Origin of the sequence: Sphingorhabdus sp. Alg239-R122, assembly GCF_900537065.1 — a bacterium.
In the GTDB taxonomy this organism is placed as follows: Bacteria; Pseudomonadota; Alphaproteobacteria; order Sphingomonadales; family Sphingomonadaceae; genus Alg239-R122.
Genome location: NZ_UNRC01000001.1, coordinates 171,277 through 401,962, shown reverse-complemented (window position 1 = coordinate 401,962; position 230,686 = coordinate 171,277). Strand labels below are relative to the sequence as shown.

Below are 230,686 nucleotides of genomic sequence, written 5' to 3'. Positions count from 1 at the left end.
GTAAAGAAGGTTTCAAACGTGCCGAACCGATCCTGTCCGACATGGGCAAGGCGGTAATCCATGCCGGTAGCAATGGTGCGGGGCAGGCTGCGAAAATCTGTAACAATATGCTGCTCGGCTCGACCATGGCGGCGACATGCGAGACATTTGTCCTGGCCAAAAAACTCGGCCTTGATCTGCAAAATTTCTACGATATCAGCTCCAAGGCATCAGGCCAGAGCTGGTCGATGACAAGCTATTGCCCCGTACCCGGCGTTGGTCCGCAAAGCCCGGCAGATAATGGGTATGAAGGCGGGTTTGCAGCGGCCTTGATGCTGAAAGATATGCGGCTTGCAATGGAAGCGGCACAGGCATCAGGCGCAGACGTCCCGATGGGTGAACGCGCTACTGCAATTTATGAGGCCTTTGTGGAGGCTGATAGCCAGGGACTGGATTTTTCAGCGATAATCAAGGCGCTGGAAGATAGTTAAGGCACGGCCATGCTGGATTTTTTGGACAGTCTCGATCTATGGGGGGCTATTGCCATAGGCGGCGCGGTTGTTGCGCTAGTCGCATCTCTGGCCGAGCGCCGCCGCAATAACCGAGCGGATGTTGACCGGGTCGGTTTCATGCCATGGACACTGATATTGGTTTTGGCCGTGCTTACCACCATATTCGCCGCGAGCTTTGCGCTAAAAAGCGGCTGAGTGGGTTCAGCGCTGATACATGGTAAAACCGGTAAGATTAGCCTATAACCCACTGACCATTATAGGCGGAGCTGGTATATGCGAAATAGCGAAATAGCGGAAAATCGCTTTGGTTATGGTGCGCGCAGTAAAGTTGTCCGCCACGACAATCCACAGCGTTTCCTGCTTGCGCAGATGGAAAGCTTTGATGCGCGTCCCACTGCGTTACGCGCCATGCCGACACTGGAGTCCATCAGCATAGCGACCCGCGCGCATATGGCAGAGCTGCGCAAGAGTGGCACTATCAAAACCGGTAATGGTAAAAATGCGGCATTTATCCGTGACAAGAAGTTCGCAAATGCCGTGCGGAGCCATATGCGCAAGTCAGGACGGGACCATTATGACCAGTCTGTCATGAGCCGTTTCGCACTTGCCACAAAAAGCGACGCGTCCTTTATGGAACGGATCGTGCATTTCTGGAGCAATCATTTCGCTGTATCTGCCGAAAAGTCACTTGTTATCGGCTTCGCAGGATCAATGGAATTTGAAGCGATCCGCCCTCATATCCTGGGTAAGTTCTCAGATTTGCTGAAATCGGTGGAACGGCATCCGGCAATGCTCATTTATCTTGATCAGGTGCAGTCGGTTGGACCGGGTAGTCCACTTGCCATGCGCACCAATGCGGTCGCGCGGCGTAAGCTCGGCCTGAATGAAAATCTGGCGCGTGAGATCCTGGAGCTGCATACACTTGGCGTGAATGGCGGTTATTCGCAGGTGGATGTGACCGAATTTGCGCGCGCGCTCACAGGGCGGACAGTGGGCGCGCTGCCACGCGGTACAATTGCGCGGATGATGGATATCAACGATAGGCCGGGCCTGACGCAATATCACGCCGCATTGCATGAACCCGGCACACGGCGCATAATGGGTCACAGTTATAGAGATACCGGGGAAAGGTTAGCGGACCGGATACTAGGTGATCTGGCATTGCATCCCTCAACAGCGAAATTCATATCGACCAAGCTGGCGCGGCACTTTGCGGGTGATGATGCGCCTGAAACTCTGGTTAAACGCCTGACGGAAACATATCTGAAAACTGATGGCGATCTGCCTAGCCTTTACCACGTGCTCGTGCAGGCACCGGAAGCCTGGCGGCCTGAGCCGGTGAAATATAAACAACCTTGGGAATGGCTGGTGTCTGTATATCGCGGGACACAAGCGAGCCTGCCGGTAAAAAACAGACAGATTGGCAACATAGTGCGCACGCTCGGACAGCCGGTGTGGCGGCCAGGTTCTCCCGCGGGATATGGCGACAGGTCGAGTGACTGGATCGGGCCCGACGCTCTTTTCAAAAGGGCTGAAATGGCCAACTTTCTGACCGTAAAATTATCACGGACTGTAGATGCGGTTGAACTGGCCCCTGCGCTTTTTCCGTCGGGGCTCAGCCTTAAGACATCCGCCGCTCTTGGCAGCGCGGACAATCGGCGGCAGGCATTGGCCATGCTGCTTGCCAGCCCGGAATATTTGCAAAGGTGATATGGATATGATGGATCGCCGTAATTTACTCGCTGCAATGGGCCTGTCCACGCTGGGCCTTGCCGCACCGAAAATGGCCTTTGCTCAAACCGGCAGCAGGAAAAAATTCATCCTGATACTGCAGCGAGGGGCGGCTGATGGGCTGATGGCGCTTGCACCGACCGGGGATAGGCATTTCACGTCGGCCCGCACGCAATTTATGCGTGACATCAAGGATGGGCACAAAATTGACAGTTTCTTCACCCTGCATGCAGCCATGTCCAATATTGCCCGGCTTTATGGCGAAAGGGACGCGTTATTCGCGCATGCCGTCGCATCAAACTACCGCGAACGATCGCATTTTGACGGGCAGAATATATTGGAAACGGGTGGAAACTCTCCATATGCCGTCAAAAGCGGATGGATGAACCGTCTGGTGGGTTTGTTGCCGAATGCAAGGGAACAGCGGGCAGTAGCATTGGCCTCTGCCTTGCCGCAGGTATTGCGTGGTGACAATGCCGCCGCATCTTTTGTGCCCAATAACCGGCGTAGCCCCAATGCTGCGCTGCTTGACCGTTTGTCGGACCTGTATTCGGATGAGCCGCTGCTATCCAATGCATGGGAACAGGCGCGTATGACGCGTGATATGGTCGGGGAAACCGGTAGAGTAGGGCCGCGCGACATGGCCGCAATTGGTGCATTGATGGCCAAAATTGTCAAAGGCCGGGATGGTGCTAGTCTAGCCATGTATGAAACATCAGGTTGGGACACGCACGCCGCGCAATCTTTTCGTACCAAGACCGAGCTTGGCAAGCTGGATAGCCTTATTGGTGCGCTGAAAGCGGGCTTAGGTGCAGATTGGAGCAACACAGTGATACTGATCGCAACTGAATTTGGCCGGACCGTTGCAATGAATGGCACACAGGGTACGGATCATGGTACAGCCAGTCTTGCCTATCTGATCGGTGGTGCAGTAAGGGGCGGACGCATTGTCGCCGACTGGCCCGGATTGGCGGAACGGCAGCTTTACCAGAAACGTGATCTGATGCCGACACAGTCGCTGGAAATGCTGATGGCGGGCACAATTGGTACACATTTCGGGCTGGATAGCGCGAAAGTTGCTGCACAGCTGTTTCCCGGCGCTATACAGGGCAGGCCATTGTCAGGGCTGGTTTCTTAGAGACACGCCTCAAGATAAGGTTGTTCAAACCCGTATTGCCGTGCCTTTTCAAGCGTATAGGGGCGCAGGCCTGATGGACGGAACTCGCCATTGATTTTGCCATCGGCATCTTCGTCCAGATATTCGAATTTGAACAGCTCCTGCGTCACGATCACCTCGCCCTCCATCCCGATTACCTCGGTAATATTGGTAGTGCGGCGTGAACCGTCGCGCAGACGTTTCACCTGAACGATCAGGTCAACCGATTCTGCAATCTGGCGCGAAATAGCTTCTTTCGGGATTTTAATGTCGCCCATCATGATCATGTTTTCCATCCGGCCCAGGCACTCACGTGGGCTGTTGGCGTGGAGCGTACACATTGAGCCATCATGACCGGTGTTCATGGCAGCGAGAAGGTCAAAACATTCTGCGCCGCGAATCTCACCCAAAATAATGCGATCAGGGCGCATACGCAGGGCGTTTTTCACAAGGTCGCCGATGGTAATCGCGCCCTTACCTTCAAGGTTGGGCGGGCGTGTTTCGAGCGGCAGCCAATGCGGTTGTTGCAGGCGAAGCTCGGCGGCATCCTCGATAGTCAGCACCCGTTCACCAGGATCAATCATTTTTGACATTGAATTGAGCATGGTGGTTTTACCAGAGCCTGTACCTCCGGAGATTACGATATTCATGCGGCAAGCACCGGCAATTTTGAGCGCAGTACACATCTTGTCACTCATCGAGCCCCAGTTTTTGAGCATGTCGAGCGTAATAGGTTTTTCTGAAAACTTACGAATCGAAATCGCCGTACCTTTAAGCGAAAGCGGGGGCACAATGACGTTCACACGCGAACCATCTTTCAAACGGGCATCGGCAAGCGGTGTGGTCTGGTCAACACGGCGGCCAACCTGGTTCACGATACGTTGAGCTATCTGGAAAAGATGATCCTCATCGCGAAACTGGATCGGTGCAACCTGTAGCTTACCGCTTTTCTCAATATATGTCTGTTGCGGGCCGTTGACCATGATATCACTGACATCAGGGTCGGATAGCAGTTCTTCGAGCGGGCCAAAGCCAAGCAGTTCATCAACCAGTACTTTTTCAAGCGCGAACTGTTCGCGCCGGTTCAGCGTGAGTTTCAGTTCAGCCAGCACTTCCATGATAATGGGGCGGAATTCCTCGGAAAGTTCATCCTTGGTCAGCGTGGCGGCGGCTTCAGGATCAACGCGTTCGAGCAGACGCGGCAATACCTGTTCCTTGATTTTATGGACTGAGGCTTCAAAACCTTCCAACTTTGCTTCTGGCGCGTTGACGGAATTGGCGCGGTCTGTAAGGCGCGACATGGCATCTTCCTGTCCCGGTGCGGGAGTTACACCGCCGGGAAGTTCCGCTTCCTCAATGTTTGGAAACTGTTCGCCGCCTTCTGGTTCTGCCGAGTTTTCGTCACCTTTCTGGTTTCCGCTACCACCCTGCATAGGCCGTGCAACACCGAAAGAGGGACGGCCATTATTTTTTTTGCCAAATGCGCTCATATACTCTCACCAATTCTTTTATATCAGGCCCTGAATTCAAACCCGACGGGTCAAATTCGGCCAATGTGGAATGGTAAATAACGTGGAAACTTTTACAATTTCCTAACTACACGTGGAAAGAGGATGAAAACTGTATCTGATGTTTTGCCCCGCCGCATAAAACCGCGGTTCATTCCCATCCGTTAGGTGTACAAGGTTATTGCATTATGTCGCTAACCCGGAATTAACCATGTGTGATTATCTCCATGGTAAACGGAGACAGAATGTTTTGCCTATCCTGAACCATATCACGCGTGCCCCTGATGCACGATTATTGGCGGCCCATGGCACCGTGCGGGACAATATCTGGACACGTGCGCTTAAATATAGCGCGTATGTACTGGTCATATTCGCGATCATGGCATCCATGGTTACCAGCGAGATAATGACCACCTATTTCCTTGTGCAGCAGGATATATATGCGGTTATCGCGATAGTTGTCTTTTTTATCTTGCTGTCCCGGTCAACGGCGCAGGGCGGTACTTTACAATATGGATGGGTGGCTCGCTTCGGAGCAGGGCAGCTTTCCCTGATTATGGGCGGGATGGTTGCTGTCGGAATAGCGGGACACTATCTACTGCTGCACGGCTATGCATTTAGCCGTGATGAGCAGATGGCATTATTCGATGCGGAAATATTTGCGCATGGTGAATTTGCCGCCCGGCTTCCCGAATATTGGCGTGGCATGCATGAAGCGTTGAACATGACATTTGTTCCCGCCTCCGTGCGCGGGGAAGGGTGGGTGTCGTCCTATAGGCCGGTCAATGCTATTATGCATATGCTGGCAAGCGGAATTGGCACAAATGTCTGGCTCAATCCATTTTTGAGCGCAATTGGCCTTTTTGCAACATGGCGTGTCGCTGTACAGCTGTGGCCGCAGCAGCGCGAGGCGCATCTGGTGACGGTGCTTTTATATGCGCTCAGTGCGCAGGTGCTGGCCGTCAGTATGACCAGCTATGCCATGCCCGGCCATCTGGCGTTCAATATGATATGGTTGATGCTGTTCCTGCATGACCGTTGGTATAGCCATCTGGCCGCGATACTGGTCGGTATATTGGCCATAGGCATGCATCAGATTGTCTATCATCCGTTATTTGCGGGGCCTGTACTGTTTTGCCTGCTACTGCAAAGGCGCTGGTTCCTCTCGGCAATTTATGCGGCATGTTATGCGGCCGCTATCCTGCTATGGGCTATATATTTCAAATTACCGACCGCAGCATTGGGTGCAGCGGGCGTGCCTACCGATACGGATCAGTATATATGGACGCGTATTGGGTGGGCGCTGGCAAATATTTCACCGGAATATCTCTGGATCAAGGCATCGAATATGCTGCGTTTCTTTGCATGGCAGCATGTGCTTTTGCTACCTCTGATGTTGGTGGGGGCAAGTGCGATGGTAAAATCGCGTAGCAAGGTGCAGATAGCATTGATTGGTGCCCTGCTGACCGTCATCGCATTCAAGTTGGTCATGCGTCCATACCAGGGGCATGGCTGGGGGTATCGCTACCTGCACGGGTTGATAGGTATATGCTGCCTGATCGGGGCTGCGGGTTGGATGGAGCTTAAGCGCAAGGGGTTGGTCCGCCTGGGCCATTTCCACCTCGCATCTGCAGTTACGCTGTGCCTGACCATGCCCTGGCTGCTATGGCAGGCAAGCGCGTTTTCGGGCAGTTATGCTGCAGTGGACCGTAACATTGCGGCGATGAAAGCTGATATTGTGATCGTGGAGGACAGGGCAGCACCTTTTGCCAAAGACGTGGTTTCCAACCGCCCTTATTTGGAGAACCGTCCGATCCGGCTGATGGCGAGCAATCTTGCGGATGCTGACATGCACACACTATGCGCGCGCTATAAAGTAACATTTGTCGATGCAGGTGCTTTTGCCGGTGTGGCAGCGCAGTATAAAACACTGCCAGTGGAAAGCGGGAATATTGGGCGTTTACGCGCTGCAATGCCTTCACAGGCTTGCGAAGTTTCAGATTAGATGCAGTTTTTGCTTGTTATCTGAAAACAATTGCCACGATCAGGCGGCGATACGTTCGGCAAGTATGGTTAAACCTTTTTCACTCACTTCGGCAAAACCGCCTTCGATTTCAATGACTTCGGCTTCTGCACCTTCACTCGCGAAAATGCTGACTGCACCATTGCGAATGGTTGACATCATCGGCGCATGGCCTTCCAGCACGCCAAATTCGCCTTCGCTGCCGGGGACCTGCACCATGTACACATCCTCGGAGCGGACGAGTTTTTCAGGTGTTACAAGTTCGAAATGTAATGCCATGTCATAAATCCTTTCGGGTGTATCAGTTTGATTTTTTCTTAGGATTGTCGGCCAATTCAAGCTGATCCAATAACGAACCGAAATATTTTCTTTTTTCTTCGTTGATGAGGAGAGAATCCTTTGAAAAAGGAACTCCTCGTAGTGCAAACTGCACTAAGACAATATCACCATTGCGTTTAATTGCTTGTGCTATTGTCATTTCGCCAGCTGTTTGGCCTCCAACTACCGAAACATCGCGGCATCCAAAAATAATACGATGGGCTGAACCGCTTTTGAGAGTCACTTTTCCTAGATCTTCAAATATTGAGGAATTAGGGCAGCTCTTGGCAACGAGTTTCGCCAGCATTACAGCGAATTCCTTGGCAGATTTCGTGCGCACCACTTGCTCTGGAAAGGCCTGTATAGTGAGCATTTCAGACCAATTTTCTTTAATGTTCTCTCCGAAAGGGATGAACTCTAACATGAAATTGCTTGGTGCTTTCGCTTGGAATGCTGGCACCAAATGCTTAGGATATTTGTAACTCAAGACATTTGAATACAGACTAATTACACTACTGACTTCATCTGAAGCAGAATCTTGTACTGCATCATAAAGACTCTTTTGCTGTTCTTTGCTTATATATGTCTGCTGGGCCGCAGCTGGCCCAGCATGAATAATGCAAAAAACAAAAGTAAGAAGCACTTGGAGCGTACGGTTACGCATGACAGTCCCTATGCTAGAGTAACGGGCGATCACGCAGCTTCTGCTGCCATTTTCTTGCCTTTTTCAATCGCTTCGTCGATGCCGCCAACCATGTAGAAAGCGCTTTCCGGCAGGTGGTCATATTCACCTTCGACAACGGCTTTGAACGATTTGATCGTGTCTTCCAGGTCAACGAATTTACCGGAGATACCGGTAAAGACTTCGGCCACGTGGAATGGCTGCGACAGGAAGCGCTGGATCTTACGCGCACGGGCCACGGTGAGTTTGTCTTCTTCAGACAGCTCATCCATGCCGAGAATGGCGATAATATCCTGCAGAGACTTGTATTTTTGCAATGTTTCCTGAACCGCACGGGCGGTCTGGTAATGCTCTTCACCCACAACACGGGGTTCCAGAACGCGCGATGTTGAATCGAGCGGGTCAACAGCAGGGTAGATACCCAGCTCCGAAATCGCACGGTTCAAAACGGTCGTGGCATCCAAGTGGGCAAATGAGGTAGCCGGTGCAGGGTCGGTTAAGTCATCGGCAGGCACGTAAATCGCCTGAACCGACGTAATCGAACCTTTGTTGGTCGATGTAATGCGTTCCTGCAGAGCGCCCATGTCAGTGGACAGCGTTGGCTGATAACCCACAGCGGACGGGATACGACCGAGCAGTGCGGACACTTCTGAGCCAGCCTGCGTGAAACGGAAAATGTTATCGACAAAGAACAGCACGTCCTGGCCTTCCTGGTCACGGAAATATTCCGCGATGGTCAAACCGGACAGCGCCACACGTGCACGCGCACCCGGAGGTTCGTTCATCTGGCCGTAGACAAGCGCCACTTTTGAACCTTCGGACGTTGCATTGCCGTCTTCGTCTTTTGCGATAACGTCAGCGTCAAGGAACTCGTGGTAAAGGTCATTACCTTCACGGGTACGCTCACCCACGCCGGCGAATACGGAGGTACCGCCGTGGCCCTTGGCGATGTTGTTGATGAGTTCCTGAATAAGAACGGTCTTACCCACGCCGGCACCGCCGAACAGGCCAATCTTACCGCCTTTTGCATAAGGCGCGAGAAGGTCGATAACCTTAATGCCGGTGACCAAGATGTCGCTTTCGGTCGACTGATCAACAAAGTCAGGTGCGCCCGCATGGATAGGGGCAACAGCTTTTGCGCCAATCGGGCCAAGCTCGTCAATCGGCTCACCAATCACGTTCATGATGCGGCCAAGTGTTTCAGGGCCAACAGGCATCTGGATCTGGTTGCCGGTGTCTTTTACTTCCTGACCGCGTGTCAGGCCGTCCGTGCCGTCCATGGCGATGGTGCGTACAGTGTTTTCACCCAGGTGCTGTGCGACTTCGAGTACGAGACGCACGCCGTTATTGTCGGTTTCCAGCGCGTTCAGAATTGCGGGCATTTCGCCGTCAAACGTCACGTCGACGACGGCGCCGATGACTTGGCTGATACGGCCTGAATTAGTTGTGTTTGCCATGGTGTGTTTCCTTGCCTTGGTAAAGCTTTACAGCGCTTCTGCGCCGGAGATGATTTCAACGAGTTCGGTGGTGATCGCGGCCTGACGGCTGCGGTTATATTCGATGGTGAGGCGGTCAATCAGATCGCCGGCATTGCGGGTCGCATTGTCCATGGCGGTCATTGAGGCGCCTTGCTCGGATGCGTTATTTTCCAGCAATGCGCCAAAAATCTGTGTGGTCACGTTGCGTGGAAGCAGCTCAGCGAGGATTTCTTCCTCATCGGGCTCATATTCCACGGCGGCGCCAGTGTCGGCTGCTTCCTTGGTGTCGATCGCAACCGGCATAATCTGGCGACCGACAGGTTCCTGCACCAGCGCGGACTTAAATTCGGAATAAAACAGATGCGCTATGTCAAACTGCCCATCCTCAAACATTTCCATGAGTTCGTCAGCAATAGCCTTGGCTTCGTCAAAACCGGCGGTTTTGACGCCAGTCGTGTCGAAATGCTTGACGATCTGGCTCGGATATTCACGTTTAATGACCGGGCGGCCCTTGCGGCCAACAAGATAGAACAGGACTTTCTTGCCTTCGTCCTGTAACTCTTGAGCCTTGATGCGCGCCGCTTTCACGATGTTCGAGTTAAACGCGCCGGCAAGCCCGCGGTCCGAGTTGCAGACGATCAGCAGGTGCGTATCGTCTTTACCGGTTCCGGCAAGCAGTTTTGGCGAAGAATCGCTGATGCTGATCTTCGATGCGAGCGATGCCATCACACCTTCCAGCCTTTCGGCATAGGGGCGAGCAGCTTCGGCGGCCGCCTGCGCCTTGCGGAGCTTGGCAGCTGCGACCATTTGCTTGGCCTTGGTGATCTTCTGGGTCGATTTGACTGACCCGATCCGGCCTTTTAGTTCCTTAAGAGATGCCATGATGGCTCCTGTTCAAACCAAGCCTTATGCGAAAGATTTACCGAAATCGTCGAGTGCGGCGACCAGCTTGTCTTTTGTTTCGTCTTTCAGGTCTTTGTCAGCACGGATGCTGTCCAATATGCCCTGATGGTCATTACGCATGAATGATAGCATCATTTCTTCATATTGGGTTACGCGGTCCACGGCGATATCGTCAACATAGCCATTAGTGCCTGCGAAAATCGAAACGGTCTGCTCTTCAAATGGCAGTGGGCTGAACTGCGGCTGCTTCAGCAACTCTGTCAGGCGCGCACCACGGTTAAGTAGTTTCTGTGTCGAAGCATCAAGGTCGGAGCCGAACTGAGCAAAAGCCGCCATTTCACGGTATTGCGCAAGCTCAAGTTTGATCGAACCGGACACTTTCTTCATTGCTTTCGTCTGTGCAGCGGAGCCCACACGCGAAACCGACAGGCCCACGTTAATGGCAGGGCGGATACCCTGATAGAACAGTTCGGTTTCCAGGAAGATCTGACCGTCGGTGATCGAAATCACGTTGGTTGGAATGTATGCAGAAACGTCACCAGCCTGTGTTTCAATGATAGGTAGGGCGGTCATGGAACCGGCGCCATTGTCCTCGTTCATTTTTGCGGCACGTTCCAGCAAGCGGCTATGCAGATAGAAAACGTCACCAGGATAAGCTTCACGGCCAGGAGGACGGCGCAGAAGCAGAGACATCTGGCGGTAAGCAACAGCTTGTTTCGACAGATCGTCATATACGATCAGCGAGTGCATGCCATTGTCGCGGAAATATTCACCCATCGTGCAGCCTGTATAAGGTGCAAGGAACTGCAGCGGTGCAGGTTCGGAAGCGGTTGCGGCGACAACGATCGAATATTCCATCGCACCGTTTTCTTCGAGCTGACGCACAATCTGCGCAACGGTTGAGCGTTTCTGACCAACCGCAACATAGATACAGTAGAGCTTTTTGCTCTCATCATCGGAACTGTTCACGTTTTTCTGATTGATGAATGTGTCAATTGCAACTGCGGTCTTACCGGTCTGACGGTCACCAATGATAAGTTCGCGCTGGCCGCGACCAACGGGAACCAGCGCGTCAATGGCTTTCAGGCCAGTCTGTACGGGCTCGTGCACAGACTTCCGGGGAATAATGCCGGGCGCTTTTGTTTCCACGCGGCGACGTTCGCTGCCTTCAATGGGGCCCTTGCCATCAATCGGATTGCCAAGACCATCTACAACGCGTCCGAGCAGGCCTTTGCCGACAGGAACGTCCACAATGGTGCCGGTACGTTTAACCGTGTCGCCTTCTTTAATCTCGGCATCAGAACCGAAAATCACGACACCGACATTATCGGCTTCGAGGTTCAACGCCATGCCCTGCACGCCATTTGAGAATTCGACCATCTCACCAGCCTGAACCTGGTCGAGACCGTGAATGCGGGCGATACCATCACCGACGGACAGAACCGAACCCACTTCTGAAACTGTGGCGTCGGTGCCAAAATTGGCAATCTGGTCCTTGATGACTTTTGAAATTTCTGCTGCGCGAATATCCATTTGCTATTAGCCTTTCATCGCTTGCGATAGCGTATTGAGACGGGTTTTAATGCTACTGTCGATCATCTGGCTGCCCATCCGTACGATAAGGCCGCCCAGAATTTCGGGATCGACATGTGTTTCTACTTTAACTTCGCGGCCTGCGCGGCTTTTGAGCTGCGCGCCGATTTCTTTGATCTGTGCTGCTTCGAGCGGAAAAGCAGAGGTAACCTGTGCGGTTACTTCGCCGCGATGATCCGCGAGCATGGAACTGAATGCGGCGATCGCAGGGGCAAGCTGGTCAAGACGTCGGTTTTCAGCGAGCACGCCGAGGAAGTTTTGCGTGATGGCATCGAGTTTCATTGAAGTGCCAAGCGCGGTCACAGCTTTTGTGGCTTCGTCGCGCGAAACAACCTGGCTTTTTGTGAGATCTGCGAACGTGGGCGAATCATTCAGCGCCTTATCCAGATTCGTGAGGCTGGCTTCCACTGCCTCAAGCGTCTTTTTCTCTTCAGCCAAATTGAAGAGCGCAAGCGCGTAACGCCCCGCTAAACTGGCCTGAATTCCGCTGGAACTGTCCACGCGTCATATCCTTTTATATCACATTATTCGGGCAAGGCCTGCCCGTCGGCGCTTGCATAAAACGCCGTGTCTCGCGCGGCTGTTAGCATCCACCATGTTGCATTGCAAGACGGGCTTTGTGCGAATTTGCAAGACAGGTCGCATAGGTCCGATTTGTAAGCCGCACAGTCCCAAATTTGCTTTAAACGCAAGAAACGGGACGTATCGTGTTTTTGGTTGGCCTATTCCATGTCCATCATAGCGAATGGAGTTAGATATGGGATATATTATTAATGGCCTGTCGCCCAAGAAGTTTGCCGACATAGCAGACATGAGTGATGCAGAGCTTGCCAAAGCGCATATGCTGAGGGTGCAATCAACATCGCAACGCGGTTTTCCATGTCGCATATCATTACAGGATACGCCTTTGGGTGAAGATGTGATTTTACTGAATTATGTGTCGCATGACGTAACAACACCATATAATAGCAGTTACGCAATTTATATACGTCCAAATGTTGAGACACCGTCAGTCTATCTGGATGAAATACCGCCTATATTTAAAGGGCGCTCTTTGGGCATGCGAGGATTTGGCGATGACGGCATGCTAAAATCCGCTGCGCTTGCACTGCCCGGTGAAGCGGATGCAAAAATATGCGAGCTTTTTGATAATGATGAAATTGCCTATATTGATGTACATAATGCAGCACACGGATGTTTTGCTGCACGTGTACAGAGGCATGGGAGTTGATCGTGATTGAACCAGATAAGGCATGGGAGGCGGTCAGGAAACGTGATCGCAGTTATGACGGTCAATTTGTTACAGGTGTTTTGAGCACCGGCATATATTGCCGGCCATCATGTGCCGCGCGGCATCCGCATAGAGAAAATGTCAAATTCTTCGCGGAACCTGCGCAGGCAGCAGCTGCTGGACTGCGACCGTGTAAAAGATGCCGTCCAGATGATATCGCACGCGATGAAGCAGCCATCAAAAGCGTGATCGACATGATCCGTACAGTGCAGGAGACCCCCAAATTGGATGAACTGTCCGAATTGACGGGATATTCACCCACATACTTGCAAAAGCTGTTTAAACGCGAAACAGGATTGTCGCCAGCTGCATATGCACGGGCTTTGCGCAGTGAACGTGCACAAGAAGCGCTGGAAGGTGCCGCACGTGTCACAGACGCCATATATGATGCGGGTTATTCCGGGCCTTCGCGGTTCTATGCGGAAAATGAAAAGAGGTTGGGTATGAGTGCGAGTGCGTGGAAAAATGGCGGGGCAGGGGTTTCTATACACTGGACCATTGTGGATAGCTATCTGGGCAGTATGTTGGTAGCGGCAACCGATAAAGGGGTGTGTCGGCTTTCCTTCAACGAAGGCGAAGATGAGTTAAAGACGCGTTTCCCGAACGCACAGCTTGATGAGGGAGGGGCTGAATTTGCGGACCTTGTCAAAAATGTTGTTGCGGCTGTCGAAAAACCGGGAGAGACCTGCAACATTCCGCTTGATGTGCAAGGCACTGCTTTCCAGGAAGCCGTGTGGCGTGAACTGCGCCAAATCCCGTCCGGCGAAACACGCACTTATGCTGAACTTGCGGCAGCGGTAGGTAGGCCAAAAGCATATCGTGCGGCAGGGTCGGCCAATGGTGCGAATAACGTTGCGGTGCTGATCCCTTGCCACCGCGTCATTGCGAGCGATGGCAGCATGGGCGGCTATGCCTATGGGCTGGAAATCAAGCGTAAGCTACTTGAGGCAGAAAAAGCGCGTTAGCTTTGATGTGCCTCAAGAGCTTTTGCCAGAACGGTTCCACACTGTGAAAGCGTGTATCTTGGGGAAGGAGGATATTCTTCGCCTACATTGCGTTCCACAATACCCAGCGACACAAGCTTTTTCAGGCATTGGGCGATGGCCCGCGATGTGGTTTTGTCCAACGCATGTTCAAAATCTGAAAAACGCGTATTTCCCTGACGCATCAGTAACAATAGCGGATAAGTCCAGCGGGTCAGCTGGGAAGGGTCAATATTCAGTTTTCCCAAAGATTGGCTAAGGGTATGCGCAACATGAGCAGCAGCCTTGCCATCATCCTTAAGCAGATACTCGGGACGCAGTGGGTGTCCATGCCCTTGGTTCCGTGCCAGCCAGCCCATCTTCACCAGATAATCCAGTGTCTTGCTCAGGCTCTCCGAGCCGATTGCGAGAGCCTGCCTGAGCTGCGCAAAACGCTGTGCGCTGTCTGTATGAAAACGGGCCATGACAGGCATCAACCATCTCCGGCTGCCTAGATCAGATAATATTTGTGCATTGACATAGATCATAATTTTATAGTAACTATACAAACAGGATTGAATAATCAAATATGAAATACAGGAGGCGGAAATGGCTGTTGAGTATATTGATGAGCTGACATGTTCATTGGGTGTAACGGATTTGGACAAGAGTATCGAATGGTATCAGCAAGTTCTTGGTTTTGAGGTGATATACCGCGTGGATGACATCCAGTGGTGTGAAATGAAGACAGGTGTGTCTTCGGCCAACCTTGGGCTAAGTGCTGTCGAAAATGTAACAAGCGGTGGCGGCGCTACCGCAACCTGGAGTGTAAAGGATATTGATGCTGCAAAAACGCATTTGCTCAAGCATGATGTCAAACTGGACGGAGATATCCAGCATATTCCCGATATGGTGAAGCTGCTTACCTTTTATGACCTTGATGGTAATGCCATGATGTTTGCCCAGCCGCTTTAATCGCTGGCGGATTGGCACTCATAGACAAGCACTTCGTTGGGATGCGCGGGTAGGGCCTGACGCAGCACTTTTTGCATGTCTTCCAGCTCGGTTAACTTATCTGCATCCATGGTGCAGGCCTTGCTGGAGTAACGTCTGCGGATGCCGCGCGCCGCGCCCATTGCATCAATGCCTAGCAAATAGCGTTCGGTGCGATATTCCCCCTTTTGCGGGTCGAAGCTGTTGATGGATACTGTCTGCTCCGAATTGGGCACGAAAATACGCGACCAGCGTGCGCCTTCGCGGCCATACTGCGTGCGGCCATTAATGCACCCGTTATCATCCCATTGCAGCTCAATCTGCGGAAGTTCACTCACTGTGATCCGGCTACGATCGGTATTGAGCTTGCAGACATTCTTTCCATTGAAACTTAGCGCGAGGTTATTTTGTGCCGGGGCATTCTCGGCAAGAATCGCGGCGATCCTGTCTTCACGCTCAGCAAGGCCAGGGCGTATCACAAAAGCTGTGATGGCGCCGGTGAGCAAGAGCAATGCGCCGCCTGTTGCGGCGATCGCGGGGTTGCGTTTGCCACGCTCAAACAAAATCCCGCCTGTACCGGCCGATAAGGTGGCAATAGCCAAAAGCAACGCTGCCAGCGCCATATGATTTTCGCGTGACGTCATGATTTCAACATCAGCCTGTCGTTCGGCATTCTGCCGGGCCTGCTGCTTTTCGGCATTGGCAGTACGGTCTATCTCGGCCTGCCTTTGCAGCTCTGCGCTGCGGCGTTTTTCTTCTTCGCGGCTAAGCTCTGCGGCGGACCGGCACGCAGCACTGGTGGTACGAGGTCGGATATTCGCATTGCGCGCAAATTGCATGATTTCACGGGCGGAGACAGCGAAGCCAAATTCGGCATCATTACCGTCGGAAAGTGAACCGAAGCTGTTTATCCCAACAACGCGCCCGCATGGGTCGACCAGCGGGCCGCCGCTATTGCCGCTGGCAATAGGCGCTGTGTGCAGTAACGTGTCCATTTCGCGCGATGTCCGTCCGCCGGATATGACGCCCGGTGTCTTTACAGGCGCCATGGGTGTGATCAGATCATTAATCTGCAACCCCTGTGCCCGGTCAACAGATGCCGGATAGCCAATGGCTACCACACTGGCACCATCAGCAGGTTTCGCACTGTATATGGTGGCAGGGGGTAAGCGGCCATTTTGCAGCTGTATGACCGCCAGATCATTGGCGGGGGAAAAGGATAGCAACTTGCCCCCATAGCTTTTGCGGCCCTGTGACGGGATAATGCCAATGACTATGCTCTGATCTTCACGGACAGGTTCGATTACATGCGCGTTTGTGAGTATTTTGTCGGGGGCAATCATGACACCGCTGCCATGCCCGACGAAAAACACCCGCTCACCTTCACGCGCCACCAGAACGACTCTCACTACTGAGCGACTTGCGGCGGCAATGTCCTCGGGATCAGCCTGAGCAGGGCTGGGTAAAAATATCATGCCAGCAAGAAGCATGAGCAGCGGGAGTAGTTTTTTCATTGCACCTATCTGACAGGCGGTTTTTGTCAGCACAAGAAATTTGTACCTTATGCATGCGCTATACAAAGCTATAGGGATCCACATCCACCGCCACACGTACGCTGCGGGGCCAGTCGAGCTTTGACAACCATTCGCGGATGATTTTCTGCATTTCGACACTACGCCCGGCATGAACCAGCAAGCGGTGGCGGTGGCGGCCGCGCAGCATTGCAAGTGGGGCAGGGGCAGGGCCGTAAATATAGAGACCGTCTGCTGTAGGTGCGCTGCCACCAATGGCGCGCGCTGTTTCGAGCGCTTCCTGATTGTCCTCGGATGATATGATAATGGCAGCCAGTCTGCCAAAGGGCGGAACGCCTGCATGATGGCGGCTTTCGGTTTCTGCGATATAAAATGCCTCACGGTCACCCTTGACAAGGGCGTCGATTACCGGCGCACCAGGGCTGCGTGTCTGGACAAATACACGGCCCGGTTTTTCGGCGCGGCCAGCGCGTCCTGAGACCTGCGCAATTTGCTGAAAAGAACGTTCAGCAGCACGAAGATCGCCGCCTTCCAGGCCAATATCGGCATCTACTACACCTACAAGCGTCAGGTTGGGGAAGTGATAGCCTTTTGTCACAAGCTGCGTGCCGATAATGATATCGACGGCACCATTTTCAACATCTGCAACAAACTGCGCCGCTTTTTCGGGCGACCATATGGTGTCAGACGTGATAATAGCAGCGCGAGCATCGGGAAAAAGCGTGGCCACCTCATCGCCAATCCTTTCGACGCCAGGACCACAGGCGACCAAGCAATCTGCTTCGCCGCATTCGGGACATGCTTCGGGTGGCGGCATAACATGACCACAATGATGGCAGGCCAGTCGCGCAACAAGCCGGTGCTCTACCATCCAGGCAGTGCAATTGGGGCATTGAAAACGATGCCCGCAGGTCCGGCACAGGGTGAGGGGGGCAAAACCGCGTCGATTGAGGAAAAGGAGCGACTGTTCGCCTTTTTCGAGTGTTTCTTCGAGTGCTTCGATCAGGGGCGGCGCTATCCATTTGCCACGCTCTGGTGGATGTTCGGTCAAATCTATTGCTTTGAGCTCAGGCAAGGTAGCGTCGCCGAAGCGTGAGGGCAGTTCGAGTAATTCATACCGGCCAAGCTGCGCCATATGGCGGCTTTCAATAGCAGGTGTCGCGCTGGCAAGGATGACGGGAAATTTTTCGAACTGCGCGCGCATGACGGCTACATCCCGTGCATTGTAACGCACGCCATCTTCCTGTTTGAAGCTGGTTTCATGGGCTTCATCGACTATGATCAGGCCAAGATTTTCATATGGCAAAAACAGCGAAGATCGCGCGCCCACCACCGCGCGCGCGCGGCCCTTTGCGATAGCGCGCCATGCACGGCGGCGTTCTGCCTGTTTCAATCCGGAATGCCAGCATACAGGCGGGGTACCAAAGCGTGCTTCAAACCGTTTCAGAAAAGGCTGGGTCAGTGCAATTTCCGGAAGCAGGACCAATACCTGCTTGCCTTGCCGTAAGGCTTCGGCAACTGCCTCAAAATAAACCTCGGTCTTGCCTGATCCGGTTACACCGTCGAGCAGGAAAGGGCGGAAATCATCCTCCTGCACGGCTGTCCGCATGGTGGTGGCAACGTTTTCCTGTGTGTCGCTAAGCTGAGGTGGCGCAAAATCAGGATCGGGCAGGGGATAGGGCCGGTCGGCATTGACGCTGACCGCTTCCATCAATCCGGCATTGACCAACCCGCGGATAACGCCATCGGAAACATCGGCCATTTCCGCAAGCTCGCGCACGGTGGCCTGTTCGCCCTGCAAGCGGTCAAACACCTTTTCCCGCTGCGGGGTCATCCGCTTTGGCATCTCTCCCGTAAGCCGATATTCCGTTATCGTCAGGCTGCCCCGCAATGCAGCGCTGGACGACAATGTCATGCGCGTGACAGCTGCCATGCTCGCGAGGTAGTAATCCGCCGTCCATTCGATCAGGCGGCGCAGTTCCGCCTCAAGTGGCGGGACATCCAGAACTTCACGTATCGGGCGTAGCTTTTCAGCAGGAGCTTCTTCTACATCGAAAAAATCAGGTTCCCAGACGATACCTATTATCTCACGCGGCCCAAGAGGAGCGACCACGATAGAGCCATATTCGACCTGCATATTGTCCGGCACCTTATAATCAAGCGGACCCAGTGCGGCGTTAAGGAGGAGCAGGCGGACGCGATTCATGAACATGATATAGAACGGCAAAGCGCGTGCGTCATGCCGTGATATGGATTTTATGAACTTTTGCTGTAGATTAGGGGTTTAACGGCCAGGAGAGACAGGAATGAAACAGATAGATCGTCGCACATTGTTGGGCGTAAGTGGCTCAGCAGCATTGCTGGCATTACCGGGATGCGCCTCATTGCCGGGGTTTAGCCTAACCGATGCCATTCGCCGGTTGCTGACCCTGTCATCGCAAAACGCTTTTGCCGCACTGCTGCAACCGGGCGGTTTTTACGATAGCCAGATTGCGAGGATTGACCTGCCGCGGCAGCTTGGCGGTTCGGGTGCAGGCTCTGTCCTGTCGGCCGTTCTGCAAAGCGGTGCATTTCGCCGTTCATTACAGAAACAGGTTAACCGTGCGGCGGAAAAAGGCGCCGAGCGCGCCGCGCCGCTGGTGACTGACGTTGTACGCAATATGAGTATTGAAGACGCGGCTGCTCTGGTGCGTGGCGGCCCAGAAGCGGCGACGGGATATCTGCGTCAAAAAATGGGACGTTCGCTGGTTGACGCCATGGTGCCTGGTATAGGTGAGGGGTTGCGCATATTTGATGATGGTATCATCAGTCGGGCACTGAGCGCTGCATCGGGTATTGATTTTGCAGGACTGGCAAATGATATTTCTTCCCGCGCGGATACGGCAATATGGAAAGCAATTGGCATGGAAGAAGCGAATATCCGGGCGAACCCAGAGGCAACAAACGATCCGCTGCTTATCGGCGTTTTTGGCACGGGTGTATTTTGATTACGCTCTTTGGGGGCGAACAGACAATCCACAAAATTCTGCGGTCTTGCGCTGACAAACCGCTGCATTGCGGGTTATAGTCACAGGCGATTCAATTTCACTCACCGGAAGGGCCTACCCCCATGAAGTTTTTTGTCGATACAGCCGATACAGCCGAAATAGCCGATCTTGCGCAAACGGGTATGGTGGACGGTGTTACCACTAACCCCTCACTCATCAAGAAATCAGGCCGTGACATCATGGAAGTCACGAAAGAAATCTGCGACCTGACCGATGGGCCGGTTTCCGCTGAAGTTGTCGCGCTCGACCATGAGACCATGATGAAAGAGGCTGAGGTACTGCGCAAGATTGCCGATAATGTCTGTATCAAGGTGCCGCTTACCATTGATGGACTGAAAACCTGTAAAGCGCTGACAAGTGATGGCACGATGGTCAATGTGACGCTGTGCTTCTCCGCCAATCAGGCGCTGCTTGCCGCAAAGGCTGGAGCATCGTTTATTTCACCGTTTGTTGGCCGTCATGATGACAATGGTTTTGATGGTATGAAACTGATTGATGATATTCGCCTGATTTATGACAATTACGCCTTTGACACAGAGATACTGGTCGCTTCGATACGCAATCCGATCCATGTGCTCGAATCCGCCAGGATTGGCGCGGATGTAGCCACCATGCCGCCAAATGTCATACGCGGTTTGTTCAAGCATGTCCTGACCGACAAGGGAATTGAGGGTTTTCTGAAAGACTGGGAAGCTACCGGCCAGAATATCGGTTAACCGATTTCTAACGAGAGCCTGTAATCAAAAAAGCCGCCGCACTATGAGAGTGTGGCGGTTTTTTGCGTTGGCGCATTTACAAAGCTTATTTGAAACTGCGCGGGGCGGTTGATACCACGTTGATGGATCCGCTGCCTATTTCCTGCACTTCCAGGGCACGTTCGGCTGTGCCTTTGCCGGTGAAACGGAAAGCTCCATCCAGGCCGACAAAGCCGCCATCATCTTTCAACCGATCAACCGGGAAACCCTGTCCAACCTTCCAGTCGCGGGCGATGCGGATAGTCAGTAGCACGCTATCATAGCCCAAGCTGGACAGCCGGTACGGATTGGTTCCGAACATGCCGCGATATTTTGTCGCATATTGGCGGTAAAGATTGTCGGAGACACTGGCAAACCATGCGCCGCGCATACCCGGTGCAGAAGCGAGCTTTGATTCCGTGTTCCACAGCTCTGTGCCGAGTAATTTGGCGTTCGCGCCGCCGTTGCGGGCGATGATAGGCTGCGCGTTGATCGCCATATTGCCGCTATCAGCGATCAGTATCGCGTCATAGGCGCTGTCCTGCTGCATACGTTGCACGGCAGACCGCATGGACGCGGCGCTACGGTTATATTTTTGCATGGTCACCACCGTGCCGCCTGCATCTTTTACCGAACGCAGCAGCTGTGAGGAAGCACGCTGGCCATATGTGCCATTGGGGACCAGGCCGGCAAAACGGGACATGCCCCGTGAACGGGCATATTTGACGACCCGGTCAATGGACTGGTTCGGCATATAACCAAGCAGGAACACATTACCACCAGCAACACCGATATCGTTGGAATAGCTGATAATCGGAACATTTGCGGGGCGTGCCGCTTCTGCTGCTGCAATAACATTCTCACTGAGCAGGGGGCCGAGTATCAGGCGATTGCCGTCCGCAATAGCCTTTTGCGCTGCGGCGCGTGCGCCCTTGGCAGTGTCATAGCTGGTAATGCGCAGGTTTTCCGCCTTGGCATCGAGCAAGGCGAGTGTGGTCGCATTGGCAATGGATTGGCCTATGCCAGAATTCCTGCCCGAAAGCGGCAATAGCAGCGCGACACGGTGGCGTTCGGTATCGGTGGGCAATGCGCCGGTTATAGGATCAGGTTCAGCGGGTTGCGTGGTTTCGGTCGGTTGTTCAACCGGCCCCTGTGTTTCTGCAGGTCCTTTTGGCAGAAGCGTTTCACAGCCAGCCAGTGTCATCAACGCTAGCAATCCGGCAATGCGTCCCGCCAAAGAACCTTTTCGAGTTCCATTTTCGACCACATCTTCCCGCATTAATTTTCCCTCATGCTGTTTCATCTCTTGCCGCTCCATCCCTTTTTGGTCCATGCACATGAATATGGCCCGAACCAGCGACCCTGATACAGAAATAAATCTGCCTGCAGGACTTTATATTGTTGCAACACCGATCGGCAACCTTGGCGATTTGACGCCAAGGGCAGCGGATATATTGCGTAATTGCGATCTTATCGCCTGTGAAGACAGCCGTGTCACGGGCAAATTGCTGCATCACCTGGAAATTGACGCGAAAATGGTGCGCTATAACGACCATAGCAAGCCAGCGGACCGGGCTGCGCTGATCCGTAAAATGACAGAGCAGTCGGTCGCCTTGGTGAGCGATGCGGGCACACCGCTTATTTCCGACCCGGGCTATAAACTGGTGCGTGAAGCACGGGAGGCCGGGGTTGCCGTTACAACATTGCCGGGGGCGAGCGCAGTAATTTCCGCCCTGACACTCTCGGGCCTGCCAACGGATAAGTTCCTGTTTGCAGGATTTTTACCGTCCAAAGCAGGTGCGCGGCGACGCGAGCTGGAAAATGTAAAATCTTTGGATGCGACGCTTGTTTTCTATGAAAGCGGACCAAGACTAGCGGCCTGCCTTACCCAGATGGCGGAAATTTTAGGGTCGCGCGAAGCAGCTGTGTCGAGGGAAATCAGCAAGAAATTCGAGGAAACGGTTGCTGGAACGCTGTTTGAGCTGGCCGCATGTTATGCAAAGGCACCTCCAAAAGGTGAAATCGTAATTACTGTCGGGCCGCCTGCAGAAAACCAAGAGGAAGCGGATCCGGCTAAAATAGAACAGGCACTTCGTGAAGCCATGCAGCATATGTCCACCAGCAAAGCGGCGGGCGAGGTGGCGCGCGCATATGGCGCCGACCGCAAGGAATTATATGCGTTGGCGCTCAGGCTGAAAGGATGAGTCATAAGCGCAAGGCTGCTGAAAATGTGGGCCGCCGTGCAGAAGCGAAAGCGGCATGGTGGCTGCGCCTGCATGGCTGGCGCATCATGGACCAGCGTGTCAAGACACCGCGCGGTGAAGTGGACCTGGTGGCCAGACGCGGCGGAACTGTTGCCTTCGTCGAAGTTAAAGCGCGCAAGTCAGTAAAGGCGCTGGGTGATGCAATAGACGAATATCGCCTGCGCCGCGTCGCTGCTGCGGTGTCTATACTGGCACCAAAATATGCGCCAAATGGTGAAGATATCCGAATTGACGTTATGCTGCTTGCACCCTGGCGGTTGCCGCACCATCTTCCCAATGTCTGGCATGGCGGTTAGGTCTATGCTGAAACTTGCAAAGGAAAACCTATGCCCCTGAAAATAGCCGTGCAGATGGACCCGATGGATAGCATCAATATCAAGGGGGATTCCAGTTTTGCCCTGATGCTGTCAGCCCAGGCGCGCGGACATGAAATATTCCATTATGATGTGGAAACGCTCAGCTATGAAGCCGGGCGTGTGTCCGCGGTCGCGCAGCCAGTTACCGTGCAGAGAGTGGAAGGCGACCATTATACGGCAGGCAACCCGGTTAAACTGGACCTCGGCCGCGATATCGATGTCGTTTTGATGCGGCAGGACCCGCCTTTTGATGTAGGTTATATCACCGCGACGCACCTGCTGGAACGGCTTGAAGGCGAAACTTTGGTTGTGAATGACCCGGTATCGGTCCGTAATGCGCCGGAAAAGGTGTTTGTGCTCGACTATGCGGAATTTATGCCGCCCACGATGATCACGCGCTCTGTGGATGATGTGCGCGATTTTCAGGATCGCTATGGCGATGTTGTTATCAAGCCGCTGCACGGCAATGGCGGCAAGGCAATTTTCCGTATTGGTAAGGATGGAGAGAATCTGTCCGCACTGATGGAAATGTTCAACTTAACCTGGCGCGAACCGCATATGGTGCAGCAATTCCTGCCCTCGGTCAGCGGCGGTGACAAGCGGATCGTGCTGGTCGATGGCGAAGTTGTGGGCGCAATCAACCGCAAGCCGGGCGAGGGTGAATTTCGCTCCAATCTCGCACAGGGCGGTTATGCGGAAAAAACGGACCTCACCGAAGATGAACAGCGCATCTGCGCCGCGATGGGACCGGAACTCAAGAAACGGGGCCTGATTTTCGTTGGTATTGACGTGATTGGCGGTAAATGGCTCACCGAAATCAATGTGACATCGCCCACGGGCATTGTCGCGATTGATGATTTTAATGGCGTCGACTGTGCAGCTATGATCTGGGATGCGATTGAGGGGCGATTAGAACATTAAGCCCGTGGATGGGCATTTTCGTACACATCCAGCAACAGCGCAGCATCAACCTTGGTATAGATCTGCGTCGAGCTAAGGCTGGCATGGCCTAGCAGTTCCTGAAGGCTGCGCAGGTCTGCACCTGCACCCAGCAAATGCGTGGCGAAGCTGTGGCGCAGGGCATGCGGTGTTGCGGTGTCAGGCAGGCCGAGCGCGGTGCGGGCGTTTTGCACAGCACGGCGGATAAGGGCGGGGGAGAGCGCGCCGCCGCGTACACCGCGGAATATCGGCTCGTCCTTGCTGATAGGATGTGGCGATAGCTGCACGTAATTTTCCACCGCTTCGCGTACTTGCGGCAATATCGGCACGATCCGCACCTTGCCGCCTTTACCCGTAAGCCTGAGCGTTTCGCCCAGCGGTAATATTTCGCCTGTCAGGCCAGTCGCCTCGCTGATACGCAGGCCCGCGCCATAGAGTAGCAGCAGAACGGCCAGATCACGCGCCTGCACCCACGCGGGGGCATCACGCTGCGATATTGTTTCGGCAAGATTTACGGCTTCGTCGGGAGAAACCGGGCGCGGAAGTCCACGCTTTATCTTGGGCCCGCGTAGGCGCGGGACGGCGGCATCGGGCGTGTCGCTTAACGAAATGGCGAATTTCAGGAACGCACGCATGGCGGATAATTCACGAGCGGCGCTGGCATTGGTCAGGCCGTCCTGACGCCGTTCGGCCAGAAAGGCGCGCATATCCGATGCCTGAATATTGGTAAGCGCGGTGATAGTGACCGGTCCACCCCAATGCGGGACCAAAAACGCGTAAAGCCGCTCTGCGGTTGCCAGATAGGCACGTATCGTGTGCTCCGAACGCCGGCGGTTTTGCGCCAGATGCTTCCTCCAGCTTTCGATTAAGGTGTGTGGTGTCTCTGCCATTAAAATTAACGTAGCAGAGTTGAGACTCTGCCTCAAATATAGAAGTTTTGATTCGCTCTCGCCCACAGCTTTATCGCCGTGAGGCGATCAGAGATTCACTACCTCCGGCAATATCGCATCCAGCAAGGGCATGCCGTTCGGCGTTACCGTCAGTTGCGGTTTGCGATACTCAATCAAGCCGATATCGCGCAATTTGGTAAAAGCATCCCAATCAATCATCTGCTGCGATGTCAGGCCAAACCTGCCAGCCATCGCATCAATGTCGATGCCTTCGCGTAGGCGCAGTCCCATTAGCAGTGCTTCCATTGCCTGAGTGCGGCTATCGAGCGTATCTTCATGGGCAAGACCATTACCGTTGCGTGTAATCGCAGAAAGGAAGTTCTCGGGCTTTTTATGGCGCTGTGTCGCCTTGGTGCGTCGTCGTCCGTGCGCACCGGGGCCTATGCCGGCATAATCCTGATAGCGCCAATAGGCGAGATTGTGCGCGCTTTCCTGTCCCGGGGCGGCATGGTTGCTGATTTCATAAGCGGGTAAGCCTGCGGCGAGGGTCATATCCTGTGTCAGCGCATAAAGATCAGCGGCTTCATCGTCATCGGCAGGCGTAAACTTGCCCTGCCGCACCAGAGTGGCAAAGCGCGTGCCCGGTTCAATGGTGAGCTGATAGAGCGAGAGGTGCGTGGTTCCGAATGACAGGGCACGGGCGAGTTCTGCTTCCCATTCTTTGGCGCGTTGGTCTGGACGCGCGTAAATCAGGTCGAATGTCACACGGCCAAAATGCTGTTGTGCTGTACCCAGAGCTGCAAGCCCTTCATCAACATCATGCGCGCGGCCCAGGAATTCAAGCGCATCATTGTCCAGCGCCTGCAACCCCAAAGAAACCCGGTTCACACCTGCCTTGGCAAGGTCCGCAAAGCGTGCTGCTTCAACAGACGAAGGATTTGCCTCAAGCGTTATTTCGATATTATCCTCAAATCCCCATAGCTTTTCGGCCTGTGCAATCAGTGCCTCAACAGTTGCTGGCGGCATCAGTGAAGGTGTGCCGCCACCGAAGAAAATCGAACCCAAGGTGCGGCCTTGTGTCAGTGCGGCTTCATGGCGCATATCGGCCAATAGTGCATCCAGCCACACCCGCTGATCCACCTGCCCGCGAACATGGCTGTTGAAATCGCAATAGGGACATTTCGATACGCAAAACGGCCAATGGATATAAAGTGCAAGAGATGGGTTCATATCATGCACGTTACGCGCTTTTGCCTGTTCAAGTCGAGCAGTGCCTAGAGGCAGGCTGCCACCAGCTTTGCAAATGCATCCGCGCGGTGGCTTATCGCATGCTTATCCGCCGGATCAAGCTGCGCAAAAGTTTGTTCATGGCCGTTGGGTACAAAGACCGGATCATAGCCAAAGCCAAGTGTGCCGCGCGGCGGCCATGTCAGTGAACCATGCACGCGGCCTTCAAATATTTCGTGATGCCCGTCCGGCCATGCGAGTGCCAGCGTGCAGGTGAAATAGCCGCTGCGATCAGTATCGGGTCCCAATTCTGCAAGCTTACCCTCAACTTTACCCATGGCCATATACCAGTCACGGCCTGGCCCGCTTTCAAATGCGGCTTTTTCAGCCCAGTCGGCGGTATAAACACCCGGCGCGTCATCAAGGGCAGCCACACACAGCCCGCTATCATCGGCGAGGGCAACACAATTTGCGCCTTCCGCGCTGGCACGTGCCTTGAGCAGCGCATTCTCGGCGAAAGTCGTGCCGGTTTCCTCGGGTTCTGGCAGGTCCAGCTCTCCCGCCGAAACCGGTTCAACGCCATAAGGTTCCAGCAATTCACGTATTTCACGCACCTTGCCCTGATTATGGCTGGCGATGACAAGGCGTCCAGGGGTGAGTTTGCGGGCACTCATGTCAGTAATCAGCCGGAAACAGCTTTGTCCTGCGCCGCGAAAATTTCGGTACAGCCCATACGTGCGAGGCGGAGCAGGCGCAGAAGGCCTTCTTCATCATATGTCGCGCCTTCGGCTGTTGCCTGCACCTCGGCAATATTACCGTCCCCGATCAGCACGAAATTGGCGTCCGCATCGGCGCTGCTGTCTTCGTCATAGTCAAGATCAAGGACCGGCGTGCCTTTGTAGATGCCGCAGCTGATTGCGGCGATTTTCTGTTCAATGGGATCATGCGTTATTGCACCGTCTTTCAACAGTTTATCCACAGCGAGCTTCATCGCCACCCACGCGCCGGAAATCGATGCTGTGCGGGTACCGCCATCGGCCTGTATAACATCGCAATCGAGTGTGATTTGATGCTCGCCCAGTTTTTTCATATTTACGATAGATCGTAAGGAACGACCAATAAGCCGCTGAATTTCCTGTGTTCGCCCGGATTGTTTGCCGCGTGCAGCTTCACGTGAACTGCGCGTGTGTGTGGAACGGGGCAGCATTGAATACTCACCTGTGACCCAGCCTTCACCCTTGCCGCGCATCCATGGCGGCAACCGGTCTTCAACACTGGCTGTGCATAATACGCGGGTATCGCCAAAACTGATCAGGCAGGAGCCTTCAGCATGTTTGGTGAAACCGGTTTCGATGGTGATGGGGCGCATTTCGTCTGCGGCACGACCGGATGGACGCATGAATGATTCTCCTGTGGCTAATTGCGATTTGCGATAACCACTCTTGAGCGATGTGGCAACACGCCCTAGATATTTGTCCATGACATCCAACCCGCTCACCGAAATGAATGAACGCACCAGTGATGTGTTCCGCATCATCGTCGAATCCTATCTGGATAATGGCGTGCCCGTGGGCTCGCGCACGATATCGAAAAATTCCACGCTGAGCCTGTCACCGGCCTCAATCCGCAATGTGATGCAGGATCTGGAAGAGCTGGGCCTGCTCGCCGCGCCACATGTCAGTGCGGGACGTATGCCGACTGAAAGCGGCCTGCGGCTGTTTGTTGATGGCATGATGCAGGTGGCAGAACCTTCCGCACAGGAACGTGCGGCGATCGAGACGCAACTGGCTGAACACGGACCGATTGAACAGGCGCTGGCCGCGGCCACGGCTACATTATCGGGTCTTTCCGCTTGTGCAGGCATAGTTATGGTTCCGAACAAGGAACCGGTATTGCGCCAATGCAGTTTTGTGCGTTTATCCGCTGCACAGGCATTGGCCGTACTGGTGGGCGATGATGGCAGCGTGGAAAACCGTGTGGTCGATATTGATCCGGCGACCAGCGATGGTGCGCTCGTTGAAGCCAGCAATTATGCAACACACCGGCTGAACGGCAAGAATCTGGTCAGCGCGCTCAAGGAAATTGGCAGCGAGATTGAGGCCGGCAAGGCACAGCTTGACAAGGCGAGCAGCGAGCTTATCCGCAAGGGGCTCGCGACTTGGTCAAAAGATGGTGCCAACAGGCCCGTACTGATTGTGCGGGGGCAGGCCAACCTGCTCGACAATGAAGCTGTGCACGACCTTGAACGGGTGCGCACACTCCTCAATGAACTTGAGGAAATGGAAGATATTGCCCAGCTGCTCGACAATGCCCGTGAGGCATCAGCGACCAAGATATTCATCGGTTCGGAAAACAAGCTGTTTTCATTATCGGGTTCATCGGTGATCGCTTCGCCCTATAAGGACGGGGAGGGCCGTGTGGTCGGTGTCGTTGGTGTTATTGGTCCGACACGCTTGAATTACGCGCGCGTGGTCCCCATGGTAGATTTCACAGCGAAAAGTCTTACCAGACTCATGAAATCATAAGCAGGAATTTTTACGCGAAATGAGCGACGAAACAAAAAAAGACGATATAAAAGATGCACCCGAAAAAGATGTTGCTGTAGAAGCTGAACTGGAAGGTGTTCCGGAAGAACTGCGCGAAGAAAGCGATGCCAAGGCTGACGGAGGCGCGCAAGATCTGGAGGCGCGCATAGCCGAGCTGGAAAATGAACTGGCCGAGGCCAAGCAGGCAACGCTCTATGCGCATGCCGAAGCGCAGAATGTCCGCCGCCGCCTGGAAAAAGATGCGCAGGATGCAAAAGCCTATGCGGCGACCCCGTTTGCGCGTGATATCCTGTCAGTGGCGGATAACCTTGCCCGGGCAATGGACGCTATCCCTGAAGAAATTCGTGACGAGGAAAAGTGGAAGGGCCTGATTACCGGCCTTCAGGCCACCCACCGTGAGCTCGACACGGTGTTTGGCAAGCATGGCGTTACCCGTATTCCTGCCAAAGGCATGCCGCTCGACCCCAACCAGCACCAGGCAATGATCGAAATCCCGAGCGATGAGGAAGAGCCGGGCACGATCGTGCAGGAAATGCAGGCCGGTTATATGTATAAGGAACGATTGCTGCGGGCAGCGATGGTTGGCGTGGCGAAAAAACCGGATTAAGCTTTGATTGCCTTTATGTTTTGATCGCAGATTAGTTTAGCCAACCCTTTCAGGGATGAGTTGATTGTTTTGGCGTGGATAAAGCTGATACATTTCGCTTCGTGGCCTGGAATGGCATCGTTTGAACCAGGCTTTATAAAAATAATCAGTTCTTCACCCTGCTCACTTTGCGCAACTGTTATTATGGCATGGCCTAACCAACCTCTCATGTCTGCATAGCTTTGAAATTCCTTTAAGCGCTTTAAAACTGCTTCCGGTTTTCGAAAGGGGTTTGGCGTTTGTTGGGCCAAATCTATGGCCGCCTTCAGCTTTTGGCCAAAGAGATATGGCTGCTTAATTTTGATTCCCATACCGTCGGCGTGCCTAAGTGCCTTGCAAATCCAGTCTTCTACTTTGGCACAATGATCAAGATATTCACCACGGATTGCATAAGCCCGATCAAGCAGAGTGAATTCACACGGCTCGAGAGCAATGTCTGATTGTATCGGTGTTTGCAGCATATCACTGTTTTAGAAAGGATTCATCAAGCAAAGGTTAACCAGCTTTCGGCAACAATCCTAACCGCGCCCGCATAACCCACCTTACAAGCATCAGCACGGCCACCACACCCAGTCCTGCAGCAAGTCCTGCCCATAGGCCTTCACCGCGCCAGTCGGCCCAGAAGGCAAGGCCTGCACCTACACCGATGCCGACAATCCAGTAGCCGAATGCGGCGAAAACCATTGGCAGGGTGGTGTCGTGCAGTCCGCGCAGCATCCCTGCGCCCACCACCTGCGCGCCATCGACAATCTGGAACAATGCTGCAATGGCGAGGAACTTGACTGCCAGCGCGAGCACTGCCGTTGATTGTGGGTTGTCATAATCAATAAACAGGCCCGCCAGAGGCTCCGGAAAAATCCAGATAATCGCGGCCGTCAGTGTCATGAAGCCTGTTCCCAGCACAAAGGCTGTCCAGCCCGCGCGGTGGATCAGGGCATTGTCTTTCCTGCCATAGCCGATGCCAACCCGCACCGTTGCTGCCTGCGCGATACCCATCGGCACCATAAAGCTGAGCGAGGCGATTTGCAGCGCGATGGCGTGCGCAGCCACGGAAAGCGTATCGATAAGACCCATTAGCAGCACAGCCGCGCTGAACACGCCGCCTTCCAGCGCAAAGGTAACACCGATAGGAAGACCAAGCTTCCAGACGCTACGATACCGCTCCCAATCCACGCGCCAGAAATTGCCAAACAAGCGGTAACGGCGAAATTGCCTGTCAGTGGTTAGCACGATTGCCATGCCTGCAAACATCACCAAATTGGTCAGGATGCTGCCTATGCCTGCACCGACAATACCGAGCGCGGGAAAGCCGAGTTTGCCGAATATAAGCACATAGTTGAAAGCGATATTGGCCAGCACACCCAGCATGCCAATCACCATCGCCCATCTCGGTCGTTCCAGTGCCGAAATGAAATTGCGTATCACAATGGTGAACAGGAAGGGGAGGATCGAAAACATATAGATGCGTACATAGGTTTGCGCCTTTGCAGCGAGTTCAGGCAATTGCCCCAGCGTGAGCAGTATTGCTTCAGCGTTCCACAGGATCAGCCAGACGGGCACCATAATGGTGATGGCGACCCAGAAACTTTGCCGGAACGTGCGCCGTACATCGCGCACGCTGTTCCACTTGCGGCCGATTTCACTCGCCATCATGGGCGCGCTCGCGGTCATCACGCCCATGGAAGATATCGCCGCCAGCATGGCAAGGTTGAAGCCCAGCGAAGCGCCCGCCAGTTCTTCTGCGCCGAGCCAACCGATCATCAATACATCGGTCGCGCCGATAAGTGAGAAAGTGAGATTGGAGAGGATAAGCGGCCAGGCGAGTTTTATCGTTTTGGATAGTTCACCTGCCCACAATTTATTGCGTTCAGTCATATGATCAGATCGCGTAAACGATGAGATAGCGGGCAATAAGAGCCACAAGAATGACGACATTCAATTTGACGCTGCGAAATAACATTGTCGCCAGCATCAATATGATGAGGATAGCTGTCAGTGATAAAGCGAGCGGATTATTGAGCCGTGCCGCAAGTTCTGGCTGTGCCCAATAAAACCCGAGCTGACATACGACCAGCACGAGCAGGATACCAATAACAATACGGCGAACACGGAAATAATGATCGTCCAGGTTTTCATGTTTTGCGGGCTGTGATGGAAAGACCATATAGGCCGCCAGGAAATAACTGCTCGCAAACACCAGAACTGACATAAGTGTCACCCCGTTTACTTCCAGCAGGTCGCGCGTGGTCCATGCAGCAGACCAAAATGACAGAAGGTCGAGTAAAACAAAGATACCAAGCAAGGGGGTCAGGAGGCCAAGCCTGAATTGCTTGTCATCGCTATCACGAGGATGCAGTGTCTCCTCCACACACCGGCCAAGTCCGCTTAGCAATTCAACAAGTGAGAAGCTGAGTAGCAGGCTGTAGAGTGAAAATATGAACCCAAACTCGCTCATGCCTTAAATCCTGAAAACGGCAATATGCCGAGATATTGTTCCAATGGCGGGGCGCCTGCAATCAGCGCGCCTTCGCGCAGCAGGAATGCGTGCCGGACAATTTCAGCCTGCTGTTCAATACCATAACGCTCCAGCCGCCAGCCAGGTTTGAGTGTATAGTGATAACGGCAGAACGGATGACGTTTGAGCGGCAGGAAAATGCCTTTTTGATGCTGCCACACATGCACCATTTCATGGATGAAAAGCCCCTGAAGGCCAAGGCTTTCCTGTGCGTAATCCGGTTTAAAAAGGTCGCCTCTAGGATGAAAATGGATATGTCCGCGCGGGGCCATTACTGTCCTCACCGGTTGGAACGGGAACCATTTGTGATTGCATATTTCAACATGCTCTAGTGCAATCGCATCGCCAAAAACCGATGCGACAAGCGCCTTTTCCCGCTGTGTTAGCAACCGTGATGTCATGCTGGGATTATCCGTTTCTGGTTCACTCGGTGGTTTGCTCACCAGTATCTGACGTCATGGCTTCGTTATCATTATCGTTCTTGCCGTGATCCATTTCGCCATGGTCCATCCCATCATGCATGCTCTGGCTTGTGCCCATATGCTCTATTTTGGCGGGTATTCTGAAAATTTCCCCATTGGCAAACTTTACGAGCAGTTTTATCTCGCCCTTTTGGGCGGCCCCTTTATTGACACCCCAAATCATAAGATGCTTTCCGCCGGGCTCAAAAGCAACATTTTCTCCAGCAGGGACATCGACGTTTTCAAGTGACTGCATTTTGGAAAGGCCATTTTCTTTTATGGTTTCGTGCAATTCAATACGCTCGGCCTGTTTCGACGATATTTCCACTAGCTGCGTGTCTTCGCTGCCACCCCTTAATGTAAGGTAACCGGCACTGGGATTGCCTTCAATGGGAGAGAGTTTCACAATCGCATCATCCGCCCCCAGTATCTGTGCAGGGCCACATGCAGAAAGAGCAACGCCCGTCACGGCGGCTACAAACCATTTGGAATTCATCAATTACAGGTCCTTTTTCCATAAAAACATATTATTTGCCCCTTGAACTTGTCTCTAAGGCTTCCCAATCCTTGTGCCAAGCAAAAGCGCACCTATATCGCTTTTCATAAGGGGTGGGTGGATCGTCGCCATAATGGGGTGAACCACCTGGAGGACTTAATATTTTAGACTTGAGGAATATATGGCAAAAGTAATTGGCATTGATTTGGGTACGACAAACAGCTGCGTTGCAGTCATGGACGGCGGCAAACCCAAAGTTATCGAAAATTCGGAAGGCGCACGCACAACGCCTTCGATCGTTGCTTTCACAAAGGACGGTGAACGCCTTATTGGTCAGCCGGCAAAACGCCAGGCGGTGACCAACCCTGATGGAACAATTTTTGCGGTGAAGCGCCTTATCGGCCGCCGCTTTGATGACCCGATGACGAAAAAGGACATGGAGCTGGTTCCTTACGAAATCGTCAAGGGTTCCAACGGTGACGCATGGGTAAAAGCAGCGGGTGAAGATTATTCCCCGTCGCAGATTTCCGCATTCACGCTACAAAAAATGAAGGAAACTGCCGAAAGCTATCTCGGTGAAACCGTGACACAGGCCGTGATTACCGTACCTGCTTATTTTAACGACGCACAGCGCCAGGCAACGAAAGATGCTGGTAAAATTGCTGGCCTGGAAGTTTTACGTATCATCAACGAACCAACAGCGGCAGCTTTGGCCTACGGTCTCGACAAGAATGACGGCAAAACAATCGCTGTCTATGACCTTGGCGGCGGTACATTTGATATTTCCATCCTGGAAATTGGTGATGGCGTGTTCGAGGTTAAATCAACCAATGGTGACACCTTTTTGGGTGGTGAAGATTTTGACGCGAAAATCGTTGAATTTCTTGCAGCAGATTTCAAAAAAGCCGAAAGCATTGATCTGACGAAAGACAAGCTTGCATTGCAGCGCTTGAAAGAAGCTGCGGAAAAAGCGAAAATTGAACTGTCTTCAGCGCAGACGACCGAAGTCAATCTGCCGTTTATTACGGCAGACCAGAATGGCCCGAAGCACCTTGTGAAAAGTATCAGCCGCTCTGACCTTGAAAAAATGGTCGGTGATCTGATTAAACGCACACTCGAACCATGCAAAAAAGCGTTGAAAGACGCGGGCATGAAATCCGATGAAATTGATGATGTCGTTATGGTCGGCGGTATGACCCGCATGCCGCGCGTGCGTGAAGTTGTGAAAGACTTTTTCGGCAAGGAACCGCATACAGGTGTGAACCCTGACGAAGTGGTAGCCATGGGCGCAGCTATTCAGGCAGGTGTGCTGCAGGGCGATGTGAAAGACGTGCTGCTGCTCGACGTTACGCCATTGTCGTTGGGTATCGAAACACTGGGTGGTGTGTTCACCCGCATGATTGACCGCAACACGACCATTCCTTCGAAGAAAAGCCAGGTCTATTCAACTGCTGATGACAACCAGCAGGCAGTGACTATCCGGGTTTTCCAGGGTGAGCGTGAAATGGCGGCAGACAATAAGATGCTTGGTCAGTTTGACCTGGTCGGCATTCCGCCTGCACCGCGCGGTGTACCTCAGATCGAGGTGACATTTGACATTGATGCCAACGGTATCGTCAACGTGTCTGCCAAAGACAAGGGTACGGGCAAGGAACAGCAGATCAAGATCCAGGCCTCTGGTGGTCTGTCCGATGATGATATCGAGCAGATGGTTCAGGACGCGGAACAGTTTGCTGACGATGACAAACAGCGCCGTGAAGCCGCCGAGACCAAGAATAATGCAGACAGTCTCGTCCACACCACGGAAAAGCAGTTGGAAGAGCATGGTGACAAAGTCGACGCTGCGCTGAAGTCTGAAATCGAGGCAGCGGTTGCGGAGACAAAAACCGCGATTGAAGCAGAAGATCTTGATGCCATGAAAACCAAGACGGAGGCATTGGCGCAGGTCGCCATGAAGCTGGGTCAGGCGATTTATGAGCAGGAACAGGCTAGTGGCGGCGGCGATGACGCTGCGCAGGCTGATGCCGCGGCTCAGGCAGCCGAAGATGATGTGGTTGACGCGGAATTTTCGGAAGTCGATGAAGACGAAGACAAAAAAGACTAAGCAGTCTGGCAAATAGAGATACCGCCATTCCCAGCCCGACCGGGAATGGCGGTATTTTCGGTTTCAGGTTTTGAGCATATTGCTCCGGGAAGTATTGTACATATGGCTACCCAAACTGATTATTATGACCTTCTGGGCGTTGCGCGTGATTGCGACGGGGCGGCGCTCAAGTCATCCTATCGCAAGCTGGCAATGAAATGGCATCCCGATCGCAATCCCGGTGATGCGGACGCTGAGGCGAAGTTTAAAGAAATCAGCCAGGCCTATGAATGCCTGAAAGACCCGCAAAAACGTGCGGCCTATGACCAATATGGTCATGCGGCTTTTGAAAATGGCGGCTTTGGCGGCGGTGCGGGGCAGCAGGGTTTTAGTGATATTGGTGATATATTCGAAACCATTTTTGGCGGCGGTGCTGGTGGCGGATTTGGCGGCCAGAGGCGCGGGCCGCAGCGCGGGGCAGACTTGCGCTATGATATGGAAATTTCACTGGAAGATGCCTATGATGGCAAATCCACAGAAATTGAAGTCGATATAGCCAGCACATGTGAACCGTGCGGTGGTCAGGGTGCGGAGCCGGGCACCGGTGTGCGCACCTGTAACCTATGCGGCGGCAGCGGTAAGATGCGGGCACAGCAGGGCTTTTTCGTGGTCGAACGTACCTGTGGCAGCTGCCATGGCCGCGGTGAAGTGATCGAAAGTCCATGCCGTAATTGCGGCGGTGAGGGCAGGGTGGACGAAACCCAGACACTGGAGGTGGAAATTCCACCTGGTGTCGATAATGGTACTCGCATCCGTTTGAGCGGCAAAGGCGAGGCCGGGCCGCGCGGTGCGCCTGCCGGCGATTTGTACATATTCATCCATATTGCCGGGCATGCGCTGTTTGAGCGTGATGGCACGACGCTCTTCACGCGTGCGCCGATCAGCTTTACGACAGCAGCATTGGGCGGTGAAATCGAGATTCCGGGTCTGGATGGCAAAACACATAAGCTATCGATTCCCGCCGGTATCCAGTCTACCAAACAGCTGCGCCAGCGCGGCGCAGGCATGCCTGTGCTTCAGGGCCGCGGCCATGGTGATATGGTGGTGCAGATAGATGTCGAGACACCGACACGGCTGTCCTCGCGGCAAAAAGAATTGCTGCGCGAGTTTCAGGAAACCGAAACCGGTGATGAAAGCCCGAACAGCAAGAGCTTTTTTGACAAGATCAAGGATGCACTGGCAGGTTAAGCCAGCCTCAATTCCTGTTTTACCAGAAATATTGCACCTGACTTTCACTGATGCGACAAACTGTGTTACCTGAATTGATAGTTGGCTGTAACCGGCCGATCGTTTCGCGCGAATAACTACCAATCGCGTTCTATTTGAGAGGATATCCGCCCCATGAAACTGTATCGTTTTGCTGTGCCCTTGCTTGCTCTAATGTCTGCCCCGGTTATTTTGACGGGTTGTGCGGATTTGAGCGCTCAGGAAAAAACCAAAGCTGAAAAGGCGGAAGCTAAAAAGGCAACTCCCCAACGAGACCGGTTCGCGGCTGTGCAGATTAAATCCGAAGAATTGGCACCAGGTGTTGCCGTGTTATTTGGTGCGGGCGGCAACATTGGTGTGAGCCATGGCGAGGATGGCACAGTGCTTATTGATGATCAATTCGCGCCTCTTACTGGTAAAATCCAGACAGCAATAGCAGATTTGGGAGCAGCGCCGGTCAAATTCCTTATCAACACACATTGGCATTTTGACCATAGCGGCGGGAATGAGAATTTCGGCAAGGAAGGCGCGCTTATCATGGCACATGACAATGTGCGTATTCGTATGGCGGGCGAGCAGACTTCTGGCCGTGGTAACGACCCGGCCTCTCCAGCAGAAGCTTTGCCTGTCATTACTTATGCAGATGGCATCAAGCTGCACCTGAACGGTGATATGGTGCATGTGAAGCATATGCCATCAGGGCATACTGACGGTGATTCCATCGTATATTGGGAAAAAGCCAATGTGCTCCACATGGGAGATCTGTATTTCAATAAAGTCACCTTGCCATTTATCGATACAAATAGTGGTGGCAACGCCGTGGGTATGCTCGAAGCGGCCAATATGGCCTTGGAAATGATTAATGATGATACGAAAGTCATCCCCGGACATGGCCCCATGGCAACCAAAGCGGACCTGATGGCATATCGCGATATGCTGGAGAATGTGGTTGGTGCTGTGAAATCTGCGCGCGATGCAGGAAAATCTCTGACAGAGATTCAGGCGATGAAGCCGGCCGCAGATTATGATACCAACCCGAATGCTTTTATCAAAGGCGATGCCTTTGTAGAGGCCATTTGGAAGAGCCTGGAAAACGCGCAGGAATAGCGCCTTACAGCCGTTCCTCTATTTCCCCGCGAATGGCCGGGATTAACGAAGGATCTGCGTTCAGGTCCGCTTCCTCATCCAGTATGGCGAGGAAAACGGCTTTCTTGAAAGCTTTGACGGTCTGTGCTTCCAGTGTGTCATTGGATTCCAATGAGGTGGTAATCAGATCGATCATACGCTCCGCTCCGTGCAAACGACCCCACAGATAGTCATTTTCGCGGTAGGCGCGGCTAAAAAATGCGCCAAAGCTGTTAAATTCTATGCCTTTAAGTGTGGCCTCAGCGCCGCCAGCACGAATGGCCTGTGCATCATCGGGGGAAATGCGGTCGACTTTTATAGGATCGAATTCATTCAACCCTTCGCCCTGCAATAGCGACAATGTGGCAATGTCATAAAAAGGAAAGCCCAGATAGGCGAGCAGAAGTGACCGCCGTTCTTCCTTGGGCAGCAATTCAAGCGCCGTGGCAATTTTCTCATCGACAATTGCGTCAATCGTGATCAGGTCCCGGCGCTGTCCCAATTCGTCAATTGCCCTGGCGGGAGAGGTGAATGCAGTTTTGGCCAAATCGCTGAAATCCTTGCCGTCCTGCCCGCAGCCTTCGCGTTCCAGATACCGGGACAGGCATGCATAGATTGTGTCCTGCATTGCCACTACCGCATCGCCAGGGACCGCATCATTTGCGGCAATATCTTCGGACAGGCGGCGGGCGAGAAAGCGCAGGCGCCGGATGCGAAAACCAAGATCATGGGTACGGAAAAAAGTTATCGCTTCATCGGTTGCGCCGCCCTTGTCATCGGCGATCGAACCCAGGCCGCGCAATGTGAGTTCCGCCATGATACGGTCGCGAATGTCACTTTGCCGGGGCTTGTCCGTTCCTGAATAGGCACATAGTAAAGTTGCCGCGATCTCATCTGCAATCCCGGCCAGTTTGATATGACCGTATGAAGAATAGGTATAACCGGCCTGTGTTGCCGCCTTTTGCTGCGCCTTGCGCCGCCACGCGATAAGCCGCTTCGTGGTCGGGCTGTTCAGGAAAAATGTGCGCCCGAACAGTTTGTTGACAGCAGCCTCGACTTCACTGCGCAGTGCCTGTGTAATCTGCCGCATACGCAATATCCGGTTGGACCGCGCCTCGATCAGCTCCAAATCGTCACGGATGGGTTGCTCACGGGGAATGTCTGAAATTGCCCCGAATATGGTTGAGAAAAATCCGGGAGGCCCTTCGCTCCCGGGTAGGCTGCCATCCTTTTGCTGCTCAATATTCTGAAAATCTGGTTTGGGATCAATATAAACAAAGCGGCGGTCAATTTCGCGGTGGGCAGGGCGGTTGCGTAGTGCCGATACGGCCTGTGAAAACGGTGCATTGGCCAGAACCGAACCATCGATCAGAACCGCATCTTCCGCCGTGCCCATGGCATATTGCCGCGGCAATATGCGTTTCAGGAACACATCGCGGTTCGGCCATTCTTCCTGCTTGCGGGCCACGACCTTATCAATCTCTTTGACATTGAAAGCAGGAAAAGCGCCCGGAAAACTTGCCGTGGCCCGCGCAGCGAACACCAGTTCGGGCCGTTCGGCGAGGCGACGGCCACTGCCCACGATTTTGCGAAAGCCAATGGTGAGGCGATGCTCGGTCTCCACCACATTGCGCGGGCTGTGCAGCCGCAAATGTTGCAAGTGTCCGTGAAAATCGGTGACAGTTACAAACAGGTCGAGCGGCTGTCCGTCCGGAAGCAGTTTCGGGCCCTCTTCGCTTTCCGCCATGGCTTCGGTGGCATTGTATAGCAGGGTTGAAAATCCCGTGCCGCTAAAGGGTGGGGCAAACCAGCGTGCGCGAATGAGACTCGACATTTTGCTCTTCACTTCTCCTTGTGTTTCTTTGGCAACTGTCCGCTCCACGGCCCCGCCCTTGCGGGACAGGGCAAACCACGCGATCGGCTGCGCCCAAAACTTGGAAAAACGCGAGAATGGCCGCGCATCAGGGTCAAGCAGTACATCAATATCAGCACAGTCGAGCCAGAGCCGGGTGAGCGGTTCAAGTGATTGTCCGGTGGCAATGGCCTGCGCCAGGAATACACCATTGATACCGCCCGCACTCGCACCTGTAATAATATCGGGCAGGAATCGCATTTTCAGCCCTTTTTTACGGGCAATATGCTCAAACAGGTCGCGATATACGCCTTGACTGCCCTCTGCTTTCGGGGTTCCATCATGAAAATTACGGCTCGCCCGGGCAAGCCGCCAGACTTCTTTGGTAATGCCGTGCATATAGACGGCGAGGCTGATACCACCGTAGCAGATAAGGGCTATGCGAAGTTCACGTTGGCGCATAGATATTTAGTGCCATCATGCTGCGCTTCACGCAAGCTATAAGGCATTGATGTTCTATTTTTGTTCTGATATGGGCATGTTATGGCCAAAGCAAAGAAAAAATATGTGTGTCAGCAGTGCGGCAGTGTATCGTACAGGTGGCAGGGGCAATGCGCGGATTGCGGCGAATGGAATACATTGGCAGAGGAAGCCGCACCAACCGTTTTTTCTGCCAAGCATGATTTGCAGGGCGGCGGCCGTGCGGTTGAGTTAGTGGCTTTGGATGGTGATGTGGAACTTCCGCCTCGGCAGGAAACAGGGATAGCTGAATTTGACATTGCGCTGGGCGGGGGTCTGGTTGCTGGGTCTGCAACGCTGATGGGCGGTGATCCGGGTATCGGCAAGTCGACATTGCTGCTGCAGGCGTCCGCCAATCTGGCAAAACGCGGTCTGAATGTTGTCTATATCAGCGGCGAAGAGGCCGCTGATCAGGTGCGGCTGCGCGCGCGGCGGCTTGGGCTGGGTGATGCGCCGCTCAAATTGGCGTCGGCAACATCGGTGCGTGACATACTGACAACCCTGGGGAAGGATGATGTTCCCGATTTTCTTGTCATCGATTCAATTCAGACCATGCACAGCGATCAGATTGAAGGCGCACCCGGTACCGTCAGTCAGGTTCGGGCCTCTGCGCATGAACTGATCCGTTATGCCAAGCAAAGCGGTGCGGCGATGGTGCTGGTTGGCCATGTCACGAAAGACGGCAATATTGCGGGGCCGCGTGTGCTTGAACATATGGTGGATACTGTGATGAGCTTTGAGGGCGAGCGCAGCCACCAATACCGGATATTGCGGGCAATCAAGAACCGTTTTGGCGCGACGGACGAAATCGGTGTGTTTTCGATGCGTGAAGAAGGACTGACTGAAGTCAGCAACCCATCAGCACTGTTCCTGAGCGATCGGAGCGATGATGTTGCTGGCACAGCTGTTTTCCCCGCACTGGAGGGGACACGGCCCGTTCTGGTTGAAATACAGGCGCTCACCGTGCGTCTGGCCAGCGGAGCCACCCCGCGCCGAGCTGTTGTGGGCTGGGATAGCGGTAGGCTGGCGATGATATTGGCCGTGCTCGAATCGCGCTGCGGTCTCAGCTTTTCGTCATGCGAAGTCTATCTGAACATTGCGGGCGGATATAAAGTTTCCGACCCGGCGGCGGATATGGCAGTTGCAGGTGCACTCATCTCTGCTCTTGCCGAAAAACCGCTGCCGGGCGGTAGCATATTGTTTGGCGAAGTCGCGCTTTCCGGGGAAATCAGACCCGTGTCGCATGAGGCATTGCGCCTGCGTGAAGCGGCTAAACTGGGTTTTGACAGCGCCATTATGCCGTCTTCCAGTACAAAGCATGGCGGTGAGATGAAACTGCAACATATGCAAAAGCTTGCAAATCTCGTTGACCATTTGCTTGGGCGTGACTAGTCACGCCCATAATGACGGCACTTGATATCATTGTTCTCCTGCTGCTGGGTGGCGGAGCTATATTCGGCTTCATGCGCGGCTTTGTGCAGGAAGTGCTGTCGCTGCTCGCCTGGATATTCGCGATTGCCGCCATTTGGCTGTTTTATGAGCCTGTTGCTGCTTTCCTTGCCGGTATAATCGGGACTGAGGGCGGGGCATCGGTGCTTGGTTATGCTGCCGTGTTTATTGTCACCTATGTAATTGGTAAGTTCGTTGCAGGCTATGTGGGCGGTAAAACCCGGTCATCCCTGCTGGGGCCGATTGACCGGGTGTTGGGTTTTGGTTTTGGTGCGCTTAAGGGGTTGGCCATGGCCACCGCGGGCTTTATGCTTCTGACCATTGGTTATGAAACCGTATATTCCGCGCAAGAACGCCCCGACTGGATGACACAGTCGCGCACCTATACCCTGCTTAACGCCACGAGCAATGCCGTGATTGCCTATGTCGATAAACGACGCGGCAGGGGGCGTGATACGGAAGCGGAAGCAGAGGAATGACTAAACCACTTTATACGCGCGAAATTCTGCAGGCGGCGATGGCCCTCGCGGATTATCCTTTTGACACGGCGATGCCCCGCAAGGTGGAAATGCGATCCAAAACATGCGGCAGTGTGGTATGGATATCGCTATCTGTCGATCAGGAAAAGCGGATATCAGATATAGGTGTGAAGGCGCAGGCCTGCGCGTTGGGGCAGGCATCCGCAGCGGTGCTGACGCGTCATATAAAAGGACGCAGTCGCAGCGAAATTGATGCTGCCGGACAGGCATTGTCGGACTATCTACACGGCAAGATAGGGCGTCCCGGGACATGGCCAGAGGCAGACATGCTCATGTCAGCGCATGATTATCCGGCGCGCCGGGATTCAGTGTTATTGCCGTGGCGCGCTGCGCTTGCTGCCATGGACGAAGGAAAAGGCTGAAGATGGAACATGGCCATGCAGACATGTTTCTGTCGGGGTTCATACTTCTTGCCGCGGCACTTTTTTTCGTCCTGATATTCCGCAAGTTCGGGATTGGCGCGGTGCTGGGCTATCTGGTTGCTGGTATGCTTATTGGTCCAGAAGTACTGGGCCTGGTCGATGATGCGGAAACGATCGTGGGCTTTGCCGAATTGGGTATTATCCTGCTGCTCTTCCTGGTTGGCTTAGAGCTCGCACCATCGCAGCTTTGGCGCATGAAGCGTGATATATTCGGGCTTGGCATGTCGCAGGTGATACTGTGCGGTATCGCGATATTCGCGGCGGTTTACCTGCTGACCAATTTCACATGGCAGGCGGCTTTGGTAATCGGCCTGCCGCTTGCGCTGTCATCCACGGCGCAGGTGCTGCCATTACTTAAATCGGAAGGGCGGCTCAATACCCCGGCAGGGCGAAAGGCTTTTTCCATTCTGCTGTTTCAGGATATTTCGATTGTTCCGCTCCTGACCATAGTCGCCGCGCTGTCGCGTGCACCAGTAGAAGGAGAAGGAACAGCAGGCTGGCTCATTGCTCTTTATTCAGCGCTGGCGGTTATCGGCCTTGTTCTGACGGGGCGTTATATACTTGCGCCGATGCTCAAACTGATCGGCCGTGTGGCTGAGCGTGAACTGTTTATCGTTGCGGGCCTCTTTGCGGTGTTTGGCAGTGCTGCTTTGATGAATTATCTGGGGCTGTCGCCTGCGCTGGGCGCATTTGTTGCCGGCGTCATGCTGGCAGATTCCCCTTTCCGGCACGAACTCGAAGCCGATATCGACCCGTTCCGCTCGATTCTGCTCGGCCTGTTTTTCATGGGCGTAGGTATGATGCTCGATTTGAGTGTAATCTGGGATAACCCGGCATTTGTGGTCGGCATGGCGGCTTTGCTGATTGCCATCAAGGTCGCGATTATCTTTGGTTTGGGTAAGGCATTTGGCATGAAAAGTCAGCCAGCTTTTGTGCTGGGCCTGCTTTTGAGTCAGGGCGGTGAATTCGGCTTCGTGCTGTTTGCAGCGGCTGAAACTGCAATGCTTATCGAAAGTGAGGCTTCCAGCCTGTTTGGCGCGGTAATCACACTATCGATGGCAACCACGCCTTTCCTCATGCTGCTTGCGAAAAGGTTGGGCGGTGTCAAATCTTCGGTTCGCTCTGATATTGAGGATCCTGAAAAGGCCCCGCGTTCCAGTGCCATTGTTGTCGGCCATGGCCGTTTTGGCCAGACAGTTTCGCAGATATGCGCAGGTGCGGATATTTCAGTGACATTGATCGATTCAAAACCTGAGCAAATTGATACGAGCAGCGAATATGGCCGCAAGGTCTTTTACGGCGACGGCACGCGTGTTGACTTGCTGCGCAAGGCAGGGGCGGAAGAAGCGTGCATGCTATTTTTCTGCATGGATGGACGTGATTTTGGGCCGGAGCAGATTGGGCCTATTGCAACGAGCTTTCCAAATGCGATGATTTATGTACGTGCGTTTGACCGGATGCATCTGCTGCGGCTTAAAGGTACAGATATTGATGGCGCTCAACGCGAATTGATGGAATCAGCAATCAAAATGGGCCGTGATGCATTACTGAAATACGGTCTAGCCAAGGACAAGGTAAATGGTCTGGTCAATGAATTCCGCCGCCGGGACCTGGAACGCCTGAAAATGCAGCATGAGGCGGGCGATATGAAAGCGGGGCTGCATATGAGTTTTGGCGGCGATATGTCCGCCGGTTTTGATATGGAAACCATCGAAAATGAACAGAGCGTCAAGGGCAGCGATTAAGCTAGCCTGTTCGGTATCAGGTGTTTGCCAGCTCGTCACCCAGAAAAGCGGCAACATCAGCCAAATCGGTGCCCTGTGACAGAAAAGTGTCACCGATGGAGCGCATTAGCAACAGCGGTACATCGCCCTGAACAACTTTCTTGTCATGCTGCATGTGCGCGGCCAGAGCTGTGCCGGTGGTCTGCATGGCAATATCGCCGAGACTAGCGGGCAAGCCGCTTTGCACCAGATGATGCGCAATGCGTTCCGCTTCGGTGTGTCCGATATAGCCTCTACGTACCGAATACCGGGCGGCCAGGGCCATGCCTGCCGCGACAGCTTCCCCGTGGATCAATATGTCACCAAAACCGGTTTCCGCTTCCAGCGCATGGCCGAATGTATGCCCAAGGTTGAGCAATGCACGGCGGCCGCTAAGCTCGCGTTCATCCTCCGACACAATCTGCGCCTTGGCGTTGATGCTGTGTGATATTGCCCTGATACGTGCCGCCTTGTCGCCTGCGAGCAATGCACCACCATTTCCTTCGCACCAAGCAAAAAAATCTGCATCGCCAATCAGACCATATTTGACCACTTCAGCATAGCCTGCACGAAGCTCCCGCTCAGGTAATGTATCCAACATGTCGGGGTCGATAAGAACAAACGCGGGCTGGTGAAACAGACCCACCAGATTCTTCCCCGTCTCGCTGTTAATCGCGGTTTTCCCGCCCACACTGCTATCTACCTGCGCCAGCAATGTGGTCGGGATTTGTACAAAATTACAGCCCCGTTTCACGATGGCGCTGGCGAAACCGGCAATGTCACCGATCACACCGCCGCCCAATGCGACGATATGATCGGCGCGTTCCGTACCTTCGCGGATCAGCCAGTCGCATATAGCCTCCAGATTCTGCCAGCTTTTGCTGGCTTCCCCTGCGGGCAGGATGAAAACCTCTGCATTCACGCCTGCTGCGGACAGGCTTTCACGTATACGCTGCCAGTAAAGGTCGTGAACATTCGCGTCAGTGATGAAAAGCAGGCGGCGCTGTGCTGTATAAGGTTCCAGCAAGGCCGCAATGTTGGCAAGTGCGCCATTTTCAATATGGACGTTATAACTGCGCCCGCCCAGCGCGACATTTATGATTTCCATTCTTGGATCGCCTTTATGATTTCCTTTGCCATGCGGTTATGCGGGCCTGTTTGGCTTGTTACGTGCACATGCGCCTTGGCATAAAACGGGTTTCTTTTTTTTGCCAGGTCGGTCAGAATTTCCTGTGCATTGCCGCCCCGTAGCAGCGGGCGTGTGTCGCGGCGATTCACGCGCTCAACCAGGGTGTCAATATTGGCGTCCAGCCATACGGCTATGCCGCGCTCAAGTATGAGCGCACGCGTTTCGTCATTAATGAAAGCGCCGCCACCTGTGGCGATGACTTGCGGACGGTCCTCAATCAGGCGGGCGATCACACGTCGTTCGCCATCACGAAAATATTCTTCGTCAAATTCTTCAAAAATTTCGGCAATCGACATCGCGGCGGCGTCTTCAATTTCGTTGTCAGCATCGACGAAATCCAGCTTCAGCATGGCGGCAAGACGGCGGCCAACGGTGGATTTGCCAACACCCATCAGGCCCACCAATATGATGGGTCTATCGATTGTCAGGTCATCGGGCCTGTAATTTTCTGTGGCTTTGCGCTTTTCGTTCATTGCCCGTCAGCGTATAGATGCGCTAGGGCAGTGTGCAAGAGCGCTGTCATATATTATTTACTGGCCAGTGCCTGCCAAATCTAGCAAGTCCGGATGAAGACATGACAATTTTGAACGAACGCAAGAAACGCCGCAGCCCCGCTGCACTTAAATGGATAATCGCATTGGCGCTCATTATCGGCTTTTTCTACCTGCTTTACTTCTGGGGTGGGGAGCAGCCGGTCGAACAGATTGAACAGCCCATTGAGATAAGTGACATAGAGCAGGCCTGATGCAGACTCCGCGTTACAAATCCCTGTTATTTTGCGGCCTTGCTTTTGCCGCACTGACCGTGCCGGCATATAGCGCACTACAGGGACAGGCTGAAGACGCACCCGAATCGCTGTTGCCACCAGGATTTGGCGACCCGGCTCCCGCGCCTGCTCCTTCACCAACTCCCGAGCCTTCGCCTGCACCTTCACAGTCACCGGCTCCGTCTCCTGCGCCATCCACAGGGCCGCAGGTGGCACCGGCCAATCCTGTCACGCCTGTACCAGCACCATCGGATAACAATGTGCCTGATAGTGCGCCGGCAGATGCGTCATCACCTTCACCGGTGGCGAGTGTAGAAGAGCTGCCCGAAGACACATCGGAAGAATTCACATCGGCTCGTGTTATCTATGACCTGCCTACGCGCGCGCAGCGTTCGCTTGATCAGATCGGGATAATCGGCATTGATCAGGGCGGTTTCCCAAATGATAGTTTCGCGACGACGGATGGTCAGTATCTTACCAAGCTGATCAACAATATTGATGGGCCAGTTCTGTCGCGCTGGGGATCAATATTGCTGCGCCGCGCGTTGGTTTCGCAGGTACAGACACCTGGCGGCGTCAATGGTGCAGACTGGGCTGCTGCCCGCGCGGCATTATTGTTGAAAATGGGTGAGACAGCCAATGCGCGGATGATGTTACAAAATGTGGACACGCGTAATTTCAATGCCCGCCTGTACCGAGTGGCCATGGACACGTATCTTGCCAATGCTGACCCCAGCGGGCTGTGCCCGATTGTCGCAGGTGGCTCTGAAGCATCGGATGATGTGAAATGGGATATGAGCCGGGCTATATGCTCGTCATTTTCTGGAGAGCAAAGCGCAGCGACATCGCGTATTGACCGGCTTAACCGTCAGGAAAAAGCGTCGCAAATCGACTTGTTGCTTGCAGAAAAAGCAGTTGGGGCAGGGGTAAATGGCCGCCGCGCTGTCACCATCAAATGGGATGATGTGAATGAATTGACGCCATGGCGTTACGGCCTGGCGCTGGCCACAGGTATCCAGCCGCCAATCGAACTTTTTAACAAGGCCGATGTCAAATACCGCGCTTGGCAGGCAATAGCGCCCATGTCCCCAATTGAAGAGAGAATTGCGTCTGCGGATGTTGCCGCGGCTATGGGCGTACTGTCGAGCCGGGCCATGGTTGACTTGTACAGTGCCGCTTACGCGAGCGGTGAAACCGCCGATAATGTTCGTGCCCAGGCGGCATTGCTGCGCAATGCATATGCCAATCAGGACATGTCGACCCGACTTAGTTCGATGACGAGTATCTGGGGCCGTTCGAGCGATCCCAGTGCAGTTTATGCCATGCTTGTGCTGACATCACATGCCGCGGCGCGCTTTCCAGTGTCTCCTGATTATAGCGAAGAAGCTTCACGGCTGATCGCATCCATGCTTAGCGCCGGGTTTGACCGTAACGCCATGCGATGGAGCGGTACAGTCGAAAACGGTAGCGATGGATGGGCAATGCTGGCCATTGCCAACCCGGAACCTGCAAATGCTGAAAGCTATGACGCGCTCGATGATTATTACGACAATGATTATAGCGAAGAAAGCCGCAAGAGCGGTTTCCTGCTGGCTGCACTTGCTGGTCTGGAGCGTATTTCAGGCGAAGACCGTGACAGTTTTGCAGAAAAACTCGAAATAAATCTGGAAAGCACTTCACGCTGGGCACGCGCAATAACAAGGGCGGCGGATACCGGTGAAGCTGCGCATGTCGCATTGCTCGCAGGGGCCGGCATGCAGGGGGCGGATTGGTCAAAAATGTCGGCAACGCACCTCTACCATATTGTCAGCGCGCTGAACAAAGTGGGTTTGAACGCAGAGGCACGGATGATAGCGGCCGAGGCGATAGCGCGCGGATAGCTTAAACCTGTGCGCAAAAAAGTAACATATGACGCATGATGATACAGTCCTGATTGATAATTTCCTGGAAATGATGGCGGTCGAACGCGGTTCCAGTGTCAACACTCTTGCTGCGTACAGACGCGACCTGGAAGGTGCGTCGGATATACTGGCTGCCGGGCTGACACAGGCAAAGCGGCAAGATATTGAAAAACTGGTAGCGTCATGGTCAGGACTGGCGGCGAGTACACTGGCGCGTAAGACATCAGCGCTGCGGCAATATTTTGGCTACCTGGTCGATGAGGCGATAATTGCGGATGATCCATCCAGTGCATTGCCTAAGCCAGGTGCACGTCAGAGCCTACCCAAAGTGCTGGGCAGGGATGACATGGACAGGATTTTCGCAATTCTCGAGGCGAAAGCGGGTAATCCCAAGGCTGGTGACAAGGATTTGCGGCTATTGGCGCTGATTGAGTTGCTTTATGGTTCCGGGCTCCGCGCAAGTGAGCTGGTGGAACTGCCTTATAATGCATTTTTATCAGATCGGCCTTTGCTGGCGATCAAAGGTAAGGGCGGCCATCAGCGGATGGTGCCGATATCGAAGCGCGCACGGGCGGCGGTGGCGCGCTGGCGGGCAACATTGCCAGAAGACAGCAAGTGGCTGTTTCCTTCACGTGCCGGGCATTTGTCACGTATTCGCCTGTACCAGATGGTAAAGGAACTCGCCGCCGAAGCGGGCATTGATCCAGCCACCGTTAGTCCGCATGTTCTGCGCCACGCATTTGCGACACATTTACTTGAGGGTGGTGCTGATTTGCGGGTGCTGCAGACGTTGCTCGGTCATGCTGACATATCCACGACGCAAATCTATACGCACGTGGACAGCAAGCGCCTGGTGGAATTGGTAAATGCCCGGCATCCACTGACCAAAATACGGCCATGAGAACGGCTTTTATCTGTGCATGATGGCCGCTGCGCATTGACGCACAGGCTGGTGCGTTCTAACCCCGTTACAAATATTACAGGATTGATATGACAAGCTATCTTGAATTTGAAAAACCCATTGCCGAACTGGATGAACGGATTTCCGAATTACAGGAAACCGCTGATAATGGCGAGCTGGACATAGCCGCTGACCTCAAACGGTTACAGAAAAAATCAGAGCGTTTATTAAAATCTACATATAAGTCATTGACACCATGGCAGAAAACACAAGTGGCTCGTCACCCGCAACGTCCGCATTTCCAGAACTATATTACCCATATTTTTGAAGAGTTTGAACCACTGGCCGGTGACCGGGCTTTTGGCGACGACCAGGCAATCATGGGCGGATTTGCCAAAATCGATGGCCGCCGCGTCATGGTTATTGGCCATGAAAAGGGAAATACCACCGAAAGCCGGATCAAGCATAATTTCGGTATGGGAAAGCCTGAAGGATATCGCAAGGCCATCCGCCTGATGGAACTGGCTGACCGCTTTCACCTGCCGGTCGTGACGCTGGTGGATACATCTGGCGCTTTTCCGGGAATTGAGGCGGAAGAACGCGGCCAGGCCGAGGCAATCGCGCGCTCGACCCAGACCTGCCTCAGTTTGCATGTACCCATGGTGGCGTGTATTGTTGGGGAAGGCGGTTCAGGCGGTGCAGTTGCTCTTGCATCTGCTGAACGTGTGTTGATGTATGAGCATGCCGTTTATTCTGTTATTTCACCGGAAGGCTGCGCGTCGATATTGTGGCGCACGGCGGACAAGGCGAGTGAAGCGGCAACCGCGATGAAAGTGACTGCAGCGGACCTGAAAAAACTGGGTGTTATTGACGAGATTGTCCCGGAGCCTGTGGGGGGCGCACACCGCGACCATGAACAGGCCTGTGTGGCTCTCAAAACCGCTATATTAAAGCATCTTGATGAGCTGTCGGGGCTGTCCGACAGCGAGCTTTTGCAAGCTCGGCATCAGAAATTCCTCTCGCTCGGGGAATTGTAAACTTTTTCCATCTTACGGAAAAAAGGAACTTTTTGGTTTGCCAGCGCTTGTTTTCAGATAAGGTCCTGTCATTAAGAGAGGATAAATGGAGGAAATATCATGGCACGCAAATTTGTGACAATGGCAACGGCTACATCTACACTCATGCTGGCGGCTTGCATGGGCTCAGGCACCGGGGGAACGCAATCAGCTTCGTCGCAATCAGCGTCATCAAATGCGCCGCAGCAAGTTAAAAGCATTACAGCGGAAGAAAAAAAACTGGGTGACCAGTATCATCCGCAGCTTGTTTCGCAATATGGTGGTAGCTTTGATGCGCCGCAGGCAGCCTATGTCGAAACTGTGGGTAAGAATATTGCCGTGCAGTCCGGCCTGGGGAATGCGCGCAGCGATTTTACAGTTACACTGCTCAATTCACCGGTGAACAATGCTTTCGCGATTCCGGGTGGTTATGTTTATGTAACGCGCCAGCTTCTCGCACTTATGAATGATGAAGCTGAGCTGGCTGGCGTTCTGGGTCATGAAGTCGGCCATGTCGCGGCCCGACACTCGCAAAAACGCCAGAAAAGGGCGCAGCGCAACAGCATCTTTGGTGCGATTGGCCAGATAGCCTCTGCTGTTTTGCTGGGCAATTCGGCTGCAGGGCGTCTGGGGCAGCAGCTTTTTGGAACCGGCAGCCAGCTGTTAACGCTCAAATATTCACGCAATCAGGAAACCGAAGCGGATGATCTGGGGATCCAGTATCTCAATTCTGCAGGATATGATCCAAAGGCACTATCCAGCATGCTGGCTTCCCTTGCCGCGCAAAGCTCGATTGATGCACGTGTTTCGGGCCGCGAAGCACGCAATGTGCCCGCGTGGGCCAGTACGCACCCGGATCCGGCGAAACGCGTAAGTCGCGCGCTGCAAAAAGCAGGTGCGAATTCGAGCGGCGTGCGTAACCGCGAAGTCTTTTTGAACAGGATTGACGGTGTTCTTTACGGCGATGACCCTCAACAAGGCGTTGTCGAAGGCACGACATTCCTGCATCCGGACATGCGTTTTACCTTCACTGCGCCAACTGGATTCGGTCTGCAAAACACCACGACGGCAGTTGGCATTACCGGTCAGAGTGGGCAAGGACAGCTGACCTTGCTGCCATATAACGGCAATTTGCGTAACTATGTGGAAAGCGCGTTCAAAAAAGTGGGCGGTGACAAGACGCAACTCAACTATGGCAATATCCAGTCAACAACGGTCAATGGCTTACCCGCGGCCTATTCCACGGCTCGGGTAAATAATGGCCAGCAACAGGTGGATGTAGCTGTCTTTGCCTATGAGTTTTCAAAAAGTAGGGCGCTGCACTTTGTGACGATCACGCCTGCGGGTCGCGGGCAGACGTTTAATAGCATGTATTCAAGCATGCGCCGCTTGAGCGCAAATGAAGCGGCGCAGATCAAACCGCGCAAGCTGGATGTTGTCACTGTCAAATCCGGCGACACCGTTTCGGGTTTTGCACGGCGTATGGCCTATACTCAGTTGCAGACAGAGCGCTTCCTTGCGTTGAACGGGTTGTCACGTAATGCGCAACTGCGTGCAGGACAGCGCGTGAAAGTCGTGACATACTAAAGCCCGCATTCTTTCTGCGGACATAGGATAAAATAAAAAAGGCGGCAGTTTTCACTGCCGCCTTTCTTGTCTTTAACCAATTACCGATTAGTTATTGGCTTTATCGGTGCCTTCTTTCATTTCAGCAGCCGTTGTGCCGAATGTGTCGGTCAGCTGGTTGCCAAGGCCCTGCATTGCTGTAATAGCAGCAACTGCGATCAGAGCAGCAATCAGGCCGTATTCAATTGCAGTAGCGCCTTTTTTATCAGCGATAAGATTCTTTACATATGACATTTTGGTCTCCTTAGGTTTCACTTCATATTACCCGGTCAAAACGATATTAAACGGATTGACTATCGTCGGTTTAGCTAGAAATTCCTTACAAATTCTTAATCCAAAAAGGAAAATCCGCACCAGTCAGTTGTCGTTTCTGTCAAACCCTTCTGAAACAGCGTTCATTGTGTTTGACGTTTCCTGACCCAGTACAATAAGGCCGGAAATCATTGCGATGGCTATCAGCGCCGCAATCAACCCATATTCGATCGCAGTGGCACCTTTTTTATCGGTGCTGAGCTTTCTGAATGTATTGAACATTGATTTTCCTTTGCCCCTCATTTCTAACAACCCCGTTTTCTGGCAAAAAGTTTAATGAAAAGTTGATGGAGTGAAATAAATTGCAAAAAAATCCGACATTGCTCCACGTGGTGGCTGCGGCATTTGTGGATGTAGATGGCAAAGTGTTGCTGCAAAAACGGCCGCAAACAACTTCAATGGCAGGACTTTGGGAATTCCCGGGTGGGAAGATAGAAGCAGGGGAAACTCCGGAAGATGCGTTGGTACGCGAACTAGATGAGGAATTGGGTGTCACAGTCAATATAGCCGATCTGACCCCTACCTGCTTTGCAAGCGATGCATTGGGGGACGGGCACCTTGTGCTACTCTTATATATATGCCGGCGATGGACGGGGGAAATAAAAGCACTGCATGCTGCCGATATCATCTGGACGGAGGTGCAGGAGATGGAGAAGCTGCCGATGCCACCCGCCGACAGGCCACTTGTGCAGGCGCTGCAAAGGTGGATTTAGGTAAAAATGGCAAAACCGGTAAAATATCGGTTGCAAGGCGTCCATACAATCGCTAGTTCCGCCCAACGCAGACACAATGCTTGGTTATCAAACACTGTGGCTGCATAAACGACCATCCTGATTTTGCGGATAATCGTTTGAAAATTAAGTGCGCGCCCGTAGCTCAGCTGGATAGAGCACCAGACTACGAATCTGGGGGCCGGGCGTTCGAATCGCTCCGGGCGCACCATTTTCCTCTTTTTATGAACTCAAGTTTCAATCGATGCGATGCACCGATAAGAGGAAAATTGCGCTTTGTTGCTACGTGAGCATCCATTGATGCCTTGTTTCATTTGGCAAGCCTGCCTATCTTGTCAGGATATTGAACAAGGGGGCAGACAATGCAGCCAGATGAAATGGATAGCGACGAGAATCTGGGGAGGAAATCAAAAATTCCTGTGCCTGATGATGTTCAGGACGCGATCCGGACATTGATCAGATGGTCAGGTGACGATCCAGGGCGTGAAGGTTTGCTTGATACACCAAAACGGGTTGCGCGGGCCTGGAAAGAATATTGTCAGGGCTATGATGATGACCCTGCGGTGCACTTGCAGCGTACATTTGAAGAAGTCGGTGGTTATGATGAGCTGGTTCTGCTGAAGGATATCCCATTCCAGTCGCATTGCGAGCACCATATGGCACCGATTATCGGCACTGCGTCCATCGCCTATATGCCATCGGAACGCGTTGTCGGCATATCGAAGCTGGCGCGGGTATTAAACGGTTATGCGCGGCGTTTACAGGTACAGGAACGTCTTACAGCAGAAGTCGCGCAATGTATTTGGGATCATCTAAAGCCCCAGGGTGTCGCCGTAGTCATATGTGCGAGTCATAGCTGTATGACAGCAAGAGGCGTCAGGACACCGGGCGTTAGAATGATGACCTCGCGTCTGCTCGGATGTTTTCTGGATGATGCACGTAGCCGGGAAGAAGTGCTCAGCCTTATGGGATATTAGGCAAAGGGCGGCACACCCGCGACTGTCAATATTTTCGACAAAAAGGCCTGTGAGATGAATGTCTCGCAGGCCTTTTTGTTCGTATTGTCCGAATGGTTACATGTTTTCGAGCATATATTCCGCTGAACTGACCTTGAAATCACCGGGCGCTTCGACGTGGAGCTGTTCCACCATGCCATCGTTCACCACCATGGAGAAACGCTGGCCGCGTGTGCCCATGCCGAAACCGCTGCCATCCATTTCCAGGCCGAGCTGCTTGACAAAGTCTGCATTGCCATCGGCTAGCATGGTGACAGCTTCCGATCCGGCGGCATCTTTCCATGCGTTCATCACAAAGGCGTCATTCACGGCGGTGCAGGCAATTTCTTCAACTCCTTGGGCCTTGAGCTCTTCCGCTTTTTCAACAAAGCCCGGCAAATGTTTTGCAGAGCAAGTTGGGGTGAAAGCGCCTGGGACGGAAAAAAGTGCCACCTTCCTGCCAGCGAAATAATCATCGGTGGCAACCTGCTCAGGGCCGTTTTCTGTTGCTTTGACAAGGTTTGCGCTGGGGAGTTTGTCGCCTTGGGAGATCATGGAAAAATCCTTTCGGTAAGAGGCTGTGGGAGTGATAAATTATTGCCTGCCCTATCTTGTGATGATGCAGGTTATTTTCAACCAGGATTTTCTGTTTCCAGATTATAAACTGTCGGCAATTTATCATATAAAGAATTCTTTATATCTTATCCAAGTTTCGTTTGATTACACAGGTTCTGTCCGTTATGGAGGGCGCCAATTGCATGGCGAGGCATTGCCCCACCATGCGCAGTACCTGCTTTAAGGAGATTACCCTGTGTCCAATGACTATATCGTAAAAGATATTTCGCTTGCCGAATATGGCCGCAATGAAATTGCGATCGCCGAAACCGAAATGCCGGGCCTGATGGCCATTCGTGAAGAATATGGTGAAGAAAAGCCGCTGAAAGGCTCGAAAATCACTGGTTCGCTGCACATGACGATCCAGACAGCGGTTCTGATTGAAACGCTGATTGCGCTGGGCGCGGAAGTGCGTTGGGCATCATGCAACATTTATTCGACACAGGATCATGCTGCAGCTGCGATTGCGGATCAGGGCATTCCAGTTTTCGCCATCAAAGGCGAAACTCTGGAAGAATATTGGCAATATGTGGACCGTATTTTCGACTGGGGCGCAGAATCAGGCGAAACATGTAACCTGATCCTCGACGATGGCGGTGATGCGACTATGTATGCGCTTTGGGGCGCGCGCGTTGAAGCGGGTGAAGAACTGTTCACTCCCACCAATGAAGAAGAAGAAGCTTTCGCCAAGGTGCTCAAAGAGCGCCTGGAAAAATCACCCGGCTATCTGACCAAGACGGTTGAAGCGATTAAGGGCGTGTCTGAAGAAACCACCACAGGTGTGCACCGCCTTTATGATCTGGCCAAAAAAGGTCTGTTGCCTTTTCCGGCGATCAACGTGAATGACAGTGTCACCAAGTCGAAATTTGACAATAAATATGGCTGTAAGGAATCGCTGGTCGACGGCATCCGCCGCGGTACAGACGTGATGATGGCCGGTAAAGTGGCTGTTGTGTGTGGTTATGGCGATGTCGGCAAAGGCTCCGCAGCCTCTTTGAAAGGTGCTGGTGCCCGCGTTGTTGTCACCGAAATCGATCCGATCTGCGCGCTTCAGGCCGCCATGGACGGTTTTGATGTGCAAAAGCTGGAGGACGTCGCACCGACGGCTGACATCTTCATCACTACAACGGGTAACAAAGACGTTATCACCATCGACCATATGCGTGCGATGAAAGACATGGCGATTGTCGGCAATATCGGCCACTTTGATAATGAAATTCAGGTCGGCGCGCTGTCGAACCTGAAATGGACCGAGATCAAGCCACAGGTTGACATGATCGAATTCCCGGATGGCAACCGTATGATCCTGTTGTCACAGGGCCGCCTGCTTAACCTGGGTAATGCCACGGGCCACCCCAGCTTCGTCATGTCTGCCAGCTTCACCAACCAGGTGCTGGCGCAGATCGAACTGTGGCTGCGCAGCGATCAGTATGAAAACCAGGTCTATGTCCTGCCCAAGCATCTGGACGAGAAAGTGGCGCGTCTGCACCTTGACAAACTGGGCGTGCAACTCACCGAACTGTCCGAGGAACAGGCCGATTATATCGATGTTCCTGTGGAAGGGCCGTTCAAGACGGACGCCTACCGCTACTAATCGATATCAGCTGATGAAAATAATGGCTCGCCGGACATTTCGGCGAGCCATTTTTTATTGGCCTGTATGGTCCATGCGCGCTAGGTAAGGCGAAGGCATGAATTCTAATTTTCTGATAAGGTACGGGCACAGGTGACATTATCCGATAGCGCCGTATTTTTCCTAGGCCTGCTGCTCGCTGCATGGGTTGTGGGTGGCATCTGGGCAGTTAGCAGCGGGCTTTCGGTACGCCGCCGCGCGCAGGCAACACTGCGCCATTCGCGCAGGCTGGGCAAAATGCTCGACGAAGCGCCCGCCTTGCCGCTGCTGGTGCGGACCGATGGACGGATAGAGGGGCCGGAGCGATTGGCTCGCTGGTTCGGTCTGGATGGCTTGCCGCCCTATTTTTCTGACCTTTCACGCGGGGATACAGGCTGGAGTGAGGATGATCTGCAGGAAGTGCAGGGCCATATTACTGCTGCGCAGAAGACCGCGCGGCCCTTTACCACCAAGATAAACGTCAAATCTTCGCGCAAAAGCTTGCGTATCAAAGGGCATCAAGCCGACCCGCAAATAGCGCCCTTGGGAGCGGCGCTTCTGTGGATTTTCGATGATACCGAAAGTCAGGAAAATATCGAATCACTGCAATCGCGCCTGAGTCATGCCGAAACGGCATTTTCGTCGCTTTCGACCTTGATCGAAGCTGCGCCCATGCCAATGTGGCACCGTGACACGGACGGCAATATCACATTGGTCAATTCGGCTTATGTGAAAGCGGTGGATGGCGCGGATGCCAAGCAGGTCGTGGCTGACAATATGGAGCTCGTTGAAACCGTAGATGGCCTGACGCCCGCAGCGGTGGCCGCGAAGGCCCGGTCGGACGAACGTATGGTGGAACGCACTGTGGCCACCACGATTGACGGCAAGCGGCAGGTTATGCGCGTTGTCGACTTGCCACTCGGGGAAATGGGTGTCGCGGGATATGCGATCAATGTGCAGGAGCTGGAAAGCCTGAAAAATGAATTTGGTCAGTTTCGCCGTGCCCAGCGTGACATGCTGGACAATATGTCAGCGGGCGTTGCGCAATTTGACAGCGAAAAGGCGTTAGTATTTTGCAACCAGCCATTTCAGCGCATTTTCTCGTTGCGGCCGCAATGGGTGAATAACTCCCCTGAATTTGACCGGATACTTGACCGGATGCGTGAAGCGGGTTGTGTGCCCGAAGTGCGTGATTTTCCGGAATGGAAAGGACAAAAACGTGCCTGGTTCACCAGCACTGAAGCGATTGAAGATAATTGGCTTCTGCCTGACGGAACGCATTTGCGTGCCATTGCGCAACCAACGCCCGATGGCGGATTGCTGCTGATATTTGAAGACAGGACCGAGCAGGTACAGCTGGCCAGTGCGCGCGATACCCTGCTGCGGGTGCGCACTGCCATGTTTGACAGTCTGTTCGAAGCGCTGGCGGTGTTTTCTCCCGATGGCCGATTGCACCTGTGGAACCGCCGTTTCATGCGGATATGGTCGATTGAAGAAGACAGCTTGGCTGAACATCCACGCGTCGACGAATTGATGAAAATGCTGGCGCCCAGATTGCAGCGTCCAGCGCAGATTGCGGCGCTGCGGGACATTATCCGCGCCGCTACACTGGACCGGAACCAACGCAATGGCCGGATTATCCTTTCCGATGGACGTTGTTTCGAATTTGCCGGCATCCCCTTGCCCGATGGCAATGCGATGCTGACCATGCTCGATATCTCTGACAGCCAGCAGATCGAACAAGCGCTGCGGGAGCGTAACGATGCACTGGTTGAAGCGGATTCGATCAAGGGCAAATTCCTGGCGAATATGAGTTACGAATTCCGCACGCCACTCACTTCCATTGGCGGCTTTGCGGAAATGCTGTCGAGCGGCATAGCCGGGCCGCTGCCTGGGCAGGCGCAGGAATATGTAGATGCCATACTCGATTCGGTCGACCGGCTCAGCGGACAGATAGAAAATGTCCTTGATCTCAGCCAGAGTGAGGCGGGCGCCATGCCGCTTGTACAGACCGATATTGAAGTTGCCGAGTTTCTTGCGGAACTTGCCAATAGCCGGGAAGAGACGGTCGAGGCCAAGCATATCGACCTTGATATCCAGCTTGATCCCGAACTTGCCACGCTGCGCGGTGATGAAAAAAGGCTTGCACAGGCAATCGGCAATATATTGGACAATGCACTTGAATATACACAGGAAAAAGGGCGTATATTAATCCACGCTGCACCCAAGGATAGTCAGACGCAGATTGTCATTTCTGACAACGGACCGGGTATGGATATGCAGGCTGTGGCCGCGATACTGGGCGGAATTGCGTCTGAACGGGATGTGGAGGACAAGCAACATAATAGCGGGCTGGGCCTGCCACTGGCCAAACAGCTTGTGGAGGCGCAGGGCGGCATATTCGACATTATCTCGCGGCAGGGAGAGGGAACTGTGGTCACCCTGACACTGCCATGAAAAGGCATGTGAAAGATGCAGGCGAGATGCAGGCATTCGGGCAAAAGCTGGGTGAGGCATTGCAAGTGGGCGATGTCATCAAACTGCACGGGGAACTGGGTACAGGCAAAACAACTATGGCACGCGGTATATTGCTGGGCCTGGGGCACAGCGGTGAAGTGCCGAGCCCAAGTTTTTCTATCGTGCAATATTATGCGCCGCCCGATACGCGCATTCCCACCGTCCATGCCGATTTTTACCGCATTGAAAACAGCGCGGAACTGTATGAGCTTGGGCTGGATGATGCCACTGTGGATGGTGTTATCATTGTGGAATGGCCCGAAAAAGCAGCACATTTACTGGGTGAAAATGCACTTGCCATTCACATCGATTTTGCCGAACAGGGCGGGCGGTACCTTAATGTGAAAATGAATGAAAACTGGACGGACAGGCTGACATAGGAATGGATATACCAGAGCATATTGGCAGGTTTCTTGAACAAGCGAATTGGGGGGGTAGCGTGCTTGACCCGATTGATGGAGATGCGTCTGGCCGCCGTTATTTCCGGGTGAATGGCAATCAGGGCAAAGCCATATTGATGGATGCGCCACCGCCCGATGAAGACCCGAAGCCATTTTTACATATTGCCGAATATCTGTGCGCGCATGATCTGAATGCGCCGGATATATTGGCGGCGGATGCCGAAGCAGGGCTAGTGCTGCTCGAAGATTTTGGCGACCGGCGGATGCGTGAATATGTTGATGCCAATGAAGATGCCGAACGCGGTGTATACCGTGAGGCCATTGATACGCTGATTGCGCTACATGATCGCCCGCCTGCGGATTGCCCGCCCTATGACCTCGATTTTTACCAGCAGGAACTGGCGTTGTTTACTGAGTGGTATTGCCCGGCACGGGGCCTGCAGGTCGATACGAGTGATTATGCCAATATCTGGAATAGGGCACTGGAGTCTGTTTTGGCACAGCAAGATCCGGGCGTGACCGTATTGCGTGATTATCATGCGGAAAACATCATGCTGCTTGAAAATGGACAGGGTTTGCTCGATTTTCAGGATGCACTGGTCGGTCATGCGGCCTATGATCTTGTTTCGCTGTTACAGGATGCCCGGCGCGATGTGGCGCCTGCGCTGGAAGCAGACATGCTGGATTATTACTGTAACAATACTGGCATGAGCGAGGATTTCCGCACCGCTTATCACATTTTGGGTGCACAGCGGAATTTGAAGATTGTCGGTATTTTTGTGCGGCTGTGGAAGCGTGACGGCAAGCCGCGTTATCTTTCCTTTATCCCGCGCGTATGGGAAGCGCTGGAACGAGATCTTGCACACCCAGCATTGACGGAAGTGCGCGCATGGTTTGATACCAATATTCCTGCTGAAGTGCGCGGCCAAGGTAAGGTTTTGGGGGGGGAGTTTCAGCCATGATGGTATCGAAAACGGCGATGGTAATGGCTGCCGGCATGGGCAAACGGATGCGTCCGCTCACCGCGACCCGGCCAAAGCCGCTGGTCCATCTGGCAGGCAAACCGCTGATCGATCACTGTTTCGATAAATTGTGGGATGCGGGTATCTGCAATGTTGTCGTCAATGTCCATTATCTGGCGGATTCGCTTGAGGCACATCTGGAAGGGTTGTCCTATCCGATGGATATCAGGATTTCCGACGAGCGCGAGCAATTGCTCGAGACCGGTGGCGGCCTCATCAAGGCACTGCCGCTGATTGAGGATGATCCGTTTTTCTGTCTGAATTCGGACAATGTCTGGCTTGATGGCCCGCAAAACGTATTTGCACAGCTGAGTGAACATTGGGACGCGGACAGGATGGATGCTTTGTTATTGCTGGTTCCTCACCAGAGGGCGCATAATTATAAGGGCCAGGGCGATTTCGTGCTTGGCAATGATGGCAGATTATCGCGGCGTATACCGCGTAAAGTTGCCCCATTCGTGTTTACCGGTATTCAGCTTATGTCCAAAAAGTTTATTGTCGATCCGCCGCAGGATAAGTTTTCGACCAACATATTCTGGGACCGCGCCATTGCCGAGGGGCGTCTCCACGGTGTGGTGCATCAGAGTTTCTGGTTTGATGTTGGTACCCCGGCCGCGCTGAAGCCCACTGAGGAATTTCTGCGCGGTGGCTGATGGCACCCGCGCTTCTGTCTATTCCATTCCGGCACACCGGGGATTTGCCGATGCGCTTGCCACGGGCCTTATCGCGCGGTTTGGCAAGGAAACGGGTGAGCTTGCCCGCCTGACCTTGCTGGTGCCGAACCAGCGCGCGGGTCGCGCCATTACAGAGGCATTTGTGCGGCAGGCGGAACAGGGGTTGCTGCTGCCGCGCATGGTGGCAGTGGGTGATATTGATCTTGCTGAGTCACTTGGCAGTGCGCTCGACAATATAGGCGCTGGGCCTGATATCCCGCCCGCGGTGGAACCTGTGCAAAGACTGTTTGCGCTCACCGAAATTATTGGTGAGGCGGGGCATTTGCTGAAGGGTGAGCTTTCACCGACAGAAAAGCTGCGGCTCGCGCGTGAAGTCGCAGCGACGATTGACAGCCTGCTGGTCGAGGAGATCCCGCCCGCACGGCTTGGTGAGATAGATATTGCCGATGAGCTTGCCGATCACTGGCGAACATCACTCAATTTTTTTGAAGGCGTGCATGGGGCTTGGCAAAAAAAACTCGCATCGCTTGGTATGATCGATGCGGCGGACAGGCGGAACCGGCTGCTGCGTCACGCGGCGCGGAAATGGGACACGCAGCCGGCACAGTACCCCATCATCGCGGTTGGCATTACCACCGCTGCACCGGCCATCGCAACGCTCCAGAAAACCATCGCTTTTATGCGGCACGGGATGGTGGTGCTGCCCGATCTGGATCTGGCGCTGGATAATGATATCTGGGATACGCTGGAGCCGGTTGAATTCGGCCCCGATGTACCCCGTCCTGCGGTGGGTGTAGTGACGCACCCGCAATACCATCTTAAACTGCTGCTGCACCGCATGGGAGTGAACCGCGATGAAGTGATGCGTTGGGCTCGTTCAGGCCAGAGCGATGCACCCGCACAGCGTGCGCATGTCATTAGCAATATTTTCCTGCCCGCCGAGGAAAGCAGTCATTGGCGCGGCCTAGATGCCCGTGCGCGCAGTGTCAGCCAGCTTAAAGTGATCGAAGCCGCCAATCCTGAGGAAGAGGCGCTTGCCATCTCTATTCGCGTACGTGAAGCGCTTGAAGTAAAGGGAGACCGGATCGCGGTGGTGACGCCAGACCGGCAACTTGCAGCGCGTGTATCTGCGCATCTGAAACGGTGGAATATCGATGCCGATGACAGTGCAGGGCAGGCGCTGTCGGTTGTGCCTGAAGGCGTCCTGCTCATTACGCTGGCCGAATGCATCAGCGAGGATTTCGCGCCTGTATCTCTGCTGGGTCTGTTCAAGCATCCGCTCGTGCAGTCTGGCGATGATCGTGCGCAGTGGCTGCGGCAGGTGCGCAGGTTCGACCTTGCGTTGCGAGGTCCGCGTCGCACTGGCGGGTTTGCAGCGCTGCGTCAGGCTATCACTGATGCCAAGCGCGCTCTGCCTGATGCTAAGGCACGCGAAGAATTGCTGGCATGGTTGGACAGCGTAGAGGAATTGATGCAACCCGTCATCGTGCTCGGCAAGGCGGGTGGAACGCAGCTTAGCGACTATCTCTCTGCGCTACGGGACACCGCCACGGCGCTTTGCGGGACGCGGATATGGTCGGGTGTGGCCGGGCGCGGAGCTGCTGATATGCTGAGCGAAATAGAGGCCGAGGCGGCACAGGTGAAACTTGCCATGGAACCCAGATATGGGCCAGCTATTTTACGCAGTTTCACCGATGAAACCGCGATCCGCCCTGCCTATGGCAAGCACCCTCATGTCGCGATTTACGGCCTGCTGGAAGCGCGGCTGCAACAGGCAGACCTTGTCATCTGCGGCGGCTTGAATGAGGGGAACTGGCCGCAGACACCTGATATTGATCCGTTGCTTTCGCCGCGTATTGCCCGTGAAATTGGCCTTGCGCCGCCTGAATTCCGCATTGGGCTTGCTGCGCATGACCTGGCCGGTGCGATGGGTGCACCGCACGTTATTCTGACTCGGGCACGGCGCGAGGCCTCTGGTCCTGCCGTGGCCTCGCGCTTTTTCCTGCGTTTACAGGCGATGTCGGGTACACGGTTGCAGATGGACGAAGAGGCGCTGCATCTGGCCCGTGCGCTTGACCGTCAATTGCCCGCGAGCCGTATGGAACAGCCCAGACCCATGCCCGGTGCGGCGCAGCGGCGCGTTGATATCGCTGTCACTGATCTTGACCGGCTGCGCGCCGACCCGTTTGCATTTTATGCGCGCAAGATATTGCACCTTGCCGCGCTGGACATGGTCGATGCGCCACCTAGTCCGGCATGGCGCGGTAGCGCGGTGCACGAGATACTCGAAGCATGGAAAAAAGAGGATGGGCTTGATCCTGTCAAGCTTGTCGCGCGGGCGGAGGCATTGCTGATGTCGGGTTCTGCCAATGCGCTGCTGCGTACATTGTGGCGGCCGCGCCTGATGGCGGCGATCCACTGGATTGCCGAGGAAACACAGCGTTTAATGGTAGAAGGCCGCGAAGTGTGTGTAGCGGAAATTTGGGGTGACATGACTGTCAAAGGTGTGCGCATATCGGGTAAGGTCGACCGGATAGACCGCCTCGCAGATGGCAAAAAACTTGCCATTATCGATTATAAAACCGGGAGTCCACCCAGCGGTTCGCAGGTTGAGGCAGGGTTTGCGCTGCAGCTTGGCCTGCTGGGCATGATAGCGGAGCGCAGCGGTTTTAAGGGCATATCGGGCGATCCGCAGGCGTTTGAATATTGGTCACTGGCGAAGAACAAAGCAGGCGGTTTTGGTTACCGGGACGAACCCATCAAGGAAAGCCGCAAACGCACGGGCCTGCTGCGTGAGGAATTCATACAGAAAACCGAAGAATATCTGATCGATGCGATTGACCGCTGGCTACTGGGTGCAGAACCTTTCACGGCAAAACTCAACCCCGATCTGCCAAGCTACAATGATTATGACCAGTTAATGCGGCTTGATGAATGGTATGGCCGCCTGGTTACGGATGAGGAAACATGAGCGGCAGCGGCAAGATATTTCCCCTGCTGGATAATCAGGAAAAGGCGGTGGCACCCAGCGAAAGTATCTGGCTAAGCGCATCTGCCGGTACGGGTAAGACACAGGTATTGTCTGCACGCGTTTTCCGCCTGCTGCTGCGGCCCCATATCAAGCCTGAACATATACTGTGCCTGACTTTTACCAAGGCAGGGGCCACCGAAATGGCGAACCGCATCAACGCCGTGCTCGCCAGTTGGGTGCAGATGGACGATGCGCAGCTTGCCGCTGACCTGCGCGCCATTGGGGCACCTTTTGGACCCGAGGCGCTGGCCCATGCGCGTACATTATTCGCGACCGTGCTGGATGCACCGGGCGGGGGACTGCGTATCCAGACAATCCATAGCTTCTGCCAGACACTGCTTGCCGCTTTCCCACTTGAAGCGGACATTGTGCCTGGGTTCAAAGCCATGGAGGAACGTGACCAGAAACTGCTGGTGCGTGCAGCGCTGGTGGACATGCTGGCCGAAGCCGAAGCGAATGGCGACCAGCGGTTGCTCGACAATATCGCCATGCTCAGCGTGCGCATGGGCGAGGATGCAAGCGAGAAATTCCTGCTGCGCTGTGCGGGTGCGGTCGATATCTGGCAGGGGCAGGACGCATGGATTGGTGACCTGCCCCCGCGCGTCAATGCGCTGTTCGGACTGGACCGGGCCGAGGATGGTGGCGGCCTTGCCGAGATGTGCAGCGATGCGGCGCTGGATGTGGAGGCGTTAAAAGCGCTAGCTGCGGACAATATGGCATGGGGTACGAAAACCGGGATTGCAGCGGCGGACAAAATCCACCACTGGACCGCCACTTCACCATCTGAGCGGCTTGCAGGGCTTGATGCGGTGCTGAGCGTTTTCCTGACCCAGGCGGGCACACCGCGTAAGACTTCGGCAGGATTACTGAAAGCCAACCCCGATTATGATGTGCAAGCGCATGATATAGTCACTGCACTGATCGCCATTGCCGAAAAACGCGCGCTTATTGAACTGGCCGATATATTCTCCCGTGCGCTCGAGGCTGGGCGCGCCTTTGCCTTTGCGTACAGGCACGCCAAGCAGCGTGAAGCGGTGGTTGATTTTGACGACCTAATCCGCATTGCGGCAGGCCTTTTGTCCGAAAGCGGCATGGCGGACTGGATCCGCTACAAGCTTGACCGGCAGTTCGACCATATCCTGATTGATGAAGCGCAGGACACTAATCTGAGGCAATGGCGGATTGTCGAAAGCCTGGCGGGTGATTTTTTTGCAGGGGAAGGGGCTAAGGAAGGGCGTATCCGCACCCTGTTCACCGTGGGCGACTTCAAACAGGCGATCTTCGGGTTTCAGGGGACAAGCCCGCTCAACTATGAATGGGCGCGGCGGCATTTCCGCGATGCCGCAAAAGGATCGGACATGCGGCTCTCCGATCTCACATTGGCGCACAGTTTCCGCTCGGCTCAGCCGATACTTGATTTTGTCGATACCGCGATTTCGGTGATTGAACCCGCCTCGCTGAACCTGCCAGAAGATCCGCCGCGTCATGCGGGCGATGACCGCCCCGGACAGGTGACTTTATGGAATGCGGTTTCGGCGGCGGATGACAGCGATGATGGGCGCGATATTGGCAATGATGCGGAACAATGGCTGTCCAAGCCCAATCGCCTTCTGGCGGACAGGTTGGCACGGCAGATTGCCGTCTGGCTGAAAAATGGGCTGTGGCTGCACAAGGAAAAACGCTGGGCGCGGCCCGGTGATTTCATGGTGCTGGTGCGCCGGCGTACCGATCTGGCGGCGCTCATTGTTGCGCGGCTTTATGCGCGTGATATTCCGGTGGCCGGTATTGACCGGCTACGCCTTGGCCAACCGCTGGGCGTGCAGGACCTGCTCGCTGCGGTACGGTTTGCCTTGCAGCCACATGATGATCTTAATCTTGCCAACCTGCTGGTTTCACCGATTATGGGCTGGACGCAGGAACAGCTGCTCGAACGCGCTTATCGGGACAAACATGCAGGTTTATGGAGCCATTTGCGCGACACTGTGGATGCTGCAGAACTGACAGTATTGCATGCGATATTGCAGCGCGCCGATTACACCACGCCGTACCAGTTCCTGGAATGGATATTAACGGGAGAAATTGGCGCGCGGGCAAAGCTGATCGCGCGGCTTGGCCGTGAAGTCATTGATCCGCTTGACGAGTTGCTGAACGCTGCGCTGGATTATGAAAAAAACCATGTGCCGGGTTTGCAGCAATTCCTGCACTGGTTTGAAAGTTCGGACGAGGAAATCAAGCGTGAGGTCAGCGATACGGCGGATGAACTGCGCGTGATGACGGTGCATGGGGCCAAGGGATTGCAGGCACCGGTCGTCATACTTGCTGATTGCTGCACCGACCCGGCGGCGACGCCCGACCGCAGCTTTGGCTGGAAAATTGATGGTGTGCGGGAGTTGCCTGTTTTTGGCTTGCGCAAGACAGAAATGCTGGGACCGCCGGGGGAAGCCTATGCGGCATCGCAGGCGAGCGACATGGCCGAACATTGGCGGCTGCTTTACGTTGCGATGACGCGTGCGGAGGAGCGGCTATATATGGTGGGTGCGCAAAGCGGGCGCGGCGATGCCATTCCGGCCAATAGCTGGTACGCGAAAATACAGGACACATTTGCGAGGCTGGGCGAAGAGCAGGCGGCGGATGATATCTGGCTGGGTGCGCATCATTACGTCGCGGCGGCCAATGTGGCCGAAAATGCACAAAGCGAGGTGCAAGCAGGGGATGCACAAGGCAAGACAATGGCCCCAGAGGTCGTCTTGCCCGATTGGGTAATGCAGCCTGCGGCCGATCCGGGGCAGCCGCCCCGTCCGTTGGTGCCGTCGGCGATGCGCGATGACGCCGCCGATCCACCCGTTATGGAGCAGGCGGACCGGGCCGCAATGGAACGCGGGCGGATGCTGCACAGCCTGTTTGAGCGCCTGCCTGAATTGCCCGATGATGAACGCGAAGCTGCGGCACTTGCGTGGCTGGAGAAACAGGGACGGATTGCCGACGCACAGCAACGCCGGGATATGGTGGACAATGTGCTGTCGGTGGTGCGCGATGGCGAATGGGCAGGGCTGTTCGGGCCTGAGGCGCTCGCGGAAGTGCCGCTGGCCGCATGCGTGGGAGAGCGTGTTGTTTCAGGAACAGTCGACCGGCTGTTAGTCAATGACGATCATATCTTCGTAGCTGACTTCAAAACGTCACGATACCCGCCTGTATTACTTGAAAAAATTCCTGTGGCTTATATCCGGCAAATGGCGGCCTATGCAGCGGTGTTGCGGCAGATTTACCCCGGCCGTACCGTGTCGGCAGGTATATTATATACACAGAGGCCACATATGTTCACTCTGCCCGAAAAATTGCTGGCGGCACAAAAGCTGGATTAGTGCAAAAGCTGGATTAGGGACGTGTGAATAATAAGTTTCCCGCTGCCCCATTGTGATGCACGGACAGGATAACTAGGTTAAGGTCGAAACGAACAAGGAGCGATATTATGGCGACAGTAGCAGTGACAGATGAGAGTTTTGCAGGCGACGTGCTGGAAGCGGAAGGCCCCGTACTGGTGGATTTCTGGGCAGAATGGTGCGGCCCGTGCAAAATGATCGGCCCCGCGCTGGAAGAAATCAGTGATGAACTTCAAGGCAAGGTCACTATTGCCAAGGTCAACATAGATGACAGCCCCGAAGCACCCGGCAAATATGGCGTGCGCGGCATTCCCACCATGATCCTGTTCAACAAGGGTGAGATTGTCGAAACAAAAGTGGGCGCGGCACCTAAAAGTCAACTCAAAGAATGGCTTGAAGGAGCTTTATCAGCTTAAGCCTTTCTAATTAGACAATATTCGTGCCGCCTTGTCCCACAATCGGGGTGAGGCGGCACCAATTAACCCAGTCCGCTGATCGGCTACTTTATAGGGACTGTCGTCAGCTCGGGCAGCTTTCCCGCCCGCTTCATTCAGGAATAAAATGCCTGCGGCATGATCCCAGGGCAAGGTGCGTTCAAAAATCGAAACATCATTGGTTCCGAGCACCAGCCGCGGATATTGTTCAGCGGCGCAGCGCGGAATATCAACAAGCCGGAAATGGCCTTCCGCCTTGCGTATAACTTTTTTGCGGCCTTCCTCTTCCAGAAAAAGTGTGGAAAGCGCGGCTATTGGCATATCTTCACCGCTCTCCCGGGCAACAATTTTTTCACCATCAATATAGGCGCCGTGTCCGAAATGCGCATGGCAAATCCGCTGGGTCAGCGGGTCGTAGAGCCAGCCTGCCACTGTTTCACCTGCCTCAGCGAGTGCAATCAATATTCCGAATGGCGCACGGCCTGCAGCGAAGTTTCCTGTGCCATCGATTGGATCGATAATCCATGCGGCATCAGCGCCAATATTGTCCATAAGGCTGGCATTTGCCGCGACGGCTTCCTCGCCAATGACGCTGGCTTCGGGCAGTAACGTGGCGAGTTTTTCGCTTAGAAAAATTTCACTTCCACGGTCCGCCACTGTTACGAGATCACCGGGTGATTTTTCCTGGATATCCTTGTCTTCCAGCGTTCGAAAAAACGGCAATATCTGTGTTTCCGCAGCTTCACGGACAATATCAAGCACAGGCTGGTAAAGCGAATGCATATCATCAGCTCCGATAATCGGCATTAATCGAAATATATCCGTGCGTCAGGTCGCAAGTCCATACTGTCGCATGGCCCTTGCCCAGTGCCAGGCCCACATCAATTCGGATATCTTGCCCCTGTAAATGCCGTGTAACAGGCGCTTCGTCATAGCCATCGACAACCATCCCGTCTTTCGCAACTTCGGTACCGCCAAACGCGATAGACAGGCTGTCCCGCTCTGCTGGTTCACCCGCCTTGCCAATAGCCATGACAACGCGGCCCCAATTGGCATCTTCACCAGCGATTGCGGTCTTAACCAGAGGCGAATTGGCAATTGCCTTGGCAACTCTATGTGCACTGCTGTCTGAAACAGCGCCGCTAACGCAGATTTCGATGAACTTGCTGGCCCCTTCACCGTCGCGCACGACAAGATGTGAGAGCTGCCTGCACAAATCGGTTAAAGCGGCGGCAAAAGCATCTGCTCCGGCGCTGTCCATTGTCTCAAGCGGGGCATTGCCTGCCGCGCCAGTCGCAAAGGCAAGCACCGTGTCGCTGGTGGATGTGTCGCTATCAACTGTAATACAGGAAAATGTTTCCCGGTTGGCGGCGTTCAGCATATCCTGCAGCAATTGGGACGAAATTGCGGTATCGGTAAAAATATAACCGAGCATTGTTGCCATATCGGGTGCAATCATGCCGGAACCCTTGATGATGCCTGCCAGGTGAACCTTTTTGCCATCTACAAAGGCGTGTGTTGATGCGCCTTTTGGAAAAGTATCGGTAGTACTGATAGCCGCTGCCGCATTTTCCCACCCACACTTTTCAGCTGTATAAGCTTTCTGTAGTCCAGCCTCAGCAATATCGATAGGCAATGGCACGCCGATCACACCGGTTGACGAGATAAACACCTGCTTTTCGGTGCATCCAATATACCCTGCAGTCTGTTTAGCGATGGCTTGAACAGCCGTACGGCCGCGATTGCCTGTAAAAGCATTGGCATTACCGGCATTGACCACCAACGCCCGGGCTTTGCCGCCTTTAAGAGCTTCACGGCACCATTCCACCTCTGGTGAAGCACATTTGCTTTGTGTTAAAACGCCTGCAACAGCCGTATCGCGGTCAAATACAGCATAGGTGAGGTCTGCGCGATCCCAATCCTTATACCCTGCCTTGGCAATATGAAGTGATATGCCGTTGATTTCTGGCAATTCCGGGAAGCTGTCAGGTGCGAGGGGGGATTTTTTATCAGACATTAAAGTTGTCATTAATCCAGCCTATGCTAGAACGCCAGTCACTTTAACAGGCAGCTTCCATTGGGGCCATTTTGGTTTGAAATTATATCTTGCCAGTTTTGTTATCCTTTTCCTGCAGGCTGTGGGTGTTTCCGCGCAGCCTTCGGAAACGTTGGGGCAGGCGCTGGCAGGCTCAGACAAGGCTGCGACAAACAGCGAGACCGAACAAAACGGGCTGAATTTCCGTATAGCAGCGAAACAGTGGAGCCTGCGCGTTATGCAGCGTGCCGGGGCAATGTATGCCGAGGGTCCTGTCCACGATGACCTTGAAGGCCGCTCTGTGGTCAAATTCAGGTTTCTGGAAGACGGTACAGCAGTAGACTGCCAAATTCTTGTCAGTAGCGGGTATCCGCAGTTGGACCAGGTTGCCTGCCGGGCTGTGCTTCTTACTGTACCTTCACCTGTTAAAATCGACGATGCCGGTAACAAAAAGGCAGTATGGGCACAATTGCCCGTGTGGTTTGTGATAGGTGACAAGCATGAGCTGGAAGAAGGCGCACCCTGACCGGCGGAAAATAGCTCTGGCCGTTTATTGACACGGCACGGGGCTGATCCTACATCGCCTTCAAAATCACCATATCCCACGTAAAATTTAGCATATTGCTGCTTTCGGGACCAGATTACAGGAAATTGCCATGCTCGGCGGCCTAGCCAAATCCATTTTTGGGTCATCCAATGACCGTTACGTAAAATCACTCCAGAAAACCGTGGACAGCATTAACGCGTTTGAGCCACAGATCAAAGCGCTCAGCGATGATGAATTGCGCGCGCAAACTGATAAGTTTCGCGCTGCGCTAGCTGACGGTCAAAAGCTTGACGATATCCTGTCAGAATCATTTGCAACCGTACGCGAAGCATCGGTTCGCGCGCTTGGCATGCGCCATTTCGATGTACAGATGATTGGCGGTATCGCCCTGCACCGTGGGGAAATTTCCGAAATGCGGACGGGTGAGGGCAAAACGCTCGTTGCGACGCTTGCCTGTTATCTCAACGCGATTGAAGGCAAGGGTGTTCATGTTGTGACGGTCAATGACTATCTGGCCCGCCGTGACGCGGAATGGATGTCGCAGGTCTATTCATTCCTGGGTCTCACCACGGGTGTTATTGTTCCCAATATGGCTGAGCATGAGCGCCGCGAGGCCTATGAGGCGGATATCACCTACGCCACCAACAATGAGCTTGGTTTCGACTATCTGCGCGATAATATGAAACACGAGCGCAGCCAGATGGTGCAGCGCCCGTTTAATTTCGCAATTGTCGATGAGGTTGATTCGATCCTGATTGACGAAGCGCGAACACCGCTTATCATTTCCGGTCCGACTGATGACAAATCGGACCTTTATATCGCAGTAAATAAGATTGTTCAGGACATCACTGAAGAAGATTATGAAAAAGATGAAAAGACACGCAATGTTCAGCTGACTGAAGATGGCACGGAAAAAGCGGAGCGCCTGCTTGAAGCCGCTGGCTTGCTTGAAGGCAGTAACCTCTATGATTTTGAAAATACACAGGTCGTGCACCATCTTGACCAGGCGTTGAAAGCGAATGTGATGTTCAAGCGTGATACGGACTATATCGTCAAGGATGATAAAGTTGTGATCATTGACGAATTCACGGGTCGCATGATGGATGGCCGCCGCTGGTCCAATGGCTTGCACCAGGCGGTGGAAGCGAAGGAAGGCGTGAACATAGAGCCTGAAAACCAAACTCTGGCATCAATTACTTTCCAGAATTATTTCCGCATGTACCCCAAATTGTCGGGCATGACCGGCACCGCCGCCACTGAAGCGGCCGAATTTTATGAAATCTATAAAATGAATGTGGTTACAATCCCCACCAACGTACCAGTGCAGCGGATTGACGAAGAAGACGAATTCTACAAGAATACGATGGACAAGTTTCAAGCCATCGCCAAGGCCATCAAGGAAAAATATGACATTGGTCAGCCTATTTTGGTGGGTACGGTATCAATTGAAAAATCTGAACTTTTGTCCGACTTCTTGGATAAAGAGGGTGTGACACATGAAGTGCTGAACGCACGACAACATGAGCGTGAAGCACATATTGTGGCACAGGCAGGCAGGCTGAATGCCGTTACAATCGCTACCAATATGGCGGGCCGCGGTACTGATATTCAGTTGGGTGGTAATCTCGATTTCCGTATCGAAGAAGAATTGGCCGATATAACTGAAGGGCCGGAACGCGATGCGGCTATCGAAAAACTGACTGCTGAAGTCGGTGAAGAACGTGAAAAAGTGAAGCAGGCAGGGGGCCTGTTCGTGCTGGGTACGGAGCGGCACGAGAGCCGCCGTATCGATAACCAGCTGCGCGGCCGCTCAGGCCGTCAGGGTGACCCGGGGCTTAGCCGTTTCTATCTCTGCCTTGAAGATGACTTGCTGCGTATTTTCGGCCCTGACACATTGTTCAGCAAGATGATGAATAAAAACCTGGATGATGGCGAAGCGATTGGTTCGAAATGGTTGTCTAAAGCTATTGAAACAGCGCAGAAAAAAGTTGAAGCGCGTAACTATGACGTGCGTAAGCAGGTGGTTGAATATGATGACGTCATGAATGACCAGCGCAAGGTTATCTATGAACAACGCGCGGAAATCATGGATGCTGATCAGGTGGATGATGTCGTTGACGATATGTGGCGTGATACCGTCAATGCGTTGGTGATCGAAGCCTGCCCGCCGGGATCCTATCCTGAACAGTGGAATATAGAAGGTCTGAAAGAACGTGTCGGCGATGTCCTGAATCTTCAGCCTGATCTTGATGGCTGGATGGAAGAGGACACGTTGGAACCTCAAATCATTGAGGAACGCATTGCCGAGATGACCGAAGAAAAGCTTAAAAAGCAGACCAGTGAGATCGATGAGAGCATTTGGCATCAGATTGAAAAATCCATATTGTTACAACAGCTTGATCATCACTGGAAAGAACATTTAGCGACTCTAGATGCACTGCGTCAGGTGGTTTTCCTGCGTGCCTATGCGCAAAAAACACCGATCAATGAATATAAACAGGAAGCATTCGGTCTGTTCGAGCGTATGTTGGCTGTCATCCGTGAAAATGTAACCAAGACAGTCATGACCAGTGACTTCCGTATTCAGGAACCAGAGGTTCCGGAATTGCCTGAATTGCCTGATTTCCTGACAACGCATATTGACCCGTTAACCGGCGAAGATAATTCCAATGATGTTGATGGCGGGACTTTGGACACGATCAGCACAGCCCTGCCACCGCGCCAATCGGCACCCGCCGCACCGCTAGGTGCAGATAATCCATATGCGGATCAGGATATCAGCCGCAATGCCCCATGTCCGTGCGGTTCGGGCCGTAAGTACAAACATTGCCATGGCAAGAACGTCTAATATTGCCGTTCTTAATATATTGACGAAATAGAGATGGCGGTCAGCAAATGGCCGCCATCTCTATATGCAAAAGGGCACAAAAAGCCGATGCCTGATATAGGCAGTCATATAGGTCAATTATGTGTGAAAAATGGCTCCCCGGGTCTGATTCGAACAGACGACCATCCGATTAACAGTCGGAGGCTCTACCGCTGAGCTACCGGGGAGTGTTCTGTGCTTTCGAACAGACGAATGGGCCTATAGCAACGGATATCTGGTCCGTAAACTCATAAAATGCACATCGGTGTATTTTTGTTAATCGGGCGGTGATGCAGAGCATTTGAGCATGCTGGATTATACCAGAAACTGCTCCATTGCTATGCGTTCATCTAGGCTATGGTTGGGGTCGAATAATAGCGTGAGACGTTTGCTGGGGTCAATTTCAACCTGAATTTCACTGACATCACGTAGTTCTTTTTGATCTGCAACTGCAAGAACAGGTCGTTTTTGCCCTTCGCGAACACGGAAACCAATTTTAGCGGTGTCGGCAAGGATAGCGCCTTTCCATCGGCGTGGGCGGAAGGGGCTGATCGGCGTGAGTGCCAGCATTGAGCTGCCTAAAGGCAGGATGGGGCCGTTGGCAGAAAGATTGTAGGCTGTGGAGCCGGCAGGCGTTGCCACAAGCACACCGTCACAGGCAAGTTCGGGTATTTTGGTCATTCCATTGACAATTACTTCGAGTTTCGCCGTCTGGCGGGTTTCGCGCAGCAGCGAGACTTCGTTAATGGCTGAAAATACACGCCTTTCGCCGGACATGGTGGTTACTTCGGTGCGTAATGGCACAACGTCAAATGGTTTGGCTTTATTAAGACAGTCGAACAGGTTTTTGCTACCATCCCACAGGTTCATCAGGAATCCAACGGTACCCAGGTTCATGCCATAAACCGGTATGATCCGGCCCTTATCGATCATCTGGTGCAATACCTGCAGCATGAAACCATCACCGCCCAATACTATTGCGCGATCAGCCTCGGCCATATCGACCCAGTCATGGTCGTTACGGATTACCTGTGCGGCTTCCTGTGCACGATGTGTCGGAGACACAAGCAAGGCAATTTTCTCATCCTGCATGCTGTTCATATGGATATTCGTCCCTGATAATTGATATTCGCTGCAATACTGACGTGTTGCCATGATGATATGCTGTGTAACGCGGCATGGCAATGATACAGAAAAATGATGCGTAACGTCATGAAAAGGTTTTATGAGGTATATGCGGACAGAATTTGAAAAGACCTTGAAGGGGTAGGGATAATTGTCACGACTACCAGATAAAGAACATACGCATCAGTTCCGGTTTTTAGGGTTGGGCAAAGCTGTCCGGCTTGCCCGACCAGCGATTGCAACGACCATTGACGACGTCACTTACAATTATTGTGCAATTATTGATCTGCATAAAAACGCAGATGATGCTGAACTGCTGCATGGGCTCAAAAAAGTACCGCATGCGATTCTTGCCATTATAGACATCGAAAACCCCGCCTCCTTAGCAGCAGCGGCGGGTGTGTGTGCCACGCATATCATCGCAACACCGATCAGTGAAGCGCTGTTAGAAGCGCAAATGGAGGCGATAAAGTCTTTTCTGGATAACAAGCCTATTTCACTGCGATCAAGCGGCAACGATCACCTTACCGGCTTGCCTGACGCTTATGGCGCGGGTGAACAGCTTCAGACATGGTTGGAGGATGGAAAACAAGATGTGTTTGCCATCATGTGTGGTTTACGCCGGTTTGAAACAGTCAATACGGCTTTCGGTCCAAATTCCGGCGATATGCTGCTTGAAACCATTGCGCAGCGCATACGGGCATTTGTGGATGAAACGATAGGCAAAAACGCACTTGTTGCACGGTTCGGAGGAAGGGATTTCCTGATCGCGGCACAAGGCCCTATCACGCGAAGACAATGGCAGTTTATAGCTGCAGAGCTGCTGGAACTCGTGTCCCAACCCGTAGTTCTGGAAGGACAAGTAATCCGGCTGACTGCGCGGGCATCTCTTGCCAAAGTTGCGCCTAGCGAGAATGCGCAATCCTATATCGGCCGTCTGGTTTCTGCGCTGAAACAAGCGCAGCGTGGCAGCGTGCAGAACATCAAGTGGGCCGATCGCGCGGCTGACGGTATTCCGGAACATGGATATCAGCTTGAGTCCGATCTTATGCGGGCCATAGATAATGACCAGATCAAGATTAGCTTCCAGCCGCAGTTTTCCGTAAAGGATGGCCGTATAGTCGGCGCGGAAGCACTTGCCCGGTGGGAACATCATGAATTTGGGAAAATTGGTGCAGCGGTGTTATTTGCGCTGGCAGAGCGCACTGATTTTACTGAGCATTTATCTACGCATATTGGAATGCTTGCGATGCAACAGGCTGCAAAATGGCCGGAAACCATGACGAACTTACGGCTATCACTGAATGTAACAGCAGAAGAGCTAGCGTCTCCCCGATATATGGAAACATTGCGGGAGGCATTGGAATTATCGGGTTTTGATGCAGGGCGTTTAACGCTGGAAATTACCGAATCCGCATTGATCGGTAATTTGGATGGTGCGGCGGAACTGCTATCAGGGTTACGAGAATTGGATGTAAAAATTGCAATTGATGATTTTGGGACAGGCTATTCCAATTTCCTTTACCTCAAATCGCTGCCGCTGGATTACATCAAGCTGGACCATGCCATGACGGGAGATATTGCAGGTAGTGTGCGGGACCGGATCATCGTACGTTCCATCATAGCGCTAGCGCAATCGCTGGAACTTGAAGTCATAGCGGAAGGTGTTGAAACAGAAGAACAGCTCACCGCTTTGCAAGGTGAAGGATGCCAGTATTACCAGGGGTTTTTGCGTGCGCGTGCGCTTGCACCAGAGGACTTTGAAAATTTTGTGCTGTCCGAGCAGTAAATCTATTTCTGCTTCAGGATAATACTAGCCAGACCTTTGGATAGCTGAATCAGGCCGTTGAGGCGGCTTTTGGGATCGTTCCAGGCACGATTTATCATCAGTTTCATATCCGGTCGCAGTTTGGCAACGCCGTTCAATCTGTCTACATAGCGCAGCAGACCTTCAGGATGGGGGAAATGGTCTTTATGGAACGTTACCAATGCGCCGCGCGGCCCCACATCAATTTTTGAGACTGAAGCAACAATCGCGTTTTGCTTAATTTCTATAATTTTGAGCAGGTTCGCAGTCGCATCAGGCAGATCACCGAACCGGTCGATCATCTCGGCGGCAAAGCCTTCGATTGCACCCTTGTCGAGCAGGTCATTCATGCGGCGATAAAGCGCCATACGCACGGCTAGGTCAGGCACGTAATCTTCAGGGATCATAATCGGCGCATCAACCGAAATTTGCGGTGAGAATGTTTCTGTATGTTGCTTGAGGCCTGCCTGCCCGGCCTTGGCCTCGATTATCGCGTCTTCCAGCAGTGATTGGTAAAGTTCGAAGCCCACCTCGCGGATATGGCCGGATTGCTCGTCACCAACCAGATTGCCTGCGCCGCGGATATCAAGGTCATGGCTGGCAAGTTGGAACCCAGCGCCCAAGCTGTCGAGATCACCCAGCACCTTGAGCCGCTTGTCGGCGGTCTCGGTGAGAACACGGTTTTCCGGCACGGTGAAATAGGCATAGGCGCGTGTTTTAGACCGCCCGACGCGCCCGCGCAGCTGATAAAGCTGGGCCAGGCCGAAGCGGTCAGCGCGGTGAATGATGAGTGTATTCGCACTCGGGATATCGAGGCCGCTTTCAACAATGGTGGTGGATAGCAATACGTCAAACTTGCGGTCGTAAAACGCGGACATGCGTTCCTCAACTTCGGTCGGGGTCATCTGGCCATGTGCGCTGACTACCTTGATTTCAGGTACATAGGCTTTCAGGAAATCCTGAATTTCAGCCATGTCGGATATGCGCGGCACCACAAAAAAACTCTGTCCGCCGCGATAATGCTCACGCAGCAATGCTTCGCGGATCACCATCTGATCCCATGGCATCACATAGGTCCGGATGGCAAGCCTATCGACCGGCGGCGTCTGTATAACTGACAGTTCGCGTAGCCCCGTCATCGCCATTTGCAATGTGCGCGGAATGGGTGTTGCTGTCAGTGTCAGCATGTGTACGTTATTCTTGAGCGCTTTCAGTCGTTCTTTATGCACAACGCCGAAACGCTGTTCCTCGTCAACAATGACAAGGCCGAGATGCTTGAAACTGATGGTCTTGGCAAGCAGGGCATGGGTGCCGATGCAGATGTCAATTGTGCCGTCCGCCATGCCTTCTTTCGTGCGCTTGGCCTCTGCTACGGGGACCAGGCGGGACAGGCGACCGATATTGAGTGGGAAGCCTTTGAAGCGCTCAACGAAATTACTGTAATGTTGCCGTGCAAGCAGGGTGGTCGGGGCTATAATGGCCACTTGCATGCCTGACATAGCGGCTACAAAGGCGGCGCGCATGGCGACTTCGGTTTTTCCGAACCCGACATCGCCGCATACCAGTCGGTCCATAGGCTTACCGGAACTAAGGTCATCGAGCACTTCGCCGATAACGCGTTCCTGATCTTCGGTTTCCTGATACGGGAAGCGGTCGGCAAAACTGGCATAGAGATTGGGTTCTATAGTTGCGCGCTCGGCTGCGTTCAATGCGCGTGCAGCGGCAGTTTTCAGGAGCTCTCCGGCAATGGCGCGGATGCGCTCTTTCATTTTCGACTTGCGCCGCTGCCACGCTTCACCGCCCAGCTTGTCGAGCGCCGCGCCATCGCTTTCACTGCCATAGCGGCTCAACACGTCGATATTTTCGACTGGGACGTATAATTTATCACCGCCCGCATAGGTCAGCGCGACGCAATCATGCGGGCTTTTGCCTACAGGAATCGACATGAGGCCATCATAGCGGCCAATGCCATGTTCCATATGCACGACCAGATCACCTTCGGACATTGCCGACAGCTCGGATAAAAAGGCTTCGGCATCTTTCTTGCGGCGTCTGCGTTTGATAAGGCGGTCGCCCAGAATATCCTGCTCGGTAAGCAGTTCCAGCGTATCGGTCACAAATCCGTTTTCCAGTGGCAGCACGGTCAGCGCGGCATCATGATTGGCTGCCAATCCCTGAGCTTCCTGCCAGCCGTCCGTAATAACCGGTCTTGCAAGACCATGTTCCTGCAACAATCCAGCAAGCCGGTCACGTGCACCCGCACTGTAGCTGGCGATAATGGCTTTTCGGTTGTTGCTGGCGATATGGCCGGTCACAGCCTCATAGACGTTGGCATTACGAGCACGTTCAGGGGCGAAAGACCGGCTATTGCCAAAACCGAAATGCAATGTGGTATCGGATTCGGGTTCATCAAATCCGCTAAATCTGTGTGCTTTATGGCTTTCCAGTGCGTTCAGATATTCCTGCTGCAACAGATATAGCTTTTCCGATTCTATGGGCCTGTAGCCACCTGAACCACCTTCTAATGCGTCGCGGCGGTTGGCGTGATAATCGGCAATGGCTTCAAAACGCTGCTCGGATGCCGCTTTACTGGCGGCATGACAGGTAATGACATCATCTGGCCCCAGATAGTCGAACAGCGTTGCCATCTTCTCTTCCATCAGAGGAAGCCAATGCTCCATACCGGCAAGGCGGCGTCCCTCTGAAATGGCTTGGTAGAGCGGATCTGTGGTGCTTTCAGCGCCAAAAATCGTGCGATAATTGCCGCGGAAGCGCTTGATATTATCCTCATCCAATAAGGCTTCGGAAGCAGGGAGCAGTAGGTGCTTGTCGAGCCTTTTGATCGACCGCTGTGTCGAGACATCAAAAGCGCGCAACGTTTCAATTTCATCGCCAAAGAAATCAAGGCGCAAACCAAAATTCAGCCCGGAAGGTGTGAGATCAACCAGATTACCGCGGATCGCAAATTCGCCAGAGTCCGCGACCGTATCTGTGCGGACATAACCCTGACGGTGGAGGATGGCCGTAAGCTCGTCACGGTCAATCACTGTACCGGGGGCAAGTTTCAATGTGCCCTGCCGCATGCGGAATGGGGTAAGCACGCGTTGCGACACCGCATTGACTGTAGTGATTACAAGCGTACGGTCGTCAGGCTTGTCCTGAAGCTCAAACAGTGCAGCGAGCCGCTGAGCACTGATGGAAAGCGTCGGGGATGCCCGGTCATAGGGCAGGCAGTCCCATGCCGGAAACAATATAGTCTTGAGCTCCGGCGCGAAATATGTGGTTGCATCAGCAACCGCCTGCATCATCGCATCATCGGGCGCGATATAGACAGTGCGTCCCTTGGACATGCGGGCGATATCGGACAATACCAGCGGCAAAGCGCCATCGCCCACAGACGCAAGTGTCAATGGCGCATCCGCGTTCAGGATTTTCTGGATATCAGTCACGTGTCGTCCTGCACTTTTCAGGTGGTTTCGATATAATCGAGTTTTTGCATGGCATTCATCATTTCACCCGTAAATTCCGCCGGAACCGGCTGTGTCCCGATGGCCCAGGCCATGATATCGACATCATCATGTTTGAGAAGTTCGTCAAACCAGGCAATCTGCTCTTCGTTCCACGACGCGCCATAACGATCCAGGAAGCCGCCGATCATGAAATCAGCCTCACGCGTACCGCGGTGCCAAGCGCGAAAATGCAGTTTCTTGAGCTCAGTTTCGCGGTCCACGTTTATTCTCCGGTCAAAATCCATATGTAAATTGCTTGCAGGGCTTGTTGCGCGCCCGACATGCGCATATCAGGTTCGATAGCCATGCGACCGACGATACTCAATCCATTATTCGCAGATGCGGAGAGCTTGAAGGGGGTTGGACCCAAATTGTCCAAGCCGTTGGACCGGCTTGGGCTGGGGCGAGTGCGTGATTTTGTCTATCATCTGCCGACAGGGTTTGTAGAGCGCAAGCGAATCGAAAATCTCGAGCAGGCAGAACCTGGTGAACATATAATCGTGGAAATCCTGCCCACCGAATATAAATCTGCCTATAATCGCGGCCCTTACCGGGTGCAGGCGGTGGATGCGATAGGCAATCATATCTCATTGATTTATTTTGGCCGCAACACCGGTTGGGCGCGCAAGCAACTACCGCTTGATGAAAAAAAGATAATTGCTGGCAAACTCGAAATTTATGGCGAAATTTTGCAAATGGTGCATCCCGACTATGTGGTCGAGCCGAAGGAAGCCGGGCAGGTAGAAACCAGTGAGCCGGTCTATCCGCTGGCAGATGGTATGACCCAGAAACGCCTTGCGGGACTGATTACGAATGCCATGGCGGAAACACCCGAACTGCCTGAATGGATTGAACCCACCCTGATGGAAAAACATGGCTGGCCCAGCTGGAATGATGCGCTCGCCCTGACACATGGCGGAGAAAACGAACGGGCACGTGACCGGCTTGCCTATGATGAGGTTTTTGCGAACCAGCTGGCATTGATGTTGGTGCGTGCGGCTAATCGGGGCAGGAAAGGCACGCCGCTGATAGGCGATGGTAGTTTGCGTGATGCACTGCCGCTGCCGTTTGAACTGACCGGCGCGCAAAAGCACGCGATTAACGAGATACAAGGTGACCTGGAGCAGGAAACGCCGATGCTCCGCCTGCTGCAGGGTGATGTCGGTTCAGGCAAGACAATTGTTGCCGTGATGGCGCTGCTGGCAGGGGTGGAATGCGGCAAACAGGGCGCTTTGCTCGCACCCACCGAAATATTGGCGCGGCAGCATTACGAAAGCATTTCCAGACTGCTACAAGGTTTGCCAGTCAACGTCGCCATCCTGACGGGGCGGGATAAGGGCAAGGCGCGCGAAGCGACATTGATGGGTATTGCCAATGGTTCCATCCATATCGTGATTGGCACACACGCGATTTTTCAGGAAGCGGTGCAGTATAAGGATCTGGCGCTGACAATCATTGATGAGCAGCACCGCTTCGGCGTGAGTCAACGGCTGATGCTGTCCAAAAAAGGACGCATGACACCGCATTTTCTGGCCATGACGGCAACGCCAATCCCGCGCACGTTAACGCTCAGCCAATATGGTGAAATGGATGTGTCGCGCCTTGATGAACTACCGCCGGGGCGTCAGTCCATTGATACACGGGTGATATCCGGGGAACGCCTAGATGAAGTGATAGCCGGACTGGGCAGGCATATTGAAAAAGATGGGCAGGCCTATTGGGTATGCCCACTTGTGGCGGAGAGCGAGAGCAGTGATCTCGCCGCGGCGGAAGAACGCGCCGCGCAGCTCAAGGCCCGCTTTGGCGAGAAGGTCGGGCTGGTTCATGGGCAGATGAAGCCGGAGCTCAAAGACGCCGTGATGGAGGATTTCGTGAGTGGTAAAATCATGGTGCTGGTGTCCACCACGGTGATTGAGGTTGGCGTTGATGTTCCGAATTCCACACTCATGATTATAGAAGCGGCAGAACGTTTCGGCCTTGCACAGCTACACCAATTGCGCGGACGTGTCGGGCGGGGGAGCGGAAAGTCGGTATGCCTGCTACTGCGCGGCAATGGCCTGAGTGAAACAGCGCGTGAACGGCTTGCGCTGATGCGGGAATCACAGGACGGGTTCCATCTGGCCGAAGAAGATTTGCGGCTACGCGGGGGTGGTGAGGTGCTCGGCACACGCCAGTCCGGTGATAATGCATTCCGCACCGCCAGCGCCGAACAAGTGGTCAGGTTCGCGCCAACCGCCAACGATGACGCCCGATTGTTAATCGATCGCGATGGCGGGCTGGACAGCGAACGCGGACAGGCGGCGCGTGTCGCGCTTTACCTATTTGAACGCGACGTGGGTGCAATGCTGCTTAGAAGCGGTTGATGTTATTCAGCGGCAAGCGATGCAAGCCGCGACATCAGCAGTACTAATGTCTGGGTATCCACTGCTTTTTCCGTATCATTCCAGCTACCGGCTACAACATACCAGTCGCCTGTCTTGTCTTTCATCAGGTAATTCAGGCTGACGACCCCGGGTTCTGACCCACCCTTGAAGCCGATATATTTCCAATCTTTCCTATCGCCTTCGGGAAGGCCGTCATTCACGGCCATGACATCCAGGGCGGTTTTATCGCCCTGTTTTACCATGTAGTTGAAAAGCTTTACCGTATCATTGGGTGATACAAACCATTCCACTGTATCGATATGGCGCGGGGTTTCACTTGCCAGATCAGTCAGGTTGACATTATCAAGCGTAAGCCGCCCCCCTGCTTCTTCCAGTATGGCAGCCTGTTCATCCTCTGACCCCGCAACAAAGCGTTCCAGCAGGTCTTTCTGGTCCTTGTCCTTTAAGGAAAATGCCTCGACAGTGGTGAGGAAAGGAAGGGTATTGTCAGGATTGCTGTGTCCTGTTGCTGTCAGCAATGCACCAACATTATCACGCCCCAACTCGTGGATCAGTACATCGGTGGCGGTATTGTCACTGATCGAAATCATAAGTGTTGCAAGCGTCTGCAACGTAACAGGTGCGCTACCTGGCCAGTTCTGGCTGATGCCAGAAGGGAAGGACTTACGGTCGATCGTAACAACATCGCTCCATTTACGTGATCCTGCCTGCACCTGCCGCGCAAGCTCGGAAAGCACATAGAGCTTGAATGTGGAGCCAACAGCAAAACCGGTATCGGCTTTGTGAGCATATATTGGTTCAATTGTATCGCCTGACAGTTTTGAAACAGTGAAACCGGCATCTCCTTGCAAGGCTTCAAAATCGGCTTTTACCTTGTCAAAACTATCTTCTTTCGTGTCAAAGCCCGTCAGGCGCAGGCCATTGATCAGATATGGCGCATCGGCACTTACAGACATCACGCCATTGCCAATTGCTTTTTCAAATTCAATTTGAATGTTGGCGGTCGTTTCATTGACGGAGGCCAGGTTTTTCATACTGAGCACAGGCCCAAATTGTGAGGTGAGCTGTTTTGTCATTGCATTGAACTGTGCAGGCGGAACAGCATTTAGAAATGCAGGAGCAAACACGTCCTCAGGCTTGCCTTCGCCTTTCAACAGGGCAATAAGCTGTTCAGAAGCAGTTGAAAGCTGCTCGGAAACTTTCATCTCTTGTTGAGCAAATGCGTCTGGAACAAGGGCGGTGGCCGACAATGACATAATTGCTGCGGCGGCCAAAGCGGTCATTGCATGTCTCATTACATTTCTCCCGAATTATTTCTGTATTTCAAATGCAGTATAGCTAAATAACCGGCAATCAACGACTGACGCGATCAAGCGTCGATTTTGTCTTCATCCAGCGTAGCTGCATTGTCTTGTATGAACTGGAAACGGTGTTCGGCATGTTTGCCCATCAACCGGTTGACCAGATCCTTTACGCCCGCGCGCTCTTCATATTCACGCGGCAGGGTGATGCGCAGCAGGGACCGTGAAGATGGATCCATGGTTGTTTCCTTGAGCTGTGCCGGGTTCATTTCTCCCAACCCTTTGAAGCGGTTAACCTCGACCTTTTTGCCTTTCAGGACAGTAGCTTCAAGCTCTCGGCGATGCGCTTCATCGCGGGCGTAATAGCTCTGACTACCACTGACCAGACGGAACAGAGGGGGCTGTGCCAGATAGAGATGTCCTTCGCGCACGATTTGCGACATTTCCTGGAAAAAGAATGTCATTAGCAGTGTCGCGATATGTGCGCCATCAACATCGGCATCGGTCATGATGATGATACGATCATAACGCAGGTTCGCAGGATCGCAATCCTGGCGGGTCCCGCAGCCCAGTGCCTGAATAAGATCGGCAATTTCCTGATTGCCCAGAATTTTTGCGGAAGTGGCAGAGGCCACATTCAGAATCTTGCCACGGATTGGTAGAATCGCCTGTGTCTTGCGGTCACGCGCCTGTTTGGCGCTGCCGCCCGCGCTGTCACCCTCGACAATATAGATTTCGGTTTCGCCATCGCCGTCACCGGTGCAATCGGTGAGCTTGCCTGGCAGGCGCAGCTTGCGTGCACTGGTGGCAGTTTTACGCTTGATTTCCCGTTCGGCCTTGCGTTTGAGCCGTTCTTCCATCCGGTCCATCATGAAGCCAAGCAACGCTTTGCCGCGTTCCATATTGTCAGTCAGGAAATGATCAAAATGATCGCGTACGGCATTTTCGACAAGCCGTGCGGCTTCAGGTGAGGTAAGGCGATCCTTGGTCTGGCTCTGGAATTGCGGATCGCGGATAAAGACCGAAAGCATGAGCTCGCAGCCGTTCATGATATCATCGGCAACAAGCTGTGAAGCTTTTTTAGTGCCGATGAGTTCGCCGAAGGACCGCATTGCCTTGACCAAAGCTGCGCGCATACCATTTTCATGTGTTCCGCCATCGCGCGTCGGGATGGTGTTGCAGTACCAGCTATAGCTGCCTTCGCTCCATAACGGCCAGGCCACGGCCCATTCGACGCGCCCAATGCCTTCAGGGAAATCCTGACTGCCCTTGAAGAATTCGGCTGTCACACATTCGCGGCCTGAAAGCTGTTCACGCAAATGATCGGCAAGACCACCTGGAAATTGAAAGACAGCCTCAGCAGGTATATCTTCGCCGGTAAGTTCAGGATCACATTTCCAGCGGATTTCGACTCCCGCAAACAGGTATGCCTTGGACCGGGCCAGCTGGAATAGCCGTTTCGGGCGGAACAGGGCCTTTTCACCAAAAATTTCGGTATCGGGTACAAAACTGATGCTTGTGCCGCGTTTGTTAGGGGCCGCACCTGTTTTTTTGAGCTTCGTTGTTGCATGCCCTTTGGCGAAATACTGTTCAAAAGCTTCCTTGTTACGAGCGACCTTGACAATTGTCTCGCTTGATAAAGCATTCACAACCGACACGCCAACACCATGTAGGCCACCGCTTGTCGCATAGGCCTTGTCCGAAAACTTGCCGCCTGAATGAAGCGTGGTGAGAATGACTTCGAGTGCTGACTTGCCAGGATATTTGGGATGTTCTTCAACAGGAATGCCGCGGCCATTATCAGTGATTGTCAGGCGGTTTCCTGCTTCCAGTGTCACTTCGATCCGGCTTGCATGGCCGGCGACTGCCTCGTCCATGGAGTTATCGAGCACTTCGGCAGCAAGATGGTGTAAAGCGCGGTCGTCTATACCACCAATATACATGCCCGGGCGGCGCCTTACCGGCTCAAGCCCCTCCAACACTTCAATCGAAGAGGCATCATATCCTTGGTCACTGGTCTTATCGCCGGTTCCGGCAAACAGGTCATCACTCATGGCACGGCTATAGAATAGCCGGACTCGCGCGCGCAAGGCCTGTTTGGCATTGCGTTGTGGATTACAAATATAGCTCTATGCGGAGTTATCTGACGCGCGGGCCGCCAAAGGGCAGAGGCGGAGGCGGACGGCGTGTGCCGCGTGGCAATTGTGCCTGATAGGCACGGCCACAATGCTCCACACAATAAGGGAAGCCTGGATTCACATCAGCGCCGCAAAAGTGGAAATCAGGTTCGCCGGGGTGTCCCATGGGCCAGCGGCATACTTTCTCGCTAAGATCCAGCAGGCTGGTCTTGTCGGCAATTTCCGGGCTAGGGCGTGCTGGCACCAGACGGCGGGGCGGGGCAGGCGGAATAGGTGCCTGCTGGTCACCTGGACCCTGACGCAGAAATCCGCCGGGGCCGACCGAAACAATGCGTGGCATGTCCTTATTTGCGGCTGCCGGGTTCGGTACACTTGCATTGGGCGTGGGTGCTGCTGGTTTCGCCGCGGGCGCAGCGGGTTTGGCTGTACTGGCTTTTGCTGCAGGTACTTTCGCTGCTGCCTTGGGGGCGGCCTTCTTTTTAGGTGCTGCCTTTTTCCTTGGCGCGGCTTTTTTGCCCTTACCGCCTGACTTAACAGGAGAAGGACGCGATTTCAGGCCGAGCCGGTGTGCCTTGCCAATCACAGCGTTACGGCTTACACCACCCAATTTTTCTGCTATCTGGCTGGCTGTCAGCCCCTCTTCCCACATCGCCTTCAACTGGTCGATGCGTTCATCCGTCCATGCCATTGGTATAAAATTCCTTCAAAATCGCCCTTGCAAAGCTTTACAACTCTAAATAGGCCGAACGGCATGAACGTTCAACCTTCCAGTGATAAAGTTTCTCCTGAAAAAGCGCAGGCAGGTGAATTTTTACCTTCTGGCGCACTACCTGCGCTGCGTGAGTTTGGGAAACCTGTAATTCACAATGTCAATTGGGGCGGGCTGAAAACACTGTATTTAAAGGAAGTGCTCCGCTTCCTGAAAGTACAGTTGCAGACTGTCTGGGCACCAGCAGTTACCACATTGTTGTTTCTGGTCATTTTTACGGTGGCGCTTGGCCGCGAAGGGCGTACTGTGCTGGGCGTTCCTTTTTCCTCATTCATAGCGCCTGGCCTTATTGTTATGGGCATGATGCAGAACGCATTTGCCAATTCCAGTTTTTCGCTGCTGGTTGGCAAGATTCAGGGGACGATCGTTGATTATCTGATGCCGCCGCTTTCTATTGTAGAAATGATGGTCGCGCTGATCGGCGGCGCTGTGACCCGCGCATTGTGCGTTGGTGCGTCCGTCTGGCTTGCCATGTTTCTATGGCCAGGTGTCAGCGTATCCGTGATACATCTCTGGGCTGTCATATATTTCGGCCTTATGGGTTCTGCGATGCTCGCCTTCATGGGTCTGATAACATCCATATGGGCGGAAAAGTTCGATCATGCTGCGGCTGTCACTAACTTCGTTGTGGCACCGTTGGCGCTGTTATCAGGCACATTTTACGTTATCGATAAACTCGCCCCCGCCTTTCAGACGGTGAGCCAGTTCAACCCGTTCTTCTATGTGATTTCGGGCTTCAGATACGGTTTTCTGGGTGAAACGGATTCTAATATAGCGACTGGCATGATTGTAGTGTTATGCGTCAATGTATTGCTCGCCGCGACTGCCTATCTGCTGTTGCGTTCAGGCTGGAAAATCAAGTCCTGAACCTAATGGTGCATAATGGGCAGGAGCTTATAGTGCCCATCATCAAATTCCTGAAATAAAGCTTGGACGTCTGGATGTTCGACCGGTCCGGATTCACTGTCATCCAACAGGTTTTGCTGACTCACATAGGCAATATAACTATTCTCCAGATTTTCGGCGAACAGGTGGTAATAAGGCTGGTTTTTTGCTGGACGGATATGTTCTGGAATAGATTCATACCATTCCTCGCTATTCGCAAACACTGGATCAACGTCGAACACAACACCGCGAAAATCGAACATGCGGTGGCGCACGACAGCACCAATGGAAAAGCGCGCTTCGGCCTTGGGTGGCATGGCGTCAATATCCTCACGGGTCAGTTTTTTGTCGTTTGCAGCTTCCATACACACGATTTAAGGTCGCAATCATGTGAGCGCAAGCTTTCAACCCTTGGCAAGGCGCAAATGATACGCTAATGCGCCGCTTCGCGCTGGCGGTTCGACCGACCCTATGCCACCGCGAACATGCGGAGAGGTGCCGGAGTGGTCGAACGGGGCGGTCTCGAAAACCGTTGTGGGCTCGCGCCTACCCAGGGTTCGAATCCCTGTCTCTCCGCCATTTTGTCACCAATGAACTGCTATAATAGGCTGATTTAACTGAATGCCGGGCTTTGAAAGCTTGCCCGTTTAAACTGACTCCCATAACGTCGGTTGGATGATGGATAGCCAAAAGCTTCTGCCTGAACTTTGTGATCGTCTACGCCCTGTCATGGGCATGGGACGTAAGTTCGCGTTGAGTGCGATATCGGATGAATTGCAACATTTCGCATTAAACCGGCATAGGGTTGCTGGGTTGCTTCACACGGCTTTGATACCTGGTACCGGTATGGCGAAGAATGATTTGCCGATTCAGTTTAGCAAGGCATATTTGCGACGCAAAGCCGCATTGCAGCAGGTTTCTAAACTGTTTCAGCAAACAGGCATTAGATATATTATCTTGAAGGGAGATCCGCTTGCGAAGCAGCTATATGTATATCCAGAGGCGCGTTCGTCCAAGGATATAGATATTTTGATAAGACCAGAAGATATTGTCGATGCATTGAAATTGCTGGGCTCCTCTGGATATGTTTCACGTAAACCTCGCCTTGAATTTCTTCGGCACACGCACGTGAAAGTCACCAAGGATGTTGCATTTATTGATCCCAAGACAGAACAGCAGCTGGAGTTGCATGAACGGTTGCTTCTTGCAGAACCTGAACGTTTTACGGATGATTTTATAGGCTCGGCAGGTGATGAAGCTGCTCCATCCATAGATAATACTCATTACCAGTTATATCTTGTAATGCATGGAGCATCGGCGAACTGGCCGCGCTTGAAATGGCTCGTGGATATTTGTTTGTTGCTTCGTAAACTGAATGACAGTCAGGCATCCGCCCTGTTCAGCTTAGCCGAAAGATATGGGTGTTTGAGCGCAGTTGCGGCTAGTTTGCAATTTACCGAAAGCTTGTTTCCTGGCGCTCTGACTTCTGCCTGGCAAAAAGAGGCCGTAAGGCATGGAGACCCGAAAAAAATATCCAGGCTGCTTAACGGATTTTCGGATATGCTGCACCGACATAAGCCAGATGCCCTAAGAGTGGGTTTTCCATTCGCAGAATATTACATATTCGACCATGGCATAAATTTGAAACGCTATTGTGGGCAGCGGCTACTGCGTCCATTTGTGACTCGCCTATAGCACATCCGATTTTACAATTATTCGTACCAATGATAACTAAGGCCCTCGTAAACAATCTACGGAAAGATGCTTGTTGAGCAAAAAGCGCAACCTCTCCCTTATACAAAAGGTCCGCCGGATTCTGGTGATGATAGAGGCGTGCATAATGCTTTTTCTTGCGCGGTTTCTTGTTTTGATGGTGCCATTTAAATTCTGGCGAAAAACGCTAGGCGTCATAAGTGCAGGGCAAGGGAAGCCTGCATCATCGGAAACCTATAATACTGCAAGCTTTGTGCGTGCCCGTGCAATTGGCCGCCATGTACGGCGTGCTGCTATGATGGTACCTTTTCGCGCTGTGTGTCTGCCCCAGGCTATGGCTGCGCGATGGATGCTGTTGCGGCGGGGTATAGACACGCAATTATTTATCGGTGCGCGCCGCGGAGCTGATGAAAAACCCTTTGATTTTCATGCCTGGCTAATGCTTGGGGATGAATGCCTTACCGGCCAGGAAGAACGTGACGGGTTTCACAGTTTTCGATCTAAGAGCAAGGCAACCATGTGACGCGACGGGCAGGAGCTCAGACGGGTAAAGCTAACATGGCAGACTGGAACGCCATGCTTGCATCAATCCGCGATTATGCTGGGCCGCGGCTTGTACCTGCTTTGATTATTGTAACTCTTGGAAGCATTGTTGAAGGTGCAGGCCTTATCTTGCTCTTGCCAATTGCGGATCTGGCTTTTTCGGGGGCGAGTTCAAACAGCCCTGTGGCCGGTATTGCGGAACAGCTGTTTGCATCTCTCGGGCTTGGTAACACATTGCAACAACTTGCATTTCTATGCATTGCCTTTCTTTTCATAATTTTGTTGCGCGCTGTGATACTCTTGCGGCGCGATGCGCTTCTAAGTGAATTATCACAGGGTTATGTTGATCATTTCCGGAAAGAAATTTTCGCTGCACTGGCAAATGCGGAATGGACAGCCATAAAACGGGTGCAGCGAGCACATTTACTGGATAACATGACCACGAACATTGCCAGAATGTCATTGGCAGTCCGTTTTATTTCGCAGGCTGGCATAATGCTCGTGATGGTGGTTATTTATCTGGCATCGGGCTTCATTGTGCACTGGGGCATAGGTTTATTGCTGGCAATAATCAGCGGCATAGCTGCAATAGCAGGATTGCGATGGAGCAGGCGAAGCAGGCGGCTTGGTGAGGCGATGACCAAAAGTAATCGCTTTATAATGGATGAAATGACACGTTTTCTTGATGGCCTGAAAACTGCCAAGGCATATCAGGCAGGCGATCTCTTTGCGCGGCGCTTCAATATGCGAATAGACGCTGCAAGGGCAGTGTCTGTGCAATTTGTACGGCAACAGGGGCGGATGCGACGCATCATAGAAATGATAGGTGCCTGTACAGCCGTCATCCTTTTGTTGAGCGGATACGGTCTGCTCAGCCTATCAGGTGCAGAATTGCTGGTAATGGGAGCCATTGTCATACGCCTTATGCCTGGCCTTCTGACCCTATTTTCCGGCATGCAAAGTATTTCCTATGCACTGCCGGCGTTCACCGCGGCCCAAAGTATCCGAAAGAAGCTGGAAGATGCCAAGGAGGATATAGCGATTCAAGATGCGGGTGGTACGAACGGATTAAACCATAATGGCGCTATCAAACTGACAAATATCCGTGTTTCGGCCATGTCCGATAGCGCTGACACTCAACTGTTATATGTAGAAGGTATCACATTGCCAGCACATGGACTTATTCATGTGGAGGGGCCATCAGGAGCAGGCAAATCAACATTCGCCGAACTGATCGCTGGTCTGCAGCTAGCATCTGCTGGCACCATCACTATTGGGGATGTTGAACTCAGCAAGGCCAATCGAGTGGCGTGGCAATCACAAATTGCTTTCGTTCCGCAGGAACCCTTTCTATTTGCTGCGAGTGTACGTGAAAACCTGTGCTGGCCCAATGCTGAAGTAACCGAGCGGGAAATATGGGTTGCTTTGGAAGCAGCAGCTGCAGGCGATCTTGTGAAAGGCCTGTCAGATGGACTTGATCATGCACTACAGGATGGCGGCAATCGTCTGTCGGGTGGTGAGAGGCAACGCTTATGCTTGGCAAGGGCTTTGCTGCGCCCCTCATCGATATTGATAGTTGATGAGGCCACCTCTGCCGTCGACTCCGCAGTGGAGGGTATAATTGTCAAAAATCTCGCAAAAATTGCGCAGAGAAAACCAGTCATTCTTATTAGTCATTCTGCGCAGCCAGCTAAATTTTCCAATTATTCCCTGTCTATAACGCAAGATGGCCATGTCATCGTTCAAGAATAATTACGCTATTTGGCTAGTTTTTCCGGATCGTGATTTGGCCTGCCAAAAGCTGTTTTGGTAAAATTCTTGTCGACTCGCCATCAGACCACTTTACCTCGATAAGTGACACGGATCTGGCCTTTCCCAAACCGAAATGAGCTCGGATTGGATCGCTTGACATATACCCACCGCTGGCTTTGATATTGCGTATTTGACACTTTCCAGGCTTTGCAGTGGTTTCACCATCAACACAGATCGCTACGTGTGCACCAATGCCCTGACTATTGCCTTTACTGTCGCGCAGTTTCACAAAAAGGGCTGGTCCTGCAGGTTTGTCATTGCGGTGTAGGATCATGCGAAGCGAAGCGTTATCGCGCACAATATCAATATCGCCATCGCGGTCATAATCGAGCGAGACATAGCTGTATGAAGGGGCCAGGTCATAAAACCCGTACTGTGTTGTTGCCTCAGTAAAAGCTTGGCCATTATTGTGATAGAATATGTTAGTGGTCGACGATGCGGAATTGAGCCAGATGCCTGTCATAACAAGAAGATCGAGCCGGCTATCCTGATCAAGGTCAATAAACTTGCTGTTCCAACTCCAGCCAGGGGAGCGGACATTCGCATTGCCGCCTGCATCTACGAAGCTGCCATCTGGAGCAGCGGTCATCAATATGTTGCCATTAGTAAAGCCGGGCCGGAATAGCTGGCGCATTTTCTCTTTACTAATAGGTGGATCAGCTGGCGTTAAAAGTGATGCACAATGAATCTTGATGACGGGTATATGCTCCAGCAGCTTCTCACAGCTCTTGAACCTTTCCGTATCACCAGATCTTGTGCGGCTACTATTTTCATGGTCGGGAAAGATGCTGGCTGCGCCGCATAGGGCTCTGTCTCTTGCCAGAATCGGGCGTTTGCAGCTGTCCAGGCCTTTACCGCTTTTGGAACTGCGCACAGCATCCATGGATAGCAAATCCTGCGCGCAGGCTTTGATGTGAGTTTCACCCCATTTCAGATCTTTTCCGAACTGCGCACATATTTCAAATATGGTCCGGTTCCGTGAAGGCCGGGTTTTGTTGACATTTCCCGCGGTTCCTATGGCAATTTGCGCACCATAATAATCGGTGCGTAAATCCCCGTTCCAGTCGCCCTGATCATAGCTCATGCTGGAGCGAGTGTGATAGGGAAAGGGCTGGGTTTCGATGCCAGATTCCCTAATAACTCCATTCTTTCCGAAAAAAGTGACTCCGTCTGAAAAACCCGCATCATCCGCATTGAAATAATCCAGATAGCCATCGCCGTTAAAGTCGCTGATGATACTGCTGAGTGTTTGGCCGGGTACGCCGGGCATTATCTGCATTTCAAACTGTTTGTTACCAAGGTTCCAGAATATCTGGTTGCGGATATGCAATGGACGTAATTTCCATCCTTCTGCTATGCCGCGTGGCCCCCATTTACCAGCGATGAGATCGACATCTCCATCTTGATCCATATCGGCAAAGGCGAAGCTGTTGATGACTGCCGGCGATGGTTTGGAAAGCTGAACCATCTCGCGGGTATTAAAATCACCCCCCTGATTATAGAAAATATAATCACCATTCATAATGGTGGACACAAAGAGTTCGGGCAGGCCATCGCCATTCATATCCGCAAGCGCAAGGTTAAAAACCTCACTTTCATCAATGATGCCGAGGTCAAGTTTCTGCCGCGTGAACCTACCGCCGATATTGGCGTAGAGCGAAAGTCCTTTTGCATGATCAGGTCGCCGTGTCACGATATCCGGCCAGCCATCGCCATGCACATCGTCAGCAGCGATGGCGCCGCGCATCATGTAATAACCAAACTCCCGGATAGGGGAATTCAGGCCTATCTCATCAAGGCCTATTTCTGGACCCACGATACGCGCAAAAGGCACTGTGGCAGAGCTGCGATTAGATGCTGATGGAAGAGTGAAATCACTGCGGGTGATAGTAACTGCGCTGCCTCTGTCACTTGTGATTTGTGCATCAACCGGTGTCATAACAGGGGTTTGTTTTTTGAGCAGGGGAGCAAGTTCGGAAAGGCTTTGGCCATCAGTTATTTTGGGCGGCACGGGCCAATCAATTTTCGCCACTGAATTGAGCGCAGATATCTGTTGAAAGGCATAATATTTTTTGACACTGGGATTAACCAGATTTGCCAGTATACCACCCACCATGGCCATCGCAATTACAGCGACCCATAATGTTATGGCCGTACGTAATGATATGACTTTCCATAATATTATGAAAGCATAGACGCTGAAAGATCCAAGGCCGATCAGAGCTGCTGTCGCATAGTCATCACGCATCCCGATATTGATCAGGATAGTTGTCAGGATAACATCAAGCGCAATGGGCGCTGGGACAAAGCTGGCAATAAAAGCCGTGACCAACATCGCTAGCAGGACAAGGGCGACTGACCCCCTGGGAAACAGGCCAAGCAGTTCGGTGGGGGATGCAAATGTTGCCACAATCGCCCCCAGCAAGGCAGCAAGCAGCATCATGGGCACGGTGATGATGAAAATGAAAAAGAAACTGCGGGCGTATGTGCGGATAAACCATAGCAGTGCGGACAGTGGTGTGTGAGGCCCGGGCTGGGCATCCACAGGTGTCAGGGCCTTTGCGATCCATGCCGTAAAGCCCTTTGCTTCTGATATTCCGGCAAACTGTGCCGCATCATGACGGGTCGCATCGGTCTCGCTAATTAGTACGTATTTGCATAAAAGCGGAATGACGAGCATGACGAGTACAAGCGCCAGTAGCAATTTGATGACGGCTAGATGTATCGGCAAAAGTGCAAAGCTCATTGTAACCACAATGACGTTAAGGGTAGGAGAAGCAAGCAGTGCCGACAGTGTGGTCTCAAGGCGCATTCGGCCAAGATGCAATCCCATGGCGATTGGCACGGCGCAATTCACGCACACTCCAAGCGGTGCTCCGATCACTGTGCCCAGCGCCGAATTCGCAAATGCGCCTTCAAATGACCTTTTCTTGACAAGTGACAGTAATGTCAGCGCTGCCGCGCCGAACAGGACGCCAAACGTCATGCCCTTTATATTGGTGGATATCCAGTTGACGACATTGGCGGTCAGTTCCCACCATAATCCACTATTTGGCAGTATTTCGTATACTGTATCGAATGAAAGGCCGGATAATGGGGTGTCTCCGCCCATCATCGCTTTTTCGTTTAGGGCAGGATAGCGCGAACTGAGCCAGAAGCTGAATGCCAGGATGATGATGGCAGTGATCGCGATATGGATGCGCCAATCGCGGTCGGGAATTTCACGGTTGAAAATCTCGCGACTGAAAATGTTGTGCAAGTTTATACCTAATTGAATCGCATATGAATATCTCTTCAGGCCAAGACAGAAGCCTGAAGAGAATTATGCGTGTGAACAGATGTCAATTTTCGCGAAGATACTTACATATCAACGCCAAAATCACGACTTCATCAACTGGTTGTGCCGCCAGTAAAGTCAGCGCTTGGCCCAACTGCACTCTTTACATCGCTTGGTGAGGCATCGACGTCCACGACTTCAGGCTTTTTCCATGCCCTGGCCTCTACACGTTTTTCTTTCTTATCCATATCATGCACCCCATGTTGTAAATACCATAAACTAGGACAGAATTTTACATTTGTAAACTGCTATCAGCTTCAACTGAAGTGAGTATGGTACAAACTCCTGTTTTCTGGGAGCTACATGCATTTGCGCATTGTAAAACCGTGCAATATTTGTATGCATTATCTATGAGCGGATTGGCGGCAATATTCCAGCGTGATGGCGCATCAGTGACGGCTGATTACCTGCAAAGAATGTGCAATGCGCTGCGTTTATATGGCCCAGTGAAGCAGAGTACCCGGCAATTTGGCAATTTGGGCCTATGCTGGGCGCAGGCTCCGCATTTTACACCCGAAGATAAATATGATGTGCAACCCGTGTCAGCCGCGGGGAAATGGCCGTGTATATTTTCGGGTTTCCTGATGCACCGTGAAGAATTGGGCGCAAAACTGGGCATTGAAAACGCACGTCTGAAAGCAATGCCGGATAGCGCTTTGGTTCACACGGCATTCCAGAAATGGGAAACTCGGTTTGTTGAGCATTTATACGGCGAATATGCTGTTATCGTTTGCGATACGGATGCGAGCAGAGTCTATGCGGTGCGTTCGCATGGGAATGCTCCACCGCTATTTTATCATGAAAGCAGCCAAAGATTGGTGTTGGGAAGCGCTCCAAAGGCTATATTCGCGCTGGGGGACATTTCCCGCGAACTTGACGAGCAGAAGATCGCTGACAGCCTTATCCTGAACAATCAGGACGCGGAGAGAAGTTTCTATAAAAATATCAAATCGCTTCCGCTCGGGCACCTGCTGGTGGCAGCCCGCGACACCATAAGTGTTTCACGCCATTTTGACCTCTCAGGTGTTTCCAGAATCCATTATGTGAAAGATGCGGATTATGTCGAAGCGGCGCGCGAATTGTTCTCGCGGGCGGTCGCGAGTTGTATGCGTGCGTGTAAAACCCCGGCTGCGACGCTGAGCTCGGGACTGGATTCCACATCAGTCGTGGCAGAGGCTCTGGCTTACCTGGATACGAATGACCATGATCTGGCGGAGCGCATGGTGAGCTTCACATCTGTGCCAGCCAGCGGATGGGATGGAAGGGCGCAGGGGTTTCGCAGGTGCGGAAACGAGTCTGCACCAGTGAAAGCCTTTGCGAAAAAATACCCGCAGCTCGATGCGCGCTTCGTTGATTCTGCCGACCTTCCGCTTGACCATGACCTGGATAAAATATTCCTTCTGGCGGAAACACCGCCTTTCGGTATCAAGAACCTGCACTGGGTGATGAACATCATGCAGCTTGCAAGGCAGGAAGGGCGCAATGTCATTCTGAACGGAACCAGCGGAAACCGGACACTCAGTTTCAATGGCCGCGGCTTATATGCCAAGCTATTGCGGCAGGGGCGCTTGTTGCAGTTATCCAGAGAACTTCTGGGTTCGGATAATCGCGGGATGCAATTTTTTGGCCTTTACAGCCGTGCGATATCACCCAACCTGCCCAAATCTCTCGTACGTAAAATCTCGGCACTTCGCGGCAATATGGCTCATATTGGTTGGAAAGGGCATTCAGCTATCTCACATGAATATGCCAATGACATGCGGGTCGATGAAAGGGCAAAGGAGCTTGGGCTGGACGATAGTTATGCAGGGTTTAAAGATAACCCGAGTATGATGCAGGCCATGGGTGAGGGCGGCACGCGCGATATGGGGCAAACGGTAAATTATGCGATGCAAGCCCTTACCGGGATCCAGTCGCGCGATCCGCTCGGCGATCAAAAACTGGTCAAATTCTGTGCTGCGATACCTGATACGCAATTTATGAAAAACGGGAAGGACAGGCTGCTTATCAAACGCGTGATGGAGGACAGGTTACCTGCCGAGATCATACATGCCGATCGTGGGCGGCAGGCCGCCGATTGGCACATGCGGATGACGCGCGACTTGCCAAAATACAGGCAGGACATAGAACGCATGCAGGAAGATGCCGATATGTCCAGACGGTTCGACGTCCCGCGCCTCAAAGCCCTGATTGATAACTGGCCGGACAAAACACCCGTTTCTGCCAGCGATCATCCGGATTACCTGCTGGCGACAACGGGCCTGATGCGCGCCGTGTCAACGGCACGGTATATACGCTGGATGGAAGGAAAAAACTGATGCGCCAGGTACCCTTTACGGTACGATCGGATATTGATCTGGGTTCCAGGGTGAAACCATATATCGTCGATCATGGGCAAGATGTAATGGTGCGGGAAGGGGATGTGCCTGGCGAGATTGAACAACCCACGCATAGCGGAGTGGCTTTCATGGCCAGCCCGGCACAGGCCCTGCTCAACATCCCGGGTGGTGCACGTTTCTTTGTGAGTAATGGCGATACGGTAATATATGACAGGGGGGGCATGTCTGACCGCGATGTTGCTTTGTTTCTTTCGGGTTCGGCATGGGGCTTGTTATGCTATCAACGCTCTTTGCTTCCTCTTCATGCCAGTGCCATAATAAAAGATGGCCATGTCCATGCCTTTACAGGCCCGTCTGGAGCCGGGAAATCCACACTTTCCGCGGCGCTTGCTGCGCGGGGTCGGGATTTTTTCACCGATGATGTCCTGATCATCGATCCTGCTGAAATAGATGCGACGACGCGCTGTTATGCCGGGCAGAAAGATCTAAAGCTCTGGAAAGATGCCCTGAAACTTACAGGCGCGGAAAAAATGGATGCTGTTCGCGATGCGGAGGGTTTTGAAAAGTATTTTGCCAGACCCGCTCATGCTGGTGGTCAGAGTTTTGGCGAACTGGCCAGCTTGTCCATTCTTGCAAACAGCAATGACCGATTAAAAGACGAACGTTTCGCAATAGAACGTGTCACTGGAGCAATGGCTCTGAAACACCTACGTGAAAGTGTGTACAGGCCACGCTTTGCTGAAGCGATCTGGGGCAGAAAAAAACTCTTCGAAACACTCGCACGTATTATCGCCAATGTATCTGTGCAGATATTTGATCGGCCCAAAGACAGGGCGGTATTTGATGAGGGTACAGCCCATATTGACAGCTGGATAGATGGTTGGCGTAAAGATGGCCGGTCAGGCAGCAGCGATGCCGGCTAGTTCGATGAAAACTGAAGCCGGCGGCTCACAAAATGCGATACGCAAGATTTGCTGGCTCGCCTCGTTTCCCAAATCCGGGAATACCTGGACCCGCATTTTGCTATCACACCTTGTCGGTGAAAAACCTTCGGATTCCGAACTTGATTATGTACAGTTAAATGGTTCTATTTCGAGTAATAGGGTGCGGTTCGATAACCTGACCGGCCTGCCATCTTCGGACATGACGGATGATGAAATCGACATATTACGGCCCGCGACCTACCGCAGTATCGCAAAAGATTCCAGCGAGCGGCTCTATGTGAAGGTTCATGACGCGTATCATGAAAATGCACAGGGTAATCCAATTTTTCCGGCGGATTGCTCCTATGGCGTAATTTACCTGGTTCGCAACCCACTTGATGTTGCGGTTTCCTATGCCTTTCATCAGGGGCATCAGGATTTTGCAAAAACGGTGGCGCAGCTGAATTGTGCCGATCATATCATGGCGGGCGGGCCGCGTTCACAACTCCGGCAAAAGACCTTTGGATGGGCCGGACACTATAAAAGCTGGCATCAACAGACCGAAATTCCTGTCCTGACGATCCGTTATGAAGACATGTTGGAAGATACCGAAGCCTGCGTCATGCAAATGGCAAAATTCCTGCAATTGGAAAGCGATGATATGGCAGAGCGCGTGGCGCACGCCGTGGCTGAATCACATTTCGACAAATTGCGGGAAAAAGAAGCGAGAATAGGGTTTCAGGAACGGCCGCAAAAGGCAGAAAGATTTTTCCGATCCGGGCGCGCCGGTGAAGGACGGGAGCAATTATCAAGTGAACTGCAGAATGAAATATACAATGTTAATCATGAGCTTATGCGTAAATTAGGTTATGCGAAATGATGCAACTACGTAGAACCGGGGGATGGAAATGAGTGAAATAAAGAGCGATAGCAGCATCAGAAAAAATGAGAATTTTGTCGAAACAACTGTCGATGGGGAGGTGGTTCTAATGCACCTTGATGACGGGCGTTTTTTCAGCCTGAGCGATACAGGCAAAAGAATATGGGAATTGCTGGACAGTCACGACCATTTTGACGAACTGGTGACCGCCACTTTGCGCGAATATGATGTATCACAGGAAAAATGTCGGCAGGACTTGGTAGACCTGCTTCATAATCTGAAGGAAAGGGCGCTGATAACCATTGCGTAAATGGCTATCAGCGCCTTGTTCTACTCAGTTACGTGATGGGAAAGTGCCCTGTGTATTCACACAATAACGGAGTGTCAGGAATGGCTGCATATTATTTTGCGCCTGTCCGCCGCCCGTATTCCCGATCAGGAATGTCGAAGCATGCATGAAATTGCCTGATGGCGCCACGCCATTCACATAGGTGTTTTCCTGGGCGATGCCAAACGCGTCACTTTTCGCATTCTTGCTGCCGGCGGCCTGGTTGGTCGTCTGGATACCGCCCTGGTGATTGTGTGAAGGCATCTGCGCAACCGTCATGGTGTTCGTTTCGGTGCCGCTTCTGGATCCCTGCGTACGGTTGGTGAGGCCAGGTCCCTGGCCAACATGAATGGGAATCCGTCCACGCAAATCCGGCAAAGCGAATGTTGTGCGACCGTCACCGCCATATGTTGTGCCATAAAGTGAAAAGAGCGCCTGGTTGCTGTTAATTGGAAGAAGGGTTCCGTCCGCGGCCGATGTTCCACGCGGACAGAAAGTAAAGCCGACAATGGTGATTTCACCCAGATACGGATTGGTGCCGGCCTGTGCGGGTACAGCAATTGATAAACCCGATGTGATGATAGCTGCTGACGCTACAAAATATTTGATAGACATATTGATGTCCTTTCGGTCTTCATCAGTTACGTGATGGGAAAATACCCTGTAAAACAACACAGTAGCGGATTGTCAGGAATGGCTGCATATTATTCTGCGCCTGTCCGCCGCCTGTATTTCCAATCAGGAACGTGCTCGCATTCATGAAATTACCTGATGGCGTCGCGCCATCCACATAGGTGTTTTCCTGGGCGATGCCAAACGCGTCACTTTTCGCATTTTTGCTGTTTGCGGCCTGATTGGTAGTCTGGATACCGCCTTGGTGATTATGCGAAGGCATCTGCGTAACCGTCATGGTGTTGGTTTCGGTGCCGCTCCTGGAACCAAGCGTTCGCGGGGAAAGACCGGGTCCAGTCCCGGTATGAATGGGCGCACGACCCCTTAAATCGGGGAGAGCAAATGTAGTACGGCCATCACCGCCATATGTTGTGCCATAAAGCGAGAACAAAGCTGTGTTTTGGCTAATGGCAAGAAGTTGCCCATTGGCATCAGTTGTTGCGCGCGGGCAGAATGTAAAGCCGACGGGTGTAATTTCACCGATATATGCATCTGTACCTGCATATGCAGGTGCGGTCGTGCAAAGACTGGCGGAAATAATTGCGGATGACGCAAGTAAATATTTGATAGACATGAACTGGCTCCCTGTTGTGCGCAGCTACGTGCTGCAAGGATGTTCAGTTACATTATTTTACAATATTTAACAAGGTTGAGGGAGAATATTGTGAGTGTCGGCGGCACCGATCTGCAATATCTGATCATGCAACCGATTGGTCGAGAAGAGAGGATTCTAACTTCCGGCCCGCCTCCTGAAGACTGCGCTCTAACGGGCTGAACCAGGACCCGTTTTTTCCAAGGCCGCAAAAATATCGGAGAGCAGGTTACTTTCAACTTTTATCTTGGCTGTCAAAGCCTGCCGACCTACTGTCTGAGGCTATGAACATGACTATCGATTCTGATACACGCAACCGAACTGAAACAGCTAGCCATTATGAGCAGCAATATCTGGACCTTATGCGCCATATCTGGACGCAAGGAGCCAAGCGTGTGGACCGTACAGGAGTGGGGACACGGGCGGTTTTTGGTGCATCGATGCGCTTCTCGCTCGAAGACAACCAGATCCCGCTTCTTACCACCAAGCGCGTCTACTGGAAGACTGCCACGCGTGAAATGCTCTGGTTCCTGACCGGCGACACCAATATTCGTGAACTTGTGAAGCAGGGTGTGCATATATGGACCGATTGGCCATTGGACAGTTATTGCCGAGAGACTGGCGAGGATGTTGACCGCGATGTTTTTGAGCAACGTATAATTGATGAACCTGACTTTGCAGAAAAATGGGGTGATCTAGGCCCTGTCTACGGCAAGCAGTGGGTGGATTGGCCGGTATATGAGCCAGCCGGGGAGGGGTTCTACACGCGCCGCGACAAAGGCATCAATCAAATCGCGAAGTTAATTGAGGGAATTAAAAACAACCCGGGATCGCGCCGTCATATTTTCGAAGGCTGGAATGTTGCGGAACTTGACCAGATGGCTCTGCCTCCATGCCATAAGACCTATCAGTTTTTCGTGAGCGACGGTAAGCTGTCTGGCCTTCTTTACCAGCGGTCCTGTGATCTGGGATTGGGATTTGCGTTCAACGTTTATTCCGCCGCTTTGCTGATCCGCATGATTGCGCAGCAGTGCGACTTGGAACCGGGAGAGTTGGTCTGGAACGGCGGCGATGTACACCTGTATCTCAACCATGCAGAGCTGGTAGAGGAGCAATTGTCGCGCAAGCCGAAAGGCGCACCCAAGCTTGATATATTACGCAAACCACCCAGTATATTTGACTATACCATCGAAGATTTTGAAGTCACCGATTACGCGCCGCAAAAGCATATATCCGCACCGGTCGCTGTTTAACTTTTTCGCGCAGTGCAAACTTGCGCTTTGATGGCAATTGTAATAAAATAACGCCATAGCGTAATTTATGATAAGTGGCGCAGGACTCCAGAAACCTGCGCAAATCAGCTATAGCCACGGACATGGCGTAGTAATTTTAGGTTAGGGAGAGCGTATGTCAGGCGAATCCGCCAAATCAAACTTGCCGCCCCTGTCGCTGCATGTGCCGGAACCACGTTCCCGCCCGGGCGACCCGGTCGACTTTTCCGATGTAGTGATACCGGAAGCGGGCAAACAGCCGCGACCGGCGGAAAATGCTGATCCGAAAGACATGACAAATCTCAGCTATGATCTGGTGCGCGTACTGAACGAAGGTGGGGAGGCAGTCGGACCATGGGATCCGAAGCTTTCCGAAAAACAGCTTTTGAAAATGCTGCGTGATATGGCTTTGACACGAGCGTTTGACGAACGGCTTTACCGTGCGCAACGTCAGGGCAAGACCAGTTTCTACATGAAATGCCGTGGTGAAGAAGCCACCTCGATTGCACCAGCCATGGCGCTTGATAGTGAGGATATGGTTTTTCCCAGTTATCGGCAGCAAGGTATTTTGATTTCGCGTGGTTACCCACTGGTTGAGATGGTCAACCAGATTTATTCCAACAAGGGCGACAAGCTGAAAGGTCGCCAGTTGCCGATCATGTATTGTTCGCGGCGGCTGAATTTCTTTACGATTTCAGGCAATCTTGCCACTCAGTACCCACAGGCTGTGGGCTGGGCGATGGCGAGCGCGATCAAAGGTGATAGCCGGATTGCCGCGGTATGGTGCGGTGAAGGGTCAACCGCGGAAAGCGATTTCCATGCGGCGATGACTTTCGGCACTGTCTACAATGCGCCGTGCATCTTCAATGTCGTGAACAACCAATGGGCAATCTCGTCATTTTCCGGCTTTGCAGGCGCAGAGCGTACCACTTTTGCTGCACGTGCGATTGGCTATGGTATGGCAGGTCTCCGCGTGGACGGTAATGATGCGCTGGCCGTGTATGCGGCCACCCAATGGGCGGCGCACCGGGCGCGGACCAATCAGGGACCGACGTTGATTGAGCATTTCACCTATCGGGCAGAGGGCCACAGCACGTCTGACGATCCTTCCGCCTATCGCAGTGCCGATGAGGCCGTAGAATGGCCTTTGGGTGATCCGATCGAGCGCCTGAAGAGACATATGATTGGTCTGGGTATCTGGGATGAAGAACGTCATGTTGCGATGGACGAAGAGTTGGCAAATGAGGTAAAGGCTGCAACCAAACAAGCCGAGAAAAACGGTATTTTGGGCCATGGACTGCATCAGCCATTTGAAACCATGTTCGAAGATGTGTTTGAGGAGCTGCCCTGGCATCTTCGTGAGCAGAGTGAACAAGCCATTCGGGAAAGGGAAATCAAATGGCCCGAATGAATATGATTCAGGCGATTAACAGCGCCTTGGACAATATGATGGAGCGCGACGATAATGTCGTGATGATGGGCGAGGATATCGGCTATTTTGGCGGTGTTTTCCGTGCAACAGCAGGCTTGCAGGAAAAATATGGCAAGACTCGCGTTTTTGATACGCCGATCAGCGAGTGCGGTATTATCGGTGCTGCTGTCGGGATGGGGGCCTATGGTCTGCGCCCCGTACCGGAAATCCAGTTTGCTGATTATATCTATCCTGGAATTGACCAATTGATTTCGGAAGCGGCGCGGCTGCGTTATCGCTCAGCAGGCGAGTTTATTGCGCCCATGACAGTGCGTTCTCCCTTTGGTGGCGGTATTTTTGGTGGTCAGACACATAGCCAATCTCCCGAAAGCATGTTCACACATGTATCGGGCATTAAAACTGTCATTCCATCTACGCCATATGATGCCAAAGGTCTTTTGATCGCCTCGATTGAAGATAACGATCCAGTCATTTTTTTCGAACCCAAGCGTATTTATAATGGCCCATTTGATGGCTATTATGACAAACCGGTCCAGCCATGGTCAAAGCATGATGCAGGCGAAGTGCCGGATGATTATTACCGAATTGAACTCGGCAAGGCCAATATTGTTCGCGAAGGCGCTGACCTGACTGTTCTGGCCTATGGTACGATGGTGCACGTGGCGCTTGGCGTGATTAAAGAGCATGGCATTGATGCTGAAGTCATTGACCTTAGAACACTGGTCCCTCTTGATATTGAAACTATCGAAAAGTCGATTGAGAAAACTGGCCGCTGCCTGATCGTGCATGAAGCGACGCGTACCAGCGGTTTTGGTGCGGAATTGTCGGCGCTGGTACAAGAACGCTGTTTCTATCACCTTGAAGCACCGATTGAACGTGTGACTGGTTTTGATACGCCGTATCCGCACTCTCTGGAATGGGCCTATTTCCCTGGCCCCGTCAGGATTGGCGAAGCATTAGACAAGATTATGAAGGACTGAACGTCATGGGCAAATATATATTCAATCTGCCGGATATTGGCGAAGGTATTGCCGAAGCGGAAATCGTCGCATGGCACGTTAAAGTAGGTGATATGGTCGAGGAAGACCAGCAGATTGCCGACATGATGACCGATAAGGCGACTGTCGAAATGGAAGCGCCCGTGGATGGCAAGATTGTGGCCGTTGCCGGTGAAGAAGGCGATGTGATCGCAATCGGTTCGATGCTGGTTGAGATTGAAACCGAAGGCGATGATGCTGACGGAACGGAAGAAAAAACCCCAAAAAAGCCGGCGACTGAAGTTAAAGAAACGGTACCTGCCAAAGAGGACGGCGCGCCCGAAAAGCTGACCGCAGAATCAACCGCTGCGCCAGAACCTGCTCCAGTTCCTTCAACAGCCGAACCCGAAGCGCAAGAAACAGTTAGTAAGCCGGTAAAGGCAACGCCTGCGGTTCGCGCGCGCGCGAAGAACCTTGGCGTGGACCTGTCACAGGTGAAAGCGCAGGGTGAACATATTCGTCATGCCGATCTGGATGCCTATCTCGCTTATGGCAGCGGACAGGGATATCAACCTGTGGGTGCATGGCGCAAACGCGAAGATGAGAAGGTCAAGGTAATTGGCCTACGCCGCAAGATTGCCGAGAATATGGCGGCTTCAAAGCGCAATATCCCGCATTTTTCCTATGTAGATGAAATTGACGTCACCGCACTGGAGGATATCCGTGCCGATCTGAATGCGTCGCGTGGCAATCGTCCGAAACTGACCGTTCTTCCGCTTATGATAGTTGCCATTGCGCGGACAATCCCCGATTTCCCTATGATCAATGCTCTCTATGATGATGAGGCAGGGCATGTGACCCGCCACGGTGCCATTCATCTGGGCATGGCGACACAGACTGACTCTGGCCTGAAGGTTCCAGTCATTAAAAATGCGCAGGACAGGAATGTATGGCAACTGGCACAAGATATTGCACGGCTTAGCGAAGCGGCACGTGATGGCAGTGCGACAACAGATGACCTGACAGGCGGTACGCTCACCATTACATCGCTTGGCCCGCTGGGCGGTATTGCCACGACACCTGTTATCAACCGTCCGGAAGTCGCCATTATAGGCCCGAACAAGATTGTTGAACGCCCGGTTATTGTTGATGGCGAGTTGCAGGTTCGCAAAATGATGAATTTGTCCATCTCGTGTGATCACCGCGTCGTTGATGGTTACGATGCCGCAAGCTTTGTTCAGGCGCTGAAGCGGGTGATAGAGAAGCCGGTTCTGATCTTCTCGGATTAAAATTTGGTTACGCAGTGGGTATCTGGGTTAATCAATATGAAAAAGTCGTTAATTCGGATTTTCCTTATGAGCTTATGCAGATAAACAACTATAATATAGAAATATTATAACCCAAGAGAACTCAAGCTCTCCTGATCAAATTTCAAACGGAAGGTGATAAAGGGCCCGCTGCGCGTATAGCGGCTTTCCTCAAAATCGCGGTCTTCAAAGCCCACAAAGTTATAGCCGGCGGAGACATAGGCATTCTTGAACGGCGTCACACCAACGGTCGGGCCGCCGCTATAGGCAATAGTTGTGCCCTTCGTGCCGAAGCGTACGGTGCTGGCGCCGCCGACATCAATGGTATCGCTAAGGTCAAAACGCGCGTCCAAGCCTATTACATTGCTCCAGCCCACGATATCGTCCTCACCAAATCTGTCAAAGACATAGCGCGTACCCCAAAATAGGCTATATTCACCGCGTTCGACAAATTCCGTGGCATTGTTGGCCCCATCGCGCTCATCAATCGGTGTATAGTTGACGCTCAGGCTGTTGATCAGGCGGCGTGAAGTCACATTGCCATCTACTGTCAGCAATGCGCCGCCAATCGGCCCCGCCTCACCGGCAACCGCGCCACGCACTTTGTCCTCGTGAAACTCTACCTTGTCGAGCAATGACCACCTGCTGTTATCCGGGCGATGCGCCCAGCTAAGCTCGGCTTTGGTAGTTTCAGTCCGCGGACCGCTATCCAGTGCCGCACTGAAATAGCTGACAAGCCCACCAACGGCGCTGCCTTGGCCGATCTGTCTGAGTACGGCGGTTGTGAAGCCATAGCGCTCACCTGTTTCGGCGGCTCTGTATTCTGCGCGCGAAGCCCAGCTCCAATCCTTGTGCCTGTAAGTGGCGCCCGCAGTCACAGCGATAAAATCTTCGGTCAGTGCGCCCGCACTGGACAGGAAGCCTCCGGATGCCACAGGCTGGTCTGGATTGAGGATATCGGCCGTATCAATTCCGCCGCTGATGGTTTCATTGCCATCAAGTGAGAAATCTACTGACCATTTGTCATTAAGTCTCAGAGATTGCGAGAAACCATAGGCTGCGTAACTGCGTGGGCCATATTCTGTGATCTCCTGCTGATTGGCGGTGCCCAGAAAGCGCGCGCCATCCCATGGGGCAACCTCAAAGCCGATGCGCGCGGTCTGCGTCTTGAATTTTTCGCCATCGGCAATTTCATAGGCGCCAAGGATTTTGATATCAGGAGAAATAGAGTAGCGTGCTCCAAGCGTATGGCGTGAAGGAAAGTCGACACTCTCGTCTTGTCCGCCCAGTGCAAATTCACTGCTAGCGCTCAGTTCCAGCTTATTGTCCAGCAAACGCTGTGAAGCACCTATTTTACCAAGGGTGGAGCGGTTAACTGTACCGTCGGACAAGCGATCTTCGGCATGGATTAGGCCTGCCTGTAGCGATGTCGCGCCTTTGCGATACTGTATTTCGGCATTGCCGGCGCGTCGGCGCGCGTCATTTACCAGGAAGTTTTCCTGATAGGCGCTGGCTGAAAACGTCAGCGTATCGGAAAGGCGTACACGTGCATCCAAACCGAATTTGCGTGTGCCATTCTCCGCATTGCTGAGCTGCCCCACACCAAAACCGCTTTCCTGGCGGCGGACATAGGCAAGCAGGTCATATTTGGACCCATGATGTTCAGCTTCGAGCAGCCATGCGGCCGCTTTACTGTCATTTGTAACATCGGCGTTCGCACCACGCCCTTTAGCTTCGCTATAAGCGATTTCCCCGCGCAGTTCGGTCTGGACGCTGGGGCGATATCTGACATCCAGGCCGATCAAGTTGGTTTTCTGGACATCATCCCGGTCGTGAATGGCGGTTGCGCCCACCTGCAACTGCTGCGTAGCGTTACGCCAGCTTGCGCGACCACCTGCGTTAATTTCTCTATTTCCAGCTCTATCCACTTCATATTCAGCAATAATAAATTGTGGATCAAGGCCATTTGCGCGACTGAGTATAGGCTCGCGAAAGTGAATTGTTCCGGTCAGATAGTCGATATCATAATCGATATGCCGGGTCAGATTGCGGCTTTCCACAATGCGTTCCGAACGGAAGCGGTCGCGCACTTCGATGCGGATGCGTTCTGAATTCAGGATAATATCGCGTGAGGCAAGCGCATAAGGACCGGAAAGGCCATTGCCCTGTATTTCCTCGCGGCGGAAACGGTTAGGTGTATCCGCACCAAACGCGACTGCGGATACTCGCTCGCTGCGATATTCCGCCTTGATACCGTTGAAAGCGCGCTGGTAGCGGGCGAGTTCAGGCTTGTTGATACCGGTTTCATAATCGCCGAACAGCGCGTAGAATTGTGGCCGTTCCAGCTTCAGGTAAAGGCGACGGATGCTGGCTGCATCATAACGTTGTTCACTGCGATCCGCATAGATTGTGTAATAACTGCGCGGGTCTATCACACCCTGGAAACGGGTCTCATCTTCTTCCTTGTCACTATCATAGGCCAATGTCATCAGCCATTTGCCCTTGATGCGGCCCTTGGCATAAAGGGCTACACGGCCATCAACATTGACGTCACCTTCACTGTCGGCCAGCGTTTCAAGCCGTTCATCAAGTGTGTTGAACCCGATAGTGCCTGCGGCAAAACCAACGACGGTCCAGGGCCGGTTACCTGGGTCCAGCCATGTTTCGACACGCTGGCTGCGTTCGGCTTCACCATCACGAAACGGAAATTCGATAGTGACGCTTCCCGATGCTGTTGTCGGGGCGAGTTCGATATAGGCAATCCCATTATCACCTTCTATACGCCATACAGGCTTGGCCCGCTCCAGGCCCGAAAGCTGCTCAGCCTGCTGCGCATCTACTTCTATCGCAGGTGCATAAGGCGCGGGAACCGCAAATGCGCCGGTTGCGCCGTGATGTACGGGCCTGCCGTCACGGTCTGTCAGGCGCACAGCGATAACCGGGCGTGTAATGCCATCTGCCACCAGAAGAGATTGCTCTTTCAGGAAGCTCGCATTGAGAGGCGCGCCTGAATAATGTACTTTGCGGATCAATTCTTCGACAAGATTGCCGCCGCGATTTTTGATTTTCGCGGTAAGCGTGTTGTTGCGATCATCAATCTGCAAGCCACGCCAGATACTTACGCGGATTTTTCCGTCGCTGCTTTTGCGTGTTCCATCAAAGGAGAGCGGATCAACAGGCTTGCCGTTAAGCAGCAGTTCCACATTCTGGTTTGGCATATGCTTGATTGCGACGCGGATGGCTTTGACGCGTGGATTATGGTCTGCTTCCGGGAACAGCCAGGCAATGCCTGGTTCCTGCCCTGCAAACCAATCGCGCTCTGCACCTGCTGCTTCCTGATCGCTGACTGAGGCAGGACGTTCTGCCTGTTGCTGTGTAGTAGGTGCTTTGCGCAGCGCAGTTTTACGGGCACGGAAGTCGGCACGTTTCAACGCACCGCCGCGGCCTTCGACAAACCGTGAGATGTCGCTGCCTGCGGTGCGGGTGTTTTGTGCACAATTAACCGGCATCTGGTCGAGCGGAAAGGTGGATGGGTCCACCTGGACAACATGCAGGCCGGGTTTGATGCCTTCAAAATGATAACGGCCTTCATGGTCGGTAATGGCATAAGTGCCATCCTCCAGCATGACGCGGACACCAGCAATACCGGATGCTCCGCGTGGATCGATGGTGCATGCACCTTCGGTGACACGGCCGATAATGGTGAAACGTTCACTGATGCCGTCGCGTGTAATGCGGACAAATGCCTCGCCAACTGGGCTGGTGGCACCCAGATTGTCGTGGGCAGTCGCTGTGTTGGTTATATCGCCAGGTTGGGCATCTGGACGGACTTCAGTCAGATATGTCAAAAGGCCGCTGCCATTTGGGGCAAGGCTGGGTACAGTAATGCTGAAGCTGCCGCCATCGGGGGCGATATCTGCGGTAATGCTTTCCCCATTGTAACGCATGGTGGCTGGGCGCAGCTTGAGTGCCATAGGCAAGTCATCGCGGATTGTGACAAGGCCTGTAGGGCGGCGCCTGTCATTGTTTTTCACAGCAATACGGAACTGCAGGGCATCACCAGGAGCAGCAACAGCCTTGGATACCACTTTTGTAAGTTGCAGTGGCGCGCCGGGGCGATCGATCGGAATATCAACCCGCACCGCTTCCGGGCTGCTGAGTATAATATCGCCGCCATAGGACCCATCAACAATCATATAGGGTTCACCGTCTGGCCGCAGGAAGCCGGCAAGAGCAGGCGGCGTTACGACAGATGGCGCTGTATAGGGCGCAGGCGGTTCAACCCGGATCGAATAGGACCCAGCACGTACAAACGGGAAGCGGTAAAAACCATCCGGAAAATCATATGTCTGGCCGGAACTATCGGTCACCGTGCTACCGGAGACGATTGTGCTGGGGAACGCAGAGACACCATCGTCACCAAAAACTTCAGCGGCCTGTCCGGTCGCATTGTTGATGATTGTAACGGTTACTCCGGATACAGGCGCGCCATCGCCGCTGTCAAAGACGATACCGAACGGGTCGATCAGAATTTCCAGATCAACTTCACCCAGCAATCCACTCGTCTTACTGTCCAATATGTCGACGGTGAGTGTGCTGCCCTGCCGTGCGGAGAGCACACAGTCGCCCTGCACCGGGTTAGGGGGTACGGATACGGTGTTGATATAACCGACAAACCGCCCGTCATTCGTCGATGTTTCTGTAACAGAGATGGTCTCTATATCGCCTTCAGGCGTTGTCAGCGTTATGTCGAACGTGTCAATGGCGGTAGGATCAAGGTTCTTGTCCTCGGCCATGATCGAAATGATCAGTGGTTCATTTACCTGGATCCGCGTGGTTGCTTTCAGGCTTGCAGGATTGATGTCAACGCCTGCAAAAACGCCATGGAACTCGACAGGAATATTTCCTGACGAGCCGCGGCAGATTGTGCCTGGAAGCGGTATCTGTGTCGCCCCGGGTGGATTGTCAAACTGATAGGTTGTGATCGTCAGAGGGTTGCCTGAAGGCGGGTTTGATACGCTGATATCTACGCGGTTGGACGGTTTTTGCAGGCGTGCACCGCCTGCATCCCATTCGACAGTTGCAACATTACTGATCGTTTGCGCGCTTGCCATGGTCGCAGGTAAGGGGGCGGAGAACACCGCCAGACCCAGCAACAAAGGCTTAAGATATTTGGTTAACGCGCGCATTAGCATCTGGATTGATGGGGCCAGCGGGGTGTTCCCGCCGGCCTTCTTCAATCAGATATGCCTCAGTCCACAGTAGCACGGAACACAAGGGCAGAGTTACCGCCGCCGGCTATGTCGTTCAGCGTACCTGAAACAACACCGCCGGAGAAGGTGCCTGTACCTGCACCCGCACTGCATGTGCCAGCTACGTTGTCATATGTACCGTTGGTGGTGACACCAAAGCCAGCATCATAGGTGATGTTGGCGGGCAGGGTATCCGAAATTGAGATACCGGTCGCTGTTGCGCTGCCAGGTGCGTTGGTCACCGCGATACAATATTCAATGACTGCTCCCGGAATGGCTTTCGGGTTGGTTGTGCCATTGATCGGGTCCGAAATGACAGTGCTGAACTTGACTACGGCCAGATCAGCCGCAGCAACAGTATAGTCGTCACCCGCGCTGAATGCTGCGTCGCGCGCACCATCGGTTTCCCCTGCGCCATCGGCAAAGACGGTTTCAACGCCTGTCGTGTTCGCACCAGCGGATTCAGTAAGAGCTGCGCCAACCGCGCCGCCTGCGGTGCCGCCTTCGCGTGCTGTCGCGGTCAGGACAACACCAGCAACATCGTCAGTCACCTGTGCGCCCGGGATATCACCCACGACAAACACCGCAATCGAGGCATCTTCGGCGAGTTCATCGATAAACGTTGCCGTGTCAGTGCCCGGATCGTACACACCATTACCGTTTGAATCGACAAACACCTGCAGTCCGGTAATGTCAAAATTGTCTGTACCGCCATGCTCGGCCGTGCCACCTGCCAATTGCGAAGCAGAGACATTGAAATCAAGCACTTCGTTCGATGTATTGGTGACGGTAAAGGTTGTAACTGCGCCGGTTTCACCCGGAGCAACATCGGTCGTGATGCCATCGGTTTCGGCGACCGTCAGGTTGATCTTGCGGTCAACCTTGAATGTATCTGATGCCGTTTCATCTGTTTGCGCAACCCCGCCCACGGAATAGGACACGGTCACATCGTTCTGGATATCGGTGCCAGCTGTCGTGCCTTCGGCATATGCGGGATTTGCGCCCAACACGGCCAATGGGATGACAGAAGTGGCAACGAGTAACTTCAGCTTACTGGTCATTGCTGTTCTCCTGAATAAAGAATTGATATTGAATGGGAAGCTCCGCGCCCATTTCTCGCGGTTGATGGCAAGGTCCCCGCAGCCACCATTTACGGTTTTTGAGGCAGTCATCTGACAACCCCGCGAAAAGTTAATTTTCCTTGTGAACCCACTGAAATACCATTTATAATATTCCATCGGATATGTGTGACATCTTCCGGAACTGCGTTCCTGTAACCACCGCCCATCCGGACCCGAAGGTCTTTGAGCCGCCCCCAACTTTCTCCGCCGTCAATGGAAACCAGTTCGGTTCCGTCAATCGTTTCCTGAAACGCGACAGCGCTGGGCATCGGGTTGGTCACCACGAAGTTTTCAGCTGCCTGATCACCGACATTGCGGTATTTGAGGATGAAAACCAGCCGGTCGCCTGGAATTACCTTGAGCGGTTTTTCCAGCACGACCGATTTACGGCCATTGGCATCGTGCGAGATCTTTTCAACATAGACGTCACTGCTGAGTTCGACCCTTTCCGCTGCAATGGCGGTGTAAGGCGCGCATAATAGTGCAGCCAGGGTCAATATAAGGCGTTTCATGAAGCTGCTCCTCAATCTATTGTGACTTGAAATGTGACTGTGCGGGTCTGGCCGCCCGGAATGTCGCCGAGCTCAACCGCAATGGCGGAACCATCAAAGGAACCGGCATCTGCATCGGCATCGCTGTCGGTGAGCGATGCACCTTCCAGAGTGATGCTTTCGGCATTGTAGCTAGTGTCTGCGGGTACCGGATCGGATACAGCCAGTCCGGTCAGTGTGCCGCTACCGGTAACGGTTGCAACTAGTGTATAGGTAATGACAGAACCGGGCACGGCGCTGTCGCCGCCAAACGGATCTACAATTGAAGCCGATTTGGCAAGAGCAACGGATGCATCCTGTATAAGGAAGAAGCCGCTATCATCATCGTCGGCGCCGGTTGTACCGACAACGGCGTCACCGCCGCCATCACCTTGTCCGTTGAAACTGGTGCCGGGTACGCCCGTGCCCGTTTCTGCCTCTGCAGACAGGTTGACTTCCGCGCGGTCGCCATCTCCTGGGGCTGCTGGGATATCTGAAATGACAAAGACCGTAACTGTTTCATCAGGTGCCAATTCGGGGTCGTTTGTCCCCGCGGCATATATTTCATCGACGCCCGGATCATATACGCCGTTGCCATTTGTATCGATAACAACTGATACAAGGGTAGGGTCAAAATCATCACCGCCGCGTGCTACGTCAGGGGTAAGTGTATATTTTTCGGTGCCATTGCCTGTATTCGTGACGGTAAACTTCAAGACCTGGTCTTCAGCGCCCGGCTCTGTTGCGACATCGCCGGGGTCTGCTGAGGTAACGGTTACATCCAGTAATTCGTCAACTACGATTGTAACGGTGTTCGAATCGATCTGCACTTCACCACTCGGGCCGTCATAGCTTGCCGTCGCCGTATTCTCGATATTGGTACCTGCGACCGTTCCTGCCGCAAATGCTGGTGAAGAAACGCCCAGCAACAGCAAAGCTGCAAAAGGTGCCATCAATGATTGCCCGCCAGGGAGGCAGCGGGAGGATCTTATGGCGGGTAAGTTTTTTGATCTCTGGTAGTTCATAGGGATGCTATCCCAGAAAAACCCCAAGAAACGGTTAACGGCCAATGCTCGGGTCAGCTATTGAAGACATACCGCTATCCCTAAGAAAAGCTGGATTTTTTGTTGTATTAGCGGCATGGTAACGAAACTGGTAAACAGGGAAATGTTGTAAACTTGCGTAAAACATACACATTCCTTGGCTTTTTTTCGTTAACAGCGGGCATTTATGACAGAAGACGAAAATCAGGATGATGATGAGCTTCGGCGTGACAGGCTTTTGGCATCGCTTGCGCTGATTGGCGGGGTAGGGCTGATTATTGCATTGCCCTTTGCGCTGATGGCGGGAGCCGAGTTCTTCCTGCCGATGACAATTGCTATCGTTATTTCCATTGCGTTGGTTCCTGCGCTCGAATGGCTTGAGCGGAGGCGGATACCTTCCGCGCTGGCAGCAAGCTTCTGCGTGATATTATTCCTGCTGGTGGCAAATGGAGCCTTAGCGCTCATCATTGTCCCGGCAACGGACTGGTTTGTAAATTTACCTTCTAAAATACCTCAAATTATGAATAATTTAGAACCATTAATTAAGTTTTATTCTGACTTGCAAAAATTTATCGATGACACGGCAAAAATGATCACAGCCGGCCCCGTTGCAGAGATGCAGACTGTTACGGTGGATTCACCCACATCGCTAGTGGATCTGGTGGCGAGTTCCGCGCCTACTGTCGCAGTGCAGATGTTCTTTGTCATATTGGTGATATTCTTTTTCCTGTCAGGCTGGACACGGCTGCGCGAGAACACAATTAACAGCAGGGGCAGTTTTACCGGGGCACTTACGACGGCACGCGTTATCCAGAATGTGGTTTCGGCAACATCGGCCTATCTTGTCACCATCACATTCATCAACATCATGCTGGGCGCAGCTGTAGCGATTGTACTGTGGGCGATAGGCATGGATTCTCCCGCCATGTGGGGCGGCATTGTCGCATTACTCAATTTCGTACCGTATCTGGGACCGATATTGACCGCAATCCTGCTTGCACTCGGGGGACTGATGACATTTGACAGCCTATGGCTGGCCATGTTGCCCGCATTGGTCCAGATTGGTTTCAATGCTGTTGAGGCAAATATCATAACGCCCACTGTGCTTGGCCGGCGGCTTACCGTGAACCCGTTGCTGATACTGATATCGCTCAGTTTCTGGACATGGATATGGGGCACACCGGGCGCATTGCTCGCGGTGCCGCTGCTTATCATTATTCAGACGGTCATTGCCGCGGCCGGAACGCCGGATATTGCTGGCTTCCTGTTTGAAGCAGGAACATTGACAAAGCACGGGCCGGGAGGGGCTGCATCTGAAAAAAATGCAGCTAATGGAGAAAAAAATTCAAACTAATGTTGACAGCAGCGCGGCTCTCACTTAATTGCCGCGCTCCAGCAGTAATGCGGGTGTAGCTCAGTTGGTTAGAGCGCCGGCCTGTCACGCCGGAGGTCGCGAGTTCAAGTCTCGTCACTCGCGCCACTGTTTCAGTGGTGCTCCTCCCTCAAAATATCGTTATTGTTTATCTTCCGGGGCTTTAAAGTACCCGGTTTCCATCCATATCATCAATGGTCTAAGCGGTAATATCCAGATAATGCCTGTCACCAGATAGATCAAAATCTGCAGCAGAACGTGCATACCGCCTATCCATCCGACAACTGTCACCACCAGCACACACCAAATGGTGATTAATAGCAAAATCGCTAATATGCCAACCGGTTTACGCCATGTGGGTTCCATTACCGTTTTTCTCCCCGTGAAGCGTGCTCAGCCTCGATGATGCTGGCCTGTGTGATAATCATATCAAGTGGTTGATCATGTGCTTCCACAGGAATATTGTCATGTTCCTGTGCTGTCCAGGCAAGACCAATAGTCTTGGTGCCAGGATTTTCGGCCAGATAGCGGTCATAATGCCCGCCGCCCTGACCAAGTCGTTGCATCCGCCCATTATAGGCCACAAGGGGCACGATCAGAAGTTCGGGTACGATGATGCGTGCAGAGGGTTTTGGCTGCATGATATGAAATGGCCCTGATTCAAGCGAGTTTTCATAACCGTGGCTGCGGAATTCCATTTTACTGTCATTATCCGCAAAATAGGGCGCCGCCATAGGCAGACCATTTTCGTGCATGAATTCGGTATAATGGTGTGTCGGTGCTTCATATGATCTGGCGATGTAAATGCCTATACAGCGCGCTTGCTGCATCAAGTAATGCACTGGAGGTGGCGGCACTCTGAACACAAGCGCGCGCACGGAATCAGGTAAAGCGTTTACAAAATCCTGTCGCTTTTTCCGCATTTCACGGCGCAAGGCACGTTTCAGGTCGGGCGTTTCTGTCATGAAAGGCTATTTAATGCTCCAGATTGCTGAAATCCATGCAATATGCGCGGGAAAGGGTGGGTGACGGGACCGCCTTGGCCGTTTGCAGGAACAACCTCTGACGCCAAGACGTCAGGTGGGGGCCATGTAATCCGGACCACGGTCCAGTCAGGGACAGCTCCCTAGTTTGATATATCGCCTCAGGGATGTTCTTATCAGCTCGTACGAAGCAGTACCCGTCTGACATGATTTAGGAGACGCCAGCGGTTTCCTCAAGGGATGATGCAAGTTTTTCCATGCGTCGGGCCAGTTTTTCCACCGCTTTGGCGGCAATGCTGTCGTGCGGTGTTTCAGGAGCCGGCGGTGCGCTTACCGCACTGCCTTTCGCATTTTGTAGTTCATCCAGCTGATCAGCAAGCAATAGCGAAGTGAACAGCAGCATGCGGCTTTCAGTCAGAGCCTGGCTGCTATATCCCGCTTTGCGTGCGGTTTCATCCACCACGCGGCCAAGGTTTTCCAGTTGCTGTTCTTCACCTTCACCGCAGGTCAGCTTGAACTGGCGGTCGGCAATGGTAATGGAAACGTCAGGCATGGTCGGCTCACTTTTTCGATAATCCGGGTTAAATAATCTGGTCTACTGAGTAATCTGATCAATCTGGCTGATGGCTTTTTCAGCAGCATCACGTAAAATCTTGTGACGTTTTTTTAAATCGGTCAATTCTTCATCGCTTGCATTGGTGTGCGGTGCAGCATTTGCGTCTTTTCGCAATTTTGCCGTAGCCGACTCAACACGACCCAGTGCGCGTTCAAGTTGCTCCAGTGCCGCATTCATGCGGTCGTTGTCGGTATAACTATCAGTCATAATTAACAAATAGCAGGAAAATCGTGCCTTTCCAAATCCTGAGCTGTGGATAGCCATAAAAACTGTTAACTTTTCTGTTGATGGCGGGAAAGCTAGCCTTGACGGCAGCTACGCGGCCCCGCAAATGATAGGGCCGAACGGGCGAATCGGCCTTGCCCGATGCTGTGCACGGCATGGCACGCAAATTTGGGGATAATCCGCAATGACAGTAGCCTTTCATGACTTGTCCAACGCCATCCGGGCACTGTCCATGGACGCGGTGCAGGCCGCTAATAGTGGACATCCAGGTATGCCCATGGGGATGGCCGATGTCGCGACCGTGCTCTACCGTGATTACCTGAAATTCGACCCGGCTGCGCCCGATTGGGCCGACCGTGATCGTTTTGTGCTTTCTGCTGGTCATGGTTCGATGCTGATCTATTCGCTGTTGCACCTGACGGGATATGCACATCCGACCATGGATGAAATCCGCAATTTCCGCCAGTTATCAAGTCCCTGCGCTGGGCATCCTGAAAATTTCGAGCTTGCCGGGGTGGAATTGACCACTGGCCCGCTGGGGCAGGGGCTTGCCATGGCCGTGGGCATGGCAATGGCCGAACGACACCTGAATAGCGGGTTTGATGATGACCTTGTCGACCATAGGACATGGGTTATTGCTGGTGATGGTTGCCTGATGGAAGGTATCAATCACGAAGCCATTGGTTTGGCTGGGCATCTTGGGCTGGGGCGGCTTAATGTGCTGTGGGATGATAATAAGATCACCATTGATGGTGCGACTGACCTGTCGACCAGCGAAGATATCCGCGCACGTTACGCGGCAACAGGCTGGCATGTCGTAGATTGTGACGGCCATGACGAGGCATCAATCAAGGCTGCGATAGACGAAGCGCTTGCCGATCCGCGTCCGTCACTGATCGCCTGTGCAACGATCATCGGCAAGGGTGCACCCACCAAACAGGGTACATCTGCGACGCACGGTGCACCGCTTGGTGAAGAGGAAATTGCCGGTGCACGCGATCTATTGGATTGGCCGCATGCACCGTTTGAAGTTCCTGCCGACATTGTGGAGAGCTGGAGCACATTTGGCGATTGCGGCCGTGATGCCCATGCTGCATGGAAAGATAAGCTTTCCGGCCATGCACAGGCAGATGAATTTACGCGGCGTATGGCGGGTGAGCTGCCAGATACATTCTCGCTGGAAAGCTATCTGGATGGCCTGATTGCCGAACCTAAAAAAGTGGCGACACGTAAGGCTTCAGAAATGGCGTTGAATGAAATCAACGCAGCCATTCCGGAAACTATTGGCGGTTCAGCTGACTTAACTGGTTCAAATAATACGAAAACGGGTGATCTGGGCGTCATGACGTCAGATGATTATTCCGGGCGTTATGTGTATTATGGCATTCGTGAATTCGGCATGGCAGCGGCTATGAACGGCATGGCGTTGCATGGCGGTGTGATTCCTTATGGCGGAACGTTTCTGGTCTTTACCGATTATTGCCGTTCGGCCATCCGCCTGTCCGCGATCCAGCAGCAGCGCGTTATCTACGTTATGACGCATGACAGCATTGGTTTGGGCGAAGATGGACCAACCCACCAACCGATCGAGCATGTCATGAGCTTGCGTATGGTGCCGAATGTCCATGTCTTCCGGCCTGCAGATGTGATTGAAACAGCCGAATGCTGGGAGTTGGCTCTCAAAGCGCAGGACAGGCCGTCCGTATTGGCGCTGACACGGCAAGGTGTGCCGCAGCTGCGGCTTGAAAAAAGCGACAATCAATGTGCAAAGGGCGCGTACCGGCTGAAAGAAGCTGATGGCACGGCGCAGGTGACTATCATGGCGACCGGGTCTGAAGTGTCATTGGCAATGGAAACCGCAGAAAAGCTGGAAAGTGATGGTGTTACTACCGCAGTCGTGTCAATGCCATGCTGGTCGCTATTCGATGCACAGGATCAGGTTTATCAGGACAGTATATTGCCAGAAGACGGGTCGCTGCGCGTATCTATAGAGGCGGGGACCACTTTGGGCTGGGAACGCTATACAGGCCGCAACGGCCTGCGCTTTGGGCTGGATCGCTTTGGTGCATCCGCACCTATTGATGACCTGTTCGAAAAATTCGGCCTGACGGCGGAGCAGGTCGCGCAGAAAATCAGGGATGTATTGGTTTAAAGTTTACATTATTTATGAAATTTGGAATTTAAGGAGCTGAAATAATGTCAGTAAAAGTAGCAATTAACGGCTTTGGCCGAATCGGACGTCTCGTCGCTCGCGCGATATTGGAACGTGATGACCATGATCTTGAGTTGGTTGCGATCAACGATCTCGCGGACGCCAAAGCCAATGCACTGCTTTTCCAATATGATTCCACCCATGGCCGCTTTCCGGGTGAAGTGACAACCGACGGTAGCAGCATCACGGTCAATGGTAAGAAAATTGCGGTGACATCTGAACGCGAGCCCGGCAAATTGCCGCATGGTGAGATGGGGATTGATCTCGTGCTTGAGTGCACCGGCTTTTTTCAGTCGCATGAGGCCGCCAAGCCACACCTTGATGCGGGCGCCAAGCGTGTTCTTATTTCTGCACCGGCTAAAAACGTTACAAAAACAGTAGTCTATGGCGTAAATCATGACAACCTAACTGCTGAGGACGTCATCGTGTCCAACGCTAGCTGCACCACCAACTGCCTTGCCCCCGTGGCTAAGGTACTAAACGATACCGTGGGTATTGAACGCGGTTTCATGACCACTATCCACAGCTATACCAATGACCAGCGTATGCTCGACCAGATGCATTCTGACATGCGCCGCGCGCGCGGCGGGGCGCAAAACATGATTCCTACCACAACGGGCGCGGCGCGTGCTGTCGGTCTGGTGCTGCCTGAACTGAATGGCAAGCTGGACGGTTCCTCTGTGCGCGTGCCGACACCCAATGTTAGCCTGATTGATCTCGTGTTCACACCAGGCCGCGATACTTCGGCGGAAGAACTGAATGCTGCACTGAAAGCGGCGTCAGAAGGCGCGATGAAGGGCGTTCTCTATTATACTGAACAGCCGCTGGTCAGCTCAGACTTCAACCATTTCCCCGCGAGCTCAACAGTCGACAGTCTGGAAACCACTGTCATGGAAGGCAAACTGGCCCGTGTGGTGAGCTGGTATGACAATGAATGGGGCTTTTCCAACCGCATGATCGACACTGCCGGCGTTATGGCAGGTCTGCTGTAAGGCTGGGGCGGAGAAATGGCGGCACAGCGCTTCAGTACACTGGATGACATGCACGACATTGCGGGCAAGCCGGTGCTTGTCCGTGAAGACCTGAACGTGCCGGTGCATGATGATGGCAGTGTCAGCGATGATACACGGCTGCGCGCTACCATGGCGACACTTACCGAACTGGCGGATGCCCATGCCAAGGTGCTGGTGCTCGCCCATTTCGGACGGCCCAAGGGACATGCTTCAGAAGATCTTTCGCTGCGCCCTGTAGCAGAAGCGCTGGGAAAAGTGCTGGGGCGTCATATCGGTTTTCTGGCATCGCCCGAACGCCACGCCATTGATGCGCTTGCCAATGGCAGCATCACGGTACTGGAAAACAGCCGTTTTTACCCTGGCGAAGAGAAAAATGACCCGGCGCTTGTCTCACAAATGGCGGCGCTGGGTGATTTTTATGTAAATGATGCCTTTTCCACTGCGCATCGGGCGCATGTCACAACAGAAGGCCTGGCGCATGCGTTACCCGCTTTTGCAGGGCGCGCGATGGAAGCCGAACTCAGGGCGCTGGAAGCTGCGCTCGGCGATCCTGAACACCCGGTGGCCGCTGTTGTTGGCGGCGCCAAGGTTTCCACGAAACTGGATGTGTTGACGCATCTGGTTGCCAAGGTCGATCACTTGATTATCGGCGGTGGGATGGCCAATACATTTTTGGCGGCACGCGGCGTGGATGTGGGCAACTCACTGTGTGAGCATGATCTTACCGATACGGCAAACCGCATCATGGATGTCGCCGATGCGGCAAGTTGCACCGTGCACCTTCCCTACGATGTCGTCGTAGCAGGGGAATTTGCGGCAGGAGCCGAAAATCGCACCGTGAATGTCCATGAAGTGGGCAGTGACGAAATGATCCTTGATATTGGTATGGCAGCGGTGGAAGCACTGTCTGATGTACTCAAAACCTGCAAGACACTGGTGTGGAACGGCCCGTTGGGCGCTTTTGAAATTGAACCGTTTGACCGGGCAACAGTGGCGTTGGCGCAAACGGCGGCGGCGCTGACCCGTGAAGGGTCTCTGGTGTCCGTGGCGGGCGGCGGAGATACGGTCGCAGCACTCAATCATGCAGGCGCAGCAGGCGATTTCAGTTTTGTTTCTACCGCGGGTGGAGCTTTCCTGGAATGGATGGAAGGCAAGGAATTGCCAGGCGTAAAGGCGTTAGAGACATAAGATATTTTAGGTGAAGTATAAGATATTCTGGTCGTCACGGCCAATCATTCAAGAGGACATAGTGATGCATAATTCCGAAATGATGGAAAAAATCGAAAAAGGCGCAGGTTTTATTGCCGCGCTCGATCAGAGCGGGGGTTCCACGCCAAAGGCGCTTCGCGGGTACGGCGTTGAAGAAGATGCCTATACTAATGATGATGAGATGTTCGCGCTTATTCACGATATGCGCAGCCGCATTGTCACCGCGCCCTGCTTTAATGGTGAGAAAGTTATCGGCGCAATCCTGTTTGAAAAAACCATGGATGGTGAAGCGGGCGGTCAATCTGTAGCCAAACTGTTGTGGGAACGCGGCGTGGTACCGTTCCTGAAAGTCGACAAGGGTCTGGAAAATGAAGCTGACGGTGTACAGATGATGAAACCGATACCTGGCCTTGATGAGTTGTTGGAGCGTGCCAAGGAAAAGGGTATTTTCGGCACAAAAATGCGTTCGGTGATTAATCTTGCTTCGCATGCCGGCATTGCGGGGATTGTGCAGCAGCAGTTTGAAGTGGCATCGCGTATATTGGATCATGGTTTGATGCCGATTATCGAACCTGAAGTATCGATCAAGAGTGCAGAACGCGGTGCGGCGGACGTCATTTTGTTTGAGGAGCTAAAAAAGGCACTTGATGCATTACCCGAAGACCGCAAGGTTATGCTGAAGCTTTCCATTCCGGAGCAAGCCGGGCTTTATGCGCCGCTTGTAAATCATCCGCGTGTGGCGCGCGTAGTAGCCCTTTCCGGCGGGTTTGAACGTGATGAGGCATGCACTGAGCTTGCCAAAAATCCCGGTATGATTGCGAGCTTCTCCCGTGCATTGCTCCAGGATCTGCGCCACCAAATGGGTGATGGCGACTTTGACGCCTCACTGGGCGGCGCGATTGAGCAGATTTACGAAGCGTCTGCAACCTAGGGGGCGCATATGAGTGCGGATCCTGCCTGTCAGCTTTACATTATATCACCGCTTGAAACGGGCGGTGATTTCCCGGACCGTTTGCGCGAAGCATTGTCGGCGGCACCTGTCGCAGCATTTCAGTTTCGCGTGAAAGGGTTGGACCAGCATACGGCCGCGCGGTTTGCCGCACCATTACAGACTATATGCGCAGAATATGACACCGCATTTATCGTCAATGATGATATTGCGCTGGCAGCACGGCTTAACGCGGATGGTGTGCATCTGGGGCAGGGAGACGGTGAGCTCGCTGAGGCTCGTGAACGTCTGGGCCGCGATGTGCAGATCGGTATCACCTGTCATGATAGCCGTCATCTGGCACTGGAAGCAGGTGAGGCCGGGGCGGACTATGTTGCCTTTGGCGCGTTTTATCCGAGCGAGACGAAAGATACGCAGCATCAGGCGGACCATGAATTACTATCATGGTGGTCGGGGATGGTCGAGATACCTTGTGTTGCCATTGGCGGCATAACGGTCGCCAACGCACGGCCGCTTATAGCGGCGGGGGCCGATTTTCTGGCGGTTTCAGGAGGTGTGTGGAAACATGCGGATGGCCCGGCGATTGCGGTACGGGAATTTAACGAGGTTTTTGCGGGTGCATAAGTGTGCAGGGAGTCAAGCTTTCGCGGTTTTCTTACGCTTGGCCTCTGCTACCAATCGTTTGAGGTAACTGGTATAATCTTCCTCAAATTCATCGCTGTCTGGCAATGAAACTCCCTGTTTATGCGCAGTATTACATAAATTGCTGGGTTTGCCGAAAATGCCTGCCGCTGGATTTGCCTGATATACACTCATCTTTTATCTCTCATATGCCCTTTGGCTGACTGGATATATTCCAGATTTTCTCAAGTTATGGCACTTTATAACATTATTTTACAAGTCGGAATTGGATGAAATGGTCATATCACCTGAATCTATCAAACATATGCTGTCATGAAAATCTTGCAGCTGCCATGGCTGCCCTCTTGCCAACGCGTTGATGCAGCTATAGAGCGCAGGCACAAATCATTGTGCGCATCGCTGCTGCACAGGCTCTTTTCAGGTATGTGAGATATTTTATGAAAATCAGTGGTGTCGATATTCGTCCGGGCAATATCCTGGAGTATGAGAACGGACTTTGGAAAGTTGCGAAAATCCAGCATACCCAGCCGGGCAAGGGCGGAGCCTATATGCAGGTGGAAATGAAAAACCTGATCGATGGCCGTAAGACAAATGTCCGTTTTCGCAGTGCCGATACAGTTGAGAAGGTGCGGCTTGATACCAAGGATTTCCAGTTCCTGTTCGCTGATGGCGACATGCTGACTTTCATGGACAAGGAAAATTACGAACAGATCATGCTGTCTGCCGACCTGTTGGGTGATGCGGTCGAATTTCTTCAGGATGGGATGGACGTGACGCTGGAACTGTATGAGGAAAAACCGATCTCGGTGCAGCTTCCCGACCAGATTGAGGCGGAAATTGTCGAAGCCGATGCCGTGGTCAAAGGCCAGACAGCATCGTCCAGCTATAAGCCCGCCGTACTGGACAACGGTGTGAAAGTCATGGTGCCGCCGCATATTGCCGCTGGAACGCGCGTAATTGTAGATGTTTATGCCCGCGAATATGTGAAGAAGGCGGATTAAGCCTCTCGCACGCAATATATATTTATGCCCTGATATGTTTAATACTTTAACGGGCCCATAGGAAAAATTATGCCATCCCATTCAGGTTTGATCGCGATTATGGAACGCGCCGCGCGCAAGGCGGGGCAGCGCCTACGCCGTGATTTCGGCGAAGTCGAACATTTGCAGGTATCAAAAAAAGGCCCGGCTGATTTCGTGTCCAAGGCCGACCAGCGTTCCGAACGCACCTTGTATGACGAGCTTTTGAAGGCACGGCCCGACTGGGGTTTCGTGTTGGAAGAAGGCGGCAATATCAAAGGTGACCCCGCCAAACCGCGTTGGATTATCGATCCGCTGGATGGCACCACCAATTTCCTGCATGGTATTCCGCATTTTGCGATTTCCGTTGCTGTGCAACAGCCCAATGAAATGCATGATGGCTGGGGTGATGTGACATCTGGTCTGATTTACCAGCCGCTCACGGATGAGAGTTACTGGGCAGAAACCAATCGCGGTGCTTGGTTGGGCGAACGCCGCCTGCGTATTTCGGGCCGTAGTTACCTGGATGAAGCGCTGATCGCTACAGGTGCGCCATTTAACGGACATGGTGATTTTGATGAATGGTCAAAAATATTCAATGCCGTAGGCCCTGAAGTAGCCGGCATTCGCCGCTTTGGTGCTGCTTCGCTGGACCTGGCTTGGCTGGCCGCAGGGCGTTACGATGGTTTCTGGGAAAGCGGTCTGCAGCCATGGGATGTAGCAGCAGGTGTGCTGATGGTGCGTGAGGCGGGCGGTTTCGTCACTGACTATCGCGGCGGGAACCAGCCCATCAACAGGCAAGAAATGATTGCAGCCAGTGACATGCTGCATTCAAAATTGCATAAACTGATAGCAGGGGCTTTGCGGGCAAAGGCCAAGCCGGAATAGGGATTGGGAGCAGGCCATGTTACGCGGCCCCAGCCAACATATTCGGTGTCATGGCCAGAGCCATCCCAGATTTGACGCATGTATTCAGCAATGCACAATGTCCCAAATTAGAAAATACTGGGCAGTGAAGCAGGGGCAGCCGCTCACACCAACACAGATACGTGCGACCAACTTGCAGAATTTGCGACGCAGTTGTGCGTAAAAAAACACGGTGAGACACTTGCTTGCATGCGCCTACATGCTTAGAAGCGGAGCTGATTTACCCGTGGATTCTTTACAAGGTCAGGAAGGAAATGATTTGACCGATCTTTCACAATATCTGCCAATCCTTCTCTTTCTTGGTATCGCCCTTATTCTCTCCGCTGCCTTTGTCTTCCTGCCCATGGGCGTTTCACGGTTGACTGGCACACACAATCCCACAGTGAACAAGCTGACAGAATATGAATGCGGCTTTCCCGCGTTTGAAGATTCACGCAGCCAGTTTGACGTGCGTTTCTATCTGGTGGCGATCCTGTTTATCATATTTGACCTTGAGGCAGCTTTCTTGTTTCCATGGGCGGTGTCGCTGAATGAAATTGGCTGGACAGGATGGGTCACGATGATGATTTTTCTGTTCGAGTTGATTGTGGGCTTTGCCTATGCCTGGAAACTGGGCGCGCTGGATTGGGAGTAGATTATGAACAGCAATAATTCACTTATCCAGCCCGCGACCATGGCCGACATGCCGCCCGAAGGCACGCCGCCTGAACAAGCATTTTTCAACGACCTGAATGCGGAAGTGAATGACAAGGGTTTCCTTGTCACCTCGACCGAAGACCTGTTTGCCTGGGCCCGTACGGGCTCGTTATGGTGGATGACATTTGGTCTTGCCTGCTGCGCAGTGGAAATGATTCATGTGAACATGCCGCGCTATGATATGGAGCGTTTTGGCGTCGCGCCACGCGCTAGCCCACGCCAGTCGGACGTGATGATTGTGGCAGGTACGCTCTGCAATAAAATGGCACCGGCACTTCGCCGTGTATATGACCAGATGTCCGAACCGAAATATGTGATTTCGATGGGTAGCTGCGCTAATGGCGGCGGCTACTATCATTACAGCTATTCCGTGGTGCGTGGATGTGACCGGATTGTCCCGGTTGATATTTACGTGCCTGGATGTCCACCCACTGCCGAAGCCCTGCTTTATGGTGTGATGCAGCTCCAGCGGAAAATTCGCCGGACAGGAACGATTGAACGGTAATATGGTACATTCGGCTCCGAAAATAGCAAGCAATGACGGTGTTGCAGCGCAACTGGGCGCAGCATTGGGTTCGATGGTGGTTGAGATGGTCGAGGCGCATGGCGAGATCAGTTTCACCGTGCAGCGCGACAGCATTGCTGATGCGCTACAGATTTTGCGTGATACACATGATTACCAGCAGCTTATGGAAATCGCTGGTGTCGATTATCCTGACCGCGCTGAGCGGTTTGAGGTCTGTTATCATTTGCTCAGCCTTACCGAAAACCACCGCGTTCGTGTCAAAGTCAGTACCGATGAAGATACCCCGGTGCCCACTGTCACGCATCTCTGGCCCGTGGCCGGATGGCTGGAGCGTGAAGTATACGATATGTATGGCGTACTTTTTGCAGGCAATCCTGATTTGCGCCGTATCCTTACCGATTATGGTTTTCGAGGCCATCCGTTTCGCAAGGATTTCCCGCTCACCGGCCATGTCGAAATGCGGTACAGCGAAGAGCATAAGCGCGTGATCTATGAGCCGGTAAAGCTGGCGCAGGATTTCCGCAGCTTTGACTTTATGTCGCCTTGGGAGGGCGCGGATTACGTGCTGCCGGGCGATGAAAAAGTGGAAGAGGAAAAGCCGGATGAGGATAAATCATAATGGCTGATTATCTCGAAGAAACACTGGGCGAAACCGATGCTGCCGATCCAACGGTAGGTGACGTCGAAATCCAGAATTACACGATCAATTTCGGCCCGCAGCACCCGGCGGCGCACGGCGTGCTACGCATGGTGATGGAGCTGGACGGTGAGATCATCGAACGGATTGATCCGCATGTTGGCTTGCTCCACCGCGGTACCGAAAAGCTGATCGAGCATAAGACCTATCTGCAGGCTCTACCCTATTTTGACCGGCTCGATTACTGTTCGCCGCTGGCGCAGGAATATAGCTATGTGCTGGCGATTGAGAAACTGCTTGATCTCGAGGTTCCATTGCGCGCGCAATATCTGCGCGTGTTGTTCGCCGAATTGACGCGTATCTGCAATCATATGCTCAATATCGGCGCGCATGTCATGGATGTGGGTGCGATGACACCGAACCTGTGGGTGTTTGAAATCCGTGAGGATTGCCTGAACTTCTTTGAACGCGCATCGGGCGCGCGTATGCACAGTGCCTGGTTCCGCCCCGGCGGTGTGCATCAGGACGTGCCGCTGAAACTGCTGACGGATCTTGCCGATTGGCTCGATACATTCCCGAAACTGTTCGAAGATGCGATGAGCCTGGTCGTGGACAACCGCATTTTCAAACAGCGCAATGTCGATATCGCAACTGTGAGCAAGGAAGACGCGATCAAATGGGGCTTTTCCGGCCCGATGATCCGCGGCAGCGGTATTGCATGGGACTTGCGTAAGTCACAGCCCTATGATGTCTATGGCCGGATGGAATTTGATGTTCCTGTCGGCACCAAGGGCGATTGCTATGACCGCTTCATGGTCCGGGTTGAGGAAGTGCGCCAAAGCGCGCGCATTATGCGTCAGTGCCTGAATGAAATGCCCGAAGGTCCGATTGCCTCCACTGACCGTAAAGTCGTTCCGCCCAAGCGCGGTGAGATGAAGCAGTCGATGGAAGCACTGATCCACCACTTCAAGCTGTATACCGAGGGTTTCCACGTGCCCGCCGGTGAAGTCTATGTCGCCACCGAAAGCCCCAAGGGCGAATTCGGCGTCTATCTGGTTAGTGATGGCAGCAACAAGCCATACCGCTGCAAGATCCGCCCAACCGCGTTTAGCCACCTTCAGGCGATGGATTTCATGTGCAAGGGTCATATGCTACCCGACGCGACCGCCATATTGGGCGCGATCGACGTTGTGTTCGGGGAGTGTGACCGGTGAATCTCCGCTTATTCTTGAGCCGGGTATTCGTACTCTATTGCGTCTTTTTCACTGGCGCTGTTCTGTGGGGGTATTTCCGGGGTGGCGAACTGGATATAGGCCACTGGGCATTAATGAGCACTGCAGTACTTCCTGCTGCGCTCATTCGAGAGTTTTGGATTAGAATGCGTCGGGAATATCCCGAAAAGGCGACGTTGAATGGCTGACACACCCAATATCCCCGACGAAATCGAAGTTCGTGCGAAATGGGGCGGTTTTGCCTTTACGCCAGAGAATGACGAGAAGGCGAAGATGTACGTTGCGCGCTATCCTGAGGGGCGGCAGCGCAGTGCGGTGATGCCGCTGCTTGACCTGGCGCAGCGGCAGGTGGGGGCGGATACCGATACGCAGGGCTGGCTGCCCGTTCCGGTGATCGAATATGTCGCGGCATATCTGGATATGCCTTATATGCGCGCCTACGAAGTCGCGAGTTTCTACACCATGTATAACCTGGCGCCGGTCGGTAAATACCATGTGCAGGTATGCGGCACCACGCCGTGCATGCTGCGCGGGTCGGATGACGTCATGGCGGCGTGCAGGAACAAGGGCATGGTCAAGGGCAAAACCACGCCAGACGGCCTGTTCACGCTGACTGAGGTCGAATGCATGGGCAACTGCTCCAACGCGCCGATGGTGCAGATCAACGACGATAATTTCGAAGATCTGGATTATGACATCACCACTAAGATTCTGGAAGAACTGGCTGCGGGCCGTGAGGTGACACCAGGGTCGCAGACGGGCCGCAAGACCAGTGAGCCCGAAGGCGGGCCAGTGGTGCTTAAGGAAATGCTGGATGCAAATCATGATTACCGGGGGGAATGGTAATGGCTGTCTGGATTGCTCTGGGGTCGGTTGCTATTGCTCTGGCCGTGGTGTTTCTTGCACTTAAGAGCTCGGATGAGGGGAGTGGTGAAGAATGAGTTTCGACTTCCTTCAGGACAAGGACCGTATCTTTACGAATGTCTATGGCTTTCAGTCGCCTAACCTGAAAGCGGCGCAGGCGCGTGGGGACTGGGATAATACCAAGGACCTGGTGGGGCTTGGCCATGACAAGATTATCGAGGAAATCAAGGCATCCGGCCTGCGCGGTCGCGGCGGGGCAGGGTTCCCGACCGGCCTGAAATGGTCCTTCATGCCCAAGGAAGCGCCAAAAGATGCGCAGGGCAATCCGCGACCCAGTTTTCTGGTCATTAACGCTGATGAATCTGAGCCAGGGTCATGCAAGGACCGCGAAATCATGCGCGGCGATCCGCACAAGCTGATCGAAGGCGCACTGGTGGCAGGGTACGCAATGCGCGCGCGTGCCGCCTATATCTATATCCGCGGCGAATATATCGCCGAAGCCATTGCACTCGAAAAAGCGGTGGCGGAAGCCTATGATGCAGGCCTGATTGGCAAGAATGCCGCTGGGTCCGGTTATGATTTCGATGTGTTCGTGCATCGCGGTGCAGGTGCTTATATCTGCGGCGAAGAAACCGCGATGATCGAAAGCCTGGAAGGCAAAAAGGGTCAACCACGCCTGAAACCGCCATTTCCCGCAGGTGCAGGCCTTTATGGCTGCCCAACCACAGTAAATAACGTGGAATCAATTGCTGTTGTTCCCACTATCATGCGGCGCAGTGGGGCATGGTTTGCAAGCTTTGGCCGTGAAAACAATCATGGCACGAAACTGTTCCAGGTATCGGGCCACGTCGAAAAACCGGCTGTTTTCGAAGAGGCCATGTCCATCCCGTTCAAGGACATGATCGAAAAGCATTGCGGCGGTATCACCGGGGGCTGGGACAACCTGCTCGCGGTCATTCCCGGTGGTTCTTCCGTTCCGCTCGTTCCCGCTGAACAGATTATGAACGCACCGATGGACTTTGACGGTCTGAAAGACGTTGGCTCAGGCCTTGGTACGGCAGCGGTTATAGTGATGGACAAGTCTACCGATATTGTACGAGCAATTTCCCGGCTCAGCTATTTCTACAAACATGAAAGCTGCGGTCAGTGCACACCGTGCCGTGAAGGCACAGGCTGGATGTGGCGCGTGATGGAAAAAATGCGTGATGGCAATGCTGAAATCGAAGATATTGATACTTTATATGAAGTAACCAAGCAGGTTGAAGGTCACACGATCTGTGCACTTGGCGATGCAGCAGCCTGGCCGATCCAGGGCCTGATCCGTCACTTCCGGCCCGAAATGGAGCGCCGTATCCGTGAGCAGCAGGGCAGTGGTGCAGAGATTATGGAGGCGGCTGAATAATGCCCAAAGTCACCGTAGATGGCGTAGAACTGGAAGTCCCACAGGGCGCAACTGTGCTGCAGGCGGCGGAGCTTGCAGGCAAGGAAATCCCGCGTTTCTGCTATCATGAACGCCTTTCCATTGCCGGCAACTGCCGCATGTGCTTGGTCGAGGTAAAGCCCGGACCACCAAAGCCGCAGGCGAGTTGCGCGCTGCCAGCTGCAGATGGCCAGGAAATCCGCACCGACACCGAAATGGTGAAAAAGGCGCGCGAAGGCGTGATGGAATTTCTGCTCATCAACCATCCGCTTGACTGCCCGATCTGCGATCAGGGCGGCGAATGCGACTTGCAGGACCAGGCGATTGCCTATGGCCGTGGTGGTTCGCGGTTCGAAGAGAATAAGCGTGCGGTCACCGAAAAATATATGGGGCCGATCGTCAAGACGGTTATGACGCGCTGCATCCATTGTACCCGCTGTGTCCGTTTCTCCGAAGAAGTGGCGGGAGTCGAGGAAATCGGTGCGATTGGTCGCGGTGAAGCTATGCAGATTACCAGCTATCTGGAACAAGCCGTGCATAGTGAGCTTTCGGGTAATGTGATCGATCTATGCCCCGTGGGCGCGCTGACATCCAAACCATATGCGTTTGAAGCGCGTCCGTGGGAACTTAAGAAAACGCTGGGCATCGACGTGTCCGACGCGGTTGGCACCAATATCCGTTTTGACAGCCGGGGCAGGGAAGTGCTGCGCGTGCTGCCGCGTGTCAATGATAACGTGAACGAGGAATGGGCGACTGACAAGACACGCTATATGGTCGATGGTCTGGTGCGTCGCCGCCTCGACAAGCCATTTGTACGCAAGGGCGGCAAGCTGGTCGAAATGAGCTGGGATGAGGCGTTCAAGGCGATTGCCAAGGTGGCCAAGAAAGCGGGCAAGTCCGTGGCAGCCATCGCGGGCGATATGGTGGATTGCGAAACCATGTTCGCCGCGCGTGAATTGCTCGGCGCAATGGGCTCGAAGATGCTCGAAGGTCGTCAGACAGGCTTAGCCTATGACACCAGCAACCTCGCAGCAGTCAATTTCAACAGCACAATAAACGGTATCGAGGAAGCCGATGCGATTCTGCTGATCGGCACGAACCTGCGCTGGGAAGCACCACTAGTAAATACACGCATCCGCAAAGCGATCAAACGCGGCGCGAAAGTGTTTGCCGTGGGCCCTGAAACCGACCTCACTTACAAAGTCGAATGGTTGGGCGAAGATGCCAAAGTGCTTGGCAAGCTGCCGAAAGCTGTGTCTGATGCCTTGAAAGGCGCAGGAAAGCCCGCCATTATCATGGGTGGCGGCGCACTGGCGATGGAGGGTGTGCATGGCGCGGCTCTAAAGCTTGCTGACAAGTTTAAAATGATCCGTGACGATTGGAACGGCTTTAATGTGCTGCATTTCTCTGCCGCACGTATGGGCGGATTGATGCTCGGTTACGCACAAGAAGGCGGTCTTGCGGATATTGTTGCGTCTAAACCTGCGTTGTTGTTTGCATTGGGCGCGGATGAAGTTGATTACAACCAGTTTGAGGGCAGTTTCAAAGTCTATATCGGCCATCATGGCGATGCAGGCGCACATGCGGCGGATGTTATCTTGCCGGCGGCGGCTTATCCTGAAAAGAATGGCACATATGTCAATCTGGAGGGCCGCGTACAATTTTCCAACAAGGCAGTATTTGCCCCGGGCGATGCGCGCGAAGATTGGTCTATTCTACGCGCACTGTCCGATGTGCTTGGCCACACGCTGCCATTTGACAGCTTTGATGCATGCCGCGCGGCGATGGCGAAAGCCGTGCCTGCGCTCGGCTATGAAGGCTTGGCCAACTATGACTGGGCACCGCCCAAACTGGATAGCAAGTGCGAAGGCGTGCTTGGCTATCCGATCAAGGATTTCTACTTGACCAATTCGGTCGCGCGCGCCAGCGCGACGATGCAGCGCTGCTCAGCAGAATTGCTGCATGCGGATGATATGCTGGAGGCGGCGGAATGACCGAATTTTTCCAATCTCTGGGCATGACTTATGAATGGGCGTGGTTTGTCGCGACCATTTCGGGCATTCTCATTATTGTGCTGCCACTGCTGCTGTCAGTGGCCATGATTGTCTATGCCGACCGCAAGATCTGGGCGGCGATAAACCTGCGTCGCGGGCCCAACGTGGTGGGACCGTTCGGGTTGCTGCAAAGCTTTGCTGACGGTTTAAAAGTATTCCTGCAGGAAACGATTATTCCAAGCGCGGCCAATAAAGGGCTTTTCCTGATTGCGCCGATCATCACTTTCACCGTGGCGCTCGCGGCCTGGGCGGTTATTCCGTTCAGTGAAACCGCCGTACTGTCCAATATCAACGTGGGGCTGCTTTATATTTTGGCGATCAGCTCGCTGGGCGTTTACGGCGTGGTGATTTCAGGTTGGGCGTCCAACTCAAAATATCCGTTTTTCTCCTCCATGCGCGCCGCAGCGCAGATGATTTCCTATGAAGTTTCGATTGGCTTTACGCTGATAACTGTCGTCCTGATGGCAGGAACGTTCAACCTGAGCGATATCATTATGGCGCAAAAGGGACATATTGGCGGTATCGTCAATGCCTATGGCCTGAACCCACTACTGTTCCCGATGGCGGTCGTGTTCCTGATTTCCGCAATGGCGGAAACCGCGCGGCACCCGTTTGATCTGACCGAGGCGGAAAGTGAGCTAGTGGCCGGGTATCAGACCGAATATAGCTCGATGAGCTTTGCACTGTTCTGGCTTGGCGAATATGCCAATATCCTACTGATGTGCGCACTCAACGCAATTCTGTTCTGGGGTGGCTGGTTGCCGCCGATCGATTGGGCACCGCTTTACGCTGTGCCGGGTATTATCTGGTTGTTGCTCAAGATATTCGTGTTCTTCTTTATCTTCAGCTGGGTCATGGCAACGGTCCCACGCTACCGCTATGATCAGTTGATGCGTCTGGGCTGGAAAATCTTCCTGCCTCTCTCGCTGGCATGGGTCGTGATTGTGAGCGGATACGTGATGATCAGAGATAATGGGTGGCCGCTATGAGTATTGCACAAACCATTAAAGCCTTTACCCTTTGGGAATTTGTGAAAGCGCATGCACTGACTTTGAAGTATTTCTTCAAACCCAAAGTGACGATCAACTATCCGCATGAAAAAAATCCGCTGAGTCCGCGATTTCGCGGGGAACACGCACTGCGGCGCTATCCCAATGGCGAAGAACGCTGCATAGCGTGCAAGCTGTGCGAGGCGGTGTGCCCTGCGCAGGCGATCACCATTGAGGCGGAGCCGCGCGAAGATGGCTCGCGCCGCACCACGCGTTATGACATTGACATGACCAAGTGCATCTACTGCGGTTTTTGCCAGGAAGCCTGCCCGGTCGATGCCGTGGTTGAAGGGCCGAATTTCGAATATGCCACCGAAACCCGTGAGGAGCTGCTTTATGACAAGCAGAAGCTGCTTGCGAACGGGGATAAGTGGGAACGTGCCATTGCGGCGAACCTTGAAGCGGATGCACCATACCGGTAATGCGCGTGACGAATCCAACGGGGCTTGAAATATAGTGATACAGGTTTTCACATTCTACCTATTCGCGGTACTGCTGATCGCCAGCGGTGCGTTTACGATTTTTTCGCGCAATCCGGTGCACAGCGTGCTGTGGCTGATCCTCGCGTTCTTCAATGCGGCGGGACTGATGGTACTTGTCGGTGCGGAATTTATCGCGATGCTGCTGGTCATTGTCTATGTCGGCGCGGTTGCGGTGCTGTTCCTGTTCGTGGTGATGATGCTGGACATTGACTTTGCCGAACTGCGCGCAGGTTTCATGAAAAATGTACCGCTCGGTATATTGCTTGCCATTGTCTTCGTAATGGAACTGATATTCGGTATTGGCGCTTATCAGGCGGGCAAGATCGAGCTGGCGGATACGCCGGTCAATCCGGCACGTGAAGGCGCGACTAATATCGAAGCAGTGGGTGAGCTTCTCTACACCAAATATATTTTCCTGTTCGAAACGGCAGGTATCATCCTGCTGGTGGCGATGGTGGGCGCGATTGTGCTGACCAACCGGAAACGCGCCGGTGTCCGTCCGCAAAACGTGTCTGAACAAGTCGCGCGGCGGCCCGAGGATGCAACACGCAATATGCAACCCGAAGTGGGCAAGGGGGTCGAACTATGATCGGCATAGAGCATTATATAGTGGTGAGCTCCATCCTGTTTGTGATGGGCGTGCTGGGCATTTTCCTGAACCGCAAGAATGTCATCATCATCCTGATGGCGATCGAGCTGATCCTGCTCGCGGTGAATATCAACCTGGTCGCGTTCAGCGCGTTCCTGGGCGATATGGTGGGACAAGTATTCGCGATGTTCGTGCTGACCGTTGCAGCGGGCGAGGCAGCAATTGGCCTTGCGATACTGGTGATTTATTTTCGCGGTCGCGGCACGATTGCGGTTGATGATATCAACCGGATGAAGGGGTAAACGGGCGTGGCCATTAAACTTATCGTATTCCTGCCCCTGCTGGCGGCGATCATTGCGGGGCTGGGCAACCGGGCGCTGGGCAATATTCCAGCCAAGGTGATAACCACCGGCGCGCTGTTTGTTTCCTGTGCACTCAGCTGGCCTATTTTCCTGAGCTTCCTGGGCGGTGATACGCAGGCATTTGTGGTGCCGGTGCTTGACTGGGTGCGCTCCGGCGACCTGAATTTCAACTGGGCGCTGAGTGTTGACACATTGACCGCCGTGATGCTGGTTGTTGTCACCACCGTGTCCGCGCTAGTGCATCTTTATAGCTGGGGCTATATGGATGAAGACCCTGACCAGCCACGCTTTTTTGCCTATCTCTCGCTTTTCACCTTTGCCATGCTGATGCTGGTAACCGCCGATAACCTGGTGCAGATGTTCTTTGGCTGGGAGGGCGTGGGGCTTGCCTCTTACCTGCTGATCGGCTTCTGGTTCAAGAAACCCAGTGCGAATGCCGCGGCAATCAAGGCATTCGTGGTCAACCGTGTCGGCGACCTTGGTTTCATGCTGGGTATTTTCGGCACGTTCCTGGTGTTTGGCACCGTTTCCATCCCTGAAATCCTGGCCGCTGCGCCTGCCATGGCGGGTTCCACCATCGGGTTCCTTGGTATGCGGTTTGACACCATGACGATCCTCTGCCTGCTGCTGTTTATCGGTGCGATGGGCAAATCGGCGCAGCTAGGCCTGCACACATGGCTGCCCGACGCGATGGAAGGCCCGACACCTGTGTCGGCTCTGATCCATGCCGCGACCATGGTGACCGCGGGCGTATTCATGGTCTGCCGCCTTTCACCCATGTTTGAAACCAGTGAAACGGCGCTGGCGGTCGTGACTTTCGTGGGCGCGGCCACGGCACTGTTTGCGGCAACAGTTGGTCTCGTTCAGACTGACATCAAACGCGTGATTGCCTATTCAACCTGCTCTCAGCTTGGTTACATGTTTTTTGCAACAGGCGTGGGCGCCTATGGCGCAGCAATGTTCCACCTGTTCACACATGCGTTCTTCAAGGCGCTGTTGTTCCTCGGTGCGGGCAGTGTCATCCACGCCATGCACCATGAACAGGACATGCGCTATTATGGCGGCCTTAAAAAAGAAATCCCGCTCACATTCTGGGCGATGCTGGCGGGCACTTTGGCGATTACCGGTGTGGGTATCATCCATATCGGCGCGATCCCTGCACTTGGCTTTGCCGGTTTCTTCTCAAAAGACGCGATTATCGAAGCGGCTTATGCGAGCGGCACTGAAATGGGCAGTATCGCATTCTTCGTTGGTGTCACTGCGGCATTGCTCACCAGTTTCTATAGTTGGCGGCTGATGTTCCTGACATTCTGGGGTAAGCCGCGCTGGATCGAATCCGAACATATTCAGCACAGCGTACACAAGACACCCGAAACAGCCGAAGACAGCACGGGCGGCTATCACCCTCATGAAAGCCCACTCACCATGCTGATACCACTGGGCGTGCTCGCAATGGGCGCAATATTTGCCGGTTTCGTGTTCCACCATGCCTTTATCGATGCGGAGCAGGGCGCGGCGTTCTGGAATGGCAGCATCGCCTTTGACGAACATCTGATGCACGCCATTCATGAAGTGCCTTACTGGGTTAAACTGTCATCGACATTCGCGATGCTGATCGGGCTGGGCACGGCATTTTACATGTATATGCGAGGCGAAGGACGGCCGCAGGCACTCGCGAACCAGTTCCGCGGCCTGTACCAGTTCTTCTTCAACAAATGGTATTTTGATGAGCTGTATGACCTTATCTTTGTCAAGCCGGCTTTCTGGTTCGGACGCCTGTTCTGGAAACGCGGCGACCAACAGACCATCGACCGTTTCGGCCCTGATGGCGCGGCAACTCTGGTCAGCTATGGCAGCAAGGTCGCTGGCAGGCTTCAGACCGGATATCTTTACAGCTATGCGCTGGTCATGCTCCTGGGGCTTGTGGCGGCGATCACATGGGTAATGGTGCGATAAGATGAACGATCTCGGTTTTCCAATCCTGTCGCTGATGCTGGCTATCCCCACTATAGCTGCCATCGTCTGCCTGTTCCTGTCTGCCAATTCGGCACGTTGGATGGCACTGATTGCCACGCTTGCCAATCTTGTGCTCGGCATTGTACTGTGGCTCAATTACGATATTGGCGGCGCGCAATGGCAGTTTACCGAAAGCGCTCCCATATTCGGGCGTTTCTCATGGGCGCTCGGCATTGACGGCATTGCATTGATGTTGATTATGCTCTCGGTGTTCCTGATGCCGATATGCATCGGAGCAAGCTGGGAAACGATCCAGAAACGTGTCGGCGAATATATGGCGGCATTCCTGTTTATGGAAACGTTGATGATTGGCGTGTTCGCGGCGCAGGATATTTTCCTGTTCTATATCTTTTTTGAGGCAGGCCTGATCCCGATGTACCTGATTATAGGTATCTGGGGCGGCGTGGACCGGATTTACGCGTCATATAAGTTCTTCCTTTACACATTGCTTGGATCGGTGCTGATGCTGATTGCAATGCTGTGGATGACCAATCAGGCGGGAACGACTGATATTCCGACGCTAATGAACTATGATTTCGCACCGGAAGCGCAGACATGGCTCTGGCTTGCCTTTTTCGCCAGTTTTGCGGTAAAAATGCCGATGTGGCCAGTGCATACCTGGTTACCCGATGCGCACGTTCAGGCGCCAACAGCGGGTTCGGTCATTCTGGCGGGCGTGCTGCTGAAACTCGGCGGGTACGGCTTTATCCGTTTCTCGTTACCTATGTTCCCTGAAGCATCTGCGCAGTTTGCCTGGCTGATATTTGGCCTGTCGATGGTGGCGGTGGTCTATACCTCGCTCGTCGCGCTGGTGCAGCATGACATGAAAAAGCTGATTGCCTATTCCTCGGTCGCTCATATGGCGATTGTGACGGTGGGTCTGTTCGCTTTCAACAAACAGGGGCTTGAAGGCGCGATGATCGTGATGCTGAGCCATGGCCTGGTATCGGGCGCGCTGTTCCTGTGTGTCGGTGTGATTTACGACCGGCTGCACACGCGGGAAATTGACCGCTATGGCGGACTGTCGAACAACATGCCGAAATATGCGCTCCTATTCCTGCTGTTCACCATGGCCTCAATCGGCCTGCCGGGCACCAGCGGTTTTGTTGGTGAATTCCTGTCACTGCTAGGCATTTACAAGGTTTCCAGCTGGGTAGCGCTGGTGTGCACCACGGGGATCATTCTGGGCGCGGGCTATATGCTCTATCTCTATCGCCGCGTTGCCTATGGCGACCTGGTGCATGAGGATGTGAAGGCGATGTCTGACCTTAGCGGCCGTGAAATGGCACTGCTGGCGCCAATTGCTGCGGTGGTGCTGTGGATGGGCGTCTACCCTGAAAATTTCCTCGCGCCGATGCGGCAGGATATTACGACACTCGAAGCACGTATTGCCCGTGCGCAGCCCGAAGGGGATGCGCAGATCGCAATGGGCGCACCGAAAGAAGAAGAGAAGGGCGAGCATGGCTCCCATGAAGCAAGCGAGGGAGGCCATTAATGTCAGTTGGTAATTCCCTTTATCTGGTCGCACCTGAAATTATCCTGAGTGCAAGTGGTCTGTTATTACTGCTTATCGGCGCATGGGGTGGTTTCAAATCCGCTCGCCTTGTTAGCATACTGGCGGTGACGGCGCTGTTTGCCTCTTCAGCCGTAGCGCTGGAATTCCTGCTTAATCCTGCTTTTGCGGAAGGCGGCGATGCATTTTTCGGACAGTACCGGCTCGACAAGTTCGGGTCACTGACTAAGCTGCTGATCTATATTTCAGCGATTGTCTCAATCATCATTGCGCCGCGTTTCTTTGACAATGTTGCGGGCGGACGCAGCGCTGTCATGCGTCCTGAATATCCGGTGCTGATTGTCTTTGCGGCGATTGGCATGGGCATGATGGTGTCGGCGGTTGACCTGATGACACTCTATATCGGCCTCGAACTGAACAGCCTTGCGGCCTATGTACTGGCAAGCTTCCTGCGCAATGACGAACGCTCTGCTGAGGCGGGTCTCAAATATTTCGTGCTTGGCGGTCTTGCCAGTGGCATATTGCTGTTCGGCATGTCGCTGCTCTACGGCTTTACCGGCACGACGAACTTTAACGCTATTAATCAGGCATTTGAAAGCGGCCTTTCGACAGGTGCGCTATTCGGGTTGATATTTGTGCTCGCCGGCATGGCGTTCAAGATCAGTGCGGTACCGTTCCATATGTGGACGCCGGATGTCTATGAAGGTGCACCGACGCCGGTGACAACCTTCTTTGCCACTGCGCCCAAGGTTGCGGCACTTGCGCTTACCATGCGGCTTGCGATCGAGGCCTTTGGCAGCCAGATAGCTGCGTGGCAGCAGATTATCATCTTTATTGCGCTCGCATCGATTGTTGTCGGTGCGGCGGGCGCGATTGGCCAGACCAATATCAAACGCCTGCTGGCCTATAGCTCGATTAATAATGTCGGCTTTATCCTGATTGGCCTTGCTGCCGCAAACCAGGCGGGTGCGTCGGCAATGCTGGTTTACCTGATGATCTATGTTGCCATGACATTGGGTAGTTTCGTGGCGGTGCTCGACCTGCGCGATGCGGATGGAAATCAGGTGGAGGAAATATCCTCACTCGCCGGGCTATCCAAATCGCGTCCGGGATTGGCTGCGGCGATAGCGATATTCATGTTCTCACTTGCTGGCATTCCGCCGCTTTTTGGTTTCTGGGGCAAGTTTTTGGTGTTTGAAGCGGCGGTGCAGGCGGACCTGATTCTGCTTGCGGCGCTTGGTATCGCCGCATCAGTGATCGGCGCATTTTACTATCTTAAGGTTATCAAGGTAATGTATTTTGATGAATCTGCGGATGTGGTAGTCAAGAGTGACAGCAAAAGCCATGCGGTCATTATCGCACTCTGCGCGCTGTTCGTGTCGCCGCTTGGATATCTCCTGATACCTGTGCTGGGCAATATTGCGGATCAGGCAGCAGCGGCACTGTTTTGGGCCCTTTAGATTCTGAAAACACGTATTGAAACTGTTCAGCTTACGGCCTCCACCAATGCCGATATGCTGGAACACGCCCGTGCTGGCGCGGCGGAGGGGCTATGGATACGCGCAGAGCGGCAGAATGCAGGGCGCGGCAGGCTGGGGCGGACATGGGAAAGCCCTGTAGGCAACCTGTTTGCCAGCACGCTTGTACGGCTTCGCGCAGATGATCCGCCAGCTTCCACATTGGCGTTTGTTACTGCGCTGGCGGTATATGATACAGTCGCGCCCTATCTGACGGGTAACCCACCACAGCTCAAATGGCCCAATGATGTGCTAGTGGGTGGTAAAAAGCTTTGCGGTATGCTGCTCGAACGCTGTGAAGATGCTGTGATTGTCGGGATAGGCATCAACATTGCCGCGGCACCCGATATCCCGGGCCGCGAAGTCACCTGTTTGCATGATGCCGGCGCGCCAAAATCGCTTGATGCAACCATAGTTGTTGGCGAACTGGCTGAAAAATTCCAACATATCTACGCTGAATGGCGTGATAAACCCATATCCTACACGCTTGATAAGTGGCAGGACAAAGCCCATAAAACAGGGACTGAAATCAAAATTTCCCGTGAGGGCGCAAATCATTTGACCGGAACCTTTATCGGGATAGACGTAAACGGTTCGCTCAAAATCCGTACGGAAAGCGGCGCGGTTCAGGTAATTCATGCGGGCGATGTCGAAATCGTCCGGAATATAGAGGAATAGCAGATGCTGCTCGCCATTGATGTCGGCAATACCAATATCGTTTTCGCGCTTATTGAGGAAGAGGACATCCACTTTCGCTGGCGCATTGCCACCAATACCAAGCGAACCAGTGATGAATATGCCGTCTGGCTGAACCAGCTGTTGCAGCTCAATAATTTATCGTTTGCAGATATTGACGATGTTATCATGGCCAGCGTTGTGCCGGGCGTGATGCGGAACCTGGCTTCCTTCACGCGCAAATATTGCCATAAAGAACCACTTATCACCGGACAACCTCCCGTAGAATATGGTATGAAAGTCGATTTGCCAGATCCTGGCGCAGTAGGTGCAGACCGGATTGTCAATGCCATTGCCGCCTATGCCGCATGGGAAAGCGACCTGATTATCATCGATTTTGGCACCGCCACAACGTTCGACATTGTCGATTTTAATGGCAGTTATAAGGGCGGCGTGATTGCGCCTGGCATTAACCTGTCGTTGGAAGCGTTGGTGACTGCAGCGGCAAAGCTACCACGCATTGTGATTACCGAACCCAAGCCAGGCGACAAGGTGATTGGAAAAACCACCGAAGATGCCATGCATAGCGGGGTTTTTTGGGGTTATGTTTCAATGATTGAAGGCATGACGTCACGGCTAACAGAAGAAATCGGCCGCCCGGTTAAGGTGATTGCAACAGGCGGGCTCGCGCCATTATTCGATGGACCTACGGACATATTTGATGAGGTCGTGTCCGACCTGACACTCAAGGGCCTCAACATCCTGTACAAAAGAATTGGAAAATAATCAGATGAAGCCGAAAAACGAGCTTTTGTTCCTGGCCCTTGGCGGGTCGGGTGAAATTGGCATGAATGCCAACCTGTATGGCTGTGACGGCAAATGGGTGATGGTTGATCTGGGCATGACTTTTTCCGATCCCGCTTATCCTGGTATCGACTTGATCTTCCCGGACTTGCAATTCATCGAAGAACACAGCGATGATCTGTTGGGTATTGTGCTGACCCACGGCCATGAAGATCATATTGGCGCTGTACCCTATCTAGCCGCAGACCTAGGCGTACCGCTTTATGCAACGCCGTTTACTGCGGGACTTATCAAACGCAAGCTGGATGAAGCAGGTCTTACGGATGATGTTGAACTCAATATCATCGATAATGAAGGCAGTTTTGAACTTGGTCCCTTTGATTTTCGCTATGTGCCGCTGGCGCATTCAATAGCAGAGGGTAACGCAGTCATTATTGATACGCCCTATGGACGCATTTTCCATACAGGCGACTGGAAACTTGATGATGAACCGATCGTGGGTGTACCATCCACCCCTGAGCAACTCACCGAAATCGGCAATGAAGGTGTGTTGGCGCTCGTGTGTGATTCCACCAATGTGTTCAATCCCAATGCCTCAGGCTCTGAGGGCGATGTGCGGGACAACCTGATTGAGGAAGTCAGGAAACAGAAGAACCGCGTTATTGTTACCACATTTGCATCGAATGTGGCGCGGCTCCACACTCTGGGTGAGGTTGCAAAAAAAACAGGTCGCAAACTCTGTGTCGCAGGCCGTTCGCTGCATCGCATTATCGAAAATGCGCAGCAACATGGGTATCTGAAAGATTTTCCTGCAACGGTAGATTTTAACGAAGCGATGAAGCTGCCGCGTAACAAAGTCATGGTTATTGCAACAGGTGGACAGGGCGAGCCCCGTGCCGCACTTGGCCGGATTGCCAGCGATACACATCAGATAAAGGTAGAGCAGGGCGATGCAGTGCTTTTCTCTTCCAAACAGATTCCGGGTAACGAAATTGCCATCGGTTTCATCCAGAACCAACTTGCCGAAAAAGGTGTCATCATGGTGACCGAGCGGCAAGCACACATCCATGTCTCCGGCCACCCGGGGCGCCCTGAACTAACGGACATGTATGGCTGGATAAAACCGGAAATTCTTGTGCCAGTACATGGTGAAATGCGGCATATGATGGAACAGGCACGTTTCGGCAAGGAATGCGGCATTGCGAAAGCAATCGTACAAAAGAATGGTGATTTGATCCGCCTTGCACCAGGCAAGCCAAGCAAAGTCAGCAGTGAATTTTCAGGCCGACTGATACTGGACGGCGATGTTATATTGCCCGCTGATGGCGGAGCAATCAATGAACGCCGCAAACTGGCACATAATGGCCATGTCAGCGTTGCCGTCGCACTGAACGGCAAAGCTATGCTAGCGGGTGATCCAGTTGTTGCGCCTGCGGGCCTGCCTCTGGACGAAGATTTAATCACTTTTTGCGATGAAGCCAGTGACGATGCAGTCGATGCTATTCGTAAACAAGGCAAGGGGCCTGTTCAAAATATTGAGAAAATGCGTGAGGCCGTACGTATTGCGGTGCGCCGCTGTGCCACACGCTGGACCGGTAAAAAACCTGTTGTGCATGTTTTGATAGTTGAGGGTTAGTTTCGAAATGCAGTGGACATCCATGATCGCCATATATGCACTATTTTGGGTGATTTCGGCATTTGTCGTTCTACCCTTCGGAGTCCGTACACATGATGAACTGGGTATGGAAAAGGTAAGGGGGCAGGCAGACAGCGCACCAGGAAATTTTCGTCCCCTTGCTGTCGTTATACGCACGACAATAGTGGCATCCATCCTGTTCGGATTATTCTATGCCAATTACATCTATGGCTGGGTTACGCCCGAAACGCTTGATTTCTTTAAATCGGTACGGGAATAAAGCAGAGCTGACTTTATTTGCGAAAGCGTTCAATCGCCTGCGCAAGCGCCACGTATAGTTTCCCAATATCCGATGACAGTAAAGTCACACCCACTGCGCCGCCCTCTCTTGTAGCAAGCAGGTTGCGCAGCATAGTTTCAAAGTCCCTGATATAGCGGTTTACATGATCGCGAAATTCCATGTCGTTTTCATAGTGCCGCGCAATTTCGCGTACCTCACCAGAGTCGAGCAGTCGCACGGCGCGGCGGGTAAATATGCCACGATCACCCTTAAGATATGATTCCCAGGCGCTGTCAGTGACCTCATTCGAAAATATCTTGGTGACATCAATTGCCGTAGAATTAAGCGACTCTGTTAGCAATGAAACACGGCGTGCAAAGTCCTGATCGGTATTTTCTTCGGCCTTTTCACGTGCTTCCTGCACGCGGTATTCCAAATTTGCCGTAAGTTCATCAACTTTGAGTAGCTGGTCACGCAAATGCAAGGTCGCTTCATGGGTCGCACCAATGGCCTGTTCGACTGCACCTTCAAGCTTGCCAACTAGCTCCGAAGCCTTGGTCTGCAAGACTTTTTCTAACGCCTCTTCGCTTTTTTGCTCAAGATCGCCGGCTGCATCAATGATGCTGTCCTGCATGGCAATTCGGGATGCCTTGGCGGCTTCATCAGCTGTGGTTTTTACAGAGCTAAGTGCAGCAATAAGTGTATCATTGGCTGAATGTGAAAGCACTTCGCTTTCTTCACGTGCGGACTGGATGGAAGTGATCAGACGATTCACATCTTCATTCTGCTTGTTCCAGACTTCGCCATCGCCCTGTAGCCTAGATATTGTTTCAGCCTGCACAGCAAGGCTTTCTTGAGTCGACTGAATCTTGCCGGCAAAAGCAGAACCAATATCGTTAATTTCTGCAAGCTGGTTACGGGTGTCATGGAAACTGGCAACTGTCTGTGACAAACGCTCATCAAGCTGAGTCAAGGATGATGGCAATGCCTCATCAACATCATTCATATTCGCTTGTATCGCGAGTTTTAGTTTTTCCGCTTCCTGCAGTAACTCCTCGGATGTGTCCTTTGACGTGGCCATTTTGCGCTGCACATCATCAATATTCTCACCTAGCGCGGAGACGGCAAATGCGATTTTTGCCGTACTTTCACCGCCGCTGCTGTCGATTTCGGCAATTCGCTCTTCGCTCTGTTCAAGCAATTTCTGCATGGCCGAAAGCATTTCGGCCAATTTGGCATCTTCTTCTTCACGGCTGCTGGTCAGGCGTAGAAGCGATTGCTCATAGCTTTCCAGTTGCTCCTGCATCAATGTGGCGGCAGCACCCTGTTCATTGCGCATGCTGCTGACACTCTCTTGCAGTTTTGACGTCACCTTCTCGCTATTTTCTTCAAACGTGCTGAGCATGGACAAAGAGCTTTGGGACATAAGATCGACTTTTTCATCGAGTGAACCAGACATTTTGTCCATGGCGCCGGAAAGCTCCGCAATGGTGGTTTCTGCACGTTGCTTAAGTGCAATGATCTGCGTATCACTGGCTTGGCCGAATTCATTCACGCGTTTGAAGCCGTTCGCCATCTCACGGATCTGCAACTGTGCCGTGCGACCCGCATTTGCAATCTGGCTTGTAACATCTTTTGCGGATGTAGAAATGACCGGTAATTGTTCGCGCAGCTTTTCAATATTGCTTATGGCGCTATCCGATACATTACCAATAACACGGACTTTTTCATCGCTGTCACCGATGAGGCCCTGTATCTGCTCAGCATGGTTCAAAAGCTTGTTCGATGAACTACGCCCCAGTGATTCCAGTTCCAAGCTTTGATTAGCCAGAAACTCGCGGGCCAGCGAAAGTTCATTATTCACATGATGCAGCCGAGCTTCAAGTGCCTGGCTTTCGGCACGCAAAGATGCGGCGACATTGTTGAAAAGGCCAGCTTCACGCGTACTGTTGCGTATAAGAAGGAGATAGGCAACACCCAAAAGAAGCATGGGAATGGACCATTGCACGAACCAATCAATGCCTTGCTGGATACTTACGCCTGATGCAGTTTCGGACATTTTGGACCATATATATAATCCGGTCCACGCGAGGGCCGCCGCCACGAAAAACGATGTTGCAACAATGCCGGAACGGGTAGGGGTGTTGTCCGCTGCATCCCAATCCCACTCATTTTCATCGCTGATGGCATAATCATCGGTGGCTTCAGGTGATGTCATATCCACGTCAGGATAAGAGGAGTCTGCACTGGCTTCATCCTGCGACACTCCATCCGTGACGGTTTCATCATCAGTATCAAATGCTTCACCTGGAGCAGAATTCTGCTCCAGTCCTACAATTTTTCTATTCTCGCTCATATTGTATGTTTACCATATTTGGCGGCATAGGGAATAAAAACTTGTAAGCGGATTATCGTGTAATATGCACATATTTGCGAGACTCTTTGCGTTGCGTGCTAATTGGGCTCTTACATAGATTTTACTGGAAGCAATACGCCTTGATAACTACATAAACTGGCAAACAGGTCGGAGATTCTCGTGCGCGTTGCGCTTATTAGTATATGTGAGACGTGCAGTGATGCACCACATCAACCACGCGGCCTTTTGCCGATGGCGGATGGTACGTTGGCACAGTATCAAATGAAACTCGCTATTGATGCCGGCGCATCAAAGATTATTGCGTTTGTTCAGGCTGTTCCGGGGCAAGTTATACTGCTTGAGGAATATGCAATTAATAACGGTCTGGAATTTGTAATTGGCCGCAGTGCATCCGAAATAACGGCGCATGTTGCCGCCGATGATGAAATATTACTGATTGCCGACGGGTTATATATACAACCTTCAGTGGCGTATTCGATCTGGAATGCGAAATTACCCAGAATCGCGACATTGACAGCAGGCACAGATACCCCCCCGTCAGGTTTTGAACGTATTGATATCAACCATTTCTGGGCTGGAATCGCAAAATTGCGTGGCCGCGATCTGTTGTCGCTGGCTGATCTTCCGGGTGACTGGAGTGTCCAGTCCGCTGCGCTGCGTAGCGGTGTGCAGCGTGATTATAAACGTGTCATGATATCCGACCGAGCTCTTGGGAGTGGTGAAATTTCCATCCAGGCTTCGGCAGAGACAATGGAGAGCGCCGAGAAAAATGCTGTTTTCCCATCCAGACAAAGCATGTCCTGGCTAAGCGAGCGCTTTCTTGCCGCGCCCTTCGCGCGTCTCATGGCACCGTACGTCTGGAAGCGCAAATATAGCCGTAATATATTGCGAGGCGTACAGTTGCTGGGTGCTGTTACCGCCCCTGCAGCAGCATATTTTATCAATGTATCGACAGCTCTTTTGCTACTCGCGATTGCAGTTTTTACCGGATATATGCGGCAGAACCTGTTCGGGTTTTTTGAACCTCTGAAAAATAGGAAATATCTGGACTCAGTATATTGGATATCCATTGCTGCGACACTTGTTGCTGGACTACATAAGGCAGATATTTCGCCACTTATGACCGGCTATTTGGCGTTAACTTCGGTTGGTATATATTGGTATTATATAAATAAAACAAATATATCCGATCGAATTTTAAGATTTTTTCACGATCCGTTATGGTTTGCATTACTATTGGCTGCTCTTTCGATTTTGGGTCATTTACCACTGGCCGTAATGGGCGTTGGTATTGTTACCCTGGGCTCTGTCCTCTTTTCAGCTCGAGCGCATAAGCTATTAGAAAGCAGCCCAAAATAGCATTCCCAAGAAAGTTAACGAGAAATTAACCAAAACGCGATACCGCAGCTATATGAAGCCGGGGCTTTCCGATACTCACCGCGATGTTTCGCATGGTGATATATTGGAGCGTGCACACTATGTGTCACGCGAGATGCCGGGCTTTACCCGATCATTATACGCTCAGACTTTCCCTAACCGCAGCTTTATTGCATCTGAAGCGGCAATCAGTCTGACGCGTGCATTAGCAATATCGCTTGGGGAGCAGGCGATACAGGCCGTTGCTGCGAACCTGCGGGATGATGGCACCAGAACCATTGCAGATACCCACTTTCCCGAGAGTCATGTCTATTCACCTGCGCTTTTGTCGTTTCTCTATACACGCATTGTCGAGTGGCACTATTGCGAAACCATTGGCGAGGATAATGCGGCGCATCCGGAAATTTCGGATGATTTGCAAGTGCGTATCGCTTCAGATGATGATGAAAAGTCTGCATACGCCATGGCACAGCTTGTTGCACAAAGCAGATTTATCAGTGCGATTGATGATTTCTCATATCCATTACTGGAGCTGCCTGCAGAACTGGCGCATGCGATTGTCTGGGCTGCAGCGCGGCACATAGAAAAATGCGGGCTGACTAGCAATACTGACATGGCAAAAGCAGCACGCAAAGCACTATCGAACCATGATGAAAGCGAGAGCAGGCTCAAAATGCTGCAGGAGCATGTGAACCGTACGATCAAACCCAACTATTCCTGTAATATGGCGGCCATTGGAAAGTTCGGTGTTTCCCATTTTTTTGCGATGCTTTCGGAAAAAATTGGCCTGCCGACCGATGAAATACTGATTTTATCGAGTGCGCAGGACCGAGCGGCTTTTGCGGTTATCCTTCGTGCTGCAAAATGCCCCACAAAGGATATTGCCAAGATAGTCAATCTTCTAAAGCTGCCGGGTCAGTATCAGGATGTTATTCCTGTCACCGATATCAACATGAGCGCTGCGGCAGCGCAGGACATTGTTGTACAATGGACACCCCATGCACGAGGCACGGCATGGTAAAAACCCAATCTTCCTCACAAAGTATCACAGCCGTTCTGGACAGGGATGGGCGGATATTATCTGCCGATGCGCCGTTATATGATCTGCATTACGCCAATAGAGGCCTGAAAAACGGTATTCTTGCTGTCCCGGAGCTGTTGTCACTGTGTTTTTCGGCGCAGGAACTGGGGATGCGTCTTTCCCGGAAAGTTGAAATTGACAGGAAAGACGCAATTATCACCTTATGGGCAAAGGTGAATCCGAAGCGTAAAAAAATAAAACTGAAAATCACCAATTGGTCTGAACATAGGCTATTATTTGCAAATCCTGTTGCGGAAAATGGTCGGAAGGCTTCGATCGGAAAACTGAACGCAGATGGGCATATCAAGCTAGATACAGAACAGAATATTGTTGCAATGTCATTTAACCGAAATGATCCCGCAATCGCTCCACGTAACTATGTGATGCGGCATTGGCGGGATGTTTTTGAATTCACTCTGCAACGCAAAGCTGCAAAAAGTTGGCAAAGCTATACCGGTCAATGTGTGACTTTACCAGGTCTTGATACAATATGGATGATAGATATCAGGCCGCTGTCGCACAACATGGATAAATCAAAGGGGTTTGATGTTTACCTGACCGAAGTTCAGGAGACTGAAACTTCGGCGCATATGCAATTACTTAGCTCCGAACAGATGAAGAAGTTCTTCGGAGAGGGGTTAGCCTCGGGTCTACAGGCCCCCATTGACCGCATCATAGCAAATGCCGAAATGATGGAAGGGAAGGAAATGGGCCCTCTCCGGGCAGATTATGCGGCTTATGCTGGCGACATTATGCAGGCTGGGCAGCATTTGCACGAGTTGGTTACAGATATATCCGATACTGAAATGGTTGAACGTGATGATTTCATACCTGTACGCAACGCAATTGACCTTGCCAATATAGGGCGCAAAGCTGCTACTTTACTATCCGTTCAGGCGGTTGATCACGATATCCATATTGATGCGCCGGCGGATGATGAAAACCTGTCTGCCATGGGCGACTACAGGCGGGTTTTGCAGATAGTACTTAACCTATTGACCAATGCAGTGCGCTATTCACCTGCGGCTTCCATGGTATGGGTGCGCCTGGAGCAGGACGGAGAGCTCGCTCGGCTTGTCGTGGCCGATCAGGGCGGAGGACTCACCGAAGAAGAACAGGCACGTATTTTTGACAAATTTGAACGTCTGGGGCGCAGCCACGATGGCGGTAGCGGACTTGGCCTCTATATCTCACGCAGATTAGCAAGGGCTATGGGCGGTGACCTGAAAGTAGAAAGCGCGCCCGGGCAAGGAGCGCGCTTTATACTGGAATTGCCGTCAAATTCAGGCGGCAAAGCCTGACATTTTTAGCGTTTGTCCATAGCAATATAGTCGCGCTGGGTTGGGCCGGAATATAACTGGCGCGGCCGGCCGATTTTCTGGCCAGGGTCCGAAATCATTTCGTTCCATTGTGCCACCCAACCAACGGTCCGTGCCAGTGCAAACAGCGCGGTAAACATGGTGGTTGGAAAACCAATGGCAGACAGGATCACACCGGAATAAAAGTCCACGTTCGGGAAGAGCTTCTTCTCTTTGAAATAATCATCGTTCAATGCCATTTCTTCAAGCTGCAATGCTACTTCAAAGACAGGGTCGGACACTTTAAGCGCGTCAAACACTTCGCGGACAGTTTCTTGCATAACTGTCGCGCGCGGGTCATAATTTTTATAGACGCGGTGACCAAAGCCCATCAGGCGGAATGGATCGTTCTTATCCTTTGCACGCTCGATATATTCAGGGATACGATCCGGTGTACCGATTTCACGCAGCATATTCAGCGCAGCCTCGTTCGCACCGCCATGGGCAGGTCCCCACAGGCATGCAATGCCCGCTGCGATACAGGCAAAAGGATTGGCGCCGGAAGAACCTGCCAAACGTACAGTTGAAGTCGAAGCATTTTGTTCATGATCGGCATGCAGAATGAAAATCCGGTCGAGTGCGCGCTCAATGGCGGGATGCACTTCATAAGCTTCGGCAGGAACGCCGAAGGTCATATTCAGGAAATTGCCTGTATAGGACAGTGAATTATCCGGATACATAAAGGGCTGGCCAATCGAATATTTATATGCGGCCGCAGCAATGGTTGGCATTTTTGCGATCAGGCGATGGCTTGAAATCTTGCGATGTTCCGGATCAGAGATATCGGTCGAATCATGATAAAAAGCTGAAAGCGCTCCCACAACGCCGCACATGATAGCCATAGGGTGCGCATCACTGCGAAATCCGCCATAGAATTTCATGAGCTGCTCATGAAGCATGGTATGACGCGAAATCGTATAGTTGAAATCGTTCATTTCATCCTGATCTGGCAGGTCACCGTTCAACAGAAGATAGGCAACTTCCATGAAGCTGGACTTTTCAGCCAACTGACCGATGGGGTAGCCACGGTGCAGCAGCACACCTTCACCGCCATCAATATAAGTGAGACCAGATTCACAACTGGCCGTGGAGGTGAAACCGGGGTCATAGGTGAAGGCACCTGTCTGGCCATAAAACTTACGAATATCCACGACATCCGGGCCTACCGAACCGCTCAGCACCGGCATGTCATACTCATTACCCGAATATTGAATCTTTGCGTTTTTATCTGTCACCTAATTGTCTCCTCAAGTGCACCAGTTGGCCCTCATAAAGGGTTATATTTTGTGATCGACCGTTATCATCCGGCCTTGATTTGATCGTTGATCCTATCCATCGCTTCTTCTTTGCCAAGCAGTACCAGCACGTCAAAAATACCCGGAGAATTTGCCTGCCCGGTCAAGGCCGCCCGCATGGGTTGCGCAATTTTACCCAAGCCCAGTTCCTTTGTTTCGGCAACGGCTTTGATAATTTCTTCCAGTTTTTCAAGCGTCCATTCGGAACAGCCCGCAAGTGGTTCCACGACATCATGAAGGATATCGCGTTTTTCCCCTTCTAGCAGAGATAATGCTTTCTCGTCCATTGCCAGAGGGCGTTTTACAAAAAGAAATTTCGCACTTTCCGCCAGTTCATTCAGGTTTTTGGCGCGCATTTTCAGCACCGGCATGGCCTGTTCGAGCAAAGCCATGTTTTCCGTAGCGTCATATGTGTCGCAAATTTCGGCGAGACGCGGAGACACTAGCTGTGTCAGCTCTGTATCATCACTCTCACGGATGTATATTCCGTTTAGGTTAAGCAGCTTTTTTGGATCAAAGCGGGATGGTGACTTACCGACACCCGATAAAGAAAAAAATTCAATTGCGCGATTCCGCGAAATGATTTCATCGTCACCATGCCCCCAACCTAATCGAAGCAGGTAGTTAAACAGTGCATCAGACAATATGCCCATCTCATCACGATATGCTTCTACACCAAGCGCTCCATGGCGTTTTGACAGTTTTGCGCCGTCATTGCCGTGGATCAACGGAATGTGCGCGTAAACCGGTTCCGGCCATCCCATGGCGTGGATGAGCGATAATTGCCTGAAAGCATTGTTAAGGTGATCATCCCCGCGGATCAGATGAGTAACGCCCATGTCATGGTCATCGACAACCACAGCCAGCATATAGGTTGGCGTACCATCGGAACGCAGCAGCACATAGTCGTCAATTTCTTCATTGCGGACGGACACGCGACCCTGCACTTCATCCATGATTTCCATGCTGCCACGCTGCTTTGTTTTCAGGCGGACTACATATGGAGTGCCTTCAGGTGCCTGTGATGGATCACGATCACGCCAGCGGCCATCATAGCGCATGGGTTTCTTCGCTGCGCGTTGCTCTGCACGCATTTGTTCCAGTTCTTCTGCAGTGGCATAACATCTATAGGCATTGCCATTGTCTAGCAGTGTCTGCGCAACTTCCGCATGACGTCTGGCCCGTGTACTTTGAAAGACAGGTGGCTCATCCCAGTCAAGGCCCATCCAGTCAAGGCCGTCTATAATTGCGTCTATAGCCGCCTGAGTTGAACGTTCCTTGTCCGTATCTTCAATACGCAACAACGCTTTGCCGCCATTTGCACGCGCGAAAAGCCAGTTGAACAATGCTGTGCGCGCGCCACCAATGTGCAGGAAACCCGTGGGCGATGGCGCAAACCGTGTAACCACTTGCTGTGGTTGGGAAACATCCTGATTTATATCTTCGCTTGCACTCAAGCCAGCTTCCTTTCAAAGATATGATATGCCTGAAAGCAACGCCCCTAGCACGGCTTTCCAAGTGGTTCCAAGTGCTGTTTTTACGGCACTGCGGGATGGCCTGAACTATATGCTGGCGAAAACCGAAAAATTCATGGACTCACAACGAGAGCATTTGCCGTTATGGATGCCGGTCATGCTGGGAATTGGCATTGCAACCTGGTTTGCTCTGGACAATCCAGCGCAATGGACGGGTTTGATCCTGGGCCTTGTGGCAATCACGCTGGCCATCTGGGCGTTTCATCACTGGTTGGAAAATTACAGCATCTTGCGCAAAGCGTTGGTAGTGTCGGCATTATTGCTGGCTGGCGGTTGTGCCTTAATCTGGCTCAAGTCTACCATAATCGGGGCGGCGCCTATTGAAAAACCGGTGGTTTCGACTTTTTATGCTGCAATCGGTGAGCGTACCGACCTGCCTGCCCGTGACAAGGTCCGGTTGCTGCTTGTGCCCGGGAAAGAAGCTGCGCTGCCTGCAAAAATACGTGTAAATCTGCCAAGAAAATGGGATGATGCCCGCTTTCGTGAAGGGGCTGTTCTATCTGTACGTGCGCGGCTGATGCCGCCTGCAGGTGCGGCATTGCCAGGCGCATATAATTTTGCGCAAAAGGCATGGTTTGAAGGAATTTCGGCGACAGGCACTGCATTGGAAAAACCTTCCATCATCAAGGTATCACGGCAAAGCAACTGGCTGCCAGAGGCGCAATCGCGTCTGTCGCGTCATATTCAGTCGCGTGTCGAAGGCTCACCAGGTGCCATCGCTGCAACACTGGCAACGGGGGACAGGGGCGCGATTGCAGATGAGGATGCAGAAGCGATGCGCAGAGCAGGGCTGGCACACCTGCTGTCAATAAGCGGCCTGCACGTGAGTGCAGTTGTCGCGGCCATTTATCTTCTCGTCGTGAAATTGCTCGCGCTGTTTCCTGCATTGGCGCTTAAATACCGTTTGCCGTTAATTGCATCAGTCGCTGCGGCACTAGGCGGTTTGGCGTATACGTTGCTGACCGGCGCGCAAGTTCCCACCATACGGGCGTGCATTGCCGCCATACTCGTGCTGACAGCGCTTGCCATGGGTAGGGATCCGTTATCCATGCGCCTTGTTGCGGCAGGCGCAGCTTTTGTCCTCATATTTTGGCCAGAGGCGCTCGCGGGGCCGAGTTTTCAGCTTAGTTTTGCGGCGGTAATTACAATTATCGCTTTGCATCAACTGCCCTGGGTGCAACGCATTTTCCAGCGGCGTGACGAGCCAGTACTATATCGAATTATGCGATTCACAGGTATGTTATTCTTGACGGGGCTAGCTATTGAAATCGCATTGATGCCTATTGCATTATATCATTTCCATAAAGCAGGCATATATGGCGCATTGGCCAATATTTTTGCCATACCGCTCACCACATTCATCATCATGCCGCTAGAAGCACTGGCGTTGTTGTTGGATATTGTGGGGCTGGGGGCACCAATATGGCTATTATGCGGTGAGGCGCTTTCACTGCTTTTGTCACTGGCGCATTTTGTTGAGGCGCAGCCCGGTTCAGTTACACGGCTTCCTTCTATGGACGTGCGCCTGTTCGCAATGTTTGTAATGGGCGGATTATGGTTCGCACTTGTTAAAGGCAGAGCACGCTTGCTGGCGTTAATGCCTTTGGGTTTTGCAGCCATATCACTAACGCAGATGCGCTCGCCCGACATATTGGTACATTCTTCAGGTAAGCACTTGGCCATAACAGGTAAACAGGGAGAAATTATCCTGCTGCGTGATCGGGCAGGAGATTATACTATTGATACATTAACCGAAAATGCAGGCGTCAAAGAAACTGATATCCGGGCGATGAAGGATTGGAGAAATGCGCAGTGCAGCCCTGATTTCTGTACTATCAAGCTGCAAGGGGTTGATCGTATCTGGACAGTGCTCGCCAGCAGGAGCAGCTATATTGTACCAGAGCGCAGCCTTGCCGCGGCCTGTAAGCGCGTCGACATTGTTGTGAGTGACCGCTGGTTGCCACGTAGTTGCCATCCCAGATGGCTCAAGGCTGATCGCGTTATGCTTTCGCAAACAGGTGGTTTGTCAATATGGTTAGATAGCCCGCCAAAGCTCAGGACCGTTGCGGCGCAGGAAGGCGAACATGGTTGGTTCAGACCCTGACTTACTGAGAATCTGACCTTCCTGCTTTAACCAACAAGCCTGTATTAGTGAAAATCAGTGGTAACGGCGGAGCAACCCTGCCAGTTTTCCCTGTACCTCAACTTCATCGGAGCGGTATGTTTGTGGTTCATAGGCCGAATTGGCCGGATCCAGGCGAACCATCTGATCTTCACGGCGCAGATATTTAAGTGTGGCCTCTTCACCGCGTACAAGCGCGACTATGATTTCACCGTCACGCGCGGTGTTTGCACGTTTGATAAGTGCGAAATCACCGTCCAATATGCCCGCTTCGACCATGGAATCACCGGAAACTTCAAGCGCATAATGTTCACCCGAACCCAACAGGGCAGATGGTACAGACAATGCAGATTGACCTTCAATAGCCTCAATCGGAACACCTGCGGCGATGCGGCCATGCAGGGGAATTTCCATCACATCATTATCGGCATTCATATTTGTGGGTGCTTTGGCATCTGCAATATTGGATATGCTCGCAGCAGAGGCCCCAGATGACGGCATTTTCACTGTGTCAGCAGGTTTTACGATCGCATCAGGTAATTTCAAAACTTCCAGCGCCCGCGCACGATTTGGCAGACGACGGATAAACCCGCGCTCTTCCAGCGCACTGACAAGACGGTGCACACCCGATTTGGATTTCAGGTCCAGGGCATCCTTCATTTCTTCAAAAGAAGGGGAAATACCCGTTTCCTCCAACCGATGCTGAATAAAAGAAATAAGCTCATGCTGTTTTTTTGTAAGCATATCAGTGCTCCGTTAGTGAACGAATACGGAACAATTACGAAACAAAACAGGTTATGTCAAGTGTTCTACTTATGTACCGCTTAGTAGCTGCCGCGTCGCCGTTTCAACGTCGTTTTGTCGCATGAGCGATTCGCCTACAAGGAAGGTGCGCACGCCATGTCTAGCCAGGCGCTGGCAATCAGAATGGCTGTTTATTCCGCTTTCTGATACCAGCAGGACATCATCTGGAACCCTATCGGCCAGCGTTTTTGTTACTGACAGGTCGGTGGTGAAACTGCGCAGGTCACGATTATTTACGCCTATAAGACGTGACTGTAATTTGAATGCACGCTCCATTTCCGCGCTGTCATGCACCTCAACCAATGCGTCCATGCCAAGTGAAACCGCGGTTTTTTCAATCTCTGCTGCCATGACGTCATCAAGTGCGGCCATAATAATAAGAATGGCATCTGCGCCCAAACTGCGCGCTTCGACAACCTGCCAAGGGTCGACCATGAAGTCCTTGCGTAGACAGGGCAGGGTGCCCGATGCCCGTGCCTGGACAAGGTAGCTGTCATCCCCCTGGAAATAGGGTGTATCAGTCAGCACAGACAGGCAGGCCGCACCGCCAGCCTCATAGGCTCTGGCATGGGAGGGTGGATCAAAATCAGCACGGATCAAACCTTTGGAAGGGCTTGCGCGCTTAATTTCGGCGATCAGGCCAAAACTGTTCAGCGATTTGCGCCGTAAAGCGGCCTCAAAACCGCGCGGTGCACTCTGTTCCTGCGCGCGCCCTTCCAATGCGGATAGGCTGTCGCGGGCCTTGCGCTTCGCAACTTCATGGCGCTTGGCTTCACAAATTTCCGCGAGTTTGTCGGGGATATCTGTCATGTATAGGCAATCCAGCAGTCGAGCAATGCATTGGCAAGACCTTTATCAAGCGCTTCTGCGGCTTCTTCGACACCGTCGCGTAGATTGTCCACTTCGCCTGCTACCATTAGCGACGCAGCTGAGTTGAACAGCACGGCGTCACGATATGGCCCTTTTTCTCCCTGTAAAAGCCGTCTGAGCGCCGCCGCATTATATTCTGCGTCACCACCGCGAATGGCAGATACCGGATATTCAGCCAGCCCCGCTTCGGCAGGATAGAGGCGCCGCATCAGGACTGCGTCCGCTGTAATATCGGCAACTTCATTGCCGCCAGCCAGCGAAAGTTCATCCAGCCCTTCATCACCCGATACAATCATGGCTCGCTCCGTACCCAGTTCAGCGAGTGCCTTTGCATAGACATGCACATAGCCTGGACGGGCAATGCCTATAAGCTGCCGCTTTACGCCTGCCGGATTGGCAAGCGGTCCCATCAGGTTAAATATCGTACGCCGCCCGATTTCCTTGCGAATGGGCTGGATACGGCGCATCGCTGGATGGTGGTTGGCGGCAAACAGAAAGCAGATACCCAAATCTGCCAATGTCTCTTGCGCCTTGTCTCCCGCCACTTGCATGTCGAGGCCAAGCGCTTCCAGAGTATCAGCGGCACCTGCTTTAGAAGAAGCTGCACGATTTCCATGCTTTGCAACAGGAACTTCACAAGCAGCCACAACAAGTGATACTGCCGTGGATACATTGAGTGTATGATGCCCATCACCGCCCGTACCGCACACATCAATAGCATTGTCCGGCGCTTCGATGGGAATCAGGCGTTCACGCAAAGCGGCGGCCGCGGCAGCAATTTCCGTAGCAGTCTCTCCGCGTTCGGAAAGTGCGACAAGGAAAGCTGCGATGGCGTCATCACTGACTGTACCGTCCAGAATAGCTGCAAAAGCTGTGCCTGCATCTTCTCTTGAAAGGAGCGATTGGGGATCGGGAAGCTGTGTCATAAGGCTGGTGTGAAGCATATAATGCATGGCATGACCACAATTTATGCGATGGGCACGGTATTTTCGGGAATATTCGCGGTTTCCAACCCCGCCATGCGCATGAAATTGGCGAGCAGTGCATGCCCATATTCCGTGGCAATACTCTCAGGATGGAACTGTACGCCGTGTATAGGCAGGCTTTCATGGCGAAAACCCATCACGGAACCATCATCTGAAGTTGCATTGACGATCAGGCAATCGGGTGCGTCCTCAACAATAAGCGAGTGATAGCGCGTGGCGGTATAGGGCGAGGGTAATCCACCGAAAACACCGCTATTATCATGTACTACCGGTGATGTTTTCCCATGCATCAACCCGCCTTGTACGACTTTACCGCCAAAATGCTGGCCAATCGCCTGGTGACCCAGGCAGACACCCAGCAACGGTTTTCTGGCATCTGCGCAGGCTGCTACTAAATCCAGGCTAATGCCCGCTTCATTGGGTGTGCACGGCCCCGGAGAGATCAAAAAAGCAGTCGCACCGCTGTCCATTGCATCTTTGACGCTGATGGCATCATTGCGCTCCACACGGACTTCAGCGCCCAACTCCATAAGGTAGTGGACGAGATTGAAGGTAAAGCTGTCATAATTGTCGATGACGAGTATCATGTGGTAGTGCCTAGTCAAAATCGAGCACAAGGCCAAGTGCCAAGACAGCCCGTACGCATATTTTTAGAAAGGTAGTATATTAGTATGTCAGAACCCGTAGCCATGACGATCCTGCATAAACTGGGCCGTGCAGAAGCAAAAAAACGTATTGCGGGCGGTATTTACAAGCTGGAAGAAGCCTTGCCGGGAGCCAAAATGGCGGAACACCATTGGGATGAAGATGCTCTTGATTTTACGTTGGAGGCAATGGGGCAGCGTGTCAGCTGCAATCTTGATATCAAGGATGATGCAGTGGATGCCGTGTTTCACCTGCCGCCGCTGCTCGCCATGTTTGCCGATAAATTCCGTGAAAAAATGCAAAAAGAAGCGCCCAAGCTACTAGAGTAATGTTTCAAAAAGCTAGTGTTTTGAAACCAGTATCATTGGTCCGAGTTCATGCTTTCTATGGCTATAGCCAATAGCGGGCCGCCAAAGAGCAGATACTGTACCGTCAAGAAACAGGGCATTTTGCACCCCAAGTTTCTGATAAAGCCGTGCCATACGCCCAAAAGAAACTGGGCTATCACTGATTAGCATATGCGCTTTGCCGTGTGGATCAATCCCCACACCATTACGGATTTTGCGGGACTCTCCATTATGGGCAATATCAGGATGCAGAGCGCCATCGATAACCAGCATCGGCCCTGACTGCGTGGCAAAATCAACTTCGCCTGTTTGTAATTCGGCATATACTGCGGAAGTGGCGACATGCCATCCTTTGCTGTCACCGTAAAAAACACCGTTGGGCAGCAAGTGAAAGTTACCAGGTCCCTTGTTTTGATTCAACGACTTGATTTCTGCCCCATCTACTATGAGTAGTCCTATGGCGTTACCATCTGCATCATACATACCGCCATTTACCGCAAAGGCGGCACTTTTTACTTTCTCGCCAAGTTCTTTTTCCAGGGCTTCGAAAGTACGTAGTGGTTCCGCATCCGCATTATGCACGATGGTTTGGATGAAGTGACGTTCAGGGGACGCTACACAATGGGTGAAAGCGTCATTTTCAAACGTAACGGCCTTGCATGCATCGTTTTTTGCCGTTTTGACGGCATCCTCGTCGCTGCCCATGCCATAAGTAAAGCCTACCCCGACAGCAGCTAATAATATGCAAACGAGAAGAGCTTTTCTCACTGCCCGAATTCAGGCATCTGCGCCTGCCTTATGGCTTCGCGCGCTGCTGAACCCAGCGCTCCGGCTTTGGCTTCACATTCACGTTGTTCATAAGCAGGATCGCTATCGGCAACTATCCCGGCACCTGCCTGCACGTGCATGGTGCCATCCTTGACCACAGCGGTGCGCAGGACGATGCAGCTGTCCATATTGCCACCAGGCCCGAAATAACCGACACCGCCGGCATAGGCTCCGCGTGTTTCTCCCTCTAGCTCGGCAATAATCTCACAGGCACGCACTTTGGGCGCGCCACTGACCGTACCTGCCGGGAAACCTGCGAACAGCGCATCAATTGCATCCTTGCCTTTTGCGAGGCGACCTGTGACGTTGGAAACGATATGCATCACATGGCTGTACAGTTCCACCATATAACTGTCTGTCACTTCCACACTGCCGCGCTCGGCAATACGGCCCACATCATTGCGGCCCAGATCCAACAACATCAGATGCTCGGCACGTTCCTTTGCATCGGCGAGCAGGCTAGCTTTATTAGCCTGATCCTCCGTTGCATTCGCCCCGCGCGGACGTGTTCCGGCAATCGGACGTATGGTGACTTCACCATCGCGCGCGCGCACCAGTATTTCCGGACTGGAACCAATCAGTGCAAAGCCCGGCAGGTCAAGGAAATAGAGGAAGGGGGAGGGGTTGATCCTGCGCAGCGCACGGTAAAGTTCAAAGGGCGGCAATGTGAAGGGCAGGGTGAAACGCTGTGCAAGTACGACCTGAAAAATATCGCCCGCCCTGATATAATCCTTGGCTGCCCGGACCATCTGGCTGTAGCGCGAAGCGGGCACGACCGGTTCAAGCACGGGCAGTTCGCTCATAACTTGCACATCACGGGCAGCTTGAGGAGATGCTGCTGTAGCAGACAATTTGCGCTCCGCAGCATCCAGAAGATCTTCCGCACGCTCAATCTTCTGTTCTCCCGTGCCGTGGGAACTCGCCCATATCGGTGCAACCAGGAACATTTCATCTTTTAGCCGGTCGAATATGATGATCACGGTCGGCCGCACAAATACCATGTCAGGCACTTCGAGGGAGGATTGCGGCGCACGCGGCAGTTTTTCGATCAGGCCGATTGTTTCATAGCCAAAATAGCCTACCAGGCAGGCAAGCGCTTCGGGAAGCGCGTCCGGTACAGGCATAAGGCATTCGGTGACGAGGTTACGCAAAGCATCCAGCGGAGGTGCATCCAGTGACGTAAAATCCTGCCGGTCATTCATCCAGCTGCGATTGATTTCGCAATTGTCGCCAGCGGCCCGAAACAGCAAGTCAGGCTCCAACCCGATCAGGCTATGGCGGCCGCGTGTTTCCCCGCCATCAACGGATTCCAACAGGAAATCCCCGCGATCATTCTCCATGAGCTTGAGCGCAGCGGACACGGGTGTTTCCGTGTCAGCGACAAGACGCCTGTAAATGAGCGCGGAACCGCCTTTCTCAAGCGCAGCAAGCGCATCAGGCCGGTTTTCCGTTCGCGCCATCGTGATTAATTGATCCGGTTCCGACCTGTAATCTGGTCATTCACGGCCTTGATAGCGCCTTCATCCTTGTCGATGTCCACAGCATTTTTGACGGCATTAATGAATTGCTGGGTATATTCGCCCGATAACAAACCGCCAAATTGCTGCTTTGTCTGCGCGACGAGTTGTGGCTGCTTGCTGGCATCGCCTTTTTCAATTTCTTCCAGATATACAACGTACCACCCCTGATTGCCCGGCGCTTCAATTGTCTTGACTGTTTTTTCGGCCATGCTGAACATCAATGCCAGTGGTGGCGGTACGTTACTATCGGGCCGGATCAGGTTCGCACGGGTTGTGCCGACACGTTGAGCAGGGGGAATACGCACATCAAGGCCCGATATCGCTGTGTCCAACGCGGTACCAGAGGCAACCTGTTTCTTGATTGTTTCCGATGTTTCCTTGGCTTTTTTAGCGCCTTGTTCAAGCTTGTAGTCGCGTATGACGTTATCTTTGATTTCCGCAAGCGGCGGCGGGGTAGCTTCCTTAATATCGGCGACATCATACATGGCATAACGCTGCCCTGCGATAAGTTCGGCGAGTTGCGGGCTGCTATCCTGTTCCATGGCAAAGGCGTTGCCAATGACACGTTGCACGACATTATCAGGGCTATATCCAGCTTGATCCGGGGTTTGCCCATTTGAACGCAGCGAAGGTGTGCTTTTTATTTCCAGGTCATAGCTGCCGGCAACTTCGGCAAGGCTGGCACCACCGGCAAATTCATCTTCGAACTTTTCGGTCAAATCAGCGAGTGCTTCCAATGTTTTGGTCTCCTTGAGTTCAGCAGTCAGTACTCCGCGTACCTGCTCAAGGCTACGTGCGGCCTGTTTATTTGTGTCAGTGACCCGCGCAACGTGCCAGCCAAGCGGGCTTTGCGCCGGCTTTGTAATTTCCCCGTTCGAAGCTCCAAAAACAGCGTCCGCATATGCATTGGAAAAATCACGTGCGAATTTTTCCTTGCCGACATTGTTTACCTCGCTTGCCGAAAGGCCAACATCTTGCGCAGCTTGTTCCAGGTTCTTGCCGCTGCGGATCTGTGCAGCCAGTGTATTTGCGGCAGCTTCGGTGGTTGTAACAACCTGTGTGATACTGCGCGTTTCACTTGCGGCAAATTCCTGTGCACGGCGGCCATATTCCGCCTGAATTTCCTCTTCGGTAGGGTTGATGGAATCACCCAGTGTCTCAGTGGTAAACACGGCGTAGCGAATAGTTCGCTGCTCTGGCAGTCTGTAACGCTCACTGTTGGCGGAATAGAATGTTGTCAAAGCCTTGTCACCAGGGGTATCTTTGGGCGCATATGCTGCCGAAGGAATAAGGGCAATGCGGCCCTTGCGTCCTTCAAGAATCAATGAGGCATATGGCAGAATCAGATCATCAGGCGCGCGTACCCCATAAGTGACGGGCAAGAGTATTTGCTCACCCACCAATGCCCGTTCCAGGTCACCGCGTACAATACGTTCAGTCAGCCCCTGTGATTGCAGAACCTGGCGAAATACCTGTTCGCTGAACTGGCCATCTGGTCCACGGAAAGCGCCAATGGATGATATTTCGCTATCGATCAGTCTTTTACTTGCGGCCATGCCGTTATCACGGGCGAATACCTGCAGGGCATGGTTATTGATCATCTGGTCCAGAATGCTTTCCAGCCCGCCCTGATCCACAAATGTGGCAAGATCCAATGTTGGGTTCTCTGCACGCGCGCCCTCAAAAGCGGATGTGACAGAGCGTGAAAGATCACCGGCCGCAATATCTTCGCTTCCGACGCTAGCGACATTGCCGCCGCCGACACCGCCAAATGTGCTGCCGGTAATATCACTGCTGGCAAAGGCAATGGCAATCAGGCCGACAAAGGCAAAGGTGAAGAACAGGCCGATTTTCGACTGAAAGATGGAGCGAAAAAAACTGATCATGTGGACGGTTTCCGAAATTTTGCATGTTTACAGATAGGACTGTGCCTTAGGCGGCTTCGAAACAGGCATCAAGCGCCTGTATCGGGTTTTGGTCGAAAATATTGCCTGAGTGGATGAAAAACTAGGGGAAGCAGACCAGAATTGCATGGAAGCGACTATACTGGAAAGCAATGTAAATATCTGTTAGCGCCTGCACCAAATTCAGCAACCGCACAATTTGGAGAAGAAGCATGCGCCGCAAGAAGTATATCATCGGAAACTGGAAGATGAATGGTCTTGCGCAAGACCTGCAACAGATTGGCGAAATCAACACCTTTTGCGGGCGTAATGACAGTGTGGATTCGGCAATATGTCCGCCCGTAACGCTTATTTCCGGGGCAGCGCAGGTGAATACGGATATCACGATCGGTGCGCAGGATGTACACCATAATGAAGCGGGCGCACATACAGGCTGTCTTTCTGCCGCAATGCTAAAGGAAGCGGGAGCACGTTTTTCGATTGTTGGTCATAGCGAACGCCGCGCTGACCAGGGTGAGACAGATGCATTGGTGGCGGCTAAGGCGAAAGCGCTTAAAACCGCCGGCATGAACGCGATATTATGTGTGGGCGAAACACTGGAAACACGTGACGCAGGCAATGCGATTGATTTTGTCACTGCGCAGTTACTGGCCTCATTGCCAGAGGAAGCGTCTTCCAAATGGCTTACAGTTGCCTATGAGCCTGTCTGGGCAATTGGCACAGGTCGCGTGCCGCAAAGCGCGGATATAGCCGATATGCATGCAGCGCTGCGTGCTGCGCTGACAGATCGGATTGGTAGTGATGGTGATAATATGCGCATCCTGTACGGCGGGTCAGTCAATGGCGGCAATGCTTCTGAAATACTGACGCTGGACAATGTAGATGGCGCACTTGTTGGCGGCGCCAGCCTTACGGCGGATAAATTCCTTCCGATATTGGAAGCTGTGGCCTGATGGTTTGGTGCTGATTGCACATATGGCAGGCAACTGCTATTTTTACCATGGTTGTTGAATATGGCGGGGTGACTCGCTATGTGCCAGCAACATTTTGAACAGTTTAATTGGATATACAGGCCCATGTTTCTTTTTCTCACCGTTTTACAGGCGATTATCGCAGCTGCCCTTGTTGGCGTTATCCTGATGCAGCGCAGCGAAGGCGGCGGTCTTGGTGTGGGCGGCAATCCATCCGGCCTTATGTCAGCGCGCGGTGCTGCAGATATCCTGACACGCGCAACAGCGGTTCTCGCGGTTGTTTTTGTCGGGCTCAGCATTGCTCTGGCGATTATTGCTGTGGGTGAAAATTCGGGCGACAGTATCGATCAGACGCTGGACCGTAGCGGCGGCGCTGAAGTGGCTGCACCAGCTAGTGATGATCCGTTGGATGCTGCCGGTTCTAGCGATGGCGCCGCGGTACCTGCACCTGCCGAAAGTGGTGACAGCACTGATCCATTGGACGCGGCTGGCGAATAATATTTCTTGCCAAAACCGGTATTAAAAAATCCGGTTATAAAAAAAATATACGCTTGACCGGATTCGGGTGCTTGTCAGACCCCATAGTTTACGTCTAACGCTTTCCTCCCATGGCGCGATATATATTTATCACAGGCGGCGTGGTCTCCTCGCTCGGCAAAGGTCTTATGGCAGCAAGCCTTGCAGCATTGCTGCAAGCGCGCGGATACCGTGTGCGCATAAGGAAATTCGACCCCTATCTAAATGTTGATCCGGGCACCATGTCCCCATACCAGCATGGCGAAGTCTATGTGACTGATGACGGCGCAGAGACGGATCTGGACCTGGGGCATTATGAACGGTTCACAGGTGTGTCTGCGCGGCAATCCGACAATGTGACATCTGGACGGATCTACCAGACGATTATTCAAAAAGAACGCCGCGGCGATTATTTGGGCGCGACAGTGCAGGTGATTCCGCATGTGACCGATGCAATCAAGGCGTTTGCACAGGCGGATACCGAAGATCTGGATTTTGTGTTGTGTGAAATTGGCGGCACCGTAGGCGATATTGAAAGCCTGCCATTTATGGAAGCCATCCGGCAATTGCGTAATGATATCGGATATGAAAACACCGTATTGGTGCATGTTACACTGGTGCCTTACATTGCTGCTGCCGGTGAGCTCAAAACCAAACCGACACAGCATAGCGTACGTGAATTGACATCGCTCGGTATCCAGCCAGACCTCCTGCTATGCCGCTGTGAACAACCACTGCCGGAAAGCGAGCGCCGCAAGATCGCGCTATTTTGCAATGTCCGCAAGGAAGCGGTTATTCCAGCGCTTGATGCCAAGAGCATTTATGATGTTCCGCGGCAATATCATGAAGAAGGCCTGGATACCGAAGTGCTCCGCGCTTTCGGAATAGATAACAAAGGCAAGCCCGATATGGCGCGCTGGGATGATGTCAGCGAACGCTACACCAACCCGGAAGGTGAGGTAACTATTGGCGTGGTTGGCAAATATGTCGGCCTGCAAGACGCCTATAAATCACTCAGTGAAGCGTTGGTGCATGGCGGCATGGCGAATAGGGTTAAGGTCAATATCGAATGGCTCGACGCAGAAATGTTTGAAAATCCCGAAGACCTTGCCGCACAGCTTGAGCCATTGCATGGCATATTGGTACCGGGTGGTTTCGGTGAACGTGGAAGCGAGGGCAAGATTGCATCGGTCAAATTTGCCCGCGAGCGTAATGTTCCGTTTTTCGGTATTTGCCTCGGCATGCAAATGGCCTGTGTTGAGGCGGCGCGAAATACGTCACATATTGCAGGCGCATCGACCACTGAATTTGGTGATACAGATGAACCGATAGTTGGCCTGATTACTGAATGGATGGGCGCAGAAGGGCTTGAAAAACGGGCAGAAGACGGTGATCTGGGCGGCACAATGCGGCTTGGCGCCTATCCTGCGAAACTTGATGGCAACAGCCATGTTCGCGCAATATATGACAGTGAAGAGATTAGCGAACGCCACCGCCACCGGTATGAGGTAAACACCAAATATGTCGAAACGCTGGAAAATGGTGGCCTGATATTCTCTGGCATGTCGCCCGATGGCGAGCTTCCTGAAATTGTCGAACGGCCTGACCTTAACTGGTTTGTCGGTGTGCAATTCCACCCCGAGCTCAAAAGCCGGCCATTTGACCCGCATCCACTGTTTGCCAGCTTTATCAAGGCAGCGGTCGAGCAGAGCAGGTTGGTTTAAAACCCCGTCAATCCTGCGCCACGCCCTTGTGCACTTTCCAATTGCGGCATAGAACCCTGCATTACCGGTTTATGGGAGGGATATATGCACGCTGAACAACTTGCCGAAATGCTTTCCACACATAGTCTGTTCGCCGATTGCGGGCCGGACGAACTCGCCGAAATCATATTGCGCGGCAATTACATGAAATATGACAAGGGTCATGAAATCATGGGGCAGGGGGAAGAAGGCGACAAGCTGTTCATCATGCTGACTGGCTATGCCCGCACCAGTATGATTGCCAGCAATGGCCGTGAAATCGTTCTGGATTATGCTGAGGCCGGACATGTAGTAGGTGAAATCGCGTTTCTGGATGGCGGTGAACGGACCGCCAGCGTACATGCGCTCGACAATGTGACTGCACTTGTCCTTACCCGGAGCGCATTTGATGAAATTGTCAGCAAGCATCAGGGATTGGCCATGCGGTTGCTGCAATCCATGGCTCGGCGGCTCAGGCAATCCAATTCCATCATCGAGGCGGATCGCGCTTTTACGTCTGGGCCAAGGCTGGCGCGCTATCTGCTGCGCCTGATGCTGTCTGATCCTGAAGAAGAACGGCTTAAGCTGGACCTGAGTCAGAGTGAATTAGGTAATTTTGTCGGATTGTCACGCGAACAGATTAACCGCCAGCTTTCCAGTTGGGTCGAATCGGGCCTAATCAAACTGGATACAGGGCGTATCCATATTTTGAACCGTGATCTTTTGTTGGAAATCGCTGAAACCATATAGGCTTTGCACATAAAAGGCGGATACAGCACTGCATCCGCCTGATATATCTCATGTGATGGAAAGCGGGCTTACGCCGCTTCGTTCTCATCCTGCGAGCCATCGACCACAGCCAGTTTCGGATCGGCATTAATGGCAATTTTCTGCGGCTTCATGGCTTCCGGCACTTCGCGCACCAGGTCAATGATAAGCAAGCCATCGGCAAGGTCAGCTTTTTCCACACGCACAAAATCAGCCAACTCAAAGCGGCGCTCAAAATTCCGGTTGGCAATGCCTACATGCAGGAAATCGCGACTTTCGCTGTTTTCCGTGTCTTTTTTGCCTGAAACCGTCAGCAGGTTTTGCTGCGCTGTGATATCAATTTCATCAGCCTTAAAGCCTGCAACCGCAAGTGTAATGCGATATTGGTCTTCGGTGCTGCGTTCAATATTGAATGGTGGGTAATTATCGCCTTGTTGCACACGGCCATTATTTTCGAGCAGGTCAAAAAGACGGTCGAAACCGACGGTGGAGCGACGATAAGGTGTAAAATCAAAACGGTTCATAATAAATCCTCCATTGAGCAATTTAACATTTTCAAAGCCCGATTATCCGGCACTTTGCACTTACTATGTGACGCAACAAGGCCATCACACACATGAAATATGGTTTGCGGAAAATGATTTCAAGAGATTTGGCAGTAAAAAATAAAGCTGCTTTTCAGTTAATTAAGTGATCTTAAACGAAAAACGCCTAAGCCATTTTCAGGCTTAGGCGTTCTCGTGACGATCCGCATCTCGTGTGTCTCAGCGTAAGCAAAGCTCGCGAGACAAATACAGACCTTTACATTCCTGGCGGATTCCCCAAACCACCGGAAATGTCTCCCTGAACATGGCTCTCTCAAAACCATTGCGCCGACTAGAGCCGGACGCACGTTCAATGGAGTCTCCAATGCTTTAATTGCGCCGTTAATGCCAGCGCAAAGTGCAGGGTCTATATTTTTTTGCAACTCTATGTGCTGAATCTGCAACAGGCGATTCTCTGACATGCAATCATTTGTTGTCAGCGAGTCGTTAGCCGCCTAATGCAGTTTTCAAGAGGAACATTCGTTCACAGCTGTTGGAATTGACCTGATTTATGCTTTCTCCATTTGAATGGACCATCGCGAAACGATATTTGCTGCCCGGACGGGGTGAAGCATTTATTGCCATGGTGGCAGGCATCAGTCTTGTTGCCGTAATGCTTGGCGTGGCTGCGTTGATTGTGGTGATGAGCGTCATGAACGGTTTTCGTGCCGAACTGCTCGACAAGATTGTTGGGCTGAACGGCCACGCCGTAGTACAGGGTTATGGCGGGAGGCTCGATAACTGGCGGGATATATTGGAAGAGGCCAAAGCAACCGATGGCGTGGTGTCGGCATCACCGCTGATCGAACAACCTTTGCTGGTCAATTTCAATGGTCGTGTTGAAGCGATACTGGTGCGCGGCATGGTGGATGAAGACCTGCAGGAAATGCGGGATAAAGTAATTGCCGGCAGTATGAATGGCCTGCGTGATGGTGCATCCAAAGTAGCGATAGGTTCACGCCTGGCCCAGAATCTGGGCGCGCAGATCGGCGATGTGATTACAATCATCAATCCGCAAGGACGTTCCACGCCATTTGGTACGGTGCCACGCGAAATTGGCTATGAAGTTGATGCCATTTTTGAAATCGGCATTTATGATTATGACAAGGCTTTTGTCATCATGCCGATGGCCGATGCGCAGACATTACTGCTTATTGGTGATGCTGTTGGCATGATTGAAGTCACGACCCGTGATGCCGAAAAAGTTGGTGAAATATTGAAACCGCTCAGCGACAAGGTAACTGGGCAGGCGATTGTCAATGACTGGCGCACCATCAATGCCAGCCTGTTCGAGGCTCTGGCTGTAGAGCGTGTGGCAATGTTCATTGTGCTGTCGATCATCATATTGGTAGCTGTGTTCAATATCCTATCATCACTGATCATGCTGGTCCGTGCGAAAACGCGCGATATCGCTATTTTGCGCACCATGGGCGCATCGCGGCGCTCACTGATGAAAATATTCATGACCGTTGGCACTGTGATCGGATCATTCGGGATATTGGCTGGCCTTGTCCTGGGCTTCGTCTTCCTGTTCTTCCGCCAGTCTATCGTTAATGCGATACAGTTTTTGACTGGGCAGAATCTATGGGACCCGCAAATCCGTTTTTTGACTGAACTGCCCAGTAAGACTGATCCGATCGAAGTGGCAGGTATTGCGATCATGGCACTGGTGTTCAGCTTTCTTGCAACGCTTTATCCGGCATTGAAAGCGGCAAGCACGGATCCTGTGCAGGTGCTGCGTTATGAATAAAGTGAACGGCGATACTATAGTCCAGCTGACCGATGTACGGCGCAGCTTTACACAGGGCAGTACCACGATCGAAGTGTTGCGCGGTGTCAACTTAACCATTGCTGCGGGCGAGATTGTGGCCCTACTCGGGCCATCAGGATCCGGTAAATCCACCATGCTTCAGGCGGTTGGCCTGCTGGAAGGCGGATTTGAGGGTTCAATAATTATTAATGGTGAAGAGGCTGCTGCATTGTCGAGTGATGGGCGCACAAGGTTGCGCAAAACGACACTGGGGTTTGTGTATCAATTTCACCATCTGTTGCCCGACTTCAATGCTTCAGAAAACGTTATCCTGCCGCAACTGGTAACAGGTACCCCCCGCAATGATGCCGGAGAACGGGCCAAGCATCTTTTGAGCACTCTGGGATTGGGCGAGCGTCTGGAACATCGTCCCAGCCAGCTTTCAGGTGGGGAGCAGCAACGTGTGGCCGTGGGCCGCGCGCTTGCTAACCGGCCCATGCTGGTGCTGGCGGATGAACCGACTGGCAATCTGGACGAACATACGGCAGATATAGTGCTGGCTGAATTTCTGCGCCTTGTTCGCGAAGAGGGCAGCGCAGCTTTAGTCGCCACACATAATGAACGACTTGCAAAGAAAATGGACCGCATCGTGCGCTTGCATGAAGGCCGTCTGGAATAGGAAAACGATATGGATATTTATGATTTCAAAGTGAAATTACCCGGCGGCAAAGAGCGGGATATGTCAAAGCACAAGGGTAAGGTGCTACTTATTGTCAACACGGCCTCAAAGTGTGGATTCACTCCGCAATATGAGGGACTGGAAAGCCTGCATGAAGAATTTTCTGATAAGGATTTTGAGATACTAGCCTTTCCATGCAATCAGTTTGGTGGACAGGAACCTGGCGGTGAAGCGGAAATCGCCGAATTCTGCTCACTTAACTATGATGTTAAATTCCCGCTTATGGCCAAAATCGATGTAAACGGCCCCAATGCAGATCCGCTTTGGGAGCACCTTAAAAAGCAACAGTCCGGCCTGATGGGGAGTCGTAAGATCAAGTGGAACTTCACCAAGTTCCTTGTGAACAAGGATGGAAAAGTCGTTGCGCGCTATGGTTCGATTATCAAACCCGAACAGATTCGCAGCGATATTGCCAAACTGCTTTGAATATCCGCAATAACTGTAACTTTGGCCATATTGTCGCCGAACTTGCGATATAGGTATTTACGAGCGGAGAATAAATATGTGGCAGTCATTGCAGGACTGGTTTTTCAGCCTAGGCGAAAATTATGGTGTTGATCCGATTATTTTCGGCAGCATCTATGTGGGTGCCATTCCATTTTTCATGCTGTCCATTGCCTGGCTGGTGCGCAACCGGCGCGCGGGCAAGTCAATCGCCCTTCCGGTACTGAGTGCGGGTACCTTTTTTGTATCAGCCTATGTCTATCTTGCAATTGTGGGACGCAATATTCCTGTCTGGGTATGGTTTTTCCTGGGCGCACTAATTCTATATGGTATCTGGTCGACAGTCAGGAATGTACGCGCGAAAATCGCCGAATAAACTTATCCACTGACACTGATTTCGGCTTTGGCGAATCGCGTCTGCTGGATTAGGGTTTGGATATGTCTTTCATGCCCTTTGTTCCGCTGCGTGTATTTTCCGCCTATACGATGCTCGATGGTGCAATAGAGCCCAAAAAAATTGGTAAAATTGCAAAGGAACGCAGTTTTCCCGCCATTGCCATGACTGATCGCAATGGGCTGTATGGCGGCATGGCTTTTTCTGATGGGTGTAAGGCCAAAGGGGTGCAACCGATTGTTGGCACCATGCTCGGCATCAAGCGCCCTGATAGCGGCAGCGATACACCCATATTCGATTGGCTTGCGCTTTATGCACAGGATGAGACGGGATATGACAATCTCTGCGCGCTTGTATCCGCAGCGCACCTTGACCGTCCGCTTGAACATCTACCACATGTTTCTCTCGACTATCTTGGGGAACATACAGAGGGCCTGATCTGCCTGACTGCGGGTGGAGAAGGCGCAGTTACCCGGCTTTTGGCCGAAGAGCAGGCAGACACGGCGCTGGCCTATCTGGACCGGCTACAATCTTATTTTCCTGACCGGCTCTATATTGAACTTGTACGCCGCGGACTGGATGCAGAACAGGCGGCAGAGAACGCGTTGCTTGACCTTGCCTATGCCCGTGACCTGCCATTGGTCGCGACAAATCCGTCCTGTTTTGCCGATCCGACATTCCATGATGCGCACGACGCCATGTTGTGCATTGCACATGGGGAATATGTTGAAAGCGAAGACCGGATTAAAGGCGCGCCCGAAAACTGGGTGAAATCGGGCAAGATGATGCAGGAATTGTTTAGCGACATTCCCGAAGCACTCACAAACACACTGGTCATTGCGCAAAGATGTGCGATCGTGCCGCCAAAACGTGCACCCATCCTACCCAGTTTGGCCGGTGATTTGCAGGGCGAGGTTGAGCAGCTGAAACGCGATTCCAAGGCTGGGCTTGATGAACGGCTTAAAGCTTATCCCGACCTGAGCGAAGATGAGCGCAATGCCTATTACGACCGACTTGCTTTCGAGATTGACGTGATTGTTGGCATGGGTTTCCCAGGATATTTCCTGATTGTTGCCGACTTTATCAAATGGGCCAAGGATAATGACATTCCGGTGGGGCCGGGTCGCGGATCAGGTGCGGGTAGCGTCGTGGCATGGGCGCTCACCATCACCGACCTTGATCCGCTCAAACTCGGGTTACTTTTTGAACGGTTTCTCAATCCCGAACGTGTGTCGATGCCCGATTTCGATATCGACTTTTGTGAGACACGACGCGGCGAAGTCATCCGTTATGTGCAGCAGAAATATGGCAACGACCATGTCGCGCAGATCATCACTTTCGGTAAGCTGAAAGCGCGTGCCGTCCTGCGTGACACGGGCCGCGTGCTGCAAATGCCCTATGGACAAGTGGACAGGCTGTGCAAGCTGGTACCCAACCATCCCACCGACCCGTGGACATTGCCAATGGCGCTGGAGGGGATTTCCGACCTGCGCCGTGAATATGAAACTGTGCCTGAAATAAAGCGGCTATTTGATCTTGCCATGCAGCTTGAAGGCCTGCCACGGCACAGTTCGACCCATGCTGCCGGCGTGGTGATTGGCGACCGTCCGCTTGCAGGCCTTGTCCCTCTTTATCGCGACCCGCGCTCCGACATGCCTGTGACGCAGTTTGACATGAAATTTGTCGAGGTCGCGGGGTTGGTGAAATTCGACTTTCTGGGCCTGAAAACACTTTCGGTGCTGCAAAAAGCGGTGCAGATGCTCGCCAGGCGCGGCATTGATATCGATTTGGATGCACTGGCCTGGGATGATCCCAAAGTCTATGAGCTACTCCAGCGCGGTGACACGGTGGGCGTATTCCAGCTCGAATCCGAAGGCATGCGCCGCACGCTGGCGGCAGTGAAGCCAACCAATTTTGGCGATATCATCGCACTTGTTTCGCTTTACCGTCCGGGTCCGATGGACAATATTCCAAGCTTTGGCGCACGCAAGAACGGCAAGGAAGATATCGAATATCCGCACCCTTTGTTGAAAGACATTCTCTCGGAAACCTATGGCATTATCGTCTACCAGGAACAGGTGATGCAGGCGGCACAGGTGCTTGCCGGTTATTCACTTGGAGATGCAGATCTTTTGCGCCGCGCGATGGGTAAAAAGATCCAGGCCGAAATGGACAAGCAGCGTAACCGTTTTGTCGATGGTGCTGCGCAAAATAATATTGACGGCAAAAAAGCGAACCAACTGTTCGACCTGATCGACAAGTTTGCAGGCTATGGCTTCAATAAAAGCCATGCCGCCGCATACGCGTTACTCGCTTATCAGACGGCTTGGCTCAAAACACATTACCCGCACGAATTTTTCGCGGCTTCTATGTGTTTTGACATGCACCAGACTGACAAGCTCAACATTTTTGTCGATGACATGCGCAAGCTGGATATTGCCTGTGAGCCGCCTTGCGTCAACCGCAGTCAGGCTGAATTTTCTGTGGAACACAGCGATGACGGCTATGCCGTGCGTTATGCGCTGGCAGGCCTGAAAAATGTTGGTGAGAAGGCCATGTCGCAGATTACGGCAGAGCGGGAGGAAAATGGCTGGTACACCTCGCTGGATGACATGGCAAACCGGATTGATCCGTCAATGCTCAACAAGCGCGCCCTTGAAAACCTGGCTGCGGCAGGTGCATTTGACAGCCTGAACACAGACCGCGCAGCTATCCACGCTTCTGCCGATGTCATTCTGGCCGTGGCGGCTGACGCGCACAGCTCACGGATAAGCGGGCAGGGTGGTCTGTTTGGTGCGGAAGATGACAATGCCGGACAGACGATGCGGCTGTCATGCGATAAAAACTGGTCGATCGGTGAGAAAATGGCGTATGAGAAAGACGCATTTGGTTTTTACTTCGCCGCGCACCCGGTGGAACAATACAAGGCGATTGCAAGCGCCAACGGCGCACGCACCTATGCCGCGCTGATGGAAAGCAGGGGGCAGCCGGGATCGCGCCGTCCCGCTGTCATGGCGGCTTTGGTGGAATCGGTACAACGGCGCAAGACCAAGCGTGGCAAGGACTTCATCATGGCTGATATGTCGGACCAGTCTGGCCAGTTCTCGGCCAGCTGTTTCGAGGAGCATATGGTCGAACCGATGATGGATTTTGCCAAGGCCTCCGCCTGTGTGCTGCTCAATGTTGAACTCGACACACCGTCGGAGGATCAGCCACCGCGTGTAACCATCCGCTCCGCACAGCCACTGGAAGGCATTAAAGGGTCCGCCAGAATGCGGCTTGATCTTGATGTGCATGATGCCAGCGCCTTCCCACAGCTTGCCATGACTGTGGAAGCACAAGACAAAGGCCGTGGCGTTATATATGCGCGCCTGATGGTGGATGGAGAAGCCGCTGCACATATGAAACTGTGCAACGGACGTAGTCTGGACGCAGAACTTGCCGATGCGCTGGAACCGATAGAGGGACTTGCCAATATCGCGCTGAGCGTGGACAAAGGGCTGCATGCTGTAAAATAATACATACCAAAACATATAATCGGGAGAATGACCATGCTGGGCGGAATGCAGGATTTCAAATTACGTGTCATGCACATGCTGGACCATGCGGCGAAAGAGCATGGAAACCGGGAAATCGTTACTTATTGGGCCGATGGCAGTGAAACACGTACCGATTGGGCCGGAATCTCTCGCGACGCACGGCGCCTTGCCAAGGCGCTCACCGACATGGGCCTGAAAAAAGGCGATCGCGTGGCAACGCTGGGCATGAACCATAGCCGTCATCTGGTAAGCTGGTATGGCGCAATCGGTATGGGCGGTGTCATCCACACCATCAACCCGCGCCTGTTTGAGGATCAACTGGTCTACATCGCCAACCATGCCGAGGATCAGGTGCTGCTCTATGACGCAGCGTTCCAGCCCATTATTGATAAGCTCAAGGCTCAGTGGACCAGCATCAAGCATTATATCTGCTACGATTCGTCAGAGGGTAGCGATGCACAGGGTTTCGAGGACCTGCTGGACCGTTATGACGATGATTTCACGTGGGTTGATGGCGACGAACGCGAACCTTGTATGCTCTGCTACACCAGCGGCACAACCGGCAATCCCAAGGGCGTGCTTTATGAGCATCGTTCCACGACAATCCATGCGATGGCCGAGATACAGCCTGCTATTTTCGACCTTTCGACCACCTCTGTCGCGTTGCCGGTGGTGCCAATGTTCCACGCGGCGGCATGGGGTCTGCCATTTGCAGGCGCACTGGCGGGCCTCAAATTCGTCTATGCCGCCGTTAATGACCCGGCAGTCCTCACTATGTTAATGAACCGGGAAAAAGTGACGCATAGCGCAGGCGTACCGACAGTCTGGCTGGCCATGTTCCAGCATATGGATGCCAGTGGTGAAGCGCCCGAATATCTGAAAGTTGTGACAATTGGCGGGTCGGCTGCGCCGCGCGCGATGATTGAGCGCATTATGAAAATGGGCGCGCGCGTCAATCATGCCTGGGGCATGACCGAAACCTCGCCCATTGGCACCATGGGGTCGCCTTCACCCGACTGGGATGACCTGAGCTTCGATGAGCAGGTTGATGTGGTGGTCAAACAGGGCAGGGTACCTTTTGGTGTTGAACTGCGCGTAGTGAATGATGAAGGCGTGTTGCAGCCTCGCGACGGGGAAAGCAGCGGGCGTCTGCAAATCCGCGGACCATGGGTCATCAAACGCTATTTCAAGGCCGAAGAAGATGCACTCACCAAAGATGGATGGTTCGATACGGGCGATGTCGCCGTTATCCATCCCGACGGTGTGATGCAGATTACGGATCGTGCCAAGGATGTCATTAAGTCGGGCGGTGAATGGATTAGCTCGGTTGATCTGGAGAATGCCGCTGTCGGTATGGAAGGCGTGGTGGAAGCCGCGGCCATTGGTATGCCGCACCCGAAATGGGATGAACGGCCGCTGCTGTTGATTGTCAAAAATGAGGGGGCGGATATCAGCAAGGATGAGGTCATTGCGCATCTTACTGATCACGTCGCCAAATGGTGGTTGCCGGACGAGGTGCTGTTTGTCGATGACCTGCCTCACACAGCAACAGGTAAGCTGCTCAAGACCGAATTACGTAAGCGGTATAAGGATTTCAGTTTCGCCGATACGTGATATTTCCGAGTATTACGGGTTTCTGCTTTCCCTAATTTTCTGGACCGTGGTTCATTAGGCTTACGATCACAATAGTCAGCAGCGAGAGCACGAATCCCGGCACGATTTCATAGAGCCAGCTACTCCAGCCCATATTGATCCAGAGCAGAACCGTGACCGCGCCGACAACCATGCCAGCAAGCGCCCCGCCCCGCGTCATGCCTTTCCATGTCAGCGACAGGATAACAAGTGGGCCAAATGCCGCACCAAAGCCTGCCCAGGCATTGCTAACCAGGCCCAGCACGCTGTTTTCGGGGTTGTAGGCAAGGAATATCGCGAACAGCGCCACGGCAAGCACCGAGAAACGACCCACAGTTACGAGCTCTTTTTGGCTGGCATCACGGTGAACGAATAGTTTGTAGAAATCTTCTGTCAGCGAGCTGGACGATACCAGCAGTTGCGAAGAAATGGTGCTCATGATTGCGGCCAATATGGCGGCCAGCAAGAATCCAGTGATAAGCGGGTGGAAAAGCAAGTCAGCCAGAATCATGAAAATGGTTTCCGGGTCTTCCACGGCAATGTTGTTCTGCGTGGCATAGGCAAGGCCAGTCAGTCCCATGGCGAGCGCACCCAACAGCGTCACAAACATCCAGCCCATGCCGATATTGCGCGCCGCCGGTACATCGGCAACCGAGCGCACTGCCATAAACCGTACGATAATGTGCGGTTGCCCGAAATAACCGAGACCCCAACTCATCGCGCTGATAATACCGATTATGGTCGTGCCGGTGAAAAGAGAGAGCAAGTCAGGGTTGATGGAACGGATAGTGTCCACCGTTCCGGCAAATCCGCCAGATGAGGTGAGAGCGACAACAGGCACGAGGATAAGCGCTACAAACATGATGCAGCCCTGCACAAAATCAGTCAGGCTGACAGCCAGAAAACCGCCAAACATGGTGTAGGCGAGCACTACACCTGCAGTCACCCAGAGACCGGTTTCATAACTTTGCCCGAACGCGCTTTCAAACAACTTGCCGCCGGCAACGAGTCCTGAGGAAGTATATAGCGTAAAGAATATGATAATGACGACGGAAGCGATCACCCGCAGCAAATGGCTGTTATCGGCAAAGCGTTTCTCAAAAAAATCGGGGATGGTGAGGGCATCATCATAATCTTGGGTCTGCTGGCGCAAACGCGGTGCAACGATAATCCAGTTGAGGAATGCGCCGATAAAAAGTCCGATCGCTATCCAGCTGGACGACATACCGCTGGCAAACATGGCCCCGGGTAGCCCCAGCATCAGCCAGCCAGACATATCCGAAGCCCCGGCGGACAGGGCCGCAACAGCGGGCGGAAGATTGCGCCCGCCCAACATATAGCCGCTGACATCATCAGTGGATTTCTTCCATGCATATAGGCCGATGCCTAGCATGGCGATGAAATAAAGGGCGAGGGAGATGTAAATACCTGTCTGCATGGAAAGCGTCTCTAGCAACTCCCGCACAAATGTCACGCCTCGCAGTGGAAAACTGCTTCGCTTACCTCAAACGTTTAACGTAGAGCGTGCCATTTTCGCGCCGCTCTGTCTTGAATTCTGCGGCGGCCTCAAACATGTCGCTCAATCGTGCAAAACCATAGTTGCGGACATCAAAACTTGACCGATTGCCGGCAATCTTGCCGACCTCACTCAGACTGGCAAAACCTTTATCATCGCGCTTGCTGGCCTGATAGGCATCAATGAGCAGCTTTAACAGTTCCTCATCAACATTTTGCCCCTCAGGTGAGGAGCCATTCGCGATTTCGGATTTAATGAGCGCATGTACATCAATAAAGCGCGAACAAGCCTGGCGAAAGCCATCAGGCGTCTTGGCATCACCGAATCCGTATACAGGAAGACCATCCTGGCGGATACGCATGGCAAGCGGCATGAAATCACTGTCCGAAGACATGATACCAAAGCCATCCACACACCCGCCGAATATCAGGTCCATGGCATCAATGGTCATTTTCATGTCTGTTGCGTTCTTGCCGCGGGTAATGTCGAACTTCTGCTGCGGCTCGATACCGTATTTATGGACGATATCCGCCCAACCCTTGAGCGACGCCTTGCGCCAGTTGCCATAGGCGCGGCGGATATTCACCGTACCCAGTTCCGCCAGCACTGTCAGGACCGGATCCAGTCCTGCAGGGGAGGCATTATCGGCGTCGATCAAAAGCGCGATGTTCGGGTTTTTCCGTGAATGATCTGTCATTATGAAGCCGGAGCGAATTTGCCGCTGGCCTGATCCAGAACGTGCAATATGCCAGTTTCTATTGCAAAATGAGAGCCATGCAGTTTCAATGTGCCTGTTTCTTCGGCTTTTGCAACAAAAGGAAATGTGCGTAGGTTCACGAGGCTGACTTGCACTCCTGCCTGCTCCATGGCGATATCGGCATCATGTGCAGTTTCATGCGTTTGGCTTGCCACAGCCTCCCGGGCAGGTTCAAGTAACTCTATCCACTGTTTTATAAAACCGCCTTCGCCAAAATCGCTTTCGTCAAAGCTGCGTTCCAGTGCGGCTTTGCAGCCGCCGCATGCACCATGACCCATCACCACTATCTCTTCAACTTTCAGCTGTGTCACTGCAAATTCAAGGGCCGCAGAAACACCATGGTAACCCCCACCAGTCTCATAAGGCGGCACGAGTGCAGCTACATTGCGTACGACAAATATCTCTCCCGGACTGGTGTCAAAAATCTGGGTAGGGTCAACTCTACTGTCAGAACAGGCGATAATCATGGTTTTCGGGCTCTGGCCCTGACTCAGTTGACACCAACGGTCACGTTGATTGTTCCAGTCGTTTTCACGAAACCGGTGATATCCAGCGATAAGGTCCGAAAAATTTGTCATATATTCTCCGTTTGGTGTGCATTAAGGGCTGGCATGGCAGCCTTTCCATCGTTATCTAGGCTCCATGAACGAGATTTCAAAAATACCTGATATGTCAAAGCGCGAGCCGCGGCAACGCAAACCCGACTGGATCCGGGTAAAAGCACCTACCAGCAAGGGCTTCAATGAAACCCGCCGTTTGATGCGGGAGCTTAATCTCAACACAGTGTGTGAGGAAGCTGCATGCCCCAATATCGGAGAGTGCTGGACCAAAAAACATGCGACCGTCATGATACTTGGCGATGTGTGTACCCGTGCCTGTGCATTCTGTAATGTCAAAACAGGCATGCCGCGTGCAGTGGATAAACTGGAACCACAGCATACAGCCGACGCCGCCGCTGCCATGGGGCTGGAGCATATTGTTATAACGTCAGTGGACCGTGATGATCTTCCCGATGGCGGGGCAGGGCAGTTTGTGAAAGTGATTGAAGCGCTCCGCCGCACTACGCCGTCAACGACTATCGAGATTCTAACACCTGATTTCCGCAACAAATCGCGCGCGGCAATTGAAGCGATCGTTACGGCCCGGCCCGATGTCTATAACCACAACCTGGAAACGGTGCCTAGGCTCTACCCGACCATACGCCCGGGCGCACGTTATTATGCATCACTAAGGTTGCTGGAAGACGTGAAAAGCCATGATCCGTCCATTTTCACAAAATCCGGCATCATGCTTGGCCTGGGTGAGGAACGGCTTGAGGTGCATCAGGTGATGGATGATATGCGCTCAGCCGATATCGATTTCATGACTATGGGGCAATATCTTCAACCTACACCGAAGCACACCAAAGTCATGGATTTTGTGACACCTAAAGCTTTTGATGCCTATGCAGCCATTGCAAGAGCAAAGGGTTTTTTGTTGGTGGCTTCTAGTCCGCTTACGCGTTCAAGCTACCATGCTGGCGATGATTTTGAGCGGCTGCGCACCGCACGGCAGGAAAAACTTGCTAAAGCGGCATCTTCCAAGGCCTAGGGTCGAGATTATGCCATCGCATCACGAAACGCGTAAGCTGCCTTATACAGCGAAGCAGATGTTTGCGTTGGTCGCTGATGTCGGCAGCTATCCTGAATTCCTGCCCTGGGTAATAGCGACCCGCATTAAAAGTGACAGCGAAACCGAGATGGTCGCCGATATGGTTGTGGGTTTTAACCAGCTTAGAGAGCGCTTTACTTCGCGTGTCAGCAAAGTTCCCGGCAAGGAAATACGCGTTGAATATCTTGATGGGCCGCTTAAGAATCTTGAAAATGATTGGCAATTTCGCAGTGTTAGCGATGGCTGTGAAGTCGACTTTTACGTCTCGTTTTCTTTTCACAACCGTTTCTTTGAATCACTTGCCGGGCAATATTTTGACAGGGCATTTTGCAAGATGGTTTCTGCATTTGAAACGCGGGCAGATGCGCTTTACGGCAGAAGTAAGTCAAGCGCGCACAATGCCGCCTGAAGCCTGATTTCCGCGCGGTTCTTATCCGATCCGAATTGCTTGAGTTCTGCAACAACCTGCTCTGGATCCTCGCCTTTTTTGGCACAGGCAAAAACCACGGTGCCCACCGGTTTTTTTTCAGTCCCGCCGCCTGGCCCCGCCACTCCGGTAATGGCAACCGCAACATCTGCACCCGATTGTTCAAGAGCCCCGCGCGCCATTGCCCATGCCACGGCAATGGAAACCGCTCCAAACGTATCGATTATATCGCGGCTTACTTTCAGATCCTCCTGCTTGGCAGCATTGGAATATGTAATATAGCTGCGTTGGAAGACATCGGAACTTCCGGTTATTTCTGTCAACGCTGCGGATACAAGGCCGCCAGTACAACTCTCCGCAACGCAGATTGTACGCTTTAAAGGGCTGTTTTGCTCTATTACATCTCGTGCGGAATCAGTAAGTTCTTCAGGCAGTAAATAATTCATGCCGGTTTCGCTATCGCTATTGTCACTACAGCCTGTGCCGCAATACCTTCCCCGCGACCCGTAGCACCCAGCCTTTCCGTCGTGGTGGCTTTGACACTTACCTGACCTATATCCAAGCCTAGCATATCAGCAAGCCTTTGCCGCATATCATCGCGGTAAGGGCCGATTCTAGGGGTTTCGCATATAATTGTCAGATCAATATTATTGATGCTGCCGCCCTGCGTCCTGACGCGCTCACTCGCAAATTCAACAAAGACATCAGATCTCGCGCCTTTCCACCTTTCATCCGAAGGTGGGAAATGATCACCAATATCTCCATCCGCTATTGATCCAAGCAACGCATCAGTGATGGCGTGAAGCGCAACGTCTGCATCGCTGTGCCCCGCTAGGCCCATGTCATGTGGAATCAGCAGGCCGCACAACCATAATTCCTCACCTTTGACCAATCGGTGAACATCAAACCCCATACCAGTGCGGGTTATATGGCTGGACATAATTTGCTCGCTATCAACTTCATTGAAATCTTCTGGAAATGTTATTTTGCGCAAGGCTTCATCGCCATCTATCAATGCTATATCAATAGCCGCGGCCTGCGCAACACGGGCATCATCCGTGGCCTCTGTTTCAGCTTCATATGCTTTGTGCGCATTATATATTGCATCAAAATGAAAAGCCTGCGGCGTTTGTACACGGCACAGGCCATCCCGGTTAATTGCAGCTGCCAGATGACCATCCTGCCGCCGTGATAAACTGTCCACGACCGGTAAAACTGGCACCACACCCTTATTTTCGCGTAATGCAAATACCAGTTTTTGAATAACGCGAAAGCTTAACCGCGGACGTGCGGCGTCATGGATATACACTTCATCACAGCCGCCTTTTTCGGCAATGCTGGCCAGACCATTGTAAACAGATTTCTGGCGGGTGTCCCCGCCATGCAGAAATTTGATATCTTTCAGACCATTTAAGGCAGCGGCGGCCATATCATTCTGGTCATGCGCAATTACGACCACACAGCGGTCAAAAAGACCGCTATTCTGAAATGCTTCCACGCTATGACGCAACAAAGGTTTGCCGATATATTCACGAAACTGTTTGGGTAAAACACCGCCAGCCCTGACACCCTTACCGGCAGCTACAATCAACGCAACACGATTGATGCTTTGGGAAGGTGCAGGCTCTTTTTCTTCAGGATTATGCATTTTCACAAGCTTTAGAACATGTCTTGCTTGCCCGCCAGCGCGTTTACCGATAATGACTGCCTAAATTTTAGGCATATTTGCGAGTTACCAGACGACATGACGCTAAAACCTGTCAAAATCGGCAATATTGAAATTGCATCTCCTGTTATATTGGCGCCGATGACGGGCGTCACCGATATGCCGTTCCGGCGTATTGTACGTCGCTATGGCTCAGGCCTTAACGTCACCGAAATGATTGCCAGTCAGGCCATGATCCGCGAAACCCGCCAATCGCTGCAAAAAGCAGCCTGGGATTCGGTCGAAGAACCCGTGTCCATGCAGCTGGCAGGATGCGACCCCAACGCCATGGCAGAAGCAGCTAAGCTCAACGAAGACCGGGGCGCCGAAATTATCGATATAAATATGGGGTGCCCTGTCAAAAAAGTGGTAAATGGCGATGCGGGCTCGGCGCTTATGCGCGACCTGCCACTAGCTGCAAGGCTGATCGATGCAACCGTAAAGGCAGTAGGTGTCCCTGTCACGGTCAAGATGCGTATGGGCTGGGACCATGATAGCCTTAATGCCCCTGAACTTGCGCATATTGCCGAAGATCTTGGTGCACAGCTGATAACAGTGCATGGCCGGACGCGCTGCCAAATGTACAAGGGGCAGGCAGACTGGTCATTTATCCGTAATGTGAAAGACGCAGTTTCCGTTCCCGTCATCGCAAATGGAGATATCTGTAATGTCAATGATGCTGAAATGGCTCTTGAGCAAAGCGGCGCGGATGGCATTATGATTGGACGAGGGGCCTATGGTAAACCATGGCTGCTGGGACAGGTCATGCACTGGTTTGCGCATGGCGAACAATGTGCAGATCCTGATATCGCCGAACAGTATGAAGTCATTGTTGAACATTACAAGGCGATGATGGAGCTATATGGCGACAATATCGGAGTACGCGTCGCCCGCAAGCATATTGGTTGGTATACAAAAGGCCTGACTGGTTCAGCAGAATTCCGGAATACGTTTAATAGAATTGAAAATGTGCAGGAAGCACTGGAACTGCTTGAACGGTTCTACGCACCCTGGCTCTGCAAAGCGGCAGCCTGATAGCGGTGAAACAGCCAGAAAAGCAGATAGAGTATGATTTGCAGCCTGATTTAGCGGCCCAAATTTCATGCCTGCCATTTCCCTATCTTCTTGTTTCCCCTGACAATCTGATATCCGTGGCAAACCCGGCTGCAGAAAACTTCCTGCGACAAAGTGCAAAAACGCTTCAGGGCAGGGATATAGGATCAGTTCTGCAATTTAAAGATCAGCGTGTGGAACGTGCATTGCATGATGCAAATGCAGATATGGTAGCGCGCATGACCCCGCTGGAAACGCAATCTGGCGGGGCATATGATGTCGATATTGCAATTGCTTCAGTGACCCAAAGCCATGGGTGGAGAATTGTTACTTTTTCAGAGCCTAGCCCTTCTTTGCTTCTTGGATCGCCGCATAAGGAAACAGGTGCCAGCCTGCGTGTTCAGTCACCGGACATTCTAGCGCATGAAATCAAAAACCCACTGGCGGGGATAAAAGGCGCTGCACAGCTATTGGAGCGTAAACTTCAGGATAAGGATAAACCGCTTACACAGCTTATCCGCACGGAAGTCGAACGTATCGCCAAACTCGTGGACCAGATGCAGTCACTGGGTAGCCAGACTGTACAACCACCTGAACCATGCAATATATATGAAATTTTGGCTCATGCCCGCGCTGTAGCAGAAGCTGCACAGGTATCTAGCGTGACATTTTATGAAGAATATGACCCATCATTGCCGACAGTGGGCGGGGTACGTGATGCACTGGCTCAGATATTCCTAAACTTGTTCAGTAACGCGATCGAAGCGTGCCATGATGCACAGAAACCGCAAATTACCATTACGACCCGTTATTCCAGCGGTGTCAAATTTCGCTTGCCCGGGAGCGATAAAGCCAAGGCATTGCCGATAGAAATCACGATTTCTGATAATGGCCCCGGCGTTTCCGAAGATATTGCCGAACATCTTTTTTCACCTTTTGTAACAAGCAAAACAAACGGGCAGGGGCTAGGATTAGCCCTGGTGCAAAAACTTGTCACTGACATGCAGGGCCGCGTTTATTATGAACGCGACGCAATACGCGGTTTAAGCCACTTTCGACTGCTTTTACCCAGCTACGAAAATTAGAAGGAAGTCGAGTGATGACACGCATATTGCTGGTTGAAGATGACAAGTCCATATCGCACGTGATTACGGCTGCATTGCGAGATGAGGGCTGGTCTATCGATAGCTGTGACTCCATTGCTCAGCGCGACCTTCTACTAGCGCAAAACAGGTATATGCTAATGTTGACTGATGTCATGCTGAGCGATGGTGATGGTATTAAAAGCCTGACAACCGTGAAGCAGGGTTTCCCGGATATGCCGGTCATTATTTTATCCGCACAAAATACACTTGATACAGCGGTAAGGGCTTCCGAAACCGAGGCGTTTGAATACTTTCCAAAACCTTTCGATCTTGATGAACTTGTCGATGCCGCTTCACAGGCCATAAACAGTTCCAAGGCAGACACAATAGGCCTTTCACCCACATCCGATGCTGACAACTTACCGCTTGTAGGCCGAAGTCCCGCAATGCAGGATGTGTACCGTATGATCACACGCGTCCTGCGCAATGACCTGACAGTGTTGCTATTGGGCGAGTCCGGCACCGGTAAGGAACTCGTCGCCGATGCGATTCACAATTTGGGGCATCGCAGGGAAAAACCGTTTGTTGCAGTCAACATGGCTGCCATTCCTGCAGAACTGATCGAGTCAGAACTGTTCGGTCATGAAAAGGGCGCTTTTACAGGTGCTGTGAACCAGTATATCGGCAAATTCGAACAGGCCAATGGTGGGACACTATTCCTGGACGAAATTGGTGATATGCCAATGCAGGCACAAACACGGTTGCTACGAGCATTGCAGTCTGGGCGTATCACACGTGTTGGCGGCAAGCAGGATATTACGCTTGATGTCAGGATAATCTGTGCAACGAACAAGGACTTTCGAACACTCATCGAACAGGGTGATTTTCGCGAAGACCTGTATTACCGCATCAACGTCGTGCCGATTGACTTGCCGCCACTACGCGAGAGACGCGAAGATATTGACGCGCTTGTGAAACATTTTGCCCGTATGGCAGTGTCCGAAGGCCTGCCACTTCGTGAACTGGACAAGGCCGCACGTGACCTGCTCAGGCAGCAATATTGGAGCGGTAATGTCCGGGAGCTTAAAAACCTGATTTACCGTATCGCGGTATTCAGCAGGGATGAAACGGTCACGGCCGATATGATTGCGCCATTTTTGGATGACGTCTCTGACAAAAGCAGCGCAGTTCAGACCGCGGATTTAAGCGAGGCGGTTAAAACTTACCTGTCATCTCATACAATTGATGATGGTCAGGTTTATCTTCGCGCACTTGAGGCATTTGAAGTTCCGCTACTGCGTCATATCATGAAACAATGTGGTGGTAACCAGCTAAAGGCAGCTGAAACGCTTGGAATCAACCGTAACACCCTGCGCAAAAAACTGACCAATTATGATATTGACGCGGATGAATTGCGACATGCGGAGCAAAAAATACGATAATGTTGCGATAAAAAGTAATTTTCTGGTTTTTTTGCAACCCAACTGTTGTAAGAAGGCCACATGGTATCCTCGCCAACAGCATCCCTGAATGAACGCCCTGTATGGCGAAGGAAGCTCGCACTTCTGGCTAGGAATGACCGCTTTTTCTCCCTGCTTGAAATATCTGCCGCAGCCATACTGATTATCATTATGGCAATAAGTTATTCAATTATATCGGATTATCAGGAAAAAGATAAATTGTTACCTGCTGTCATGGCGGCAACTTTACTGGTGGCAAATCTGGTACCCGCTATGGCACTGCTTGTGCTTTTTGGACGACGCATAGCGCGGGGGAGGGCACGCAAATCTGAGAGTGGAAGCGACGGCCAATTGCATATTAGGCTGGTTGGCCTGTTTTCATTACTTGCGGCCATTCCCACGCTATTGGTAGTCGTTTTTGCGTCATTACTATTCCAGTATGGTGTGGAATTCTGGTTTTCGGACCGTTCGCGGAACATATTGGAAAATGCAAATGAACTTGCCAAAGGCTATTATGCGCAAAGCACAACCGATGTCGGCAACCAGACGGAAGCACTAGCCAAAGATTTACGCGAATATCTATCCCAGGCCAGGATTGACAGTCCGGAGTTTTCGGAAGCCTATTCCTATCAGGTGCTGGTCCGATCATTAAGTCAATCGGCGATCTTGCAAATAGGGCAGGACGGGCAGCCGCGTGTTGCGGTTATTGTTGGGCCAGACGAAGTGTCCACCGAGCGCATCAACAAGGAGCTGATCACCAAGCTAAAAAATGGTGAAGAAATGCTTGTATCGGTTTCCGCTAACAGGGTGGAAGCAGTGGCGCCACTCGACAGGCAGGCGGAAATATATCTTTATACAGCCCGCAGGTCTGATCTTCTCGCTTTCAGCCAAGGTGAGCGTGCACAGGAAGTGCTGAATGATTATGACCAATTCAGCGCGCAGACCAGTAATCTGCAGCTGCGGTTCAATCTGGCTCTGTTTTTTGTTTCGCTACTTATTGTAGGTATTGCGTTATGGGCTGCGCTACGGCTCGCTGACCGCATGGTAAGGCCGCTTGATGATTTGGCAGTGGCTGCACGTGAAATCAGCATGGGTAATTTTACACCCCGGGTAACATCGGTTGTCAGGCGTGACGAAGTGGGCATGTTGGGCAGAGCATTTAACCGCATGGCCCAGCGGCTGGAACAGCAAACCCAAGCATTGATGAGCGCCAATGAACAGCTTGATAATCGCCGTGCATTTATCGAAGCCATTGTGGAATCTGCTACCGCAGGCATCATATCTGTCGATACGGATGGTCATATCCGGTTAATGAACAATTCTGCGCAGCAAATATTGCGCAAGGAAGGTAATGAACAACTGCTGGGCGAAAAGCTTACAGATATAGCCCCCCAATTTGCGAAGCTTATTGAAGCTGAAATCACCGAAAATGTCATTCAGTTCGCATCCAGCAGCAGCTTGTTAACACTGGCAGTCAAAATTGTCCGCGAACCTATCGGCCATGTCATTACATTTGAGGATATTACCCAGCAATTACTGGATCAGCGGCAAGCTGCATGGTCAGATGTAGCGCAGCGCATTGCCCATGAAATCAAGAACCCTCTCACGCCGATCCAGCTTGCAACGGAACGGCTGAAACGGCGCTACACAAAAGAAATCGTGTCTGACCCTGAAATATTTGCCAATCTTACCGAAACCATCATTCGGCAGGTAGGTGACTTGCGTAATATGGTCGATGAATTTTCATCATTTGCTAAAATGCCAAAACCTGTTTTCCGGGAGGAAAATTATTTCGACCTCGTCAAGCAGGCTGTCTTCATGCATGATGTTGCGCATGGCGGTGTTGAATTTGAACTACTGTCAGATTCCAATGAAATAATGCTCTATTGTGATCGCCGCCAGATTGGGCAGGCTATTACAAACATTATCAAAAATGCCGTTGAATCGATTGAAAGCAAGAAAAAATCGGCCGATAATGATTATCGCGGCAAGGTTTCCGTGCAATTCATGCAGACAGGCGATGATATCACCTTGTCCATAACTGATAATGGTGTTGGTCTTCCAGACGATAGCGATCGGCTTATCGAACCTTATGTTACCACACGCGAAAAAGGCACCGGACTGGGCCTCGCCATCGTGAAGAAAATTGTTGAAGAGCATTTTGGGGAAATTGCGTTTGACAATGCTGATACAGGCGGCGCTGAAGTTGTTCTTACACTTGATGCTACCATGTTGAAAAGCGTTGCAGATGGCATAGCGGCGCAGCCGGAAGTCAAGGTAAATGCCTGAAATAAAATATGAACATTAAAGAAAACAAAGGGAACTTAACTACCTATGGCGCTTGAAGTCCTTATCGTTGATGATGAAAAAGACATTCGTGATCTTGTTTCCGGAGTTCTCGAGGACGAAGGCTATGAATGCCGTACGGCCGCGGATAGCGATGGCGCACTGGAAGAAATAGATGCACGCCGACCATCTCTCTTGCTTCTGGATGTATGGCTGAAGGGGAGCAAGCTTGACGGGCTTGACTTGCTGGATGTCATCAAGAAACGTGACCCGAACCTGCCAGTGATCATTTTTTCAGGGCATGGCAATATAGATACTGCGGTATCGGCAATTTCGCGCGGTGCGGTCGACTTTATTGAAAAACCGTTTGAGGCTGAACGGTTATTGCTACTCGTTGCACGTGCAACCGAAACAGAGCGGCTTCGTTCCGAAAATAAGCGGCTTAAGGAACAGCTCGGCGTATCCGAAGAACTTACCGGAAATTCAACTGTCATCAACAATGTACGCGCGACATTGAAGCGTGTGGCCAATACCGGGAGCCGAGTTCTTTTCACGGGACCAGCAGGAGTTGGCAAGGAAGTGGCAGCCCGGCTGCTTCATGCATGGAGCCCGCGTGCACAGGCGGCATTTGTTACTGTCAATTCGGCACGGATGACGTCTGACCGTTTTGAAGAAGAGCTTTTTGGAACCGAAACACAAGGACGTTTGGTAAGAGCCGGGCATTTGGAAAATGCGCATGGAGGCACACTCTTCCTTGATGAAGTCGCCGAAATGCCAATGGCCACACAGGCTAAAATTCTACGCGTCCTGACTGACCAGAGCTTCACGCGTGTAGGTGGTTCGCGTCCTATCAAGGTGGATGTGCGTATTGTATCTGCAACCTCCCGCAATCTGGAGGAGGAGATATCATCAGGTAAGTTCCGCGAAGACCTGTTTTACAGATTGAACGTGGTGCCGGTGGAAATCCCTGCCCTTACAGAACGCCGGGAAGATATCCCTGCACTTACAGAACATTATTCCGCACGATTTGCAGCAGAGCAATCGTTGAACTCACCAGAAATAAGCAGTGAGGCCATGGCCGCTATGCAAGGCTATGATTGGCCGGGTAATGTGCGTCAGCTCAGAAATGTCGTGGAAAGAACTATAATCCTGGCTCCGCATGGGCGATTGCAGCGGATTGACCTCGATATGCTGCCCGTGGAGCTTATTGAAGGCGATTCCAGTAGAAGTGTAGGTATAACTTCACTTATGGGGGCTCCGTTACGCGAAGCACGTGAAAGCTTTGAACGTGAGTATCTTAAAATACAGATCCGTCGTTTTTCCGGAAACATATCCAAAACTGCGAATTTCATCGGTATGGAGCGTTCAGCCCTGCATCGCAAATTGAAACTGCTTGGGTTGGCAGGACAGAAAAATACTGATGACAGTTGAGGTGGCTAGATTAGCAATGGATTTTTCTTCACAAACAGAGTAACAGATATTTGAATTCAAACATAATATAGCGGCAATCAAGCCGCCAAGACCGGGGGTCACGATGACCGAAAAGGCACAAAATCTACAGGACATGTTCCTGAATAACTTGCGAAAGTCAAAAACGCCGGTGACCATGTTTTTGGTCAAAGGTGTCAAATTGCAGGGTATTGTCACATGGTTTGACAATTTTTCGATCCTGCTTCGGCGTGATGGCCAATCACAGCTGGTTTACAAGCATGCAATATCGACAGTCATGCCGTCTCAGCCCATGGAAACTGGTATATTTACAGACGCCATGGACGCCGCAACGCACAAGAACAAATCGCTGCAGGAAATTTTCCTGAACAGCGTCCGCGAGTCAGAAACGTCGGTCACAATGTTCCTTGTCAACGGTGTAATGCTGCAAGGACAGGTCGTTGCCTATGACCAGTTCTGCATGATGCTTGAGCGCGAAGGCATGATACAGTTGGCTTACAAGCATGCTGTCTCAACCATCCAGCCTAGTGGACCATTGGACTTATATGGTGACAGCGAAATGGAAGAAGATTGAGCGGGCAGGGGACGGGTAGCTTCCCGACTGATGAACGCCGCGAAATTGCACGAGGCGCATCCGCTGTTATCGTTTATCCTGATCTGGGGAACAAGCAGCATTTGAATGCGGATGCTCGGCTTGATGAAGCAGTCGGCCTTGCCGCCGCGATTGGCATTAATGTCTGTGAAACTATGGACTTGCGTATTCGTACAGCTAAGCCTGGAACATTATTTGGTGGCGGACAGATTGACAGGATAGCAGCCGCTATCCATGCTGAAGAAGCTGAATTGCTGATTGTTGATGGTCCATTATCCGCAATTCAGCAAAGAAACCTTGAAGAAAGACTGAACATCAAGGTTATTGACCGTACTGGCCTTATCCTGGAGATTTTCGGTGAACGTGCCGCAACTGCTGAGGGACGGCTGCAGGTGGAATTGGCACATCTGGATTATCAAGCAGGTCGGCTGGTGAGAAGTTGGACGCACCTTGAGCGGCAACGGGGCGGCTTTGGTTTTCTGGGCGGTCCTGGCGAAACACAAATTGAATCCGACCGCCGCATGATACGCGACCGTATGGCCAAGCTCCGCCGTGAACTGGAGCAGGTCAAAAAAACACGCTCTTTACACAGGCAAAGGCGTCAGAAAGCACCATGGCCAGTCATTGCGCTCGTGGGATATACCAATGCAGGGAAATCGACTTTGTTCAACCGGTTAACCGGGTCTGACGTCATGGCGGAAGACCTGCTTTTTGCCACTCTTGACCCGACCATGCGTTCGGTTGAACTGGGCGGCCTGGAAAAAGCCATTCTTTCCGACACTGTGGGCTTTGTTTCTGATCTACCTACACAGCTTGTTGCCGCATTTCGCGCCACACTGGAAGAAGTCCTGTCCGCCGACCTGATTATACATGTGCGTGATATCTCTCACCCTGACACACAGGCACAGAAAATCGAGGTGGAGAATATCCTGGCCGAGCTCGGCATCAATACGTTTGAGCAGGAGACAGATGAAGATGTTTCAATAGCTGTTGTTGAGGCATGGAATAAATGGGACCAGCTCGATGAAGAAGCACGGAAAGGCGTATTGGAATTCGGACATTCCGAAACACCGCATTGCCCTATATCTGCATTGAAGGGAGAGGGTGTCGACAACCTGGCGCATATGGTGTCGGAAACATTGATAGCCGGTAACAGCTTGCGGTCAGTCACTCTGGATTTATCAGATGGCCAGAAAATGGCATGGTTGCATGCTCATGGAAAGGTTTTGTCAGTTACAGAAGGCGAGGATGCGCAAATTGTTGATGTTCGCCTATCAGAGAAAGACTGGGGACGTTTTTTAGCATTATAAGCGTAACTTAGGATGCACTTTTTACGCGCTGCCACAACTCTTCCTTGGTTTGAAGCGGCAAATCTTCAAAAGCTTCACCTGCAATTTTTTCCATCATACGGAATCGGTTTTCAAACTTATTGTTACCGTCTTTGAGCGCAATTTCTGCATCAACGCTGTAATGGCGTACAACATTGACGGCGGCGAACAGTAAATCTCCTGATTCTTCATGCTTTTCAGCAACACTCTTCGCATTCTTGAGCTCAGCAATTTCTTCTTCCAGTTTTGCTATACACTCATCGACTTCATCCCAGTCAAAACCAGTTCTTTTGGCGCGTTTTTGGAGTTTTTGCGCCCGCATCAAAGCGGGGAGGGTATGTGCTACACCGTCCATCGCGCTTGATTGCCCTGAATCATTGCGCTCCTCTTCTTTCAGCTTTTCCCAATCCCAATTTTCAGCAGCTGTGTCGGCAAAAATATGCGGATGGCGTCGGGTCATCTTGTCGCAAATAGCCGAAGCCACATCATCAATTGTAAAGAAACCAGCTTCTTTGGCCATCTGGCTATGAAAGACGACCTGTAGCAGGAGATCACCAAGCTCGTCCTTCAAATCATCCATATCACCGCGATCAATCGCATCTGATACTTCGTAGGCTTCTTCAACAGTATATGGCGCAATGGACTTGAAATCCTGTTCTATGTCCCAAGGACAGCCATTTTCTGGATCACGCAATTGCGCCATTATCTTTACGAGGGGATCAATCAAAGTAGCAGTAGCCTCTATATATATTTAAGTCCGATAATATATATTATGTTAAATTATATTAAGGTTGATATGGGGATTTATACGGATTGTTCCTGCCACTAATCTTCTGCAGGATACACAACCAGCGGTAATCATTTTGTCATATCGCTTCTTGTTTCACTGGTACCTTTGGGTACCAATATCATTCTGTCGCCTTCGACGCGCCAGCTTTCCAGACGTGATAGGAAATTCATGCCTAGCAGGTTTTCATCCATCATAGTATCAACCACCAACACGGCATGATCGTTCGTGACAAGTGTTTCAAGCTCTAGCTTATCAATTCGTGCCCGCCAGGCTGAACTTTCACCATTGGCCGTGCTGATCGGTATGGCAAACATCGTGTCTATATCGAGGCCGAGCCTCTCAGCTTCAGTGCGCGAAAAGGCCGTCTGTGTCGCGCCACTATCAACCATGAAGAGTGTCTCCTGACCATTTACCTTACCCGTGACATAGAAATGGCCACCCTCAGATTGACGGAGCACCAATGCTTTACCAACTACATCCTGCCGGTCATGACCTATCGTTTCGGTCTTGACCCGGTCCCACACAGTTAGAAATTCACCACGAAAGCTAAATACAAGCAAAGCCAGCGCGAATATACCAATCCACGCAGCAATCATCTTCACTGTATCTTTGGCTGACACACGGAATGTGAAAAACATGGCGATAACGCCCACCAGCAGAATCGCATTAAAGACCAGTGAATAATTGTCACCGCCCATCAGAGCTCCACCTGCATGCCATCAAATGCTGGTTCAGTTCCGTCCGCAAGTTCATTTTGCAAACGTTTATAATCCATACTTTTATCCATATGCGTCAATATTGTTCTGCGGGCATTGCATTGCTTGCCCAATTCCAGCGCCATATCCAGATGCGCATGCGTCGGATGTGGTTCTTTACGCAAGCAATCGGCAATCAATATGTCACAATCCATATAAAGTGCCACCATATCATCGCTGATTTTGCTAAAATCGGTTGCATAGACAATGGAAGAGTTGTCAGATTCAAAGCGATAACCGGTGGAAGACACCGGACCATGTGGCTGATCCACAGTTCTTACACGGATATCACATATTACCTCTTCACGCCGCAGTATATGTGGTTCAATAATCGAGGGATAACCTTTATTACCTTTAAATATATAGGAAAATCGTGATTTCAGGTTGCGCATAGTATAACCACGGCCATATCCCGGCAAGGGAACGCGGCGCCGGTGGAAAATAGCGCGTAGATCATCAATGCCATGGCAGTGATCAGCATGATCATGCGTCCACAACACGGCATCGACGGTATCAACCTGATTGTCGAGCAGCTGCATGCGCAAATCGGGCGATGTATCGACCAATATGCGCTGCCCTGCTCGATTTTCCACCACAATCGACACACGGCTGCGGCGATTGCGCGGTTCTCCCGGATTGCAATCTCCCCAATCATGGCCGACACGCGGCACGCCCGCCGATGTACCACAGCCAAGGATGGTTAGCTTCACGGTGCGGCTTTACTAAATAATGTATAAAAGTTCGAGGATGTTACCTCACAAAACTGCATATATTCCTCACCGCGTAATTTGGCCAGGAATTGCGCTGTATCCGCAACAAATGCAGGCTCACCGGTCTTTCCTCGGTGTGGTACGGGCGCAAGGAAAGGCGCGTCGGTTTCGACCAGTAATCTGTCAACTGGCAAATCTTTCGTCACATCCTGCAACTCGCGGGCATTTTTGAATGTCACAATACCGCTGATCGAGACATAGAGTCCCATATCGAGCACTTTGGCGGCAAAACCTGCGCTGGCAGTAAAACAGTGGATAAGCGCCGGAAAAGCCCCCTTCTCCATTTCATCGGCCAGTATAGCAGCCGTATCTTCCTCCGCATCACGTGTGTGCACGATCAACGGCAGGCCAGTCTCGCGCGCAGCGGCAATATGCGCGCGAAAACTCGTTTGCTGCCGCGTGCGATCGCTATGGTCGTAATAATAGTCAAGGCCAGTCTCGCCAATGCCTATCACACGCGGATGGTCTGCACGTGCCAGCAATTTGGCTGTATCTATATCGGGATGCGCATCGGCCTCATGCGGGTGGATGCCAATAGAAGCCCAGACATCGCTTTCCCGCTCGGCCGTGCTGACAATATCATCCCATTCGCTTTCGCGTGTCGAGATATTAAGCATGGCCGTCACGCCGCGGCTACGCGCGTTTTCCAGCACTTCTGCCTGTCGTTCGGCAAGTCCCTCATAATTAAGATGACAGTGGGAATCGACCAACATCATGCTTTTTCTTCTCCTTCCGGCATTTCAAGGCGTGGGAAGAGAGGCGCGGGTTTTTCAAGTGTAAAGCCATTATCTGCAAGCTGCTGCAACCAGTCACTATCTTGCACATCTGCGAAACTGCGCGCATCAGCGGCCACGCCCATTTGATCGAGCAGTTTGCCGGCGGAATTCGGTATGACCGGCTGCACTGCAATGGCGAGCACACGGATACAGCGGAAAAGGTTGTTCAGCACTGCACGCATCCGTTCAGGATCTTCTTTTTTAAGTTTCCATGGCGCCTGCTCATCCACATATTGATTGCAGGCGAATACTGCCTGCACCCAGCCATCCAGCGCTTTGGAGAAATCAAGATCGGTAAATGCGTGCTGAAACGCTGTGCCACATGCAGATGATACGGTTTCGTAAAGCGCTTTATCCGCATCACCTTCTTTCCAGTCAGCGGAAATAGCACCATCCAGATTCTTGAAAATCATGGATAATGTACGTTGCACCAAATTGCCGAAACTGTTGGCGAGATCGGCATTAGTCTTGGTCACAATCGCTTTGGCGGAATAGCTGCCATCGCTGCCGAAATTCACTTCACGCATCAGGAAATAGCGAATCTGGTCCACACCAAAAGCATAGGCCAGTGCGACCGGGTCAACGACATTGCCGACCGATTTTGACATTTTCTCACCCTTATTGAGCAGGAAGCCATGACCGAACACCTGTTTCGGCAAGTCAATACCGGCACTCATCAGGAATGCGGGCCAGTACACACTGTGGAAACGCACGATATCCTTGCCAATCAGGTGCAGGTCTGCTGGCCAGAACTTGTTATAATTTTTTGTTTTTTCGGGATATCCCAAACCCGTCAGGTAATTGGTCAGCGCATCGACCCACACATACATAACGTGACCGTCACTGCCTGGCACTTTTACGCCCCAGTCAAAGCTGGTGCGTGAAACACTGAGATCATTCAGGCCGCCCTCGACAAAGCGCATAATTTCATTGCGGCGGCTATCAGGGCGCAAAAAATTGGGTTTTTCATTATAGAGTTTCAGGAGCGGTTCCTGATATTTGGACAGGCGGAAAAACCATGTTTCTTCTGCCGTCCATTCTACAGGCGTCCCTTGCGGCGACAGCTTCTCATTGCCCTCGCCCTCAATCAGTTCCTTTTCATCATAATAGGCTTCATCACGCACCGAATACCAACCTTCATAACGATCCAGATACAAATCGCCATTCGCCTCCATAGCCTTCCAGATAGCCTGGCTCGCTTTATGATGTTCATCTTCTACCGTGCGGATAAACCGGTCATGAGAGATGTTCAACTTCTCGCACATCTGCATGAAATAGGACGACATTTCGTCGGAAAGTTCACGCGGGGTCTGGCCCAGTTCCCGCGCTTTTTGCGCCATTTTCAGGCCGTGTTCGTCAGTCCCTGTCTGAAAACGCACATCGCGCCCCATCTGCCGGTGGAAACGCGCGATCACGTCCGCCGCAATGGCTTCATAGGCATGACCGATATGCGGGCGGCCATTGGGGTAACTGATCGCGGTAGTGATGTAATAGGGTTCGGACATATGTTGCCTTATAATTTCATGCTGCCGCTTCTCTAGGCGGTGCGAGCCGTGCCAGCAAGCCGCCAATTTGATAAACCAGCGCATCGGACGTGAAATTATATGTCGGCGCTTTTTCAGCGAGCGAGACCAGTTCTTCCCACGCGACAATGGCCTGCGATAGCGCCCTACCCTGGCGCTGACGGCTGATACGCGCAGCAAAAACGGGAGCATATTCAATAAAGGCCTGTAGCTTTTCCTTCGCAGCCTTGACGCTCAGCAATTTGGCAAGATGCAGGCGTAGTTTCTGGTCACGGTCGCCGGTTTCTGTAATTTTGCGCATCAATGTATGGATTTCCTCCATACCCAGTTCCAGAAATTTGAGCGCATAGCCCGGTGAGCCATGCCCGATCTGTGACAGCGATTCCAGTTGCTGCGATGTCAGGCTTTCATCCTGTGCAAGCAGAACACGGCGCATCGTTTCATCATTCAGACCGTGAAAGGAAAGCGTCATGCAGCGCGAGCGGATAGTGGGCAGCAATTTACCCGGATTATGTGAAATAAGGAAAAAACAGGTGTTTTCCGGTGGCTCTTCCAGGCTTTTGAGCAGCGCATTGGCCGCACCACGCTCCAGATTATCGGCGGAATCGATAATGATGATGCGGCGTATCCCTAGGCTGGGCCGTGTGGTCAATCTCTGCTGCATGGCGCGCACCTGGTCGATCGGGATATTGCGGCGGCGTTCATAAGGCTTGCCATTTTCCTTATTGCGGCGCTCCTTGTCATCTTTTGGCTCACGCGCCAGGTAATGACAATCGGGGTGGTTATGCGCGGCCAGCATTTGTCCCCCCGCCCTTTGCAGATCTGGAACAAAAATATCCGACTGAAATGCAGGTTCACGTGATAGGATATGCTGCGCCGCGGTCCACGCAAAGCTCGCCTTACCGACGCCTTTCGCGCCGGTCAGCAGCCATGCATGGTGCATCTTGCCACTCGAAAAACCGCGCAAGACCGCCTGTTGCTGAGCATCATGTCCGTAAAGTGACGTCATGACAGCAATGCCCCGACAGCCTGCACAATATGCATATGGACTGTTTCAACATCGCCTGCTGCATCGATTATGCGAAAACGGTTGTTGTCCTGCTGCGCATAACCGCGAAAAGCAGCTGCAACATTTTCATGAAACGTGGCGTTCCGCGCTCCGAAACGGTCTGTTGCTGCACCATCGCGCGCGGCGGCCCGGGCACTGGCCTCTGCAAGCGGCAGTTCGAGCACAAGTGTCATATCAGGGAGCAGTCCTTCGCTGCCAATGGCGTGCAATGCCATGATATCCGCATCAGCCAGCCCGCTACCGCCGCTTTGATAAGCGCGGCTGCTGTCAACAAATCGGTCGCATAACACCCATTTTCCCGCAACCAGGGCGGGTTTGATAAGCTTATCAACATGATCTGCACGCGCCGCAGCGAACAGCAATGCTTCAGCGCGGCTGTTCCAGCGATCCGCACTGCCAGACATCAGCAATTCGCGAATAGCCTCGGCACCCGGAGTACCGCCAGGTTCACGCGTTGTGACGGTTTCGATGCCCCGGCTTTCCAGCCATTCAGCGAGTAGGCGAATCTGTGTGGATTTGCCCGCACCCTCACCGCCTTCAATCGAGATAAACTGTCCGCTCACAATGCCTGTTTACAATCCCCTATATCAGCCGCCATATGATTTGTACGGGCGGCAAATCCGCCGTTATCAGCTGAATATTGACATGAACCCAGACCAGATCCGCCCGAAAAACCCGGATTCCTCCACTGTTTCCGCTGCCGCCAGCGGTATCATCTGCGTGTCCATATCAGGCGATGATATCTTCAAGTGCGCGATTTCATCACCTGCCTCGAACGGGGCTTTGATTGGGCCGTTATAGACTACGCTAAAGCTGATTTTTTCATCATCGGCAATACGCGGGAGCGCCAGCGCCATGTCACGCGGCGCGACAAGATCCACATAACGCGAACTGCCCAGTTGCACGGGTGCCTCGGCAACAATAGTGCCTTTCTTGAACAGCGGTTTGCTTTTCCAGTTGGCAAAACCCCAGTTCATGAATTTTACCGATTCCGTAATACGGCCATTATAGCTGTCAAGCCCAGCCACAACCATCACCAAGCGGCGGCCAGACTGCTCGGCCGACCCCGCAAAGCCATAGCCTGCTTCCTCAGTATGCCCGGTTTTAAGCCCATCCGCGCCACGCACCTTGCCAAGCAGGGGATTGCGATTGGATTGCTTGATATTGTTCCATACAAATTCTTCAAGCGCATAAAATTCATCATACAATTTCGGGAAATTATAGATTGTCGCGCGGCTGAGAATGCCAAGATCGCGGGCAGTCACAACGGTCTGCCCTTCATCCGGCCAGCCATTGCTGTTACCAAACCGGCTATTCTTCATGCCAATTTCCTTGGCCTTGCGGTTCATCAACTGCACAAAAGCATCCTCGGTACCTGCAATGCCTTCAGCCAGCACCACGCAGGAATCATTCCCCGACAGCGTTACAATACCGTGCAGTAGGTCGCTGACACTCACCTCATCACCCACAGGCAGGAACATGGAAGAACCCTGGTTATTCCATTTTTTCCACGTGTCAGGTTGGACAGTAAATTTCTGATCCAGTTTGAGCTCGCCCTTTTTGATCATGTCGAACGCGACATAAACCGTCATGATTTTCGCCATCGACGCGGGCGGTATCTGCCGGTCCGCGTCTTTCGCGAACAGCACAGCGCCTGATGACAGGTCCGTCATATAGGCAATCGGTGCATCGGTTTTATAGGTCGGTGCCTGTGCCAATGACGATGTAGAGAGGGAAAATGCAATTAATGATGCAAATACAGTGTGTTTCATTCGTTTCCTGATATTCCTGAAAAGCAGTGGATGTCGTGCGTAATGCCGAGCGCGGCATATGTGCCATCATGTAGCCCGCACGCGATCACAAATGCAATATATTACCGCCGGATTTCGTCCGCGAGCAACCCGACAGACAGCGCATAGAAATTGGAGCAATTATAATCGAGAATGACGCGGTAATTGCTGGTCAGCAGATAGGCCGTCTTGCCGCGGCCATCCGGCTCCAGCAGTGTCGCTAATACATCATCATCTGCGCGGCGGCCAATGGGCACCACGCCGAGCGCGCGCCATTCACGCATTGATTTCCACTCGCTGTGCCGTGCATGCACACGCGGACACCGCGGGCTGACCGTACGGTTGCGTACGGCATTCGCATTGAATGATGCTGGCACTCGCACCGCCACACCCCATGGCACACCGGGACGCCACCCCGCGTTTACGAAATAATTGGCGATCGAGGCTAGCGTGTCAGGATTGCTCGACCAGATATTGGCAACGCCATCGCCATCGCCATCTTTCGCAAGGCGCAGGTACACGGACGGGAGGAATTGCGGATTGCCAAACGCGCCGGCCCAACTGCCTTTAAGCCGCGAGCGTGGAACGCCCCGGTCAATCATCTTCAGCGTGGCGACAAATTCACCCGAGAACAACTCACGGCGTCGACCTTCATAGGCCAGGCTGGCGAGCGAACGCGGCAGGTCAAAATTACCGGTATAGCTGCCATAATTCGTCTCATGCCCCCAGATCGCTGTAATAACTGAGCCTGGCACACCTGTTTCACGGCGTATGCGGCCCAATGTTGACAGGTTCGCCTGATAGGTGCGGCGTCCGCCCCTGATGCGTGCCGCATCGACATGCCGGCGCTTATAGGGCTCAAATGGCGGAATCGGTGAGTTGCGCGAGCCACCGGGCTGTTTGCGGTCCAGCGCGACTACACGCGGGTTATAGGTCAGTGAGGGCATGACGGAATTAATCGCGCGTTCGCTCACACCTTCACGGCGGGCCTGTGCGGCGAGTTCGCGCAGATAGCGCTGAAAACCCTGTTCGGTCAGTTGGGCGGTTGGTGTGTATGTACTGCTTTGCGCAGAAGCGCCCGATCCAGTGAAGGCGGAACCTGTCATCAAAAGGGTTGCAATAAGCGATGCAGCGCGAAGGCGGGGGAATCTTTTCTTTGTCATGCAATATGTTTTGGCACATTTCACCGCAATGGGGAATCCCGGTCAGCGCTAAATCACAACTTTATATCGCAAAATCTGTGCATATTTCGCCGCCTCACGGATTTTAAGCAGCCTCATGTGTATTTTTAGCTTGGCATGCACCTTCACATAACGCTAGAAGCGCATCGCTGAGCGGGACAGGTGGCAGAGTGGTTGAATGCACCGGTCTTGAAAACCGGCGTGCGTGCAAGCGTACCGTGGGTTCGAATCCCACCCTGTCCGCCAGCAAATCTTTTCGTAAATCGACAATGGACTTTGCCGCCTCGGATTATGGCGCAATGCCTTTTGCCTGAAAGGTGGTCAGCCTGACCGGTTTTCCGAAAAGGATATGCGGAAAAAAATACCGGCCAAGCTTACCTATCGTCTTTACCAGACGAAACCGCCAACAGTATCAGCCTTAGCTGCAAGATCGGCACTCAGCCCTTCATTGAGCTTGTTCTTGATCTCGCCCAGGACTGCCAGCTCATCGGCATCAAGCCGAGAGGCCTGATCCCTGAGCTCTTCGCTCAACACCGCAAATTGCGGTATGGCGCTTTTGATGCGCAGCTCCCTTGCCGCGCTCATATCAACCTTCTTGATTGATGCTGATTTTCCCATTTTTCATCTCCTGTATGTTACCGGCATTTGGGTGCCGGATCATGTTGATTGCATACCCTTTTCGAAACTTTCCTGGCTATGCGACCCACATGAGATCGGAGATACCGTTGCCAGCAGTTCGGCAGCACAGCGCATTGTATGCAGTCCGCTCATGGTAATTAGTTTTTCATGGTTATCTGTAAGTTCGAGGTTATCGATAAATTCGAACAATTCCCGTTTATGCGCAATATCCAGTTTTTCATGCCGCTTGATGGCGCGAAAAGCTTCTATCGGCAGACCAGATTTATCACTCAGACCCTGAGCAAAGCCGAGCGGAGGATGATATCCTTCAAGCGCCATCATGTGCCCGAGGATTGAGAAGGGGTGGGCGTGATTGATCCAATAATACTGGGCTCCAACAAGATGTGCCGCTTCCACCGAGGGAATTTTGGATTTCAGGTTCTCAGGGTCACCGCCTGCCACATGGTAATCTTCAAGAATCCAGACATCATGTCCTCTTTCTTCTTCGCGGTGATGCAGTAGATATTCTATAAATAATTCAATTGCATGGTTGGTTTCATAATTTTGCCGAGCCTTATCTATAGCGCAATCCATAAGAGATACTGCGGACCGGACGACAGAATGCATTTTTTCCAGATAGCCTAGATAGACAGCTGTAAAATCCGGATGTTCCCAAATCTTACTGGCCTGCTGAAACATATATGGGGCAACAACATCCAGCTTGCTGCAAATGCGGTTTGTCCTGCTTTGCATCTTCATTGTCCCTCCCCTTTTCCAGGCAAGGCTGCAAGGATGTTGAGCAACGGATCATCACGCGATACCGTTTTCGACATATCTAGGGCCTTCCAGCATAAATCGCAGGTTGACGCTATCCGTCCATCCGTAAGTGCCGAAAAAGCAGGGTGTTGGGTTAGTAGACCAAGACCGATACCACCAACGACATTTAACATCGGATTTGAGTTGAAATCAGCAATGGCTTGATCAAATTGCACGTCTTCATTGCCACTGCACCGCAATTGGTCAGGGCCCAACCCCATGATGACATCTTCGTTACAACAGGCCGAAACACGACCATCATATCTGATCATTGGATTTCGTATCAGGTGACATGGCGCTATATCTTCCGGAGAAAGCCTTTTTGGTACGTGAAAGACATTTGCACCGCGACCATTGTCCAGCGGCCTTGTAATGTTGATTTCAGCAAAGCGCCGGTAATCATTCCCCAAAGCACGCTGCAGCAATGTAACCGCTTTTTGTTCTCCTTCGCCTTGATCCAGTGCCTGAATTATTAACCAGCAATTTGAACTGACCACAGTTTGAGCGGCTTGGGCAAAGGCTGTTTCATCTACTGCATCCTGATGGAATGCGTCAGTACTTAGATAGACTGTATCCACCCGTCCCAACACTGTGTCTATCCAGTCTGGAATACGTTTTGCACTGGCCCATACCCCACTTGTGAATACAACGATTTTCTTGTTCGCGTCACGAAATCTGGCACTGGCATGCAACAAAGCCCTTTTCTCGACAAACGGTTCTCCTCCTGAAATCGCCACAACCTCAAGGCGTTCTTTTTTGGCTATCCAGCTGACAATTCTCTCAAACAGGTCAAAGTCAGTGATTTTGGGGCTGTCAATGCGCGAATCTACTGAACAATGTGCACAGCCGACTGGACACCGGTCGGTAATGAACAGTAACATCGAACGGTCTGCCGTATGACGGATTTCCTCGAGTTCCCTATGGGTGAGAATCGCCCTGCCATGAATATTTTTTTCTATAAGCATTAGCCATCCCTTCCCAATGAAACCAGGTCAGAAAATTTGGCTGTACCCTCTGAACGAGCAAATGCCTCCGCACCTGCCTCTAGACGCAAGACGGCCACAGTGTCCTCCAGAAGACGGATCGAAGGAGATGTCATGTGCTTATTCAGGTTTTTGCCAAAGTCGCGGGTTGGCTGCATGTTGATGCAAGTGTCACAATATCCTGTACAGTCAGGTTTTTGGCTCGAAAACCGGTTCACCGTAAATTCCGGTCCATAAAGCCGGATTGCACGTAATGTGCATGATGAAGCGCTTCTTTCACTAATTGTTTGCCAGCTGTCTGTCATCGCATGACCAAGAACAAGGTGATCAGGAAGTTTTTCTATCACATCATCGTTACCGCAAGCCACGATTGTACCGTCATAAGACATGACAGGCCATGCAGCCATATGGCAGGGGCTTGCCTTAATCTGCTCCTGCTCCTCTGGTACGGCTTTGGAAAACCATTTCCTTGCCCTACCAAAAGGTTCCAGAAGGTTGACTAAAATGGGGACGTCATCCCCAAAACGTTGCTGTATATCGGCAGTAGCGTCCGCAATGAACGGATCATCTTCATTTGCTCCAACCAGATGTACGCTGACATCAGTTCCATAAGACAACACCGTATCAAGTGTTTTCAAAACCAGGTCTCTATGGATTTCCTGCTCATGATAAGCGTCCGTACTTACGGAGAAGTGATCAACACTACGAATGGCACGTTCAATATTAGCGGGTATTGTTGGATGTCTGGCAAAGAACAGTCCAGACAATACAGAGCTGCTTGTTCCTGCCCTGCGCGCCATCTTTGCCAGTTTCATTATCAGTTTTGGCCGAAGAAGGGCTTCTCCGCCTGAAAGGGCCATGATTTCTGGGTGGTGCTGCGGAGAAAATGTACCAACGAAACGGACGAACCTGTCTTCCGGATATTCTTCGCTTTGCAGTGATGAATTTGTAGAGCAATGAGCACAGCTCAGAGGGCATTTTCTGGTCAAACCAATGGAAATACCTGCTCCAGGTTGGGAACGTATTTTCAATATGTCAGATAAATGCATGTTCAAATCGCCCGCAATCCAAATTAACTCTAAATGCGACCGGCGATCCGATGTTGGTTCTTCAATGTATTATTATAATATTTTTAATTGATACCAATCTTCTATTTACAAGTGTATAAATGTAAATTTTATGAAATGATTGTATAAAATAGACGTCATGTTAATTTTTGAAAAAACGAGAACTCTACAATATATTATATAAAAAATCTAAATGTTCAACTGAACTTATTTTATATGAAATCATTTCAGTATGGATATATAAATCCATTTATCAATATTTACATTAAAATATAAAAAATCGATATTGCGTAACAGTTTTTTAGGGTCTTTGTAGCATAGATCAATCTGACCAGATTTCCAGGACGAACCACGTAATGCTGCATATTGACAGACGAAAAGATGATCCATTTACCAGCCGCCGGGCAGCGATCCGTGCGGATGTCGAGATTTCTGCGGAAATCAGGCAGTTCGGATATTCCTATTACAAGACACGTCTGACTGATATTTCACAGCTCGGTTTCCGGGTGGAACATCCGTTCAAGTTCAATCTCGGTACACGAGTTAATCTCAGGATCCCGGGGCTTGAAGCGCTGGAAGCAGAGATCAAATGGATTGAAGGCGACCGTTATGGAGCCATGTTCATAGCCCCACTGCACCCGGCCGTTTTCGATCATATCATTCAATATGTGAATGGAAGGCACCAAAAGGCCGCCTGTTAACCGAAACGCTTAAACTCGCCGAAGGCGGTACTACCTTTCTTTCGTGGGTCGCGTATTCGTGGCTTTATAGTCATTGAACCCATCCACCCAGCCAGCAAGCAAACCTTCGGCTTCTTCGTCCGCATATTCCTCAGCTTCCTTGCGGCTTGCTCCATATTTCAGCTCTTCCGTGATGATCGCCTCGCGATATTTCGCGCGTTGTGCAGTACATTTCGCATTCGCTTCTGTCTGAAACACTTCCTTGGTGCCTTCGCTTTCCAGCTGCGCATGCATGGCGTCAATTATGCAGTTCGAATAGGCTTTGCGTGCCTTATCAAACGTATCACCCTGCACAAACGTCAGTAAAAGAGCCAAAACCAGTGACACGTGCATCATAAGTTCCCCAGACAAACTATATCCTGAGAGATGTTACCACATTATCGGCAATTTCACAATTTGCCAAGACTAACCGATCAAGCTGCCGCTGCCATTTTCAAAAGCGCCATTTTTTCATAGAAAGGTTGGCATTCAGCATTGATCTTCTGCTGCGCGCTATCCAGCACTGGCGGCTTGCTCACGCCAGGGGAAAAGCCAGTTGTCTCGATAACCTGGTTATACCAGTGACTTGCCCAGATACCGTCCGTATCGCGATATCCAGCTTTCCAGTTCAGCATGGCTGAATCCCATGGAATACCCAGTTTCTGGCATAGCAGGCACAGCATTGCTTCGGGCTCTGCAAGTATATCAACTGAATCAAAAATAGCCGGAACTTCGCCATCCCTGTCACAGCAATATTGGACATAATCCCACTGCTTTTCATAGCCTAGATCGGATGCACTGACCTCAATCCGTTTGGCGGCATAGCTGGCAATGACATAGGCTGGATCACGGATCAGGAAAGCGTGCCGATGCTTGGGAAAATCAAGGATCGAGTACGGACCTGTCATTTGAAATGGCATGTGTTTTTGATACCATATAGACTTGCCGCCTTCAGGCAAAGCGCCATTCATGGCGGCATGCACTGTTTGCCAGTTGCAATCCATATCCTCAATAATTTCGCGGAACATGGGTTGTTTGATGCCAGTCTGCTTCAGGTATGCACCATAAAATGGTTCATCGCTGACACAGGTATCCTTACGCGCACCAAAACTGCGCATCATTGCGGTTGAGATATTGCGCGGCCCTGACCACATGGCAATGCGGACTGTTTTTTGTGTCATGCCCTGTTGTGTCATGATGCGATGTCTTTTTCGATCCGCGCCTTGTACAGTTCCTGCAGGCGTTCCACCATCGGCCCCCTGCCCTTAGTCAGCACCCTGCCATCAACTTCAGTTGCGGGTACAACGCCTGCAAACGTGCCGGTGATAAAGGCTTCATCCGCGCCATAGACATCGGTCAGGGAGAAGTTCTTCTCAAACACTGGAATGTCATTTTCACGGCAGATTTCGATGACATTGCGCCGCGTAATCCCGCCAAGGCAATAATCCCCTGTCGAGGTCCATACTTCGCCCTTACGGACTATAAAGAAATGCGTACTGTTGCAGGTCGCGACAAAACCCTGTGGGTCGAGCATCAACGCCTCGTTCGCGCCTGCCTTTGCCGCCTGAATACAGGCAGTGATACAGTTGAGCTTGGAATGGCTGTTAAGCTTCGGGTCCTGTACTGCGGGGTCACCGCGGCGCACATGCACGGTGAACAACGTCACCCCACTTTCAATCATGACGGGTAGCGGGTCTTTATATTCCGGAATGATGACAATAGTCGCGTCCGATATCACCACACGCGGGTCCTGATAGGGTGTCGAGCGGATGCCGCGCGTCACCATCAAGCGGATGTGCACGCCATCTGTATCGCCATCCATACCATTGGCGGTCAGCGTATCGTATAGCCGCTTCACCATCGTCGCGCACGATATGCCGACATCCATGTCGATGGCTTTGGCGCCTTCCCACAAACGGTCCATATGCGCGTCCAGAAACGCAATGCGGCCCTTATGGACGCGCAGCCCTTCCCACACACCGTCGCCCAGCATGAATCCACTGTCGAACACAGACACCACGGCGTCCGCGCGCGGAACAATATCACCATTTACATTGATTAATACCGACTGGTTACGATCATTCGGCGTAAAATCATGTGTGCCTTTGGCCATATCGCCTCCTTCTTTTTAGATATGTAATGCCTTCCCGTAAGCGCTGAGTACGCTTTCGTGCATCATTTCGCTTAATGTCGGATGCGGGAAGACGGTGTTGCCGAGTTCTTCCTCAGTTGTTTCCAGCGTTTTGCCAACAGTGTAGCCCTGGATCAGTTCGGTGACTTCGGCGCCGATCATATGCGCGCCAAGCAGTTCGCCAGTCTTAGCGTCAAATACGGTCTTGATGAAGCCTTCCGCTTCGCCAAGTGCAATCGCCTTGCCATTGCCAATGAAGGGGAAATTGCCGACTTTCAGCTCATAGCCCGCTTCTTTCGCTTTGGCCTCCGTAAGGCCGACAGAGGCGATTTGCGGGTGGCAATAGGTACAGCCCGGGATATTGAGAGGGTCCATCTCGTGCGGATGGCCGCCGGCGATCGCTTCGACTGCAATCACGCCCTCATGGCTTGCCTTGTGCGCCAGCCATGGTGGCTGCGTCACATCGCCAATCGCATAGATATTCGCGGCACTCGTCTGGCACATGCCATTGGTAACAATATGCCCGCGATCGGTTTTGATGCCGAGTGCTTCCAACCCGATATCTTCGGTATTGGGGACAATGCCGATAGCGACAATGGCATGGGTGAATTCGGTAGATGTGGCCTTGCCATCCTTGCCCTTGATCGCGGCTTTTACGCCTTTACCGGTATTTTCCAGCTTCTCAAGACCTGCAGAAATATGGATGGTCATGCCTTGCTTTTTGAGTGACTTTTCAAGGAAAGCGGACACTTCGGCATCCTCAACGGGCACAATCCGGTCCATCATTTCAACCACGGTTACATCGCAGCCCATGTCATTATAAAAGCTCGCAAACTCGATACCGATCGCGCCGGAGCCAATGACCAGCAGCTTTTTGGGCATTTCCGGCGGTGTCATGGCTGTGCGGTATGTCCAGATACGCTTGCCATCGGCAGGCGCAAACGGCAGGTCACGGGCCCGCGCGCCCGTGGCGATAATGATATCCTTGGCGGTCAGCTCCTCTGTCTTACCGTCCTTTGTGACGGAGAGTTTGCCTTTACCCATAAGCTTGCCATCGCCCATATACACAGCAATCTTGTTCTTTTTCATCAGGTGCGTGACACCCTGGTTGAGCTGTTTCGCCACCCCGCGCGAGCGTTTGACGACAGCTTCCAGATCAGCGCTGATCTTCTCTGCAGCAAGGCCATAATCCCTGGCATGCTGCATAAAATGAAAAATCTCCGCCGAACGCAGCAGCGCTTTGGTCGGAATACAACCCCAGTTGAGGCAAATCCCGCCCAGATTTTCACGCTCTACAATCGCGGTTTTAAGGCCCAATTGCGCCGCGCGTATTGCGGCCACATAGCCGCCAGGGCCGGAGCCAAGAACGATTAGATCGTATGAGTTAGCCATATACGCCTCTTAAGTTATTAAATTATTATATTTAAGCTACCAACCCCAAAGGGTTCTCCACCAGCTCTTTGAGCGTTTTCATGAGCTGGGCACCGTCTGCGCCGTCGATGGCGCGGTGGTCGAAGCTGCCGGTCGCGCTCATGATGGTGGCAATCTGCAGGCTGTCATCAATCACATGCGGACGCTTCTCGCCTGCGCCGACTGCCAGGATCATGCCTTGCGGCGGATTGATGACCGCGTCAAACTGCTTAATGCCGAACATACCCATATTGGAAATGCTCGCCGTGCCGCCCTGATATTCATGCGGTTGCAGCTTGCCTTCCTTGGCGCGGCCCGCAAGCTCCTTCATTTCCACGGCAATGGCAGAAAGTGATTTGCTGTCAGCGCCTTCGATAATCGGCGTAATCAGGCCATTCGGAATGCTGACCGCCACCGAAATATCGGCGCGCTGGTAGCTGATCAACTGATCGCCCGCAAAGGATACATTGCATTTCGGCGTCTGTGTGAGCGCCATGGCCAGTGCTTTGATCAGCATATCATTGACCGACAGTTTGATCTCGCGTGGTGCAAGTGCAGCATTAAGCTCACTGCGCAGCTTTAGCAGTGCATCCAGCTGGATATCGACGGTCAGGTAAATATGCGGAATAGTCTGCTTCGCTTCGGTCAGGCGGCGCGCAATTGTCTTGCGCATATTGCTGAGTTTTTCGATCTCGTGCGGGATTGTGGTTTCAAACGCAGACGTCGCGGCAGGCGCCGATGTATCGGCCGCTGCGCTCGGCGCTGGCGTGCTTGCACTTTTGCCTTCAACATCTGCTTTGATAATCCGTCCGCCGGGGCCAGTGCCAGTGATGCCGGAAAGGTCTACACCATTTTGTCCGGCAATCCGCCGCGCCAATGGGCTGGCCTTGACGCGGCCTCCCGATGCAGCGGGTTGCGCTGGCGTTGGAGCCGGTGTTGGTTCTGGCGCGGCTGCAGGTGCAGCGGGCTCTTCTGCCGTAACAGGCTCAGATGCTGCACCGGCGTCACTATCGACCACATTTGCGGCATCTTCGGCGCTCTCACCTTCTTCGGCTATAACGGCTATAACCTCGCCGACCTTCACATTGTCTGTACCTTCGGCTATCAGGATTTTGGCAATCGTACCTTCATCGACTGCTTCGAACTCCATCGTGGCTTTGTCAGTCTCGATTTCCGCTAGCAAATCCCCCGAAGACACTTCATCGCCCTCCTTGACCAGCCACTTGGCCAGTGTTCCTTCTTCCATGGTGGGGGAAAGCGCGGGCATTTTCAGTGAAATTGGCATGTGAAAACAGTGCTCCTGCAAGGCAATTCGTATTTCATCCCTATTGATACCCTTATCGCCGTAGGGTCAAGGGGCAATGGGCTTGCACAGGTCCAAAAAATAGCGCAGTCTTCATTTTAAGGGCATTTCGCATAGCAATGGGGATATAATATGCGTATTTATCTGGTGATTGTCGACGAAACGGCGGAAGCGCGCAAGGCGCTGCGTTTCGCATCACGGCGCGCACAAAAAACCGGCGGCGCGGTGCATGTGCTGGCACTGATTCCGAAAGAGGACTTCCTTGCCTGGGGCGGTGTACAGGCGACCATAGAAGCCGAATCCAAAGACAGAGCAGAAGCACTGGTGGCCAGCGCGGCAGGCACATTATTCGATGAATCAGGCGTACGCCCCGCCATGTCTATCCGGCAGGGCGACGCTGTTTCCAATGTAAAAGAGTTTCTAGCTGAACATAACGAAGTGTCCGCGCTGGTACTGGGCGCAGCCGCTACGGGTTCGCCAGGGCCATTGGTGGCACATTTTGCCGGAAGCGAGGCAGGCGCTCTCCCCTGCCCCGTCATGGTTATCCCAGGATCACTTGAGAACGAGGATATTGACCGGCTAAGTTAAGTCAGCGCCTTTTTATTGGGCTGCAACTTCACCGCGCGCCGGATAATCATGCTCCAGCGCATAATCTATGCCCATCATCAGTTCTTTCAGCGATGGCCGCGTAAACGGCATGGTCTGAATGCTGCCAAAATAGAGAGTGCCGTCCGGGCGTACAAGAAATAGGCCGGGTTCGGAAAATAGCTCGGGTTCATTGTCATTAATGCCATTTGACAAGAACAGCCCAAAACTACGCGCCTCCACTTCGCTCAGGCTATGTCCAATGGCGAGCCTGTCCACACCCCAGTCCTGCTGCGCCTTTGTGGCTCGTTCTTCGTTATCCATACTGATTGCAACCGCATTTACGCCGCGCTCTGCCAAAGCATCGAGGTTATTCTGTAAATCACGCAATTGACCTTTGCAGACCGGGCAATGTAATCCGCGATAGAACAATAGTAACGTGAAGTTTTCCGGCTTGCTTTGTGACAGATCAAACGCGCCGCCTCCGACAAGCGGGATTTTGAGGTCAGGAACAGGTGTTCCGGGCAGTGTATGGGACATATTGTATCTCCTTGATAAGCTTTCGCCTCCGCATGGTAGAGATATGATACCGTCAGAATTTTCCAAGTCGTTTAAAGACAAACAAATTCTTTACCGGCCCTTATGCTTTATATTAGCAGGGCGGCCACGCTTCCCGGTGCGATGTTTGCCCTTGTTTTTGGTGCTGCGCTTATGTTTGCCGGATGGCGGTCTGCCACCGCGCCCGCGCCGGTCCCTACGGTTACCACCATTATTGCCGCTGCTACCACCTTCGGGAAGTTCAAATTTCAGTGCACCTGATATCGGGTTGGCTTCAACCAGACGCATGTCCAGTTTGCGGCCGACATAATAACTTTCCCGGCTATGCTCCCCGGTCAGCGTCTGTGCACCGGCGTCATATATGAAATATTCATCACCCAGCGAACGGGCCGGCACCAACCCGTCACCCCCAATATCATCCACCGTTACAAAAAAGCCGAAATCTTGCACGCCGGTAATACGTACAGTGTGTATTTCACCAATGCTTTTGGCGAGATAGGCGGCGACATAACGGTCAATGGTCTCCCACTCAGCCTTCATCGCCCGGCGTTCAAAGCCGCTAATACGTTCGGTAATACCGTCAAGGTTACCGCGGTCTGCTTCGCTAAGACCGGATTTAGCCGGAATATCGCTGTTCGTCGGCTTCGGTCCTTCAAGCCTATAAGCATCGACCAGGGCGCGATGCACCAACAGGTCGGCATAACGACGGATCGGGCTGGTGAAATGCGCATAGCTGCCCAAGGCAAGACCAAAATGCCCTTGGTTACGCGGTGTGTAATAGGCCTGTGTCTGACTGCGCAGCACCTGTTGTGTTACCAGCGGTTTTTTCTCTTCATCATCCACTTTGTCCATAATGTGGTTGAAAACGGATGGTCGCACAACCTGCCCCAGCGCAAATTTGATATCAAGGCTGGTCAGAAAATCCTTAAGCGCAATCAACTTTTCACGGCTTGGTACTTCATGGACGCGGTAGACGGTCGGAGCTTTCTTTGCTTCCAGTGCTTTGGCCGCCGCTACATTTGCCGCGATCATATAGTCTTCGACAAGCCGGTGCGCATCGAGCCGCTCACGCGCCGCCACGCTTTCAATATTGCCATCCTCATCAAGAACAACTCGGCGTTCGGCCAAATCCAATTCAAGCGGATCGCGTGCGTGGCGTGCTTTCAACAGTAATTTCCAGCAGTCCCAGAGTGGTTTCAGCACTTCTTTCGCAAATGCGCTGTCCATCGCGTCATATTGCGCCTGTGCATCTTCATAGGCAATATTGGCGGATAACTGTACGATTGCACGGCTGAAACGCCATGACGTCACCTGCCCTTTTGCATTGATGACGATATGGCAGGTCATAGCCGCCCTATCCTGCCCCTGTTTCAGCGAACATACGTCCGCAGAAAGGATTTCAGGCAACATTGGTACCACGCGATCGGGGAAATAGACGCTATTGCCGCGCTTACGCGCCGACCGGTCAATCTCACCGCCCGGGCGGACATAAAAGCTGACATCAGCAATGGCGATAACTGCCCGGAAACCGCCTGGGTTATCGGGACTGTCATCGGGTTGAGCCCAGATTGCATCATCATGATCGCGTGCATCGGCAGGGTCGATGGCGATGATCGGTAGGTCACGCAGATCTTCGCGGTAATCGCCTTCAATCGGTAATTTGGCAGAGATTTCCGCTTCTTTCAGTACAGCACCGGGAAACTCTATCGGGATATCGTATTTGTTAAGCGCAATCAGGCTGAACGAGCGCGGAGCGAGCGGATCGCCCAAAACTTCGCTCACAGAGGCCGTCACACGGTCGCGGCTACCTGATTTTTCAGCCAGCACCAGATCGCCCGGCTGTGCTTCGCCCGGGTCTTTGATCGGTGTGCTGTAGCGGACTTTCTTGTCCACTGGCGCCAGCCACAATTTTCCGCCCTCACGTTCTTCAACCACGCCCATTAAGGCTTCCGATGCACGAGAAAGCTTTTTCATCGGATGCGCAGTCCAGCCATTTCCGGCTTCTTCGGTGCGTGCCAATATGCGATCGCCCACAGCCAGAGCCGCGCCGCGGCCACGTTCAATCACGCGAAGACGCGGCGGTACAGCATTATCTGCCTGCCAATTATCCGGTACTGCAATGGGTTGATTACCGTCAATTTCAATGATCTTCAGCACCGTGACGCGCGGAATGCCGCCCATTTTATGGAACGCCCTGCCTTTGTTACTATCAATCAGGCCCTCATCCGCCATATCCTTCAGCAGCGCTTTGAGCGCTATCTTCTGCTGCCCCTTCAAGCCGAAATGGCGGGCAATTTCACGCTTACCTGCAGGCTCGCTGGACGATGTGATAAACTCCATCACCTGCTTTGCCGTGGGAAGCCCTTTTCCCTTGGCCGCCTTGCGCTTCGGTTTTACAGGGCGCGCCACTTAATATGCACGACCAATAAGAATATATTCGGCTGCCGTATCACCTGTGAAGAAGCATGGTTCATCTGGCTGACCGCCATCTTCAGGTGTATTGCGCATGGTAAGTTTCAGCGATTTGAGCTTATCGATAATCTGCTCAAGCCCGTTGCCTGTAGGTTTCGACCATGCCACTTTCACCCATCCGGCATGTTTATCTTTCTTATAGAATTCAGATAATTCATCAAAACTCTTAATATCCGAATTGATATTCGTCTCGAGCCTTTCCCGTGCTTCACGGTGCAGCCTATCCTGTATTTCCATAAGCAGTTGCGGTGCGGCTTCGGCAAAATCCTGCCAACCTATGGCATTGGCGTCGAGTTTACCATTTTCCTGATAAAGTGCATCGCGCCGGATAACGGTCACCTGTTCACCCGCGGCATCACGTCCGCCAATTTCCAATATGATCGGCGCGCCCTTTTTAATCCATGACCAGCGTTTATTTGATGCCTTACCGGGTTTCTTGTCGAGCTGCACACGCAGTTTTTCACCAAAAGCCGTCTGCTGCTTCAGAGCTTTTGCTATACTCGCGCAATATTCAACCAATGCATCATCTTCGGGCTTGTCACGCAACATCGGCACAATCACAATCTGATAAGGTGCAATTTGCGGCGGTACACGTAGACCATCATCATCACCATGCGTCATGATGACCCCGCCTATCAGGCGCGTTGATACCCCCCAGCTGGTGGTATAGGCATGCTGAAACTCACCTTCGCGGTCCTGATACCGAATATTTTGCGCCTTACTGAAATTCTGCCCCAAATAATGCGATGTACCAGCCTGTAACGCCTTGCCATCCTGCATCATCGCTTCAATCGAATAAGTGGCATCCGCGCCCGGAAAGCGTTCATTTTCAGGCTTTTCACCCGCAACAACCGGCATGCAGAGCACTTCTTCGGAAAAGTCGCGGTACATTTTCAGGATGGTGAGCGTTTCTTCAACCGCTTCTTCCTTCGTCGCATGCGCTGTATGCCCTTCCTGCCACAGGAACTCGCTCGTGCGCAGAAACATACGCGTGCGCATTTCCCAGCGCACCACATTGGCCCACTGGTTGATCATGATCGGCAGGTCGCGCCAGCTTTGCAGCCAGCGTGAAAAAGCAGCGCCTATCACCGTTTCCGATGTCGGACGCACCACAAGTGGTTCTTCCAGCTTTGCGTCGGGATCAACGACCAGATCGCCACCATCAGATTTCAGTCTGTGATGCGTGACAACAGCCATTTCCTTGGCAAAACCGTCCACATGCTCGGCTTCTTTGGCAAAATAACTTAGAGGAATGAAGAGCGGGAAATAGCAGTTTTCATGCCCCGTTTCTTTGATCCGTATATCCAAAAGCTGTTGCACACGTTCCCATATGCCATAGCCCCATGGCCGCATGACCATGCAGCCGCGTACGCCGGATTCTTCGGCAAGGTCAGCTTCGGTGATGACGGATTGATACCAAGCAGCGAAATCCTGTTCGCGCGTGATTGGCAGTGCATTTTTTTTCGACAATATATCGCCAGTCTATTCTGTGTGGGTGTCATTTCGGGCGCAGCGTTCATGCTCTACCTATTTATCCTTGGTAAGCGCGTCCATTTTCTTCTGCATCTCGGCAAGCTGTGCTTTGAGATCTGCAATTTCCTGCTTATCGGCATCCTCTGATTTATCACCGCGCCGTTTGGAAGAGCCTGGGATCAAAACATCTGCCGCACCGCGCATCATCGCCATGTTCTGCTCGGCAAGCTTGGTAAACGGGTTGGCAGCGAGGCTCCCTTTAACTGCTTTTTGAAATTTTTCTTGATTGGCACGGAAGGATTCCATCGACGCCTCCAGATATTGCGGGATCATCGATTGCATCGAATTGCCATACATGGAAATCAGTTCGCGGAGGAAACTGACCGGTAACATCTGCTGCCCGCTGCTTTCTTCTTCCATGATGATCTGGGTCAGGATATTATGAGTGATGTCAGCGCCGGTCTTGGCATCAACAACCTTGAAGTCCGTTCCGTCACGTGTCATTTTCGCAAGATAGTCCAGCGTAATATAGCTGGAAGACTGTGTATTATACAGCCTGCGATTGGCGTATTTTTTGATGATGATGGCATCATCGGAAGCAGATTGGGAATCGGACATGCATAGCTCTCCAGAAGAAATTACACAGACCCTAGCATCCAATCATAGTGCGCCGCAACATGGACCCCGCCCCTTACCGCTTTTTATGAAAATGCTGTGGGAAACTATGGGGCATGAGCCTGAAAAAATGACTCGAGTTTTAGAAGGCGTCGAGCTTTATCAACATGCCCCGCGCAACCATCAACCTTCCCCCGGTACGCTTATCGCCGTGCAGGGCCGCGTGGAGTTAAGGCGCCCTTATCCCTCCCTGGAAGGGCAGGAAATGGTCATATTCGTGCCCTCGCCAATTAATTCAGCCTATATATTGGACATTGATAATGATGCATCGTTAATGCGTTATCTGTCACAGCAAGGTTTTGATCCCGTACTGCTCCATTGGGGCAAGACGCTGCCGGAACATGCACATGAAAACATAGACACATATATAACCGATTATCTCGTACCGTTGTTGCAATCGCAAAACCGCCCCATACATCTCGTAGGTTATTGCCTGGGAGGCTTACTGGCCATGGCCGCAAGCTGTATGACACCGGTCAAAAGCCTCACGCTCCTTGCACCGCCATGGAAGTTCGATGGATATAGCGATCAACGCCGCCGTGATCTTTCCGCGCTTTGGGACGTAAATAAACCATCATGCGATGCTATCGGTCTAGTACCAATGGAAATTATCCAGAGCGGGTTCTGGACACTGTCGGGTGGTAGTCTCTTTAACAAATATGCCCGCCTTGCCGGTAAAGATCCTGAATCCAATAGCCTCCGGAGGTTTGTATCGATTGAGGATTGGGCAAATGGCGGTGAACCTCTGCCGTTTGCCTTTGCCCAGCAATTGTTTGAAGATTTTTACAGTCGCAACATTCCCGGTAAGAACCAATGGCATATTGCAGGGCAGATTATCACCTCTGAAGCTATTCACATGCCAGTGCTCGAATTCGCATCACGCACTGATTCCATTGTGCCTATTGCGAGTTCTCCGAATATGAAAAATCGTATGGTATTAGATGCAGGACATGTTGGGATGGTGGTTGGAAGCACTGCAAGAAACACCCTCAGGAGAGAAATGCAATCCTGGTTGGACAAAAATTCCAACTAGAGTTTCATGCGTATCGTATACTCAGAATATTAGCATTGTTCAAAATAAGTATACATCTAGTGTGTAAATACTTATTATTTTTCAGCGTAATTTTATGTCGCATCACAGTTTCGTATCACAGCGCACATATGTGTGACAAATAAGTTACAACCCGCCCACAAACTGACATTTACAGGCATGATTCAATGTAAAATCATATTTGTGGCCCAATCGGACATTGACTCATCTGAACATTTTATGAATGTCGACTTTGATTTTTAATTATCAAATCTGCTTGGGGAGTTATTTTCAGATGAAGTCTACACGCTTTTTATGCGCAGCGTCCGCTTTCGGGCTCGCGCTTGCTATTTCACAGCCTGCATCCGCACAGGAAGCCGGCGCCAACAATCCGGAAGATTGCGAAGTCTTCACAACCGACGATGATCGCGCTGCATGCATTGCACGGCGTGACGATGTCCAGAGCGACGTGTCAACGCCTGCTGCCTCTGACGATGGCGGAGCGATTGTCATTACCGGTTCACGTATTCGCAGGAGCGAATTCAACAGCTCTGACCCGATCACGATCATTGACCCTGCACTAGCTGCTAAACAGGGCCAGAATGAACTTGCGGAGATCATTCAATCCTCACCTATTGCTGCTGGTTCAACCCAGATCATTTCTTCCATTTCAACGAACTTCGTCACCAATGGCGGCGCTGATGCCCAGACTGTATCGCTCCGTGGCCTTGGCGCAGAACGTACACTTGTTCTCTTGAACGGTCGCCGTGCCGGTCCTGCGGGTGTCCGCGGTGCTGTTACATCTTTCGACTTTAACGTTCTGCCTTCATCAATCGTGCGTTCAGTAGAAATTCTGAAAACGGGCGCTTCATCCATTTACGGGTCAGACGCGATCGCCGGTGTTGTCAACATCATTACGAAAACGAATACAGATGGCGTTGAATTTAATGGCTTTGCATCGGTTCCAACCGAGGGCGCACGTGAAATTTACAACGTTAACGCTACCTACGGTAAAACATTTGATCGCGGTCATATTCTTGCAACAGTTGACTATTTCAAAGCAAATAGCCTGAAACGCAATGATCGTGACTTCCTGTTTTGTGAAGAAGAGTTCCTGACACGGATCGATGGCACTACCCGCGCCGATATCGTCGACTTCCGTACTGGTCAGCCTGCCTGTGGCGGTACGATTGGTAATCTTGTTCTTACAAACAACGACTTTACGGGCCCTGGCTTTTCAAACGGTCTTCTAGGCCCTAATGGCCGTCAGTTGTTTATCGGTCAGTATTCAGAACCCGGCGCAGACCTGAGCCAGGTTGGTGTTGCAATTAATGGCTTCCCGGGTGTTACTGCTCCAGCCAACTTCTTCGGTCTGAACTTTGATGGTCCTTCAACGGGCGCACTGAACCAGTTCGAACCCCTTGAGCAGACATCTGATGTTTTCTCTGAAGTTGAACGTTACAGTGCATATGTTGATGCTGCCTTTAACATCACGGACGATATCGAAGTCTATACCGAGCTGCTTTACAACAAACGTAAAACACATACGGACGGTTTCCAGCAGGGCTCGGTGTTCCAGTTTACTGGCAGCTCGATACTACCAAATTTCTTCTGCGATCCTAGCTCCGACTTCAACTGTAATCCGGGTGACGCAGGCGACCCTCTGAACACAGCTTTCAGCGGTAATTATCTGCTTCGTCCCCTGTTTCTTGTTGAATCTGACAGCGGTACAAACATTGACTATTACCGCGGTGTCGTAGGCTTCCGTGGTGACTTTGGCGGCGCACTGACAGGATGGAACTGGGATATTTACGGTCACTACAGCCGTTCTGATGGTGAATATAACCAGGATGTTATCCTTGATGATGCCATCTTTACCCAGGATTTCCGTACACGCTCTTGCGTAGGGTTGAATACACCTGTCACAAACACACCATGTATTGACATCAACTTCCTGGACCCTCGTGTCCTGCGTGGTGATTTCACACCGCAAGAGAGAGCGTTCCTGTTCAGTAACGAAACGGGTAACACGCGGTATGAACAGACTTCAGGTGAAGCCATCGTATCCGGCAATCTGTTTGATCTGCCTGCAGGCGGTGTCGGCGTTGCATTGGGTACACAAATTCGCCGCGACGAAATCCGCGACGTTCCAGGTGAGGTTACTCTTGCCGGTAACGCGAACCGTCGTACATCTTCCGGTATCACGGCTGGCCGTACGGTATCAAAAGAAGTGTTCGGCGAAATTGAAGTGCCACTCATCTATAACACGCCTTTAATCCAGCAGCTCACACTGTCAGGTGCGGCACGTTACACTTCAGTGGATGCAACACGCCGCGACGGTGTCAAAGACAGCTTCAGTGACTTCACATGGAAGGCTGGCGTTAATTGGGAAGTTACAGACTGGCTGCGTCTTCGTGGTAGCTGGGGTACTTCATTCCGTGCACCCGCACTGTTTGAACTCTTCCTCGAGAACCAGACCGGTTTCCAGGGGCAGCAAGATATTGACATCTGTACCAACCTTCAGACGAAACTGGATAACGGAACCACCAACCAGCGTATTGTTGACAACTGTGCCGCAGACGGCATTGGTCTCAACTTCGCAGGTGCGACCGGCAGTGCGACAATCACTTCCGGTGGCGGTATCGGCACTCTTGCCCCTGAAACATCGACAGCTAAAACGGCAAGTGTCGTTTTCACACCTGATGTTTCCGGTTTCCTTTGGGATGGCCTGTCATTTAGCCTGGCAGTGGATTATTTCGATATCTCCATTGATGACGAAATCACCACACTTGGCGCAGGTAACATCATCATTGGTTGTTACAATTCCGAATTCTTCCCTAATGAACCATTGTGTGACCAGATCACACGTTCTCCTGCAGGGGCGACCGACGAATTCAACATCACGGCTGTTAGCGATACTTTCGTAAACATCAACAGTCAGGATAACCGCGGCATCGACGTTACAGCCCGTATCGTACAGGATCTTGGTAACCTAGGTACCCTGTCACTACTGGGTCAAATGACTTGGCAGATTGAAGACAAAATCGAGCTTTTCGATGGTACTCCGATTGATGATAATGGCGAAAACGGTGAACCTATATGGGTTGGCGACTTCAACATTACCTGGAACAAAGGTGCAGTATCTGCATTCTGGGGCATTGATGTAATCGGCGGCACATCGGATGAGGAAGATCTTCTGGATACACAGGGTTCGCTCTGCCGTACCTCAATCTTCCGCCCGGGTCCTGAATTCTGCCCAGATACACGTCTATCACCGACATTCTATCACTCAGCGTCTCTTTCGCTGCGGGTACAGGATAGCTTTACAATTACGGCAGGTATGTCGAACCTTTTCAACACACGGCCGCCACGGGCGTCCACCGTGTTTGCTGGTGTTCGTTCAATTGGCCAGGCTCCGGTGTTCGCATCGCAGTATGACTATGTAGGTCGCCGTGCATTTGTGAGCGTCAACGCTGCTTTCTAAAAGAAGCGTCTATACATTTAGAAAATGGCGGTGGGGTATAAACCCGCCGCCATTTTTATTTGTGCACGTATCAGGAATCCAGCAACAGGGTCAGTTCCAATTGATCTATACCCCGCACCATAACTTGCACGGGGCCGAATATAAGAAAGTTAGCGCCACACCCTGTCAAAGCGCCCACCCAGATTGGTGAGCAGTTCATATTGTGACAGTCCAGTCGCAGCAGCGCTCTTTTGCAGGTCATAGCTGCACTTGACCATATCGCCTTCCTGCAAAGCTTCTATGTTGCTGATATCAACAGCTATCAGATCCATTGATATACGGCCTAATACGGGCAGTCTCTGCCCATCCAGCAGCATTTCCCCATTACCGGCAAAAGCCCGCAAATATCCATCGGCATAGCCCAGTGCACAGGTTGCGATCCGCATTGTCCTGTCTGCGGTAAATTTAGCGTTATAACCAACTTGATCACCCGCTTTCAGGTCACGAACCTGCAGCACAATGGCCTCCAGCGATACGACAGGTCGAATATCTGTTTTCAGTTCGGCACGCGCAATGCCTCCATAAAGGGCCAGACCGGGTCGTGTCAGATCAAAATGATAATCCTCACCAAGCGCAATGCCCGCGCTATTGGCTAGGCTGTAACGTCGTGCCTTAATGGCCGACCGCGCAATACTGAAATTATCCAGTTGCGCCGTATTTTGCGGTATATCCTCATCCGCAGAGGCCAGATGGCTCATACATACATCAATATCGAGCTGTTCTAACATCACATTGTCAATTTCATTCATGGGCAAGCCAAGGCGGTTCATGCCCGTATCCACCATCACGTCACAGCGGCCGGCCCCTGCCCCGATCCACTTTTCCACCTGTGCCATGCTGTTGAGTACAGGTTTGACACAGGGGTGGTGCAGGTCCGGATTTGTCATATCCTGCGGCATAAGGCCGTTCAAAACCGAAAGTGATGCATCCTGAAGAAAAGGCAGCAAAGGGGCAGCCTCTTGCCAATGAGCCACGTAAAAATCCCGGCATCCAGCATCATATAATATAGAGACAATATCCGCGGCGCCCAGGCCGTATCCGTCTGCTTTGACTGCGGCTCCTGTCGTAGCAGCGCCGCCCATCCGGTCCAACGTCTTCCAGTTGGACACTAATGCGTCCCTGTCCAGTATCAGCCTAGCAGGAGACGGACAGTTATTCTTCATCAGAAAAATCACGCGGCGGGCCATCAGGAAGGCCCCACCATGCCACAATCACACCAAATGCCACTACAATCCATGTATACCACAGACCAGAGTAGATATTTCCTGTGCTTGCAACAATGACGCCTGCAATAAGCGGCAGGAAACCGCCCAGATAACCAGCGCCAATATGATAGGGGATCGACATCGAACTGTAGCGGATTTTGGGCGGAAACATCTCCGAAAGAAGCGCGGCAACCGAACCATATGTCAGTGCGGACAGCATACCCAACCCCAGCAATATGGCGATTATGCCAAGAATATTGGCAATGCCTGGTTGCTGTTTTGAAAAGTCAAAACCATATTCACCCAGTGCAGAATGGATACCTGCTCGCCTTTCTTTGCTGTCCTCTAGCCAGGCCGGGTCAAGAGTGATTTCTCCATCTCCCGCCCGCAAACGCAGGCTATCGCTCTGCTTCACATCATAGGGTACGCCAGATGACGTCAGGGTTTCCAGTACCTTCCCACAGTCCGTCTGTTCACGGCTGAATAGCTCCGCAAATGGGTCTGTACTGCACTGCGTTCCCTCAACGGTTATAGGTGTGTTTTCTGCCGCCTGGGCAAGTCCCGGATTGGCAAGGCTGCCCAAACCCCAAAAAGCTGGAAAAAGGAGCAGTAGCGTCAATATGGCGCCGATAATAATTGGTTTTTTACGGCCAACCCGGTCCGACCATTTGCCGATAATAAGGTAGAAGCCCATGGCAATAAACCCGGCGACGAACAGGATGAGTTCAACAGTCAGAGCCTCAACATGCATCGGACCACGCAGAAAACTCATGCCGGAGAAAAAGGCAGTGTACCAGATTGTGGTGAGAACACCGGTAATCCCGAAAAGTGCTACAAAAATGCGTTTCTTGTTGCCGGGATAAGTGAAACTTTCAACAAACGGGTTATGCGCAGTTTCACCCGCGGCTTTCATAGCGCGAAAAACAGGGCTTTCCGACAGTTTAAGCCGCATCCACAGCGAAATGCCGAGCAGGATGATGGAAAGGAGAAACGGCAAACGCCAACCCCATTCCGCAAAAGCGTCTGCAGGAATTAAGAAGCGGCAAGCAAGCACCACTGCGATGCTAAGCACGAAACCGCCCGCCACACTGGCCTGAATGAAACTGGTGTAAAACCCACGCTTTTCGGGCGGAGCATGTTCGGCGACATATATTGCCGCGCCGCCATATTCACCGCCCAGCGCCAGACCCTGTATTATACGTAGCAGGATCACAATGGCGGGCGCGGCAAGGCCGATAGAGGCATAACTCGGTACCAGCCCTACCCCTGCAGTGGCTATCCCCATAAGGGTCACAGTCACCAGAAACGTATACTTGCGGCCAAGTTTATCACCCAAAAACCCAAACAGGACCGCGCCTACCGGACGGAAGCCGAAACCGATGGCAAATGTCGCCCATACAAGCAAGATTTCGAGCGTTTCATTGCCGCTGGGAAAAAACGTGGGACCGATAATGTAAAACAGCGTGCCGTAAATGAAAAAATCATACCATTCGAAAATTGTCCCCGCGGATGACGCACCAATCACCAGGCGGACTTCTTTTGCAGATGGCTCATGCGCCACTGCGGCCTCGGTTGTTTCGTTCATATGTCCCCTCACCCTGACAGCTTTCTGTCTTTATGTATCACTGCATGAGCTAGCATAGACCATAGTATGTAGAAAAGTGTTTTAGAGGCTGACTGTCAACACCCTGCAATGCTTAAAAAAGCCGTGCACCATTGGGAACAGATTTGTCAGGCGAAAACAACGTCACAGCGCCTGCCTCATCAGCAAATCCGAGCGTAAGTACCTGTGACATGAACGGGCCAATCTGGCGCGACTGAAAGTTGACAACAGCGGCGACCTGCTTACCTACTAAGTTATTTACCGTATATTTTTCAACTATTTGAACGCTAGATTTACGTATTCCGATACCTGTGCCAAAGTCGATCCAGATTTTATAGGCTGGCTTACGTGCTTCGGGAAATTCTTCGGTACGCATTATCGTGCCGATACGAATATCGACTTTTAGGAAATCATCGAACGTAATTTCTTTCGCTGCGGGGGATTGCGGGTCATGCGCAAGATGGCTCATTCCATCTCCAATATAATCGCATCAACCGCGAGGCTTTCCCCTTCGGCTACACTGACAGACTGCACCGTGCCAGCTTTTTCGGCGCGCAGGATATTTTCCATCTTCATTGCCTCGACAATCGCGAGCGGCTGGCCTGCCTCGACCTTATCCCCCTCTCCCACATGCAGTTTTACCAGCAGGCCAGGCATCGGGCAGAGCAGATATTTGGAAAGGTCGGGTGGCTCTTTTTCAATCATATGCACCGCATGGCGGGCTATATGGGCGGGCAGTACCTGTAGATCATGGCTCGCGCCATGCGCGGTCAGGCGGAAACCGGAACGTATCTGTTCAATGCGCACTGCCAATTCATCTTCACCAAATTCCGCCAGGGCCAGGGCGTCACCGGGTGTATAGGCCATCGAAAGCGGCGCTTCCTCGCCATTTACCACAACCGCATCCTCACTGATCGACACTTCAAGCATTGTGTCACCTGATTTAACCCGCCATTCGGACGGCGGACGCAGCCGATCGCCAAGCTGATTATCAATCCGCAAATTACGGTCGGCATGCGCAGTGGCAATAAAGGCGGCAATTGCTGCAAACCGGGTAAGCAATTCGTCTGAAAGCGTCGCACCTCCGAAACCATCTGGATACTCCTCGGCAATAAATGCGGTTGAGATATCACCTGAACGGAACTTGGGATGCTGCATGATTGCGGACAGAAAATCGATATTATGGCCAGGGCCATCAATTTCAAACTGGTCAAGCGCGGCGATCTGCAAGTCAATCGCTTCTTCGCGTGTATCCGCATAGGTGATAAGCTTGGCAATCATCGGGTCGTAATGGATCGACACTTCGCCGCCCTCGGCCACACCATCATCCACGCGAATGCCCTTAGTAATGGCAGGTGGGCGATAACGCACCAAACGGCCCGTGGAGGGCAGGAACCCGCGATACGGGTCCTCGGCATAAACCCGGTTTTCAATCGACCAACCATTAATCTGTACATCGTCTTGCGTGAAATCCAGTTCCTCGCCTGCCGCCACACGGATCATCTGTTCAACCAGATCTAGCCCGGTAATCTGCTCAGTGACCGGATGTTCCACCTGCAATCGTGTGTTCATCTCGAGGAAATAAAAGCTTTTGTCCGCACCGACGATGAGCTCAACCGTCCCCGCGCTTTGATAATCCACGGCAGCAGCCAATGCCACGGCCTGCTCGCCCATGGCCTTGCGCATTTTTGTATCAACGAACGGTGATGGGGCTTCCTCAACGACCTTCTGGTGACGCCTCTGGATCGAACATTCGCGCTCGTTCAGGTAGACGATGTTTCCATGTTTATCGCCCAGCACCTGTATTTCAATATGGCGGGGCTGCTCGATAAATTTCTCGATAAACACGCGGTCATCGCCAAAGCTGCTCAGGCCCTCGCGCTTGGTCGCTTCAAATCCCTCGCGCACGTCTTTCTCGCTATAGGCAAGCCGCATCCCCTTGCCGCCACCACCCGCGCTCGCCTTCATCATCACCGGATAGCCGATTTCGGTGGCGATTTTCACGGCATGATCGGTATCATCAATTTCGCCAATATGCCCCGGAACAACGCTAACACCGGCTTTTTCGGCAAGTTTCTTGGACTCGATCTTGTCGCCCATAGCCGCAATGGCGTTTGGAGGTGGACCGATAAAGGTGATGTTTTCGTCTGCAAGCTGCTTGGCAAAACTTTCGCGCTCTGACAGGAAACCATAACCTGGATGTACTGCATCCGCGCCAGTTTCCTTGCACGCCGCGATAATCTTGTCGGCTACCAGATAGGATTCAGATGCCGCCGCGGGGCCAATATGCACCGCCTCATCCGCCATCTCAACATGCGGAGAGCGCGCATCGGCATCGGAATAGACCGCCACAGTGGCAATGCCCATTTTCTTCGCCGTACGAATAACCCGGCAGGCAATTTCGCCGCGATTCGCGATCAGGATTTTTTTAAGCATTATTCAGCCGCCTCCAACTCACCGGCTTTACACGCCCGTAATGGCTCCTCACCCTGTAACGCCACAAGTCCCAGTTTCTCAAACAGTGCCGCATCGCTGTCATCGCCCGCATTCGGCGCGGTGAGCAGTTTATCGCCAGTGAAGATGCTGTTTGCACCCGCAATAAAGCAGAGCGCCTGTGCGGCCTCTGACATGCTTTCGCGGCCTGCGGATAGCCGTACCATCGACAACGGCATGGTGATGCGCGCCGCAGCAACGGTACGGACAAATTCGATATCGTCAATCTTCGCCATTGGTGTATCCGCCAGCATATCTCCCAGCACCGTACCCTTGACCGGTACGAGTGCGTTCACGGGCACACTTTCGGGATGTTGTGGCAATGTCGCCAGTGTATGGATAAATCCAACGCGGTCCTCCCGCGTTTCACCCATACCGACAATGCCGCCCGAACAGACATTAATGCCGCTATCACGAACATGCGTCAGCGTATCGAGCCGGTCCTGCATCTTGCGGGTAGAGATTGCCTTTTCGTAATATTCGGGGCTGCTGTCGATATTATGGTTATAGTAATCAAGGCCCGCCTCGGCCAGCATATCCGCCTGTTTCGGCGTTAACATGCCGAGCGTCATGCAAGTTTCCAACCCCATATCACGCACGCCTTTCACAATCTCCACGATCGCTGGCATATCGCGGTCTTTGGGATTACGCCATGCCGCCCCCATGCAGAAACGCTGGCTGCCATTATCCTTGGCCTGCGCCGCACCTTGCAAGATTTGCCGCACATCCATCAATTTGGTGGCTTTTACACCGCTGTCTGCTTCAACAGACTGCGAGCAATAGCCGCAATCCTCGGGGCAACCACCGGTTTTGATCGACAGGAGCGTACAAAGCTGGACTTGATCCGGCTTGTGATATTCGCGGTGGACCGTTGCTGCCTGAAACAGCAATTCGGTAAAGGACATATTGAACAGCTCGGCGATTTGATCGCGAGCCCAGTCGGTGCGGATTTCAGTCATGGATTACTTTCTTGCATGTCATTTTGCTGTTTCAGCTTAACCAGCATTATCTTGATATATATGCGGCTACTCTGCCCTTTCTGGCTGGTAAAGAAAAGCCGCCTTTTGCTGTTATCCTCACCGTCTATATCAATAATACTGTTATACTTTCCGCCCTTGCCACTGGAACGCCCGCCGGAAATGCCCAGTTTGCGCCACAGCGCTGATTTCAGCGTCAGATGATCGTTCTTACTCGCAAGCTGCGCGGAAAGCGCGCATTGCGGTGCAGGCAGCTTTGCGGGTAATTTGCCGATACCCACATAGGTAAGCGCCATATTGTCCGCCGTCCATTTGCGGCCAATCCGCACGGCTTGTTTGGTGAAACCAAAACCAGATGCAGTAACAACGGTGCTCACAGCCTCTACATCATCAAGCGCAGTATAACAGCTCTCTTTGAAAAGCTGCGTAAGGTTTTCAAAATCAGGCGTGCGTACCGGGGCAATATTGGGCGCATCTTCCTGCGCGTGCAATACGGGCAAAGGCGCCGTTAGCAAGAGCAATATGCCCCAATATGTGCCGCGTCTGCTCATTCGGCGGCTTCATCCAAAGGCGGCATATTGTGGCCAAGCAGGCGCAGCACATCAGCAGCGCATTCGACAATATTGGAACCCGGACCGTATATTCCTTGCACACCTGCATCGCGCAGGAAATCATAGTCCTGCGGTGGGATAACACCGCCCGCAATTACCTTGATATCGCCCCGTCCGGCTTCTTTCAATTTGGTGATAAGGTCAGGCACGAGCGTTTTGTGTCCGGCGGCGAGCGAAGATGCGCCGACCACATCGACATCAGTATCAATTGCCATAGCTGCCGATTCCTCAGGCGTTTGGAATAAAGGCCCGCTTATGACTTCAAAGCCCATATCGGTAAAAGCCGATGCAATCACATTGGCTCCGCGATCATGGCCGTCCTGCCCCATCTTGGCGACCATCAATTTAGGTTTGCGGCCCAATCGGTTTTCGACAGCATCCACACCGTCCAGCACGTGCTGCCAGCGTGTATCCCCTGCATAAGGCGCACCGTAAACACCTTTCACAGGGGCAGGTACAGTGTTGTAGCGACCAAAAACCTCTTCCATCGCAGCGGATATCTCACCCAGTGTTGCGCGCTCACGCGCCGCATCCACCGCCAGCGCCAGCAGATTACCTTTGCCCTGTGCGCCTTCGGCAAGCGCCCTGAGTGCTGCCTGGCAGGCATCTTCATCACGTGCGGCCCGGATCTGCTTGAGACTGGCAATCTGCCCCTCACGCACTTTTGTATTGTCGACTTCCAGCGTTTCGAGCAGTTCTTCCTCATTCAAACGGTATTTATTGACGCCCACAATGGTCGCATCACCGCGATCAACCCGGGCCTGTGACGCGGCAGCGGCTTCTTCTATCATCGCCTTGGGCCACCCAGCGGCCACCGCATTGGCCATGCCGCCCTCGCTTTCCACGCGCTCGATAATTTCCCACGCCTTATCGGCCAGCTCCTTGGTCAGTGCCTCCACATAATAGGAGCCACCCAGCGGATCGACCACATTGGTCATGCCGGTTTCTTCCTGTAATATTATCTGCGTATTACGTGCGATTCTTGCGGAAAAGTCTGTGGGTAACGCAATCGCTTCGTCAAGCGCATTGGTGTGCAGCGACTGCGTACCGCCCAGCATCGCCGCCATCGCTTCGACTGTGGTGCGGATGACGTTATTATACGGATCCTGCTCGGTCAGCGACACGCCCGATGTCTGGCAATGCGTGCGCAGCATTTTCGAACGTTCCGACTGCGCGCCAAGCTGTGTCATGGCCCGGTGCCATAACAGCCGCGCCGCGCGCAATTTGGCGACTTCCATAAAGAAATTCATGCCAATCGCAAAAAAGAAGCTCAGCCGCCCTGCAAACTTATCGATATCCAGCCCCGACGCGACGCCATATTTCACATATTCCATGCCATCAGCGATAGTAAAAGCAAGTTCCTGCACCTGCGTCGCGCCCGCCTCCTGCATATGATAACCGGAAATGGATATGCTGTTGAATTTGGGCATATTGTCGCTGGTATAGGCAAAAATATCGGAGATAATCCGCATCGATGGTTCGGGTGGATAGATATAGGTGTTGCGCACCATAAATTCTTTGAGGATATCATTCTGGATCGTGCCTGCGAGCTGATCCGGCGACACGCCCTGCTCTTCCGCAGCGATGATATAAAATGCCAGGCACGGAATAACCGCACCGTTCATCGTCATCGACACCGACATTTTATCGAGCGGAATCTGGTCGAACAGAATTTTCATATCCTCGACCGAGTCAATGGCAACACCGGCCTTACCAACATCACCCAAAACGCGCGGATGATCGCTATCATAGCCCCTGTGCGTGGCAAGATCGAACGCCACTGACAGCCCCTTTTGCCCGGCGGCAAGGTTGCGGCGGTAAAAAGCGTTTGATTCCTCAGCAGTTGAAAAACCTGCATATTGCCGGATGGTCCACGGACGGCCTGTATACATGCTGGCATAGGGCCCGCGCGTGTAAGGCGCAAAACCAGGCAAGCCGGGATCGCTTTCCACATCATCCGCCGTGTAAATCGGCTTAACGGTAATACCTTCGGGCGTGTTCCAGTTCAGGTTCTTGCCCTTGGTTTCCTTTTCAGCTTTGACCTGCCAGTCATCAATTGTCGGTTTATCAGTCATATCATAACCCTATAACCGCTAGCCCTGAGCTTGTCGAAGGGCGTTTCCCAATAAGTCGCAACGTGTTTCAAGCAAGAGCTCTGCACTAATGGCAATGCTGAACTACTTACCGATAAATTCGGCCTTTTCCTTTTTCAGGAAAGCAATTGCACCGATCCGTGCATCTGCACTGTCACCTGCTATATGTTGTCCATTTGCTTCCGCATCCAGCGCCTCATCATAGGTCCGGTCAAGATTTTCCATGGCCATACGCCGCATGATGCCCAGCGCCATTGTCGGGCCGGCGGCAAGGCGTTCGGCGAGAACGCGCGCTTCGGTCATCAATTCTTCGTCAGACGCGGCCTTGTGTATCATGCCCCACTCATATGCCTTGCCAGCACGGATTTTTTCACCCAGCATCATCATCTCAAACGCCCGAGCCTTGCCAAGCAGGCGTGGCAGCATCCATGTCGCACCGCCATCGGGAACCAGGCCGATATTGACAAATGCCTGCAGAAAATAGGCCGATGCGCCTGCTACGACAAAATCACCTGACAGCGCAAGCGAACAACCGACACCTGCAGCAGGACCATTGACTGCAGTGATGAAAGGCACCGGGATTTCCGCGACCTTTTTCATCATCGGGTGATAGCTGTTATCCAACGAAGCCTTGGCTGCTGCACCGCCGCTCGCGGCCGCAGCAAGGTCTCCTCCACTGGCCAGATCCGCGCCCGAACAAAAAGCTCGTCCCTCACCCGTCACCAGTATCGCCCGCGCCTTGTGTGCCAGCGCAGCATCAATGGCTTTGACAACCTCATCCGCCATAGATGGCGGCATGGCATTAAGCCGCTCTGGCCGGTTCAGAGTGATGGTCGCGACGTGGGTGCTTTCATCCATGTCCAGTTTCAGCATGTCATATTGCATCTTCTTGTCCTTATAAATCGCGGCCTAATGCCCCGTACCCTCTTTCGGGCTTTCCATAATCTCTACCAGCATCCCCTGCATATCTTTGGGATGCACAAAAAATATCGGAGTTCCATGCGCGCCAATGCGGGGTTCGCCCAGCACACGCTTGCTCATGGCTTCAAATTCAGTTTTTGCCGCATGTATTTCAGGTACTTCAAAACAGATATGATGCTGACCGCCCAGCGGGTTTTTATCCAAAAAGCCCTGAATGGATGTGTTGCCTGGCAATGGCTCGATCAGTTCAATCTGGGTGCCATTATTGGGACCATCGGCAGGCGTATCAACAAAGCATACTTTGACGCCCTGTTCAGGCAGGTCGAAAGGGTCATGGATATGTGTTGCACCCATGACATCACGCCAATAAATGATGCTGTCCGCGATGGAAGGTGTGGCAACGCCAATATGGTTGAGACGGCCCAGTTTCATATCAATGCCCCTCCCCGTGTGGCACTACTTTGTGCACAATAGGTGCAATCACCGCGCCAATGGCTGTGCCTGCCAAGCCTGAAAGCACCGCGAAGATCAGCCAACCGAGAAAACCCTGCATGCCCATAGGTACGGCATGGACAATTGGCTCGGCGATCATTTCAATCAAATGCTCCGGTCCATGCCAACCCAATTCGGCGGCGTTGTGCACCAGCAGGCCACCGCCCACCCAAGCCATGGCAAGCGTCCCGATGATTGATATGGTAGTCAGCAGCCGCGGCATAAAGGAAACAAGGCCCTGCCCGAATCTGGCCATTGCTCCCTCGCGCGTCTGCGCAAGATGCAGGCCTATATCATCCATTTTGACGATGAGCGCTACGGCCCCATAAACGATAATCGTGATAACGATCCCGATAATCGCTAGGATTATGGCCTGCTGCCACCAGCCTGTATCCGCCACTTCTGACAGGGCAATCGCCATGATCTCCGCGGACAGTATCAGGTCGGTGCGAATAGCGCCGGCAACCATTTCATCTTCACGGTTCCCGCCTTCGACTATGGCCGGAGCATCATGTACATTGGTTTCATCGACATGAAATAGCTCAAGCACTTTTTCAGCAGCCTCATAGCAGAGGAAAAGCCCGCCTATAATCAGCACGATCGGGATCAGGAACGGCGCGAACTGTCCCAGCAACACCGCCGCCGGAAGCAGGAACAACAGCTTGTTCTTGATTGACCCCTTGGCGATTCTCCAGATCATAGGTAATTCGCGCGCCGGCGAGAAACCCGTCACATAACGCGGCGTCACCGCAGCATCGTCAATTACAACGGCTGCGGCCTTTGATCCGGCGCGCCCTGCTGCCGCACCAATATCGTCAATCGACGCGGCCGCAACCTTGGCAATTGCAGCCACATCATCGAGTAATGCTAATAATCCTGATGGCATATGTTACTTTCTAAAGAGGAATATTGTCATGTTTCTTCCACGGGTTATCGAGCTGCTTGTTCCGCAGCTTGCGTAACCCCAGTGCAATGCGCCGCCGGGTTGAGTGTGGCATTATGACCTCGTCGATAAAGCCTTTGCTCGCGGCCACGAACGGGTTAGCAAAGCGATCTTCATATTCCTTGGTTTTTTCGGCAATCTTGTCAGCGTCGCCAATATCCTTGCGGAAGATGATCTCGACGGCTCCTTTCGCACCCATGACAGCAATTTCCGCGGTGGGCCAGGCGTAATTGAGATCACCGCGTAAATGCTTTGACGCCATGACATCATAGGCGCCGCCATAGGCTTTTCGCGTGATAACAGTAATTTTTGGTACAGTCGCCTCTGCATAGGCAAACAGCAGTTTTGCACCATGTTTGATAATGCCGTTGTGCTCCTGACTTACGCCGGGCAGAAACCCGGGCACATCGACAAAGGTGACAATCGGGATTTCAAATGCATCACAGAAACGCACAAAACGCCCTGCTTTTTTAGATGCGCCGATATCAAGGCACCCGGCAAGCACCATAGGCTGGTTCGCAACGATACCAACCGTGCGGCCTTCAACGCGCCCAAACCCGCAGATAATGTTGCCTGCATGATCGGGCTGGACTTCAAAAAAATCGCTCTCGTCAACAGTTTTGCGGATCAGCTCGTGCATATCATAGGGCGCATTAGCATTGTCGGGTACAAGCGTATCCAGGCTATCCTCAATCCTGTCCCATGCGTCCGCTGTTGGCCTTTCAGGAACCTCTTTCTGATTGTTAAGCGGCAGGAAATCGACCAGGTCGCGCGCTGCGAGCAGCGCATCGATGTCGTTATCGAACGCAATATCGGCCACGCCAGACTTGGTTGTGTGCGTCACCGCACCGCCCAATTCCTCCTGCGTCACGACTTCGTTCGTTACTGTCTTGACCACATCGGGGCCAGTGACGAACATGTAACTGGAATCCTTTACCATCAGAATAAAGTCGGTCATCGCGGGGGAATAGACGGCGCCGCCGGCGCATGGCCCCATTATAAGCGAGATTTGCGGTACAACACCGCTCGCCAGTACATTGCGCTGAAACACTTCGGCATACCCGCCGAGCGATGCCACGCCTTCCTGAATACGCGCACCGCCACTGTCGTTAATGCCTATAACCGGCGCGCCGACTTTCATGGCGTTGTCCATGACCTTACAGATTTTTTCCGCATGGCGCTCTGACAAAGACCCGCCGAAAACGGTAAAGTCCTGGCTGAACAGGAACACAAGACGGCCGTTGATTGTGCCAGAACCGGTAACAACACCATCACCCGGAACTTTCGTTTCCTCCATCCCAAAGTCAACGCAGTTATGCTCGACATACATATCGATTTCTTCAAAGGAACCCGGATCGAGCAGCACTTCGATCCGTTCGCGCGCGGTCAGCTTACCCTTGGCGTGCTGTGCATCAATGCGCTTCTGCCCGCCGCCCAGCCTAGCCGCCGCACGTTTTTGTTCTACCTGTTCCAGAATTTCCTGCATGTCATCTCCAGCTTCTTGAATGGGCTGTTTACCTTTAGACACAGCCTTTCCACAAACCGGAATATATTGCAATTAATCGAACGATTAAATTCACACTTTCACAATGCCCCGCGCGATCAAATCTCGCGCCGTATCCAATACGCTGTCTTCCTCAGGCCGCATCGTCCAGCCCAATTTTCCCCGGGCATGGCCTGAATCGACAATCCGAACCTTGCCCAGCTCTGAAACAACGCTTGCGGCAACGGGATCAAACTTACCCACAAATTTCATCACCCAGTCAGGCAGATTGCGTTTCGGAACCTTACGCGCATCCTTGCCCAAATTCTCAATCAACAAATCCGCAATCTCGCGCATTTTAAAAAATTTGCCTGCTGCCAAAAAGCGTTCACCATCCATATCGGATGCGGTCAATGCCTTCACATGCAGATCCGCCACGTCGCGCACATCTACCACAGCAAAGCCCAGGTCAGGTGTGCCAGGAAATGCGCCT

Annotated in this window: 204 protein-coding genes, 5 tRNA genes and 1 pseudogene (2 of these 210 running past the window's edge); 111 read left to right on the top strand and 99 right to left on the bottom strand. The window is 52.5% G+C overall.

Translation table 11 applies throughout. The features are described 5' to 3' along the window. From mmsB to G6Q15_RS01880, 4 genes are all read left to right on the top strand, one after another. Positions 1–470: the 3' portion of a 3-hydroxyisobutyrate dehydrogenase gene (mmsB, locus tag G6Q15_RS01895; RefSeq protein ID WP_164115012.1), read on the top strand. 412 nt of this gene lie to the left of the window's left edge; only the last 470 of its 882 coding nucleotides appear in the window; its start codon lies off the left edge, out of view; the stop codon is at positions 468–470. Positions 471–479: 9 nt separating this feature from the next. Continuing rightward, a complete protein-coding gene (locus tag G6Q15_RS01890; RefSeq protein WP_164115010.1) occupies positions 480–686 on the top strand; it encodes a hypothetical protein in 207 nt (68 codons plus the stop codon). Positions 687–764: 78 nt separating this feature from the next. Next, positions 765–2,201 (top strand): DUF1800 domain-containing protein, encoded by a 1,437-nt coding sequence (locus G6Q15_RS01885; RefSeq protein ID WP_164115008.1) that lies wholly within the window; start codon positions 765–767, stop codon positions 2,199–2,201. 7 nt (positions 2,202–2,208) lie between these two features. Further along, entirely contained in the window at positions 2,209–3,360 is a 1,152-nt protein-coding gene (locus tag G6Q15_RS01880; RefSeq protein WP_164115006.1) for a DUF1501 domain-containing protein, read from the top strand. Here the strand turns inward: G6Q15_RS01880 and G6Q15_RS01875 are convergent. Continuing rightward, complete coding sequence (locus G6Q15_RS01875; RefSeq protein ID WP_164115004.1) at positions 3,357–4,868, bottom strand: CpaF family protein; 1,512 nt, start codon at positions 4,866–4,868, stop codon at positions 3,357–3,359. The genes G6Q15_RS01880 and G6Q15_RS01875 overlap by 4 nt on opposite strands. 268 nt (positions 4,869–5,136) lie before the next feature. On the opposite strand from G6Q15_RS01875, the gene G6Q15_RS01870 reads away from it, so the two are divergent. Continuing rightward, the gene (locus tag G6Q15_RS01870; RefSeq protein WP_164115002.1) at positions 5,137–6,891 is read left to right on the top strand and encodes a hypothetical protein; all 1,755 of its coding nucleotides are present in this window, start codon (positions 5,137–5,139) and stop codon (positions 6,889–6,891) included. A gap of 39 nt (positions 6,892–6,930) precedes the next feature. Here the strand turns inward: G6Q15_RS01870 and G6Q15_RS01865 are convergent, their stop codons facing one another. The 6 genes from G6Q15_RS01865 to G6Q15_RS01840 are packed head-to-tail and all read right to left on the bottom strand — an operon-like array spanning position 6,931 to position 12,384. Next, positions 6,931–7,188 carry an ATP synthase F1 subunit epsilon gene (locus G6Q15_RS01865; RefSeq protein ID WP_164115000.1) on the bottom strand — a complete coding sequence of 86 codons (258 nt, stop codon included), beginning with the start codon at positions 7,186–7,188 and terminating at the stop codon, positions 6,931–6,933. Between the two features lie 22 nt (positions 7,189–7,210). Then, positions 7,211–7,891, bottom strand: a complete 681-nt coding sequence (locus tag G6Q15_RS01860; RefSeq protein ID WP_164114998.1) for a hypothetical protein — start codon at positions 7,889–7,891, stop codon at positions 7,211–7,213. A 29-nt stretch (positions 7,892–7,920) separates the two neighbouring features. After that, the gene (gene atpD / locus G6Q15_RS01855) at positions 7,921–9,366 is read right to left on the bottom strand and encodes a F0F1 ATP synthase subunit beta (protein WP_164114996.1); all 1,446 of its coding nucleotides are present in this window, start codon (positions 9,364–9,366) and stop codon (positions 7,921–7,923) included. Between the two features lie 27 nt (positions 9,367–9,393). Then, positions 9,394–10,269 (bottom strand): F0F1 ATP synthase subunit gamma, encoded by an 876-nt coding sequence (locus G6Q15_RS01850; protein ID WP_164114994.1) that lies wholly within the window; start codon positions 10,267–10,269, stop codon positions 9,394–9,396. 24 nt (positions 10,270–10,293) lie between these two features. Further along, positions 10,294–11,823: a F0F1 ATP synthase subunit alpha gene (atpA, locus tag G6Q15_RS01845; RefSeq protein WP_164114992.1), complete on the bottom strand. Its 1,530-nt coding sequence runs from the start codon at positions 11,821–11,823 to the stop codon at positions 10,294–10,296. Positions 11,824–11,829: 6 nt separating this feature from the next. Beyond that, positions 11,830–12,384 (bottom strand): F0F1 ATP synthase subunit delta, encoded by a 555-nt coding sequence (locus G6Q15_RS01840; protein ID WP_164114990.1) that lies wholly within the window; start codon positions 12,382–12,384, stop codon positions 11,830–11,832. 256 nt (positions 12,385–12,640) lie between these two features. Here G6Q15_RS01840 and G6Q15_RS01835 point away from each other — a divergent pair, with 256 nt between their 5' ends. Both G6Q15_RS01835 and ada read left to right on the top strand, forming a co-directional pair. Beyond that, complete coding sequence (locus G6Q15_RS01835) at positions 12,641–13,114, top strand: DUF1203 domain-containing protein (RefSeq protein ID WP_164114988.1); 474 nt, start codon at positions 12,641–12,643, stop codon at positions 13,112–13,114. Continuing rightward, a complete protein-coding gene (gene ada, locus G6Q15_RS01830) occupies positions 13,078–14,139 on the top strand; it encodes a bifunctional DNA-binding transcriptional regulator/O6-methylguanine-DNA methyltransferase Ada (RefSeq protein WP_164114986.1) in 1,062 nt (353 codons plus the stop codon). Before G6Q15_RS01835 ends, ada begins: the two co-directional genes overlap by 37 nt. Here the strand turns inward: ada and G6Q15_RS01825 are convergent. Beyond that, positions 14,136–14,723, bottom strand: coding sequence for a winged helix-turn-helix transcriptional regulator (locus G6Q15_RS01825; RefSeq protein ID WP_164114984.1), 588 nt, complete (start codon positions 14,721–14,723; stop codon positions 14,136–14,138). The two genes, ada and G6Q15_RS01825, sit on opposite strands and share 4 nt — an antisense overlap. Before the next feature lie 22 nt (positions 14,724–14,745). On the opposite strand from G6Q15_RS01825, the gene G6Q15_RS01820 reads away from it, so the two are divergent. Further along, positions 14,746–15,111 carry a VOC family protein gene (locus tag G6Q15_RS01820; RefSeq protein WP_164114982.1) on the top strand — a complete coding sequence of 122 codons (366 nt, stop codon included), beginning with the start codon at positions 14,746–14,748 and terminating at the stop codon, positions 15,109–15,111. Here G6Q15_RS01820 and G6Q15_RS01815 read toward each other — a convergent pair. Together G6Q15_RS01815 and G6Q15_RS01810 are read right to left on the bottom strand one after the other, a co-directional pair. Beyond that, a complete protein-coding gene (locus G6Q15_RS01815) occupies positions 15,108–16,643 on the bottom strand; it encodes a serine protease (RefSeq protein WP_164114980.1) in 1,536 nt (511 codons plus the stop codon). The two genes, G6Q15_RS01820 and G6Q15_RS01815, sit on opposite strands and share 4 nt — an antisense overlap. Positions 16,644–16,701: 58 nt before the next feature. After that, positions 16,702–18,867 (bottom strand): primosomal protein N', encoded by a 2,166-nt coding sequence (locus G6Q15_RS01810; RefSeq protein ID WP_164114978.1) that lies wholly within the window; start codon positions 18,865–18,867, stop codon positions 16,702–16,704. Between the two features lie 100 nt (positions 18,868–18,967). On the opposite strand from G6Q15_RS01810, the gene G6Q15_RS01805 reads away from it, so the two are divergent. Then, positions 18,968–19,648 (top strand): DUF4197 domain-containing protein, encoded by a 681-nt coding sequence (locus G6Q15_RS01805; RefSeq protein WP_164114976.1) that lies wholly within the window; start codon positions 18,968–18,970, stop codon positions 19,646–19,648. A 122-nt stretch (positions 19,649–19,770) separates the two neighbouring features. Next, on the top strand, positions 19,771–20,424 hold the full coding sequence (fsa, locus tag G6Q15_RS01800; protein WP_164114974.1) for a fructose-6-phosphate aldolase: 654 nt from the start codon (positions 19,771–19,773) through the stop codon (positions 20,422–20,424). Between the two features lie 85 nt (positions 20,425–20,509). Here the strand turns inward: fsa and G6Q15_RS01795 are convergent, their stop codons facing one another. Beyond that, entirely contained in the window at positions 20,510–21,646 is a 1,137-nt protein-coding gene (locus tag G6Q15_RS01795) for a penicillin-binding protein activator (protein WP_240330702.1), read from the bottom strand. 139 nt (positions 21,647–21,785) lie between these two features. Here G6Q15_RS01795 and rsmI point away from each other — a divergent pair, with 139 nt between their 5' ends. Genes rsmI through gshB form a run of 3 tightly spaced genes read left to right on the top strand, consistent with a single transcriptional unit; the run spans position 21,786 to position 23,983 of the window. Then, on the top strand, positions 21,786–22,646 hold the full coding sequence (rsmI, locus tag G6Q15_RS01790; protein WP_164114972.1) for a 16S rRNA (cytidine(1402)-2'-O)-methyltransferase: 861 nt from the start codon (positions 21,786–21,788) through the stop codon (positions 22,644–22,646). Then, a complete protein-coding gene (locus G6Q15_RS01785) occupies positions 22,643–23,002 on the top strand; it encodes a YraN family protein (RefSeq protein WP_164114970.1) in 360 nt (119 codons plus the stop codon). The genes rsmI and G6Q15_RS01785 overlap by 4 nt, the downstream gene beginning before the upstream one ends. Positions 23,003–23,032: 30 nt before the next feature. Further along, positions 23,033–23,983 carry a glutathione synthase gene (gene gshB / locus G6Q15_RS01780; protein ID WP_164114968.1) on the top strand — a complete coding sequence of 317 codons (951 nt, stop codon included), beginning with the start codon at positions 23,033–23,035 and terminating at the stop codon, positions 23,981–23,983. Here the strand turns inward: gshB and G6Q15_RS01775 are convergent. From G6Q15_RS01775 to rph, 4 genes are all read right to left on the bottom strand, one after another. Continuing rightward, the gene (locus G6Q15_RS01775; RefSeq protein WP_164114967.1) at positions 23,980–24,891 is read right to left on the bottom strand and encodes a tyrosine recombinase XerC; all 912 of its coding nucleotides are present in this window, start codon (positions 24,889–24,891) and stop codon (positions 23,980–23,982) included. The two genes, gshB and G6Q15_RS01775, sit on opposite strands and share 4 nt — an antisense overlap. 87 nt (positions 24,892–24,978) lie before the next feature. Continuing rightward, positions 24,979–26,121, bottom strand: a complete 1,143-nt coding sequence (gene hemW / locus G6Q15_RS01770) for a radical SAM family heme chaperone HemW (protein ID WP_164114965.1) — start codon at positions 26,119–26,121, stop codon at positions 24,979–24,981. 44 nt (positions 26,122–26,165) lie between these two features. Continuing rightward, positions 26,166–26,792: an RdgB/HAM1 family non-canonical purine NTP pyrophosphatase gene (gene rdgB, locus G6Q15_RS01765; RefSeq protein WP_164114963.1), complete on the bottom strand. Its 627-nt coding sequence runs from the start codon at positions 26,790–26,792 to the stop codon at positions 26,166–26,168. A gap of 8 nt (positions 26,793–26,800) precedes the next feature. Next, a complete protein-coding gene (gene rph / locus G6Q15_RS01760) occupies positions 26,801–27,517 on the bottom strand; it encodes a ribonuclease PH (RefSeq protein WP_164114961.1) in 717 nt (238 codons plus the stop codon). A gap of 79 nt (positions 27,518–27,596) precedes the next feature. Between rph and hrcA the strand changes: the two genes are divergently transcribed. Both hrcA and grpE read left to right on the top strand, forming a co-directional pair. Continuing rightward, positions 27,597–28,643 (top strand): heat-inducible transcriptional repressor HrcA, encoded by a 1,047-nt coding sequence (gene hrcA, locus G6Q15_RS01755; RefSeq protein WP_164114959.1) that lies wholly within the window; start codon positions 27,597–27,599, stop codon positions 28,641–28,643. A 19-nt stretch (positions 28,644–28,662) separates the two neighbouring features. Beyond that, complete coding sequence (gene grpE / locus G6Q15_RS01750) at positions 28,663–29,271, top strand: nucleotide exchange factor GrpE (protein WP_164114958.1); 609 nt, start codon at positions 28,663–28,665, stop codon at positions 29,269–29,271. Here the strand turns inward: grpE and G6Q15_RS01745 are convergent. Genes G6Q15_RS01745 through G6Q15_RS01725 form a run of 5 tightly spaced genes read right to left on the bottom strand, consistent with a single transcriptional unit; the run spans position 29,268 to position 32,782 of the window. Then, positions 29,268–29,771, bottom strand: a complete 504-nt coding sequence (locus G6Q15_RS01745; RefSeq protein WP_164114956.1) for a hypothetical protein — start codon at positions 29,769–29,771, stop codon at positions 29,268–29,270. The two genes, grpE and G6Q15_RS01745, sit on opposite strands and share 4 nt — an antisense overlap. A gap of 34 nt (positions 29,772–29,805) precedes the next feature. Further along, positions 29,806–31,185 carry an MATE family efflux transporter gene (locus G6Q15_RS01740; protein WP_164114954.1) on the bottom strand — a complete coding sequence of 460 codons (1,380 nt, stop codon included), beginning with the start codon at positions 31,183–31,185 and terminating at the stop codon, positions 29,806–29,808. Positions 31,186–31,189: 4 nt separating this feature from the next. After that, complete coding sequence (locus G6Q15_RS01735; RefSeq protein ID WP_164114952.1) at positions 31,190–31,765, bottom strand: hypothetical protein; 576 nt, start codon at positions 31,763–31,765, stop codon at positions 31,190–31,192. Beyond that, positions 31,762–32,226, bottom strand: coding sequence for a vgr related protein (locus G6Q15_RS01730; RefSeq protein ID WP_164114950.1), 465 nt, complete (start codon positions 32,224–32,226; stop codon positions 31,762–31,764). Before G6Q15_RS01730 ends, G6Q15_RS01735 begins: the two co-directional genes overlap by 4 nt. 22 nt (positions 32,227–32,248) lie before the next feature. Next, positions 32,249–32,782: a copper chaperone PCu(A)C gene (locus G6Q15_RS01725; RefSeq protein WP_240330701.1), complete on the bottom strand. Its 534-nt coding sequence runs from the start codon at positions 32,780–32,782 to the stop codon at positions 32,249–32,251. A 181-nt stretch (positions 32,783–32,963) separates the two neighbouring features. Here G6Q15_RS01725 and dnaK point away from each other — a divergent pair, with 181 nt between their 5' ends. The 3 genes from dnaK (at position 32,964) to G6Q15_RS01710 (ending at position 37,238) form a co-directional block, all read left to right on the top strand. Then, on the top strand, positions 32,964–34,886 hold the full coding sequence (gene dnaK, locus G6Q15_RS01720; RefSeq protein WP_164114945.1) for a molecular chaperone DnaK: 1,923 nt from the start codon (positions 32,964–32,966) through the stop codon (positions 34,884–34,886). A 102-nt stretch (positions 34,887–34,988) separates the two neighbouring features. Next, positions 34,989–36,113, top strand: a complete 1,125-nt coding sequence (gene dnaJ / locus G6Q15_RS01715) for a molecular chaperone DnaJ (RefSeq protein ID WP_164114942.1) — start codon at positions 34,989–34,991, stop codon at positions 36,111–36,113. Positions 36,114–36,266: 153 nt separating this feature from the next. Then, entirely contained in the window at positions 36,267–37,238 is a 972-nt protein-coding gene (locus tag G6Q15_RS01710) for an MBL fold metallo-hydrolase (protein WP_240330691.1), read from the top strand. Positions 37,239–37,242: 4 nt separating this feature from the next. Here the strand turns inward: G6Q15_RS01710 and G6Q15_RS01705 are convergent, their stop codons facing one another. Then, complete coding sequence (locus G6Q15_RS01705; RefSeq protein WP_164114940.1) at positions 37,243–39,570, bottom strand: patatin-like protein; 2,328 nt, start codon at positions 39,568–39,570, stop codon at positions 37,243–37,245. Between the two features lie 81 nt (positions 39,571–39,651). Here G6Q15_RS01705 and radA point away from each other — a divergent pair, with 81 nt between their 5' ends. Genes radA through G6Q15_RS01685 form a run of 4 tightly spaced genes read left to right on the top strand, consistent with a single transcriptional unit; the run spans position 39,652 to position 43,782 of the window. Continuing rightward, the gene (gene radA, locus G6Q15_RS01700) at positions 39,652–41,019 is read left to right on the top strand and encodes a DNA repair protein RadA (RefSeq protein ID WP_164114938.1); all 1,368 of its coding nucleotides are present in this window, start codon (positions 39,652–39,654) and stop codon (positions 41,017–41,019) included. Positions 41,020–41,030: 11 nt separating this feature from the next. Further along, entirely contained in the window at positions 41,031–41,555 is a 525-nt protein-coding gene (locus G6Q15_RS01695; RefSeq protein ID WP_164114936.1) for a CvpA family protein, read from the top strand. Next, the gene (locus G6Q15_RS01690) at positions 41,552–41,977 is read left to right on the top strand and encodes an iron-sulfur cluster assembly scaffold protein (protein ID WP_164114934.1); all 426 of its coding nucleotides are present in this window, start codon (positions 41,552–41,554) and stop codon (positions 41,975–41,977) included. The genes G6Q15_RS01695 and G6Q15_RS01690 overlap by 4 nt, the downstream gene beginning before the upstream one ends. A 2-nt stretch (positions 41,978–41,979) precedes the next feature. Next, a complete protein-coding gene (locus G6Q15_RS01685) occupies positions 41,980–43,782 on the top strand; it encodes a monovalent cation:proton antiporter-2 (CPA2) family protein (protein ID WP_164114933.1) in 1,803 nt (600 codons plus the stop codon). 16 nt (positions 43,783–43,798) lie between these two features. On the opposite strand, the gene aroB is transcribed toward G6Q15_RS01685, so the two are convergent. Both aroB and G6Q15_RS01675 read right to left on the bottom strand, forming a co-directional pair. Further along, positions 43,799–44,908 (bottom strand): 3-dehydroquinate synthase, encoded by a 1,110-nt coding sequence (gene aroB, locus G6Q15_RS01680; RefSeq protein ID WP_164114931.1) that lies wholly within the window; start codon positions 44,906–44,908, stop codon positions 43,799–43,801. Beyond that, entirely contained in the window at positions 44,896–45,462 is a 567-nt protein-coding gene (locus tag G6Q15_RS01675; RefSeq protein ID WP_164114929.1) for a shikimate kinase, read from the bottom strand. The genes aroB and G6Q15_RS01675 overlap by 13 nt, the downstream gene beginning before the upstream one ends. Before the next feature lie 101 nt (positions 45,463–45,563). Here G6Q15_RS01675 and G6Q15_RS01670 point away from each other — a divergent pair, with 101 nt between their 5' ends. The 5 genes from G6Q15_RS01670 to G6Q15_RS01650 all read left to right on the top strand — a co-directional run bounded on the left by G6Q15_RS01670 (position 45,564) and on the right by G6Q15_RS01650 (position 51,199). After that, complete coding sequence (locus G6Q15_RS01670) at positions 45,564–45,734, top strand: hypothetical protein (RefSeq protein WP_164114927.1); 171 nt, start codon at positions 45,564–45,566, stop codon at positions 45,732–45,734. Next, positions 45,734–47,635, top strand: coding sequence for a hypothetical protein (locus G6Q15_RS12265; RefSeq protein ID WP_164114926.1), 1,902 nt, complete (start codon positions 45,734–45,736; stop codon positions 47,633–47,635). Before G6Q15_RS01670 ends, G6Q15_RS12265 begins: the two co-directional genes overlap by 1 nt. 28 nt (positions 47,636–47,663) lie before the next feature. Then, positions 47,664–48,557, top strand: a complete 894-nt coding sequence (locus G6Q15_RS01660; RefSeq protein ID WP_164114925.1) for a tyrosine recombinase — start codon at positions 47,664–47,666, stop codon at positions 48,555–48,557. Between the two features lie 89 nt (positions 48,558–48,646). Further along, complete coding sequence (locus G6Q15_RS01655) at positions 48,647–49,594, top strand: acetyl-CoA carboxylase carboxyltransferase subunit alpha (protein WP_164114923.1); 948 nt, start codon at positions 48,647–48,649, stop codon at positions 49,592–49,594. A gap of 159 nt (positions 49,595–49,753) precedes the next feature. Further along, the gene (locus tag G6Q15_RS01650) at positions 49,754–51,199 is read left to right on the top strand and encodes a M48 family metalloprotease (protein WP_240330700.1); all 1,446 of its coding nucleotides are present in this window, start codon (positions 49,754–49,756) and stop codon (positions 51,197–51,199) included. Positions 51,200–51,286: 87 nt separating this feature from the next. Here the strand turns inward: G6Q15_RS01650 and G6Q15_RS01645 are convergent, their stop codons facing one another. Both G6Q15_RS01645 and G6Q15_RS01640 read right to left on the bottom strand, forming a co-directional pair. Then, a complete protein-coding gene (locus tag G6Q15_RS01645) occupies positions 51,287–51,472 on the bottom strand; it encodes a Flp family type IVb pilin (protein WP_164114921.1) in 186 nt (61 codons plus the stop codon). 123 nt (positions 51,473–51,595) lie between these two features. Next, positions 51,596–51,772: a Flp family type IVb pilin gene (locus tag G6Q15_RS01640; protein WP_164114913.1), complete on the bottom strand. Its 177-nt coding sequence runs from the start codon at positions 51,770–51,772 to the stop codon at positions 51,596–51,598. An 80-nt stretch (positions 51,773–51,852) separates the two neighbouring features. On the opposite strand from G6Q15_RS01640, the gene G6Q15_RS01635 reads away from it, so the two are divergent. The 3 genes from G6Q15_RS01635 to folE all read left to right on the top strand — a co-directional run bounded on the left by G6Q15_RS01635 (position 51,853) and on the right by folE (position 53,258). After that, on the top strand, positions 51,853–52,263 hold the full coding sequence (locus G6Q15_RS01635; RefSeq protein WP_275897582.1) for a (deoxy)nucleoside triphosphate pyrophosphohydrolase: 411 nt from the start codon (positions 51,853–51,855) through the stop codon (positions 52,261–52,263). A gap of 152 nt (positions 52,264–52,415) precedes the next feature. Then, positions 52,416–52,492: transfer RNA gene (locus G6Q15_RS01630), tRNA-Arg, on the top strand. Between the two features lie 151 nt (positions 52,493–52,643). Next, positions 52,644–53,258, top strand: coding sequence for a GTP cyclohydrolase I FolE (gene folE / locus G6Q15_RS01625; protein ID WP_205518061.1), 615 nt, complete (start codon positions 52,644–52,646; stop codon positions 53,256–53,258). Between the two features lie 96 nt (positions 53,259–53,354). On the opposite strand, the gene G6Q15_RS01620 is transcribed toward folE, so the two are convergent. Next, positions 53,355–53,831 carry a peroxiredoxin gene (locus G6Q15_RS01620; protein ID WP_164114911.1) on the bottom strand — a complete coding sequence of 159 codons (477 nt, stop codon included), beginning with the start codon at positions 53,829–53,831 and terminating at the stop codon, positions 53,355–53,357. Positions 53,832–54,087: 256 nt separating this feature from the next. On the opposite strand from G6Q15_RS01620, the gene ahcY reads away from it, so the two are divergent. The 8 genes from ahcY (at position 54,088) to trxA (ending at position 66,944) form a co-directional block, all read left to right on the top strand. Next, positions 54,088–55,485, top strand: a complete 1,398-nt coding sequence (gene ahcY, locus G6Q15_RS01615) for an adenosylhomocysteinase (protein ID WP_164114909.1) — start codon at positions 54,088–54,090, stop codon at positions 55,483–55,485. A gap of 132 nt (positions 55,486–55,617) precedes the next feature. Further along, positions 55,618–57,960 carry a PAS domain-containing sensor histidine kinase gene (locus G6Q15_RS01610; protein WP_164114907.1) on the top strand — a complete coding sequence of 781 codons (2,343 nt, stop codon included), beginning with the start codon at positions 55,618–55,620 and terminating at the stop codon, positions 57,958–57,960. Next, entirely contained in the window at positions 57,957–58,400 is a 444-nt protein-coding gene (gene tsaE, locus G6Q15_RS01605) for a tRNA (adenosine(37)-N6)-threonylcarbamoyltransferase complex ATPase subunit type 1 TsaE (protein ID WP_240330690.1), read from the top strand. Before G6Q15_RS01610 ends, tsaE begins: the two co-directional genes overlap by 4 nt. A gap of 2 nt (positions 58,401–58,402) precedes the next feature. Beyond that, on the top strand, positions 58,403–59,383 hold the full coding sequence (locus G6Q15_RS01600; protein WP_164114905.1) for a phosphotransferase: 981 nt from the start codon (positions 58,403–58,405) through the stop codon (positions 59,381–59,383). Then, positions 59,380–60,096, top strand: a complete 717-nt coding sequence (locus G6Q15_RS01595; protein WP_240330689.1) for a nucleotidyltransferase family protein — start codon at positions 59,380–59,382, stop codon at positions 60,094–60,096. The genes G6Q15_RS01600 and G6Q15_RS01595 overlap by 4 nt, the downstream gene beginning before the upstream one ends. Then, positions 60,089–63,088 carry a double-strand break repair protein AddB gene (addB, locus tag G6Q15_RS01590; RefSeq protein WP_164114903.1) on the top strand — a complete coding sequence of 1,000 codons (3,000 nt, stop codon included), beginning with the start codon at positions 60,089–60,091 and terminating at the stop codon, positions 63,086–63,088. The genes G6Q15_RS01595 and addB overlap by 8 nt, the downstream gene beginning before the upstream one ends. Beyond that, positions 63,085–66,510, top strand: coding sequence for a double-strand break repair helicase AddA (gene addA / locus G6Q15_RS01585; RefSeq protein ID WP_164114900.1), 3,426 nt, complete (start codon positions 63,085–63,087; stop codon positions 66,508–66,510). Before addB ends, addA begins: the two co-directional genes overlap by 4 nt. A 107-nt stretch (positions 66,511–66,617) precedes the next feature. Further along, a complete protein-coding gene (trxA, locus tag G6Q15_RS01580) occupies positions 66,618–66,944 on the top strand; it encodes a thioredoxin TrxA (protein WP_164114898.1) in 327 nt (108 codons plus the stop codon). A gap of 6 nt (positions 66,945–66,950) precedes the next feature. On the opposite strand, the gene G6Q15_RS01575 is transcribed toward trxA, so the two are convergent. Together G6Q15_RS01575 and argJ are read right to left on the bottom strand one after the other, a co-directional pair. Further along, positions 66,951–67,769 (bottom strand): inositol monophosphatase family protein, encoded by an 819-nt coding sequence (locus G6Q15_RS01575; protein ID WP_240330688.1) that lies wholly within the window; start codon positions 67,767–67,769, stop codon positions 66,951–66,953. Next, a complete protein-coding gene (argJ, locus tag G6Q15_RS01570; RefSeq protein WP_164114897.1) occupies positions 67,750–68,979 on the bottom strand; it encodes a bifunctional glutamate N-acetyltransferase/amino-acid acetyltransferase ArgJ in 1,230 nt (409 codons plus the stop codon). The genes G6Q15_RS01575 and argJ overlap by 20 nt, the downstream gene beginning before the upstream one ends. 76 nt (positions 68,980–69,055) lie before the next feature. Between argJ and G6Q15_RS01565 the strand changes: the two genes are divergently transcribed. Together G6Q15_RS01565 and secA are read left to right on the top strand one after the other, a co-directional pair. After that, positions 69,056–69,523 (top strand): TonB family protein, encoded by a 468-nt coding sequence (locus tag G6Q15_RS01565; RefSeq protein WP_164114895.1) that lies wholly within the window; start codon positions 69,056–69,058, stop codon positions 69,521–69,523. A gap of 130 nt (positions 69,524–69,653) precedes the next feature. Then, entirely contained in the window at positions 69,654–72,392 is a 2,739-nt protein-coding gene (gene secA / locus G6Q15_RS01560; protein WP_164114892.1) for a preprotein translocase subunit SecA, read from the top strand. Positions 72,393–72,523: 131 nt separating this feature from the next. Here secA and G6Q15_RS01555 read toward each other — a convergent pair. Together G6Q15_RS01555 and G6Q15_RS01550 are read right to left on the bottom strand one after the other, a co-directional pair. After that, positions 72,524–72,598: transfer RNA gene (locus G6Q15_RS01555), tRNA-Asn, on the bottom strand. Between the two features lie 127 nt (positions 72,599–72,725). Further along, positions 72,726–73,511, bottom strand: coding sequence for an NAD kinase (locus tag G6Q15_RS01550; RefSeq protein WP_240330687.1), 786 nt, complete (start codon positions 73,509–73,511; stop codon positions 72,726–72,728). Between the two features lie 175 nt (positions 73,512–73,686). Between G6Q15_RS01550 and G6Q15_RS01545 the strand changes: the two genes are divergently transcribed. Continuing rightward, complete coding sequence (locus G6Q15_RS01545; protein ID WP_164114891.1) at positions 73,687–75,324, top strand: GGDEF domain-containing phosphodiesterase; 1,638 nt, start codon at positions 73,687–73,689, stop codon at positions 75,322–75,324. A 2-nt stretch (positions 75,325–75,326) separates the two neighbouring features. On the opposite strand, the gene mfd is transcribed toward G6Q15_RS01545, so the two are convergent. Both mfd and G6Q15_RS01535 read right to left on the bottom strand, forming a co-directional pair. After that, complete coding sequence (mfd, locus tag G6Q15_RS01540; RefSeq protein ID WP_164114889.1) at positions 75,327–78,791, bottom strand: transcription-repair coupling factor; 3,465 nt, start codon at positions 78,789–78,791, stop codon at positions 75,327–75,329. A gap of 17 nt (positions 78,792–78,808) precedes the next feature. After that, entirely contained in the window at positions 78,809–79,072 is a 264-nt protein-coding gene (locus tag G6Q15_RS01535) for a succinate dehydrogenase assembly factor 2 (RefSeq protein ID WP_240330686.1), read from the bottom strand. A gap of 84 nt (positions 79,073–79,156) precedes the next feature. Between G6Q15_RS01535 and recG the strand changes: the two genes are divergently transcribed. Continuing rightward, complete coding sequence (gene recG, locus G6Q15_RS01530) at positions 79,157–81,214, top strand: ATP-dependent DNA helicase RecG (RefSeq protein ID WP_164114884.1); 2,058 nt, start codon at positions 79,157–79,159, stop codon at positions 81,212–81,214. Positions 81,215–81,216: 2 nt separating this feature from the next. On the opposite strand, the gene G6Q15_RS01525 is transcribed toward recG, so the two are convergent. The 3 genes from G6Q15_RS01525 to G6Q15_RS01515 form a co-directional block, all read right to left on the bottom strand. Beyond that, positions 81,217–82,530 (bottom strand): serine hydrolase, encoded by a 1,314-nt coding sequence (locus G6Q15_RS01525; protein WP_164114881.1) that lies wholly within the window; start codon positions 82,528–82,530, stop codon positions 81,217–81,219. Positions 82,531–82,604: 74 nt separating this feature from the next. Beyond that, positions 82,605–84,590: a DNA topoisomerase IV subunit B gene (parE, locus tag G6Q15_RS01520; RefSeq protein ID WP_164114878.1), complete on the bottom strand. Its 1,986-nt coding sequence runs from the start codon at positions 84,588–84,590 to the stop codon at positions 82,605–82,607. 85 nt (positions 84,591–84,675) lie between these two features. Further along, positions 84,676–85,362: a GcrA family cell cycle regulator gene (locus tag G6Q15_RS01515; protein WP_164114875.1), complete on the bottom strand. Its 687-nt coding sequence runs from the start codon at positions 85,360–85,362 to the stop codon at positions 84,676–84,678. Between the two features lie 63 nt (positions 85,363–85,425). Between G6Q15_RS01515 and G6Q15_RS01510 the strand changes: the two genes are divergently transcribed. Continuing rightward, on the top strand, positions 85,426–86,310 hold the full coding sequence (locus G6Q15_RS01510) for an ABC transporter permease (RefSeq protein WP_164114873.1): 885 nt from the start codon (positions 85,426–85,428) through the stop codon (positions 86,308–86,310). Positions 86,311–86,312: 2 nt separating this feature from the next. On the opposite strand, the gene hspQ is transcribed toward G6Q15_RS01510, so the two are convergent. Continuing rightward, positions 86,313–86,693, bottom strand: coding sequence for a heat shock protein HspQ (gene hspQ, locus G6Q15_RS01505; RefSeq protein WP_164114870.1), 381 nt, complete (start codon positions 86,691–86,693; stop codon positions 86,313–86,315). Positions 86,694–86,817: 124 nt separating this feature from the next. Between hspQ and G6Q15_RS01500 the strand changes: the two genes are divergently transcribed. The 4 genes from G6Q15_RS01500 to G6Q15_RS01485 all read left to right on the top strand — a co-directional run bounded on the left by G6Q15_RS01500 (position 86,818) and on the right by G6Q15_RS01485 (position 90,336). Beyond that, positions 86,818–86,907, top strand: a tRNA-Ser gene (locus G6Q15_RS01500). Between the two features lie 96 nt (positions 86,908–87,003). Next, on the top strand, positions 87,004–88,023 hold the full coding sequence (locus G6Q15_RS01495) for a nucleotidyltransferase family protein (protein WP_164114867.1): 1,020 nt from the start codon (positions 87,004–87,006) through the stop codon (positions 88,021–88,023). A 127-nt stretch (positions 88,024–88,150) separates the two neighbouring features. Then, the gene (locus G6Q15_RS01490; RefSeq protein ID WP_164115087.1) at positions 88,151–88,564 is read left to right on the top strand and encodes a lasso peptide biosynthesis B2 protein; all 414 of its coding nucleotides are present in this window, start codon (positions 88,151–88,153) and stop codon (positions 88,562–88,564) included. A 35-nt stretch (positions 88,565–88,599) separates the two neighbouring features. Continuing rightward, entirely contained in the window at positions 88,600–90,336 is a 1,737-nt protein-coding gene (locus G6Q15_RS01485; RefSeq protein WP_164114864.1) for an ABC transporter ATP-binding protein, read from the top strand. Between the two features lie 13 nt (positions 90,337–90,349). On the opposite strand, the gene G6Q15_RS01480 is transcribed toward G6Q15_RS01485, so the two are convergent. Together G6Q15_RS01480 and G6Q15_RS12260 are read right to left on the bottom strand one after the other, a co-directional pair. Continuing rightward, positions 90,350–93,655 carry an FG-GAP-like repeat-containing protein gene (locus G6Q15_RS01480; protein WP_164114861.1) on the bottom strand — a complete coding sequence of 1,102 codons (3,306 nt, stop codon included), beginning with the start codon at positions 93,653–93,655 and terminating at the stop codon, positions 90,350–90,352. 131 nt (positions 93,656–93,786) lie between these two features. Then, a complete protein-coding gene (locus G6Q15_RS12260; RefSeq protein WP_275897581.1) occupies positions 93,787–93,921 on the bottom strand; it encodes a hypothetical protein in 135 nt (44 codons plus the stop codon). Between the two features lie 162 nt (positions 93,922–94,083). Here G6Q15_RS12260 and G6Q15_RS01475 point away from each other — a divergent pair, with 162 nt between their 5' ends. The 4 genes from G6Q15_RS01475 to G6Q15_RS01460 are packed head-to-tail and all read left to right on the top strand — an operon-like array spanning position 94,084 to position 98,185. Next, positions 94,084–96,051 (top strand): asparagine synthetase B family protein, encoded by a 1,968-nt coding sequence (locus tag G6Q15_RS01475; protein WP_164114860.1) that lies wholly within the window; start codon positions 94,084–94,086, stop codon positions 96,049–96,051. Next, positions 96,051–96,995, top strand: coding sequence for a hypothetical protein (locus G6Q15_RS01470; protein ID WP_164114857.1), 945 nt, complete (start codon positions 96,051–96,053; stop codon positions 96,993–96,995). The genes G6Q15_RS01475 and G6Q15_RS01470 overlap by 1 nt, the downstream gene beginning before the upstream one ends. A gap of 4 nt (positions 96,996–96,999) precedes the next feature. Further along, a complete protein-coding gene (locus G6Q15_RS01465; RefSeq protein ID WP_164114854.1) occupies positions 97,000–97,875 on the top strand; it encodes a sulfotransferase domain-containing protein in 876 nt (291 codons plus the stop codon). A 28-nt stretch (positions 97,876–97,903) separates the two neighbouring features. Beyond that, complete coding sequence (locus tag G6Q15_RS01460) at positions 97,904–98,185, top strand: PqqD family protein (protein WP_164114852.1); 282 nt, start codon at positions 97,904–97,906, stop codon at positions 98,183–98,185. Between the two features lie 24 nt (positions 98,186–98,209). Here G6Q15_RS01460 and G6Q15_RS01455 read toward each other — a convergent pair whose 3' ends face one another. Further along, positions 98,210–98,818 carry a tail fiber protein gene (locus tag G6Q15_RS01455; protein WP_164114849.1) on the bottom strand — a complete coding sequence of 203 codons (609 nt, stop codon included), beginning with the start codon at positions 98,816–98,818 and terminating at the stop codon, positions 98,210–98,212. Positions 98,819–98,840: 22 nt separating this feature from the next. Then, the gene (locus G6Q15_RS01450) at positions 98,841–99,449 is read right to left on the bottom strand and encodes a tail fiber protein (RefSeq protein WP_164114845.1); all 609 of its coding nucleotides are present in this window, start codon (positions 99,447–99,449) and stop codon (positions 98,841–98,843) included. A gap of 302 nt (positions 99,450–99,751) precedes the next feature. Between G6Q15_RS01450 and thyA the strand changes: the two genes are divergently transcribed. The 4 genes from thyA (at position 99,752) to G6Q15_RS01430 (ending at position 104,436) form a co-directional block, all read left to right on the top strand. Then, positions 99,752–100,720, top strand: a complete 969-nt coding sequence (gene thyA, locus G6Q15_RS01445) for a thymidylate synthase (RefSeq protein WP_164114841.1) — start codon at positions 99,752–99,754, stop codon at positions 100,718–100,720. A gap of 154 nt (positions 100,721–100,874) precedes the next feature. Beyond that, entirely contained in the window at positions 100,875–102,149 is a 1,275-nt protein-coding gene (locus tag G6Q15_RS01440) for a 3-methyl-2-oxobutanoate dehydrogenase (2-methylpropanoyl-transferring) subunit alpha (protein ID WP_164114838.1), read from the top strand. Further along, on the top strand, positions 102,146–103,150 hold the full coding sequence (locus G6Q15_RS01435; RefSeq protein WP_164115085.1) for an alpha-ketoacid dehydrogenase subunit beta: 1,005 nt from the start codon (positions 102,146–102,148) through the stop codon (positions 103,148–103,150). Before G6Q15_RS01440 ends, G6Q15_RS01435 begins: the two co-directional genes overlap by 4 nt. A 5-nt stretch (positions 103,151–103,155) precedes the next feature. Next, on the top strand, positions 103,156–104,436 hold the full coding sequence (locus G6Q15_RS01430; protein ID WP_164114835.1) for a dihydrolipoamide acetyltransferase family protein: 1,281 nt from the start codon (positions 103,156–103,158) through the stop codon (positions 104,434–104,436). 104 nt (positions 104,437–104,540) lie between these two features. On the opposite strand, the gene G6Q15_RS01425 is transcribed toward G6Q15_RS01430, so the two are convergent. The 4 genes from G6Q15_RS01425 to G6Q15_RS01410 form a co-directional block, all read right to left on the bottom strand. Further along, the gene (locus tag G6Q15_RS01425; protein WP_164114832.1) at positions 104,541–109,643 is read right to left on the bottom strand and encodes a DUF11 domain-containing protein; all 5,103 of its coding nucleotides are present in this window, start codon (positions 109,641–109,643) and stop codon (positions 104,541–104,543) included. Positions 109,644–109,705: 62 nt separating this feature from the next. Next, on the bottom strand, positions 109,706–110,767 hold the full coding sequence (locus G6Q15_RS01420; RefSeq protein ID WP_164114829.1) for a DUF11 domain-containing protein: 1,062 nt from the start codon (positions 110,765–110,767) through the stop codon (positions 109,706–109,708). A gap of 107 nt (positions 110,768–110,874) precedes the next feature. Continuing rightward, complete coding sequence (locus G6Q15_RS01415; RefSeq protein WP_164114826.1) at positions 110,875–111,339, bottom strand: hypothetical protein; 465 nt, start codon at positions 111,337–111,339, stop codon at positions 110,875–110,877. A gap of 11 nt (positions 111,340–111,350) precedes the next feature. Then, on the bottom strand, positions 111,351–112,310 hold the full coding sequence (locus G6Q15_RS01410) for a DUF11 domain-containing protein (protein ID WP_164114823.1): 960 nt from the start codon (positions 112,308–112,310) through the stop codon (positions 111,351–111,353). A gap of 277 nt (positions 112,311–112,587) precedes the next feature. Here G6Q15_RS01410 and G6Q15_RS01405 point away from each other — a divergent pair, with 277 nt between their 5' ends. After that, the gene (locus tag G6Q15_RS01405) at positions 112,588–113,754 is read left to right on the top strand and encodes an AI-2E family transporter (RefSeq protein WP_164114820.1); all 1,167 of its coding nucleotides are present in this window, start codon (positions 112,588–112,590) and stop codon (positions 113,752–113,754) included. A 49-nt stretch (positions 113,755–113,803) separates the two neighbouring features. After that, a tRNA-Asp gene (locus G6Q15_RS01400) sits at positions 113,804–113,880 on the top strand. A gap of 33 nt (positions 113,881–113,913) precedes the next feature. Here G6Q15_RS01400 and G6Q15_RS01395 read toward each other — a convergent pair. The 4 genes from G6Q15_RS01395 to G6Q15_RS01380 all read right to left on the bottom strand — a co-directional run bounded on the left by G6Q15_RS01395 (position 113,914) and on the right by G6Q15_RS01380 (position 115,578). Next, positions 113,914–114,138 (bottom strand): DUF2842 domain-containing protein, encoded by a 225-nt coding sequence (locus G6Q15_RS01395; RefSeq protein WP_164114817.1) that lies wholly within the window; start codon positions 114,136–114,138, stop codon positions 113,914–113,916. Next, a complete protein-coding gene (locus tag G6Q15_RS01390) occupies positions 114,138–114,737 on the bottom strand; it encodes a 5-formyltetrahydrofolate cyclo-ligase (RefSeq protein WP_164114814.1) in 600 nt (199 codons plus the stop codon). The genes G6Q15_RS01395 and G6Q15_RS01390 overlap by 1 nt, the downstream gene beginning before the upstream one ends. Before the next feature lie 229 nt (positions 114,738–114,966). Next, positions 114,967–115,308 carry a cell division protein ZapA gene (locus tag G6Q15_RS01385; protein ID WP_164114811.1) on the bottom strand — a complete coding sequence of 114 codons (342 nt, stop codon included), beginning with the start codon at positions 115,306–115,308 and terminating at the stop codon, positions 114,967–114,969. Between the two features lie 42 nt (positions 115,309–115,350). Next, the gene (locus G6Q15_RS01380) at positions 115,351–115,578 is read right to left on the bottom strand and encodes a hypothetical protein (protein ID WP_164114809.1); all 228 of its coding nucleotides are present in this window, start codon (positions 115,576–115,578) and stop codon (positions 115,351–115,353) included. A gap of 202 nt (positions 115,579–115,780) precedes the next feature. Between G6Q15_RS01380 and tkt the strand changes: the two genes are divergently transcribed. From tkt to thiE, 5 genes are all read left to right on the top strand, one after another. After that, positions 115,781–117,748, top strand: a complete 1,968-nt coding sequence (tkt, locus tag G6Q15_RS01375; protein ID WP_164114806.1) for a transketolase — start codon at positions 115,781–115,783, stop codon at positions 117,746–117,748. A 44-nt stretch (positions 117,749–117,792) separates the two neighbouring features. Continuing rightward, the gene (gene gap / locus G6Q15_RS01370; RefSeq protein WP_164114803.1) at positions 117,793–118,800 is read left to right on the top strand and encodes a type I glyceraldehyde-3-phosphate dehydrogenase; all 1,008 of its coding nucleotides are present in this window, start codon (positions 117,793–117,795) and stop codon (positions 118,798–118,800) included. 15 nt (positions 118,801–118,815) lie between these two features. Beyond that, a complete protein-coding gene (locus G6Q15_RS01365) occupies positions 118,816–120,009 on the top strand; it encodes a phosphoglycerate kinase (protein ID WP_164114800.1) in 1,194 nt (397 codons plus the stop codon). 64 nt (positions 120,010–120,073) lie between these two features. Beyond that, complete coding sequence (locus tag G6Q15_RS01360) at positions 120,074–120,961, top strand: fructose bisphosphate aldolase (RefSeq protein WP_205518058.1); 888 nt, start codon at positions 120,074–120,076, stop codon at positions 120,959–120,961. 9 nt (positions 120,962–120,970) lie between these two features. Further along, positions 120,971–121,603 carry a thiamine phosphate synthase gene (thiE, locus tag G6Q15_RS01355; RefSeq protein WP_164114797.1) on the top strand — a complete coding sequence of 211 codons (633 nt, stop codon included), beginning with the start codon at positions 120,971–120,973 and terminating at the stop codon, positions 121,601–121,603. 12 nt (positions 121,604–121,615) lie between these two features. Here the strand turns inward: thiE and G6Q15_RS01350 are convergent, their stop codons facing one another. Beyond that, positions 121,616–121,795: a hypothetical protein gene (locus G6Q15_RS01350; RefSeq protein WP_164114795.1), complete on the bottom strand. Its 180-nt coding sequence runs from the start codon at positions 121,793–121,795 to the stop codon at positions 121,616–121,618. Positions 121,796–122,058: 263 nt separating this feature from the next. On the opposite strand from G6Q15_RS01350, the gene efp reads away from it, so the two are divergent. The 20 genes and pseudogenes from efp to G6Q15_RS01250 all read left to right on the top strand — a co-directional run bounded on the left by efp (position 122,059) and on the right by G6Q15_RS01250 (position 141,919). Then, the gene (efp, locus tag G6Q15_RS01345; RefSeq protein WP_164114792.1) at positions 122,059–122,622 is read left to right on the top strand and encodes an elongation factor P; all 564 of its coding nucleotides are present in this window, start codon (positions 122,059–122,061) and stop codon (positions 122,620–122,622) included. 69 nt (positions 122,623–122,691) lie between these two features. Next, complete coding sequence (locus G6Q15_RS01340) at positions 122,692–123,528, top strand: inositol monophosphatase family protein (RefSeq protein ID WP_164114789.1); 837 nt, start codon at positions 122,692–122,694, stop codon at positions 123,526–123,528. Positions 123,529–123,826: 298 nt separating this feature from the next. Then, positions 123,827–124,201, top strand: coding sequence for an NADH-quinone oxidoreductase subunit A (locus tag G6Q15_RS01335; protein ID WP_164114785.1), 375 nt, complete (start codon positions 123,827–123,829; stop codon positions 124,199–124,201). A 48-nt stretch (positions 124,202–124,249) separates the two neighbouring features. Beyond that, on the top strand, positions 124,250–124,768 hold the full coding sequence (locus G6Q15_RS01330) for an NADH-quinone oxidoreductase subunit B (protein WP_164115081.1): 519 nt from the start codon (positions 124,250–124,252) through the stop codon (positions 124,766–124,768). A gap of 1 nt (position 124,769) precedes the next feature. After that, positions 124,770–125,372: pseudogene (locus G6Q15_RS01325) on the top strand (NADH-quinone oxidoreductase subunit C); the annotation flags it as partial. 35 nt (positions 125,373–125,407) lie between these two features. Further along, a complete protein-coding gene (locus G6Q15_RS01320) occupies positions 125,408–126,640 on the top strand; it encodes an NADH-quinone oxidoreductase subunit D (RefSeq protein WP_164114778.1) in 1,233 nt (410 codons plus the stop codon). Positions 126,641–126,838: 198 nt separating this feature from the next. After that, positions 126,839–127,504 (top strand): NAD(P)H-dependent oxidoreductase subunit E, encoded by a 666-nt coding sequence (locus G6Q15_RS01315; RefSeq protein WP_164114776.1) that lies wholly within the window; start codon positions 126,839–126,841, stop codon positions 127,502–127,504. Between the two features lie 91 nt (positions 127,505–127,595). Further along, positions 127,596–128,924 carry an NADH-quinone oxidoreductase subunit NuoF gene (gene nuoF / locus G6Q15_RS01310; protein ID WP_164114772.1) on the top strand — a complete coding sequence of 443 codons (1,329 nt, stop codon included), beginning with the start codon at positions 127,596–127,598 and terminating at the stop codon, positions 128,922–128,924. Then, positions 128,924–130,936, top strand: a complete 2,013-nt coding sequence (gene nuoG, locus G6Q15_RS01305) for an NADH-quinone oxidoreductase subunit NuoG (RefSeq protein WP_164114769.1) — start codon at positions 128,924–128,926, stop codon at positions 130,934–130,936. The genes nuoF and nuoG overlap by 1 nt, the downstream gene beginning before the upstream one ends. Then, on the top strand, positions 130,933–131,985 hold the full coding sequence (gene nuoH / locus G6Q15_RS01300) for an NADH-quinone oxidoreductase subunit NuoH (RefSeq protein ID WP_164114767.1): 1,053 nt from the start codon (positions 130,933–130,935) through the stop codon (positions 131,983–131,985). The genes nuoG and nuoH overlap by 4 nt, the downstream gene beginning before the upstream one ends. Continuing rightward, a complete protein-coding gene (gene nuoI / locus G6Q15_RS01295) occupies positions 131,982–132,467 on the top strand; it encodes an NADH-quinone oxidoreductase subunit NuoI (protein ID WP_164114764.1) in 486 nt (161 codons plus the stop codon). The genes nuoH and nuoI overlap by 4 nt, the downstream gene beginning before the upstream one ends. A gap of 34 nt (positions 132,468–132,501) precedes the next feature. After that, on the top strand, positions 132,502–133,116 hold the full coding sequence (locus G6Q15_RS01290; RefSeq protein WP_164114761.1) for an NADH-quinone oxidoreductase subunit J: 615 nt from the start codon (positions 132,502–132,504) through the stop codon (positions 133,114–133,116). Continuing rightward, a complete protein-coding gene (nuoK, locus tag G6Q15_RS01285) occupies positions 133,113–133,418 on the top strand; it encodes an NADH-quinone oxidoreductase subunit NuoK (protein ID WP_164114757.1) in 306 nt (101 codons plus the stop codon). Before G6Q15_RS01290 ends, nuoK begins: the two co-directional genes overlap by 4 nt. A 6-nt stretch (positions 133,419–133,424) precedes the next feature. After that, entirely contained in the window at positions 133,425–135,434 is a 2,010-nt protein-coding gene (gene nuoL / locus G6Q15_RS01280; protein WP_164114754.1) for an NADH-quinone oxidoreductase subunit L, read from the top strand. Position 135,435: 1 nt separating this feature from the next. After that, a complete protein-coding gene (locus G6Q15_RS01275) occupies positions 135,436–136,989 on the top strand; it encodes an NADH-quinone oxidoreductase subunit M (RefSeq protein ID WP_164114751.1) in 1,554 nt (517 codons plus the stop codon). After that, the gene (nuoN, locus tag G6Q15_RS01270) at positions 136,989–138,467 is read left to right on the top strand and encodes an NADH-quinone oxidoreductase subunit NuoN (RefSeq protein WP_164114748.1); all 1,479 of its coding nucleotides are present in this window, start codon (positions 136,989–136,991) and stop codon (positions 138,465–138,467) included. The genes G6Q15_RS01275 and nuoN overlap by 1 nt, the downstream gene beginning before the upstream one ends. Further along, positions 138,468–139,202, top strand: coding sequence for a biotin--[acetyl-CoA-carboxylase] ligase (locus G6Q15_RS01265; RefSeq protein ID WP_345940281.1), 735 nt, complete (start codon positions 138,468–138,470; stop codon positions 139,200–139,202). It abuts the gene before it with no gap. A gap of 3 nt (positions 139,203–139,205) precedes the next feature. After that, complete coding sequence (locus G6Q15_RS01260) at positions 139,206–139,985, top strand: type III pantothenate kinase (RefSeq protein WP_164114742.1); 780 nt, start codon at positions 139,206–139,208, stop codon at positions 139,983–139,985. Positions 139,986–139,989: 4 nt separating this feature from the next. Next, positions 139,990–141,639 carry a ribonuclease J gene (locus tag G6Q15_RS01255; protein ID WP_164114739.1) on the top strand — a complete coding sequence of 550 codons (1,650 nt, stop codon included), beginning with the start codon at positions 139,990–139,992 and terminating at the stop codon, positions 141,637–141,639. A 7-nt stretch (positions 141,640–141,646) separates the two neighbouring features. Then, complete coding sequence (locus G6Q15_RS01250) at positions 141,647–141,919, top strand: DUF1467 family protein (protein ID WP_164114736.1); 273 nt, start codon at positions 141,647–141,649, stop codon at positions 141,917–141,919. 13 nt (positions 141,920–141,932) lie between these two features. Here G6Q15_RS01250 and G6Q15_RS01245 read toward each other — a convergent pair whose 3' ends face one another. Continuing rightward, entirely contained in the window at positions 141,933–144,275 is a 2,343-nt protein-coding gene (locus tag G6Q15_RS01245) for a hypothetical protein (protein ID WP_164114733.1), read from the bottom strand. 282 nt (positions 144,276–144,557) lie between these two features. On the opposite strand from G6Q15_RS01245, the gene G6Q15_RS01240 reads away from it, so the two are divergent. The 3 genes from G6Q15_RS01240 to G6Q15_RS01230 are packed head-to-tail and all read left to right on the top strand — an operon-like array spanning position 144,558 to position 148,055. Continuing rightward, entirely contained in the window at positions 144,558–145,655 is a 1,098-nt protein-coding gene (locus G6Q15_RS01240) for a hypothetical protein (protein WP_164114730.1), read from the top strand. A gap of 52 nt (positions 145,656–145,707) precedes the next feature. Continuing rightward, positions 145,708–146,694, top strand: coding sequence for a hypothetical protein (locus G6Q15_RS01235; protein ID WP_164114725.1), 987 nt, complete (start codon positions 145,708–145,710; stop codon positions 146,692–146,694). Next, positions 146,688–148,055: a HAMP domain-containing sensor histidine kinase gene (locus G6Q15_RS01230; RefSeq protein ID WP_164114723.1), complete on the top strand. Its 1,368-nt coding sequence runs from the start codon at positions 146,688–146,690 to the stop codon at positions 148,053–148,055. The genes G6Q15_RS01235 and G6Q15_RS01230 overlap by 7 nt, the downstream gene beginning before the upstream one ends. A 5-nt stretch (positions 148,056–148,060) precedes the next feature. On the opposite strand, the gene G6Q15_RS01225 is transcribed toward G6Q15_RS01230, so the two are convergent. Next, positions 148,061–149,347, bottom strand: coding sequence for a citrate synthase (locus G6Q15_RS01225; protein WP_164114721.1), 1,287 nt, complete (start codon positions 149,345–149,347; stop codon positions 148,061–148,063). A gap of 65 nt (positions 149,348–149,412) precedes the next feature. Continuing rightward, positions 149,413–150,864 (bottom strand): glutamate--tRNA ligase, encoded by a 1,452-nt coding sequence (gene gltX, locus G6Q15_RS01220; protein ID WP_164114718.1) that lies wholly within the window; start codon positions 150,862–150,864, stop codon positions 149,413–149,415. Positions 150,865–150,889: 25 nt separating this feature from the next. Here gltX and G6Q15_RS01215 point away from each other — a divergent pair, with 25 nt between their 5' ends. Continuing rightward, entirely contained in the window at positions 150,890–153,046 is a 2,157-nt protein-coding gene (locus G6Q15_RS01215; protein ID WP_164114714.1) for a ComEC/Rec2 family competence protein, read from the top strand. Positions 153,047–153,100: 54 nt separating this feature from the next. Here the strand turns inward: G6Q15_RS01215 and lexA are convergent, their stop codons facing one another. From lexA to G6Q15_RS01195, 4 genes are all read right to left on the bottom strand, one after another. Further along, positions 153,101–153,808, bottom strand: a complete 708-nt coding sequence (gene lexA / locus G6Q15_RS01210; protein ID WP_164114711.1) for a transcriptional repressor LexA — start codon at positions 153,806–153,808, stop codon at positions 153,101–153,103. Between the two features lie 69 nt (positions 153,809–153,877). Continuing rightward, entirely contained in the window at positions 153,878–154,669 is a 792-nt protein-coding gene (gene trpC / locus G6Q15_RS01205) for an indole-3-glycerol phosphate synthase TrpC (protein ID WP_164115079.1), read from the bottom strand. Between the two features lie 5 nt (positions 154,670–154,674). Further along, positions 154,675–155,664: an anthranilate phosphoribosyltransferase gene (gene trpD / locus G6Q15_RS01200; protein WP_164114708.1), complete on the bottom strand. Its 990-nt coding sequence runs from the start codon at positions 155,662–155,664 to the stop codon at positions 154,675–154,677. Between the two features lie 41 nt (positions 155,665–155,705). After that, a complete protein-coding gene (locus tag G6Q15_RS01195; RefSeq protein WP_164114704.1) occupies positions 155,706–156,311 on the bottom strand; it encodes an aminodeoxychorismate/anthranilate synthase component II in 606 nt (201 codons plus the stop codon). An 84-nt stretch (positions 156,312–156,395) separates the two neighbouring features. Here G6Q15_RS01195 and G6Q15_RS01190 point away from each other — a divergent pair, with 84 nt between their 5' ends. Beyond that, positions 156,396–156,698: a polyhydroxyalkanoic acid system family protein gene (locus G6Q15_RS01190; protein WP_164114702.1), complete on the top strand. Its 303-nt coding sequence runs from the start codon at positions 156,396–156,398 to the stop codon at positions 156,696–156,698. Between the two features lie 12 nt (positions 156,699–156,710). Here the strand turns inward: G6Q15_RS01190 and G6Q15_RS01185 are convergent, their stop codons facing one another. Genes G6Q15_RS01185 through G6Q15_RS01175 form a run of 3 tightly spaced genes read right to left on the bottom strand, consistent with a single transcriptional unit; the run spans position 156,711 to position 160,950 of the window. Continuing rightward, positions 156,711–157,421 carry a phosphodiester glycosidase family protein gene (locus tag G6Q15_RS01185; RefSeq protein WP_164114700.1) on the bottom strand — a complete coding sequence of 237 codons (711 nt, stop codon included), beginning with the start codon at positions 157,419–157,421 and terminating at the stop codon, positions 156,711–156,713. Between the two features lie 59 nt (positions 157,422–157,480). Then, on the bottom strand, positions 157,481–159,004 hold the full coding sequence (trpE, locus tag G6Q15_RS01180; protein ID WP_164114698.1) for an anthranilate synthase component I: 1,524 nt from the start codon (positions 159,002–159,004) through the stop codon (positions 157,481–157,483). A 5-nt stretch (positions 159,005–159,009) separates the two neighbouring features. Then, positions 159,010–160,950, bottom strand: coding sequence for a peptidylprolyl isomerase (locus G6Q15_RS01175; protein ID WP_164114697.1), 1,941 nt, complete (start codon positions 160,948–160,950; stop codon positions 159,010–159,012). Between the two features lie 230 nt (positions 160,951–161,180). Here G6Q15_RS01175 and tpiA point away from each other — a divergent pair, with 230 nt between their 5' ends. The 4 genes from tpiA (at position 161,181) to G6Q15_RS01155 (ending at position 164,947) form a co-directional block, all read left to right on the top strand. Next, complete coding sequence (tpiA, locus tag G6Q15_RS01170) at positions 161,181–161,921, top strand: triose-phosphate isomerase (RefSeq protein WP_164114694.1); 741 nt, start codon at positions 161,181–161,183, stop codon at positions 161,919–161,921. A gap of 123 nt (positions 161,922–162,044) precedes the next feature. Next, positions 162,045–162,437, top strand: a complete 393-nt coding sequence (gene secG, locus G6Q15_RS01165; RefSeq protein WP_164114692.1) for a preprotein translocase subunit SecG — start codon at positions 162,045–162,047, stop codon at positions 162,435–162,437. A 110-nt stretch (positions 162,438–162,547) separates the two neighbouring features. Further along, positions 162,548–164,179, top strand: coding sequence for a CTP synthase (locus tag G6Q15_RS01160; RefSeq protein WP_164114689.1), 1,632 nt, complete (start codon positions 162,548–162,550; stop codon positions 164,177–164,179). An 84-nt stretch (positions 164,180–164,263) separates the two neighbouring features. Then, positions 164,264–164,947, top strand: coding sequence for a Crp/Fnr family transcriptional regulator (locus tag G6Q15_RS01155; protein WP_205518057.1), 684 nt, complete (start codon positions 164,264–164,266; stop codon positions 164,945–164,947). A gap of 68 nt (positions 164,948–165,015) precedes the next feature. On the opposite strand, the gene G6Q15_RS01150 is transcribed toward G6Q15_RS01155, so the two are convergent. Then, on the bottom strand, positions 165,016–165,489 hold the full coding sequence (locus G6Q15_RS01150; protein ID WP_164114686.1) for an Hsp20 family protein: 474 nt from the start codon (positions 165,487–165,489) through the stop codon (positions 165,016–165,018). Between the two features lie 571 nt (positions 165,490–166,060). Here G6Q15_RS01150 and G6Q15_RS01145 point away from each other — a divergent pair. The 6 genes from G6Q15_RS01145 (at position 166,061) to G6Q15_RS01120 (ending at position 174,029) form a co-directional block, all read left to right on the top strand. Then, positions 166,061–167,299, top strand: a complete 1,239-nt coding sequence (locus tag G6Q15_RS01145) for a lipoprotein-releasing ABC transporter permease subunit (protein ID WP_164114684.1) — start codon at positions 166,061–166,063, stop codon at positions 167,297–167,299. After that, entirely contained in the window at positions 167,292–167,978 is a 687-nt protein-coding gene (locus G6Q15_RS01140; protein WP_164114681.1) for an ABC transporter ATP-binding protein, read from the top strand. The genes G6Q15_RS01145 and G6Q15_RS01140 overlap by 8 nt, the downstream gene beginning before the upstream one ends. 9 nt (positions 167,979–167,987) lie before the next feature. Next, entirely contained in the window at positions 167,988–168,464 is a 477-nt protein-coding gene (locus G6Q15_RS01135; RefSeq protein ID WP_164114679.1) for a glutathione peroxidase, read from the top strand. A 76-nt stretch (positions 168,465–168,540) separates the two neighbouring features. Further along, positions 168,541–168,858, top strand: coding sequence for a hypothetical protein (locus G6Q15_RS01130; protein ID WP_164114677.1), 318 nt, complete (start codon positions 168,541–168,543; stop codon positions 168,856–168,858). A gap of 62 nt (positions 168,859–168,920) precedes the next feature. Further along, entirely contained in the window at positions 168,921–172,394 is a 3,474-nt protein-coding gene (gene dnaE, locus G6Q15_RS01125; protein WP_164114675.1) for a DNA polymerase III subunit alpha, read from the top strand. Positions 172,395–172,427: 33 nt separating this feature from the next. After that, positions 172,428–174,029: a long-chain fatty acid--CoA ligase gene (locus G6Q15_RS01120; protein ID WP_205518056.1), complete on the top strand. Its 1,602-nt coding sequence runs from the start codon at positions 172,428–172,430 to the stop codon at positions 174,027–174,029. 31 nt (positions 174,030–174,060) lie between these two features. Here the strand turns inward: G6Q15_RS01120 and putP are convergent, their stop codons facing one another. From putP to G6Q15_RS01105, 3 genes are all read right to left on the bottom strand, one after another. Then, positions 174,061–175,485: a sodium/proline symporter PutP gene (gene putP / locus G6Q15_RS01115; protein WP_164114673.1), complete on the bottom strand. Its 1,425-nt coding sequence runs from the start codon at positions 175,483–175,485 to the stop codon at positions 174,061–174,063. 61 nt (positions 175,486–175,546) lie between these two features. After that, complete coding sequence (locus tag G6Q15_RS01110; RefSeq protein ID WP_164114671.1) at positions 175,547–176,260, bottom strand: NYN domain-containing protein; 714 nt, start codon at positions 176,258–176,260, stop codon at positions 175,547–175,549. Beyond that, positions 176,260–176,898: a carbonic anhydrase gene (locus tag G6Q15_RS01105; protein ID WP_164114669.1), complete on the bottom strand. Its 639-nt coding sequence runs from the start codon at positions 176,896–176,898 to the stop codon at positions 176,260–176,262. Before G6Q15_RS01105 ends, G6Q15_RS01110 begins: the two co-directional genes overlap by 1 nt. Positions 176,899–176,962: 64 nt before the next feature. Here G6Q15_RS01105 and lipA point away from each other — a divergent pair, with 64 nt between their 5' ends. Together lipA and G6Q15_RS01095 are read left to right on the top strand one after the other, a co-directional pair. Then, positions 176,963–177,910 (top strand): lipoyl synthase, encoded by a 948-nt coding sequence (lipA, locus tag G6Q15_RS01100; RefSeq protein WP_164114667.1) that lies wholly within the window; start codon positions 176,963–176,965, stop codon positions 177,908–177,910. Between the two features lie 10 nt (positions 177,911–177,920). Further along, the gene (locus G6Q15_RS01095; protein ID WP_164114664.1) at positions 177,921–178,379 is read left to right on the top strand and encodes a type II toxin-antitoxin system RatA family toxin; all 459 of its coding nucleotides are present in this window, start codon (positions 177,921–177,923) and stop codon (positions 178,377–178,379) included. Here G6Q15_RS01095 and G6Q15_RS01090 read toward each other — a convergent pair. Further along, positions 178,340–178,843 carry a CinA family protein gene (locus tag G6Q15_RS01090; RefSeq protein ID WP_164114660.1) on the bottom strand — a complete coding sequence of 168 codons (504 nt, stop codon included), beginning with the start codon at positions 178,841–178,843 and terminating at the stop codon, positions 178,340–178,342. The genes G6Q15_RS01095 and G6Q15_RS01090 overlap by 40 nt on opposite strands. Beyond that, the gene (locus G6Q15_RS01085; protein WP_164114659.1) at positions 178,840–180,045 is read right to left on the bottom strand and encodes a bifunctional 2-C-methyl-D-erythritol 4-phosphate cytidylyltransferase/2-C-methyl-D-erythritol 2,4-cyclodiphosphate synthase; all 1,206 of its coding nucleotides are present in this window, start codon (positions 180,043–180,045) and stop codon (positions 178,840–178,842) included. Before G6Q15_RS01085 ends, G6Q15_RS01090 begins: the two co-directional genes overlap by 4 nt. A gap of 96 nt (positions 180,046–180,141) precedes the next feature. On the opposite strand from G6Q15_RS01085, the gene dusB reads away from it, so the two are divergent. The 7 genes from dusB to hflX all read left to right on the top strand — a co-directional run bounded on the left by dusB (position 180,142) and on the right by hflX (position 189,337). Next, complete coding sequence (dusB, locus tag G6Q15_RS01080; protein WP_164114657.1) at positions 180,142–181,137, top strand: tRNA dihydrouridine synthase DusB; 996 nt, start codon at positions 180,142–180,144, stop codon at positions 181,135–181,137. A 116-nt stretch (positions 181,138–181,253) separates the two neighbouring features. Beyond that, on the top strand, positions 181,254–182,240 hold the full coding sequence (locus G6Q15_RS01075; protein ID WP_164114656.1) for an ATP-binding protein: 987 nt from the start codon (positions 181,254–181,256) through the stop codon (positions 182,238–182,240). Positions 182,241–182,251: 11 nt separating this feature from the next. After that, positions 182,252–183,682, top strand: coding sequence for a sigma 54-interacting transcriptional regulator (locus tag G6Q15_RS01070; RefSeq protein WP_164114653.1), 1,431 nt, complete (start codon positions 182,252–182,254; stop codon positions 183,680–183,682). A 60-nt stretch (positions 183,683–183,742) separates the two neighbouring features. After that, positions 183,743–185,989: an ATP-binding protein gene (locus G6Q15_RS01065; RefSeq protein ID WP_275897580.1), complete on the top strand. Its 2,247-nt coding sequence runs from the start codon at positions 183,743–183,745 to the stop codon at positions 185,987–185,989. Positions 185,990–186,034: 45 nt separating this feature from the next. Beyond that, positions 186,035–187,417, top strand: coding sequence for a sigma-54 dependent transcriptional regulator (locus tag G6Q15_RS01060; protein ID WP_164114650.1), 1,383 nt, complete (start codon positions 186,035–186,037; stop codon positions 187,415–187,417). A 103-nt stretch (positions 187,418–187,520) separates the two neighbouring features. Beyond that, positions 187,521–188,009 carry an RNA chaperone Hfq gene (gene hfq, locus G6Q15_RS01055; protein ID WP_164114648.1) on the top strand — a complete coding sequence of 163 codons (489 nt, stop codon included), beginning with the start codon at positions 187,521–187,523 and terminating at the stop codon, positions 188,007–188,009. Further along, positions 188,006–189,337 carry a GTPase HflX gene (hflX, locus tag G6Q15_RS01050; RefSeq protein WP_164114646.1) on the top strand — a complete coding sequence of 444 codons (1,332 nt, stop codon included), beginning with the start codon at positions 188,006–188,008 and terminating at the stop codon, positions 189,335–189,337. The genes hfq and hflX overlap by 4 nt, the downstream gene beginning before the upstream one ends. Before the next feature lie 7 nt (positions 189,338–189,344). On the opposite strand, the gene mazG is transcribed toward hflX, so the two are convergent. The 9 genes from mazG to G6Q15_RS01005 all read right to left on the bottom strand — a co-directional run bounded on the left by mazG (position 189,345) and on the right by G6Q15_RS01005 (position 197,991). Next, the gene (gene mazG / locus G6Q15_RS01045) at positions 189,345–190,082 is read right to left on the bottom strand and encodes a nucleoside triphosphate pyrophosphohydrolase (RefSeq protein ID WP_164114644.1); all 738 of its coding nucleotides are present in this window, start codon (positions 190,080–190,082) and stop codon (positions 189,345–189,347) included. A 131-nt stretch (positions 190,083–190,213) separates the two neighbouring features. Then, entirely contained in the window at positions 190,214–190,843 is a 630-nt protein-coding gene (locus tag G6Q15_RS01040) for a TIGR02281 family clan AA aspartic protease (RefSeq protein ID WP_164114642.1), read from the bottom strand. Beyond that, positions 190,843–191,610, bottom strand: a complete 768-nt coding sequence (locus G6Q15_RS01035) for an MBL fold metallo-hydrolase (protein WP_164114640.1) — start codon at positions 191,608–191,610, stop codon at positions 190,843–190,845. The genes G6Q15_RS01040 and G6Q15_RS01035 overlap by 1 nt, the downstream gene beginning before the upstream one ends. Next, on the bottom strand, positions 191,607–192,383 hold the full coding sequence (locus G6Q15_RS01030; RefSeq protein ID WP_164115072.1) for a TatD family hydrolase: 777 nt from the start codon (positions 192,381–192,383) through the stop codon (positions 191,607–191,609). Before G6Q15_RS01030 ends, G6Q15_RS01035 begins: the two co-directional genes overlap by 4 nt. Further along, positions 192,383–193,951 (bottom strand): methionine--tRNA ligase, encoded by a 1,569-nt coding sequence (metG, locus tag G6Q15_RS01025; RefSeq protein WP_164114638.1) that lies wholly within the window; start codon positions 193,949–193,951, stop codon positions 192,383–192,385. The genes G6Q15_RS01030 and metG overlap by 1 nt, the downstream gene beginning before the upstream one ends. A 16-nt stretch (positions 193,952–193,967) precedes the next feature. Next, positions 193,968–194,978 (bottom strand): DNA polymerase III subunit delta', encoded by a 1,011-nt coding sequence (locus tag G6Q15_RS01020; protein WP_164114636.1) that lies wholly within the window; start codon positions 194,976–194,978, stop codon positions 193,968–193,970. Next, entirely contained in the window at positions 194,975–195,604 is a 630-nt protein-coding gene (tmk, locus tag G6Q15_RS01015) for a dTMP kinase (protein ID WP_164115070.1), read from the bottom strand. The genes G6Q15_RS01020 and tmk overlap by 4 nt, the downstream gene beginning before the upstream one ends. 63 nt (positions 195,605–195,667) lie before the next feature. Then, the gene (locus tag G6Q15_RS01010) at positions 195,668–196,810 is read right to left on the bottom strand and encodes a D-alanyl-D-alanine carboxypeptidase family protein (RefSeq protein WP_164114634.1); all 1,143 of its coding nucleotides are present in this window, start codon (positions 196,808–196,810) and stop codon (positions 195,668–195,670) included. A 101-nt stretch (positions 196,811–196,911) separates the two neighbouring features. After that, positions 196,912–197,991, bottom strand: a complete 1,080-nt coding sequence (locus tag G6Q15_RS01005; protein ID WP_240330684.1) for a lytic murein transglycosylase — start codon at positions 197,989–197,991, stop codon at positions 196,912–196,914. 174 nt (positions 197,992–198,165) lie between these two features. On the opposite strand from G6Q15_RS01005, the gene G6Q15_RS01000 reads away from it, so the two are divergent. Next, positions 198,166–198,255 (top strand) — tRNA-Ser (locus G6Q15_RS01000). A gap of 141 nt (positions 198,256–198,396) precedes the next feature. Here G6Q15_RS01000 and G6Q15_RS00995 read toward each other — a convergent pair. The 4 genes from G6Q15_RS00995 to G6Q15_RS00980 are packed head-to-tail and all read right to left on the bottom strand — an operon-like array spanning position 198,397 to position 201,457. Then, positions 198,397–198,627, bottom strand: coding sequence for a hypothetical protein (locus G6Q15_RS00995; RefSeq protein WP_164114632.1), 231 nt, complete (start codon positions 198,625–198,627; stop codon positions 198,397–198,399). 39 nt (positions 198,628–198,666) lie between these two features. Then, positions 198,667–199,386, bottom strand: coding sequence for an iron-containing redox enzyme family protein (locus tag G6Q15_RS00990; protein ID WP_164114630.1), 720 nt, complete (start codon positions 199,384–199,386; stop codon positions 198,667–198,669). Continuing rightward, complete coding sequence (locus G6Q15_RS00985; RefSeq protein WP_164114628.1) at positions 199,383–200,408, bottom strand: radical SAM protein; 1,026 nt, start codon at positions 200,406–200,408, stop codon at positions 199,383–199,385. The genes G6Q15_RS00990 and G6Q15_RS00985 overlap by 4 nt, the downstream gene beginning before the upstream one ends. Continuing rightward, complete coding sequence (locus G6Q15_RS00980; RefSeq protein ID WP_164114625.1) at positions 200,408–201,457, bottom strand: radical SAM protein; 1,050 nt, start codon at positions 201,455–201,457, stop codon at positions 200,408–200,410. The genes G6Q15_RS00985 and G6Q15_RS00980 overlap by 1 nt, the downstream gene beginning before the upstream one ends. 392 nt (positions 201,458–201,849) lie before the next feature. On the opposite strand from G6Q15_RS00980, the gene G6Q15_RS00975 reads away from it, so the two are divergent. Next, complete coding sequence (locus tag G6Q15_RS00975) at positions 201,850–202,194, top strand: PilZ domain-containing protein (protein ID WP_164114623.1); 345 nt, start codon at positions 201,850–201,852, stop codon at positions 202,192–202,194. A gap of 30 nt (positions 202,195–202,224) precedes the next feature. Here G6Q15_RS00975 and G6Q15_RS00970 read toward each other — a convergent pair whose 3' ends face one another. From G6Q15_RS00970 to G6Q15_RS00950, 5 genes are all read right to left on the bottom strand, one after another. Continuing rightward, positions 202,225–202,584: a hypothetical protein gene (locus G6Q15_RS00970; RefSeq protein ID WP_164114621.1), complete on the bottom strand. Its 360-nt coding sequence runs from the start codon at positions 202,582–202,584 to the stop codon at positions 202,225–202,227. Between the two features lie 62 nt (positions 202,585–202,646). Beyond that, a complete protein-coding gene (locus G6Q15_RS00965) occupies positions 202,647–203,393 on the bottom strand; it encodes an HAD family hydrolase (RefSeq protein WP_240330683.1) in 747 nt (248 codons plus the stop codon). An 11-nt stretch (positions 203,394–203,404) separates the two neighbouring features. Beyond that, complete coding sequence (locus G6Q15_RS00960; RefSeq protein WP_164114619.1) at positions 203,405–204,325, bottom strand: aminotransferase class IV; 921 nt, start codon at positions 204,323–204,325, stop codon at positions 203,405–203,407. A gap of 15 nt (positions 204,326–204,340) precedes the next feature. Further along, positions 204,341–205,735, bottom strand: a complete 1,395-nt coding sequence (gene lpdA, locus G6Q15_RS00955) for a dihydrolipoyl dehydrogenase (RefSeq protein ID WP_164114617.1) — start codon at positions 205,733–205,735, stop codon at positions 204,341–204,343. Positions 205,736–205,766: 31 nt separating this feature from the next. Continuing rightward, entirely contained in the window at positions 205,767–207,038 is a 1,272-nt protein-coding gene (locus tag G6Q15_RS00950; protein WP_164114615.1) for a pyruvate dehydrogenase complex dihydrolipoamide acetyltransferase, read from the bottom strand. Between the two features lie 150 nt (positions 207,039–207,188). On the opposite strand from G6Q15_RS00950, the gene G6Q15_RS00945 reads away from it, so the two are divergent. Beyond that, positions 207,189–207,644, top strand: a complete 456-nt coding sequence (locus G6Q15_RS00945; protein WP_164114614.1) for a universal stress protein — start codon at positions 207,189–207,191, stop codon at positions 207,642–207,644. Positions 207,645–207,656: 12 nt separating this feature from the next. Here the strand turns inward: G6Q15_RS00945 and G6Q15_RS00940 are convergent, their stop codons facing one another. From G6Q15_RS00940 to phaR, 4 genes are all read right to left on the bottom strand, one after another. Continuing rightward, a complete protein-coding gene (locus tag G6Q15_RS00940) occupies positions 207,657–208,181 on the bottom strand; it encodes a peroxiredoxin-like family protein (RefSeq protein WP_164114612.1) in 525 nt (174 codons plus the stop codon). Positions 208,182–208,271: 90 nt separating this feature from the next. Continuing rightward, positions 208,272–210,608, bottom strand: coding sequence for a ribonuclease R (rnr, locus tag G6Q15_RS00935; RefSeq protein ID WP_275897579.1), 2,337 nt, complete (start codon positions 210,606–210,608; stop codon positions 208,272–208,274). Beyond that, on the bottom strand, positions 210,609–212,141 hold the full coding sequence (gene proS / locus G6Q15_RS00930; RefSeq protein WP_164114610.1) for a proline--tRNA ligase: 1,533 nt from the start codon (positions 212,139–212,141) through the stop codon (positions 210,609–210,611). A 57-nt stretch (positions 212,142–212,198) separates the two neighbouring features. Further along, positions 212,199–212,762, bottom strand: a complete 564-nt coding sequence (gene phaR / locus G6Q15_RS00925; RefSeq protein ID WP_164114608.1) for a polyhydroxyalkanoate synthesis repressor PhaR — start codon at positions 212,760–212,762, stop codon at positions 212,199–212,201. Between the two features lie 85 nt (positions 212,763–212,847). Between phaR and G6Q15_RS00920 the strand changes: the two genes are divergently transcribed. After that, the gene (locus tag G6Q15_RS00920; protein ID WP_164114606.1) at positions 212,848–213,852 is read left to right on the top strand and encodes an alpha/beta fold hydrolase; all 1,005 of its coding nucleotides are present in this window, start codon (positions 212,848–212,850) and stop codon (positions 213,850–213,852) included. A 292-nt stretch (positions 213,853–214,144) separates the two neighbouring features. Beyond that, a complete protein-coding gene (locus G6Q15_RS00915; protein ID WP_164114603.1) occupies positions 214,145–217,333 on the top strand; it encodes a TonB-dependent receptor in 3,189 nt (1,062 codons plus the stop codon). Between the two features lie 149 nt (positions 217,334–217,482). Here G6Q15_RS00915 and alr read toward each other — a convergent pair whose 3' ends face one another. The 12 genes from alr to G6Q15_RS00855 all read right to left on the bottom strand — a co-directional run. Further along, the gene (gene alr, locus G6Q15_RS00910) at positions 217,483–218,535 is read right to left on the bottom strand and encodes an alanine racemase (RefSeq protein WP_164115064.1); all 1,053 of its coding nucleotides are present in this window, start codon (positions 218,533–218,535) and stop codon (positions 217,483–217,485) included. Next, the gene (locus G6Q15_RS00905) at positions 218,525–220,162 is read right to left on the bottom strand and encodes an MFS transporter (RefSeq protein ID WP_164114601.1); all 1,638 of its coding nucleotides are present in this window, start codon (positions 220,160–220,162) and stop codon (positions 218,525–218,527) included. The genes alr and G6Q15_RS00905 overlap by 11 nt, the downstream gene beginning before the upstream one ends. A gap of 112 nt (positions 220,163–220,274) precedes the next feature. Continuing rightward, a complete protein-coding gene (locus G6Q15_RS00900) occupies positions 220,275–220,649 on the bottom strand; it encodes a tRNA-binding protein (RefSeq protein WP_164114600.1) in 375 nt (124 codons plus the stop codon). Further along, positions 220,646–222,616 (bottom strand): acetyl/propionyl/methylcrotonyl-CoA carboxylase subunit alpha, encoded by a 1,971-nt coding sequence (locus G6Q15_RS00895; protein ID WP_164114598.1) that lies wholly within the window; start codon positions 222,614–222,616, stop codon positions 220,646–220,648. The genes G6Q15_RS00900 and G6Q15_RS00895 overlap by 4 nt, the downstream gene beginning before the upstream one ends. Continuing rightward, positions 222,616–223,632 (bottom strand): biotin synthase BioB, encoded by a 1,017-nt coding sequence (gene bioB / locus G6Q15_RS00890; protein WP_164114596.1) that lies wholly within the window; start codon positions 223,630–223,632, stop codon positions 222,616–222,618. Before bioB ends, G6Q15_RS00895 begins: the two co-directional genes overlap by 1 nt. Next, positions 223,629–224,201, bottom strand: a complete 573-nt coding sequence (locus G6Q15_RS00885; RefSeq protein ID WP_164114594.1) for a hypothetical protein — start codon at positions 224,199–224,201, stop codon at positions 223,629–223,631. Before G6Q15_RS00885 ends, bioB begins: the two co-directional genes overlap by 4 nt. After that, positions 224,198–226,336, bottom strand: coding sequence for a methylmalonyl-CoA mutase (gene scpA / locus G6Q15_RS00880; protein ID WP_164114592.1), 2,139 nt, complete (start codon positions 226,334–226,336; stop codon positions 224,198–224,200). The genes G6Q15_RS00885 and scpA overlap by 4 nt, the downstream gene beginning before the upstream one ends. Positions 226,337–226,438: 102 nt before the next feature. Continuing rightward, the gene (locus G6Q15_RS00875) at positions 226,439–227,239 is read right to left on the bottom strand and encodes an enoyl-CoA hydratase-related protein (protein WP_164114590.1); all 801 of its coding nucleotides are present in this window, start codon (positions 227,237–227,239) and stop codon (positions 226,439–226,441) included. A gap of 24 nt (positions 227,240–227,263) precedes the next feature. Then, positions 227,264–227,707 carry a methylmalonyl-CoA epimerase gene (gene mce / locus G6Q15_RS00870; RefSeq protein WP_164114588.1) on the bottom strand — a complete coding sequence of 148 codons (444 nt, stop codon included), beginning with the start codon at positions 227,705–227,707 and terminating at the stop codon, positions 227,264–227,266. Position 227,708: 1 nt separating this feature from the next. Continuing rightward, entirely contained in the window at positions 227,709–228,653 is a 945-nt protein-coding gene (locus G6Q15_RS00865) for a DUF808 domain-containing protein (protein ID WP_164114586.1), read from the bottom strand. Positions 228,654–228,663: 10 nt separating this feature from the next. Further along, positions 228,664–230,196, bottom strand: a complete 1,533-nt coding sequence (locus G6Q15_RS00860) for an acyl-CoA carboxylase subunit beta (RefSeq protein WP_164115062.1) — start codon at positions 230,194–230,196, stop codon at positions 228,664–228,666. A 90-nt stretch (positions 230,197–230,286) separates the two neighbouring features. Next, positions 230,287–230,686: the 3' end of an aldehyde reductase gene (locus G6Q15_RS00855; RefSeq protein WP_164114584.1), read on the bottom strand. The gene runs 617 nt beyond the window's last position; 400 of the gene's 1,017 nt are visible here — the last part of the coding sequence; the start codon falls outside the window, past its right edge — the gene reads right to left on this strand; its stop codon occupies positions 230,287–230,289.

What these genes read in the sequence shown, in the direction of transcription:
- G6Q15_RS01135 (WP_164114679.1), top strand. Translation starts at nt 167,988, where the DNA reads ATGGATATTTATGATTTCAAAGTGAAATTACCCGGCGGCAAAGAGCGG.
- G6Q15_RS01785 (WP_164114970.1), top strand. Translation starts at nt 22,643, where the DNA reads ATGAGTCATAAGCGCAAGGCTGCTGAAAATGTGGGCCGCCGTGCAGAA.
- nuoK (WP_164114757.1), top strand. Translation starts at nt 133,113, where the DNA reads ATGATCGGCATAGAGCATTATATAGTGGTGAGCTCCATCCTGTTTGTG.
- G6Q15_RS00885 (WP_164114594.1), bottom strand. Translation starts at nt 224,201, where the DNA reads ATGAGCAGACGCGGCACATATTGGGGCATATTGCTCTTGCTAACGGCG.
- G6Q15_RS01465 (WP_164114854.1), top strand. Translation starts at nt 97,000, where the DNA reads ATGAAAACTGAAGCCGGCGGCTCACAAAATGCGATACGCAAGATTTGC.
- G6Q15_RS01685 (WP_164114933.1), top strand. Translation starts at nt 41,980, where the DNA reads ATGGAACATGGCCATGCAGACATGTTTCTGTCGGGGTTCATACTTCTT.
- addA (WP_164114900.1), top strand. Translation starts at nt 63,085, where the DNA reads ATGAGCGGCAGCGGCAAGATATTTCCCCTGCTGGATAATCAGGAAAAG.
- G6Q15_RS01150 (WP_164114686.1), bottom strand. Translation starts at nt 165,489, where the DNA reads ATGAACCGTTTTGATTTTACACCTTATCGTCGCTCCACCGTCGGTTTC.
- G6Q15_RS01575 (WP_240330688.1), bottom strand. Translation starts at nt 67,769, where the DNA reads ATGCCGATTATCGGAGCTGATGATATGCATTCGCTTTACCAGCCTGTG.
- G6Q15_RS01850 (WP_164114994.1), bottom strand. Translation starts at nt 10,269, where the DNA reads ATGGCATCTCTTAAGGAACTAAAAGGCCGGATCGGGTCAGTCAAATCG.
- G6Q15_RS01460 (WP_164114852.1), top strand. Translation starts at nt 97,904, where the DNA reads ATGAGTGAAATAAAGAGCGATAGCAGCATCAGAAAAAATGAGAATTTT.
- gap (WP_164114803.1), top strand. Translation starts at nt 117,793, where the DNA reads ATGTCAGTAAAAGTAGCAATTAACGGCTTTGGCCGAATCGGACGTCTC.
- G6Q15_RS01105 (WP_164114669.1), bottom strand. Translation starts at nt 176,898, where the DNA reads ATGACAAATTTTTCGGACCTTATCGCTGGATATCACCGGTTTCGTGAA.
- lexA (WP_164114711.1), bottom strand. Translation starts at nt 153,808, where the DNA reads ATGCTTACAAAAAAACAGCATGAGCTTATTTCTTTTATTCAGCATCGG.
- G6Q15_RS00900 (WP_164114600.1), bottom strand. Translation starts at nt 220,649, where the DNA reads ATGAGCCATCTTGCGCATGACCCGCAATCCCCCGCAGCGAAAGAAATT.
- G6Q15_RS01515 (WP_164114875.1), bottom strand. Translation starts at nt 85,362, where the DNA reads ATGGCATGGACGGATGAACGCATCGACCAGTTGAAGGCGATGTGGGAA.
- G6Q15_RS01440 (WP_164114838.1), top strand. Translation starts at nt 100,875, where the DNA reads ATGTCAGGCGAATCCGCCAAATCAAACTTGCCGCCCCTGTCGCTGCAT.
- G6Q15_RS01160 (WP_164114689.1), top strand. Translation starts at nt 162,548, where the DNA reads ATGGCGCGATATATATTTATCACAGGCGGCGTGGTCTCCTCGCTCGGC.
- G6Q15_RS00920 (WP_164114606.1), top strand. Translation starts at nt 212,848, where the DNA reads ATGAAAATGCTGTGGGAAACTATGGGGCATGAGCCTGAAAAAATGACT.
- G6Q15_RS01490 (WP_164115087.1), top strand. Translation starts at nt 88,151, where the DNA reads ATGATAGAGGCGTGCATAATGCTTTTTCTTGCGCGGTTTCTTGTTTTG.
- G6Q15_RS01020 (WP_164114636.1), bottom strand. Translation starts at nt 194,978, where the DNA reads ATGACGTCACTTTACGGACATGATGCTCAGCAACAGGCGGTCTTGCGC.
- G6Q15_RS01190 (WP_164114702.1), top strand. Translation starts at nt 156,396, where the DNA reads ATGTCAGAACCCGTAGCCATGACGATCCTGCATAAACTGGGCCGTGCA.
- dnaJ (WP_164114942.1), top strand. Translation starts at nt 34,989, where the DNA reads ATGGCTACCCAAACTGATTATTATGACCTTCTGGGCGTTGCGCGTGAT.
- atpA (WP_164114992.1), bottom strand. Translation starts at nt 11,823, where the DNA reads ATGGATATTCGCGCAGCAGAAATTTCAAAAGTCATCAAGGACCAGATT.
- G6Q15_RS01735 (WP_164114952.1), bottom strand. Translation starts at nt 31,765, where the DNA reads ATGAGCGAGTTTGGGTTCATATTTTCACTCTACAGCCTGCTACTCAGC.
- ada (WP_164114986.1), top strand. Translation starts at nt 13,078, where the DNA reads ATGTTTTGCTGCACGTGTACAGAGGCATGGGAGTTGATCGTGATTGAA.
- G6Q15_RS00965 (WP_240330683.1), bottom strand. Translation starts at nt 203,393, where the DNA reads ATGACACAAAAAACAGTCCGCATTGCCATGTGGTCAGGGCCGCGCAAT.
- tsaE (WP_240330690.1), top strand. Translation starts at nt 57,957, where the DNA reads ATGAAAAGGCATGTGAAAGATGCAGGCGAGATGCAGGCATTCGGGCAA.
- G6Q15_RS01010 (WP_164114634.1), bottom strand. Translation starts at nt 196,810, where the DNA reads ATGAAACACACTGTATTTGCATCATTAATTGCATTTTCCCTCTCTACA.
- G6Q15_RS01550 (WP_240330687.1), bottom strand. Translation starts at nt 73,511, where the DNA reads ATGAACAGCATGCAGGATGAGAAAATTGCCTTGCTTGTGTCTCCGACA.
- G6Q15_RS01380 (WP_164114809.1), bottom strand. Translation starts at nt 115,578, where the DNA reads ATGACTGATAGTTATACCGACAACGACCGCATGAATGCGGCACTGGAG.
- G6Q15_RS00985 (WP_164114628.1), bottom strand. Translation starts at nt 200,408, where the DNA reads ATGCTTATAGAAAAAAATATTCATGGCAGGGCGATTCTCACCCATAGG.
- thiE (WP_164114797.1), top strand. Translation starts at nt 120,971, where the DNA reads ATGAGTGCGGATCCTGCCTGTCAGCTTTACATTATATCACCGCTTGAA.
- G6Q15_RS01240 (WP_164114730.1), top strand. Translation starts at nt 144,558, where the DNA reads ATGAAACTCGCTATTGATGCCGGCGCATCAAAGATTATTGCGTTTGTT.
- G6Q15_RS01130 (WP_164114677.1), top strand. Translation starts at nt 168,541, where the DNA reads ATGTGGCAGTCATTGCAGGACTGGTTTTTCAGCCTAGGCGAAAATTAT.
- G6Q15_RS01675 (WP_164114929.1), bottom strand. Translation starts at nt 45,462, where the DNA reads ATGAACGAAAAGCGCAAAGCCACAGAAAATTACAGGCCCGATGACCTG.
- G6Q15_RS01640 (WP_164114913.1), bottom strand. Translation starts at nt 51,772, where the DNA reads ATGTTCAATACATTCAGAAAGCTCAGCACCGATAAAAAAGGTGCCACT.
- G6Q15_RS01255 (WP_164114739.1), top strand. Translation starts at nt 139,990, where the DNA reads ATGAAGCCGAAAAACGAGCTTTTGTTCCTGGCCCTTGGCGGGTCGGGT.
- G6Q15_RS01235 (WP_164114725.1), top strand. Translation starts at nt 145,708, where the DNA reads ATGAAGCCGGGGCTTTCCGATACTCACCGCGATGTTTCGCATGGTGAT.
- G6Q15_RS01525 (WP_164114881.1), bottom strand. Translation starts at nt 82,530, where the DNA reads ATGAGACATGCAATGACCGCTTTGGCCGCCGCAGCAATTATGTCATTG.
- G6Q15_RS01695 (WP_164114936.1), top strand. Translation starts at nt 41,031, where the DNA reads ATGACGGCACTTGATATCATTGTTCTCCTGCTGCTGGGTGGCGGAGCT.
- G6Q15_RS01810 (WP_164114978.1), bottom strand. Translation starts at nt 18,867, where the DNA reads ATGAATCGCGTCCGCCTGCTCCTCCTTAACGCCGCACTGGGTCCGCTT.
- G6Q15_RS01360 (WP_205518058.1), top strand. Translation starts at nt 120,074, where the DNA reads ATGCATAATTCCGAAATGATGGAAAAAATCGAAAAAGGCGCAGGTTTT.
- lpdA (WP_164114617.1), bottom strand. Translation starts at nt 205,735, where the DNA reads ATGGCTAACTCATACGATCTAATCGTTCTTGGCTCCGGCCCTGGCGGC.
- argJ (WP_164114897.1), bottom strand. Translation starts at nt 68,979, where the DNA reads ATGTCTGATAAAAAATCCCCCCTCGCACCTGACAGCTTCCCGGAATTG.
- G6Q15_RS01690 (WP_164114934.1), top strand. Translation starts at nt 41,552, where the DNA reads ATGACTAAACCACTTTATACGCGCGAAATTCTGCAGGCGGCGATGGCC.
- gshB (WP_164114968.1), top strand. Translation starts at nt 23,033, where the DNA reads ATGCCCCTGAAAATAGCCGTGCAGATGGACCCGATGGATAGCATCAAT.
- secA (WP_164114892.1), top strand. Translation starts at nt 69,654, where the DNA reads ATGCTCGGCGGCCTAGCCAAATCCATTTTTGGGTCATCCAATGACCGT.
- G6Q15_RS01475 (WP_164114860.1), top strand. Translation starts at nt 94,084, where the DNA reads ATGAGCGGATTGGCGGCAATATTCCAGCGTGATGGCGCATCAGTGACG.
- G6Q15_RS01060 (WP_164114650.1), top strand. Translation starts at nt 186,035, where the DNA reads ATGGCGCTTGAAGTCCTTATCGTTGATGATGAAAAAGACATTCGTGAT.
- G6Q15_RS01395 (WP_164114817.1), bottom strand. Translation starts at nt 114,138, where the DNA reads ATGGAACCCACATGGCGTAAACCGGTTGGCATATTAGCGATTTTGCTA.
- thyA (WP_164114841.1), top strand. Translation starts at nt 99,752, where the DNA reads ATGAACATGACTATCGATTCTGATACACGCAACCGAACTGAAACAGCT.
- G6Q15_RS01860 (WP_164114998.1), bottom strand. Translation starts at nt 7,891, where the DNA reads ATGCGTAACCGTACGCTCCAAGTGCTTCTTACTTTTGTTTTTTGCATT.
- bioB (WP_164114596.1), bottom strand. Translation starts at nt 223,632, where the DNA reads ATGACTGAAATCCGCACCGACTGGGCTCGCGATCAAATCGCCGAGCTG.
- G6Q15_RS01350 (WP_164114795.1), bottom strand. Translation starts at nt 121,795, where the DNA reads ATGAGTGTATATCAGGCAAATCCAGCGGCAGGCATTTTCGGCAAACCC.
- G6Q15_RS01705 (WP_164114940.1), bottom strand. Translation starts at nt 39,570, where the DNA reads ATGCGCCAACGTGAACTTCGCATAGCCCTTATCTGCTACGGTGGTATC.
- G6Q15_RS01820 (WP_164114982.1), top strand. Translation starts at nt 14,746, where the DNA reads ATGGCTGTTGAGTATATTGATGAGCTGACATGTTCATTGGGTGTAACG.
- G6Q15_RS01365 (WP_164114800.1), top strand. Translation starts at nt 118,816, where the DNA reads ATGGCGGCACAGCGCTTCAGTACACTGGATGACATGCACGACATTGCG.
- G6Q15_RS01410 (WP_164114823.1), bottom strand. Translation starts at nt 112,310, where the DNA reads ATGGCACCTTTTGCAGCTTTGCTGTTGCTGGGCGTTTCTTCACCAGCA.
- metG (WP_164114638.1), bottom strand. Translation starts at nt 193,951, where the DNA reads ATGTCCGAACCCTATTACATCACTACCGCGATCAGTTACCCCAATGGC.
- G6Q15_RS01865 (WP_164115000.1), bottom strand. Translation starts at nt 7,188, where the DNA reads ATGGCATTACATTTCGAACTTGTAACACCTGAAAAACTCGTCCGCTCC.
- G6Q15_RS00990 (WP_164114630.1), bottom strand. Translation starts at nt 199,386, where the DNA reads ATGAAGATGCAAAGCAGGACAAACCGCATTTGCAGCAAGCTGGATGTT.
- G6Q15_RS01420 (WP_164114829.1), bottom strand. Translation starts at nt 110,767, where the DNA reads ATGACCAGTAAGCTGAAGTTACTCGTTGCCACTTCTGTCATCCCATTG.
- atpD (WP_164114996.1), bottom strand. Translation starts at nt 9,366, where the DNA reads ATGGCAAACACAACTAATTCAGGCCGTATCAGCCAAGTCATCGGCGCC.
- G6Q15_RS00915 (WP_164114603.1), top strand. Translation starts at nt 214,145, where the DNA reads ATGAAGTCTACACGCTTTTTATGCGCAGCGTCCGCTTTCGGGCTCGCG.
- G6Q15_RS01315 (WP_164114776.1), top strand. Translation starts at nt 126,839, where the DNA reads ATGGCTGACACACCCAATATCCCCGACGAAATCGAAGTTCGTGCGAAA.
- G6Q15_RS01775 (WP_164114967.1), bottom strand. Translation starts at nt 24,891, where the DNA reads ATGGCAGAGACACCACACACCTTAATCGAAAGCTGGAGGAAGCATCTG.
- grpE (WP_164114958.1), top strand. Translation starts at nt 28,663, where the DNA reads ATGAGCGACGAAACAAAAAAAGACGATATAAAAGATGCACCCGAAAAA.
- secG (WP_164114692.1), top strand. Translation starts at nt 162,045, where the DNA reads ATGTTTCTTTTTCTCACCGTTTTACAGGCGATTATCGCAGCTGCCCTT.
- phaR (WP_164114608.1), bottom strand. Translation starts at nt 212,762, where the DNA reads ATGTCCGATTCCCAATCTGCTTCCGATGATGCCATCATCATCAAAAAA.
- hrcA (WP_164114959.1), top strand. Translation starts at nt 27,597, where the DNA reads ATGACATCCAACCCGCTCACCGAAATGAATGAACGCACCAGTGATGTG.
- trpE (WP_164114698.1), bottom strand. Translation starts at nt 159,004, where the DNA reads ATGGCGCGAACGGAAAACCGGCCTGATGCGCTTGCTGCGCTTGAGAAA.
- nuoF (WP_164114772.1), top strand. Translation starts at nt 127,596, where the DNA reads ATGAGTTTCGACTTCCTTCAGGACAAGGACCGTATCTTTACGAATGTC.
- G6Q15_RS01725 (WP_240330701.1), bottom strand. Translation starts at nt 32,782, where the DNA reads ATGAATTCCAAATGGTTTGTAGCCGCCGTGACGGGCGTTGCTCTTTCT.
- G6Q15_RS12260 (WP_275897581.1), bottom strand. Translation starts at nt 93,921, where the DNA reads ATGGATAAGAAAGAAAAACGTGTAGAGGCCAGGGCATGGAAAAAGCCT.
- G6Q15_RS01430 (WP_164114835.1), top strand. Translation starts at nt 103,156, where the DNA reads ATGGGCAAATATATATTCAATCTGCCGGATATTGGCGAAGGTATTGCC.
- G6Q15_RS01885 (WP_164115008.1), top strand. Translation starts at nt 765, where the DNA reads ATGCGAAATAGCGAAATAGCGGAAAATCGCTTTGGTTATGGTGCGCGC.
- G6Q15_RS01415 (WP_164114826.1), bottom strand. Translation starts at nt 111,339, where the DNA reads ATGAAACGCCTTATATTGACCCTGGCTGCACTATTATGCGCGCCTTAC.
- G6Q15_RS01040 (WP_164114642.1), bottom strand. Translation starts at nt 190,843, where the DNA reads ATGGGCGGTGACAATTATTCACTGGTCTTTAATGCGATTCTGCTGGTG.
- G6Q15_RS01245 (WP_164114733.1), bottom strand. Translation starts at nt 144,275, where the DNA reads ATGAGCGAGAATAGAAAAATTGTAGGACTGGAGCAGAATTCTGCTCCA.
- lipA (WP_164114667.1), top strand. Translation starts at nt 176,963, where the DNA reads ATGAACGAGATTTCAAAAATACCTGATATGTCAAAGCGCGAGCCGCGG.
- nuoH (WP_164114767.1), top strand. Translation starts at nt 130,933, where the DNA reads ATGACCGAATTTTTCCAATCTCTGGGCATGACTTATGAATGGGCGTGG.
- G6Q15_RS00895 (WP_164114598.1), bottom strand. Translation starts at nt 222,616, where the DNA reads ATGCTTAAAAAAATCCTGATCGCGAATCGCGGCGAAATTGCCTGCCGG.
- dusB (WP_164114657.1), top strand. Translation starts at nt 180,142, where the DNA reads ATGACGCTAAAACCTGTCAAAATCGGCAATATTGAAATTGCATCTCCT.
- G6Q15_RS01095 (WP_164114664.1), top strand. Translation starts at nt 177,921, where the DNA reads ATGCCATCGCATCACGAAACGCGTAAGCTGCCTTATACAGCGAAGCAG.
- G6Q15_RS01730 (WP_164114950.1), bottom strand. Translation starts at nt 32,226, where the DNA reads ATGACATCACGGTTGCTAACACAGCGGGAAAAGGCGCTTGTCGCATCG.
- radA (WP_164114938.1), top strand. Translation starts at nt 39,652, where the DNA reads ATGGCCAAAGCAAAGAAAAAATATGTGTGTCAGCAGTGCGGCAGTGTA.
- G6Q15_RS01595 (WP_240330689.1), top strand. Translation starts at nt 59,380, where the DNA reads ATGATGGTATCGAAAACGGCGATGGTAATGGCTGCCGGCATGGGCAAA.
- G6Q15_RS01260 (WP_164114742.1), top strand. Translation starts at nt 139,206, where the DNA reads ATGCTGCTCGCCATTGATGTCGGCAATACCAATATCGTTTTCGCGCTT.
- fsa (WP_164114974.1), top strand. Translation starts at nt 19,771, where the DNA reads ATGAAGTTTTTTGTCGATACAGCCGATACAGCCGAAATAGCCGATCTT.
- G6Q15_RS01455 (WP_164114849.1), bottom strand. Translation starts at nt 98,818, where the DNA reads ATGTCTATCAAATATTTTGTAGCGTCAGCAGCTATCATCACATCGGGT.
- G6Q15_RS01645 (WP_164114921.1), bottom strand. Translation starts at nt 51,472, where the DNA reads ATGTCATATGTAAAGAATCTTATCGCTGATAAAAAAGGCGCTACTGCA.
- hemW (WP_164114965.1), bottom strand. Translation starts at nt 26,121, where the DNA reads ATGAACCCATCTCTTGCACTTTATATCCATTGGCCGTTTTGCGTATCG.
- G6Q15_RS01795 (WP_240330702.1), bottom strand. Translation starts at nt 21,646, where the DNA reads ATGACACTGGCTGGCTGTGAAACGCTTCTGCCAAAAGGACCTGCAGAA.
- tkt (WP_164114806.1), top strand. Translation starts at nt 115,781, where the DNA reads ATGACAGTAGCCTTTCATGACTTGTCCAACGCCATCCGGGCACTGTCC.
- G6Q15_RS01140 (WP_164114681.1), top strand. Translation starts at nt 167,292, where the DNA reads ATGAATAAAGTGAACGGCGATACTATAGTCCAGCTGACCGATGTACGG.
- G6Q15_RS01710 (WP_240330691.1), top strand. Translation starts at nt 36,267, where the DNA reads ATGAAACTGTATCGTTTTGCTGTGCCCTTGCTTGCTCTAATGTCTGCC.
- G6Q15_RS01815 (WP_164114980.1), bottom strand. Translation starts at nt 16,643, where the DNA reads ATGAAAAAACTACTCCCGCTGCTCATGCTTCTTGCTGGCATGATATTT.
- G6Q15_RS01175 (WP_164114697.1), bottom strand. Translation starts at nt 160,950, where the DNA reads ATGATCAGTTTTTTTCGCTCCATCTTTCAGTCGAAAATCGGCCTGTTC.
- G6Q15_RS01450 (WP_164114845.1), bottom strand. Translation starts at nt 99,449, where the DNA reads ATGTCTATCAAATATTTACTTGCGTCATCCGCAATTATTTCCGCCAGT.
- G6Q15_RS01660 (WP_164114925.1), top strand. Translation starts at nt 47,664, where the DNA reads ATGACGCATGATGATACAGTCCTGATTGATAATTTCCTGGAAATGATG.
- G6Q15_RS00975 (WP_164114623.1), top strand. Translation starts at nt 201,850, where the DNA reads ATGCTGCATATTGACAGACGAAAAGATGATCCATTTACCAGCCGCCGG.
- recG (WP_164114884.1), top strand. Translation starts at nt 79,157, where the DNA reads ATGCGACCGACGATACTCAATCCATTATTCGCAGATGCGGAGAGCTTG.
- G6Q15_RS01250 (WP_164114736.1), top strand. Translation starts at nt 141,647, where the DNA reads ATGCAGTGGACATCCATGATCGCCATATATGCACTATTTTGGGTGATT.
- tpiA (WP_164114694.1), top strand. Translation starts at nt 161,181, where the DNA reads ATGCGCCGCAAGAAGTATATCATCGGAAACTGGAAGATGAATGGTCTT.
- nuoN (WP_164114748.1), top strand. Translation starts at nt 136,989, where the DNA reads ATGTCAGTTGGTAATTCCCTTTATCTGGTCGCACCTGAAATTATCCTG.
- G6Q15_RS01600 (WP_164114905.1), top strand. Translation starts at nt 58,403, where the DNA reads ATGGATATACCAGAGCATATTGGCAGGTTTCTTGAACAAGCGAATTGG.
- G6Q15_RS01145 (WP_164114684.1), top strand. Translation starts at nt 166,061, where the DNA reads ATGCTTTCTCCATTTGAATGGACCATCGCGAAACGATATTTGCTGCCC.
- G6Q15_RS01650 (WP_240330700.1), top strand. Translation starts at nt 49,754, where the DNA reads ATGGGCTCAGGCACCGGGGGAACGCAATCAGCTTCGTCGCAATCAGCG.
- G6Q15_RS00865 (WP_164114586.1), bottom strand. Translation starts at nt 228,653, where the DNA reads ATGCCATCAGGATTATTAGCATTACTCGATGATGTGGCTGCAATTGCC.
- G6Q15_RS01085 (WP_164114659.1), bottom strand. Translation starts at nt 180,045, where the DNA reads ATGCATAATCCTGAAGAAAAAGAGCCTGCACCTTCCCAAAGCATCAAT.
- G6Q15_RS12265 (WP_164114926.1), top strand. Translation starts at nt 45,734, where the DNA reads ATGCAGACTCCGCGTTACAAATCCCTGTTATTTTGCGGCCTTGCTTTT.
- G6Q15_RS01090 (WP_164114660.1), bottom strand. Translation starts at nt 178,843, where the DNA reads ATGAATTATTTACTGCCTGAAGAACTTACTGATTCCGCACGAGATGTA.
- G6Q15_RS01875 (WP_164115004.1), bottom strand. Translation starts at nt 4,868, where the DNA reads ATGAGCGCATTTGGCAAAAAAAATAATGGCCGTCCCTCTTTCGGTGTT.
- G6Q15_RS00905 (WP_164114601.1), bottom strand. Translation starts at nt 220,162, where the DNA reads ATGAACGAAACAACCGAGGCCGCAGTGGCGCATGAGCCATCTGCAAAA.
- parE (WP_164114878.1), bottom strand. Translation starts at nt 84,590, where the DNA reads ATGAGTGATGACCTGTTTGCCGGAACCGGCGATAAGACCAGTGACCAA.
- G6Q15_RS01835 (WP_164114988.1), top strand. Translation starts at nt 12,641, where the DNA reads ATGGGATATATTATTAATGGCCTGTCGCCCAAGAAGTTTGCCGACATA.
- G6Q15_RS01385 (WP_164114811.1), bottom strand. Translation starts at nt 115,308, where the DNA reads ATGCCTGACGTTTCCATTACCATTGCCGACCGCCAGTTCAAGCTGACC.
- G6Q15_RS01435 (WP_164115085.1), top strand. Translation starts at nt 102,146, where the DNA reads ATGAATATGATTCAGGCGATTAACAGCGCCTTGGACAATATGATGGAG.
- trpD (WP_164114708.1), bottom strand. Translation starts at nt 155,664, where the DNA reads ATGACACAGCTTCCCGATCCCCAATCGCTCCTTTCAAGAGAAGATGCA.
- G6Q15_RS01230 (WP_164114723.1), top strand. Translation starts at nt 146,688, where the DNA reads ATGGTAAAAACCCAATCTTCCTCACAAAGTATCACAGCCGTTCTGGAC.
- G6Q15_RS01330 (WP_164115081.1), top strand. Translation starts at nt 124,250, where the DNA reads ATGCCGCCCGAAGGCACGCCGCCTGAACAAGCATTTTTCAACGACCTG.
- G6Q15_RS01470 (WP_164114857.1), top strand. Translation starts at nt 96,051, where the DNA reads ATGCGCCAGGTACCCTTTACGGTACGATCGGATATTGATCTGGGTTCC.
- G6Q15_RS01275 (WP_164114751.1), top strand. Translation starts at nt 135,436, where the DNA reads ATGAACGATCTCGGTTTTCCAATCCTGTCGCTGATGCTGGCTATCCCC.
- dnaE (WP_164114675.1), top strand. Translation starts at nt 168,921, where the DNA reads ATGTCTTTCATGCCCTTTGTTCCGCTGCGTGTATTTTCCGCCTATACG.
- G6Q15_RS01670 (WP_164114927.1), top strand. Translation starts at nt 45,564, where the DNA reads ATGACAATTTTGAACGAACGCAAGAAACGCCGCAGCCCCGCTGCACTT.
- G6Q15_RS01030 (WP_164115072.1), bottom strand. Translation starts at nt 192,383, where the DNA reads ATGTTGGTCGATTCCCACTGTCATCTTAATTATGAGGGACTTGCCGAA.
- G6Q15_RS00940 (WP_164114612.1), bottom strand. Translation starts at nt 208,181, where the DNA reads ATGTCCCATACACTGCCCGGAACACCTGTTCCTGACCTCAAAATCCCG.
- G6Q15_RS01740 (WP_164114954.1), bottom strand. Translation starts at nt 31,185, where the DNA reads ATGACTGAACGCAATAAATTGTGGGCAGGTGAACTATCCAAAACGATA.
- G6Q15_RS01155 (WP_205518057.1), top strand. Translation starts at nt 164,264, where the DNA reads ATGCACGCTGAACAACTTGCCGAAATGCTTTCCACACATAGTCTGTTC.
- G6Q15_RS01390 (WP_164114814.1), bottom strand. Translation starts at nt 114,737, where the DNA reads ATGACAGAAACGCCCGACCTGAAACGTGCCTTGCGCCGTGAAATGCGG.
- aroB (WP_164114931.1), bottom strand. Translation starts at nt 44,908, where the DNA reads ATGGAAATCATAAATGTCGCGCTGGGCGGGCGCAGTTATAACGTCCAT.
- nuoG (WP_164114769.1), top strand. Translation starts at nt 128,924, where the DNA reads ATGCCCAAAGTCACCGTAGATGGCGTAGAACTGGAAGTCCCACAGGGC.
- G6Q15_RS01120 (WP_205518056.1), top strand. Translation starts at nt 172,428, where the DNA reads ATGCTGGGCGGAATGCAGGATTTCAAATTACGTGTCATGCACATGCTG.
- mce (WP_164114588.1), bottom strand. Translation starts at nt 227,707, where the DNA reads ATGAAACTGGGCCGTCTCAACCATATTGGCGTTGCCACACCTTCCATC.
- rph (WP_164114961.1), bottom strand. Translation starts at nt 27,517, where the DNA reads ATGCGTCCATCCGGTCGTGCCGCAGACGAAATGCGCCCCATCACCATC.
- hfq (WP_164114648.1), top strand. Translation starts at nt 187,521, where the DNA reads ATGACCGAAAAGGCACAAAATCTACAGGACATGTTCCTGAATAACTTG.
- G6Q15_RS01495 (WP_164114867.1), top strand. Translation starts at nt 87,004, where the DNA reads ATGATGGATAGCCAAAAGCTTCTGCCTGAACTTTGTGATCGTCTACGC.
- trxA (WP_164114898.1), top strand. Translation starts at nt 66,618, where the DNA reads ATGGCGACAGTAGCAGTGACAGATGAGAGTTTTGCAGGCGACGTGCTG.
- rsmI (WP_164114972.1), top strand. Translation starts at nt 21,786, where the DNA reads ATGGCCCGAACCAGCGACCCTGATACAGAAATAAATCTGCCTGCAGGA.
- G6Q15_RS01880 (WP_164115006.1), top strand. Translation starts at nt 2,209, where the DNA reads ATGATGGATCGCCGTAATTTACTCGCTGCAATGGGCCTGTCCACGCTG.
- G6Q15_RS00960 (WP_164114619.1), bottom strand. Translation starts at nt 204,325, where the DNA reads ATGGCCAAAGGCACACATGATTTTACGCCGAATGATCGTAACCAGTCG.
- G6Q15_RS00995 (WP_164114632.1), bottom strand. Translation starts at nt 198,627, where the DNA reads ATGGGAAAATCAGCATCAATCAAGAAGGTTGATATGAGCGCGGCAAGG.
- folE (WP_205518061.1), top strand. Translation starts at nt 52,644, where the DNA reads ATGCAGCCAGATGAAATGGATAGCGACGAGAATCTGGGGAGGAAATCA.
- G6Q15_RS01005 (WP_240330684.1), bottom strand. Translation starts at nt 197,991, where the DNA reads ATGACAAAGAAAAGATTCCCCCGCCTTCGCGCTGCATCGCTTATTGCA.
- G6Q15_RS01405 (WP_164114820.1), top strand. Translation starts at nt 112,588, where the DNA reads ATGACAGAAGACGAAAATCAGGATGATGATGAGCTTCGGCGTGACAGG.
- G6Q15_RS01805 (WP_164114976.1), top strand. Translation starts at nt 18,968, where the DNA reads ATGAAACAGATAGATCGTCGCACATTGTTGGGCGTAAGTGGCTCAGCA.
- G6Q15_RS01185 (WP_164114700.1), bottom strand. Translation starts at nt 157,421, where the DNA reads ATGGGCAGCGACGAGGATGCCGTCAAAACGGCAAAAAACGATGCATGC.
- G6Q15_RS00950 (WP_164114615.1), bottom strand. Translation starts at nt 207,038, where the DNA reads ATGCCAATTTCACTGAAAATGCCCGCGCTTTCCCCCACCATGGAAGAA.
- G6Q15_RS01320 (WP_164114778.1), top strand. Translation starts at nt 125,408, where the DNA reads ATGGCTGATTATCTCGAAGAAACACTGGGCGAAACCGATGCTGCCGAT.
- G6Q15_RS01510 (WP_164114873.1), top strand. Translation starts at nt 85,426, where the DNA reads ATGAACGTTCAACCTTCCAGTGATAAAGTTTCTCCTGAAAAAGCGCAG.
- scpA (WP_164114592.1), bottom strand. Translation starts at nt 226,336, where the DNA reads ATGACTGATAAACCGACAATTGATGACTGGCAGGTCAAAGCTGAAAAG.
- G6Q15_RS01110 (WP_164114671.1), bottom strand. Translation starts at nt 176,260, where the DNA reads ATGACAGATCATTCACGGAAAAACCCGAACATCGCGCTTTTGATCGAC.
- G6Q15_RS01655 (WP_164114923.1), top strand. Translation starts at nt 48,647, where the DNA reads ATGACAAGCTATCTTGAATTTGAAAAACCCATTGCCGAACTGGATGAA.
- hspQ (WP_164114870.1), bottom strand. Translation starts at nt 86,693, where the DNA reads ATGGAAGCTGCAAACGACAAAAAACTGACCCGTGAGGATATTGACGCC.
- G6Q15_RS01745 (WP_164114956.1), bottom strand. Translation starts at nt 29,771, where the DNA reads ATGCTGCAAACACCGATACAATCAGACATTGCTCTCGAGCCGTGTGAA.
- G6Q15_RS00860 (WP_164115062.1), bottom strand. Translation starts at nt 230,196, where the DNA reads ATGCAGGAAATTCTGGAACAGGTAGAACAAAAACGTGCGGCGGCTAGG.
- G6Q15_RS01890 (WP_164115010.1), top strand. Translation starts at nt 480, where the DNA reads ATGCTGGATTTTTTGGACAGTCTCGATCTATGGGGGGCTATTGCCATA.
- G6Q15_RS00875 (WP_164114590.1), bottom strand. Translation starts at nt 227,239, where the DNA reads ATGCAATATGACATGCTGAAACTGGACATGGATGAAAGCACCCACGTC.
- G6Q15_RS01620 (WP_164114911.1), bottom strand. Translation starts at nt 53,831, where the DNA reads ATGATCTCCCAAGGCGACAAACTCCCCAGCGCAAACCTTGTCAAAGCA.
- efp (WP_164114792.1), top strand. Translation starts at nt 122,059, where the DNA reads ATGAAAATCAGTGGTGTCGATATTCGTCCGGGCAATATCCTGGAGTAT.
- G6Q15_RS01485 (WP_164114864.1), top strand. Translation starts at nt 88,600, where the DNA reads ATGGCAGACTGGAACGCCATGCTTGCATCAATCCGCGATTATGCTGGG.
- G6Q15_RS01195 (WP_164114704.1), bottom strand. Translation starts at nt 156,311, where the DNA reads ATGATACTCGTCATCGACAATTATGACAGCTTTACCTTCAATCTCGTC.
- G6Q15_RS01065 (WP_275897580.1), top strand. Translation starts at nt 183,743, where the DNA reads ATGGTATCCTCGCCAACAGCATCCCTGAATGAACGCCCTGTATGGCGA.
- G6Q15_RS01215 (WP_164114714.1), top strand. Translation starts at nt 150,890, where the DNA reads ATGCCTGAAAGCAACGCCCCTAGCACGGCTTTCCAAGTGGTTCCAAGT.
- putP (WP_164114673.1), bottom strand. Translation starts at nt 175,485, where the DNA reads ATGCAGACAGGTATTTACATCTCCCTCGCCCTTTATTTCATCGCCATG.
- G6Q15_RS01340 (WP_164114789.1), top strand. Translation starts at nt 122,692, where the DNA reads ATGCCATCCCATTCAGGTTTGATCGCGATTATGGAACGCGCCGCGCGC.
- dnaK (WP_164114945.1), top strand. Translation starts at nt 32,964, where the DNA reads ATGGCAAAAGTAATTGGCATTGATTTGGGTACGACAAACAGCTGCGTT.
- G6Q15_RS00945 (WP_164114614.1), top strand. Translation starts at nt 207,189, where the DNA reads ATGCGTATTTATCTGGTGATTGTCGACGAAACGGCGGAAGCGCGCAAG.
- nuoI (WP_164114764.1), top strand. Translation starts at nt 131,982, where the DNA reads ATGAGTATTGCACAAACCATTAAAGCCTTTACCCTTTGGGAATTTGTG.
- G6Q15_RS01425 (WP_164114832.1), bottom strand. Translation starts at nt 109,643, where the DNA reads ATGCGCGCGTTAACCAAATATCTTAAGCCTTTGTTGCTGGGTCTGGCG.
- alr (WP_164115064.1), bottom strand. Translation starts at nt 218,535, where the DNA reads ATGAAGAATAACTGTCCGTCTCCTGCTAGGCTGATACTGGACAGGGAC.
- rdgB (WP_164114963.1), bottom strand. Translation starts at nt 26,792, where the DNA reads ATGAGTGCCCGCAAACTCACCCCTGGACGCCTTGTCATCGCCAGCCAT.